Origin of the sequence: Saccharothrix sp. 6-C, from assembly GCF_016695385.1 — a bacterium.
Taxonomy (GTDB): Bacteria; Actinomycetota; Actinomycetes; order Mycobacteriales; family Pseudonocardiaceae; genus Actinosynnema; species Actinosynnema texasense.
Genome location: NZ_CP064192.1, coordinates 1825162 through 2055847 on the forward strand (window position 1 = coordinate 1825162; position 230686 = coordinate 2055847).

The 230686-nt window shown below is 72.4% G+C and carries 207 protein-coding genes, 1 pseudogene and 1 riboswitch (2 of these 209 running past the window's edge); of the genes and pseudogenes, 126 read left to right on the forward strand and 82 right to left on the reverse strand.

Translation table 11 applies throughout. From position 1 onward, the window contains the following. Both IOD16_RS08470 and IOD16_RS08475 read right to left on the reverse strand, forming a co-directional pair. Positions 1-74, reverse strand: the beginning of a protein-coding gene (locus tag IOD16_RS08470) for a sensor histidine kinase (RefSeq protein ID WP_442978097.1). It extends 1324 nt beyond the left edge of the window; the window shows 74 of its 1398 coding nt (coding positions 1-74); its start codon is at positions 72-74; its stop codon lies beyond the left edge, outside the window. A gap of 43 nt (positions 75-117) precedes the next feature. Beyond that, positions 118-858 (reverse strand): response regulator transcription factor, encoded by a 741-nt coding sequence (locus IOD16_RS08475; protein WP_201439588.1) that lies wholly within the window; start codon positions 856-858, stop codon positions 118-120. Positions 859-1040: 182 nt separating this feature from the next. Here IOD16_RS08475 and IOD16_RS08480 point away from each other — a divergent pair, with 182 nt between their 5' ends. From IOD16_RS08480 to mug, 4 genes are read left to right on the forward strand one after another with little or no spacing between them, the layout of a single operon-like run. Next, positions 1041-1622, forward strand: coding sequence for a hypothetical protein (locus IOD16_RS08480; protein WP_201439589.1), 582 nt, complete (start codon positions 1041-1043; stop codon positions 1620-1622). A 10-nt stretch (positions 1623-1632) separates the two neighbouring features. Next, a complete protein-coding gene (locus IOD16_RS08485) occupies positions 1633-2289 on the forward strand; it encodes a copper resistance CopC family protein (RefSeq protein ID WP_201439590.1) in 657 nt (218 codons plus the stop codon). Between the two features lie 27 nt (positions 2290-2316). After that, a complete protein-coding gene (locus tag IOD16_RS08490; protein WP_201439591.1) occupies positions 2317-4119 on the forward strand; it encodes a bifunctional metallophosphatase/5'-nucleotidase in 1803 nt (600 codons plus the stop codon). Beyond that, positions 4116-4649: a G/U mismatch-specific DNA glycosylase gene (gene mug, locus IOD16_RS08495; protein WP_201439592.1), complete on the forward strand. Its 534-nt coding sequence runs from the start codon at positions 4116-4118 to the stop codon at positions 4647-4649. Before IOD16_RS08490 ends, mug begins: the two co-directional genes overlap by 4 nt. On the opposite strand, the gene IOD16_RS40000 is transcribed toward mug, so the two are convergent. Beyond that, positions 4626-5324: a DUF742 domain-containing protein gene (locus tag IOD16_RS40000; protein WP_236594829.1), complete on the reverse strand. Its 699-nt coding sequence runs from the start codon at positions 5322-5324 to the stop codon at positions 4626-4628. The two genes, mug and IOD16_RS40000, sit on opposite strands and share 24 nt — an antisense overlap. 119 nt (positions 5325-5443) lie before the next feature. Between IOD16_RS40000 and IOD16_RS08505 the strand changes: the two genes are divergently transcribed. From IOD16_RS08505 to IOD16_RS08520, 4 genes are all read left to right on the forward strand, one after another. Further along, entirely contained in the window at positions 5444-5665 is a 222-nt protein-coding gene (locus IOD16_RS08505) for an RNA-binding S4 domain-containing protein (RefSeq protein ID WP_123742763.1), read from the forward strand. A 119-nt stretch (positions 5666-5784) separates the two neighbouring features. Next, positions 5785-6996 carry a GNAT family N-acetyltransferase gene (locus tag IOD16_RS08510; RefSeq protein WP_201439593.1) on the forward strand — a complete coding sequence of 404 codons (1212 nt, stop codon included), beginning with the start codon at positions 5785-5787 and terminating at the stop codon, positions 6994-6996. Positions 6997-7689: 693 nt separating this feature from the next. Next, positions 7690-9207, forward strand: coding sequence for a sugar transferase (locus IOD16_RS08515; RefSeq protein ID WP_201439594.1), 1518 nt, complete (start codon positions 7690-7692; stop codon positions 9205-9207). A gap of 521 nt (positions 9208-9728) precedes the next feature. Continuing rightward, positions 9729-14573: a DUF4082 domain-containing protein gene (locus tag IOD16_RS08520; protein WP_201439595.1), complete on the forward strand. Its 4845-nt coding sequence runs from the start codon at positions 9729-9731 to the stop codon at positions 14571-14573. Positions 14574-14797: 224 nt separating this feature from the next. Here the strand turns inward: IOD16_RS08520 and IOD16_RS08525 are convergent, their stop codons facing one another. Next, positions 14798-16165 carry an O-antigen ligase family protein gene (locus IOD16_RS08525; RefSeq protein WP_201439596.1) on the reverse strand — a complete coding sequence of 456 codons (1368 nt, stop codon included), beginning with the start codon at positions 16163-16165 and terminating at the stop codon, positions 14798-14800. Further along, positions 16138-17094 (reverse strand): hypothetical protein, encoded by a 957-nt coding sequence (locus IOD16_RS40895; protein ID WP_201439597.1) that lies wholly within the window; start codon positions 17092-17094, stop codon positions 16138-16140. Before IOD16_RS40895 ends, IOD16_RS08525 begins: the two co-directional genes overlap by 28 nt. Before the next feature lie 93 nt (positions 17095-17187). Between IOD16_RS40895 and IOD16_RS08535 the strand changes: the two genes are divergently transcribed. Continuing rightward, positions 17188-18147 (forward strand): TolB family protein, encoded by a 960-nt coding sequence (locus tag IOD16_RS08535; protein ID WP_123747925.1) that lies wholly within the window; start codon positions 17188-17190, stop codon positions 18145-18147. A gap of 254 nt (positions 18148-18401) precedes the next feature. After that, positions 18402-19481, forward strand: a complete 1080-nt coding sequence (locus IOD16_RS08540; protein ID WP_201439598.1) for an acyltransferase family protein — start codon at positions 18402-18404, stop codon at positions 19479-19481. On the opposite strand, the gene IOD16_RS08545 is transcribed toward IOD16_RS08540, so the two are convergent. From IOD16_RS08545 to IOD16_RS08555, 3 genes are read right to left on the reverse strand one after another with little or no spacing between them, the layout of a single operon-like run. After that, positions 19459-20676, reverse strand: coding sequence for a rhamnosyltransferase WsaF family glycosyltransferase (locus IOD16_RS08545; protein ID WP_236594830.1), 1218 nt, complete (start codon positions 20674-20676; stop codon positions 19459-19461). The two genes, IOD16_RS08540 and IOD16_RS08545, sit on opposite strands and share 23 nt — an antisense overlap. After that, positions 20673-22133: a lipopolysaccharide biosynthesis protein gene (locus tag IOD16_RS08550; protein WP_236594831.1), complete on the reverse strand. Its 1461-nt coding sequence runs from the start codon at positions 22131-22133 to the stop codon at positions 20673-20675. Before IOD16_RS08550 ends, IOD16_RS08545 begins: the two co-directional genes overlap by 4 nt. Beyond that, entirely contained in the window at positions 22130-23179 is a 1050-nt protein-coding gene (locus tag IOD16_RS08555; RefSeq protein ID WP_201439599.1) for a glycosyltransferase family 2 protein, read from the reverse strand. Before IOD16_RS08555 ends, IOD16_RS08550 begins: the two co-directional genes overlap by 4 nt. Before the next feature lie 82 nt (positions 23180-23261). Between IOD16_RS08555 and IOD16_RS08560 the strand changes: the two genes are divergently transcribed. The 3 genes from IOD16_RS08560 (at position 23262) to IOD16_RS08570 (ending at position 26772) form a co-directional block, all read left to right on the forward strand. Next, positions 23262-24110: a glycosyltransferase gene (locus IOD16_RS08560; RefSeq protein WP_201439600.1), complete on the forward strand. Its 849-nt coding sequence runs from the start codon at positions 23262-23264 to the stop codon at positions 24108-24110. Next, positions 24107-25381, forward strand: coding sequence for a hypothetical protein (locus tag IOD16_RS08565; RefSeq protein WP_201439601.1), 1275 nt, complete (start codon positions 24107-24109; stop codon positions 25379-25381). Before IOD16_RS08560 ends, IOD16_RS08565 begins: the two co-directional genes overlap by 4 nt. Before the next feature lie 68 nt (positions 25382-25449). Beyond that, complete coding sequence (locus tag IOD16_RS08570; protein ID WP_236594832.1) at positions 25450-26772, forward strand: cytochrome D1 domain-containing protein; 1323 nt, start codon at positions 25450-25452, stop codon at positions 26770-26772. Between the two features lie 60 nt (positions 26773-26832). Here IOD16_RS08570 and IOD16_RS08575 read toward each other — a convergent pair whose 3' ends face one another. Continuing rightward, the gene (locus IOD16_RS08575) at positions 26833-28050 is read right to left on the reverse strand and encodes an MFS transporter (RefSeq protein ID WP_201439602.1); all 1218 of its coding nucleotides are present in this window, start codon (positions 28048-28050) and stop codon (positions 26833-26835) included. Positions 28051-28136: 86 nt separating this feature from the next. On the opposite strand from IOD16_RS08575, the gene IOD16_RS08580 reads away from it, so the two are divergent. From IOD16_RS08580 to IOD16_RS08590, 3 genes are all read left to right on the forward strand, one after another. Next, complete coding sequence (locus IOD16_RS08580) at positions 28137-28991, forward strand: WecB/TagA/CpsF family glycosyltransferase (RefSeq protein ID WP_201439603.1); 855 nt, start codon at positions 28137-28139, stop codon at positions 28989-28991. Positions 28992-28993: 2 nt separating this feature from the next. After that, the gene (locus IOD16_RS08585; RefSeq protein ID WP_201439604.1) at positions 28994-31039 is read left to right on the forward strand and encodes a glycosyltransferase; all 2046 of its coding nucleotides are present in this window, start codon (positions 28994-28996) and stop codon (positions 31037-31039) included. A gap of 230 nt (positions 31040-31269) precedes the next feature. Continuing rightward, positions 31270-32775 (forward strand): serine/threonine-protein kinase, encoded by a 1506-nt coding sequence (locus IOD16_RS08590; RefSeq protein WP_201439605.1) that lies wholly within the window; start codon positions 31270-31272, stop codon positions 32773-32775. A gap of 14 nt (positions 32776-32789) precedes the next feature. Here IOD16_RS08590 and IOD16_RS40010 read toward each other — a convergent pair whose 3' ends face one another. Next, positions 32790-33575, reverse strand: a complete 786-nt coding sequence (locus tag IOD16_RS40010) for an enoyl-CoA hydratase/isomerase family protein (protein ID WP_236594833.1) — start codon at positions 33573-33575, stop codon at positions 32790-32792. A gap of 76 nt (positions 33576-33651) precedes the next feature. Between IOD16_RS40010 and IOD16_RS40015 the strand changes: the two genes are divergently transcribed. Together IOD16_RS40015 and IOD16_RS08605 are read left to right on the forward strand one after the other, a co-directional pair. Next, positions 33652-34119: a GNAT family N-acetyltransferase gene (locus IOD16_RS40015; protein WP_236594834.1), complete on the forward strand. Its 468-nt coding sequence runs from the start codon at positions 33652-33654 to the stop codon at positions 34117-34119. A gap of 113 nt (positions 34120-34232) precedes the next feature. Then, positions 34233-34766, forward strand: a complete 534-nt coding sequence (locus IOD16_RS08605) for a LuxR C-terminal-related transcriptional regulator (RefSeq protein WP_236594835.1) — start codon at positions 34233-34235, stop codon at positions 34764-34766. A 78-nt stretch (positions 34767-34844) separates the two neighbouring features. Here IOD16_RS08605 and IOD16_RS08610 read toward each other — a convergent pair whose 3' ends face one another. Then, entirely contained in the window at positions 34845-37649 is a 2805-nt protein-coding gene (locus IOD16_RS08610; RefSeq protein ID WP_201439607.1) for a helix-turn-helix transcriptional regulator, read from the reverse strand. Between the two features lie 234 nt (positions 37650-37883). Between IOD16_RS08610 and IOD16_RS08615 the strand changes: the two genes are divergently transcribed. Beyond that, entirely contained in the window at positions 37884-39119 is a 1236-nt protein-coding gene (locus tag IOD16_RS08615) for an ABC transporter substrate-binding protein (RefSeq protein ID WP_201439608.1), read from the forward strand. Positions 39120-39165: 46 nt separating this feature from the next. Continuing rightward, positions 39166-39603, forward strand: a complete 438-nt coding sequence (locus IOD16_RS08620; protein ID WP_201439609.1) for an SRPBCC family protein — start codon at positions 39166-39168, stop codon at positions 39601-39603. Between the two features lie 204 nt (positions 39604-39807). Here IOD16_RS08620 and IOD16_RS08625 read toward each other — a convergent pair whose 3' ends face one another. The 5 genes from IOD16_RS08625 to IOD16_RS08645 form a co-directional block, all read right to left on the reverse strand. Further along, a complete protein-coding gene (locus IOD16_RS08625) occupies positions 39808-41385 on the reverse strand; it encodes a phytoene desaturase family protein (protein ID WP_123742745.1) in 1578 nt (525 codons plus the stop codon). Further along, a complete protein-coding gene (locus tag IOD16_RS08630; protein WP_201439610.1) occupies positions 41382-42407 on the reverse strand; it encodes an NAD-dependent epimerase/dehydratase family protein in 1026 nt (341 codons plus the stop codon). Before IOD16_RS08630 ends, IOD16_RS08625 begins: the two co-directional genes overlap by 4 nt. Before the next feature lie 15 nt (positions 42408-42422). After that, positions 42423-44756 (reverse strand): Tex family protein, encoded by a 2334-nt coding sequence (locus tag IOD16_RS08635; protein WP_201439611.1) that lies wholly within the window; start codon positions 44754-44756, stop codon positions 42423-42425. A gap of 244 nt (positions 44757-45000) precedes the next feature. Next, entirely contained in the window at positions 45001-45777 is a 777-nt protein-coding gene (locus tag IOD16_RS08640) for a hypothetical protein (protein WP_201439612.1), read from the reverse strand. Between the two features lie 19 nt (positions 45778-45796). Then, positions 45797-46894 carry a PA2928 family protein gene (locus IOD16_RS08645; RefSeq protein ID WP_201439613.1) on the reverse strand — a complete coding sequence of 366 codons (1098 nt, stop codon included), beginning with the start codon at positions 46892-46894 and terminating at the stop codon, positions 45797-45799. Between the two features lie 120 nt (positions 46895-47014). On the opposite strand from IOD16_RS08645, the gene IOD16_RS08650 reads away from it, so the two are divergent. The 9 genes from IOD16_RS08650 to IOD16_RS08690 all read left to right on the forward strand — a co-directional run bounded on the left by IOD16_RS08650 (position 47015) and on the right by IOD16_RS08690 (position 56547). Beyond that, positions 47015-48274, forward strand: a complete 1260-nt coding sequence (locus IOD16_RS08650; protein ID WP_201439614.1) for a hypothetical protein — start codon at positions 47015-47017, stop codon at positions 48272-48274. Continuing rightward, on the forward strand, positions 48271-49281 hold the full coding sequence (locus IOD16_RS08655; protein ID WP_201439615.1) for a hypothetical protein: 1011 nt from the start codon (positions 48271-48273) through the stop codon (positions 49279-49281). The genes IOD16_RS08650 and IOD16_RS08655 overlap by 4 nt, the downstream gene beginning before the upstream one ends. Beyond that, positions 49278-51485, forward strand: coding sequence for a hypothetical protein (locus tag IOD16_RS08660; RefSeq protein WP_201439616.1), 2208 nt, complete (start codon positions 49278-49280; stop codon positions 51483-51485). The genes IOD16_RS08655 and IOD16_RS08660 overlap by 4 nt, the downstream gene beginning before the upstream one ends. Beyond that, positions 51479-52675 (forward strand): CHAT domain-containing protein, encoded by a 1197-nt coding sequence (locus IOD16_RS08665; RefSeq protein ID WP_201439617.1) that lies wholly within the window; start codon positions 51479-51481, stop codon positions 52673-52675. The genes IOD16_RS08660 and IOD16_RS08665 overlap by 7 nt, the downstream gene beginning before the upstream one ends. A 63-nt stretch (positions 52676-52738) precedes the next feature. Continuing rightward, positions 52739-53188 (forward strand): hypothetical protein, encoded by a 450-nt coding sequence (locus IOD16_RS08670; protein WP_201439618.1) that lies wholly within the window; start codon positions 52739-52741, stop codon positions 53186-53188. Between the two features lie 40 nt (positions 53189-53228). Beyond that, positions 53229-53561 (forward strand): hypothetical protein, encoded by a 333-nt coding sequence (locus tag IOD16_RS08675; RefSeq protein WP_201439619.1) that lies wholly within the window; start codon positions 53229-53231, stop codon positions 53559-53561. Further along, a complete protein-coding gene (locus tag IOD16_RS08680; RefSeq protein ID WP_201439620.1) occupies positions 53558-53998 on the forward strand; it encodes a MerR family transcriptional regulator in 441 nt (146 codons plus the stop codon). The genes IOD16_RS08675 and IOD16_RS08680 overlap by 4 nt, the downstream gene beginning before the upstream one ends. Positions 53999-54247: 249 nt before the next feature. Further along, positions 54248-55468 (forward strand): cytochrome P450, encoded by a 1221-nt coding sequence (locus IOD16_RS08685; RefSeq protein ID WP_201439621.1) that lies wholly within the window; start codon positions 54248-54250, stop codon positions 55466-55468. 11 nt (positions 55469-55479) lie between these two features. After that, entirely contained in the window at positions 55480-56547 is a 1068-nt protein-coding gene (locus tag IOD16_RS08690; protein ID WP_201439622.1) for a type III polyketide synthase, read from the forward strand. Between the two features lie 54 nt (positions 56548-56601). Here the strand turns inward: IOD16_RS08690 and IOD16_RS08695 are convergent, their stop codons facing one another. Both IOD16_RS08695 and IOD16_RS08700 read right to left on the reverse strand, forming a co-directional pair. Then, a complete protein-coding gene (locus IOD16_RS08695) occupies positions 56602-57135 on the reverse strand; it encodes an AAA family ATPase (RefSeq protein ID WP_201439623.1) in 534 nt (177 codons plus the stop codon). A gap of 19 nt (positions 57136-57154) precedes the next feature. Then, a protein-coding gene (locus IOD16_RS08700; protein WP_201441186.1) for an IS5 family transposase occupies positions 57155-57978 on the reverse strand; the annotation gives its coding sequence in 2 pieces (ribosomal slippage) (positions 57155-57624 and positions 57624-57978; 825 coding nt in all). 126 nt (positions 57979-58104) lie between these two features. Between IOD16_RS08700 and IOD16_RS08705 the strand changes: the two genes are divergently transcribed. Next, positions 58105-59010, forward strand: a complete 906-nt coding sequence (locus IOD16_RS08705) for an alpha/beta fold hydrolase (RefSeq protein ID WP_201439624.1) — start codon at positions 58105-58107, stop codon at positions 59008-59010. On the opposite strand, the gene IOD16_RS08710 is transcribed toward IOD16_RS08705, so the two are convergent. Continuing rightward, a complete protein-coding gene (locus tag IOD16_RS08710; protein WP_123742731.1) occupies positions 59000-59176 on the reverse strand; it encodes a DUF397 domain-containing protein in 177 nt (58 codons plus the stop codon). The genes IOD16_RS08705 and IOD16_RS08710 overlap by 11 nt on opposite strands. Then, positions 59173-60030: a helix-turn-helix domain-containing protein gene (locus IOD16_RS08715; protein ID WP_236594836.1), complete on the reverse strand. Its 858-nt coding sequence runs from the start codon at positions 60028-60030 to the stop codon at positions 59173-59175. The genes IOD16_RS08710 and IOD16_RS08715 overlap by 4 nt, the downstream gene beginning before the upstream one ends. 92 nt (positions 60031-60122) lie before the next feature. On the opposite strand from IOD16_RS08715, the gene IOD16_RS08720 reads away from it, so the two are divergent. Beyond that, positions 60123-60344, forward strand: coding sequence for a hypothetical protein (locus tag IOD16_RS08720; protein ID WP_201439625.1), 222 nt, complete (start codon positions 60123-60125; stop codon positions 60342-60344). Here the strand turns inward: IOD16_RS08720 and IOD16_RS08725 are convergent. Continuing rightward, entirely contained in the window at positions 60325-61713 is a 1389-nt protein-coding gene (locus IOD16_RS08725) for a WS/DGAT/MGAT family O-acyltransferase (RefSeq protein ID WP_201439626.1), read from the reverse strand. The genes IOD16_RS08720 and IOD16_RS08725 overlap by 20 nt on opposite strands. Positions 61714-61856: 143 nt before the next feature. Between IOD16_RS08725 and IOD16_RS08730 the strand changes: the two genes are divergently transcribed. The 4 genes from IOD16_RS08730 to IOD16_RS08745 all read left to right on the forward strand — a co-directional run bounded on the left by IOD16_RS08730 (position 61857) and on the right by IOD16_RS08745 (position 65624). Next, positions 61857-62666: an esterase/lipase family protein gene (locus IOD16_RS08730; RefSeq protein ID WP_201439627.1), complete on the forward strand. Its 810-nt coding sequence runs from the start codon at positions 61857-61859 to the stop codon at positions 62664-62666. A gap of 343 nt (positions 62667-63009) precedes the next feature. Next, positions 63010-63903, forward strand: a complete 894-nt coding sequence (locus IOD16_RS08735) for an amino acid ABC transporter permease (protein ID WP_201439628.1) — start codon at positions 63010-63012, stop codon at positions 63901-63903. Next, positions 63891-64655, forward strand: coding sequence for an amino acid ABC transporter ATP-binding protein (locus IOD16_RS08740; protein WP_328809489.1), 765 nt, complete (start codon positions 63891-63893; stop codon positions 64653-64655). Before IOD16_RS08735 ends, IOD16_RS08740 begins: the two co-directional genes overlap by 13 nt. An 18-nt stretch (positions 64656-64673) precedes the next feature. Then, positions 64674-65624: an ABC transporter substrate-binding protein gene (locus IOD16_RS08745; RefSeq protein WP_236594837.1), complete on the forward strand. Its 951-nt coding sequence runs from the start codon at positions 64674-64676 to the stop codon at positions 65622-65624. Between the two features lie 170 nt (positions 65625-65794). On the opposite strand, the gene IOD16_RS08750 is transcribed toward IOD16_RS08745, so the two are convergent. Both IOD16_RS08750 and IOD16_RS08755 read right to left on the reverse strand, forming a co-directional pair. After that, the gene (locus IOD16_RS08750; RefSeq protein ID WP_201439629.1) at positions 65795-67633 is read right to left on the reverse strand and encodes an FAD/NAD(P)-binding protein; all 1839 of its coding nucleotides are present in this window, start codon (positions 67631-67633) and stop codon (positions 65795-65797) included. Then, entirely contained in the window at positions 67630-68454 is an 825-nt protein-coding gene (locus IOD16_RS08755; protein ID WP_201439630.1) for an amino acid ABC transporter permease, read from the reverse strand. Before IOD16_RS08755 ends, IOD16_RS08750 begins: the two co-directional genes overlap by 4 nt. A gap of 330 nt (positions 68455-68784) precedes the next feature. On the opposite strand from IOD16_RS08755, the gene IOD16_RS08760 reads away from it, so the two are divergent. From IOD16_RS08760 to IOD16_RS08790, 7 genes are all read left to right on the forward strand, one after another. Continuing rightward, positions 68785-69921 carry an LLM class flavin-dependent oxidoreductase gene (locus IOD16_RS08760; protein WP_123742722.1) on the forward strand — a complete coding sequence of 379 codons (1137 nt, stop codon included), beginning with the start codon at positions 68785-68787 and terminating at the stop codon, positions 69919-69921. A 4-nt stretch (positions 69922-69925) separates the two neighbouring features. After that, positions 69926-70423 carry a GNAT family N-acetyltransferase gene (locus IOD16_RS08765; RefSeq protein ID WP_123742721.1) on the forward strand — a complete coding sequence of 166 codons (498 nt, stop codon included), beginning with the start codon at positions 69926-69928 and terminating at the stop codon, positions 70421-70423. Then, positions 70402-71322 (forward strand): ABC transporter substrate-binding protein, encoded by a 921-nt coding sequence (locus IOD16_RS08770; RefSeq protein ID WP_123742720.1) that lies wholly within the window; start codon positions 70402-70404, stop codon positions 71320-71322. Before IOD16_RS08765 ends, IOD16_RS08770 begins: the two co-directional genes overlap by 22 nt. A 191-nt stretch (positions 71323-71513) precedes the next feature. Continuing rightward, positions 71514-72446, forward strand: coding sequence for a hypothetical protein (locus IOD16_RS08775; RefSeq protein WP_201439631.1), 933 nt, complete (start codon positions 71514-71516; stop codon positions 72444-72446). Between the two features lie 175 nt (positions 72447-72621). Then, positions 72622-73230: a hypothetical protein gene (locus IOD16_RS08780; protein WP_201439632.1), complete on the forward strand. Its 609-nt coding sequence runs from the start codon at positions 72622-72624 to the stop codon at positions 73228-73230. A gap of 46 nt (positions 73231-73276) precedes the next feature. Then, complete coding sequence (locus IOD16_RS08785) at positions 73277-74038, forward strand: enoyl-CoA hydratase/isomerase family protein (protein WP_201439633.1); 762 nt, start codon at positions 73277-73279, stop codon at positions 74036-74038. Between the two features lie 27 nt (positions 74039-74065). Next, entirely contained in the window at positions 74066-74242 is a 177-nt protein-coding gene (locus IOD16_RS08790) for a hypothetical protein (protein ID WP_201439634.1), read from the forward strand. Positions 74243-74302: 60 nt separating this feature from the next. On the opposite strand, the gene IOD16_RS08795 is transcribed toward IOD16_RS08790, so the two are convergent. From IOD16_RS08795 to IOD16_RS08805, 3 genes are read right to left on the reverse strand one after another with little or no spacing between them, the layout of a single operon-like run. Continuing rightward, on the reverse strand, positions 74303-74593 hold the full coding sequence (locus IOD16_RS08795) for a DUF4235 domain-containing protein (protein WP_425471158.1): 291 nt from the start codon (positions 74591-74593) through the stop codon (positions 74303-74305). Then, positions 74590-75231, reverse strand: a complete 642-nt coding sequence (locus tag IOD16_RS08800) for a DUF3618 domain-containing protein (RefSeq protein WP_201439635.1) — start codon at positions 75229-75231, stop codon at positions 74590-74592. Before IOD16_RS08800 ends, IOD16_RS08795 begins: the two co-directional genes overlap by 4 nt. Next, positions 75228-75587: a phage holin family protein gene (locus IOD16_RS08805; protein WP_236594838.1), complete on the reverse strand. Its 360-nt coding sequence runs from the start codon at positions 75585-75587 to the stop codon at positions 75228-75230. Before IOD16_RS08805 ends, IOD16_RS08800 begins: the two co-directional genes overlap by 4 nt. Positions 75588-75775: 188 nt before the next feature. Here IOD16_RS08805 and IOD16_RS08810 point away from each other — a divergent pair, with 188 nt between their 5' ends. Then, positions 75776-76702, forward strand: a complete 927-nt coding sequence (locus IOD16_RS08810; protein WP_201439637.1) for a YihY/virulence factor BrkB family protein — start codon at positions 75776-75778, stop codon at positions 76700-76702. Between the two features lie 149 nt (positions 76703-76851). On the opposite strand, the gene trxA is transcribed toward IOD16_RS08810, so the two are convergent. Next, complete coding sequence (gene trxA / locus IOD16_RS08815) at positions 76852-77217, reverse strand: thioredoxin (protein ID WP_123742715.1); 366 nt, start codon at positions 77215-77217, stop codon at positions 76852-76854. A 147-nt stretch (positions 77218-77364) separates the two neighbouring features. Between trxA and IOD16_RS08820 the strand changes: the two genes are divergently transcribed. From IOD16_RS08820 to cobM, 7 genes and pseudogenes are all read left to right on the forward strand, one after another. Beyond that, complete coding sequence (locus tag IOD16_RS08820; protein WP_201439638.1) at positions 77365-78282, forward strand: ABC transporter substrate-binding protein; 918 nt, start codon at positions 77365-77367, stop codon at positions 78280-78282. Beyond that, the gene (locus tag IOD16_RS08825) at positions 78272-79105 is read left to right on the forward strand and encodes an amino acid ABC transporter permease (protein ID WP_123742713.1); all 834 of its coding nucleotides are present in this window, start codon (positions 78272-78274) and stop codon (positions 79103-79105) included. Before IOD16_RS08820 ends, IOD16_RS08825 begins: the two co-directional genes overlap by 11 nt. Next, positions 79102-79885: pseudogene (locus IOD16_RS08830) on the forward strand (amino acid ABC transporter ATP-binding protein). The gene IOD16_RS08825 and the pseudogene IOD16_RS08830 overlap by 4 nt, the downstream one beginning before the upstream one ends. 6 nt (positions 79886-79891) lie before the next feature. After that, on the forward strand, positions 79892-81607 hold the full coding sequence (locus IOD16_RS08835) for an aminotransferase class V-fold PLP-dependent enzyme (RefSeq protein WP_201441265.1): 1716 nt from the start codon (positions 79892-79894) through the stop codon (positions 81605-81607). Positions 81608-81955: 348 nt separating this feature from the next. Then, positions 81956-82342, forward strand: coding sequence for a pyridoxamine 5'-phosphate oxidase family protein (locus tag IOD16_RS08840; protein WP_201439639.1), 387 nt, complete (start codon positions 81956-81958; stop codon positions 82340-82342). After that, a complete protein-coding gene (cbiE, locus tag IOD16_RS08845) occupies positions 82339-83502 on the forward strand; it encodes a precorrin-6y C5,15-methyltransferase (decarboxylating) subunit CbiE (protein ID WP_236594839.1) in 1164 nt (387 codons plus the stop codon). Before IOD16_RS08840 ends, cbiE begins: the two co-directional genes overlap by 4 nt. Then, the gene (gene cobM / locus IOD16_RS08850) at positions 83499-84242 is read left to right on the forward strand and encodes a precorrin-4 C(11)-methyltransferase (RefSeq protein ID WP_201439640.1); all 744 of its coding nucleotides are present in this window, start codon (positions 83499-83501) and stop codon (positions 84240-84242) included. The genes cbiE and cobM overlap by 4 nt, the downstream gene beginning before the upstream one ends. A gap of 5 nt (positions 84243-84247) precedes the next feature. Here cobM and IOD16_RS08855 read toward each other — a convergent pair whose 3' ends face one another. Beyond that, a complete protein-coding gene (locus IOD16_RS08855) occupies positions 84248-85321 on the reverse strand; it encodes a cobalt-precorrin-5B (C(1))-methyltransferase (RefSeq protein WP_236594840.1) in 1074 nt (357 codons plus the stop codon). Between the two features lie 20 nt (positions 85322-85341). On the opposite strand from IOD16_RS08855, the gene IOD16_RS08860 reads away from it, so the two are divergent. Then, positions 85342-86061 (forward strand): cobalt-precorrin-6A reductase, encoded by a 720-nt coding sequence (locus IOD16_RS08860; protein ID WP_236594841.1) that lies wholly within the window; start codon positions 85342-85344, stop codon positions 86059-86061. On the opposite strand, the gene IOD16_RS08865 is transcribed toward IOD16_RS08860, so the two are convergent. Genes IOD16_RS08865 through IOD16_RS08875 form a run of 3 tightly spaced genes read right to left on the reverse strand, consistent with a single transcriptional unit; the run spans position 86036 to position 89123 of the window. Beyond that, positions 86036-87493 carry a precorrin-2 C(20)-methyltransferase gene (locus IOD16_RS08865; RefSeq protein ID WP_201439641.1) on the reverse strand — a complete coding sequence of 486 codons (1458 nt, stop codon included), beginning with the start codon at positions 87491-87493 and terminating at the stop codon, positions 86036-86038. The genes IOD16_RS08860 and IOD16_RS08865 overlap by 26 nt on opposite strands. Beyond that, complete coding sequence (locus IOD16_RS08870) at positions 87490-88116, reverse strand: precorrin-8X methylmutase (RefSeq protein WP_201439642.1); 627 nt, start codon at positions 88114-88116, stop codon at positions 87490-87492. The genes IOD16_RS08865 and IOD16_RS08870 overlap by 4 nt, the downstream gene beginning before the upstream one ends. After that, entirely contained in the window at positions 88113-89123 is a 1011-nt protein-coding gene (locus IOD16_RS08875; protein WP_201439643.1) for a hypothetical protein, read from the reverse strand. The genes IOD16_RS08870 and IOD16_RS08875 overlap by 4 nt, the downstream gene beginning before the upstream one ends. 11 nt (positions 89124-89134) lie before the next feature. After that, positions 89135-89263: riboswitch (cobalamin riboswitch) on the forward strand. A 33-nt stretch (positions 89264-89296) separates the two neighbouring features. On the opposite strand from IOD16_RS08875, the gene cobN reads away from it, so the two are divergent. The 7 genes from cobN (at position 89297) to IOD16_RS08910 (ending at position 102094) form a co-directional block, all read left to right on the forward strand. Continuing rightward, positions 89297-92863, forward strand: a complete 3567-nt coding sequence (gene cobN / locus IOD16_RS08880) for a cobaltochelatase subunit CobN (protein WP_201439644.1) — start codon at positions 89297-89299, stop codon at positions 92861-92863. A gap of 555 nt (positions 92864-93418) precedes the next feature. Then, positions 93419-94705 (forward strand): ABC transporter substrate-binding protein, encoded by a 1287-nt coding sequence (locus IOD16_RS08885; RefSeq protein WP_201439645.1) that lies wholly within the window; start codon positions 93419-93421, stop codon positions 94703-94705. Continuing rightward, positions 94705-95709 carry a carbohydrate ABC transporter permease gene (locus IOD16_RS08890; protein ID WP_123742700.1) on the forward strand — a complete coding sequence of 335 codons (1005 nt, stop codon included), beginning with the start codon at positions 94705-94707 and terminating at the stop codon, positions 95707-95709. Before IOD16_RS08885 ends, IOD16_RS08890 begins: the two co-directional genes overlap by 1 nt. Further along, positions 95709-96602: a carbohydrate ABC transporter permease gene (locus IOD16_RS08895; protein ID WP_123742699.1), complete on the forward strand. Its 894-nt coding sequence runs from the start codon at positions 95709-95711 to the stop codon at positions 96600-96602. Before IOD16_RS08890 ends, IOD16_RS08895 begins: the two co-directional genes overlap by 1 nt. 11 nt (positions 96603-96613) lie before the next feature. Then, on the forward strand, positions 96614-98014 hold the full coding sequence (locus tag IOD16_RS08900; RefSeq protein WP_201441269.1) for a GH1 family beta-glucosidase: 1401 nt from the start codon (positions 96614-96616) through the stop codon (positions 98012-98014). Beyond that, positions 98011-99042 carry a LacI family DNA-binding transcriptional regulator gene (locus IOD16_RS08905; RefSeq protein ID WP_123742698.1) on the forward strand — a complete coding sequence of 344 codons (1032 nt, stop codon included), beginning with the start codon at positions 98011-98013 and terminating at the stop codon, positions 99040-99042. Before IOD16_RS08900 ends, IOD16_RS08905 begins: the two co-directional genes overlap by 4 nt. Before the next feature lie 340 nt (positions 99043-99382). Beyond that, a complete protein-coding gene (locus IOD16_RS08910) occupies positions 99383-102094 on the forward strand; it encodes a cellulose binding domain-containing protein (protein ID WP_201439646.1) in 2712 nt (903 codons plus the stop codon). A gap of 13 nt (positions 102095-102107) precedes the next feature. On the opposite strand, the gene IOD16_RS08915 is transcribed toward IOD16_RS08910, so the two are convergent. Then, a complete protein-coding gene (locus tag IOD16_RS08915) occupies positions 102108-102506 on the reverse strand; it encodes a LapA family protein (protein ID WP_425471157.1) in 399 nt (132 codons plus the stop codon). 36 nt (positions 102507-102542) lie between these two features. Next, positions 102543-105197, reverse strand: coding sequence for an nSTAND1 domain-containing NTPase (locus IOD16_RS08920; RefSeq protein WP_236594843.1), 2655 nt, complete (start codon positions 105195-105197; stop codon positions 102543-102545). A 348-nt stretch (positions 105198-105545) separates the two neighbouring features. Here IOD16_RS08920 and IOD16_RS40900 point away from each other — a divergent pair, with 348 nt between their 5' ends. Then, complete coding sequence (locus tag IOD16_RS40900; protein ID WP_268957688.1) at positions 105546-105680, forward strand: hypothetical protein; 135 nt, start codon at positions 105546-105548, stop codon at positions 105678-105680. A gap of 47 nt (positions 105681-105727) precedes the next feature. Continuing rightward, complete coding sequence (locus tag IOD16_RS08925; protein ID WP_201439648.1) at positions 105728-105892, forward strand: hypothetical protein; 165 nt, start codon at positions 105728-105730, stop codon at positions 105890-105892. Between the two features lie 110 nt (positions 105893-106002). Here IOD16_RS08925 and IOD16_RS08930 read toward each other — a convergent pair whose 3' ends face one another. Further along, positions 106003-107175, reverse strand: a complete 1173-nt coding sequence (locus IOD16_RS08930; protein WP_201439649.1) for an ROK family transcriptional regulator — start codon at positions 107173-107175, stop codon at positions 106003-106005. A gap of 61 nt (positions 107176-107236) precedes the next feature. Between IOD16_RS08930 and xylA the strand changes: the two genes are divergently transcribed. Together xylA and xylB are read left to right on the forward strand one after the other, a co-directional pair. Next, entirely contained in the window at positions 107237-108373 is a 1137-nt protein-coding gene (gene xylA, locus IOD16_RS08935; RefSeq protein WP_201439650.1) for a xylose isomerase, read from the forward strand. After that, entirely contained in the window at positions 108373-109752 is a 1380-nt protein-coding gene (gene xylB, locus IOD16_RS08940; protein WP_201439651.1) for a xylulokinase, read from the forward strand. Before xylA ends, xylB begins: the two co-directional genes overlap by 1 nt. 45 nt (positions 109753-109797) lie before the next feature. On the opposite strand, the gene IOD16_RS08945 is transcribed toward xylB, so the two are convergent. Beyond that, positions 109798-110700: an aminoglycoside phosphotransferase family protein gene (locus tag IOD16_RS08945; protein WP_201439652.1), complete on the reverse strand. Its 903-nt coding sequence runs from the start codon at positions 110698-110700 to the stop codon at positions 109798-109800. Between the two features lie 98 nt (positions 110701-110798). Here IOD16_RS08945 and IOD16_RS08950 point away from each other — a divergent pair, with 98 nt between their 5' ends. Next, on the forward strand, positions 110799-111410 hold the full coding sequence (locus IOD16_RS08950) for a flavodoxin family protein (RefSeq protein ID WP_201439653.1): 612 nt from the start codon (positions 110799-110801) through the stop codon (positions 111408-111410). Positions 111411-111413: 3 nt separating this feature from the next. On the opposite strand, the gene IOD16_RS08955 is transcribed toward IOD16_RS08950, so the two are convergent. Then, a complete protein-coding gene (locus IOD16_RS08955) occupies positions 111414-112157 on the reverse strand; it encodes a hypothetical protein (protein WP_201439654.1) in 744 nt (247 codons plus the stop codon). Between the two features lie 92 nt (positions 112158-112249). On the opposite strand from IOD16_RS08955, the gene IOD16_RS08960 reads away from it, so the two are divergent. After that, positions 112250-112408, forward strand: coding sequence for a hypothetical protein (locus tag IOD16_RS08960; protein ID WP_201439655.1), 159 nt, complete (start codon positions 112250-112252; stop codon positions 112406-112408). 25 nt (positions 112409-112433) lie between these two features. Here the strand turns inward: IOD16_RS08960 and IOD16_RS08965 are convergent, their stop codons facing one another. Continuing rightward, positions 112434-113174: a ZIP family metal transporter gene (locus tag IOD16_RS08965; protein WP_236594844.1), complete on the reverse strand. Its 741-nt coding sequence runs from the start codon at positions 113172-113174 to the stop codon at positions 112434-112436. A gap of 45 nt (positions 113175-113219) precedes the next feature. On the opposite strand from IOD16_RS08965, the gene IOD16_RS08970 reads away from it, so the two are divergent. After that, on the forward strand, positions 113220-114239 hold the full coding sequence (locus tag IOD16_RS08970) for an NAD-dependent epimerase/dehydratase family protein (protein ID WP_201439657.1): 1020 nt from the start codon (positions 113220-113222) through the stop codon (positions 114237-114239). A 22-nt stretch (positions 114240-114261) separates the two neighbouring features. Here IOD16_RS08970 and IOD16_RS08975 read toward each other — a convergent pair whose 3' ends face one another. After that, positions 114262-114507, reverse strand: coding sequence for a DUF6480 family protein (locus tag IOD16_RS08975; RefSeq protein ID WP_123742688.1), 246 nt, complete (start codon positions 114505-114507; stop codon positions 114262-114264). 76 nt (positions 114508-114583) lie between these two features. Between IOD16_RS08975 and IOD16_RS08980 the strand changes: the two genes are divergently transcribed. The 4 genes from IOD16_RS08980 to IOD16_RS08995 are packed head-to-tail and all read left to right on the forward strand — an operon-like array spanning position 114584 to position 116658. Then, positions 114584-115153, forward strand: coding sequence for a nucleotidyltransferase family protein (locus IOD16_RS08980; RefSeq protein ID WP_123742687.1), 570 nt, complete (start codon positions 114584-114586; stop codon positions 115151-115153). Further along, positions 115153-115401 (forward strand): BON domain-containing protein, encoded by a 249-nt coding sequence (locus tag IOD16_RS08985; protein WP_123742686.1) that lies wholly within the window; start codon positions 115153-115155, stop codon positions 115399-115401. Before IOD16_RS08980 ends, IOD16_RS08985 begins: the two co-directional genes overlap by 1 nt. Continuing rightward, positions 115398-116126, forward strand: coding sequence for a metallophosphoesterase family protein (locus IOD16_RS08990; protein ID WP_123742685.1), 729 nt, complete (start codon positions 115398-115400; stop codon positions 116124-116126). The genes IOD16_RS08985 and IOD16_RS08990 overlap by 4 nt, the downstream gene beginning before the upstream one ends. Positions 116127-116130: 4 nt before the next feature. Continuing rightward, a complete protein-coding gene (locus IOD16_RS08995; protein WP_123742684.1) occupies positions 116131-116658 on the forward strand; it encodes a hypothetical protein in 528 nt (175 codons plus the stop codon). Between the two features lie 361 nt (positions 116659-117019). On the opposite strand, the gene IOD16_RS09000 is transcribed toward IOD16_RS08995, so the two are convergent. Next, complete coding sequence (locus IOD16_RS09000) at positions 117020-117538, reverse strand: SRPBCC family protein (protein ID WP_123742683.1); 519 nt, start codon at positions 117536-117538, stop codon at positions 117020-117022. A 147-nt stretch (positions 117539-117685) separates the two neighbouring features. On the opposite strand from IOD16_RS09000, the gene IOD16_RS09005 reads away from it, so the two are divergent. The 8 genes from IOD16_RS09005 to IOD16_RS09040 all read left to right on the forward strand — a co-directional run bounded on the left by IOD16_RS09005 (position 117686) and on the right by IOD16_RS09040 (position 124597). Continuing rightward, positions 117686-118201, forward strand: coding sequence for a D-glycero-alpha-D-manno-heptose-1,7-bisphosphate 7-phosphatase (locus tag IOD16_RS09005; RefSeq protein WP_201439658.1), 516 nt, complete (start codon positions 117686-117688; stop codon positions 118199-118201). Further along, entirely contained in the window at positions 118198-119190 is a 993-nt protein-coding gene (locus IOD16_RS09010; RefSeq protein WP_201439659.1) for a glycosyltransferase family 9 protein, read from the forward strand. Before IOD16_RS09005 ends, IOD16_RS09010 begins: the two co-directional genes overlap by 4 nt. Next, positions 119187-120065: a glycosyltransferase gene (locus tag IOD16_RS09015; RefSeq protein WP_201439660.1), complete on the forward strand. Its 879-nt coding sequence runs from the start codon at positions 119187-119189 to the stop codon at positions 120063-120065. The genes IOD16_RS09010 and IOD16_RS09015 overlap by 4 nt, the downstream gene beginning before the upstream one ends. After that, positions 120062-121267 (forward strand): glycosyltransferase, encoded by a 1206-nt coding sequence (locus tag IOD16_RS09020; RefSeq protein WP_201439661.1) that lies wholly within the window; start codon positions 120062-120064, stop codon positions 121265-121267. Before IOD16_RS09015 ends, IOD16_RS09020 begins: the two co-directional genes overlap by 4 nt. Next, positions 121264-121839, forward strand: a complete 576-nt coding sequence (locus IOD16_RS09025; RefSeq protein WP_201439662.1) for a D-sedoheptulose-7-phosphate isomerase — start codon at positions 121264-121266, stop codon at positions 121837-121839. Before IOD16_RS09020 ends, IOD16_RS09025 begins: the two co-directional genes overlap by 4 nt. Beyond that, entirely contained in the window at positions 121836-123122 is a 1287-nt protein-coding gene (rfaE2, locus tag IOD16_RS09030) for a D-glycero-beta-D-manno-heptose 1-phosphate adenylyltransferase (protein ID WP_201439663.1), read from the forward strand. Before IOD16_RS09025 ends, rfaE2 begins: the two co-directional genes overlap by 4 nt. Next, positions 123122-123802 carry an SDR family oxidoreductase gene (locus tag IOD16_RS09035; RefSeq protein ID WP_201439664.1) on the forward strand — a complete coding sequence of 227 codons (681 nt, stop codon included), beginning with the start codon at positions 123122-123124 and terminating at the stop codon, positions 123800-123802. Before rfaE2 ends, IOD16_RS09035 begins: the two co-directional genes overlap by 1 nt. Before the next feature lie 276 nt (positions 123803-124078). After that, entirely contained in the window at positions 124079-124597 is a 519-nt protein-coding gene (locus tag IOD16_RS09040) for a DUF6328 family protein (RefSeq protein WP_123747909.1), read from the forward strand. Positions 124598-124606: 9 nt separating this feature from the next. Here the strand turns inward: IOD16_RS09040 and IOD16_RS09045 are convergent, their stop codons facing one another. The 3 genes from IOD16_RS09045 to IOD16_RS09055 all read right to left on the reverse strand — a co-directional run bounded on the left by IOD16_RS09045 (position 124607) and on the right by IOD16_RS09055 (position 126922). After that, entirely contained in the window at positions 124607-125281 is a 675-nt protein-coding gene (locus IOD16_RS09045; RefSeq protein ID WP_201439665.1) for a DUF6766 family protein, read from the reverse strand. 82 nt (positions 125282-125363) lie between these two features. Then, positions 125364-125732 carry a hypothetical protein gene (locus IOD16_RS09050; RefSeq protein ID WP_201439666.1) on the reverse strand — a complete coding sequence of 123 codons (369 nt, stop codon included), beginning with the start codon at positions 125730-125732 and terminating at the stop codon, positions 125364-125366. A gap of 17 nt (positions 125733-125749) precedes the next feature. Further along, positions 125750-126922, reverse strand: coding sequence for a zinc-dependent alcohol dehydrogenase (locus tag IOD16_RS09055; protein WP_201439667.1), 1173 nt, complete (start codon positions 126920-126922; stop codon positions 125750-125752). Positions 126923-127039: 117 nt separating this feature from the next. Here IOD16_RS09055 and IOD16_RS09060 point away from each other — a divergent pair, with 117 nt between their 5' ends. Then, positions 127040-127861 (forward strand): SDR family oxidoreductase, encoded by an 822-nt coding sequence (locus tag IOD16_RS09060; protein WP_201439668.1) that lies wholly within the window; start codon positions 127040-127042, stop codon positions 127859-127861. Between the two features lie 110 nt (positions 127862-127971). On the opposite strand, the gene IOD16_RS09065 is transcribed toward IOD16_RS09060, so the two are convergent. Further along, on the reverse strand, positions 127972-128367 hold the full coding sequence (locus IOD16_RS09065) for a ChaB family protein (protein WP_201439669.1): 396 nt from the start codon (positions 128365-128367) through the stop codon (positions 127972-127974). 70 nt (positions 128368-128437) lie between these two features. Here IOD16_RS09065 and IOD16_RS09070 point away from each other — a divergent pair, with 70 nt between their 5' ends. Then, positions 128438-129829: an aldehyde dehydrogenase family protein gene (locus tag IOD16_RS09070; protein WP_442978114.1), complete on the forward strand. Its 1392-nt coding sequence runs from the start codon at positions 128438-128440 to the stop codon at positions 129827-129829. On the opposite strand, the gene IOD16_RS09075 is transcribed toward IOD16_RS09070, so the two are convergent. Together IOD16_RS09075 and IOD16_RS09080 are read right to left on the reverse strand one after the other, a co-directional pair. Then, on the reverse strand, positions 129787-130389 hold the full coding sequence (locus tag IOD16_RS09075; protein WP_201439671.1) for a response regulator transcription factor: 603 nt from the start codon (positions 130387-130389) through the stop codon (positions 129787-129789). The genes IOD16_RS09070 and IOD16_RS09075 overlap by 43 nt on opposite strands. Beyond that, positions 130386-131531 carry a sensor histidine kinase gene (locus IOD16_RS09080; RefSeq protein WP_236594845.1) on the reverse strand — a complete coding sequence of 382 codons (1146 nt, stop codon included), beginning with the start codon at positions 131529-131531 and terminating at the stop codon, positions 130386-130388. Before IOD16_RS09080 ends, IOD16_RS09075 begins: the two co-directional genes overlap by 4 nt. Before the next feature lie 109 nt (positions 131532-131640). On the opposite strand from IOD16_RS09080, the gene IOD16_RS09085 reads away from it, so the two are divergent. Both IOD16_RS09085 and IOD16_RS09090 read left to right on the forward strand, forming a co-directional pair. Beyond that, positions 131641-132555 (forward strand): ABC transporter ATP-binding protein, encoded by a 915-nt coding sequence (locus IOD16_RS09085; protein ID WP_201439673.1) that lies wholly within the window; start codon positions 131641-131643, stop codon positions 132553-132555. Next, on the forward strand, positions 132552-133256 hold the full coding sequence (locus tag IOD16_RS09090) for an ABC transporter permease (RefSeq protein ID WP_201439674.1): 705 nt from the start codon (positions 132552-132554) through the stop codon (positions 133254-133256). Before IOD16_RS09085 ends, IOD16_RS09090 begins: the two co-directional genes overlap by 4 nt. A gap of 63 nt (positions 133257-133319) precedes the next feature. On the opposite strand, the gene IOD16_RS09095 is transcribed toward IOD16_RS09090, so the two are convergent. The 6 genes from IOD16_RS09095 to IOD16_RS09120 form a co-directional block, all read right to left on the reverse strand. Further along, positions 133320-134636, reverse strand: a complete 1317-nt coding sequence (locus IOD16_RS09095) for a UDP-glucose dehydrogenase family protein (protein ID WP_201439675.1) — start codon at positions 134634-134636, stop codon at positions 133320-133322. Beyond that, a complete protein-coding gene (locus IOD16_RS09100) occupies positions 134594-135484 on the reverse strand; it encodes a glycosyltransferase family 9 protein (protein ID WP_201439676.1) in 891 nt (296 codons plus the stop codon). The genes IOD16_RS09095 and IOD16_RS09100 overlap by 43 nt, the downstream gene beginning before the upstream one ends. Further along, entirely contained in the window at positions 135481-136560 is a 1080-nt protein-coding gene (locus tag IOD16_RS09105) for a glycosyltransferase family 2 protein (protein ID WP_201439677.1), read from the reverse strand. Before IOD16_RS09105 ends, IOD16_RS09100 begins: the two co-directional genes overlap by 4 nt. Beyond that, complete coding sequence (locus tag IOD16_RS09110) at positions 136557-138173, reverse strand: carbamoyltransferase family protein (protein WP_201439678.1); 1617 nt, start codon at positions 138171-138173, stop codon at positions 136557-136559. Before IOD16_RS09110 ends, IOD16_RS09105 begins: the two co-directional genes overlap by 4 nt. 87 nt (positions 138174-138260) lie before the next feature. Continuing rightward, the gene (locus IOD16_RS09115; protein WP_201439679.1) at positions 138261-139187 is read right to left on the reverse strand and encodes an NAD-dependent epimerase/dehydratase family protein; all 927 of its coding nucleotides are present in this window, start codon (positions 139185-139187) and stop codon (positions 138261-138263) included. Positions 139188-139287: 100 nt separating this feature from the next. Continuing rightward, on the reverse strand, positions 139288-139776 hold the full coding sequence (locus IOD16_RS09120) for a winged helix-turn-helix domain-containing protein (RefSeq protein ID WP_236594846.1): 489 nt from the start codon (positions 139774-139776) through the stop codon (positions 139288-139290). A 75-nt stretch (positions 139777-139851) separates the two neighbouring features. Here IOD16_RS09120 and IOD16_RS09125 point away from each other — a divergent pair, with 75 nt between their 5' ends. Then, on the forward strand, positions 139852-140676 hold the full coding sequence (locus IOD16_RS09125) for an aldo/keto reductase (RefSeq protein ID WP_328809439.1): 825 nt from the start codon (positions 139852-139854) through the stop codon (positions 140674-140676). 52 nt (positions 140677-140728) lie between these two features. Here the strand turns inward: IOD16_RS09125 and IOD16_RS09130 are convergent, their stop codons facing one another. Further along, positions 140729-141238, reverse strand: a complete 510-nt coding sequence (locus IOD16_RS09130) for a DUF2087 domain-containing protein (RefSeq protein WP_201439681.1) — start codon at positions 141236-141238, stop codon at positions 140729-140731. Between the two features lie 62 nt (positions 141239-141300). Between IOD16_RS09130 and IOD16_RS09135 the strand changes: the two genes are divergently transcribed. Beyond that, a complete protein-coding gene (locus IOD16_RS09135; protein ID WP_236594847.1) occupies positions 141301-142098 on the forward strand; it encodes a hypothetical protein in 798 nt (265 codons plus the stop codon). Positions 142099-142525: 427 nt separating this feature from the next. Here IOD16_RS09135 and IOD16_RS09140 read toward each other — a convergent pair whose 3' ends face one another. The 4 genes from IOD16_RS09140 to IOD16_RS09155 form a co-directional block, all read right to left on the reverse strand. Then, entirely contained in the window at positions 142526-143746 is a 1221-nt protein-coding gene (locus IOD16_RS09140; protein WP_201439682.1) for an ABC transporter substrate-binding protein, read from the reverse strand. Between the two features lie 87 nt (positions 143747-143833). After that, a complete protein-coding gene (locus tag IOD16_RS09145) occupies positions 143834-144049 on the reverse strand; it encodes a hypothetical protein (protein ID WP_201439683.1) in 216 nt (71 codons plus the stop codon). A gap of 324 nt (positions 144050-144373) precedes the next feature. Further along, positions 144374-146758 carry a glycoside hydrolase family 65 protein gene (locus IOD16_RS09150; protein ID WP_201441273.1) on the reverse strand — a complete coding sequence of 795 codons (2385 nt, stop codon included), beginning with the start codon at positions 146756-146758 and terminating at the stop codon, positions 144374-144376. Between the two features lie 23 nt (positions 146759-146781). Next, on the reverse strand, positions 146782-147498 hold the full coding sequence (locus tag IOD16_RS09155) for a beta-phosphoglucomutase family hydrolase (RefSeq protein WP_201439684.1): 717 nt from the start codon (positions 147496-147498) through the stop codon (positions 146782-146784). A gap of 70 nt (positions 147499-147568) precedes the next feature. On the opposite strand from IOD16_RS09155, the gene IOD16_RS09160 reads away from it, so the two are divergent. Then, positions 147569-148876, forward strand: coding sequence for an NAD(P)/FAD-dependent oxidoreductase (locus IOD16_RS09160; RefSeq protein WP_201439685.1), 1308 nt, complete (start codon positions 147569-147571; stop codon positions 148874-148876). Positions 148877-148879: 3 nt separating this feature from the next. Here IOD16_RS09160 and IOD16_RS09165 read toward each other — a convergent pair whose 3' ends face one another. Then, a complete protein-coding gene (locus IOD16_RS09165) occupies positions 148880-149260 on the reverse strand; it encodes a DUF3140 domain-containing protein (RefSeq protein ID WP_201439686.1) in 381 nt (126 codons plus the stop codon). 119 nt (positions 149261-149379) lie between these two features. Between IOD16_RS09165 and IOD16_RS09170 the strand changes: the two genes are divergently transcribed. Further along, the gene (locus tag IOD16_RS09170; RefSeq protein WP_148088747.1) at positions 149380-149760 is read left to right on the forward strand and encodes a hypothetical protein; all 381 of its coding nucleotides are present in this window, start codon (positions 149380-149382) and stop codon (positions 149758-149760) included. 8 nt (positions 149761-149768) lie between these two features. Beyond that, a complete protein-coding gene (locus tag IOD16_RS40905) occupies positions 149769-149897 on the forward strand; it encodes a hypothetical protein (RefSeq protein WP_268957689.1) in 129 nt (42 codons plus the stop codon). Between the two features lie 4 nt (positions 149898-149901). Here IOD16_RS40905 and IOD16_RS09175 read toward each other — a convergent pair whose 3' ends face one another. Beyond that, positions 149902-150519 carry an SRPBCC domain-containing protein gene (locus tag IOD16_RS09175; protein ID WP_201439687.1) on the reverse strand — a complete coding sequence of 206 codons (618 nt, stop codon included), beginning with the start codon at positions 150517-150519 and terminating at the stop codon, positions 149902-149904. Further along, positions 150516-150860 carry an ArsR/SmtB family transcription factor gene (locus tag IOD16_RS09180; protein WP_053716034.1) on the reverse strand — a complete coding sequence of 115 codons (345 nt, stop codon included), beginning with the start codon at positions 150858-150860 and terminating at the stop codon, positions 150516-150518. Before IOD16_RS09180 ends, IOD16_RS09175 begins: the two co-directional genes overlap by 4 nt. A 116-nt stretch (positions 150861-150976) precedes the next feature. Between IOD16_RS09180 and IOD16_RS09185 the strand changes: the two genes are divergently transcribed. From IOD16_RS09185 to IOD16_RS09195, 3 genes are all read left to right on the forward strand, one after another. Beyond that, positions 150977-151624, forward strand: coding sequence for a hypothetical protein (locus IOD16_RS09185; RefSeq protein WP_170185017.1), 648 nt, complete (start codon positions 150977-150979; stop codon positions 151622-151624). Between the two features lie 200 nt (positions 151625-151824). Beyond that, entirely contained in the window at positions 151825-152772 is a 948-nt protein-coding gene (locus tag IOD16_RS09190) for a sunset domain-containing protein (protein WP_201439688.1), read from the forward strand. A gap of 83 nt (positions 152773-152855) precedes the next feature. Beyond that, the gene (locus tag IOD16_RS09195; protein WP_123742649.1) at positions 152856-153620 is read left to right on the forward strand and encodes an ATP-binding protein; all 765 of its coding nucleotides are present in this window, start codon (positions 152856-152858) and stop codon (positions 153618-153620) included. 12 nt (positions 153621-153632) lie between these two features. Here the strand turns inward: IOD16_RS09195 and IOD16_RS09200 are convergent, their stop codons facing one another. The 4 genes from IOD16_RS09200 to IOD16_RS09215 all read right to left on the reverse strand — a co-directional run bounded on the left by IOD16_RS09200 (position 153633) and on the right by IOD16_RS09215 (position 156524). Then, entirely contained in the window at positions 153633-153980 is a 348-nt protein-coding gene (locus IOD16_RS09200) for an STAS domain-containing protein (protein WP_148088746.1), read from the reverse strand. A 153-nt stretch (positions 153981-154133) separates the two neighbouring features. Further along, positions 154134-155138, reverse strand: a complete 1005-nt coding sequence (locus IOD16_RS09205) for a C40 family peptidase (RefSeq protein WP_201439689.1) — start codon at positions 155136-155138, stop codon at positions 154134-154136. Between the two features lie 139 nt (positions 155139-155277). Next, positions 155278-155649, reverse strand: coding sequence for a DUF397 domain-containing protein (locus IOD16_RS09210; RefSeq protein WP_201439690.1), 372 nt, complete (start codon positions 155647-155649; stop codon positions 155278-155280). Beyond that, positions 155649-156524 (reverse strand): helix-turn-helix domain-containing protein, encoded by an 876-nt coding sequence (locus IOD16_RS09215; protein WP_201439691.1) that lies wholly within the window; start codon positions 156522-156524, stop codon positions 155649-155651. The genes IOD16_RS09210 and IOD16_RS09215 overlap by 1 nt, the downstream gene beginning before the upstream one ends. Positions 156525-156668: 144 nt before the next feature. Between IOD16_RS09215 and IOD16_RS09220 the strand changes: the two genes are divergently transcribed. Next, positions 156669-157208: a Scr1 family TA system antitoxin-like transcriptional regulator gene (locus tag IOD16_RS09220; protein ID WP_201439692.1), complete on the forward strand. Its 540-nt coding sequence runs from the start codon at positions 156669-156671 to the stop codon at positions 157206-157208. On the opposite strand, the gene IOD16_RS09225 is transcribed toward IOD16_RS09220, so the two are convergent. Then, positions 157185-158078, reverse strand: coding sequence for a PfkB family carbohydrate kinase (locus tag IOD16_RS09225; protein ID WP_201439693.1), 894 nt, complete (start codon positions 158076-158078; stop codon positions 157185-157187). The genes IOD16_RS09220 and IOD16_RS09225 overlap by 24 nt on opposite strands. A 133-nt stretch (positions 158079-158211) precedes the next feature. Between IOD16_RS09225 and IOD16_RS09230 the strand changes: the two genes are divergently transcribed. Both IOD16_RS09230 and IOD16_RS09235 read left to right on the forward strand, forming a co-directional pair. After that, entirely contained in the window at positions 158212-159504 is a 1293-nt protein-coding gene (locus IOD16_RS09230) for a lytic polysaccharide monooxygenase (protein ID WP_201439694.1), read from the forward strand. Next, positions 159504-160049 carry a hypothetical protein gene (locus IOD16_RS09235; protein WP_201439695.1) on the forward strand — a complete coding sequence of 182 codons (546 nt, stop codon included), beginning with the start codon at positions 159504-159506 and terminating at the stop codon, positions 160047-160049. Before IOD16_RS09230 ends, IOD16_RS09235 begins: the two co-directional genes overlap by 1 nt. A 10-nt stretch (positions 160050-160059) precedes the next feature. Here the strand turns inward: IOD16_RS09235 and IOD16_RS09240 are convergent, their stop codons facing one another. From IOD16_RS09240 to IOD16_RS09260, 5 genes are all read right to left on the reverse strand, one after another. Further along, positions 160060-161103, reverse strand: a complete 1044-nt coding sequence (locus tag IOD16_RS09240; RefSeq protein WP_053716045.1) for a LacI family DNA-binding transcriptional regulator — start codon at positions 161101-161103, stop codon at positions 160060-160062. A gap of 441 nt (positions 161104-161544) precedes the next feature. Beyond that, entirely contained in the window at positions 161545-162573 is a 1029-nt protein-coding gene (locus IOD16_RS09245; protein WP_201439696.1) for an endo-1,4-beta-xylanase, read from the reverse strand. Between the two features lie 24 nt (positions 162574-162597). Continuing rightward, a complete protein-coding gene (locus IOD16_RS09250; protein ID WP_123742640.1) occupies positions 162598-163416 on the reverse strand; it encodes a carbohydrate ABC transporter permease in 819 nt (272 codons plus the stop codon). After that, entirely contained in the window at positions 163413-164234 is an 822-nt protein-coding gene (locus IOD16_RS09255; protein ID WP_236594848.1) for a carbohydrate ABC transporter permease, read from the reverse strand. The genes IOD16_RS09250 and IOD16_RS09255 overlap by 4 nt, the downstream gene beginning before the upstream one ends. Before the next feature lie 32 nt (positions 164235-164266). Beyond that, positions 164267-165562, reverse strand: a complete 1296-nt coding sequence (locus tag IOD16_RS09260; RefSeq protein ID WP_201439697.1) for an extracellular solute-binding protein — start codon at positions 165560-165562, stop codon at positions 164267-164269. A gap of 193 nt (positions 165563-165755) precedes the next feature. On the opposite strand from IOD16_RS09260, the gene IOD16_RS09265 reads away from it, so the two are divergent. From IOD16_RS09265 to IOD16_RS09275, 3 genes are read left to right on the forward strand one after another with little or no spacing between them, the layout of a single operon-like run. Continuing rightward, a complete protein-coding gene (locus IOD16_RS09265) occupies positions 165756-166745 on the forward strand; it encodes a LacI family DNA-binding transcriptional regulator (protein ID WP_053716050.1) in 990 nt (329 codons plus the stop codon). Then, entirely contained in the window at positions 166739-169075 is a 2337-nt protein-coding gene (locus tag IOD16_RS09270; RefSeq protein ID WP_201439698.1) for a glycoside hydrolase family 3 N-terminal domain-containing protein, read from the forward strand. The genes IOD16_RS09265 and IOD16_RS09270 overlap by 7 nt, the downstream gene beginning before the upstream one ends. A gap of 7 nt (positions 169076-169082) precedes the next feature. After that, complete coding sequence (locus IOD16_RS09275; RefSeq protein ID WP_201439699.1) at positions 169083-172139, forward strand: glycosyl hydrolase 115 family protein; 3057 nt, start codon at positions 169083-169085, stop codon at positions 172137-172139. Between the two features lie 55 nt (positions 172140-172194). Here IOD16_RS09275 and IOD16_RS09280 read toward each other — a convergent pair whose 3' ends face one another. Continuing rightward, positions 172195-173163: an acetylxylan esterase gene (locus IOD16_RS09280; protein ID WP_123742636.1), complete on the reverse strand. Its 969-nt coding sequence runs from the start codon at positions 173161-173163 to the stop codon at positions 172195-172197. A gap of 102 nt (positions 173164-173265) precedes the next feature. Between IOD16_RS09280 and IOD16_RS09285 the strand changes: the two genes are divergently transcribed. The 4 genes from IOD16_RS09285 to IOD16_RS09300 all read left to right on the forward strand — a co-directional run bounded on the left by IOD16_RS09285 (position 173266) and on the right by IOD16_RS09300 (position 178059). Then, positions 173266-174291 (forward strand): LacI family DNA-binding transcriptional regulator, encoded by a 1026-nt coding sequence (locus tag IOD16_RS09285; protein ID WP_236594849.1) that lies wholly within the window; start codon positions 173266-173268, stop codon positions 174289-174291. 537 nt (positions 174292-174828) lie between these two features. Then, positions 174829-176451 (forward strand): cellulase family glycosylhydrolase, encoded by a 1623-nt coding sequence (locus tag IOD16_RS09290; RefSeq protein WP_201439701.1) that lies wholly within the window; start codon positions 174829-174831, stop codon positions 176449-176451. A gap of 9 nt (positions 176452-176460) precedes the next feature. Then, complete coding sequence (locus IOD16_RS09295; RefSeq protein ID WP_123742633.1) at positions 176461-177555, forward strand: cellulose binding domain-containing protein; 1095 nt, start codon at positions 176461-176463, stop codon at positions 177553-177555. Positions 177556-177642: 87 nt separating this feature from the next. Then, positions 177643-178059: a J-domain-containing protein gene (locus IOD16_RS09300; protein ID WP_201439702.1), complete on the forward strand. Its 417-nt coding sequence runs from the start codon at positions 177643-177645 to the stop codon at positions 178057-178059. A gap of 12 nt (positions 178060-178071) precedes the next feature. On the opposite strand, the gene IOD16_RS09305 is transcribed toward IOD16_RS09300, so the two are convergent. Continuing rightward, positions 178072-178623, reverse strand: coding sequence for a TetR/AcrR family transcriptional regulator (locus IOD16_RS09305; RefSeq protein WP_201439703.1), 552 nt, complete (start codon positions 178621-178623; stop codon positions 178072-178074). 92 nt (positions 178624-178715) lie between these two features. Here IOD16_RS09305 and IOD16_RS09310 point away from each other — a divergent pair, with 92 nt between their 5' ends. From IOD16_RS09310 to IOD16_RS09350, 8 genes are all read left to right on the forward strand, one after another. Further along, complete coding sequence (locus IOD16_RS09310; protein ID WP_201439704.1) at positions 178716-179426, forward strand: SDR family oxidoreductase; 711 nt, start codon at positions 178716-178718, stop codon at positions 179424-179426. Between the two features lie 234 nt (positions 179427-179660). Further along, positions 179661-180605 carry a tetratricopeptide repeat protein gene (locus IOD16_RS09315; RefSeq protein WP_201439705.1) on the forward strand — a complete coding sequence of 315 codons (945 nt, stop codon included), beginning with the start codon at positions 179661-179663 and terminating at the stop codon, positions 180603-180605. Positions 180606-181051: 446 nt separating this feature from the next. Beyond that, a complete protein-coding gene (locus IOD16_RS40020; protein ID WP_236594850.1) occupies positions 181052-183058 on the forward strand; it encodes a pectinesterase family protein in 2007 nt (668 codons plus the stop codon). Further along, positions 183055-183930, forward strand: coding sequence for a carbohydrate ABC transporter permease (locus IOD16_RS09330; RefSeq protein ID WP_123742629.1), 876 nt, complete (start codon positions 183055-183057; stop codon positions 183928-183930). Before IOD16_RS40020 ends, IOD16_RS09330 begins: the two co-directional genes overlap by 4 nt. Continuing rightward, complete coding sequence (locus IOD16_RS09335) at positions 183927-184838, forward strand: carbohydrate ABC transporter permease (protein ID WP_201439706.1); 912 nt, start codon at positions 183927-183929, stop codon at positions 184836-184838. The genes IOD16_RS09330 and IOD16_RS09335 overlap by 4 nt, the downstream gene beginning before the upstream one ends. An 8-nt stretch (positions 184839-184846) precedes the next feature. Then, positions 184847-186133 (forward strand): ABC transporter substrate-binding protein, encoded by a 1287-nt coding sequence (locus tag IOD16_RS09340; protein ID WP_123742627.1) that lies wholly within the window; start codon positions 184847-184849, stop codon positions 186131-186133. Continuing rightward, positions 186130-187281 (forward strand): enolase C-terminal domain-like protein, encoded by a 1152-nt coding sequence (locus tag IOD16_RS09345; protein WP_201439707.1) that lies wholly within the window; start codon positions 186130-186132, stop codon positions 187279-187281. Before IOD16_RS09340 ends, IOD16_RS09345 begins: the two co-directional genes overlap by 4 nt. A gap of 84 nt (positions 187282-187365) precedes the next feature. Continuing rightward, complete coding sequence (locus tag IOD16_RS09350; protein WP_123742625.1) at positions 187366-188304, forward strand: pectate lyase family protein; 939 nt, start codon at positions 187366-187368, stop codon at positions 188302-188304. A gap of 650 nt (positions 188305-188954) precedes the next feature. Here the strand turns inward: IOD16_RS09350 and IOD16_RS09355 are convergent. Then, complete coding sequence (locus IOD16_RS09355; protein WP_201439708.1) at positions 188955-192785, reverse strand: discoidin domain-containing protein; 3831 nt, start codon at positions 192783-192785, stop codon at positions 188955-188957. 490 nt (positions 192786-193275) lie between these two features. Here IOD16_RS09355 and IOD16_RS09360 point away from each other — a divergent pair, with 490 nt between their 5' ends. Continuing rightward, a complete protein-coding gene (locus tag IOD16_RS09360) occupies positions 193276-195705 on the forward strand; it encodes a tetratricopeptide repeat protein (RefSeq protein ID WP_201439709.1) in 2430 nt (809 codons plus the stop codon). Positions 195706-195835: 130 nt separating this feature from the next. Here IOD16_RS09360 and yjfF read toward each other — a convergent pair whose 3' ends face one another. From yjfF to IOD16_RS09380, 4 genes are all read right to left on the reverse strand, one after another. Further along, the gene (yjfF, locus tag IOD16_RS09365; protein WP_236595139.1) at positions 195836-196786 is read right to left on the reverse strand and encodes a galactofuranose ABC transporter, permease protein YjfF; all 951 of its coding nucleotides are present in this window, start codon (positions 196784-196786) and stop codon (positions 195836-195838) included. Positions 196787-196854: 68 nt separating this feature from the next. Further along, positions 196855-197832, reverse strand: a complete 978-nt coding sequence (locus IOD16_RS09370; protein ID WP_201439710.1) for an ABC transporter permease — start codon at positions 197830-197832, stop codon at positions 196855-196857. Continuing rightward, positions 197829-199340, reverse strand: a complete 1512-nt coding sequence (locus IOD16_RS09375) for a sugar ABC transporter ATP-binding protein (protein WP_201441275.1) — start codon at positions 199338-199340, stop codon at positions 197829-197831. The genes IOD16_RS09370 and IOD16_RS09375 overlap by 4 nt, the downstream gene beginning before the upstream one ends. A gap of 141 nt (positions 199341-199481) precedes the next feature. Then, positions 199482-200465 carry an ABC transporter substrate-binding protein gene (locus IOD16_RS09380; protein ID WP_123742622.1) on the reverse strand — a complete coding sequence of 328 codons (984 nt, stop codon included), beginning with the start codon at positions 200463-200465 and terminating at the stop codon, positions 199482-199484. Positions 200466-200719: 254 nt separating this feature from the next. Between IOD16_RS09380 and IOD16_RS09385 the strand changes: the two genes are divergently transcribed. The 11 genes from IOD16_RS09385 to IOD16_RS09435 all read left to right on the forward strand — a co-directional run bounded on the left by IOD16_RS09385 (position 200720) and on the right by IOD16_RS09435 (position 217694). After that, the gene (locus IOD16_RS09385; RefSeq protein ID WP_201439711.1) at positions 200720-202924 is read left to right on the forward strand and encodes an immunoglobulin-like domain-containing protein; all 2205 of its coding nucleotides are present in this window, start codon (positions 200720-200722) and stop codon (positions 202922-202924) included. A 64-nt stretch (positions 202925-202988) separates the two neighbouring features. Continuing rightward, on the forward strand, positions 202989-205466 hold the full coding sequence (locus IOD16_RS09390) for an alpha-L-arabinofuranosidase C-terminal domain-containing protein (protein WP_201439712.1): 2478 nt from the start codon (positions 202989-202991) through the stop codon (positions 205464-205466). 32 nt (positions 205467-205498) lie between these two features. After that, positions 205499-206965, forward strand: coding sequence for a family 43 glycosylhydrolase (locus IOD16_RS09395; protein WP_236594851.1), 1467 nt, complete (start codon positions 205499-205501; stop codon positions 206963-206965). 158 nt (positions 206966-207123) lie between these two features. Continuing rightward, positions 207124-208110, forward strand: coding sequence for a LacI family DNA-binding transcriptional regulator (locus tag IOD16_RS09400; protein ID WP_123742618.1), 987 nt, complete (start codon positions 207124-207126; stop codon positions 208108-208110). A 515-nt stretch (positions 208111-208625) separates the two neighbouring features. Then, positions 208626-210305, forward strand: coding sequence for a ribulokinase (gene araB / locus IOD16_RS09405; RefSeq protein WP_123742617.1), 1680 nt, complete (start codon positions 208626-208628; stop codon positions 210303-210305). Continuing rightward, the gene (locus tag IOD16_RS09410) at positions 210302-210961 is read left to right on the forward strand and encodes an L-ribulose-5-phosphate 4-epimerase (RefSeq protein ID WP_123742616.1); all 660 of its coding nucleotides are present in this window, start codon (positions 210302-210304) and stop codon (positions 210959-210961) included. The genes araB and IOD16_RS09410 overlap by 4 nt, the downstream gene beginning before the upstream one ends. Before the next feature lie 20 nt (positions 210962-210981). After that, positions 210982-212490 (forward strand): L-arabinose isomerase, encoded by a 1509-nt coding sequence (gene araA, locus IOD16_RS09415; protein WP_123742615.1) that lies wholly within the window; start codon positions 210982-210984, stop codon positions 212488-212490. A gap of 73 nt (positions 212491-212563) precedes the next feature. Beyond that, on the forward strand, positions 212564-213673 hold the full coding sequence (gene chvE, locus IOD16_RS09420) for a multiple monosaccharide ABC transporter substrate-binding protein (protein ID WP_123742614.1): 1110 nt from the start codon (positions 212564-212566) through the stop codon (positions 213671-213673). An 11-nt stretch (positions 213674-213684) separates the two neighbouring features. Continuing rightward, complete coding sequence (gene mmsA, locus IOD16_RS09425; protein ID WP_123747901.1) at positions 213685-215211, forward strand: multiple monosaccharide ABC transporter ATP-binding protein; 1527 nt, start codon at positions 213685-213687, stop codon at positions 215209-215211. Next, positions 215208-216431, forward strand: coding sequence for a multiple monosaccharide ABC transporter permease (mmsB, locus tag IOD16_RS09430; protein WP_201439714.1), 1224 nt, complete (start codon positions 215208-215210; stop codon positions 216429-216431). The genes mmsA and mmsB overlap by 4 nt, the downstream gene beginning before the upstream one ends. Before the next feature lie 72 nt (positions 216432-216503). Continuing rightward, positions 216504-217694 carry a C39 family peptidase gene (locus IOD16_RS09435; protein ID WP_201439715.1) on the forward strand — a complete coding sequence of 397 codons (1191 nt, stop codon included), beginning with the start codon at positions 216504-216506 and terminating at the stop codon, positions 217692-217694. Here the strand turns inward: IOD16_RS09435 and IOD16_RS09440 are convergent. After that, positions 217691-217834 (reverse strand): hypothetical protein, encoded by a 144-nt coding sequence (locus IOD16_RS09440; RefSeq protein WP_201439716.1) that lies wholly within the window; start codon positions 217832-217834, stop codon positions 217691-217693. The genes IOD16_RS09435 and IOD16_RS09440 overlap by 4 nt on opposite strands. Positions 217835-218025: 191 nt before the next feature. Between IOD16_RS09440 and IOD16_RS09445 the strand changes: the two genes are divergently transcribed. The 6 genes from IOD16_RS09445 (at position 218026) to IOD16_RS09470 (ending at position 224606) form a co-directional block, all read left to right on the forward strand. Then, on the forward strand, positions 218026-219129 hold the full coding sequence (locus IOD16_RS09445) for a hypothetical protein (protein WP_201439717.1): 1104 nt from the start codon (positions 218026-218028) through the stop codon (positions 219127-219129). Between the two features lie 233 nt (positions 219130-219362). Next, positions 219363-220496 carry an ROK family transcriptional regulator gene (locus tag IOD16_RS09450; protein WP_236594852.1) on the forward strand — a complete coding sequence of 378 codons (1134 nt, stop codon included), beginning with the start codon at positions 219363-219365 and terminating at the stop codon, positions 220494-220496. Between the two features lie 388 nt (positions 220497-220884). After that, positions 220885-221217 (forward strand): hypothetical protein, encoded by a 333-nt coding sequence (locus IOD16_RS09455; RefSeq protein WP_201439718.1) that lies wholly within the window; start codon positions 220885-220887, stop codon positions 221215-221217. 376 nt (positions 221218-221593) lie between these two features. Beyond that, positions 221594-222835 (forward strand): ABC transporter substrate-binding protein, encoded by a 1242-nt coding sequence (locus IOD16_RS09460; protein ID WP_236594853.1) that lies wholly within the window; start codon positions 221594-221596, stop codon positions 222833-222835. Further along, complete coding sequence (locus tag IOD16_RS09465) at positions 222832-223764, forward strand: carbohydrate ABC transporter permease (RefSeq protein WP_123742607.1); 933 nt, start codon at positions 222832-222834, stop codon at positions 223762-223764. Before IOD16_RS09460 ends, IOD16_RS09465 begins: the two co-directional genes overlap by 4 nt. After that, entirely contained in the window at positions 223761-224606 is an 846-nt protein-coding gene (locus tag IOD16_RS09470) for a carbohydrate ABC transporter permease (RefSeq protein WP_123742606.1), read from the forward strand. Before IOD16_RS09465 ends, IOD16_RS09470 begins: the two co-directional genes overlap by 4 nt. A gap of 77 nt (positions 224607-224683) precedes the next feature. Here the strand turns inward: IOD16_RS09470 and IOD16_RS09475 are convergent, their stop codons facing one another. The 4 genes from IOD16_RS09475 to IOD16_RS09485 form a co-directional block, all read right to left on the reverse strand. Beyond that, positions 224684-227371 carry a lectin gene (locus tag IOD16_RS09475; protein ID WP_201439720.1) on the reverse strand — a complete coding sequence of 896 codons (2688 nt, stop codon included), beginning with the start codon at positions 227369-227371 and terminating at the stop codon, positions 224684-224686. A 174-nt stretch (positions 227372-227545) separates the two neighbouring features. Continuing rightward, entirely contained in the window at positions 227546-227743 is a 198-nt protein-coding gene (locus IOD16_RS40030; protein WP_236594854.1) for a hypothetical protein, read from the reverse strand. Beyond that, the gene (locus tag IOD16_RS09480) at positions 227740-228774 is read right to left on the reverse strand and encodes a hypothetical protein (RefSeq protein WP_236594855.1); all 1035 of its coding nucleotides are present in this window, start codon (positions 228772-228774) and stop codon (positions 227740-227742) included. Before IOD16_RS09480 ends, IOD16_RS40030 begins: the two co-directional genes overlap by 4 nt. Positions 228775-228840: 66 nt before the next feature. Beyond that, complete coding sequence (locus tag IOD16_RS09485; protein ID WP_201441278.1) at positions 228841-229701, reverse strand: LysR family transcriptional regulator ArgP; 861 nt, start codon at positions 229699-229701, stop codon at positions 228841-228843. A 72-nt stretch (positions 229702-229773) separates the two neighbouring features. On the opposite strand from IOD16_RS09485, the gene IOD16_RS09490 reads away from it, so the two are divergent. After that, positions 229774-230364 carry a LysE/ArgO family amino acid transporter gene (locus IOD16_RS09490; RefSeq protein ID WP_201441279.1) on the forward strand — a complete coding sequence of 197 codons (591 nt, stop codon included), beginning with the start codon at positions 229774-229776 and terminating at the stop codon, positions 230362-230364. Here IOD16_RS09490 and IOD16_RS09495 read toward each other — a convergent pair. After that, positions 230361-230686 carry the 3' portion of a hypothetical protein gene (locus IOD16_RS09495; RefSeq protein WP_123742601.1) on the reverse strand. 292 nt of this gene lie beyond the right edge of the window, so 326 of the gene's 618 nt are visible here — the last part of the coding sequence; the start codon falls outside the window, past its right edge — the gene reads right to left on this strand; its stop codon occupies positions 230361-230363. The two genes, IOD16_RS09490 and IOD16_RS09495, sit on opposite strands and share 4 nt — an antisense overlap.

The following is a 230686-nucleotide window of genomic DNA, read 5'->3' on the forward strand; positions in this document are numbered from 1 at the left end:
TCGCGCAGCGCGAGCCCGGTCGCCACGCCGATGATCGCGCACACGACCGCCAGCAGGACCACCTGGGCCGCCACCAGCTTGGTCCGCAGCGGCCAGCTCCTGGTCCGCGTCGCGTGCTCAGGGGGAGGGCTTGAGGACATAGCCCGCGCCCCGCATCGTGTGGATCATGGGCGGCCGGCCCGCGTCGATCTTCTTGCGCAGGTAGGAGATGTACAGCTCGACGATGTTGGCCTGCCCGCCGAAGTCGTAGCTCCACACCCGGTCCAGGATCTGAGCCTTCGACAGCACCCGCCTGGGGTTGCGCATCAGGTACCGCAGCAGCTCGAACTCGGTCGCGGTCAGGTCGATCGCGGCGCCGCCGCGACGCACCTCGCGCGTCTCCTCGTCCAGCACCAGGTCGCCCACCACGAGCTCGGTGCCCGCGCTCGCCTCCGTGACGCCGGTGCGGCGCAGCAGGCCGCGCAGCCGCAGCACGACCTCCTCCAGGCTGAACGGCTTGGTCACGTAGTCGTCGCCGCCCGCGGTGAGCCCGGCGATCCGGTCCTCCACCGCGTCCTTCGCGGTGAGGAACAGCACCGGCAGGCCGGGCAGGTCCGCGCGCAGGCGGCGCAGCACCTCCAGCCCGTCGAAGTCGGGCAGCATCACGTCCAGCACCACCACGTCGGGCCGGAAGTCGCGGGCGGTCCGCACGGCGGACGTGCCGTCCAGCGCGGTGCGGACCTCCCAGCGCTCCATCCGCAACGCCATGGACATCAGCTCGGCCAGGGTGGACTCGTCGTCCACGACGAGGACCCGCACCGGACTCCCGTCCGGGCGGCGGAGCTCGGGGAACGTCCTCGAAGCGGGCACTGGGCGCATGCTCCCGATCCTGGGCCCGGCGCTTGAGCCGGACCTGTGCCGATCCTGTGTACCACCTGTGGAACCACGAGACCGGCCGTGACGCACGCGCGGACGACGCCGCCGTCGGTCGTGGCGCACGCACAGGCGGCGCCCAACGGCCGCACAGCCGGCTCACAGGCTCGCCCGAGACCGTGGCCGCCATGACTACCGAAACCGAGCAGCAACCGACGTGGGGCGAGGAGCCGCCGCCGCGGGCCGCCGCTGCGGGAACCGGCTGGAGCGGCCGCAAGACCCTCGCCGCGGTCGCGATCGCCGTGGGCATCGCGGCCGTCGGCGGTGGTGTCATCTACGCCGCGAGCAACTCCGACGCCGCCCGGGGCATGGGCGGACCCGGCGGCTACGGCCGCGGGCCCGGCGGCGGCCTGGTGATGATGGGCGGCCCGTTCGGCGACACCCAGCACGGCGAGTTCCAGAACGGCGAGGTCACCGAGGTCGGCGACGCCTCCATCACGGTCAAGAGCGGCGACGGGTTCAGCGAGACCTACTCGGTCGACGGCGACACGCGGGTCAACGGCGGTCAGGGCGACCTGGACGACATCGAGCGGGGCGACGTCGTGACCGTCATCGCCACCGAGGCCGCCGACGGCGAGGCCACCGCGGACAGCATCATGAAAGGTGACGTGATGCGCGGCGGACCGAGGCAGGGCAACGGCCAGCCACCCGTGAAGCAGGACCGGCAGGGCGGCCCGACCGACCAGCAGGGGACCCCGCCGACCCGGTAGAACTACCGGTATGACCCGACTGGCGCTCTCGGCACTGCTGGCACTGTTGGTCCTGTTCGGGGTGTCCCCCCAGGCTCAGGCGCACACCGAGCTGGTGTCGAGCGACCCGGCGAGCGGCGCGTCGCTGCCGCAGCGGCCCACGCTGCTGAAGCTGACGTTCACCGAGCCGGTGCCCGCCGAGAGCGCCCAGATCACCGTGCTGGCCGCCGACGGCAGCGCGTGGCCGACGGGCGAGGTCACCGCCGACGGCGCGACGCTGACCGTGCCCCTGCCGGAGTCCGGGTCGCCCGCCGGGCAGCACACCGTGAGGTGGACCGTCGAGTCGCTGGACGGCGACTTCGTCGACGGCACGTTCGCCTTCACCGTGACCGCGCCGCCGGCGGCGCAGCAGCCACCGGCCGCGACCACACCCGCCGCGCCACCCGCCGTGACGTCGGGGGACGCCGCGCCGACCACCTCACCGGCCGCCGCCACCGGCTCGGTGGCCACGCTCGACGCGCCGGCCACCCCGACGTCGTCCCCGGTCGCCACCCCCGCCGGTGGTGACGAAGGCGGCGTGCCGCTGTGGGTGTGGATCGCGGTCGCGGCGGTGGTGGCGGTGATCGGCGTCGCGGTCGGCGTCGGCCTGAGCCGGCGCGCGAAGCGCGGCGCCGAACCGGCCGAGTAGTCAACGGTCAATGACTACGGTCGGCCCATGACCGGATCTCCTCTGCACCGCCGCGTCCTGCTCGCGGGCGGCGCCGCGGCCGTGCTCGCCGCCGCCGGGTTCCGCACGGCGGCCCACGCCGCGCCGGACGACCGGACCGGCGGGCGGCGCTTCACCCTCACCGTCCTGGGCACCACGGACCTGCACGGCAACGTCTTCAACTGGGACTACTTCGCCGACCGCGAGTACGACGACTCCGGGCACAACGACGTGGGCCTGGCCAAGCTGTCCACCCTGGTCAAGGCCGTCCGGGAGGAGCGCGGCGCGCACCGCACCCTGCTCGTGGACGCCGGGGACACCATCCAGGGCACCCCGCTGGCCTACTACTACGCCAAGGTCGAGCCCATCGGCCGCCGCCGGGTGCACCCGATGGCCGCCGCGATGAACGAGCTCGGCTACGACGCCGCCGCGCTGGGCAACCACGAGTTCAACTACGGCATCCCCCTGCTGCGGGCGTTCGAGAAGCAGCTCGACTTCCCGCTGCTCGCCGCGAACGCGATCGACGCGGCCACCGGCCGCCCCGCGTTCCGCCCGTACGTGGTCAAGACGGTGTGGCGCACCGGCGCGGCGCCGCTGCGGGTCGGCATCCTCGGCCTGACCAACCCCGGCATCGCGATCTGGGACAAGGCGCACGTGGACGGGAAGATGACCTTCCCCGGCGTGCTGGAGCAGGCCCGCGAGTGGGTGCCGAAGGTGCGCGCGGCGGGCGCGGACGTCGTGGTGGTCGCCGCGCACTCCGGCGCCGACCTGTCCTCGTCGTTGGGCGACCTGCTGCCCTTCCCGGAGAACTGCTCCGCGCTGGTCGCCGAGGAGGTGCCGGGCATCGACGCGATCCTGGTCGGCCACGCGCACACCGAGATCGCGCAGCGGCACGTCACCAACAAGGCCACCGGCAGGCAGGTGCTGCTCACCGAGCCGCTGTTCTGGGGCAAGCGGCTGAGCCTGATGGAGTTCGACCTGGCGTGGACGCCGGGGCGGGGCTGGCGCGCCGAGGCGTCCCGCTCGCAGGTGCTCGACAGCAACACCGTGCCCGAGGACCCGGTCATCGTGCGCCGGCTGCGCGCCGACCACGACAAGGTCGTCGCCTACGTCAACTCGAAGATCGGCACGTGCCGGTCGGCGATGTCCGCCGCGACCGCGCGGTACGAGGACACCGCCGCGCTCGACTTCGTCAACCTCGTGCAGGGCGCGGCGCTGAAGGCGACGCTGACCGAGGCGTTGCCGGTGCTGTCGCTGGCCTCGCCGTTCAACAAGGCGGCGGCGATCCCGGCGGGCGACGTGTCGGTGCGCGACGTGGCCGGTCTCTACGTCTTCGACAACACCCTGTTCGGCGTGCGGCTCACCGGCGCGCAGTTGAAGGACTACCTGGAGCGGTCCGCGGGGTACTTCAAGGCCGTGACGACACCGGGACCGCACCAGCCGGACGCGCTGACCAACGCGGGCGGCACGCCGGACTACCTCTACGACGTGGCGGCCGGCCTGGACGCGCCGCTGACCTACGACATCGACCTGGCGCGGCCGGTCGGGCAGCGGATCACCGGGCTGGCCTACGACGGCGTCGCGGTGACGCCGGAGCAGGCGTTCGCGGTGGCGGTGAACAACTACCGGCAGTCCGGCGGCGGCAACTTCCCGCACATCGCGACCGCGCCGGTGCTGCACAACCAGCAGCTGGAGATCCGGCAGCTGATCATCGACCGGGTCCGCGAGCGCGGCGAGATCGACCCGGCCGCGTTCCACCGGGTCGACTGGCGGCTGGTCGTCGACGGCGCGCCGGTGGTCGTCGGCGGATGAGCCACGAGCCGACGACGCCACCCGGCCTGCCGGACGTCCTGGGGCCGGGGTTGGACGTGCTGTTCTGCGGCATCAACCCCGGCCTGATGTCGGCCGCCAAGGGGCAGCACTTCGCCCGGCCGGGCAACCGGTTCTGGCCCGCGCTGCACCTGTCCGGGTTCACGCCGCGCCTGCTGACGCCCGCCGAGCAGGACGAGCTGCCGCGCTACGGGCTGGGCATCACGAACCTGGTCGCGCGGCCGACGGCGCGGGCCGACGAGCTGACGGCCGAGGAGCTGCGGGCGGGCGGCGCGCGGCTGACGTCGGTGGCGCGACGGCACCGGCCGAAGGTGGTGGCGGTCGTCGGCGTGACGGCGTACCGGGCGGCGTTCGGGCGCAAGGCGGCGGCGATCGGCCCGCAGGACGAGACGATCGCGTCGTCGCGGCTGTGGGTGCTGCCGAACCCCAGCGGGCTCAACGCGCACTACCAGCTGCCCGCCCTGGCCGAGGTCTTCGGCCGGTTGCGGCTAGAGGTTGCGCAGGCCGACTAGCACCCGTTCCAGCAGCGTGAAGTCCGCGCCGCCGGCCGCGACGGCGTTGTCGTGCACGGCGACCACGCCCATCGAGATGAGGTCGCCGAGCAGCACCCGCGCCACGCCCAGCGGCACGGCCAGCAGCGCCGACACCTCCGCCACCGACCGGGGGTTCGCGCACATCTCCACGATCGACCGCTGCTCGGCGGTGGTGTCGCGCATGGCGATCGCGATGCCGTCCTCCTCCAGCGAGACCAGCGTCTCCATCCTCAGGTCGTAGCCGGGCGCCGTGCGGCCGCCCGTCCACGCGTAGGGGCGGACCAGGGGACCGGAGAACTCCTCGACGGCCGGCTCCGGCTCGGGTCCGCGCTGCCGGACGACCGGCATGGGCGCCGGGTCGAAGGAGAGGTCGCGGTCGAACGGCGCGGTCTCGGCCGACGGGTCGTCGGGCGGTTCCTCCAGGCTGCGCCGGAGCGCCGCCGAGCCGAACCGGGCGCCCGTGGCGCCGACCTCGCCCCTCAGGGACCTCCGCCGCCGGGGCGGCTTGGGCTGTTCCGTAGGCTCTTCGTCGAGACTGCGCCGCAGCGAGGGGGAGCCGAACCGGGCGCCGGTCGTGCCGACGTCCCCGCGCAGGGACCGGCGGCGTCTGCGCTCGCCGCCGGTCGGCTCCGGGTCAGAGCTGCCTGTGCTCACATCCCGGGAACCGTAGACCGAACCACGTTCGGATGATGTCGGGCGTGTTTCGAGTCCGTGCAATCCTCGTTAACCACCGCACATGCGCGGCTCCAGGGGGCCTGGAGGATGATGGGGCGATGCGCATCCGCGAGGTCGAGATTTCCGACGACATGATCAGGTTGGGTCAGTTCCTCAAGCTGGCCGGCTTGGCGGACAACGGCGCGCACGCCCGTGACCTGGTCGAATCCGAGGAGGTCTCGGTGAACGGCCGGCTGGAGACCCGACGCGGCGCCCAGCTGCACGACGGCGACGTGATCGCCGTGGGCGAGGAGAAGGCCCGCTTGGTTACCGGTCGCTAGCACCGGGGCCGCGTCGGCCCCCCGGCCGGCGGTAATTCGGTTGATCCGCTCGCGGGCGGGGACTGCACTGTGGCCCGGCGTCGCGCGTCGTGGCGCCGGTACCGGGAGGCAACGCCGCGATGGAGATCCGTTCCACGACCGACGACGACCGCGACGTCTTCGTCGACACGCTCCACGCCGCGTTCGCGCGCTTCCCGGAGACCCCGGTCGACGGCGGCGGGCTCTGGTGGTCGGCGATCGAGATGGACCGCGGCGTGCTCGCGTCGACGGAGGACGGGCGACCCGTCGGCACCGCCACCGCGTACTCGTTCGAGCTCACCCTGCCCGGTCCGGTCGTCGTGCCCGCCGCCGGCGTGTCCGCCGTCGGCGTGCTGCCGTCGCACCGGCGGCGCGGCGTGCTCAGCGCGATGATGCGGTTCCAGCTCGCGGAGCTGCGCGGGCGGGGCGAGTTCCTCTCCGTGCTGCTGGCCAGCGAGGCCCCGATCTACGGCCGGTTCGGCTACGGGCCGGCGACCTACACGCACCGGCTGACCGTCCAGCGCCACCAGGCCGTTCTCGCGGAGCCCCGGGCGGGCCGCGACGCCGCGCCCGGCTCGGTCGAGGTGCTGCGGCGCGCCGAGTGCGGTGACGTCCTGGCGGAGGTCTACGACCGGTACCGCCGCGCGCAGCCGGGCGCGCTGTCGCGGCCCCCGCGCTGGTGGGCGTTGCGCGCGGGCCAGCCGCCGATCTCCCCGGCGCCGCGCTACGTCGCGGTCCACCGTGACGCCGACGGCGTGCCGGACGGGTACGCCAGCTACTCGTTGGGCGAGCCCGACACCTTGGTCGTCGACGAGACCATCGCCACCGACGACGCCGTCGCCGCGGCCCTGGCCCGGTTCGTGCTGGAGCACGACTTGGTGGACCGGGTCGTGTTCCGGCACTGCCCGCCCGAGCACCCGCTGCGCTGGCAGCTCGCGGACTTCCGCGCCGGCGAGGTCGGCCACGACACCGACTGGCTCTACGTGCGCCTGCTGGACGTGCCCCGCGCCCTGACCGCGCGCGGCTGGTCCGCCGACGGCGACCTCGTCCTCGACGTGGACGACCCGTTCCTCGGCGAACGCGACCGCTACCTGCTGACCGTCCGGGAGGGCAGGGCGGGGTGCGTGCCGACGGACCGCGAACCGGACCTGTCGCTGGACGTGCGCGACCTGGGCTCGATCTACCTCGGCGGCACCGCGCCGAGCAAGCTCGTGCGAGCGGGCCACATCCGGGCCCACCACCCGGACGCCGCCACCCTGGCCGACACCCTCTTCCGCGCCGAGCGCCCACCGCACTGCCTGCACTGGTTCTGATCCCCGGGGGGCACGTGGCGTGCGTCACAGCGCGCCGGCACCGCGGGTGACGCGGAGCCGCCACGCCCACCCGCCGTGGACGACGCCCGGCGGCCCGACGGTCACCACCCGAGGTCCGCCGGACCATTGCGGGCCCGAAAAGTGGTCGCGGTCACTCCCGATCGGCCGGTCCGGGGAAATGCCGGGCAGTTCCTCGCCCGAAGCGGCCGATCCGTTGCGCCGAATAGCTGCTGCCGCACTGTGAAAGGGTGACTCCAGTCCGCCGCGGTGCGGTCTCGCCGCGTGGTGCCGAGTCGTTATCGGAACCCTTTCCGGGGTCGGGCACGAGCTTCGTCGAACCCCCTGTAACGGAAGCCGTCCCAAATTCGATGGACGTGTCCGCGTGCCCACGCGGGCGGTCACCGGCCACTGTGGACTTCGGTGTCCCGGTGCTTCGGCAAGCCTTTTCCAGTACCCGTCGTGGTAACCGGAAGTCACCCGACGACCCGTCTGGGTGCGCGCCGACTGTCGCACCGAGGAATGAAGCCCGACGGAAGTTCACTGTGTGTGTAACGCGCGCCGCCGGCTCGACGAATCACCGTTTGGCGAGGCGAGAAATCGCCGGCCGGCACATTTGCCGTACACCACGCGGGTCCGTCGGGGATGCCCTGCGAACGTGCACGTCCGAACCGGCCCAACCCGGGGAGAGCTACGATGAGCGAGCAGGTCCAGCCCACGCGACCCAGACCGGTCGCGGGGGTCGGCACCACCCAGCGCACCACCGAGCCCGCCGCTCGGCGCACCGCCCAACGCACCACGAGCCCGACCGTCGGCAGCTGGGAGCCCGCCTACCGCTACGGCGTCATCGCCGCCGACATCCTCTGCACCGTCCTGGTCGTCGTGCTCGCGGGCTTCGTGCTGTCCGCCCGCCACGCCTCGGTCGGACCGCTGTCGTTGTTAGGGCTGGAAGCCGTCACCATCGCAGTGATCGTCGGATCGCTGTTCCTCAGCCGGGTCTGGAACCCCATGGTGCTCGGCCAGGGCGCGGAGGAGTTCCGCCGACTCGGCCGAGGGCTGCTCGCCTCCGTCGTCGTGCTGGGCCTCGGCGCGCTCGCGGCCGAGCTGCCCGGCGCCCGGCTGTGGGTGTTCGTGGTCGGTCCGGCCGTCGCGCTGGTCGCCTTCCCGGCCCGCTACCTGCTGCGCCGCCCGCTGCACCGCGCCCGCGGCGAGGGCCGCTGCCTGCTGCCGGTGCTCGCCGCGGGCAACATCGACACCGTCGCCGACCTGATCGGCCGCACCCGCCGCGCGCCCCACCTCGGCTGGCGCGTGGACGCCGTGTGCACGGTCGACGGACGCGCGGAGATCGGCCTGGAGCTCGACGGCGTGCCGGTCGTCGGCCGGTTCGGCGACCTCGGCGAGCAGGTCCGCCGCGGCGGCTACCGGGTCGTCGCGGTCACCGCCGACGCCTACTGGACGCCGCGCCGGCTCCAGCAACTCGCCTGGGACCTGGAGGGCACCGGCACCGAGATGGTCGTCGCACCCGCCCTGATGGACTTCGCCGGACCCCGGCTGCACGTCACCGGCGTGCTCGGGATGCCGCTGCTGCGGGTGAGCGAACCGAAGTTCACCGGCTTCCGCCGCGTGGTCAAGACGGCCGTGGACAAGGTCGGCGCGCTGCTGCTGGTCGCGCTGCTGAGCCCGGTGCTGCTGGCCGTCGCGGTGGCCATCATGATCGACACCAGGGGACCGGTGCTCTACCGGCAGCGCCGGGTCGGCAAGGACGGCGTGCCGTTCACCATCCTGAAGTTCCGCACCATGGTCACCGACGCCGAAGCGCTGCGCACCAAGCTCCTCGCCGTGAACGAGGGCGCGGGCGTGCTGTTCAAGATGCGCCGCGACCCCCGCGTCACCGCCGTCGGCCGGTTCCTGCGGCGCTACTCGATCGACGAGCTGCCGCAGCTGTTCAACGTCCTCACCGGTCCCATGTCGCTGGTCGGCCCGCGGCCCCCGCTGCCGGAGGAGAGCGCGAAGTACGGTCCCGACATGCGCCGCAGGCTGCTGGTGAAGCCGGGCCTGACCGGGCTGTGGCAGGTCTCCGGGCGCAGCGACCTGTCGTGGGAGGAGTCGGTGCGGCTCGACCTCCGGTACGTGGAGGAGTGGTCGCTCGCCCTGGACGCGCTGATCCTGTGGAAGACCTTCCGCGCCGTGTTCGGCGGCCAGGGCGCCTACTGAGGACGACCGCCGTCGCGAACCGTCCGATGGCGACGGCGACGGCGGTGAGCGGCGAGCGGTGAGAGCGGGACGGACCGGCCGATCGGCATCGTGGTCGTCGACGCCGGCAACTGAGGGTGGAACCCGGTGCGCGACGCGCAGGCCACCCCCGGGCTGCGCCTGTGCCGCCTGTGCGCCCTGGACGTGGAGATGGCCCGGCGGTCGACGCGGTCGCGCGAGCTGGGCGCGACCGTCGGCCTGGTCCGGCTGTCCACACCGGACGCGATCGTGCGCCGGCGGCCCGCGCCGAGGCGCCGGCTGCCAGGCTCGCCGCGCGCGATGACCTCGCCGGACCGCCCCACCGCGCCACCTGATCGCGCCGGGCGTCACGCATCGTGCTCATCCGAGCGCCGATCACGTTGTGCTGTAACGCGAAGTGCGGTTCCCGCGACCTTCGGAGCAACAGGCCTCCGCTGATCGACGTAGTGCGCACCGGATCACTCGCAGTCACGGCCGCTTTGCCCCCGAGAGGTGAATCACCCATGACCGCCGGCCAGACGCGGAGCAGGTCCGCGCTATCGGTACTACTGCTGCGCCTGGTGGTCGTGACCGCCCTCGTGGCGTCCACGATCGCGGTCGTCGGTCTGCTGCGCGCGCCCGAGGCCGCCGCCGCGCCGTGCGACGCGCCGGTGGTCAACAAGGTCGCCTGCGAGAACACCAAGCTGGGCACGCCCGACTGGCAGGTGTCGTACCGGGACGACGGCATCCTCGGCTACACCACCGACATCAGCGTCAACCCCGGTGGCCGGGTCGACTTCAAGATGCTCACCAGCGCGTCGTCCTACTACATCGACATCTACCGGCTCGGCTACTACGGCGGCGTCGGCGCCCGCTTCCAGGAGCGGATCTCCCGCAACGGCGCGCAGAACCAGGACCCGTGCCTGCGCGCCACCGACGGCAGCGCGTTGATCGACTGCGGCAACTGGCAGGTGTCGCTGAGCTGGAACGTGCCGACCACCGCGGTGTCGGGCATCTACTACGCGCGCACGCACCGCAACGACAACGGCGCGGAGAACGAGATCGTGTTCGTCGTCCGCGACGACACCAGCACCTCGAAGATCCTGTTCCAGACCTCCGACTCGACCTGGGTGGCCTACAACCGCTACGGCGGCAACAGCCTGTACTTCGGCGACGGCCCCGGCCAGGGCGGGCAGGCCTACAAGGTCAGCTACAACCGCCCGTACACCGGCGGCGACGGCGACGACAACTTCATCTTCAACGCCGAGTACCCGATGCTGCGCTTCCTGGAGGCCAACGGGTACGACCTCAGCTACACCACGGACGCCGACTCGGCCCGGCGCGGCCACCTGATCAGGAACCACCAGGTGTTCATGGCCGTCGGCCACGACGAGTACTGGTCCAACGAGCAGCGCGCCAACGTGGAGGCGGCCCGGAACGCGGGCGTGCACCTGGCGTTCCTGACCGGCAACGAGATCTTCTGGAAGCACCGGTGGGAGAAGAGCATCGACTCCTCCGCCACCGACTGGCGCACCATCGCCTGCTACAAGGAGACCAAGGGAGCCCAGAACGACAACCTGCCCGACTGGACCGGCACGTGGCGCGACCCGCGCTACCCCGACCAGGACGGCGGTCGCCCGGAGAACGCGCTGCTCGGCAACCTCTTCACGGTCAACGGCCGCCGCGAGGACGCGCTCAAGGTGCCGGCCGCGTACGGCAGGATGCGGCTGTGGCGGCACACCTCGCTCAAGGACCTGGCCGCCGACACCACCTACACCTTCCAGCCCGGCACGCTCGGCTACGAGTGGAACTCGGTGGAGGACAACGCCTCCCAGCCGCCGGGCGTGGCGCAGCTCTCCCGCACCACGGTGAACATGCCCGAGGGCCCGTACGTGCTGCAGAACCACGGCGACCTCTACACCCCGGACACCAAGACCCACGCCATCACCTACTACAAGCACCCGAGCGGCTCGCTGGTGTTCGGCGCGGGCACCGTCCAGTGGGCGTGGGGCGTGGACGACGAGCACGCGTTCCTCACCAACACGCCGACCTCCGACGTGCGGATGAAGCAGGCCACGGTCAACTTCCTGGCCGACATGGGCGTGCAGGCGACCACCTTGCAGGCCGGGCTGACGCAGGCGACGAAGAGCACCGACACCCAGGCGCCGACGGTGGCGTTCACCAGCGTGCCGGCCATCTCCGCGGTGGGCGCGGCGTACACGTTCGCCGGCACGGTGACCGACGGCGGAGGCGGCCAGGTCGGCGGCGTCGAGGTGTCCACCGACGGCGGCACGCGCTGGCACCCGGCCGTCTGGCAGGCCGGCAAGACGGCGTGGAGCTACACCTACACCCCGAGCGCGTCCGGTCCGGCGAGCCTGCGGGTGCGGGCCGTGGACGACTCGGCGAACCTGTCGACGCCCGTGGCGTCCACGCCGGGGGTGAACCCGCGCACCTGCCCGTGCGGCCTGTGGACCAACGCCGACACGCCCGACGTGGCCGACAGCGGTGACGCGTCGCCGCTGGAGCTGGGTGTGAAGTGGCGTGCGGGCAGCGACGGCTACGTGCGCGGCGTGCGGTTCTACAAGGGGCCGGGCAACACCGGCACGCACACCGGCACGTTGTGGGACCGCAACGGCACCCCGATCGCCACGGGCACGTTCACCAACGAGACCGCGAGCGGCTGGCAGACGCTGGTCTTCGCGATGCCCGTGCCGGTGACCGCGGGCACCACGTACGTCGTGTCGTACTTCGCGCCCAACGGCCACTACTCCTACGACCTGGAGTACTTCCTCCAGCAGAACCGCTACCTCGAACCGGTCACCGGCCTGAAGAACGGCGAGGACGGCCCGAACGGCCTGTTCCGGTTCGGCGGCCCCGGCTTCCCGACCCAGTCCCACTGGGGCAGCAACTACTGGGTGGACGTGGTGTGGGCGCCGGACCCCGGCCCCGACCAGCGCGCGCCGCTGCTCGCGTCCACCACGCCGGTCGGCGGCGAGGGCACGGTCTCGCTCAACCCCGTCGTCTCCGCCACCTACGACGAGGCGGTCCTGCCCGGCTCCGCCCAGTTCACCGTGACCGGGCCGAGCGGCGCGGTGTCCGGCTCGCTGGCGCTGTCCAACGGCAACAAGACCGTCACCTTCACCGCGGGCCAGGCGCTCGCCCCGAACACCGGCTACGCGGTGGCGGTGCGCGTGTCGGACGCGGCGGGCAACCAGGCGACGCAGTCGACGTGGTCGTTCACCACCGGCGCGGTCCGACCCGCGACGTGCCCGTGCACGGTCTGGGACGACTTCGCCCGGCCGGCCGAGTACTCCTCGACCGACAGCGCGCCGATCGAGGTCGGCACGAAGGTCCGCTTCAACGGCAAGGGCGAGGTGCTCGGCGTCCGCTTCTTCAAGGGCACCGGCAACACCGGCACGCACACCGGCTCGCTGTGGTCCTCCACCGGCCTGCTCCTGGCCACCGGGACGTTCGGCAACGAGAGCGCGAGCGGCTGGCAGAAGCTGACGTTCGCCTCGCCGGTGATCGTGCAGGCGAACACCACCTACATCGTGTCCTACCACGCGCCCAACGGGCGTTACGCGGTCAGCGGCGGCTACTTCAGCGGCAAGGGCGCGAGCTACGCGGGCCTGCGGGCGCTCGCCGACGGCGTCGACGGGCACAACGGCGTCTACCGCTACGGCACCGGCGGGTTCGCGCCGACGGCGTCGTACAACGCGACGAACTACTGGGTCGACGTCGTCTTCCGCAACGGCCTCAACGGCGACACCACGCCGCCGGCGCTGACCAACCGCTCGCCGGCCGTGAACGCCACGAACGTCGTCGCCACCGCCCCGGTGACCTCGACGTTCAGCGAGCCCGTCGACCCGGCCAGCGCCCAGATCTGGCTGACCGACCCGCGCGGCACGCAGCTGACCGGTTCGGTGTCGCTGTCCGGCGACCAGCGCACGGTCACCTGGACGCCGACCGGCAAGCTCATGCCGAACACCCGCTACACCGCCAGCGCGTTGATCGCCGACGCCAACGGCAACCCGATGCCGGACCCGGTGACGTGGTCGTTCACCACCGACGCGACCGTCATCTGCCCGTGCTCGCTGTTCAGCGCGGCGACCCTGCCCACGATCACCTCCAGCGACGACGGCGGCCCGTACGAGCTGGGTGTCCGGTTCACCCCCACCTCGGGCGGCCGGATCACCGCGGTGAAGTTCTACAAGGGGGAGGGCAACACCGGCACGCACACCGGCACGCTGTGGTCGCCGAGCGGCGGGCAGCTGGCCACCGGCACGTTCACCGGTGAGAGCGCGGCCGGCTGGCAGACGTTGACCTTCGCCACGCCGGTGTTCGTCACGGCGGGCCAGACGTACACCGCGTCCTACAGCACGACCACCGGCCACTACGCCGTCGACGCCGGGTACTTCGACGGCTACGCGGTGACCAGCGGTCCGCTGAGCGCGCCGTCGGGCCTGGACGGCGGCAACGGCGTCTACCGCGCCGGCGCGGGCCACCCGACGAACTCCTACGCGGGCGGCAACTACTGGGTCGACGTCGTCTTCCTGCCCAACGAGGACAACGCGCCGCCGGTGGTCAACGGGCGCACGCCGCTCGACGGCGCCGGCGAGGTGTCCCGCACCTCGCTGCTGACCACGACGTTCGACGAGCCGGTGGACCTCACCTCCGCCCAGTTCACGCTCGCCGACGCCGGCGGCGCGAGGATCGCGGGCACGTTGTCGCTGTCGGCGAACCAGCAGCAGGTGACGTGGACGCCGGCGGCGGCGCTGGGCGGCGGCATGACCTACACCGCGAGCCTGCGGATCGCCGACGTCTACGGCAACCTGATGGCCGCGCCGACGACGTGGTCGTTCACCACGACCACGTCCGGGAGCTGCCCGTGCTCGCTGTTCAGCGCGGCGACCGTGCCCACCGTGGCGGAGGCCGACGACACCGGCTCCTACGAGCTGGGCGTCCGGTTCGTGCCGTCGGTGACCGGCTCCGTCACCGGGGTGCGGTTCTACAAGGGCGCGGGCAACACCGGCACGCACACCGGCACGGTGTGGGACGCGGCGGGCAACCCGCTGGCCACCGGCACGTTCTCGAACGAGACGGCCGGCGGCTGGCAGACGCTCACGTTCGCCACCCCGGTGACGGTCATCGCGGGCACGAGCTACGTGGCGTCCTACACCGCGCCGAACGGCCGGTACTCCGTGGACGCCGGGTACTTCATGGGCAAGGCCGTGACCAGCCCGCCGCTGAGCGCGCCCGCCACGGCCGAGGGCGCCCGCAACGGCGTCTACCGCGCCGGCCCCGGCTTCCCGGAGTCGTCCTACGCGGGCAGCAACTACTGGGTCGACGTCGTCTTCACCACCGGCTGACCCCGGGTGGGGCGGACGGGCCTCCACCCGTCCGCCCCACCCGCGAGAGTCCTACCCCCACCCCGCGCGTGTCCTACGTTCAGAACGACCGTGTCCTACGTTCAGAACACCTGAGTTGAACGCTCAGCACACGCGGGCGCGGGTTTCGCCCCTCCTCGGGTCGCCCGGAAGCCCTGCACCAGGCGGGCCCCACGGTTCCTCACGTCGACGGCTGACCGGCGCGGTCACGCGTCCTGGGTCGCGGGCTCCGCCGGAGCGCGCCGCCGTTGCTCCGTGGCCACCCGCAGCAACGCCCCCGACGCGCCGAGCATGGTGAACACCAGCCCGGTCGCCACGCCGAAGCCCAGCAGGTCGAACGTCACCGAGGCGATCCCGCCCGAGATCACGGCCGCCACCAGGGCGCTCGCCAGGCTCCGCAGCTGCTCGTCCCGGCTGATCATCCGCACCCGGATCGCCGCGAACGCCGCCGCCAGGAACATCCCGATCAGCGCGAACAGCCCCAGGTAGCCGTTCTCGATCATCGTCAGCAGGAACTGGTTGTCCAGGATCGTGTACTTCGTCGGCAGGTACGTGCCGAACCCGCGCCCCAGCAACGGGTTCAGGTCGATCTGCTCCCACGCCGCCTCGTAGTCCGCCGTGCGGGCCTTCACGCTCGGGTCGTCCTCGATGTTGGAGAACATCCCGCGCAACGTCCCGAACAGCCCCGGCACCACCAGCGTCGCGCCCAGGAAGCACCCGCCGCCCACCACCGCCGTGGCGATCTTGCGCGGCCGCGGCAAGGCGATGATCATGATCACCGCGCCGACCGCCATGCACAGCAACGCCGTCCGCGACAACGACAGCAGCGCGCCCAGGCCCACCAGCGCCAGGCACGCGAACCAGCGCACGTGCGGCGTGCCGTCGTCCCGGGCCTTGAACACGTAGTGCACGCCCAGCGGCACGGCCATCGCGCACACCAGGCCGAACTCGATCGGGTGGTTCGTGGTGCCCGTCGGCCGCCGGAAGATCGACCGGGCCTCCATCGCCGAGTACCCGTTGTCCTGCACGCGCAGCCCCGGCAGCGACACGTACGACGCCAGGTCCACGCCGAGCCCGAACTGCACCAGCCCCACGAACGCGATCACCGCCGCGCACGCCAGCAGCAGCTTGAGCACCCGGTCCAGCCGTTCCTTGGTGCGCACGGCGTCGCACACGAACACCGCGACCGCGATCATCGACGTGATCCGGATGATGCTGCTGTCGGCCACGGTCAGCTCGTCGGTCGGCAGCCAGCGCCGGGTGGCCACGCCGTAGGTCGCGAGCTGCGACGCCAGGTACAGCGCCACGGCCGTGCGCACGAGGTTGCGCCCCTTGCCCATGCCGACGTTGTCGACCATCTGCCCGGACACCCAGAACACGCCCAGCAGCAACGCCACCACCAACGCGGGCGGCAGCGTCATCGGCACGAACGACAGCACCAGCCGGGCCGGGATGATCAGCAGCGCCAGCAGGAACAGGCTCACGAGCGTGGCGCCGTCGGCCCGCCGCCGCCCGGGCTGGTCCGGCAGGAACCGCTCGGCCACGGTCAGGGTTTGTCGTCGTTGGTCGGCCACGCCGGAGCTCCCGGGTTGCCGGGGTTGCGCGGACCCGGCGCGGCGATCTTCACCGTCTGCTCGCTGGCCGTCGGCTGCGGGCGGCGGCCCGGCGGGCCGGGTGGCCGGCGCGGCGCGCCGTTGGGCGGCGGCACCGGCTGCTTCGCCACGGGAGGAGGCGCCTGCGCGGATGGGGAGGTCTGGGCCGGCTGAGACGGCTGGGCGGGCTGGGGCGCTTTGCGGGCGGCGGGCGCGGGCGGCGCGGACGGGGCGTCGTCGTCCTCCGCGGCCTTGCCCTCACGCGCCTCACGGCGGCGGCGCAGGTGGTTGAGCACGCTGTCGCCGCCGAACGTGGCCGCCGTGGTCAGCAGCATCAGCAGCACGAACGCCGCGCCCGCGTACCGGACCTTGCCGCCGATCTGCGCCTCGGCCTCGGTCGGGTTGACGATCACCTGCGAGGTGATGAACGTCGTCGCCGGCGCCTTCAACGACGTCTGCTGCTTGTCCAGCTCCTTCGTCGCGAACTCCATCACCGTGGTGACCAGGCGCTCGGCCGACTCGGGCGTGCTGCCGTCGGCGGTCACGAACAGGAACGGGCCGCTCATCCCGCCACCGGCCGCGGTGAAGTTCTCCGTCGAGTCCTTGCCGAGGCCGAGCGACTCCTTGCGGGTCTTCGGGTCGGCCAGGATCTGCGCGAGGATCTGCGCGGTGGTCGTCAGGCTGCCGTCGAACGCCAGCAGCGGGTTCACCTGCACCGCGTCCTCGGGCGAGATCTTCTCCTTGAACGTGCCACCGGCCGCCGGCGATGTGAGCACCATTACGCCGGAGGACTGGTAGCGCGTCGGGATGGACAGGAACACACCGGCGGCCACGGCGACAGCCGTGATCGCCGCCGGCAGGGCGATGTACCACCGCCTGCGCAGCGTTCGCACGGCGCCCCAGAAGTCCATCCGCTCCCCGATCCACGTTTACCCCGCGTAGGTGCGCGCGAGGTGTTGTTACCCTGAAATCGGCCGACTCGCGCCCAGTCGTTACAGGTGGTGATGGACTTGGCCTTCCGGCGCGTGGTGTTCGCCGTCGCGGCCATCGTACTGGTCATCGGAGCCGGGGCGGTTTACGTGACATCCGTCGTGCGCGACACCCCGCCCGTGCCGGTGGCGGCGGTCGACGGCGACCTGATGTTCGTGGACCTCGCCGACGGGCGCGGCCGGGTCGAGCAGGCGCGCCTGGCCGATCCCGCCGCCCGCAGCGCGACGCCGTTGACGTGCCGGCGGGTGTACCGGGCCGGTGGCACGACGGTGTGCCTGGAGCTGGCCGGGCCGGGCCCGACCTATGCGGCCGAGGTGACGCGCGACGGCGCCGTGGTGCGGACCGTGCCCCTGCCCGGGGTGCCGAGCCGGGCGAAGGTGTCGGCGTCGGGCCAGGTGGTCACCTGGACGTCGTTCGTGACCGGCGACTCCTACGCGGTGCCCGGCGGGTTCTCCACCCGGACCGGGTACCTGGACCTGCGCTCCGGCGAGGTGGTGGAGTCGCTGGAGGGTTTCGCCGCCGTGATCGAGGATCGGCCGCACGGCGCGCAGGACGTGAACTACTGGGGCCTGACGGTCGCCGCCGACGACCGGACGTTCTACGCGACCCTGGCCTCGGGCGGGTACACCTGGCTGGTCAAGGGCGACCTGGTGGAACGTCGCCTGGAGTCGCTGCGGCGTGACGCGGAGTGCCCGTCCCTGTCGCCGGACGGCACGAAGGTCGCCTACAAGAAGCGGATCGGCCGGCTGGGCCCGTGGGAGCTGGCCGTGCTGGACCTGGAGACCGGCGAGGAGCGCAGGCTGCCGGGCACCGCCGGGGTCGACGACCAGGCCACCTGGTTGGACGACGAGCGGATCGCGTTCGCCGCCGTGCCGAAGGACGCCAAGCTCGCGTCGATCCACGTGGTGCCCGCCGACGGCTCGGCCGCCGCCGTGCTCGTGATCGGCGAGGCCACCTCCCCGTCGCCGAGCTGATCTTCGGCTAACGCCTCTCCGGAATGCCGCGATCCCTCTGTGTCACAAGGGATTCGCGGCTTTCGGAGGCTGAAGTTGTTATTCCTGGCGAAGAATGAATACCACGCCGCAAGAATCGTGTTACCCGCGAAGGGGAACGCGCAGGTCGATCTTCGAAGACGCGCCGCCCGCACCACTCCGGTAGGCCACCCGGCCGCACCACCCCACCCCCGCACGCCGCGCGCCCACCGCCCCGCCGACACCGCACCTCGCCGGTGACCGCGCCGATCACGACCGGACCCCCGACCGTCTTCCCGGCGCGATTGCCGTCCCTCACCGGTTTGCGCTTCCTCGGCGCGTTCGTCGTCTTCGGCTTCCACCTGCACGCCGGCGGCCTGTTCGCGGGCACCGGGGCCGAAGGGGTGGTGGGGGCGGTGTTCGGGCAGGGCGCGACCGGTGTCGGGTTCTTCTTCCTCCTGTCCGGTTTCGTGCTCACCTGGTCGGCGCGGGCGGGGACGCCGGCGGGCGTCGGCCTGCGGCGGCGGGCGGCCAGGGTCCTGCCCAACCACGTGGTGGCCTGGGTCGTCGTGTTCGCCGGCCTCGCCTGGCTGGGCGGCGCGTCCGTGCTGGGCGGCGTGCTGGGGCTGGTCCTGCTGCAAGCCTGGGTGCCGGTCCAGTCGATCTACTTCGGGGTCAACACGCCGGCGTGGTCGCTGTCGTGCGAAGCGGCGTTCTACACGGCGTTCGCCTGGCTCCTGGCCCGCGTGGACCGCGTGCCGCGGAGGAGGCTCTGGGCGCTCGCGATCGGCCTCATGGCCGCGGTGGTCCTGGTCCCGGTGGTCGCGCTGCCCCTGCCGGCGGACCTGGAGTACTGGTTCGTCTACGTCTTCCCGGTCACCCGGGCGCTGGAGTTCGTGCTGGGCATGGCGCTGGCGCGGATCGTGCGCGCGGGCCTCTGGATCAGGCTGCCGCTGTGGCGGGCGGGCGCGCTGGCCGTGGCCGGCTACGCGGTCTCCGGCCACCTGCCCGGCGCGTTCGGCTACGTCGCGGGCACGGTGGTCCCGCTGGCGCTGCTCATCCCGGCCGCCGCGACCGCCGACCTCACCGGCGCGTGGTCACCGTGGCGCGGTCGCACGGCGGTGTTCCTCGGCGAGGTCTCGTTCGCCTTCTACCTGGTGCACCAGGTGGTGATGCGGCTCGCGGAGGCGTTCGGCCCGCACGCCGTCGGCCTGGGCGCGGCGACCGGGATGGCGGTCGCCCTCCTGGCCTGCTCGCTGGTCCTGGCGTGGCTGCTGCACCGGCTCGTCGAACGGCCGGCGCAGCGACGCCTGCTCAGAGCGACAGCTCCCGCCTGAGCACCTTCTCCAACTCGTGCCCGGCCGCGTCCCAGGACCGGCCGGACACGCTGGCGGACGCGGCCCGCGCCACCGCGGCGAAGTCGGGCGTCGTGACCACCTCGGACAGCGCGCGGGCCAGGTCGTGCGGTGTCGCGGGCGCGTACCGGACGTGGTCGTTGTCCAGCACGACCCGGTTGTGCGCGGCCTCGTTGACGACCGGCAGGCACCCCGCGGCCAGCATCTCGTGCGGCACCAGCGAGACGTTCGTCATCGACAGCGTGAGGCCCGCGTAGCACCGGTTGTAGATCTCGTTGAGCCGATCCGGGGTGACGAGCCCGTGGTCGACGTGCCGGGGGCCCAACGACCCGATCTTCTCGCCGTACGTGTGGATCACGACGTCCGGGTGCCGCTCGGCGAAGACCTCCAACGCCAGCAGCCCGATCTCGATCGCCCGCCGGGGCGCCAGCCGACGCGCGTAGAACACGACGCCGTCGCGTCGCGCGCCCTCCTCCAGGCGGTAGCGGTCCACGTCGCAGCCGAAGTCGAAGGAGTCGGCCTGCATGCCCGTCTCGGCCCGCAGCTTCTCGGCCAGGAACCGGCCGGCGGTGAAGCCGTGCAACCCCATCCGGTAGGTGTTCTCCGCCAGCGCCGACAGCCCGCCGACCGGGAAGAACCACGGTTCGTAGTCCTGCACGAGGTAGAACCGCCTGCCCGCGCACGGGTCGTTGAACACCGGGTAGGCCGTCATCCACGCGGTGGCGAACACGGCGTGCGCGTCGGCCATCCCGTCCGCCACGTCGTGCACCGACCCGCGGAAACCCGGGAACGCCGACCTGATCACCGGCTCGTGGTCCGCCGCACGGCTGCCGTACACGTCGTACAGGTACAGCCGGCACGTGTGCCCCAGCGACTCCAGGTGCTCGATCAGCCGGAACATCGTGGTGTGCCCGCCCGAGCCGGGTGAGGGGGGAGTGCTGACCCAGTTGACCGTCAGCCGCCCGTCCGCCGGCACTGCCGGCACGACCACCGGCCGCCGCACGCCGACGTCCGCCGCGCGCACGTCCTCCCAGCGCACCGGGAACACCTCGGCGTCCGCGCCGAGCCTGCGGGCAGCCCGGCCGAGCGCACGGGCCCCGACCTGACGCACACCCTGTTCACGCACGATCCGCGTGACCTGGTGCGCCCGTCGCCGCAACTGCTGGACGACCCTCACGCGCCACTCCTCCGCAACAGACCCAGCACCTCGTGGCGCAGGGGGAACACCACGGCCGCGTACGCCAGGGACGCCAACGCGCCACCGACCAGCAGCCGCCACAGGGCGCCGTCGACCAGCCACTGCACGCCCGTCGTCACCACGACCATCGCCAGCCCGCCCGCCACCGGCCGCGCGACCGCCGCGCCCAGGGCACGCGCCCGCAGCCCGTAGGGGCGGAACGCGACCAGGTACGCGGGCACGATCACCAGGAGCACGACCACGCTCTGCGCCAGCGCCACGCCCCGGATGCCGTCCAGGTGCGCGCCCAGCGCCAGCAGCGGCACGAGCGCGGCCAGCCACAGCAGGTGGATGACCAGGATCGCGCGCGACCGCCCGGCGCTGGCCAGGTAGTCGTACCCCAGCTCCAGCGCCACCCGCAGCGCGCCCAGCAGCACCAGCAGCGCCAACGCCTGCGCGGCCGGCGCCCACCGCTCGCCGTACACGGTGCGCACGAGCGGGTCGGCCAACGCCGCCAGCAGCACGCACGCGGGCACCGTCACCAGCGCGAGCAGCCGCAACGCCCGCGAGAACGTTCGCGCGAACAGCTCAGGGTGGTCTCTGACCTGCGAGAACGCCGCCAGTGACACGCTGCGCACCGGCTGCGAGAACGCGCCGACCGGCCAGTTCGCCAGGTTGAACGCGAGCAGGTAGAACCCCAGCGGGACCGTGCCCAGCACGCTGCCGACGATGATGTAGTCGACGTTGAGCACGCCGAACACCAGCAGGCTCGCGCCCGCCAGCGGCAGCCCGAACGCCAGCAGCCCGCGGGCCTGGACCCGGTCGAACCCGGGCCGGTAGCGCTTCGGCGTGTAGGCGAACATCACCACCGCGGCGACGAGGTTCGTCGCGATCCGCGACCACGCCAGGCTCCACGCGCCGAAGCCCAGCAGGGCCAGCACGACCACCACGGCCGTGCCGACGACGAACGCCGACGTGTCCGCGACGAACTTGTGGTCCTGCCGGAACTCGCGCTGCAGCAACGCGCCCGGCACCGCCGAGGCCCCCGCGATCACCAGCGACAGCGACATGAGCTGGATCACACCGGTCGCCTGGGGGGTGTCCATCGCCCCGGCGAACCACGGCGCGCCGAGCACGCACACGAGCGCCAGCAGCGCGCCGGACGCGATGGAGAGCGTCGTCACCGTGGGCGCGAGCTCCTCGACCGGCCGGTCGGTGCGCACCAGGGCGACGCTCACGCCCATCTCGCTGACGCTCATCACGATGTTGAGCACCACCAGCGCGACCGCGAACACGCCGAACTGCTCGGGCGCGATGAGCCTGGCCAGCAGGACGCCCACGCCCACCTGGCTGAACCGCTGCACCAGGCTGTTGATCGCGCTCCACCTGATCGCCGAACCGACCTTGCGCCGCAGCTCGGGGCGCTCGGCCTCGGTCGGCTCCGCCTCGGTGGTCACTGGCCGCGCCACTTCCGGACCTGCCCGCCCACGACGCCCGCGCCGCGCTTGACCAGGTGGCTGCCGACGAACAGCTGCGTGCGGCTGCACACCTTCGGCCCCAACAGCCGCCGCCGCCGCAGCGCCCGGTACTCGGGCAGGCGCGCGACGTCGGGGTGGACCCGCCGGGCGAACGCCTCCAGCTCGTCCACCGGCACCTCGTCCAGCTTGTCGCGGTCGTAGGCGCGCACGGCCCGCCACAACGCGTCCTTGGCGATGGACCGGTCGGCCAGCGACCGCAGCCGCGCCGGCAGCCCGGGGTGCTCGGCGAAGAACCGCTCGAAGACCGCCTGCCGTTGCTCCAGGTCGGTGAACAGGGAGGAGAACCGGGTGCGCATCATGCTCTGCTGGTGCACCCGGTAGTACGCGGCGGGCTCGCCGCGCACGTAGCCGATGTCGGACACCGCGGCGATGCGCAGCCACATCTCCAGGTCGCCCGCGTGCGGCAGGTCCGGCCGGTAGCCGCCGACCTCCTGCTGCACCGACGTGCGCACCACGGCCTCGGGGGAGGACAGCACGTTCTGCCCGGTGCGGCAGCGCGCCTCGATCCAGTCCACGCCGGACCAGACCGTGCGGCCGGCCGGGGCGGCGACCACGGACGGCAGCTCCGCGTGGTCGGTGTAATTCACGACACGTCCGTACACCATGCCGACGTTCGGGTGCGCCTCGAAGACCTCGGCGGCACGGGCCAGCGCGCCCGGCGCCAGCAGGTCGTCGGCGGACAGCAGCACGGTGTAGTCGGCCTTGGCCCACTCCAGCAGGCCCTCGTTGTAGGTCGCGATGTGCCCCTGGTTGACCTCGTGCCTGCGGCCCTCGACCCGGGGGTCCCGCGTCAGCTCGGCCACGACCTCGGGCGTCTCGTCGCTCGACGTGTCGTCGATGATCAGCACGCGCACGTCGACACCGGGTTGGTCGAGCGCGCTCGTCACGCAGGCACGCAGGAACCGGGCGTAGTTGTAGCACGGGATGACGACGTCGACCGTTGGTCGTGCCGGGGGCTCTGTCACGCCCTACTCATCGTGTTCGACCGCGGATCGTTAACGGCGCGGCCCCGATCCCGATGTAGGAGGACATAGGGGAAGGGGTTCCATGGACCACGTCGTGCTGACGCGTTTCAACCTGCCGTCCGTCGGCGCGGAGAGCGTCGTGCGGGCGCGCGAGGGGTGGTTGACCGAACGCGTCGGGTTGTTCGAGCGGTACTGCCTGCCCTCGGTGGCGGCGCAGACGTCTTCGGACTTCCGGTGGCTCATCTACTTCGACCCGGAGAGCCCGCGGTGGCTCAAGGACCGCATCGAGGCGCACGGCGACGCCTACACGCCGGTGTTCCGCACGCAGGTCGGCCGCGACGAGCTGATCGAGGACATCTCGGCGCTCTTCCCGGTCAAGGGCGACGAGCTGATCACCACCAACCTCGACAACGACGACGGGCTCGCCGCGGACTTCGTCGCCCGGCTCCAAGCCGAGCGCCCCACCGGCCGCCGCACCGCCCTCTACCTGGCGAACGGGCTGGTCAAGAGCCCGACCGGGCTGTTCGCGCACCACGACCGCGACAACGCGTTCGCGTCGATGCGGGAGAGCTGGGACGCGCCGGTGACGTGCTGGGCCGACTGGCACAACCGGCTGCACCGGCACGCCGAGGTGGTGTCCCTGGGCGGACCGCCCGGCTGGCTCCAGGTCGTGCACGGCGGGAACGTGAGCAATCGCACGCGGGGCAGGCTGGTCGCGCCCGCGCCGTACCGGCCGCTGTTCGGCGACGCGCTGGACGACGTGCCGGAACCCGCCGGCGGCGTGCTGGCCCGCGACCGGTTCGTCGGCCACCCGCTGCGGTCGGCGCGCGACGGGGCCAGGTACCTGGCCAAGACCACGGCGCTGCGGCTGCTCGGCCCGGGTGGCTTCGAGAAGGCGAAGCAGGTGCTGGCCGCGCGGACGCCGAGGTGACGTTGACGCGCGTGGTGCTGGTAGCGGTCCTCGCGTTGAGCGCTTGCACGGCCGATGCGCGACGGCCGGCCGGGCCGACACCCGCGCCCGTGCCCGCCAGTCCGTCGGTCGACTACTACCGGAAGTGGGTCAACGGACCCAACCCGACCGGCGACCCGGCCGTGTTCCCGATCAACGTCTGGATGCAGGACCCGTCCGGCGTCGAGAACGGCGAGAAGCTCGGCCGGGCGTTCCCGGCGATCGGCGTCGACTTCGGCATCGGGCTGTGGGAGGACGAGTGGTGGTACCTCCGCCAGGAGGGGCTCCACGAGACCGACTGGCGCGTGTACGTGGACGGCACGCGGGTCGACGCGGTCCTGGCGGACACCGCGCACGCCCGCAACTACGTCGGCTACCTGATCGCGGACGAACCGGACATGACCAAGGTCTACGGCGACGTGTTCCACCCCGACATGCAGCCGTCGGCGATCGTGGAGGCGGCCGACGCGGTGCGCGCCAAGGACCCGTCCCGGCCGACGTACCTCAACTTCAGCCCGTGGATGGGCACGCCGACCGGTGAGGTCGGCTACGGCCACATCGAGGAGTCCTACGAAGAGGACATGCGGACCTACTGCTCGGCCGCGGACATCGCTTCGGCCGACTACTACGGCTGGACGCACCCCGACCGCAACCACACCGTCGGCGCGTACAGCTACGGGCAGGTCATCGACACCATGCGCAAGTGGTGCGGCCCGGACAAGCCGCTCTACGGGTTCGTCGAGACCGGGCACCCGCACGACCGCGGCGAGACCATCGACCCCGACCAGCTGGAGTCGGCGGTGTGGAACACGGTCCTGCACGGCGCCACCGGCGTCAACTACTTCGCGCACAGCTTCCACACCGACGGGACCGGCGAGTACTCCAGCATCCTGACCCGACCCGCGATCACCGCCCGCGTCGCCGCGGTGAACGCGAGGCTGAAGTCGTTGGCCCCGGTGCTCAACGCGCCGAACCTGCCGGGGGTGACCGCGTCGAGCGACAACGGCATCCCGGTCTCCGTGCTCTACAAGGATCTGGGCATGCACAAGCAGGTCGGCGACGCGCGCTGGGCCTTGGCCCAGACCGACGGCACCAAGGACCACCCCCGCAGCCGCGCCGCCCGCGTCACGCTGACCGTGCCGGTGTCGTCGGGCACGGCCACCGTGGTGGACGAGGACCGGACCGTGCCGATCGTCGACGGCCGGATCGTGGACGACTTCGGTCCGTACCAAGTCCACGTGTACCGGTTCTGACGGGCTAACGGCGCAGACCCGGCCGGCGATTGGGGCAGTGCGTGACCCGAACCCCACGGAGGCCGATCGTGCTGCTCAGGAAGATCCGCAAGACGCCGGCGGTGTGCGGCGCGGTCGCGTTGGGCGCGGCGTTGCTGCTCGCGCCACCCGGGACGGCCGCCGCGGACACCGTGCGGGTGCTCGGCTACGTCGCCAACAACGGCGGCGGGGTGTCGGTGCTGGACACCGCCACGAACGCGGTCACCACCACGCTCATCGACTCCACGGGCGACTCGCCCTACGGCGTCGGTGTCGCGTTCGACGGCACGCGCGCCTACGTGACGAACGTCCGCGACGACACGCTCACGGTCATCGACACGCCGACCAACACCGTGGGCGCGTCCGTGCCGGTCGGCGACGGACCCGCCGGCGTCGTGGTGTCGCCGTCCGGTGGGCACGTGTACGTGTCGAACTACCTGGCGGGCACGGTGTCCGTCGTGGACGCGGCCACGCTGGCCACCACCGAGACGATCCCGGTCGGCCCGAACGCCGACGGCATCGCGATCACGCCGAACGGCAAGCGGCTCTACGTCGCCCACGACGTCGCCGGGCCGGGCACGGTCTCCGTGGTGGACACCGCGACGAACACCGAGGTCGCCGAGATCCCGACCGGCCACACCCCGACCGCCGTGGCCGTGACCCCCGACGGCGCGAAGCTGGTCGTGGTCAACAAGCTGTCCAACAACGTGTCCGTGGTCGACACCGCGTCCAACGCGGTGATCGGCACGATCCCGGTCAGCTTCATCCCGCACGGCGTGGCGATCTCCCCGGACGGCACGCGCGCCTACGTGACCAACAGCGAGGGGCACAGCCTGTCGGTGGTCGACATCGGCGCGCTCGCGCCGGTCGCCCAGATCCCGGTGGGCAGCAGGCCGATCAGCGTCTCCCTCACCCCTGACGGCGCCAGGGCCTACGTGACGAACTTCGTCAGCGGCACGGTGTCGATCGTCGACACCGCCACCTTGTCCGTCGTCGCCTCCGTCCCCGTCGGCGTCGACCCGGTGGGCATCGCGATCCACGCCGTCCCGCCGGCCGCCACCAAGCTGACCGCCGGTCACGGCCAACTGCAACTGCGCCTGCTCGGCTTCACCGCGCGCGGCCTGGACGCCACCCTCACCGAGTCCCACACCGGCAAACCCGTCGCGGGCAAGCAGATCACGTTCCGCACGGTCAAGGGGCACCCGCTCTGCACCGCCACCACGAACGCCTACGGCAAGGCGCGGTGCGACGCCAACGTCCCCCTGCTGGTGGGCTTGGCCACCCTGCTCCAGGGCTACACGGCAAGCCACGCGGGCGACCTGACCCACGGCCGGTCCGCCGCGCACGGCTCGATCGCCCTCACCCTGCTCTGAGCACGACGGGAAAGGCAGGTCGAACGGGGTGATCCGGCCGGGCGGCGAAACCCGGCCGGATCACCCGGCCCGGCGTTCCGCGTTGAGCCGCCACGCCACCACCACGGCGACGAGGAGCGAGCCGATGGCCGCGTGCACGGCGGTGCCGAAGGCGGCGAACTGGAGCAGGAAGCCGAAACCCACGGACGACACCAGGCGCGCCACCGCCTGTCCCGTCTGGACCACCGCCAAGCCCGACGCGCGCAACGACTCCGGCACGAGGGCGCTCACCCGGGCGGACAGGACGCCGTCCGTAGCGGCGTAGAAGAGCCCGTGCAGCAACAAGGCCACGCCGACCCCGACGTAGCCGGTGCCGGCGGCGAGCAGCAGCACGTACACGCCCAGCAGCAGCACGTGCCCGCCCAGGAACACCGGCCACCGCCCGATCCGGTCCGCCAGCCGCCCCACCGGCGCGGCGGCCACCAGGAACACCAACGCCGTGCCCAACGGCAGCAGCGGCAACAGGTGCAGCGGCGCACCGGTGGCCTTCTGCACCAGGATGAACACGAACGCGTCCGACAGCGTGGCCAGACCCAGCACCGCCGACCCGACCGCCAGCCGCCGGTAGCCCGGCTCCCGCAGCAACGCCACCCCCGCCCGCACCGACGGGCGCGGGCCGGCCGTCGCGGGGCGCGGGTTCTCCCGCACGAACGCCACCAGCACGATCAGCCCGACCACGGCGAAGCAGGCGCTGACCACGAACACCGGACCCGCCACCGTGCCGACCCAGTACATCAGCAGGAACGTCATCAGCGGCCCGAGCAGCGCGCCCACCGTGTCCATGCCGCGGTGCAACCCGAACGCCGCGCCCAACCGGTCCGGCGGCGTGGCCAGGGAGATCAGCGCGTCGCGCGGCGCGGTGCGCAGGCCCTTGCCCGCGCGGTCCGCCGCCATGGTCGCGCCGATCCCGAACGCCGACGCGCCCACGAGCGGGAAGATGAGCTTCGTCACCGCCGACAGCCCGTAACCGACCGCGGCGACGGCCTTGTGCCGGTGCGTGCGGTCCGAGAGGTGGCCGCCGACGAGCCTCAGCACCGCCGTCGCGCCGGTGTACAGACCGTCCAGCACGCCGAACTGCGCATAGCCCATGTTGAGCGTGAACAGCAGGTAGACCGGCATGAACGCGGTGACCATCTCGGCCGAGACGTCGGTCAGCAGGCTCACCGCGCCCAACGCGACCACGGTGCCGGGGACCCTGCCCTTGACCCGCTCGCTGGGCCGGACGGACGCAACGTACATGCTCCCGTTATCGGTCACGTGCGGTAGCCGTTACCGGCGTCCGGCCACGTCGTAACGGGGACCGCCCGGAACCCGATGACGCGGGTATGCCGGACATAGCGCAGCCCCGCGTCCGCGTGGGCGCCGTCGACGTGTGGTCCGTCCGAGAGTCCGGTGTCGCCGATCACGTGGCCGAGGCCTGGCGACGGGCCGAGGGCGGCGCGATCGTCACGGCCAACGTGGACATCGTGCGCGCCGCGACCCGCCGTCCCGAACTCGCGGCGCTGATCGCCGAGTCGGAGCTCGTCGTCGCCGACGGGATGCCGGTCGTGTGGGCGGGCAGGCTCGCCGGCGTCCCGGTGCCCGAGCGGGTGACCGGGTCGTCCCTGGTGTTCACCCTCGCCGAAGCCGCCGCCCGCGAAGGCCGTTCCCTGTACCTGCTGGGCGGTGAGCCGGGCGTGCCGGAGAAGGCCGCCGAGGCGCTGTGCGCCCGCTACCCGGGGCTGCGCGTCGTGGGCACGGACTCGCCGCCGTTCGGGTTCGAGACCTCCGCCGACAGCACCGCCGAGACCGTGGCGAAGGTGGTGGCGGCCGCACCGGACCTGGTGTTCGTGGGCCTCGGCTTCCCCAAGCAGGAACGCCTGATCCGGCTGCTGCGCGCGGACCTGCCGGCGTCGTGGTTCCTCGGCTGCGGCGCGGGCATCCCGATGGCCGCGGGCGAGTTCAAGCGCGCCTCCGGCGTGGTGCAGAAGCTGGGCGCGGAGTGGCTGCACCGCCTCGCGCTCGAACCGCGCCGCCTGGCCAAGCGCTACCTGCGCGACGACCTGCCGTTCGCGTTCCGCCTGCTCGGGGGCGCGCTGCGCACCCGGTTCCGCCGCCCGACCACCGCCGGCCACCAGCCCGCGGACGCGGTCGGCGCCCAGACGACCGCCGACCGCGTCGGCACCCGGACCGGGGAGTAGAAGTGCCGCTTGCCGTCGTCGTCGTGACCTACCACAGCGCGGAGGTCGTCGAAGACTGCCTGGAGTCCGTCGCCGTCGCGTTGCGGTCCATTCCGGACAGCCGGGTCGTGGTGGTGGACAACGCCTCCACCGACGACACCCTGGCGATCGTGGCGCGGGTCGCGCCGCACGCCCAGGTCGTCGCCCGCGCGTCCAACGACGGCTTCGCGGCGGGCGTCAACGCCGGGTTCGCCGCCGCGCCGGACTGCGACGTGCTGGTGCTCAACCCGGACGTGCGGCTGCACCGCGACGCCGTCACGCTGCTGCGCGCCGCGCTCGCGCTGCCCGGCACCGGCATCGCGGTGCCCCGGCTGGCCGGTCCGGACGGCGCGCCGCAGCTGTCGTTGCGCCGCGCGCCGAACCCGGTGCGCGCGCTCGGCGAGGCGATCCTCGGCGGCACGCGGGCCGGCCGTTCCGAGGCGCTCGGCGAGCTGGTGGTCGACCCCCTCCGGTACGAGACGGCCGGCGTCGCGGACTGGGCGACCGGCGCGGCGTGGCTGATCTCCCGCGAGGCCCGCGAGGCGATCGGCGTGCTGGAGGAGCGGTACTTCCTGTACTCGGAGGAGACCGAGTACATGTTGCGCGCGGGCAAGCGCGGCTACGCCATCCGCTACGAACCGCGGGCGCGTGCCGTGCACCTGGGCGGCGAGCAGTCGACGTCGCCGGTGCTGTGGTCGATGGCCACCACGAACCGGGTCCGGATGGTCCGCGAGCGCCACGGCAGGCCCGCCGCGTTCGCGATGTGGTGGGCCGTGCTGCTGAACGAGCTGCTGCGGGCGCCGCGCGGCGCCAAGCACCGCACGGCCGTGCGGGACCTGCTGCGCTGGCGGCGGTGGCCGGTCCGACCGGGCGCGGGCGGCTCCGAGCCCGGCTGGGTGTGCTTCTCCGCGCAGGACTGGTGGTACCACAACCGGGCGCACTCGGACTTCCAGCTGATGCGGTCGATGGCCGCGCACCGCCGGGTGCTCGTGGTCAACAGCATCGGCATGCGGATGCCGACCCGCGGCAACAGCACGCACGTGGCCCGGCGCATCCTGCGCAAGCTGCGCAGCGTGGCCAAGTTCGTGCGCCGGCCGATGCCTGACTTCTACGTGATGTCCCCGCTGCCGCTGCCGTTCTACGGCTCGCCGTTCCTGCGCGGGGTCAACGCCGTCCTGGTCCGCGCCCAGGTGCGGCTGGTCGCCTTCGCGCTGGGCCTGCGCACGCCGGTGATCATGGTGACGATCCCGACCGCCTGGGACGTGGTCGCCCCGATGCGCCGGCGCAGCCTGGTGTTCAACCGCTCGGACCGGCACTCGGACTTCCCCGAGGCCGACCGCGCGTCGATCGAGGTGCTGGAGAACCAGCTCCTGGCCAACGCCGACCACGTCGTCTACGTCAGCCACGCGCTGATGGAGGAGGAGCTGCCGCGCACCGGCTCCCGCGCCCACTTCCTCGACCACGGCGTGGACGTGGACCACTTCACCGCGCGGCCGGAGGCCGAGTGGCCGGACGACGTCCGCGCGCTCCCCGGCCCGCGCATCGGCTTCTTCGGCGCGCTGGACGACTTCGTGGTCGACTTCGACCTGCTGGAACGCGTCGCCGTCGAGCTGCCGCAGGCGTCCCTGGTGCTGATCGGCGACGCCACCCACCCGATGGAGCGCTTCGACAAGCACCCCAACGTGCACTGGCTGGGCTTCCGGCCCTACTCCGCCATCCCGGCCTACGGCTCGGCGTTCGACGTGGCGATCATGCCGTGGCAGGACAACGACTGGATCAAGCGGTCCAACCCGATCAAGCTGAAGGAGTACCTGGCGCTGGGCCTCCCGGTGGTCAGCACCGACTTCGCCGAGCTGGCGGGCTACACCGACCGGGTCCGCGCCGCCCGCTCCCACGCCGAGTTCGTCGACGCCCTCCGCGCCACCCTGGCCGCCGGTCCCCTCCTGCCCCCGCGCACCCTCCGCGCCTCCGTCGAACCCCACTCCTGGCAGGCCCGCACCCGCACCCTGCTGACCCTGACCACCCCGTGAGTCCTACCTCCACCCCGCGCGTGTCCTACCTCCAGAACGCGTGAGTCCTACGTTCAGAACGCGTGAGTCCTACGTTCGGAACACCCGAGTTGAACGCTCGGCGCACCCCGGCGGGGTGCTGAGGCACCCTCGACTACGCGACCCGGCGCGAGGTTGCGTCACTGTGTGTTGCGCCGCGAACCGGCCCGTCTTGCCCAGGAAGGGTGGCCGGCGCATCTAGTGTGGGTGTCGTGGAGCCACTGCCCCCGAACGCCCCGTCGCGGATCGGCGACTACACGCTGCTCGCCGCCCTCGGCCGCGGTGCGATGGGGTCGGTCTACCTGGCGCGGTCACGCGGCGGGCGGCCGATCGCGGTCAAGGTCTCGCGCGCCGAGCTGGCCGACAACCCGGAGTTCCGCGAGCGCTTCCGCCGCGAGGTCGAGATGGCCCGCGCGGTCGGCGGTTTCTGGACCGCGACCGTGGTGGACGCCGACCCCGACGCCGACCGGCCGTGGATGGCCACCGAGTACATCCCCGGCCCGAGCCTCCAGCAGGCCGTCCAGGACCACGGCCCGCTGCCCGAACGCGCGGTGCGCCGCCTCGCCGGCGGCCTGGCCGAGGCGCTGGTCGCGATCCACGGCGCGGGCCTGGTGCACCGCGACCTCAAGCCGTCCAACGTGCTGCTGGCCGACGACGGCCCCCGCGTGATCGACTTCGGCATCGCCCGCGCCTTGGAGCACTCCGCGCTCACCGAAGCGGGCATCGTGTTCGGCACCCCCGGCTACCTGTCACCCGAGCAGGTCATCGGCCAGAAGATCACCACCCAGAGCGACGTGTTCGCGCTCGGCTCGGTGCTGGTCTACGCCGCGACCGGCGGCGGGCCGTTCGGCGAGGGCGCCACCTCCGCGCTGGTCTACCGCGTGGTCCACCAGGAGCCGGACCTGTCCCGAGTGCCGCCGGGCCTGGTGCCGCTGATCGTGCCGTGCCTGGTCCGCGAGCCGGTGAACCGCCCGACGCCCGCACGGCTGCTGGAGGCGATCGGCCCGCCGTCCGCCGAACCGTCCTGGCTGCCCGCGCGCGTCCGCACCATGGTCGAGCAACGGCACACCGAGCTGGGCAAGCTGCCCGCCAAGCCGCCCACCCGGGTGATGGTGGAGGAACCGCCGCCCAAACCGCCGACGCCGGCCACCCCCGCGCCGGTGCGGCAGGCGCCGACCCGCGTCGAGCCCGAGCGCAAGGAGGTCCGCCCCACCGGCGTCCGCTTCAAGACCTCCCGCGCCGTCGGCCTGAGCTGGGCCGGCGCGCACGTGCTCGCCTCCCTGGTGACCCTCTCCATCGCCGACCCCGCCAACGGCGCGCCTCCCGCCGTGCGACTGGCCTCGGCCATCGCGTTCGTGGCGTTCGCGCTGGCCGGCACCCGCCTCCTGATCGGCGCGGCGCGCGCGCCGCTCACCCTCGACGTCGGCCCGGACGGCATCACGCTGTCCAACGGCGAGGAGTCCCACCGCCTCCCGTGGTACGCCATCGCCCGCGTCAAGGTGGACGCGCACCACGCCCGCCCGTGGCTCATGGTCTGGCTGGTCGCCGCCGCCAAGACGCCGGACACGCTGGGACGCGGCAGCTTCACCAAGCACAAGGGCGGCCTGCGCGTCTACCCGATCTCGCACGAGCGCTACCGCAAGCGCCGCGACCGCGACGTGGTCGAGCTGCGCTCCGCCCTGGCCTGGTACGGCTCCACCGTCTACGACCCCCGGTAGGCCGCGCCGGCCGGTCAACGACCGCTGAACGTCGCCTTGCCGGGGCCGTCGGTCAGGAACGACCGCACCGCGCCCCGCAGGTCCTCGCTGTCGAACAGCCCGGCCGCGATCGTGGTGACGTGCTCGTCCGCCTCGGCCACGCCGCCGCGCTCGAAGTGCGCCAGCACCCGCTTGGTCGCCGCGTGCGCCAGCGTGGGCCCGGCCGCCAGCGCCGCGGTGAACTCCAGCGCCGCGTCGTCGAAGCCCTCGTCCGGCAGCACCCGGTTGACCACGCCCCACCGCTCCAGCGTGGCCGCGTCGTAGCGCTCGCCGGTCATCACCAGCTCCTTGGCCCGACCGACGCCCGCCCGCGCGGCCAGCCGCTGCGTGCCGCCCATGGTCGGGGTCAGCCCGACGACCTTCTCCACCAACCCGAACGTCGCCCGCCGCGCGGCCAGCACGAGGTCGCACGCCACCGCGACCTCGAACGCCCACGTCAGGCACAGCCCGTGCGCGGCGAACACGGTCGGGAACGGCAGCGCGGCCACCCGTTCGGGCAGTTCCAGCATCCGGTCGAGCAGGGCCTTGGCCCGCGCGGAGGTCTCCTGCGCGGCGAACAGGGCCACGTCGACGCCGCCGCTGACGACCTTGCCCTCGAAGCGGACCAGCAGCGCCCGCGCGGGGCGCCGCTCCAGGTCCTCGACCGCCGCCTCCAGCAGGTCGTGCAGCCCGGCGGTGAAGAGGTTCAGCGGGGGAGCGTCGACGGTGAGCACGGCGAGCCCCGCGGCGTCCCGCTCCAGCCGAACCTGTTGCGCTGCCACGGGCGTGGATTTTACACGCGTCCGGAATGGGGAAAACCAGGTGTCCGAATGGCCCAGTGCGGGTGAAAATCTGTCAATGAGTTCCTGGACCGTTCAGCCCGAACCGGTTGACAGCCCGACCGCCGTGGCGGTGATCCGCACCTACCTGGCCGAGATCATCGGGCGCTACCACGGCCGGCCCGCCACGCCCGCGGAGGTCGACCTGGCGATCGCCGACGACCCGACCGACGACCTGGTCCGGTTCTTCGTCGGCCGCCGCGCCGGGGCGGTGCGAGGATGCGTCGGGTTCCGCCTGGTAGACCGCGAAACGGCGGAGATGAAGCGGATGTTCGTCGATCCGGCGGCTAGGGGCACCGGCGGCGGCGCGGCGCTGCTCGCGGCGGTCGAGGAAGCGGCCGTCTCATTTGGTGCCGCGGCCATTCGCCTCGACACCCGTACTGACCTGGTCGAAGCGCGGGCGTTGTACGCGCGGCACGGCTACCGTGAGGTGTCGGCGTTCAACGACGACCGCTATGCGGAGCACTGGTTCGAAAAGCGGCTATAGGGGCCATCGGGTTCCCATATCACTGTTGTGATGTGTCTCACTTGACAGTGAATAAACGCCCCAGTTGAGTATGTGGCGAAAGTCGGCCGCGGAATGAAATGGGGATCAGTCCAGTGGCTTTCGCCGTTGAGTTGACATTTCGTGATGCGCGCCAGGTGCGGAGATCCATTCATCTCGCACACCGGGAATATTGGCGTCCGCTCGCCGAGCAGGGTGTGCTCGTCGGAACCGGCCCTTGGGCCGACGGTTCCGGCGTGCTGCTCATCGTGCAGGTGCCCGACGACGCCGCGGCCCGGGACCTGGTGCGCGGTGACCCGTACGTGCGATCGCAGTCGATCGCAGAGGTGCGCATACGCCAGTGGCACGTGCTGCTGGGTGTGCCGGAAGGTGAGCGCGTGCCGGGCATCGTCCGGCCGCGCGATGGGCAGAGCGCCGAGGCGCGCTCGCGCGAGCCGTTGACGCCGCACGAGCACCGGATCGCGCTGATGATGTTGGAGGGGATGACGAACCGGCAGATCGCCGAGCACTTCTCGGTGTCGACCCGGGCCGTCGAACTCCACATCACCCGCATCTACCGCAAGCTCGACATCGGCAGGCGGGCGCAGCTCGCCGCGGCGATGCCGTGGGGCCAGCGCTCGTACCTCTAGGCGCACGTACCGGTCATGGACGCAGGGCCGTGAGGATCGACGGGAGACCCCCGGAGGTCCTCACGGCGCTCACCGCGCTCAGGCCAGCAGCTCCGCCCGCGACGCCACGCCGAGCTTGCGCAGCACCCGTGCCACGTGCTGCTCCACCGTGCGCGGCGACAGGAACAGCACGTCGGCGATCTCGCGGTTCGTGCGCCCCTGGGCCAGGAGCCGCGCCACGTCCTGCTCGCGCGGCGACAACGCGTTGCCGTACCCGCGCCTGCCGCGCCGCGACGGCGTCGCCACGCCCGCGCCGCGCACCAGGTGCCGGCACCGCGCCGCGTCACGGCTCGCGCCCAGGGAGTCGAACCGCGCCGCCACCTCGCCCAGCGCGACCACCGCGTCGTCGTCACCGCGCTCCAACGCCGCCAGCGCGATCCGCTCCGACAGCACCGCCGAGTAGTACCGCAGCCCCAGCTCGTCGGCGGCCCGGCGGGCGTCCTCCAGCAGCCACGGCTCGTCCGGCCGCGCCAGCAACGCCCGGCACGCCTTCAACGCCACGTGCGCCAGCGGCGCGTCCCGGTCGACCAGCCCCGCGTCCAGCTCCTCCACCAGCTTGACCGCGTCCTCCAGCCGCCCGGCGGCGCGGTAGGCGTCCACCGCGGCCGGCGCCAGCTCGCCGAGCCACGCCCACACGCCCTTGCGCCGGGCCAGCTCCAGCCCCCGGTCCGCCTCGGCGCACGCCCGCGCCAGGTCGCCGCGGTCGGACCACATCCTGGTCAGCGCGGCGAAACCGCCCAGCGCCACCGGCGTGATCGAGTTCTCCACCGACCGCACGCCGCTGTCCGCCAGGTGCCGCTCGGCCGCCTCCCAGTCGCCGCGCGCCACCGCCAGGCACCCCAGCACCAGGTTGATCTCCCCGGCGACCGGCAGCAGCTCCCGGTACTCCTCCAGCAGCCGCGTGGCCCGGTCCTGCAGCGTGCCCCAGTCGCCGCGGTACCAGTCGAGGTGGACGCGGGTGGACTGGCCGGTGCCCTCGGTGAACGGCACGCCCGCGCCGACGGTGAGCCGCAGGCCGCGGTCGAGGAAGTCCCGCGCCAGGTCGAAGTGCCCGATCAGGGCGAACGCGTCGGCCAGGTTGCAGTGCGCCCGCGCCAGGTGCCGCCGCACCGCCACGTCCGCCGCCGTGTCGGGCAACCGGTCCAGCCGCGACATCACGGTGTGGTCGCCGGTGCACATCCGCGACCCGAGCTGGTTGGCCAGCAGCGCGAACCGCACCTCGTCGTCCTCGCACGAGTCGATGAACGCCTCCACCTCGCGCATCCAGCGCAGGTGCTCGGCCAACGGCGTGGCGCCGACGAACGGCTGGGCGAGCACGGCCCGCGCGCCCATCGCCAGGTCGGGGCGCGCGGCCAGCTCCCCGATGGCGCGCTCGAAGACGACGCGGCCGTGCTTCGGCCCGTCGAACTGGCGGATCAGCAGGAAGCCGAGGTTCAGCCGCACCTCGCCGCGCGCGGCCGTGGACAGCCGGTGGTCGTCGAGGAGCCGTTCCAGGGTGGCCCGCGGGTCCCGCTGGTCGAGACCGCCCCGGGCGACCTGGCCGAGCTTGACGGCGAGCCGGTCCACGTCGGCGGGCGTCAGCGACGCCTCGTCCAGCAGCCGCTGGTAGAGGTGGGTGGCGGTGGCCGGGTCGCCGACCTCCAGCGCCCGGTCCGCGGCGGCCTCGCCGTGCCGCAGCCAGTCGGGCAGGAGCCCGGCGCGGCGGCTGTGCTCGGCCAGCTGCATGAACGGGCGCGGCGTGGCGTGGTCGAGGGCGCGCAGCGCGCGCAGGTGCAGGCGTTGGCGTTCGGGACCGGTGAGCGTGTCGTAGACGGCCTGCTGGGCGAGGGCGTGGCGGAAGCCGTAGCGGACGTCCGTCTCGTGCAGCACGCCGCTGTGCAGGGCGTGGGTGAGCGCGGCGCCGGCCCGGTCGGGCGCCACGGCGCCGACCTCGGCGAGGAGCTGCTCGGTGGCGGGCACGCCCAGCACGGCGGCGGCCTCGGCGATGCGCCGGCCCGTGACCGGCAGCCGGGCCAGGCGTTCGGCCATCGCGTCGCGCAGCAGCGCTGGCACCTCGACCGCGTCCAGCAGGCGCCAGTCCGGGTCGCGCAACGCCCGCAGCATCTCCTCGACCACGAACGGGATGCCGGCCGTGCGCTCGTGCAGCCGGGCGGCGAACTCGGCGGGCACGGCGTCCACGTCGAGGATCGCGGCGGCGAGGTCGTGCACCTGGCCGACGTCCAGCGGGCCCAGCTCCACCAGCGCGGACGCCACCCCGGCGGGCGGGCGGTAGGCGCTGCCCAGCGGCATCCCGCCGGGCGCGTCCTCGCGCCGGTAGGTGACCAGGGTGGTCAGGTTCGGCGGTGGGGCGGCCATCAGGAACCGCAGCAGGTGGCGGCACCCGTCGTCGGCCCAGTGCAGGTCCTCGACCACCAGCAGGACGGGTCCCAGGGCGGCGAGCAGCTCGCGCACCGCGCGGAACAGGTGGTGGCGCTCGTGCCGGGGGTCGTCGGGGCGTTCGGGCGGCTGGGGCAGGTGGCCGGTCAGCTCCGGCAGCAGGGGTCCCAGCACCCCGGTCACCGGGCTCAGCGACACCCGGCTCAGGTACCCGCCCACGGTGCGCAACGCGTCGAGCACCGCCCCGTACGGGAACGGCTCGCGCAGCGGCTGGCAGCACCCGGTCAGCACGCGCAGCGGCCGCAACTCCGGCCGGGCGAGCAGCTCCCGCACCAGCCTGCTCTTGCCGACACCGGCCTCGCCCGCCACCAGCACCACGGACGGCTGGGACGTGACGGCGTCCACCAGCGCGGCCAGCTCTTCGCCCCGGCCCACCAGGACGGGCGAAGTGGTTCGCGGTGGCGTCATGCGCACTCCAGGCACTCGCCGAGGAGATCGACCGGACCCCTGTATTAGAACCCGAATCGTTCGGTGAGAGCACCCCCTCGCGCTCCGGTGAGGTTAGAGGGCTGTTCGGGTGGCATATGTGGCGATCGGGTGCGGAATCGATGCGGAAAAGCTCACCGACCGTGCGGTATGTCACATGATTAGGCGAACCGGGTGATGTCTGTCAATACTCCTTACCCGTCGGTAACCTGAGTGGTGGGAGTTCCGTTGGTGCGCAACCTCGTCGTCGGATCCACCGTGCTCGCGGTGCTGGCCGCCGGCTGCGGCGCGGCGGAACCACCACCGGTCAAGGCAGGCCCCGGCGTCACCGACGACACCATCTCGCTGGGCGTGCTCACCGACATGACGGGACCGTTCTCGGCCACGTCGCTCATCCGGATCAAGGGCTACGAGCTGTTCCTGGGCGAGCTGAACGAGCGCGGCGGCATCTGCGGGCGCAAGGTCGAGCTCAAGCAGGCGGACCACGGCTACGACGTCGACCGGGCGTTGCAGGCGTACTTCGAGCTGGAGCCGCAGGTGCTCGGGTTCATCGACGTCACCGGCACGCCGATGACCGAGGCCATCGAGCCGGACCTGATGCAGACCCGCGCCATCGCCGCGCCCGCGTCGTGGTCGGCGAGCCTGCTCGGCAACCCGCACATGGTCATCGTCGGCACGACCTACGACCTCGACGTGATCAACGGGCTGGACCACGTCAAGCGCTCGGGTCTGATCGGCGCCGGCGACACCATCGGGCACATCCACGTCGACAGCGACTACGGGCTCAACGCGCTGGAAGGCAGCGCGTTCGCCGCCGGGCAGTGGGGCATGGAGCTGATCGCGAAGAGCGTCTCGGAGACCGCGGACGTGGCCGCGCAGGTCGGCGAGCTGCGCGCGGCGGGGGCGAAGGCGGTGTTCCTGAGCACGTCGCCGCAGCAGACCGCGACCGCCGTCGCCACCGCCGAACGGCTCGGCTGGGACGTGCCGTTCCTGGTGAACGCGGTGGGCTACGACCCGTCGATCCTGCAGACGCCCGCGGCGGCGGCCGTGGTCGAACGGGTGCAGGTGGTGTCGCCGATCGCGCCGTTCGCCACCGACCTGCCGGGGCCGCGCGCCGTGGCGGAGGCGTTCACGCGCAAGTACCCGGACCTGGAGCCGACCGGGTCGGTGGACCACGGGTACGTCATCGGGATGGCGTTCGCGGCGATCCTGGAGAAGGCGTGCGGCGAGCGCGACCTGACGCGCGACGGGGTGCTGCGGGCGTTCCAGGACACCAACGAGGTGGACACCCGGAGCCTGACCGGGCAGCTGCGGTTCTCCCTGGTGGGGCGGCCGTCGGCGACGCAGTCCTACATCGCGCGCCCCGACCCGGCGACACCCGGCGGGCTGGCCGTCGTCGCCGACCTGTTCGAGTCGGACCTGGTGAAGCTCAAGGGCACGCGCGCGAAGTAGCCCTGGTGGGTAGTTTCCGCCGGTCCGCGCGGGGAATCCGAGGCGCATGATCGAGGTGCGCATGGCGGTGCCCACGTCCGTGGAGCAGGTGTTCGCGGTGCTGGCCGACGGCTGGTCCTACGCGGGGTGGGTGGTGGGCGCCGCGCACATCCGCGAGGTGGACGCGGGGTGGCCGGGCACCGGCACGCGCATCCACCACAGCGTCGGCGCGTGGCCGGTGGCGGTGCAGGACGTGACCACGGTGCTGGACGTCGACCCGCCCCGGATGCTGGAGCTGGAGGCCCGCCTGTGGCCGTTGGGCGCGGCCCGCATCCGCTTCGACCTGAAGGCCACTTCGGACGGCTGCGAGGTCACCATGCTCGAAGAGGCGATCAAGGGCCCGCTCTCCCTGCTGCCCGCCCCGGCCCAGTCGCTCTTCCTCGTCCCCCGCAACCGCGAGACCCTGACCCGCCTCTCCGCCCAATCCACCCGCAAACCCACCTGACCCCGCGAGAGTCCAACCTCCACGCCGCGTGAGTCGTACCTTCACGGCGCGAGAGTCCAACGTCCACGGCGCGAGAGTCCTACGTTCAGGACACCTGAATTCAACGCTCACGCAGCGCGGCGGCACCGAGCCCGAGCGCTGAGTGTTGAACTCGGGGTCCGTGAACGTTGGACTCTCGCGCTCTGAGCGTTGGACTCTCGCGGGTTAGTAGAGGTGGTGGTGGAGGGTGCGGAGGAAGAGGTGGTAGAAGTCGCCGGCCAGGGCGTTGCGGGCCAGGGCGGCACGGGCGGCGTTGGCGCCGGCGGCCCCGTGGACGCCGCCGCCGGGGTGCGCCGAGGCGGACGTCAGGTACAGGCGGTCGACGGGGGTGTCGGCACGGCCCAGGCCCGGCACGGGCCGGAACACCAGCTGCTGGTGGATCGCCGCCGTGCCCGAGTTGATCGAACCGCCGACCAGGCTGGGGTTGCGGCCCTCCAGGTCGGACGGCCCGTGCACCACGCGCGCCCGGATCAGGTCGCGGAAGCCCGGCGCGTGCTCCTCGACCAGCTGCTCGACCCGGTCGGCACGCCGCCGCAACCGGTCGGCGGACCACCGCTCACCGCGCGGCACGTGCGTGTAGGCCCAAGCGGTCTCCGTGCCGGCCGGTGACCGGGTGGGGTCGGTCGTCGTCATCTGCCCCATGATCACGAACGGGGTCCGCGGCACCCGCCCGCACGCGATCTCCGCGTTGAACATGGCCAGCCCGTTGAAGTCCCCTCCCAGGTGGACGGTCCCGGCGCCTCGCGCCCCTTCCGCCGTCCACGGCACCGGCCCGTCCAGCGCCCAGTCCACCTTGATCGTCGCGTCATCCCACTCGAACGCGCCCAGGTCCGACACCAGCCGCGACGGCAGGTGCTCCGCCCCCACCAGCCCGAGGTACAGCGTCGGCGCGGGAACGTCCGCCAGCACCGCCTTGCGCGCCCGCACGTACCCGCCTTCGGCGTCACGCACCCCGAGGGCGCGCCCGCCGGCCACCACGACCCGGTCCACCGCCCGACCGCACTCCACGACACCGCCCAGCCGCCGCACGAGCGCGCCCGTCAACGCGCCGGCCCCGCCTTCCGGCACCGGGTACCCGACGTCCTGCGCCAACATCGACAGCAGCCACCCGAACGCGGCGCCGCCCGCCTGGTCCGGTCCCAGGTCGGTGTGCATCGCGTTGCCCGCCATCAGCAGCGGCGCGCCCTCGCCGGAGAACCGCTCGTCCCCGAACGCCCGCACCGACTGCAGGAACGACCGCGCGAACCGCAACGTCCCGCCCGCGCCCAGCGCCCCCGCCAACCCGGCGCCGGCCCGCACGGGCGGGAACGGCCGCATCAGCGCCTCGACCAGTTCCGACCTGACCCGCTGCCACAACGCGTACTCGGCCCGCCAGGCGTCGCCGTCGCCCGCCGCGAACGCGTCGACCGACGCGGCCGTCCGGTCGACGTCCTGCGACAGCACCGCGGCCCGGTCGTCCGGCAGCACGTGCGCCAGCACTTCGGGCGCCCGCCGCCACCGCAACCCGTGCCGTTCCAGGCCCAGCCCGGAGATCACCGGCGACGCCGCGCCCAGCGGGTAGAACGCGCTGAACAGGTCGTGCCGGAACCCCGGCTCGGTCAACTCCGCGGTCCGCACCGCGCCGCCTGGCTCGTCGGCGGCTTCCAGCACCAGCACGTCCCACCCGGCATCGGCCAACAGGTTGGCCGCCACCAGCCCGTTCGGGCCGGAACCGATGACCACCGCGTCCACGACATCGCTCAACGCACGTCTCCCTGGCTCTGCTGCACCGGACGACCGAACCCCAACCCCCGCCACCGCCCCACCCGACGCGGCGCGAGGGGACCCCACGTGCCACGTCCTTCCGCGATCGCCGCGATCGCCGCCGCCAACGCCTCGCGCGGCTCGTGCCCGGGCGCCCACCCCAGCGCCCGCAGCCGTGAACTGTCCACAAGGGACGCCTGGTCCGCCACCCGCAGCCACCCCGGGTGCACGGGTTGCAGGCCCAGCCGCCACGTCGACCACGCCACCGCCCGCACCAACGCCAACGGCACCGGCACCAGGAACCCGCCGAACACCGCGGCCAGCTCGCGCACGCCCAGCGGGGGGTCGGCGGCGACGTTGAACGCGCCGACCGCGCGACGCGCCAGCACCACCCGGATCGCCCGCGCCACGTCTTCCGCGTGCACGACCTGCGCCCGCAACCCCCGCCACAGCGGCACGGGCAGCCACCGCCGGCCCAGCACCCGGCCCGGCAGCAACGGGCTCAGCACCCACCGGCCGAGCTCACCGCCCGCGTCCGGCTGCACGATCGCGCACGGCCGCAGCACCGCCACCCGGTCCCGGCCGGCGACCATGCGCTCCAGCTCGGCCTTCTGCGCGCCGTACGCGCTGCCGGGCACGCCGCCGCACGGCCACGACTCGTCGACCGGTCCCGCGCCGGGCGTGTACGCCGCCACCGAGGACAGCACCACCACGTGCGGCACCGCGGCGCGCTCGGCGGCGCGCAGCACGTGCGCGGTGCCGGTGATGTTGGTGCGCCGCATGGCGGGCTCACCCGACGTGGGCTGCACCGCCCACGCCAGGTGCACCACCGCGTCCGCACCGGCGAACGCCCTGCTCAACACGGCTTCGGCGGCCGGCGCGCCCACGTCGCAGCTCACCCACCCGGGTGATCCGACGGGTATCCGCCGCGCGATGCCGACCACCTGGTCGCCCGCGGCGGCGAGCACCCGGCGCAGGGCCGTCCCCACGTTGCCGCTGGCACCCGTGACGACGACCCTCATGGCCGCCGGGTACCCCTACTTCGCGCCGCCAAGCCCCGCGCGCCGCAGCGCCTCGGCCATCGCGCCGTTCGCCGGCGGCCGCTCCTGCTGGCGCGGCTTGCCGCCACCGCGCTGACCACCGCCGTTGCGCTGCCCGCCGCGCTGGCCGTCACCGCCGCGCCGGTCGTCGCGCTGCTCGCGCGGCGGCTTGCGGCCCGGCTCGTCCTCCAGCCGCAGCGTCAACCCGATCCGCTTGCGCGGGATGTCGACCTCCAGCACCTTCACCCGCACCACGTCGCCGGACTTGACGACGTCACGCGGGTCCTTGACGTAGGTGTTGGACAGCGCCGAGATGTGCACCAGGCCGTCCTGGTGCACGCCGACGTCCACGAACGCGCCGAACGCGGCCACGTTCGTCACCACGCCCTCCAGCACCATGCCGGGCTTGAGGTCGGCGATCTTCTCCACGCCTTCGGCGAACGTCGCCGTCTTGAACGCGGGTCGCGGGTCGCGGCCCGGCTTCTCCAGCTCGCGCAGGATGTCGGTGACGGTCGGCAGGCCGAACGTGTCGTCCACGAACTCCTGGGGGCGCAGCGACTTCAGCACCGCCGTGTTGCCGATCAGCTGCTCGCCGCCCGCGCGCTCCTGCATCCGCCGCACCACCGGGTACGCCTCGGGGTGCACGGAGGAGGCGTCGAGCGGGTCGTCGCCGTTCGGGATGCGCAGGAAGCCCGCGCACTGCTCGAACGCCTTCGGTCCCAGCCGCGCCACGTCCTTCAACGCGCGCCGCGAGCGGAACGGGCCGTTGCTGTCGCGGTGCTGCACGATGTTCTCGGCCAGCCCGGCGGTGATGCCGGAGACGCGGGTCAGCAGCGGCGCGGAGGCGGTGTTGAGGTCGACGCCGACCGCGTTCACGCAGTCCTCGACCACCGCGTCCAACGACTTCGACAGCTTCGTCTCGGACAGGTCGTGCTGGTACTGGCCGACGCCGATCGACTTCGGGTCGATCTTCACCAGCTCGGCCAGCGGGTCCTGCAACCGCCGCGCGATGGACACCGCGCCGCGCAGCGACACGTCCATGCCCGGCAGCTCGGCCGAGGCGAACGCCGACGCCGAGTACACCGACGCGCCCGCCTCCGACACCACGGCCTTGGTCAGCTTCAGCTCCGGGTGCCGCTTGAGCAGGTCGACGGCCAGCTTGTCGGTCTCGCGCGACGCGGTGCCGTTGCCGATGGAGATCAGCTCGACGTCGTGCTTGCGCGCCAGCACGGCCAGCTTGGCGATCGACTCGTCCCAGCGGTTCGCGGGCACGTGCGGGTAGATCACGTCCGTGTCGACGACCTTGCCGGTCGCGTCGACCACGGCCACCTTGACGCCGGTGCGGAAACCGGGGTCCAGGCCCATCGTGGCGCGGGTGCCGGCGGGCGCGGCCAGCAGCAGGTCGCGCAGGTTGGAGGCGAACACCTTCACGGCCTCGTCCTCGGCGAAGGCCCGCAGCCGCGACCGCAGGTCGATGCCGAGGTGCACGAGGATGCGGGTGCGCCACGCCCAGCGCACGGTGTCGCCGAGCCAGCGGTCGGCCGGGCGGCCCCGGTCGTCCACGCCGAACCGGGACGCGATGCGCGCTTCGTAGCCGGTGGGCTCGTTCTCGTCGGCCGGGTCGAACTGGAGGTCCAGCACCTCTTCCTTCTCGCCGCGCAGCAGCGCGAGGATGCGGTGCGAGGGGAGCTTGCCGAACGGCTCGGAGAAGTCGAAGTAGTCGGCGAACTTCGCCCCGTCCTCCTCCTTGCCCTCCCGGACCTTCGACGCGAGCCGCCCCTGGGTCCACATGCGCTCGCGCAGCTCGCCGATGAGGTCGCCGTCCTCGCCGAACCGCTCGACCAGGATCGCCCGCGCGCCCAGCAGCGCGGCGGCGACGTCGGCGACCTCCTCGGTCACGAACGCCTTCGCCACCTCCTGCGGGTCCTGCGTCGGGTCGTCCAGCAGGCCTTCGGCGAGCGGTTCGAGGCCCTGCTCGCGCGCGATCTGCGCCTTGGTCCGCCGCTTCGGCTTGTAGGGCAGGTAGAGGTCTTCGAGGCGGGCCTTGGAGTCGGCGGCCAGGATCGAGGACTCCAGCGCCTCGTCCAGCTTGCCCTGCGACCGGATGGACTCGAGCACAGCCGCCCGGCGTTCCTCCAGCTCCCTCAGGTAGCCCAGCCGTTCCTCCAGCGTGCGGAGCTGGGTGTCGTCGAGCGCGCCGGTCGCTTCCTTGCGGTAGCGGGCGATGAAGGGGACGGTGGAACCACCGTCGAGCAGGTCGACGGCGGCGCTGACCTGCCCGGCCCGCACCCCGAGCTCCTCGGCGATCCTCTGGTGAATGGCTGTGGTCACAGCGAGCCATTGTGCCCTGCCCACCGGGCCACGTTCGGGCACCCCGACCGGACCGACCTCGATCACCGGCGGGGCAGGGCGACCGGCTGGAGCCGTGCACCGTCCTGTGGCTGAACGAGGTCGACAGCGACCTCTCGGGGCCGAGCGGCCGGAGCGCGGCGGCCGGGCTGCTGCGCCGGGGCCCGGACCCGACGGCGCCCTCGGCCGCCCGACCTGGTGAAGCGCCCGACCCCGGCCCGGGTCGTCACATCAGCGTGGTGAGGACGGCGACGTCCGACTCGTCGTGCGGCAGGTACTTCACCCGCACCACCATGCCCCGCTGCACCTGCGGGATCGACATCGGCGGCAGCTTCTTGTCCTGCGTCACGTCGAACACGCTGCCGTCCGGGCGGGTCACGCGCAGGCTCAGGCGCAGCTCCGTGCGGCCGTCCGGCGTCTGCCCGGTCGGCACCATGTCCAGCACGACGGCACGGGCGTCCACGCCCTGCTCGGTGATGCGCAACTGCTGCGGCGTCAGGTGACCCTTGGCCACCTGCACGCGGTCGAGCGCGGCTTGCAGCTCGTGCGGCGGCGCGTCGGTGGCGAGCGCCGCGCGCCCGTCGGGCAGGTAGCGGACCGGCAGGATCGCGCCCACCTGCACCAGGGACAGCTCGGTGAGGTCGACGACCTGCCGCGCGGTCGCGGCGAACGTGCGGCCGTCCGCGGTGTCGACCCGCAACCGGATGTCGAGCTGCGGCTGGTCGTTGACGCTCAGGCCGGTCCGCGCCACGCCGACGACCGTGCCCATGCCGATCGGCGCGCCGCGCAACGCCTTGGGCACGCCGCCGGTCAGGGCCGCGAGGCCGCCGCCGAGGAGCCGGTCCGCGGAGAACAGCGTCGGCACCACGGACAGCAGGATGATCGGGCCGACCAGCCAGCCGTTGAGCCAGGCGAACACGTCGTCACCCGCCAGCCCTTCGGCGACCCAGGCCGCGGTGAGGCCGAGTCCGACGGTGAGCCCGGACCAGGTGAGCACCTTCATGGTCGTTGTCCTTTCCGAGTCAGCGGTGGGAACCGAAGAAGTCCGACAGGCCCACCTCGAGCGACACGACCCGGCCGTCGCCCCGGGCCGCGGCGAACACCTCGCCCGCGGTCAGCGCCGTGATGCCGTCGGGGCCGACGAGCGCGCGGTCGACCCGGGAGTCGACCGCCAACGTGGCGGTGACCTGCCCGGTGGCCAGGGAGACCAGGCTCAGCGCGACGCCCGCGTCGTTCACCGAGCGCTGGTGCTCGACCAGCACGTGCCCGGTGGCGGCGGCGACCGCGGTCACGCCGTCGACCACCAGCCGGGCGCCCTGGAACGTGGTCGCGCCCACCGGGACCTCCCGCCCGTCGACCGTGACGCGGACCAGCACGCTGCCCGGCACGGCCCCCGGCGCCTGCCGCAGCGCCACCCGCTCGGCCCCGGCGTCCAACGCGGCTTCGACGCCGGTCGCCGCGGTCGGCGCGCCCGGTCCGCGCTGCACGGAGAGCCGGCCGGACCACGTCGCGGCGGTCTGCGCGTCCACCGGGGTGGCCACCACCTCGTCCAGCCCGATCGCCAACACCCCTCCGGTGGCGGTCATGGCCATCAAGCGGCTGTTCTCCCGGTCGTACGCGTAGGCGGTCCGCGCCGTGGCGTACGCATCGCCCAACCCCTGGACGCCCGCGCCCTCGGCGACGACCGACCCGTCCGCCAACCCGACGACGACCAGCCCCGAATCGGTGGCCAGGTAGGCGTAGCGCCGCCCGGCCGCCAGCACCGACGCCTCCCAGACCAGCCGGTCGGACAGCTGCCTGTCCCACAGCACCTCGCCGGTCGCCGGGTCGGTGGCCGCCAGCCGCACCTGGAACAGGTCCTGCGTCATCATCTGGAACATGCCGCGCACGCCGTGCCGCGCGTACGGCGCCAGCACCACGTCCCGCCCGTCGATCTCGGCGAACGCGAAACCGGCCTGCATCTCGACCTCCGGCTCCGGGGAGACCGCGTAGGACCCGCCGAAGAGCAGCAGCGCGACCAGCGCCGGCGGCACCAGGAACAGCGGCAGCGCCCGGCGACGCCGACGCGGTGGGGTCTCGTAGGGCATCACCGGCGAGTACTGCTGCGGTGTCCGGTACATCGGTTCCCCCGTTCGGCCGTGGTGCGGGTAGCGTCGACCTGGCATCTCGCCTACCGGTCCCAGGAACGGGCTGCGCGAGTCCGCCACCAGCGGTGATCCGGTTCGACTAGGCTCGGTCTGGTGAGCACCGTCCGAGTCGCGACGCTTCCGCGCGGTGCGCTGGTCGCCCGGGCGTGGGCCGGCCTGGGCGACGCGGTCGCGCCGCTGAGCAACGCGGCGGGCCGCCCGCTGACCCGCACGGTGAAGCTGATCCTCGACCCGCTCGTGCTGCGCCCGGTGCTCCACCCGGAGTTCGCGGCGGGCGCGATCGCCGCCGAGCACGCCGACGCCCTGACCTCCCGGATCGCCGAGGCCGGCCCGGTGCTGGCCGCGACCGCGAGCTGGTTCGCGGTGCTGAAGAAGGAACGCCGCCGCCGCTGGATCACCGACGGCAACCCGCAGGACCTCTACTTCCAGCGCTGCTTCGAGCTGGCCACCGCGCACGGCGAACCCGGGCCGGACGCCGCCGACGTGGCCGCGGCCGTGCTGGCGGAGGTCCACGAGCAGGACGGGCCGACCGTCGCCGCGCTGCGCGACCACGTGACCGACCCGGAGCACGCCGCCGAGCTGAACCGCCTGCTCGACACCGCCTGGTCCGCCGCCCGCCCATCCGGTGCGCCGCCGGCTTCCGCCGCGGTGTCGGCGGCGACCTCCTCGTTCCTGGCCACCTGCGCCGTCACGCCCGACCGGGACCTGTTCGACGCGCTCGTCACCGGCTCGGCGGGCAGCGCGGCCGCGGCGGACCTCGACCGGCCGGGGGTGGCGCTGGCACACGGGCTGACCTCGCGTGAGCGGCCCGTGCGCCCCGAGCTGGGGCGCGGCGCGTCGAAGGCGAACCTGCCCAAGCCGTTCGACCGGTCGATCGTGGAACGCCTGTTCGCGCCGCTGACCAACGCGTTCCAGCGGGCCGGGCTGGCGGACGTGCCGACGTTGGCGCGGCGCGAGATCGCCCGGTCGGCCGGGCCGTGGCAGCTCGCCGAGGAGCGCAGCCGGCTCGTCGTGGTGCTGGGGCGGGACGCGTCCGCCGACCTCGTGGGCCCGCCGACGGGTGGTCCGGGCTCGGCGGCGGCCCGGCTGCGGTCGCGGTGGGAGCGCGAGGCGTACGTGCACCGCGCGCTGCGGATGCCGTCGGCCGTGCCCGCGGAACTCCGCGCGGACGTGCGCGGTGTGCGGGAGGCGTACCTGCGGCGGTTGTGGGTGCGCGTGCACGGCCGGGAACTGCGGCACGAGACCGTGACGTCCGACCAGGTGTGGGACGTGCTCGACGGCGTGCTGCGCTCGGTGATCCTGGACCAGCGCGACCGGTTGCGCTCGGTGCTGGAGCGGGAGGCGGTGGCGTGAGGGTGACGCGGGGTTCCGACCTGGTCGTCGGCGACTGGCCCACGTCGCCCGAGGTCGTGGCGCTGCTCGAAGGCTCGGGCGCCTCGCTCGCGTGGGACGTCCTGGCCGAGGACGCCGTGCCCGCCGCGCGCGTGCACGACCCCGAGCGCGCGTCCGAGTGGCTGTGGGAGGTCTACGGCGACGCCGCCGAGGCGATCCTCGGTGGCGCGGCCGAGGTGGCGGTGCCCGGGGTCGGCGACTGGCGGGTCCGGGACGCCTGCCGCCGGGCGGCGCAGCTGGACTGGGCGCGCGCGTGGTGGCCCGCGTCGGTCACCGCCGGCGTGCCCCCGTTGGACCCCGCCGTGCTGCACGCGGAACGCGCGGTCGCCCTGTCCGCCGTGGAGCACCTGCTGGACGACCCGGAGGCGGTCGAGCGGGCGTTGGCCCCGGTCGTGCCGCTCGCCGTGCCGACGTCCGACCCGGAGCTGGCCGCGTTGGCCGAGCGGGTCGCCGAGCTGGCCGAGGACTACGGCGTGGAGCCGCGGCCGGCCGAAGCGCCGAGCAGGGCCGCGTTCGCGCTGGCCGCCGGAGGCGCGGACGGCGCGGCCGGTGTCACGGCCCTGTCCGGTTCGTCCTCTGTGGACTGGGCGTTGGTGCCGCACGGCGCGGTCGACGCCGCCGCGCCGGCTCGGTGGGCCGTCGTGCGGCGGCAGGGGAGCACGGTGCTGGAGGTGTCGGTGGTGCCCGGACCCGCGCCGGGGACCCGTTTGGCGGCCCGGTTCGGCGACGTCGAGGTGGCGGTGGACGGGGTCGACGCGGCGGGGTGGCTCACCGGCGCCGCGCCCGTGTCGGCGGCGGTGTTGCTGCTGCCGCCGGACCGGCGCGTGCTGACCGTCTACGCGCCGGGCTTCGCCGAACCGACCGCGCCCGACCCGGACGCTCCCGCGCGCCGTGCCGCGATCATCGCCTACGCCCGGTCCCGGCTCGGCTCACCGACCGCGACCACGACCGAACGGACCGCCCGGTGACCGACCCGGCTGACCTGACCGACCTGTCGGACCTGAACGACGAAGGCGTGCGGCTGGCCGGCGCCGGTGACCTGGTGGGCGCGCGCTCGGTGTTGGAGGCGGCGCTCGCCGCGTCGCCACCGGAGGACCGCGCGCAGGTCATGGTGAACCTGGCGCACGTGGTGAACGCGCTCGACGAGCGGGAACGCGCCGTGGACCTGCTGACCGAGGCCATCGCGTCGGGGGAGGGGGTCGTCAGGCTGACGGCCGTCGCGTCGCGCGCGGACCTGCTGCCGTGGCTCGGCCGGTGGGACGAGGCGTGGCGGGACGTCGAGGAGGCGCTCGTCGACGTCGACCCGGCGCAGCAGGTGGTGCTGCGCAACACCCGGGTGGGGCTGCTGATGATGGCCGGTCACCTCGCGGAGGCCGAGGCGGAGGCCGTCGAGGCGGTCGAGCTGGCCGGGCGGCACGCGCCCGAGTACCTGGCGAACCTCTACGCGAACCTGGCGCTCCTCGCCGACGAAGCGGGGGACGAGGGCCGTGCGGCGGCGTACCGGGTGCTGTCGGACAACCCGGGCAGGCAACCGCTCGGACCCCGGTGGCAGCGGTTCGTGGAGCTGAACACCGAGGGCGCGGTCCTGCTGTCGTCGGGTGACCGGGACGCCGCCAGGACCGCCTTCGCCGCCGCACACCGCGAAACCCTCGAAGTGCCGCTGCGCGAACCACCCGAGCCCGCCGACGCCTCCGAACCCGTCGACGCCTCCGAACCCGCCGACGCCTCCGGGACCGACCCGGCCGCGGTGGACGACGTCGAAGCCCTGGTCTGCCGCGCCGGGGTCGCGGGCAACCTGGCCGGGGTCGCCGACCACCCCGAGGAAGCCGTCCGCTGGAGCACCGAAGCCGTCGAGGCGGCCCGGACGGCGCTCACGATCGTCGGCGACGCCTACGGCTCGGCCACGGTCCTGGTGAACGCCCTGCTCTCCCGCGCCGCGGCCCGCCTCACGCAGACGCACCTGCCCGAAGCGCTGACCGACCTCGACGAAGCCCTCGACCTGGTGACCCGGGCCGAGGACGCCGACTCGTTCGAAGCCACCGTCCGCGCCTCCCGGGCCCGCGTCCTCGCCGTCGGCGGGTGGTTCGCCGAAGCGGCCGACGAAGCGCGGGCCGCGCTGGACCTCGCCTACACCGCCGCCCCCACCATGGCCGCGTCCGTCCACGCCACCCTGGCCGAGATCGCGAGCGCCACCGGCGACCTCCCCGGCGCCACCGAACACCTCGCCCTGGCCCGCGACCTCAGCGCCGCCACCGGTGACGTCGCCGGGGTCGCCACCGCCCTGCTCAGCTCCGCCCGGCTGGCCTACCTCGCCGCGGACCTCGACCGGGCGGACGCGTGGTACGACGAGGCGGAAGCGCTCCTCGCCGACGACCCCCGCCGGTTGGCCGCGTGCCTGCACGGTCGGGCGGCCGTCGCGGTCCTGCGCGGCGAGCCCCGGGCGGCCCTGGCGTCGACGGACCGGGCACTGGCCCTCGTGGAGTCGCCGACCCCGCTGGAGTCGTTGGCGTGGCACCAAGTGCGCGGCTCGGCGTTCGAGGCGGCCCGGGACTTCGCCGAGGCCGAGTCCTGCTACGCCGAAGCGGAGGCGCTGTGCGAGGCGGCCGGCCTGTGGCACGTCGCGCTGGGCATGGCGTGGTGGCGCGCGGACGCGTTGATCCGCCGGGCCGCCGACGCCACCGGCGAGGAACGGCAGCGGCTCGCCCACCGGGCGCTGGACCTCGCCCTGCCCGCCGCGCTGGCCGCGGAAGCGGTCCGGCAGCGGTTCCCGCACGGGCCCCTGCGCGAGCAGTGGGTGGCCCTGGCCTCCGCGCCCGCCACCCGGTCGGCGTTCCTGGCCATCCGGGCGCTCGGCGACTCCGCGTTGGCGGCGGAGTACGTCGACCACGTGGCCGGCGCGGTGTCCCTGCACGCGGACGGCGTCACCGTGCCGGTGCAGCGCGGCGACCTGGTCGGACTGCCACCGCCCCCCACCACCGGGGCGCACCTGCCCTACGCGGCCTCCGGGTTCGCCACGGGCGCGGACCCCGCTTTCCACTCCACCGGTTTCGAACTGCCGCCGAGGGTCCGGCTCGACCCGGCCGTGCCGACCGCCCTGGACGCCTGGATCGACGTGACCGAGCAGCGCTACGGGTTCGCGGTGCGGTCGGCACGGGCGGTGGCGTCGTGGTGACCGTGCAGCTCAAGCTCGTGGACGCGGGCGACCTGTACGTGTCGTGGCGGTGGGAGCACGAACCGGCCGAACCCCGCGTCATCGCCGTGCCGCGCGACCTCGTGCAGGGCACGTTGGACGAGTGGGCCGCGGCGGTGCCGTCGCCGCTGCCGGGCGAGACCGCCGACCACGCCCTGCGGCGGGCGCTCACGAACGGCCCGCTCGTCGACCACGCCCGCGAGCTCGACCTGGCGACGCGGATGGCGCGCGCGCTGATCCCGCACCGTCTGGCGGCCGAGCTGAACTCCTGGCTGACCCGGGGCATCCGGCCGCACCTGCGCGTCCAGCCATCCCCCTCGACCGCCCTGGTGCCTTGGGAAGCGCTGAGGGTCGACGAAGGTCGACGCGCGGTGCACGACACCACCGTCTCCGTGCTCCCACCGGCGACCGTCGGCAACGCGGTGGGCCGTCGGGTGCGCGACTTCGACCCGCGGGGACCGGTCGTCAGCGTGCTGGACCCGGTCGTGCCCGGGTTCTCCGACGCGTCCGGCCTCGGTTCGGTGCTCGGCCACCCGACCCCGGAACTGGCCGCGCTCGCGCCCGGTGGCGTGCGCCGCGACGACATCGACCGCGACCACCTCGAACGGGCGCTGGCCACCGCCTCGCGCTTCCTCTACGTCGGGCACGTGACCACCGGCGGCCACGGCCTGGACGCACGCCTGCACCTGTCGTGCACGGCGGACACCACGGGCCGGGCCGCACCGCTCGGCGCGCACCGCCCCCTGGCCGCCGCCGACCTCGTGCTGGGCCACCGCCCCGGCCCGGTGCGCCCGTGGCGGATACCGGCCCGGGTCGCCCTGGTGGCCTGCGAGAGCGGCGGCGACGTCCGCTTCGCCGAACCGTCCGGCCTGGTCACGGCCATGGTGCACGGCGGCGCGGAGCACGTGACCGCGACCAGGTGGACGTTGCCGACCGACGAAGGGCTGCGCCGCCTGGTGCCCGGGTTCCCGGCGACCCCCGTCCTCGGGCCGACCGTGGTCGCCGTCGACGCCGCCCACCGCGCACCCGACCCGGTGACCGCGCTCAACGACTGGCAACGCGCCGCCGCCACCCGGTGGGAGGAGACGGGCGATCCCACCTGCTCGCCGCTCCTGTGGGCCGCGTTCACCACCACCTGGGCGCCACCTCGCGGCAGACTTCGGGAACGGTAGGGCGTCGACCGCGTCATAACGTCGTCAACGGGGTTCCCCGGAACGCGACGAGGGGTGGGACTGGTGGTCGGGTCGAGGGACGAAGCGCTGCACGCGCGGGTCCGGGAGCTGGAAGGCCGCGTCGAGCAGCTGGCCGGCCTGCTGGGCAAGCTGACCGAGGACGTGGAGCGGCACGCGCGGCCGGCCGAGCCGGCCGAACGCGCGGAGAGCGCACTCGGGTCACCGGCGGGGCGGGCGGCTGCGGCGGGGATCGGCGAACCGCGCTTCCCGGCCGCCCTGGACACCGTCTACCAGGCCAGGACCTTCGGGTACGTGTCCGTGTACTTCGTCACCGGCCGGACCGCGCGGGTCCGGTTGCTGGTGGGGCCGCAGAGCCCGCCCACCACCGTCGTCGGCCACGTCGCCGATGGTCACCTGGGCGGCGTCGTGCGTCCCGGCGAGTTCTGGATGGCCGCCACCCACAAGCCGGGGCTGAGAACCGGTTTCGAGTGCGTCTTCACGCCCCTGTTCTGAGGTTGCACCCGGTACCGGGGTACAGGCTTACCTTGGCGTCATGAGCACAGATCAACCCCGGGCCACGTGGGCGCCGGCGGCGTGCGCGCTGCCGACCGCGGAACGCCCGCTGCGGGAAGCGGAGTTCGACCGCCTGTTCACCACCGGCGACGTGCGGCGCCCGGACCCGACCCACCTGCGCATCACCCTCGACCCGACGCCGGAGGTGGCGGCGCGGGCGGCGGCGCTGGCCGTGCGCGAGACCGGGTGCTGCTCGTTCTTCACGTTCGCCGTCGTGGCCTCGGCCGGGCAGGTGCGGCTGGACGTCACCGTCACCGGCGAGCACGTCGACGTGCTCGACGCCTTGCAGGAGCGGGCGGGTGAGCGGGCGTGACCGCGTTCAGCAGCGGCCGGCTCGCCGAGGCGGCCGGGGTGAACCACCAGACGTTGCGCTACTACGAGCGCCGGGGCCTGCTGTCCGAGCCGGACCGGACGCCGGGCGGCCACCGCCTCTACCCGCCGGAAGCGCTCACCGTGCTGCGGATGATCAAGGCGGCGCAGCGGCTCGGGTTCACCCTGGACGAGATCTCCGACCTGCTCGACGCGCGCCGCCGGGGGCTCGGCGCGCGCCGTGAGCCGGGGTTGCGGGACCGGGTCGCGACCAAGCTCGCCGAGGTGGAGGCCAGGATCGCCGACCTCGGCGTCATCCGCGACACCCTGCGCAGCGCGCTCGACTTCGGCTGTGACGACCTGCTCACGTGCGCCCACGCGCCGTCCTGCCCGATCCCGTTCGCGGCTGCGGCCGAGGACGCCAGCTGCGGGTCGTGCTGATCTACTTTGCGCGGTTGTGGCGCACCGAGCCGGTGCTCGAAGGAGGGTGTTTGAGCGCCTGGACGTGTGGGGAGAGCCGGCTCGGAGAGTGAGCGGGCCCGCGGTCGCCGGTCACGAACCGGTGGGAGAACCGCGACAACTGATGAACCCGCGCCCGCGGAGCGACGTGGCGGTCCGACAACGTGTCTGATGGGAAGGATGAGTTTCCGACCCGGACCGCCGCAGATCACCGCAGAGGGGGACGACGTTGTGAACGTCCAGACGCACCACCGCGAGGTCGTGCCCAGCTGTCCCTTTCGTCACGACGAAGCCCTGGAGCCCGACCCCTTCCTGACCCGGATGCGGACCGACTCGCCCGTCGCCAAGGTCCGACTGCCCTACGGCGAGGGCGACGCGTGGCTCGTGACGCGCCACGACGACGTCCGCGCGGTCACCTCCGACCGCCGGTTCAGCCGGGCCGCGCTGATCGGCCGGGACTTCCCGCGCATCACCCCCGCGCCCATCGCGCAGCGCGAGGCGATCAACCTGATGGACCCGCCCGCCCTCAACCGGGTCCGCAGGCTGGTCGCCAAGGCGTTGTCCACGCCCCAGGTCGAGGCGCTGCGACCGTGGGCACGGCGGACCGTGGACACCCTGCTCGACACCATGGTCGAGCACGGCCCGCCGGCGGACGTGGTCGAGCACCTGGCGGCCCGGCTGCCCCTGATGACGATCTGCGAGCTGCTGGACATCCCCGAACCCGACCGGCCCGCGCTGCGGCGGTGGGCGGCGGCCATGATGTCGATGCGCCTCGCCGACCGGGTCACCGCCGCCGGCGCCAAGATCGCGATGCGCGCCTACTTCGACCGGCTCACCGCCGCCCGCCGCCGCGACCCCGGCGACGACCTGGTCAGCGCCCTCGCCACCGCCCGCGTGAACGGCGACGTGCTGACCGACGCGGAGCTGTCCGTGCTGGCCATGCTGCTGGTCGTCACCGGCCACGACACCACCACCTACGAGATCTGCGACATCACGTACACGCTGCTCACCCACCCCGGGCACCTGGCGCGGCTGCGGTCGGGGCCGGAGTCGCTGCCCCGGGCCATCGAGGAGCTGCTGCGGTTCATCCCGTTCCGCCAGGGCGTCGGCATCCCGCGCGTCGCGCTGGAGGACGTCGAGGTGGGCGGCGTGACGATCAGGGCGGGTGAGGCGGTCCACGTGTCGTACCTGGCCGCGAACCGCGACGGGTTCGCCTACGACCGGCCCGACGAGATCGACTTCGACCGCGACGACCCGGTGCCGCACCTGGCGTTCGGCCACGGCAGCCACCACTGCCTCGGCTCCCACCTGGCCCGGATGGTCCTCCAAGTGGCCATCGGCGGGCTGCTGGCCCGGTTCCCGACCCTGCGGTTGGCCGTGCCGGCGCGGGACGTGCGGTGGAGCACCGCCTCGATCTGGCGGTACCCGCTGACGCTGCCCGTCGCCTGGTGAGGGGCGGCGACGTGGCCACCCTGTGCCGGCCCGCCATCGCGGTGCCGGAGCACCTCATCACCCGGGAGCAGACCCTGGCGCTGGCCAAGGTCCTGCACCACGACCACCCGCAGCTGGACCTCGCGCTGCGGCTCATCGACAACACCGGCGTCCAGACCAGGCACATCCTCCAGCCGATCGGGGACACCCTGGAACACCCCGGCTTCGCCGTGCGCAACGCCCTCTACGAGAAGGAGGCCAAGTCCAGGGTGCCGGACGTGGTGCGCCGGGCGCTGGACCACGCCGACCTCACGGCCACCGACATCGACCTCATCGTGTACGTCTCGTGCACCGGCTTCATGATGCCGTCGATGACCGCCTGGCTGATCAACGCGATGGGGTTCCGGTCCTCGACCAGGCAGCTCCCGATCGCGCAGCTGGGCTGCGCCGCCGGCGGTGCGGCGATCAACCGCGCGCACGACTTCTGCACCGCCTACCCCCGGTCGAACGTGCTGATCGTGGCGTGCGAGTTCTGCTCGCTGCTGTACCAGCCGACCGACCTCGGCATCGGCAACCTGCTGTCCAACGGCCTGTTCGGCGACGCGCTGGCCGCCGCCGTGGTGCGGGGCGAGGGCGGCGAGGGCGTGCGGATCGAGCGGAACAGCTCGCGCCTGGTGCCCGACACCGAGAGCTGGATCGCCTACGAAGTCCGGGAGACCGGCTTCCACTTCCTGCTCGACAAGCGGGTGCCGGGCACGATGTCCGTGCTCGCGCCCGCCATGCGGGACGTGGCCGAGCCGCACGGCTGGGACATCGCCGACCTCGACTTCTACATCGTGCACGCGGGCGGGCCGCGGATCCTCGACGACCTCGGCAAGTACCTGCGGCTGCCGCCGGAGACGTTCCGGTACAGCCGCACGACGCTCACCGAACGCGGCAACGTGGCCAGCGTCGTCATCTTCGACGCCCTGGAACGGCTCTTCGCCGACGGCGGGGCCGGGCACGGCGCACGCGGCGTCATCGCCGGTTTCGGCCCCGGCATCACCGCGGAGATCGCGCTCGGCACCTGGGCCGCGTCCCGCGTGGCCGCGGTGACGTGACCCGTGTGCGGGAGGTGGCCGAGGCGTGCGCCTCGGCCCGGCGCGCACGTCCTCCTAGAGGGTGGCGAGGACCTGGTCGGCCAGCTCCTCCGGGGTGTGCCGGTCGGCCTGGAGGACCAGCGCGTCCGCGGGTAGGGCGGCCCGTGCGGCGACGCAGCGGTCGACGTTGCCCAGCCGGAACTCGCGGATCCGCGCGTCGGCCTCCTCGTTGTACGGGTCCATCACCTGGGCCTCGATGCGCCGGCGCAGCTCGTCGGCCGGCACGTCCAGGAAGACGTGCCGCAGCGGGACGTCCGCGGCGGCGAGGAGCTTGAAGACCTCCTCCCGGTAGGTCGGCTCGACCAGCGTCATGGGCGTGATCAGGTGCCGCCCGTACTCGCGGTGCAGGGTGATCGCGAACTCGGCGGTCAGCTTGCGCCAGGCCGGGAGGTCCTGGAAGTCGCCGGTCTCCGCCGGGGGAGCCGACACCCGGAGCAGGAACCCGATGTGCTCCGGGTCGAACGACAGCGCGTCCGGGAGGCGGCGGCGCAGCTCCTCGGCCAAGGTCGTCTTGCCCGCGCCGAAGGCGCCGTTGATCCACACGATCATGTTCACCACATTAGAACTCCTAACGCAATGAGTGGTGGCGTTGGAGGCGTCGCCAGCAGATGATCGAGCAGGCGATGCTGAGGAAGGCCTCGTGGATGTCGTCGCGGATCTCCCAGCGGACGCGCAGGCGGCGGAACCAGTGCAGCAGCGCGAGGGTCTGTTCGACCACCCAGCGGTGGACGCCCAGACCCGAGCCGTGTTCGACGCCGCGGCGGGCGATGACCGGCCGGATGCCCTGGGCGCGGAGTTGGCGGCGGTACTTGTCGTGGTCGTAGGCCCGGTCGGCGAACAACCGGCCGGGCCTACGCCGCGGTCGTCCCACCCGTCCACGCACGGGCGGGACGGCGTGGATCAGCGGCATCAACTGGGTGATGTCGTTACGGTTCGCGCCGGTCAACGTCACCGCCAAGGGCACGCCGCCGCCGTCGGTGATCACGTGGTGCTTGGAGCCCGCCCGGGCACGGTCGACCGGGCTCGGCCCGGTTTTGGGCCGCCCTTCACCGCCCTGATCGACGAGGAGTCCACCACCGCCCGAGACCAGTCCAACGCCCCCGCGGCCTGCAACCTCGCCAACAGCAGCTCGTGCAGCCGGGACCACACCCCTGCGGCGTTCCAGTCCCGCAACCGCCGCCAACACGTCATGCCCGACCCGTAGCCCAGCTCCTGGGGCAGGAACTCCCACTGGATGCCCGTGTAGAGCACGAACAGGATGCCGCACAACGCCTTGCGATCGTCCAACCGCCTACGACCGGGATACCGGAACCGCCGCTCGACCTTCGGCAACAGCGGTTCGATCAACTCCCACAGCTCGTCCTCGACCTCCCACGGCCGACGCCGGGCCACACCAACCTCCCACCGGACCAACACCACATCCGACAAGATCACAGCATACCCAAGATCATTCTGTTAGGAGTTCTTAGGCGAGGGCCCCGGTCCCGACCGTCACCCGTCCGGGACATACTGACCGGTATGACGACACTCGACCACTGGGGCGGTACGAGCCGGCACGTCGACCTGGACGGCGCTCCGGTGCACTACGTCGACTTCGGCGGCGACGGACCGCCGATGGTGCTCGTGCACGGACTGGGCGGTTCGCACCTGAACTGGTGCCTGCTCGCGCCCCACCTGGTCGACCGCTACCGGGTGCTGGCCGTCGACCTCGCCGGGTTCGGGCTCACCCACCCCGAGGGTCGCGCCACGACCGTGCCCGCCAACGCGCGGCTGCTGGAGCGGTTCCTGGCCGAGGTGGTCGGCGAGCCGGCGGTGCTCGTCGGCAACTCGATGGGCGGGATGGTCGCCATCCTGCACGCCGCCCGCCGTCCCGCGTCGGTGACCGCGCTGGCGCTGCTGGACCCGGCCGTGCCGCTGGCGCTGGGCGCGCGGCTGGACCCGCAGGTGGCGGCGGCGTTCGCGATGTACGCCGTGCCCGGCGTGGGGCAGTGGTTCCTGGCGAAGTCGCGGGCCGGGGTGTCGACGCGGCGGCAGGTCAAGCGGGTGCTGAACCTGGTGTGCGCGAACGCGAAGTCGGTGCCGGAGGAGATGATCCTGGCCTCGATGTCGCTGCTGGAGCAGCGCGCCGAGATCCCGGGCCTGGACGAGGCGTTCCTGACGGCGGCCCGGTCGGTCGTGTGGACCGGGGCCACCCGGCGGCGGTACTACGCGGCGATGAGCAAGGTGCGCGTGCCGGTGTACCTGATGGCGGGCGACAAGGACCGGCTGGTGCCCGTGGCATCGGCCCGGGAAGCGGCGCGCCGCAACCCGTCGTGGCGCTTCGACGTGCTGGAGGGCGTCGGCCACGTGCCGCAGCTGGAGGTGCCCGAGCTGGTGGCGACGCGGATCAAGGAGTGGCTCGCCGCCGGGAGCCTCACCGGCTGAGGAACTTCGCCCAGGCGTCACGCGGGAACGACAGCACCGGCCCGGTGGGGTTCTTGGAGTCGCGGACGTCGATCGCGTCGGGCACGAACCGCACCTCGACGCACGACGGATTGTCCGCACTGCGACTCGACTTGAACCAGCCACTGCGGTCGGTGCGGTCCCTCACTCAAGCTCCCTGCGGATCTGCTCGATCAGACCAAGCGATTCGGTCCGGCCGAGGGCGTAACCCATGGCCTGGTCGTGAGCCAGATTGTACTCGCGCATCCGCATCGGTTGATCAATCAGATCCGTGGACGTGATCGTCTCCTGCCACACCAGCTCGGGCAGCCGGCTGCTGGCGAAGCCGAAGATGTAGAAGTTCGAGCCGCCGAGGGCGTTGTAGTAGTCGGCGGAGAACGGCACGATCCGCACGTCGAGCGTGTCCGGCAGCCGCTCGATCCTGTCCACCAGGTGCCGCAGCTGCCCGGCCATCACCTCGCGCCCGCCGACCTGCTGCCGCAGCGCGGACTCGGCGATGAGCGCGGTGAACCGGAGCGGGTCGTCCTCGTCGTCGAGGCGTTCCTGGCGCTTCATGCGCACCTCGACCCGGCGGTTCGCCTCGGCGAGCCGGATGCTGGGCCCGCCTCCGTGCATGACCGCCAGGGCGTAGTCCTTGGTCTGGAGCAGTCCGCTGATCAAGCCCGCGTTGTAGGCGCGGATGCCCTCGGCCCCGTGCTCGAAGCCGAAGTAGCGCAGCATGTCCGAGCTGAACATGGCGGAGTAGGGGCTCCACCAGGCGCGCTTACCCGCCGCCTCCCGGAGTGCTTGCAGCTCCTCGATCTCCGCTTCGTCGAACTCGAGCACGGTGGCGAGCTCGGCCAGCTTGCTCGCGTTGATCTTCAGCTTCCCGTTCTCGATGCCCGAGATGTACGACTGGCTCGTGTCGATGGCCTTGCCGGCCGACACGGCGGTGACGTCCATGAGCTCGCGGCGCTCGCGCAGGCGGAGACCCAGCTCCCAGCCGGCTACAGACGGTGACATGGCCATGATTTATCACCCGATCGGGTTGTGCCACTTGCTAATATTACCAAACCTCGGCACGATCTTAACAGAGGGCGGAGACGGGAGAAGTCATGGGTCGGGCTCAAGTTCACCTGTGGGTGCAGGTGCCGGGCGATGTGTGGATCAACTACGAGGTGGAGCCGGGAGGAGGTGCGGTGGTGTTCAAGATCGGTCAGGACGTGGAGCTGTACATCGACCCGAAAGCCCTGACCAGGATCAGCGAGGTGGCGGCGGAGGCGGTCGAGTCGGCGGGCGCGGCGGCGGCCGATCGCCTCAGTTCGCGGTCGTCGTGACCAGTTCGTCGAAGCCCGCGCGGATGCCGTCGGCGAGCACCTGGACGTCCGGCACGCCGTCGAAGTCCGCGTTGATGCCGAAGGTGATCTGGTCGAGGTAGGAGAAGATGCCCACGCTGACGCGCATGGTGCTGGCGATCGGCACGTACGGGTAGATCTCGGACAGCCGCCTGCCCAGCATGAACAACGGGATGCGGGGACCGGGGACGTTCGTCGTGACCGTCTGCAACAGCTGCTGCGGGAAGCGCATGGCGGTGCGCGAACCGAGGGCCAGCAGGGTGGGCGCGGCGAAGTTCGACAGGTTCGTGAGCACATCCGCCCCGGCCGCCTGGCGGCTGCCCTTGAGGTCGTCCATCTGCTCCCGGATCGACGCCAGTCGTGCCAGCGGATCCGGCTCACTGACAGGGAGGTTCACCAACACGGCACTGACCCGGTTGTTCAGCACGCCGCGCTCGGCGGACGACCGCATCGACACCGGCACCATGCTGCGCACCACCTGACCGTCGGCTAGGTCGTCGCGCTTGGCGAGCAGGTCGCGGAAACCGCGCGTCACCGCCGCGAGGATGACGTCGTTCACCGTGCCACCGGTGACCCGGCGGACGGCCTTGATCTCGGCGAGGTCCGCCCGGGCCCACACCCAGCGCCGGTGCGGTCCGATCGGCCCGTTCAAGGTCTTCGGGGTGCCGGCGACGAGTCGACGGGCGGTCGTCGGCAGGCTGCCCAGCACGGCCCGGCCGAAGTCCAGCACCTCCGAGCCGCTGCGCAACCGCTTGGCCAGCGCCGGGAACTTGGCCAGGTGCGTGACCGGCGTCAGCACCGCGTCGCGCACGCCGTCCACGACCAGGTCCAAGGTCGACGGGCTGTCGGCGGGCTGCCACCGCACCGGCTCGGGGAGCGGCGCGTCCTCCCGCCAGTCCAGCAGCACCTGCATGAGGTCGCTGCCCGCGATGCCGTCGATCAGGCAGTGGTGGACCTTCGAGATGATCGCCCACCGGCCGCCTTCCAAGCCCTCGACCAGCCAGACCTCCCACAACGGCTTGGCCAGGTCCAGGCGTTGCGCGAAGAGCCGGCCCGCGAGGTTGCGGAGCTGGTCGTCCGCGCCCGGCGACGGCACCGCGGTGTGCCGGACGTGGTAGAGGATCTGGAAGTGCTCGTCGTCCACCCACACCGGTCGGCCGACGTGCAGCGGCAGTGCCTTCACCCGCTGCCGGTAGCGAGGCACCGTGCCCAGCTTCGCCGCGAACAACCGCACCACGTCGCCGTACGACGGCGCCGGACCTTCGAAGACCAAGACCGACCCGACGTGCATGGGCACGTTCTCGTCCTCGATGAAGAAGAAACCCGCGTCCATGGCGCTCATCCGGTCCATCGCCCGACCGTAGGCCCGTGGCGGCCCGCTGGTCCAGGCAGGTGGCGCGCAGAAATCGAGACTTGCCGGTACTGGCGCAATCAACCGCCACGAAACATCATGGTCACCTGGGGTTCGCGCTCGACGCGGAGCGGGGAGGGGCCATGTCAGCACTGCCGCACGTCCCACCGGACCACCCTGACCTGCACGAAGAGCCGACCGCCGGGCCCGATCCGGCGCCGGGCCTGCTCTGGTACCTCACCGAACCGACCCGCACCGCCGTCGGCATCGGCCAGTTCGCGGCCACCCGCTCCTTGCTGAAAGCCGCGCCCAGCGGCGACGGCCACACCGTCCTGGTGCTGCCGGGCCTGGGCGCGACCGACGCCTCGACCGCGACGCTGCGCAAGTTCCTCACCGGCCTGGGCTACGACGTGCACGGCTGGGGCCTCGGCCTGAACATCGGCCCGTCGGTCGGGGTCGTGCGCGGGATGCGCGACCTGCTGCGGGAACTGGCCGTGAACGGCAAGGTCAGCATCGTGGGCTGGTCGCTGGGCGGCATCTTCGCCCGCGAACTGGCCCGCGACCACCCCGGCACGGTCCGCCAGGTCATCACCCTGGGCAGCCCCTACGCCATGACCGACCTGAACCAGACCAGGGTCAACCCCGTCTACCGGCTCCTGGCCAGGTTCTACGTCGCCGGCGCCGACATGCCGCCACCCGAGCACACCCGCCCGCCCTTCCCGGTGCCGTCCACGTCGGTCTACTCGAAGTCCGACGGCATCGTCGCCTGGCAGACCTGCATCTCCGCCCCCAGAGCCCGCCAGGAGAACGTCGCCGTCACCTCCAGCCACCTGGGCTACGGCTACAACGCCACCGTCCTCTGGCTGATCGCCGACCGCCTGTCCCAACGCCCCACCCGCTGGCGCCGCTTCACCCCACCGCCGGGCATGTCCCGGATGTTCCCCGAGCAGTAACCGGGACCGCCCGGCACCACCGAGACCACCGCCGAGACCACCGCCGGGATCGCTGCCGGGATCGCTGCCGCCGCAGGACTTCCCCGGCGCGACCACGCCCGCCCGATCCGTCGGACCGCGACATTCCTCTGTGGACCGGAGCGACCGCTCCGGCGTTCGTCGGTTCGGGTGACGCGGCCGGTTTGTCAACCACCTGACCACATCGTTCAGCACGTGGGCGTCCTTGTTCGCGCGCCGGCGGGGTGGCTACGTTTCCGCCCATCCCCGGGCGGCGGCCCCATCGCAGTGGCCCCCAGCGGTCCTTCGCGCCGCAGCGCCCTCCCCTCCCCGGAAGGACTCCGCCATGAGCGTGTCCGCGCGACCACGCCCGCGTGCCCTCGACTCGCCGGCGCTGAAGGTCGTCGCCGCCCGCCACCCGTGGCGGTGGGTGGGGATCGCGGTCGTGCTGGTCCTGCTGGCCCAGTTCGTCCACGGCCTGGCGACCAACCCCGGGTGGGACTGGGCCACGTTCGCCCGCTTCATCACCGCCCGATCCGTCCTGGACGCGGTCGTGGTCACCCTGGAGCTGACGCTCTACGGCACCGTCATCGGCTTCGCCCTGGGCATGGTGCTGGCCCTGATGCGGTTGTCGCGCAGCCGTTTCCTGGAAGCGGTGAGCTGGACCTACGTCTGGGCCTTCCGCTCGATCCCGCTGATCGTGCAACTGCTGTTCTGGTTCAACATCTCCTACCTCTACGAGGAGCTGAACTTCGGCGTCCCGTTCGGTCCGACGTTCTTCGGCTTCCCGACCAAGGACCTGATCAGCCCGATGGGCGCGGCCGTGCTGGGACTCGCGCTGCACCAGGCGGCGTACGCGGCGGAGATCGTGCGCTCCGGGGTCATCTCGGTGGACCACGGCCAGCTCGAAGCCGCCGCCGCGCTCGGCATCCCCCGGTCGCGCCAGCTGCGCCGGATCGTGCTGCCGCAGGCCATGCGCTCGATCCTGCCGAACGCCACCAACGAGGTGATCAGCCTCTTCAAGGGCACGTCCGTGGTCTCCGTGGTGGCCATCGGCGAGCTGTTCTACCAGGTCCAGGTGATCTACGGCCGCAACGCGCGGGTGGTCGCGCTGCTCATGGTCGCCACCGCGTGGTACATCGCGCTGACCACCCTGCTGTCGATCGTCCAGCACTACGTCGAGAAGCACTACGCCAAGGGCGCGACCAGGAACGAGGACGGGTGGAGATGGGCGAGGTGATGGTGGACGTCCGCGGCGTCCACAAGAGTTTCGGGGACAACGAGGTGCTGCGCGGCGTCGACCTCCGGGTCGGCGCGGGCGAGGTGGTGGTCGTGCTGGGGCCGTCCGGCTCGGGCAAGTCCACGCTGCTGCGCACCATCAACCACCTGGAGAAGGCCGACCGCGGCCTGGTCGGCATCGACGGCGACCTGATCGGCTACCGCCGTCGCGGCGACAAGCTGTACGAGCTGCGGGAGCGCGACGTGCTCCGGCAACGTGCCCACGTCGGTTTCGTGTTCCAGAACTTCAACCTGTTCCCGCACCTCACGGTGCTGGAGAACATCGTGGAGGCGCCGGTGGCGACGCGCCGGAAGCCCCCGGCCGAAGCCCGTGCGCAGGCCCGTCGGCTCCTGGACCGCGTCGGCCTGTCCGACAAGGAGTCCGCCTACCCGCGGCACCTGTCCGGCGGCCAGCAGCAGCGCGTCGCGATCGCCCGCGCCCTGGCGCTGGAACCGAAGGTGCTGCTGTTCGACGAGCCGACCTCCGCGCTGGACCCGGAGCTGGTCGGCGAGGTGCTCGACGTGATCCGGGACCTGGCCCGCAGCGGCACCACCATGATCGTCGTCACGCACGAGATCGGGTTCGCCCGCGACGTGGCCGACACCGTGGTCTTCATGGACGCCGGCGTCGTGGTCGAACAGGGACCGCCGGCCCAGGTCCTGGACGAGCCACAACACCCGCGCACCCGCGCGTTCCTGTCCAAAGTGCTCTGACCACACCCGGGAGTCCCGTTGTCCTTCCTGAAGATAGCCGCTGCCGTCACCGCCGCCGTCTCGCTCGTCGCCTGCGGCGCCGCCGGCGGGACGACCGAGGAGCAGGTGGTCGCCGGCGGCAAGACCGTGAACCTGGGCCCGGACCAGCGGCGCGTGACGGCCGACGAGGTGGACGCCATCGCGGCGAAGGTGCCCGAGGAGATCCGCCGGAGCGGCGTGCTCGTCATCGGCGGGTCGGTCAGCACCGCGCCGCCGCTGCGCTTCTTCGCCACCGACGACAAGACGCCCATCGGGGTCGAGACCGACCTCGCGGTGCTGATCGCGGGCGTGCTCGGGTTGCAGCCGCGGTTGGAGAGCACGTCCTGGGAGAACCTGTTCATCAGCCTGGACAGCGGCGCCTACCCGCTGGCCCTGTCCAACATCACCGTCACCGAGGAGCGCAAGGAGAAGTACGACTTCGCCACCTACCGGCTCGACACCCTGGCGTTCGAGGCGAAGAAGGGCGGGACGTGGCGCGTGGCCGGGCCCGAGGACGTGGCGGGCAAGGTCATCGCGGTCCAGTCCGGCACGAACCAGGAGAAGATCCTGGTCGACTGGAGCAGGGCCAACCAGGCGAAGGGCCTGCCCGCCACGGACGTCAAGTACTTCCAGAACCCGGCGGACTACTACCTGGCGCTGGAGTCCGGCCGGATCGAGGCCTTCCTGGGCCCGAACCCGACTTCGGCCTACCACGTCACCACGTCCGGCAAGACCGAGGTGATCGGCACCTTCTCGGGCGGCGGCTCGATCGTGGGCAAGATCGCCGCCACCACCAAGAAGGGCAGCGGCCTGGTGGAGCCGGTCGCCGAGGCCGTCGACCACCTGATCGCGACCGGCCGGTACGCCGAGGTGCTCGACCGGTGGGGCCTGGGTGACGAGGCCGTGGAGAAGAGCGAGATCAACCCGCCGGGGCTGCCCAGGACGGGCTGAGCCCGCACGGCGGTGGACATCGAGGACCGCCGACGACGCCCGCGTGCCCGGCTCCCGAGCCGGCCGCTCGTCGTCGGCGGCCTCGTCGGCAACCCCTCGCCCGGCTCCCGCGCCGGATCGGATCGAGGCGGGCACCCGGCACCCGTGCGGCAGGACCGCCGTCCGCAGGTTCAGGCCACCGACTCGCCCGCACGCCCGGCCGCCGCGGCGAGGAAGTGCAGGACCTCCCGCGCGACCTCGTCGTTCTGCCGGAAGTTCGGCGCGTCGGTGCCGGGCCGGGCGAACGCCGCATACGCCTTTCGGGTCGTGTAGGGACCGATCGCGAAGCGCCGCGCGTGCGGCGTGCCGGTGGCGTCGACGACCCGGCTGTCGGACGGGTCGACCAGCACGAGGCCGTCGACGTCGGTCACGTCACCGGCCGCGGCCATCGACCTCAGCAACGGGTCGGCGGTGTGCGCCAAGGTGTGCACGGGCAGCCGCGCCTCGATCAGCCCGGTCGCCCGCACGACGTGCGAGGGCACGCTCGGACTGCCGGCCACGAACACCCCGTCCTCCGCGCGGACCCACACGTCCGCGCCCAGGAACCGCACCACGCCCGCGCGGGACAGCGCCACCAGCTCCTCCAACCGGTCCGGCGGCGGCCCGCTCGCGATCGAGCTGAAGAACCCGTGCCACCACCCGTCCTCGCCGCGCAGCCGTCCGGTCGCGGACAGCGCCGCGAACTGGCCGTACACGCCCAGCAGCGCCAGGAACGCGCCCAGGTCCGCGCTGAACGCCCGATCCGAGCGCCGCGCGACGTCCGCCGTGACGTGGGCGCGCAGGAACTCCTGGAAGGCGTCCGACGAGGGGAACCGCAGGCCGTCGAGAGGTCGGTCCAGCCGGTCGAGGTCGAGGCGATCCGCCTCCGCCGGCACGCTGTCGCGCACCAGCGCCCGCATCTCGCCGCTGTCCCAGCCCAGCTCGGCGAACCGCGCCGAGAACGCCTCCCACGGCTCGCGCACCCGCGACGGGTGCCCGGTGAACAGCTCGCGGTAGTGCCCGTACGCGATCTCCTTGGCCATCAGCGGCCACACGTCCCGGCGGAAGTCGAGCCCGCCGGGACGTGCCGGCAGCCGCGACGCGACGAAGAACCTCGGCGGCCCCGGCGGTTCCCCGAGCAGCCGGTAGCCGGTCTTGGAGTGGTACGGCGCGCCGCGGCGCGAGCCGACGTGCAGACGGGGTTCACGGCCGGACGGGACGTACCGCAGCACCCCGTCGTCCCGCACGAACCGGCCGCCGCGCCCCTCGCCCAGCAGCACCGCGAGGTCGACGAACGCCAACCCCATGCCCCGCACCACGACGTCCGCGCCGGCCGGCACCACCGAGAGGTCCGCGTCGGCCGTGTAGCCCGGCGGCAGGTAGGTGAGCCCGTGGGCGGCGGCGTGGTCGGCGAGCTCCCGGTGCTCGGGCGCGACCACGGTGTCCAGGTGCCCCAGCACGAGCACGACCACGTCGGCCACCAGCGGCTCGGCGCGGTCCGCGAGCCACACCCGCTGCCGCACCTGCGCCGACCCGGTGATCCGCACCACCTTCGTCGCGTGCGTCGTCACCGAACTGCCGTCGGGCAACGACGACACCGCACGCTCGTGGAACCACTTCAGGTACGCGCTCTGCACCCGCCTGCTCGGGAACGACGTGGGCCCCATCGCCGCAAGCTCCGCCCGGACCTCCGGCGCCAGCTCCACGCCGGACAGGCACGACGCCGCCCAGTGCGCGAGCGACGGCCCCGGCCGGATCGGACCCGCGCACGTCACCGACGAGTCGGTGAACACCGTGACGTCCTCGGCCATGGAGTTCATCCGCAGCAACGGCGACTGCTCGTGCCGCCACACCCGGCCCGCACCGGCCGGGAACGGGTCGACCAGGTGCACCTCCAGCGGCCCGTCGAACAGCCCGGAAGCGTTTGCGCCCAAGCGCTCCAGGATTCCGGACGCCCGAGGTCCGGCCCCCACCAGGACGACGGCGCTCATCGCGCGCCACGCCCGTAGTAGCGCTCGACGTAGTGCTGACCGACGCCGAGCAGGCTCGTGACGACGACGTACCAGACGGTGGCGACGAGCAGCAGCGGGATGATCAGGTAATTGCGGTTGTAGATCAGCTGGACGGAGTACAGCAGGTCCTGCACGGCCAGCACGCTCACGATCGACGTGCCCTTCAACGTGCCGATGAGCAGGTTGCCCGCCGCCGGCACGATCGACCGCATCGCCTGCGGCAGCACGATCCGGCGCAGCACCCGCCACCGCCGCAGCCCCAGCGCCGCCGCCGCTTCGGCCTGGCCCGAGTCCACGGACAGGATGCCGCCGCGCACGATCTCGGCGGCGTAGGCGGCCTCGTGCAGCACCAAGCCGATGATCACCGACGTCATGGGGCCGATCACCGGCGTGGCGCCGGACAACGCCGGGTACAGGGCGCCGAAGTTGAACCAGAACAGCAGCTGCACCAGCAGCGGCACCGAGCGGAACAACCAGACGTAGCCCCAGCTCACGCCGGCCAACACCGGGTTGCCGGACAACCGCATGACGGCCAGCACCCCGCCGATGGCGAAACCGAGCACCACCGTCACCGCGGTCAGCCACAACGTCAGCCACAGCCCGCGCAGCACGGCGTCGGTGGCGAAGTAGCGGAGCACCACGTGCCACTGGAACCGCTCGTTGGTCGCCGCCGACCACAGCACGACACCGACCGCGGCGACCACGAGCGCGGCGGAGGCCCGGCGCCAGGGACGGCGGAGGGGGACGATCGAGGCGGTCTCGTCGGACCGCGGTGGCGAGAAGAGGGCGGACGCGCTCATCGGTGGCTCCAGAGCAGAGGGAACACGACGTCGGTGCCGCGTCCCTCAACGCCGCGCGGTGATCGTAAGCGCGCGTCGGCGAGGCCGGTCAAGGCATTCCGGTATCTGGACGCGGTCGGACGTCCGTTGACGACGACCCGTGCCGCTGTTGCACTGGGGCCGTGGACAACCCGCGGCTCGTCACCCGCGACCACATCGACTTCGGTCGGGTGTGGTCGGCCTCCTGTCGGGGCTGACGCCCGCGTTCCACCCCTCCCGTCGACCCCGCGCCGTCTCCCTCAACGTCGCGGGCGCGTCGACGTCTTCTCCCACCTGACGGAAGGTACTGACGTGCCTGTTGAGTTCCTGGGGATCGGCGGCACCAACGACGGTTCCGAAACGCACCCGCGCAGCGGCCCCGCGTTCGACAAGGACTACACGCTGCGGTTGGCCCGAGCCCACGAAGACCACGGCTGGGACCGGGTCCTGTTCGCCTACGGCTCCGGCTCGCCCGAACCGGCGCAAGCCGCCGCGTACGTCGCCACCAAGCTCGACAAGCTGCAGATCCTCCTGGCGCACCGACCGAACGTGTCCTACCCGACGTTCGCCGCGAAGACGTTCGCCACGCTGGACCGGATCAGCGACGGCAGGCTCACCGTGCACTTCATCACCGGCGGCACGGACCACGAGCAGCAGCGCGAAGGCGACTACCTGACCAAGGACGAGCGCTACTCGCGCACCGAGGAGTACATCCGGATCGTCAAGAAGGCCTGGACGTCACGGGAGCCGTTCGACCACGAGGGCGAGCACTACAGGTTCGCCGACTTCGTGAGCGACGTGTTCCCGGTGCAGCGGCCCCGGCCGCGGGTGTCGTTCGGCGGGTCGTCGCCCGCCGCCTACCGGGCCGGCGGCGCGGAAGCCGACATCTTCTGCCTGTGGGGCGAACCGCTGGCCGACACGGCCGCGCAGATCGACGCCGTGCGCCGAGCCGCGCGGGACGCGGGCCGGACCGACCTGCCGCGCATCCAGGTCGCGTTCCGCCCGATCCTCGGCGCGACCGAGGAACTGGCCTGGGAGAAGGCGCACCGGACGGTGGACGCGATCAAGGCGCGCACCGGGGGAGTGAACCCGCTGACCCGCAGGCACTCGTTGAAGAACCCCGAGAACACGGGCTCCCAGCGGCTGCTGGAGATCGCCGGACGCGGTGAGCGCTTCGACCGCGCCCTGTGGACGCCGACCGCCGCCGCGACCGGAGGGGCGGGCAACTCCAACGCGCTCGTCGGCACCCCCGAGACCGTGGCCCAGGCGCTGCTCGACTACTACGACCTCGGCGTGGACATCCTGTCCGCGCGCGGCTACGACATGGTGAACGACACGATCGACTTCGGCCGGCACGTGATCCCGATCGTGCGCGAGGAAGTCGCCAAGCGCGACCGGGAGCGCGCCGCCGCCGTGCCGGAGCCGCGTGAGATCGCGGTGGACGGATGACCGCGTGACCGACACCCCCGTCGCCCGCCGGGTCCGCTGGGAGGACCCGGCCACCGGGCCGTTGAAAGAGGAGCTGACGCACGAGTACGTGACCCGGTACGGCGACGGGGCGCGGGCCGAGCTGACCCGGTACGACCCGGCCGTCTTCACGCCGCCGCACGGCACGCTGGTGCTGCTGTTCGAGGACGGCGAGGCGGTGGCGGGCGGGGCGTTCATGCGGCACGACGAGCGCACCGCCGAGCTGAAGCGCATCTGGACCCACTCACGCCACCGCCGACGCGGCCTGGCCCGGCGCGTCCTCGTCGAGCTGGAGCGCGACGCCGTCGCCCTGGGCTACTCGCGCCTCTACCTGACCACCGGCCCCCGGCAGCCGGAGGCCCGCGCGCTGTACCTGGCCACCGGGTACGCGCCGCTGTTCGACCTGACCGCCGACCCGCTGACGATCGGCCACCTGCCGTTCGAGAAGGACTTGGGTGCCCCATGCGCACACGTTGCCTGCTGATGCTCACCGCCGTGCTCGCGCTCGTGGTCTCCGGGTGCGCCCTGCCCGCGGACGCCGTCGACCCGCCCGCGCCCGGCGTGCGGCCGACCGCGGACGTGCTGTCGACGGTGGTGCGGGACGAGTCGACCGCCGCACTGCTGCCACCCGCCGTGCGCGCGGCGGGCGTGGTGCGGTTCGGGTCGTCGGTGGGCGGGCAGCCACCGTCGTCCTACTACGCGGAGGACAACAAGACGGTGCTCGGCCTGGACGCCGACATGTCCGAAGCGGTCGCGAGGACCCTGGGGGTGCGCGTCGAGCGGGAGGTCGCGAGCTTCGAGACCATCCTGCCGTCGTTGGCCGGCGGGAAGTACGACGTCGGCACCGGCAACTTCGGCGTGACCGAGGCGCGGAAGAAGACGATCGACTTCGTCACCTACGTCAACGACGGGCAGGGCTTCGCGGTGCGGGCCGACGACGACCGCGTGACCCGGGTGGACGGCCTGGTCTCGTTGTGCGGCCTGAAGATCGGCACCGGCGCGGGCACGACGTTCGAGGCGACGTTGGAGCGGGAGAAGCACGTGTGCGGTGAGGCGGGGAAGCCGGACTACGAAGTGCTGAGCTTCGCCGAGGACGCGGCGATCTTCCTGGGGTTGCAGCAGCGCCACATCGACGTGGTCATGAGCACGATCAACGGTTTGCGGCACGCGGCGGCCCACCAGCCGAACCTGGAGTTCCTCGGCGAGTTCAAGCGCCTGGACGTCGGCTTCGCGCTGCCCAAGGGCTCACCGCTCGCACCCGCGCTCCAAGCGGCGGTCAACAAGCTCATCGCCGACGGCGCGTACGCGCGAATCCTCGACAAGTGGGGCGCCGGGGACTCGGCGATCCCGGAGTCGTCGATCAGCCCGCCGGAGCACGGCTGAGGTGGGCGCGGGGCGGACCGGGGCACTTCGACCACCCCGGTCCGCCCTGCGGTGTCCCGAAGCCCGCCGCCGCCTCCCGCGCACCTCACCGTGAACGATCACTCGAATCACCCCTTGTGCCGGTCACCGCTTCACCCCAGGGTTCGGCGCGGCCCGTTGGCTCCGACGGGCAACCCCGACGGAGGTGGAGCATGTCCCCTGCCCGCAAGATCGCCGCGTCCCTGTTCGCGGCGGCCGCGCTCTCGGCGGTCCTCACGACACCCGCGCACGCGGCGACCGACGCCGAGCTCGCGTTCCACTGGGCGCCGGTGCACTACCAGGACACCGACTCGTCCGACTACGACGCCGACTACCTGTCCACCGTGGACTTCGACGGCGAGTGGAACACGCTGAACAACTGGGAGGCGCAGGACGACTCGTTGGCGCGCCTCACCGGTGCCGCCTACTACTCGGTGGTGGAGACGTCCACGCACTGGTTCCTCGTCTACAGCTTCTACCACCCGCGCGACTGGGAGGACTTCGCCGATCCGTTCGAGCAGTTCACCCACGAGAATGACATGGAGGGCCTGCTGGCGACCGTGCGCAAGGACGGCACGGCGTTCGGCAAGCTCGAAGCCGTGATCACGGTGGCGCACAGCGACTTCTACTCGTACGTGCCCGCCGACAGCACGTTCACGTCCGGGCGGGAGAGCGTCGACGGCACGTTGCGGCTGTCCGGCACCCGGCCGACCACGCGCCAGGAGGCGAAGGGCCACGGCCTGTACGCGTGGAACGGCGCCGAGTTCCCGGGCGGCGACGGCGTGGTGTACGTGCCGAGCGCGACCGGCGAGGTGCCGTCGGGCGGCAACGACCGCTCGGTCGGCTACCGGCTGGTGGACGCGTTCGCGGCGGGCGGGTTGTGGGCGCAGCGCAACAGCTCCGCGACGTTCGCGAGCTGGGGCACGTTCCGGGGTGACAACGGCAAGGACAACGCCGCGAACAGCGCCTGGGGCTGGGACGACGGCAACGACGGCAGCGACCTCCAGCGCGGCCTGCTGGCCACCGACCCGGCCTACGTCGTCTCCGTCTACTTCGCCAACCGCGGCTCCTTCTCCCTCACCTACCTCCGCAACCCCTACCGCTAACCCCCGAACCGCGCGTGTCCTACGTCCAGAACGCGCGTGTCCTACGTTCGGAACACCCGAGTTGAGCATTCAGGAAGGTGCCCGGCTGTCCTGAATGCTCAACTCGGGGTACCGGAACGTAGGACACGCGCGACCGGAACGTAGGACACGCGCGGTTTAAGGTTGGTGGGTGACGATGACGGTCAGGGTGGCCCGGGTGGCCACGGAGGTGCTGGCGCCCTGGGTGTTGGTGCTGGGGTTGCCGCTGCTGGTGGCGTGGAGCGCGACGAGGAGCGTGGCGGAGGGCCTGCTGTGGGGCGCGATCGTCGGGGTGACCGGGTCGGTGGTGCCGATGGCGGTCATCGTGCGGGGCGCGCGCCAGGGCAAGTGGGACGGGCACCACGTCACGAACCGCGAGGGACGGCTGGTGCCGATGCTCGTGTGCGTGGCGTCCCTCGGGATCGGCATCGCGGCGCTGGTGTTCGGCGGCGCGCCGAAGGCCATGGTCGCGCTGGCGCTGGCGATGTTCCTCAGCCTGCTGGCCTGCCTGACGGTGACGTTCGTCCTCCCGGTGAACGGCGGGCGCGGCTGGAAGGTCTCCTTCCACGCGGCGGTCGCGGCCGGCGCGGTGGCGATCCTCGCGATCACCTACGGCCCCTGGGTGCTGCTGGCCGCGCCGCTGGTGGCGCTGGTGGCCTGGTCACGCGTCGTGCTCGGCGATCACACGAAGGCGCAGGTCACGGTCGGCACGGTGATGGGCGCGCTGGTCGGCGGCGCGGCGTTCTGGCTGCTCACGGGGATGTGAGCGCCGTTACGCCCGGTCACGACCGGTGAGGATCTACCCTCCGGTGATGACGCTGAGGCTCGACACCGCAGGCCCGGTGGCCACGTTGACCATCGATCGCCCGGCCAAGCGCAACGCCATGAGCTACGCCATGTGGTCGGCGCTGCCCGGCCTGCTGGCCGAGGTCCGGCGCGACGACGACGTGCGCGTGCTCGTCGTCCGCGGTGGCGAGCACTTCTCGGCTGGCGCGGACATCAGCGAGTTCTCCACCCTCCGCCACGGTGCGGACGGCGCGGCGAGGTACAGCGAGGCCGTGCACCGCGGCGAACGCGCCATCGCCACCCTCGGCAAGCCGACCGTCGCCGCCGTCACGGGTTTCTGCGTCGGCGGCGGCTGCGAGATCGCCCTGGCCTGCGACCTGCGCGTGGCGGCGGCCGACGCCCGGTTCGGCATCACGCCCGCGAAGCTCGGCATCGTCTACAACTTCACGTCCACCCAGCGCTTGGTCGACGCGGTCGGTCCGGCGTGGGCCAAGCAGATCCTGTTCACCGGCGAGATCATCGACGCGGCGACCGCGCTGCGCATCGGCCTGGTCAACGAGGTCCACCCGCCCGACGCCCTGGAGGCCCGGGTCGAGGAGCTGACCGGGACCATCGCGACCCGCGCCCGGGTCAGCGTCCGCGGCGCGAAGCAGATCGTCGACCGGATCACCGACGGGCAGCACGCCGAGGACGACGCGGTGCGGGCGCTGTACGACGAAGCCGTGCACAGCGTGGACTACGCGGAGGGTGTGGCGGCGTTCCTGGAGAAGCGGACGCCGAGGTTCTGAACCGCGGCACGCGGGTATCTCGACCGCATGGACGAACACCCGCACCACCCGATCGAAGGCGACCCGAACGACCCGGACCAGCACATCAACCCTGATCCGCCGCGTTCGCCGGGCACGCCGGAGCCGCCCGACCTCGACGTGGACCCGGAGCAGTTCCTCGACGAGGGCGAGCGGCGCGGGGAAGAGGACGAGCCGCCGTCCTGACGACGACGGGGGAGTGCCCTCCGCGAGCAGAGGGCACTCCCCGCACGATCACCCGATCGGTCAGTCGCCGTCGTTCTTGTTCGTGTCGCCGGGCCACTCGCCGGTGAGCCGGTCGTAGCCGGTCGCGCCGCCCCGGTCGATCGCGGCCTTCACCACGCCGAAGATCGCGCCCTGGATGGACGCGGCCAAGAGGACCTCGCCCCAGCCGCGGTCCTTCTGGGTGGGGGTCGGCGCCTCCTTGGTGCCGGTCATCAGCTTCCAGACCTGGCCGAACAACGCGCTGGCGGCCAGACCGCCGAGCACGCCGAACAGCATGCCGAGCGGCCGGTACAGGAGCTTGTTCACGTTCACCGCCCCCTCCGCAGGAGCTTCCACAGCACCAGCACCACCGCCGCGACACCGGCCGCGACCGCCGCCGGGTGCTTGCGCGCCTGCCGCACGCCCTGCTCGACGCGCTCCTGCACGGGCGGCGGCAGCGACTCGACGGCCTGCGCGGCCTTCGTGCCGACCTGCTCCGCGACCACACCGGCCTTGAGGCTGACCTGGTCGGCGACCTCGCTCGCCTTGTGGCTCACCTGCCCGGCGACCTCGCTCGCCTTGTGGCCGACCTGCTCGGCGACCTCACTCGCCTTGTGGCCGACCTGGGTCGCCGCGGCGCCCGCCTTCTCGCCGATCACGGCGGCCTTCTCGCCGACGGCCGCGCCGGCCGCGTTGGCCGCCGCGCCCGCCTTGCCGACCTGCTCGCCCGCCTTGTCGGTGGCCTGGCTCGCCTTGGCGGTGGCCTTGCCCGCCGCGGCGGACACCGCCGCGTTGGCCCGGGTAGCGGTCTCCTTCACCTGTTCCACTCCTTCATGCGCCTTGTCCTTCACCCGTCCGGGCACGTCGGTCTTGTGCACCAGCGCTTCCACGGTGTCGCCGAGCTCGCGCCGGGTCTTCTCGACGTCGGCGCGCAGCTCGTCCGGGTCGGTGGGGCCGTCCTTGCCGCTCATCGGTGTGCCCTCTCGCTCACGGTGGCGATGTCCTGCTTGATGCTCGCCACGGCCTCTTCCGGCACGGGAGGCGTGCCACGTCGGATCTGCTTGCGGCCGACCAGCGCGAGCACGCCCGCGACCGCGAAGACGGCCACCGCGACGACGAACGCCGCGATCCACGCCGGCATGGCGGTGGCCAGCAGCAGCACCAGCCCCGCGAGCACCGTCATCAGGCCGAACCAGGCCAGGACGCCCGCGCCGCCGAGCAGCCCGGCGCCCGTGCCGACGCGCTTGCCCTTCGTGCGCATCTCGGCCACGGCCAGCCGGATCTCGTCCCGGGCCAGCCTGCTCACCTGGTCGGACAGCCTGTTCACCAGTTCCGCGGTGGACGGTTCCCGCTCGGCGACACGCTTGGCGGCACGCTCGGTAACCCGATCGGCGCTTGTGTCAGCCGCGCGGGTGGCGGCGACGTGACTCATGGCCGTCTCCTCTCTCCACTCGCCCACCGACTACCCGAAAACGCGGTGGTGTACGCACAGTGTTCGGGGGAAACCCGTCGCCCATGGCGCACGCACCGGAGACACCCGCCCAATTGCCGAAGCGCTCCTGGTGGGCTGTGCTGAAGCGGACGATCAAGGAGTTCAACGACGACAACCTGACCGACTGGGCCGCCGCTCTCACCTACTACGCGGTGCTGTCCCTGTTCCCCGGCCTGCTGCTGCTGACCGCGCTGCTGGGGCTGCTCGGCCCGGACGCGACCAAGTCCCTTGTGGACAGCCTGGACGCGCTGGGGCCCGGCGAGGCGAAGGACACCGTCGCGGGCGCGATCGAGAACCTCCAGAAGTCACAGGCCAGCGGCCTGCTCGCGATCGTCGGCCTGGTGACCGCGCTCTGGTCGGCCTCCGGCTACGTGGGCGCGTTCATGCGCGCCGCGAACTCGATCTACGACGTCGAGGAGGGCAGGCCGTTCTGGAAGGTCATCCCGCTGCGGCTGGGCCTGACCATCGGCGTGGTGCTGCTGCTGGCGGCCACGGCGCTGGGCGTGACGCTCACCGGCGGCGTGGCCGAGTGGCTGGGCGAGGCGCTCGGGCTCGGCTCGACCTTCGTGACGGTGTGGGGCATCGCGAAGTGGCCGGTGCTGCTCCTGCTCGCGAGCCTGGCGATCGGCCTGCTGTTCTGGGCCTCGCCGAACGTGCGGCAGCCCAGCTTCCTGTGGATCACCCCGGGCGGCCTGCTGACCGTGGTCGTGTGGGTCGCCGCGTCGCTCGGCTTCGCGTTCTACGCGGCGAACTTCGGCTCCTACAACAAGACCTACGGCTCACTGGCCGGTGTGATCATCTTCCTGGTCTGGCTGTGGATCTCGAACCTGGCCCTGCTGCTCGGCGCCGAGCTGGACGCGGAGCTGGAGCGGGGCAGGCGGATGGAGGCCGGGCAGCCCGAGGAGCGGGACCCGGTGGCCCCGCCCCGCGACACGGCTGCGCTGTCCTGACCCCTGCCTGACCCCGGCCCGGCTCGACCCCGGCCCGGCCTGATCCCGCCCGGCCTGATCCGACCTGGCTCGTGCTCGATCCGGCCTGTTCTCGGGGGAGCCCGCTGGAGCAGGCCCTGACCCGCGGGATCAGGACCTGGCCGGCGGGCTCAGGCCTGCGGCTCCGCCGAGACCTGCTTGCGGACTTCCTCCATGTCGACCTTGCGGGCCTGGTCGATGAGGTCCTCGAGCGCCGACTCCGGCAGCGCGCCCGGCTGCGCGTAGAGCACGACGCCGTCGCGCACGATCATGAGGGTCGGGATCGACCGGATCTGGAACGCCGCGGCGAGCTGCTGCTGCGCCTCGGTGTCGACCTTGCCGAACACGATGTCGGTGTGCTTCTGGGCGGACTTCTCGTAGGTCGGGGCGAACTGGACGCACGGCCCGCACCAGCCCGCCCAGAAATCGACCAGGACCATCTCGGAGCCGCCGACAACCTCGTCGAAGTTCTCCGCGGTCAGCTCCACGGTGGCCATAGGTCCTCCTTGCTGTGGACACAGGGGTCGCCCCCCCTCGTACCCGGACCAACGAAGGCCGGCCCGCCACAATTCCCTTCAACGAGCAGTGGACGCCTTCAACAGAACGTTGTAGCTTTCGGTTCACCCGAATGCAGGAGGTGTCCCGTGCGCAGGAACCGCAAGAGGATCAGCACAGCCCTCGCCCTGTCCCTGTTCGCGCTGGTCGCGTGCGGTTCGCCCGCCGAGGACCCGGCGCCCGGGCCCGCCGGGGACCTGCCGGCGTCCTCGTCGATCGTGGAGTCGGTGAAGAAGGACGACGCCCTGGCCGCGACCCTGCCGGCCGCGATCGCCCAAGCGGGCAAGCTGCGCGTCGGCTCGAACATCCAGAACCCGCCGAACAACTTCTACGCCGCCGACGGCAAGACCCCGGTCGGCTCGGAGGTCGACCTGGCCAAGGCGCTCGGCGCCAAGCTCGGGTTGACCGTCGAGCACCAGGACATGGCGTTCGGCTCGCTCATCACGAGCCTCCAGGCGGGCCGCATCGACGTGACCATGGCCGCGATGAACGACACCCCGGAGCGGCAGCAGGCGATCGACTTCGTCGACTACTTCACCTCCGGCATCACGATCATGGTGCGGAAGGGCAACCCGGAGGGCATCAAGAGCCCCGACGACCTGTGCGGCAAGTCGGTCGCGGTCAACCTCGGCTCCAGCCAGGAGACCTACGCCAAGGAGTTCCAGTGCCTGTCCGGCGACCCCATCGCGGTGACCGCCACCGACAGCGACACGCAGAACCAGAACCAGCTGCGCACCGGCCGCGTCGCCGCCATCCTCAACGACCTGCCCACCGCCGTGTACGTGGCCAAGACCGCCGGTGACGGCGAGTTCTTCGAGGTCGTGGACCTGGCCCCGATCAACGGCGGCCCGTACGGCATCGGCGTCGACAAGAGCACCCCCGAGCTGACGGCCGCGTTGAGCAAGGCGTTGCAGGCGCTGATCGACGACGGCACCTACGGCAAGATCCTCGACGCCTGGGACGTCCGGCAGGGCGCGGTCACGAAGGCGACCGTCAATGGCGAGTGACGACGTGAAGGCAGTCGACGACCTGGTCGTCGTCCCCCTGCGGCACTGGGGGCGGTGGGTCGTCGGCGCGGTGATCCTGGCGCTGCTCGGCGCGCTCGGCTGGGCGCTGGCCGACGCGAAGATCGACTACGCCGCCGTGCCGGGGTTCTTCACCCACGACATCATGCTGCGCGGCCTGGCCAACACGGTCGTGCTGGCGCTGGCCGCGCAGGCGGGCGCGATCGTGCTCGGCGTGGTGATCGCGCTGCTGCGCCGCTCGGCGAACCCGGTCGCCCGCTGGTTCGCCGCCGGCTACGTGTGGCTGTTCCGCGGCCTGCCGGTGCTGCTGCAGATCCTGCTGTGGTTCAACCTGGCGCTGGTGTTCGAGAACATCTCCATCCCAGGCCTGTTCGAGGAGAAGACCAACGTCCTGGTGACCGCGTTCGTGGCGGCCCTGCTCGGGCTGGGCCTCAACGAGAGCGCCTACATGGCGGAGATCGTCCGGGCCGGGCTGAACAGCGTGGACCACGGCCAGGTCGAGGCGGCCAAGGCGATCGGCATGACGCCCGCGACCACGCTGCGGCGGGTCGTGCTGCCGCAGGCCATGCGGGTGATCATCCCGCCGACCGGCAACAACTTCATCAACATGCTCAAGGGCACGTCCATGGCGTCGGTCATCGGCTTCCTGGAGCTGATCCACGCCGCCAACAACATCGCCTCGCGCAACCTCCAGATCATGGAGACGCTGCTGGCCGCCGCCGCGTGGTACATGGTCGTGGTCAGCGTGGCGAGCGTCGGGCAGCACTTCCTGGAGCGCTACTACGGCAAGGGGGTGGCCCGGTGAGCCTCGTGCGGGCGGTGGGCGTGCGCAAGTCGTTCGGGCGGGTGACTCCCGCCGGCGGCAACCGGGTGGAAGTGCTGCGCGGAATGGACCTCACCGTGGACGCGGGCCAGGTCGTGTGCCTGCTCGGGCCTTCGGGCGCGGGCAAGTCGACGTTCCTGCGCTGCGTGAACCACCTGGAGACGATCGACGCGGGCCGGATCTGGGTCGACGGCGAACCGGTCGGGTTCACCTCGCGCGGCGGGAAGCTGCACGAGCTGCGCGAGCGGGAGGTGGCGCGGCAGCGGCGCGGTGTCGGCATGGTGTTCCAGCGGTTCAACCTTGTTCCCGCACCGCACGGCGGTGGAGAACGTGGCCGAGGGGCCGGTGCACGTGCTGCGGACGGCCCGGAAGGAGGCCGTGGCGCAGGCGCGGGCGTTGCTGGACCGGGTCGGGCTGGCGGACAAGGCCGACGCCTACCCGCACCAGCTGTCCGGCGGCCAGCAGCAGCGGGTGGCGATCGCGCGGGCGCTGGCCATGCGGCCGAAGCTCATGCTGTTCGACGAGCCGACCTCGGCGCTGGACCCGGAGCTGGTCGGCGAGGTGCTGGAGGTGATGGCGGGCCTCGCCCGCGATGGCATGACCATGATCGTGGTCACGCACGAGATCGGGTTCGCCCGGCAGGTGGCCGACTCGGTGGTGTTCATGGTGGACGGCGCGGTGGTCGAGACCGGGCCGCCGGGCCAGGTGCTGGACAATCCGCGACAGCAACGCACGCAGCAGTTCCTCGCGAAGGTGCTCTAGGTGGTCATGCGCATCCCGTCGTCCTACCTCGTCCAGTTCCACGAGCCGGAGGGGTACCTGGACTTCGCCCGCTTCGGGCCGCCGTCGTTCGCCGTGGTGGACGCCTCCACGCGGCTGGTGGAGGCGGCGGTGTCGGCCGGGCCGTCCACGGTGGACGACCTGATGCGGCAGGAGCTGCGCGCGAAAGCGGCGGTGGCCCGGCTGTGCCGCGGCGACACCGACCACGTGACGCTGCTGCCGAACACCAGCACCGGGCTGTTCCAGGCGGCGCTGGCGGTGACCGGCGAGGTGCTGGTGTCGGCGGGGGAGTTCCCGGCGAACACCTACCCGTGGGCGCGGTCGCCGTCCGTCGACGTGTCGTGGCTGCCGCCCGGCCCGGTGACGCCCGACGCGGTGCGGGCGGCGTTGACGCCGGGCACGGTTGCGGTCGCGGTGAGCGCGGTGGACTTCCGCACCGGCTACCGGGCGGACCTGGCGGCGTTGCGCGAGGTGGTCGGCGACCGGCTGCTGGTGGTGGACGGCATCCAGGGCTTCGGGGTGGTCGACGAGCCGTGGGAAGTGGCCGACGTGCTGGTGGTCGGCGGGCAGAAGTGGCTGCGGGCGGGGTGGTCGACGGGGTTCATGACGCTGTCGGACCGGGCGCTGAGCAGGCTGGACCCGGTGCTGTCGGGGTGGACCGGAGCCGAGGACCCCGGTCTGTTCGACAACGGCATCCACGCGGTGGGCGAGGGGGCGGCGGGCTGGTCGATCACCAACCTGAGCCCGATCGCGTCGGGCGCGTTGGCGGCGGGGCTGGAGCTGGTCGAGGTGGCCGGCGTCGGGGCCATCCACGCGCGGATCGTTGAACGATCCGACGAACTGGTCGAGGTGATCCGCGCGGCCGGCGGCGAGGTCGTCTCCGCGCTGGACCGCCGCGCGGGCATCCTCGCGTTCACGCTGCCCGACCACCCGCCGTCGGTGGTCGGGGCGGCGCTGGCGGACGCGGGCGTGGCGGCGACCGTGCGGCCGGAGCACGTCCGCCTGTCGCCGCATGCCTCCACGACGTCGGACACCGTGGCCCGCTTCGCCGCCGCGGTGAAGGAGCTGCGCAAGCCGGCCGCCACGCCCGCGCCGGCCCCGCCGGTGACCTCCGAGGTGCTCACCGCCCTGATCCCGACGGTGAACAGCCTGGCCGCCGCGCTGGGACCGGGCACCGAGGTCGTGCTGCACGACCTCGGCGCCCTGCCCAACTCGATCATCGCCATCGCGGGCGACCTCACCGGCCGCAAGGTCGGAGGCCCGATGACCGACCTGCTGCTCGGCCTGGTCCGCCGCGGCACCACCCACGACCTGGCCGGTTACGAGACCTACGCGCCGGACGGGCGGGTGATCCACTCGTCCACCGTGTTCCTGCGCGACGCCGAGGGCGTGGCCGTCGGCTGCCTGTGCGTGAACAGCGATCCCGGACCCGACCGCCGCCCGGAGACCCCGGAGCCCGCCGGGTCGGCGGTCGAGGCGTTCCCCGGCGACGTCGACACGCTCCAGCGCCTCCTGGTCGAACGCGCGGTGTCCGCCGTCGGCGTGCCCGTGGACCTGATGAAGAAGTCCCACAAGTCCCAGGTGGTGCGGGTCCTGGACGAGGCCGGCCTGTTCCTCATCCGCGACTCCGTGGACCACCTGGCGGGCGTGCTCGGCGTGACCCGGTACACGATCTACAACTACCTCAACGAGATCAGGAGCTGATCACCTTCGCGCCCGGCGGCGTCACGGGCGGCGTTGGCCTCGTCGTCGGTGAGGGTCCTGGGTCGCGCGCCGAGCCGGTGATCGCCGGGTGCCTGGACATCCGGCCGGCACGGGGTGAGGTCCTGCAGCCGGGCGGCCACCCGTGGTCGTCAGAGGACAGGAGCCGGATGTCCGGGACGGCTTCGCGCAGCATCGGCAGCCGGTCCGGCCCGAGGCCGAGGGCCAGGCGGAACATGCGGTCCTCGCCGGTGCGGCGCGTGCACCGGGCGGCGCGGGTGATGGCGCCGGCCGGCTGAACCGGCGCGTCACGTTTTCCGCGACAGCCCGCGCGTGGCGCATGATGCACTCATGTTGTCGAGCAAGGGCGAGGGCTTCCGCGCGTTCTGGACCGAGCGCCACCTGTGCACGCTGACCACGATCCGACCGGACGGCACGCCGCACGTCGTGCCGGTCGGCGTCACGCTGGACGTGGAGACGGCCACCGCCAGGGTGATCACCTCGGGCGATTCGCACAAGGTGCGGCAGATCCTGGCGGCGGGCAGCGCTCCCGCGGCCGTGTGCCAAGTGGACGGACGCCGGTGGTCGACGCTGGAGGGCCGCGCGGTCGTGCGCCAGGAGCCCGAGGTGGTCGAGGACGCCGAGCGGCGCTACGCCGCCCGCTACCGCACGCCCCGGCCCAACCCGCGGCGCGTGGTGATCGAGATCGCCGTCACCCGCGTGCTGGGGACGGTGTGAGCGTCACGGTCATCGGCATCGGCGCCGACGGCTGGGAGGGCCTGCCGCCCGCGTCGAGGCACGAGATCGAGTCGTGCGAGGTGCTGATGGGCAGCACCCGGCAGCTCGACCTGGTCCCCGCGTTCGACCCGGACCGCCCGGTCGAACGGGTGGCGTGGCCCTCGCCGCTGGTGCCCGCGCTGCCCGGGCTGCTGGAGCGGCACGAGGGCCGCCGGGTCGCCGTGCTGGCCAGCGGCGACCCGATGTGCCACGGCATCGGCTCCACCCTGGTGCGGCTGCTGGGCGCGGCCCGGGTCCGCGTCGTGCCGCACCCGTCGTCGGTGTCGCTGGCGTGCGCGCGGCTGGGGTGGGCCCTGAACGACGTGGAGGTGGTGAGCCTGGTCGGCAAACCCGCCGCGCTCGTCGTGCCCCACCTGCACCCGGGACGGCGCGTGCTCGTGCTCGGCGGTGACCCGCGCGAGGTCGCCGCCCTGGCGCCGGACGCGCGGCTGACCGTGCTGGAGCAGCTGGGCGGACCGGGGGAGCGGGTGCACCACTCGCTCGACGACGCCGACCCGCTGCACGTGCTCGCGGTCGAGTGCGGCGCGGACGGCGCGTCGTTGACGCCCGGCCGGCCGGACGAGGAGTTCGAGCACGACGGGCAGCTGACCAAGCGCGAGGTGCGGGCGGTGACGTTGGCGCTGCTCGCGCCGCGCCCCGGCGAGCTGCTGTGGGACGTCGGCGCGGGTGCGGGCAGCATCGCGGTGGAGTGGTGCCGGACCCACCCGAGCTGCCGGGCCGTCGCGGTGGAGCGGCACCCCGGGCGCGCCGCGCGGATCGGCCGCAACGCGACGGCGCTGGGCGTGCCGGGGATCGAGGTCGTCGTCGGCTCCTCGCCGGACGTGCTCGACCTGGAGGCGCCCGACGCGGTGTTCATCGGCGGCGGCCTGACCGCCGACGGCGTGGTGGAGCGCTGCTGGGACGCGGTGAAACCCGGCGGGCGGCTCGTGGCCAACGCCGTGACGCTGGAGTCGGAGGCCGTGCTGACCCGGTGGCACGGCAGGCTGGGCGGCGACCTGACCAGGATCGAGGTGAGCCGGGCGACCGCCATCGGCGGCTTCACCGGTTGGCGCCCGCAGATGCCCGTGACCACGTGGGCAGTGACGAAGGAGAACGCGTGACCGTCCACTTCATCGGCGCCGGTCCAGGCGCGGCCGACCTGCTGACCCTGCGGGCGGCGCGGCTGCTCGCCGAGTCGCCTGTCTGCCTCTACGCGGGCGCGCTGGTGCCGGTCGAGGTCCTGGCGCACTGCCCGCCCGGCGCGCGCCTGGTCGACACCGCGGACCTGGACCTCGACGAGATCACGGCCGAGCTGGCCGCCGCGCACGCCGCCGGTCACGACGTGGCCCGCCTGCACTCCGGCGACCCGTCGGTGTTCAGCGCGGTGGCCGAGCAGATGCGCCGGCTGGACGCCCTGGGCATCGCCTACGACGTGACGCCGGGCGTGCCCGCCTTCGCCGCCGCCGCCGCGTCGCTGAACCGCGAGCTGACCGTGCCGGGCGTCGGGCAGACGGTGATCCTGACCCGCACGGCGGCCCGCGCCACGCCCATGCCGCCGGGGGAGGACCTCCCGACGCTGGGCCGGCCCGGCGCCACGATGGTGCTGCACCTGGCCGTGCAGCGCATCCTGGAGGTGGTGGCCGACCTGCTGCCGAACTACGGCGCGGACTGCCCGGTCGCCGTGGTGGCGCGCGCGAGCCGGGACGACGAGGTGGTCCTGCGCGGCACCCTCGCCGACATCGCCGACCAGGTGCGGGCGGCGGGCGTGAAGCGGACGGCCGTCATCGTCGTGGGCCGGGTGCTGACCGCCGAGGGCTTCCCGGACAGCCACCTCTACTCGACCGCCCGCAGCCGGTCGTGACGGCGTCACGCCCGGCCGACGACGACGCCCGCGCGGTCGATCACGATCACGTCCACGGCCACCGGCGCGCCGCGCAGCACGTCCTCCGCCGCGGCCTTGGCGCGGGCCGCGACCAGGTCGCCCAGCGGCACGCCCGCCGCCTGGCACACCCGCAGCGCGCCGAGCGCCGTGTTGGCGCCGGTGATGGCCGCCGCCAGGTCCGGGTCGCCCGCCAGGGACGCCAGGAAGCCCAGGTCGACCTGGGAACGCCCGGAGTGCAGGTCGAGGTGCCCGTCCGCGAGCTTGGACAGCTTCCCGATCCCGCCCGCGACCGTCAGCCGGGGCACGGGGTGGCGGCGCAGGTACTTCAGCACCGCGCCGGCGAAGTCGCCCATGTCCAGCAGCGCGTCCTCCGGCAGCCCGTGCACCGCCGCCGCGACCTTCTCCGACGTGCTGCCGGTGCACCCGGCCACGTGCTCGTAGCCCTGCGCCCGCGCCACGTCGATCCCGCGCCGGATGCTGTCGATCCACGCCGAGCACGAGTACGGCACCACGATCCCCGTCGTGCCCAGGATCGACAGCCCGCCCAGGATTCCCAGCCGCGGGTTCCACGTCTTGCGCGCCAGCTCCGCGCCGTGCTCGACCGAGATCGACACGACCACGTCCCCGCTGCCGCCGTGCTGCGCCGCGACCCGCGCGACGTGCTCGCGCATCATCTGCCTCGGCACGGGGTTGATCGCCGGCTCGCCGACCGCCAGCGGCAGGCCGGGCTTGGTCACCGTGCCCACCCCCGGGCCGGCCTCGAACACCACCCCGCTGCCCGGCGCGCCGTGCCGGACCGAGGACCCGACCAGCGCCAGGTGCGTGACGTCCGGGTCGTCGCCCGCGTCCTTCACGATCGCGGCGAACGCCCGGTCGGCGCCCGACTCGTCCCGGGCGAGCTCCTCGCGGGCCAGCGCGAAGGACGGCGTCTGGCCCTTCGGCAGCACGATCCCGACCGGGTCGGGGAACTCGCCGGTGAGCAACGCGGTGTAGGCCGCCGTGGTGGCGGCGGTGGCGCAGGCGCCGGTGGTCCAGCCGAAGCGCAGGTTCGTGCTCACGACGACAGGATGCAACAGCCGTGAAGACCGTGCTGGTACTGGGTGGCACGGGTGAGGCGCGGGCGCTCGCCGCCGCGCTCGCCGCCGCGCTCGCCGGCGTGCGGGTCATCTCGTCGCTGGCCGGCCGGGTGGCCGACCCGAAGCTGCCCGACGGCGAGGTCCGCGTCGGCGGCTTCGGCGGTGTCGAAGGGCTCGTGGCCTACCTGCGGGCCGAACGCGTGGACGCCGTGGTCGACGCCACCCACCCGTTCGCCGACCGCATCACCGCCAACGCCCTCGCCGCCACCACCGCCACCGGGACGCCGTTCCTCGTCCTGCGCCGACCCGGCTGGCCGCCCGAGGACGGCTGGGAGTACGTGGACAGCGTCGCCGAGGCCGCCGCGCTCGTCGCCGGCCGCCGGGCGTTCATCACCACCGGGCGGCAGGAGCTGGGCGCCTTCACCAGCGGTGTCGCGCGCACCGTCGACCCGCCCGACCCGCCGAACCCGCGCCTGCGCCTCGTGCTGGACCGCGGGCCGTACACAGTGGACGGCGAGCTCGCGCTGATGCGCGAGCACCGGGTCGAGGTGCTGGTCACCAAGGACAGCGGCGGACCGATGACGGCGGCCAAGCTGACCGCCGCCCGTCACCTCGGCATCCCGGTCGTCGTCGTGCGCCGACCACCGCCGCCGGACGCGCCGCTGGTGGAGACCGTGGCCGAGGCCGTCGACCGGCTCACCCGGGGTAGCGGCGCGGGGTGAACACCGTGCCGCGCGAGCTGACCCGGGTCTGCGAGGAACCGACCAGCAGCAGGCACCGCATGTCCACAGTGGACGCGTCCAGGTCGGCCAACCGCACCACCCGCACGGACTCCTCCGGGCCGCCGACGTCACGGCCCACGACCACCGGCGTGTCGGCGGAGCGGTGCCGCAGCAGCACGTCCCGCGCCTTGTCCACCTGCCACGTGCGGCTGCGCGAGGCCGGGTTGTAGATCGCCAGCACCAGGTCCGCCCGCGCCGCCGCCTCCAGCCGCCCCTCGATCACGTCCCACGGCTTGAGCCGGTCGGACAGCGACACCACGCAGTAGTCGTGCCCCAGCGGCGCGCCGACCCGGCTCGCCACCGCGTGCGCCGCGGTCAACCCCGGCAGCACCGTCACCGGCACGTCCGCGAACTGGTCCTCGGTCGCCACCTCCAGCACCGCGCTGGCCATCGCGAACACGCCCGGGTCGCCCGAGGACACCACGGCCACCCGCCGCCCGCGCTTGGCCAGGTCCAGCGCGAAGGCCGCCCGCTCGGCCTCCACCTTGTTGTCCGACGCGTGCCGCCGCTGCCGGGGGTTCGCCGGCACCCGGTCCAGGTAGGTCACGTACCCGACCAGGTCGTCGGCCTCCGCCAACGCCCGCCGCGCCTGCGGCGTCAACCACTCGGGCCCGGCCGGACCGAGCCCGACCACCACGACCCGGCCCTCGTCCGCCGACCGCCGGGCGGGCTCGCTCGGCAGCAGCGCCAACGAGAAGTACGGCACGCCCTCGGCGTCCACTTCGGACAGCGGGGCGGTGCGCTGCGCGCCGGTCGTCGCCCGCTCCACGTACCAGGCACCGTCCAGCCGGCCCGCCCGCGCCAACGCCTCCCGCACCTGCGGGAACGTCCGCCCCAGCTTCATGATCGCCACCGGGTCGCCGCCGGCCAGGTGCTCCACCAGCGCGTCCGCCGACAACGTGCCGGGCAGCACGGTCAGCACCTCGTCCCGCTCCACCAGCGGCCGCCCGATCACCGCCGCGCCCGCGCTCACCGACGTCACGCCGGGCACGACCTCGGCCTCGTACCGGTGCGCCAACCGCTTGTGCAGGTGCATGTAGGAGCCGTAGAAGAACGGGTCGCCCGCCGCCAGCACCACGACCGTGCGCCCGGCGTCCAGGTGCGCGGCCAACCGCTGCGCGCACTCCTCGTAGAACGCGTCGATCTCGCCCTGGTAGTCGTCGGAGTCCTCGGTCGTGACGGGGTAGACCAGCTGCTCCTCGACCTGGCCGTCCCGCAGGTACGGCGCGGCGATCCGGCGTGCCACGCTCCGACCGTGCCGCGCGCTGTGGAAGACGACCACGTCCGCCTCGCCGATCAGCCGCGCCGCCTTCACGGTCACCAGCTCCGGGTCGCCCGGACCCACCCCGACCCCGTACAGCTTGCCCGTCATTCTTCCTCGCTCGCGATCGCGTTGAGCGCCGCCGCGGTCATGGCGCTGCCGCCCCGCCGCCCGCGCACGACCAGGTACTCCACCCCGAGGTCGTTGGCCGCCAGCGCGTCCTTCGACTCGGCCGCGCCGATGAACCCCACCGGCACCCCCAGCACGGCGGCGGGCCGGGGCGCGCCCGCCGCGATCATGTCCAGCAGGTGGAACAACGCGGTCGGCGCGTTGCCGATGGCGACCACCGCGCCGGCCAGCTTGTCGCCCCACAGCTCCAACGCCGCCGCGCTGCGCGTGGTGCCCAGCTCGGCCGCCAGCTCCGGCACGCGGGGGTCGCCCAACGCGCACACGACCTCGTTGTCCGCGGGCAGCCGACGCCGCGTCACGCCCGCCGCGACCATCTGCGCGTCGCACAGGATCGGCGCGCCGGCCAGCAGCGCCGCCCGCGCGTCGCGCACCGCGTGCGGCGAGAAGTCGACGTCCGACACCAGGTCGACCATCCCGCAGGCGTGGATCATGCGCACCACCACCCGCGCCACGTCCGACGGGAACCGCGCCAGGTCTGCCTCGGCGCGGATGGTGGCGAAGGAACGGCGGTAGATCTCCGCGCCGTCCTTGACGTAGCTGGTCACCTGATCTCCTCGTACCCGTCGCCGGTCGCGACGAACTCCACCACGTCGCCGGCGGGCCGACCGCACCGGCGTGCGCAGCCCGACCAGTGCGCCCGGCCGGGCGTGGTCCGGGCGCCGATCCAGCGGGCCGCGTCGGCGCGCACGTCGGCCAGCGACTTGGCGCACCCCGGACGGCCGGTGCACGCGCTGACCCCGTGCCACGGCGAGTCCGGCGAGGTGAACAGGCCGGTCGTGTCGCTCCCGGCCGGCAGCACCAGGCTCCGCCACGGCGTGAGCCGGACCGGCACGCCGGCCAGGAGCCGCGCGTCCCACCGCCCGAACGGCACGCCCGCCACGACGGCGGAACCGTGCTCGCCGGGTGCGACGGGCGTCACACCCGGCTCGATCCGGGCGTCACCCGGAACGCCCAACGCCGCCGTGATCTTCCGCACACCGCCGTCCACTTCGGACAGCCGCCACGCGTCGCCGCGGAGCTGCCCGAACAGCCGCGCGGCGGTCACCACGGCCCCGACGGGATCGGTCACGCGCAGCCCTGAATCGTGCCCTGCCAGGAACAACGCGTCGCCGACCAGCCCGATGTCACCCGACAGGCCGCTGACCGCGCCACCCACCGTGACCAGGAAACGCCCGGGCAGGGACGCCAGGTCCGGCGCCGCGAGCAGCGCGGCGTCGATCTCGTCGACCAGCGCCTGGTTGTCGTCCAACGGGGCGGCCACGATGTTCCGCATCCGCTCGTGGCTCATCGAGGGCAGCAGGCCGACGTCGCGCAGCCGCGCGCCCAGCTCGTGCTCCGCCCCCGGCGCCAAGCCCCTGATCTGCAAGTTCGCCCGTGAGGTCAACTCGAGGAACCCGTCGCCGAGGTCCACCGCGGCGGCGCGCAGCGCGTCGACCCGCACGGCGTCCAACGTCCCGCCGGGCACCCGCACGCGCGCCAACCCGCCGTCGGCGGCCTGGTGCACGTCGACGGCGCCGGGGCAGGCGTCCGGGTGAGTTCGATCCGTGGGCATGGACTGGATGCTAACTGCCGTTAGGGTGACCTCCGAACGGCGAAGCAGCAGGAGGAAGCCGGTGTGAATCCGGCGCGGTCCCGCCACTGTGACCGGGCAGGTCCCGGGAGTCAGGAACTCCGCTCGCCGTACCCACGACCGGGGCGAGGACCCCCGAGGGATGGAGCCCGCACGTGATCCTGCTGTTGTCGACCTCCGACACGGACCTGCTGTCCGCCCGCGCCGGCGGCGCCGACTACCGCCTGGCCAACCCCGCCCGCACCGCCGTGGACGACCTGCCGACCCTGGTGGCGGGCGTCGACCTGGTGGTCGTGCGCATCCTCGGCGGACGCCGGATGTGGGAGGAGGGGCTGGACTGGCTGCTCGCCTCCGGCCTGCCGGTCGTCGTGCTGGGCGGTGAGCAGAACCCCGACGCGCCGCTGATGGAGCTGTCGACCGTGCCCGGCGGCGTCTGCGCCGAGGCGCACGCCTACCTGGCGCACGGCGGCGCGGCGAACCTCACCCAGCTGCACCGGTTCCTCTCCGACACGGTCCTGCTCACCGGCCACGGCTTCGCGCCGCCCGAGCCGACGCCCACCTGGGGCGTGCTGGAGCGGCAGGACGAGGTCGAGGGGCCGACCATCGCCGTGCTCTACTACCGCGCCCACCACGTGGCCGGCAACACGGCGTTCGTGCACGCCCTGTGCGACGCGATCGTGGCCAAGGGCGGCCGTCCGCTGCCGGTCTTCTGCGCCTCCCTCCGCACCGCCGAGCCGGCGCTGCTGGCCGAGCTGGGCGCCGCGGACGCCCTGGTCGTCACGGTGCTCGCGGCCGGCGGCAGCAAGCCCGCCGCCGCGTCCGCCGGCGGTGACGACGACGCCTGGGACGTGGGCGCGCTGGCCGCCCTCGACGTGCCGGTCCTCCAAGCCCTGTGCCTGACCAGCAGCCGTGCCGCCTGGGACGAGAACGACGACGGGCTGTCCCCCCTGGACACCGCCACCCAGGTCGCGATCCCGGAGTTCGACGGCCGGATCATCACGGTGCCGTTCTCGTTCAAGGAGGTCGACGACGACGGCCTCACGGTCTACGTCGCCGACGACGAGCGCGCGGCGCGGGTCGCGGGCATCGCGGTGCGCCACGGCAGGCTGCGCCACATCCCCCCGGCCGAACGGCGCATCGCGGTGATGCTGTCGGCCTACCCGACCAAGCACTCCCGCATCGGCAACGCGGTCGGCCTGGACACCCCCGCCAGCGTCGTGCGGCTGCTCACCGCGATGCGGGAGCAGGGCTACGACATCGGCGACGAGCTGCCCGGGGTGGCCGACCTCGACGGCGACGCGCTGATCCACGCCCTCATCGCGGCCGGCGGCCAGGACGCCGACTGGCTCACCGAGGAGCAGTTGCGGGGCAACCCCGTCCGGCTGCCGGCGGCCCGGTACCGGCAGTGGTACGCCACCCTCCCGGAGGACACGCGCCAGGGGATGGAGCGGCACTGGGGCGAGGCGCCCGGCGAGCTGTTCGTCGACCGGTCGCGGGACCCCGACGGCGAGATCGTCCTGGCCGCCCTGCGCTCCGGCAACGTCGTGGTCATGGTCCAGCCGCCGCGCGGCTTCGGCGAGAACCCCATCGCCATCTACCACGACCCGGACCTGCCGCCGAGCCACCACTACCTCGCCGCCTACCGCTGGCTGTCCGACGAGTTCGGCGCCGACGCCGTGGTGCACGTGGGCAAGCACGGCAACCTGGAGTGGCTGCCCGGCAAGACCGTCGGCATGTCGGCCGGGTGCGGCCCGGACGCGGCCCTGGGCGACCTCCCGCTGATCTACCCGTTCCTGGTCAACGACCCGGGCGAGGGCACCCAGGCGAAGCGCCGGGCGCACGCCACCCTGGTCGACCACCTCGTGCCGCCGATGGCCAGGGCCGACAGCTACGGCGACATCGCCCGGCTGGAGCAGCTGCTGGACGAGCACGGCAACATCGCCGCGATGGACCCGGCGAAGCTGCCGGCGATCCGGGCCCAGATCTGGACCCTGATCCAGGCCGCCAAGCTCGACCACGACCTCGGCCTGTCCGACCGGCCGGCCGACGACGGGTTCGACGAGCTGATCCTGCACGTCGACGGCTGGCTGTGCGAGGTCAAGGACGTCCAGATCCGCGACGGCCTGCACGTCCTGGGCCAGGCGCCCACCGGCGCGACCAGGGTCAACCTGGTGCTGTCGATCCTGCAGGCCAAGCAGATGTGGGCGGGCGAGGTCGCGGCCCTGCCCGGCCTGCGGGAGGCGCTGGGCCTGGCCGAGTCCGGCAACGACCGGACCGCCACCGACCGGGTCGAGGAGCAGGCCCGCGCGCTCGTCCAGGCGATGGAGGACGCCGGGTGGGAGGTGGCCGCGGCCCGCGGCCTCACCGACGACGAGGACGTGGCGCGCATCCTGGAGTTCGCCGCGCTGGAGGTCGTGCCCCGGCTGGCCCGCACCACGGACGAGCTGACGAACGTGCTGCACGCCCTGGACGGCGGCTACGTGCCGGCCGGTCCGAGCGGCTCGCCGCTGCGCGGCCTGGTGAACGTGCTGCCGACCGGCCGCAACTTCTACTCGGTCGACCCCAAGGCGGTGCCGTCCCGGCTGGCCTGGGAGACCGGCCAGGCGATGGCCGAGTCGCTGCTGGAGCGCTACCGCGCGGACACGGGGGAGTGGCCGCCGTCGGTCGGCCTGTCGGTCTGGGGCACGAGCGCGATGCGCACCGCCGGTGACGACGTCGCCGAGGTGCTGGCGCTGCTGGGCGTCCGGCCCGAATGGGACGATCAGTCCCGTCGGGTGACCGGTCTGGAAGCGATCCCGCTCGCCGAGTTGAACCGGCCGCGAATCGACGTCACGGTCCGGATCAGCGGCTTCTTCCGCGACGCATTCCCGCACGTTGTGGCACTGATCGACGACGCTGTGCGACTGGTCGCGAACTTGGACGAGTCGGCGTCGGACAACTACGTCCGGGCGCACGCCCAAGCCGATCTGGCGCAGCACGACGACCCGCGTCGGGCGACAATGCGGATCTTCGGCAGCAAACCGGGTGCGTACGGCGCCGGCCTGCTCCCGCTCATCGACAGCCGCAACTGGCGCGACGACGCCGACTTGGCCGAGGTGTACGCGGTGTGGGGCGGCTACGCCTACGGCCGCGAACTCGACGGAGTCGAAGCGCGGCCGGCCATGGAGAGCGCCTACAAGCGCATCGCGGTGGCGGCGAAGAACATCGACACGCGTGAGCACGACATCGCCGATTCCGACGACTACTTCCAATATCACGGTGGCATGATCGCGACCGTGCGCGCGCTCACCGGCAAAGCGCCCGCGGCTTATGTCGGCGACAGCACGCGGCCCGATGCGGTGCGCACCAGAACGCTCAACGAGGAGACGAACCGGATCTTCCGCGCCCGCGTGGTCAACCCGAGGTGGTTGGCCGCGATGCGCGAGCACGGTTACAAGGGCGCGTTCGAACTCGCGGCCACCGTCGACTACCTGTTCGGCTACGACGCCACCACCGGCGTGGTCGCGGACTGGATGTACGAGCAGCTCGTGGCGAGCTACGTGCTGGACCCGGTGAACCGGGAGTTCCTGGCCCGGTCCAACCCCTGGGCGCTGCACGGCATCTCCGAACGGCTCCTGGAGGCGGCCGAACGGGGTATGTGGGAGCACCCGGAGCCGGAGACGCTGGAAGCGCTGCGAAAGGCGTACCTGGAAACCGAGGGTGATCTCGAGGACGGCCGCTGAGCCGGCGGGCCGCCCGGGCGCGCCCTATAACGCCGCGAAAACGATTCGATCATGAGGGGTACCCCTATATTCGGACGCCCTCGCGCGCGTGACGAAACACTTCGGTGGATCATTGGTCCTGAATGGACGTCTCAGCTCGCGGTGAGGCCCGTCCGGAGGTGACTCGGCCGGCCGGTGACGCCACCCGGTCGGCCGACTCGCGCTACCCGTCCGGACGACTCCGCGCGCCACTGCCCGCGACTCGCGGTGGGGTGGTGGCCGACGTGTGCGCACTTCCGGTGCAGACTGGTGGCGGGTGAGTGGGTGCGCGACTCGTGAATCTTTTCGGGCTGTTCGACGCGGAGATGAACCGAGCGTGTCCGACCGGTCTACGAACAGTGCCTGATCGGACTACTGGGCACACCGCTAGCAGAATCGGTCCAGCAAGGCAAATGACCCAACGTCGGTAACAGCGCGGACACGGGAGCTTGACACAACTCCGTGGTGCGAACCACACTCCCCCAAAACCTGGGAGCGCTCCCAGAACGTTCACCGCCGATCAACTGAGGAGTTCTCGTGCGCTACCGTCGAGCAGGCTTGGCCAAAGTCCTGGCCTGCACCGCAGTGCTTGCCGCAGTCGCCACGGCCTGTGGCTCGGGAGGGTCCGGCACGTCGCCTGATGGCAAGGTCGAGCTGACCATCGCGACCTTCAACGAGTTCGGCTACGAGGAGCTCCTCAAGGAGTACGAGGCCGCGAACCCGAACGTCAAGGTCACGCAGCGCAAGACCGGCCAGGGCGCGCCGCACCACCAGAACCTGTTCACCAAGCTGGGCGCGGGCTCCGGTCTCGCCGATGTCGAAGCCGTCGAAGAGGGCTTCCTCAGCCAGGTCATGGCCAAGTCCGGCCAGTTCGAGGACCTGAAGGAGATCGGCCCGAAGGACGTCCGCGAGGACCGCTGGCTGCAGTGGAAGGTCGACGCGGTCACGACCAAGGACAACAAGCTCATCGGCTACGGCACCGACATCGGCCCGCTGGCCATGTGCTACCGCAAGGACCTCCTCGAGGCCGCGAAGCTGCCGTCCGACCCCGAGGGCGTGAAGGCCCTGTTCGCGACCTGGGACTCGTACTTCTCCGCCGGTGACGCCTACGTCAAGGCGACCGGCAAGCCGTGGTTCGACTCGGCCGCGCAGATCTTCAACCCGATGCACAACCAGGCGAGCACCGGCTACTTCGACCGCGACGACAAGCTCGTGATCGAGACCAACGACGACAAGAAGATCTGGGACCAGGTCACCGCCGCGGTCGCGGGCGGCCAGTCGGCCAAGCTCGCCGCGTGGAGCCCCGAGTGGGAGACCGGCTTCAAGGAGTCGGCGTTCGCCACCAAGACCTGCCCGTCCTGGATGCTGGGTGTCATCGAGGGCAACGCCGGTCCCGACCACAAGGGCAAGTGGGCCGTCACCGCGGCGTTCCCCGGCGGCGGCGGCAACTGGGGCGGCTCGTACCTGACCGTCCCGAAGCAGGGCAAGAACAAGGCCGAGGCCGCCAAGCTGGCCGCGTGGCTGACCGCGCCGGAGCAGCAGATCAAGGCGTTCAAGGCCAAGGGCACCTTCCCGAGCCAGACCAACGCGCTGATCTCCCCGGAGCTGCTCAACCAGACCAGCGAGTACTTCGGCGGCGAGAAGGTCGGCCTGCTGTTCGCCGAGCAGGCCAACAAGGTCGCGGCGGCCCAGTACAAGGGCCCGCAGGACGGTGAGATCCAGGACAACGTGGTCTCCCCGGCGCTGACCTCGGTCGAGCAGGGCACGTCGCCCGACGAGGCGTGGTCGAAGGTCATCGAGGGAGCCAAGAAGGCTGCCAAGTAATGACGACCGAGCTTTCGGTCGCGCGCGGGCGGGGCGCCGAGCCCCGCCCGCCGCGGCGCGACGACAACGATGACATCGGTCCGGCCAAGCTGAGCTGGCGTTACCGGCTGACCCGCCTGGACGTGAAGTTCTCGCCGTACATCTACATCGCCCCGTTCTTCGTCCTGTTCGCGGTGGTGGGCCTCTTCCCGCTGCTCTACACGGCCTACATCTCCCTGTTCGACTGGGAGCTCGGCGCGGACGAGCAGGAGTTCCTCGGGCTGGGCAACTACACCGAGCTGTTGGCCGACTCGCAGTTCTGGAACGCGATGGTCAACACGTTGAGCATCTTCGCGATCTCGACGATCCCCCAGATCATCATCGCGGTGCTGCTGGCCGCGCTGCTCAACACCGCCCTGCGCGGTCGCACCGGCTGGCGGATGGGCGTGCTGCTGCCCTACGTGGCCAGCCTCGTCGCCCTCACCATCATCTTCGGCGACCTGTTCGGCGTGCAGTACGGCACCGTGAACAACATCGTCGAGTGGTTCGGCTTCGACCGCATCGACTGGCAGGCCGACCGCTGGTGGAGCCACGTCGCCATCGCCACCATGGTCAACTGGCGCTGGACGGGCTACAACGCCCTGATCGTGCTGGCCGCCATGCAGGCCATCCCGCGCGACGTCTACGAGGCGGCCTGGGTCGACGGCGCGAGCAAGGTGCGCCAGTTCCTCAGCATCACGCTGCCGATGCTGCGCCCGACGCTGATCTTCGTGATCGTCACGTCGACCATCGGCGGCCTCCAGATCTTCACCGAGCCGTTGCTGTTCTCGCCCTCGGCGGGCGCCAACGGCGGTGCGACCCACCAGTACCAGACGGTGGTGCTCTACATGTACCAATCCGGCTTCCAGAGCCTCGACCTCGGCTACGCCTCGGCGATGGCCTGGGTCCTGTTCATCGTCGTCATCGCGATCGCGGGGATCAACTTCCTGCTCACCCGCAGGCTCGCGTCCAGTGGGGAGGCGTGATGGCCACCATCACCGATCGCCCGTCCGCCACCGGGACCAGGGGCGCCAAGCCGAAGCGCTCGAAGGCGGTGTCGCTCTCCGAGCGGCGCCCCGGCTTCGTCGTCTACGGCATCCTGATCGCGTTCATCCTCGGCTCGGCGTTCCCGTTCTACTGGTCGTTCCTCGTGGCCAGCCACGACGACGCGAAGTTCACCGCGGACGCGCCCCTGCTGCCCGGCGGCAACTTCTTCCACAACGCGGGCCGCGTGCTCGACACGATCCCGTTCTGGAAGGCGCTGGGCAACAGCGTCCTCGTCTCCGGCACGGTCACCGTGTCGGTCGTGGTGCTCTCGACCCTGGCCGGCTTCGCGTTCGCCAAGCTGCGCTTCAAGGGCCGCGGACCGCTGATGGTGTTCGTGGTCGCCACCCTCGCCGTGCCGACGCAGCTGGGCATCATCCCGCTGTACATGGCGATGGCGGAGTACGGCTGGTCCGGCACCCTCGGCGCGGTCATCATCCCCAACCTGGTGACCGCGTTCGGCGTGTTCTGGATGCGCCAGTACATCGCCGACGCCGTGCCGGACGAGCTGATCGAGGCGGCCCGCATGGACGGCTGCAGCATGATCCGCACGTTCTGGCACGTGTGCCTGCCCGCGGTGCGCCCGGCCGCCGCCATGCTGGGCATCTTCACGTTCATGACGTCGTGGAACGACTTCCTCTGGCCGCTGATCGTGCTCAACGCGGACAACCCGACGATGCAGGTCGCCCTGGAGAAGTTGCAGAGCGGCTACTACGTCGACAACTCGCTAGTGCTCGCCGGGACCACGCTGGCCACGGTCCCGATTCTGATCGTCTTCCTCGTACTCGGTCGGCAGATCGTCGCCGGGATCATGCAGGGTGCTGTGAAGGGGTAGCTGTGGAGTCGATTTCCTTTCCCGAGGGATTCGTGTGGGGCGCCGCGACCGCGGCGTTCCAGATCGAAGGCGCGACCACCGCGGACGGTCGCACCGCGTCCATCTGGGACACGTTCTGCCAGCTTCCGGGCGCGGTGGTGGGCGGTGACACGGGTGACCCCGCCGCCGACCACTACCACCGCGTGGACGAGGACGTCCAGCTGATGGTCGACCTCGGGCTGCACGCCTACCGGTTCTCCACCGCGTGGCCGCGCATCCGCCCGGACGCCGGCCCGGTCAACCAGCCCGGCCTGGACTTCTACTCGCGGCTGGTCGACAAGCTGCTCGAAGCCGGCATCACCCCGTGGCTGACCCTCTACCACTGGGACCTCCCGCAGACGCTGGAGGACGCCGGCGGTTGGGCCAACCGCGACACCGCGTACCGCTTCGCGGAGTACGCGGAGTCCGTCGTCGGCGCGCTCGGCGACCGGGTGGACAACTGGACCACGCTCAACGAGCCGTGGTGCTCGTCGCTGCTCAGCTACGCCGCCGGCGTGCACGCGCCCGGCCGCCAGGAGCCGGAGGCCGCCGTCGCGGCCGTGCACCACCTGCTGCTGGCGCACGGCCTGGCCACCTCGGCCATCCGGGAGCAGGCGCCGAACGCCAAGATCGGCATCACGCTCAACATGTACCCGATCATCCCGGCGGACCCGGACAACCCGGCCGACCTCGACGCCGCCCGCCGGCTCGACGGCCTGCAGAACCGGATCTTCCTGGACCCGCTGTTCAAGGGCGAGTACCCGGCGGACATCGTGGAGGACCTGGAGCCTTACGGCTTCTCGAAGCACATCCGCGAGAACGACCTGGAGATCATCTCCGCGCCGCTGGACCAGCTGGGCGTCAACTACTACGCCGAGCACTTCGTCAGCAGCACGCCCGAGCCCGAAGCGCCGGTCCAGACCAACGGCCGTCGCCCGACCGGGTCGCCGTGGGTGGGCGCGGAGCACGTGTCGTTCCCCAGCCGCGGCCTGCCGCGCACCGACATGGACTGGGAGGTGCAGCCGGACGGCCTGTTCAAGGTCCTCATGCGGGTGCACCAGGACTACCCCAGCATCCCGCTCTACGTGACCGAGAACGGCGCGGCCTACGTCGACTCCATCAGCGACGACGGGTCGATCAACGACCCCGAGCGCCTCGGTTACATCGAGTCGCACCTCAGGGCCGCGCACGCGGCCATCGAGGCGGGTGTCGACCTGCGCGGTTACTTCGCGTGGTCGCTCATGGACAACTTCGAATGGGCCGAGGGCTACGCCAAGCGGTTCGGGATCGTGCATGTCGACTACGAGACCCAGGTGCGGACGCCTAAGATGAGTGCCATGTGGTACTCGCAGGTTGCCCGTGGCAACGTTCTCGCGGCGACGGTCGCTCCGTGACAGATGCCGTTGACCCGCCCAAGGCGCGACGACCCAACACCCGGCTCGAGGAGGTCGCTCGGGCAGCCGGGGTGTCGAAGTCGACCGTCTCCCGGGTGATCAACGGCGAGCCGTACGTCAGCTCCAGGGCGCGTGAAGCCGTCCACCAGGCCATCGGGAAGCTCGGGTACAGCCCGAACCAGGCGGCCCGGACGCTCGCGGGCAGCCGGGCGAACTGCATCGCCATGGTCGTCTCCGAGCAGGGCAGCCGGGTCCTGAACGACCCGTTCTTCGCCGGTGTGCTCCGCGGTGTGCACGCCGAACTCGCGGGCAAGCGGGTCCAGCTCGTCCTCATGATGAGCAAGGAGGGCGACGAGCAGGACCTGGTGAACTACCTGTGCGGTGGCCACGTGGACGGCGTGCTGGTGATCAGCCTGCACGGCCAGGACCCGCTGCCCCGCACGCTCGCCGACGCGGGCCTGCCGACCGTGGTCTGCGGCAGGCCCCTCGGCGCCGGCGGAGTGCCCTATGTGGACTCGGACAACTTCAACGGCGCCATGGAAGCGGCTCGCTACCTGGTCGCGCGGGGTCACAAGCGCATCGGCACCATCGCCGGCCCCCGGGACATGGCCGTGGGCATGGACCGGCTCTCGGGCTGGAAGCGCGGGCTCAGCCAGGCCAGGGTCGAGACCGGTCTGGTCGCCTACGGCGACTTCACGCCGGAGAGCGGCGCCGCGGCCATGGCCGACCTGCTCGAACAGGCCCCGGACCTGGACGCGGTGTTCGTCGGCGCGGACATCATGGCGCTCGGCGCGTTGCAGACCCTGCACGCGCACGGCAAGCGGGTGCCGCAGGACGTCGCCGTGGTCGGGTTCGACGACCTGATGATCGCGTCGACCGCCGTGCCGCCGCTGACCACGGTCCGCCAGGACGTGGAGCAGTTGGGGCGCACGATGACGTGGCGGCTCATGGCGGAGCTGGCCGGCGAGGAGAACCTCCCGCCGTTCCTGCTCCTCCCGACCGCGATGGTCACCCGTTCGAGCGCCTGAGCACGACCTCGAAGCACTCTCCGCGGCCCGGACCGGCTGGTCCGGGCCGCGGCATTTCGAAGCGATTCGATGTCCGTATCGACGCGTTCGACGCGCCCGGGACGCTCTGAAACCACAGTTCACTCGGATGGCGTAGCTCCGACTCTTGCCGTCAGTCGATCAACCTGGCTACCGTCCAATCCTGCCCTCTCTGGGAGCGCTCCCAGAACGGACGGACCGGTCGGCGCCCGTGCGGCCGGGCGCTCGACCTCCAGAGCCCTGACTCCCCGAAGCCAGGGGGGAGGCGGATCCCTCTCGCCCACCGCCTCCTCCCACCCCCCGCGCAAAGGAGCGCAGCACGATGGCCCGACGCACCCCGCTCACGCGGCTCCTGGCGTTGACCGCCGCCGTCGTGGCCGCGCTCGGCGTGGTGCTGGTGACGGCGGCGGCGAGTCCCGCGACGCCGACCGCCGCCGCCGTGCCCGAGCAGCCGCACACCTGGCGCAACGTGGAGATCCAGGGCGGTGGGTTCGTGCCCGGCATCGTGTTCAGCCCGGCCGAGAAGGACCTGATCTACGCCCGCACCGACATCGGCGGCGCGTACCGGTGGGACCAGGCCACCGGCCGGTGGATCCCGCTGCTGGACTGGGTCGGCTGGGACGAGTGGGGCTACAATGGCGTCGCGAGCATCGCGCCCGACCCCGAGAACGCCGACAAGGTCTACGCCGCCGTCGGCATGTACACCAACAGCTGGGACCCCCACAACGGCGCGATCCTGCGCTCCGCCGACCGGGGCGCCACCTGGCAGCGCACGGAGCTGCCGTTCAAGCTCGGCGGCAACATGCCGGGCCGCGGCATGGGCGAGCGGCTGTCCGTCGACCCCAACGACGGCCGGGTGCTGTACTTCGGCGCGCCGAGCGGCAAGGGCCTGTGGCGCAGCACCGACAGCGGCGCCACGTGGTCGCAGGTGACGACCTTCCCCAACCCCGGCAACTACGTGGCCGACCCGAACGACGCCAACGGCTACGCCAACGACATCCAGGGCGTGGTCTGGGTGACCTACGACCCGAGGTCGTCGACGGCGGGCAGCGCGACCAGGACCATCTACGTCGGCGTGGCCGACAAGGAGAACACGGTCTACCGCAGCACGGACGCGGGCGCGACGTGGACCCGGCTGGCGGGCCAGCCGACCGGCTACATCGCGCACCAGGGCGAGCTGGACACCAAGGGCGGGTTCCTGTACCTCGCCACCAGCGACACCGGCGGCCCGTACGACGGCGGCAAGGGCGACGTGTGGAAGTACGACACCGCCACCGGCGCCTGGACGCGGATCAGCCCCGTCCCCTCCACCAGCGCGGACGACTACTTCGGCTACAGCGGCCTGACCATCGACCGGCAGGACCCGGACACGCTGATGGTCGCCACCCAGATCTCCTGGTGGCCGGACATCATCATCTTCCGCAGCACCGACGGCGGCGCGACGTGGACGCGGGCGTGGGACTTCACCAGCTACCCGGACCGCAGCTTCCGCTACACCATGGACATCCGGACGTCGCCGTGGCTGAGCTGGGGCGCGAACCCGCAGCCGCCGGAGGTCACGCCCAAGCTGGGCTGGATGGTGGAGTCGCTGGAGATCGACCCGTTCGACTCCAACCGGATGATGTACGGCACCGGCGCCACCGTCTACGGGACCACGGACCTGCTCAAGTGGGACAGCGGCGGCCAGATCACGATCAAGCCGACCGCGGCGGGCCTGGAGGAGACCGCGGTGCTCGACCTGATCAGCCCGCCCGCGGGCGTGCCGCTGTTCAGCGGTCTCGGTGACATCGGCGGGTTCCGGCACGCGAGCCTGACCACCGTGCCGTCGATGATGTACGAGCAGCCGAACTTCACCTCCACCACCAGCCTCGACTTCGCCGAGCTGAACCCGCAGGTCATGGTGCGCTCCGGCAACGTCGACGGCGCGGCCCACGTCGCGTTCTCCACCAACGGCGGCACCTGGTTCGCGGGCAGCGAGCCCGGCGGCGTCACCGGCGGCGGCACGGTCGCGGCGGCGGCGGACGGCTCCCGGTTCGTGTGGAGCCCGGCGGGCGCGGCGGTGCACCACTCGGTGGGCTTCGGCCACACCTGGACGCCGTCCACCGGCATCCCGGCGGGCGCCGTGGTGGAGTCCGACCGCGTCAACCCGAACAAGTTCTACGGCCTGGCCAACGACACCGTCTACGTCAGCACGGACGGCGGCGCGACGTTCACCGCCGGCGCGACCGCCGACGTGGGCAAGCTGCACGCCGTGCCCGGCAACGAGGGCCACCTGTGGCTGGTCGGCGACGGCGGCCTGTTCCGCTCGACCGACGGCGGCAAGACGGTCACCGCGGTCGCCGGCGTGACGTCGGGCGTCAACATCGGCTTCGGCAAGGCCGCGTTCGACAAGCGCTACCCGTCGCTGTACGCGGTGCTGACCGTCGACGGCAAGACCGGCGTCTACCGGTCCGACGACGAGGCCGCGAGCTGGGTCCGCATCAACGACGACCGGCACCAGTACGGGAACATTGGCGAGGCGATCACCGGCGACCCGCGCGTCTACGGCCGCGTCTACCTGGGCACGAACGGCCGGGGCATCCTGGTGGCCGAGCCGAGCGGCGGCACCAGCAGCAGCAGCAACACGCACCCCACGGACTCGTCGTCGAGCACCACCACGACGACGACCACCACGACCACCACCACTGTGACGACCGTGACCGACCAGCCGCCACCCGGCTGCTCGGTGAAGTACCAGGTCGCCAGCCAGTGGGGAGGAGGCTTCACCGGATCGGTGAAGATCACCAACCGGGACTCCAGGGCCATCACGGGCTGGAACCTGGGCTGGACGTTCGCGAACGGCCAGCAGATCACCAACAGTTGGAACGGCAAGGCGTCGCAGAGCGGCGCTGCCGTGACGGTGACCAACGAGGGCTGGAACGGGACCATCGGAGCGGGTGGCTCGGTGGACTTCGGATTCCAGGCGAGCTGGCAGGGCAGCAACGTCGCACCCACCGGCTTCACGCTGAACGGTAGGTCCTGTTTCTCGGGCTGAGCACTGAGGACGACTAGCGCAGCCCTCGTTTGGCCTGGCGGCGCAGCTGCATTATCCGGGCTGCGCCGACCAGGGCCACCAAGATCGCCCCGGCGATCGCCGCGAACAGCAGCGCCACGCCCAGCGGCAGCGTGCCCGCCGCGCCCAGGAAGTGGATCGTGGCGTCGGCGAGGTTCTGCAGGATGAACACCAGCAGCACGATCAGCACCACGATCGAGGCCAGCACCGCGACCCACGTGCCGCTGATCCTGGTCGGCCTCAGCTTCACCCGCGGCTCGGCCGGCCGTTCCGGCCCGCCGACGACCGAGGGCTCCACGGCGCCCGGTCCGCGCGGGTCCACCAGGGGCGGACCGTCGGGGATCGGGCCGGTCGGCAGCGCCGCGGTGCGGTCGTCGTCGCGGGGGGTGGTCACGCGGTGATTATCGGCCCGCCCGTGCCGGGCCGCCAATCAACCGCACGGGCGGTCGTAGTCCAGCACGCCGACCGCGCCCACGTACTGCTGCCACTCCTCGCGGGTGATGTGGGCGGTGACCTCGGCGCACATCTCGGCCACCGCCGTGTCGTAGTCGAACTCCCAGGACCGCGTCGTGCCGTTCGACTTCGACGTCACCACGTCGGTCGCCGTGTCGCCGAACCCCACCGCGTAGACGCCCTCGGTGAGCCCGTTGATCCGGCCGCGGCCCGCCGCCTGCCGCGGGTCCGACACGTCCCACAGCGCCACCACGTCCTGCGTGCCGACCGTGGCGAGCGCGTCACCGGTCCGGTCGAAGCCCATCGCCTGCACCGCGCCCCGGTGCGCCCGGCCGGACCACAGCTCCGCGGGATCGGCCGGCGCGCTCACGTCGTACAGCCGGATGTCGCCCTTGGCGGTGCCGAGCGCGAGCGTGCGGTGGTCGTGCGACAGGGCGACCGAGGTGATGTCCCGCCCGGTGTCCAGCTTCACGAGCGGCTCCGGGGCCTTGAGGTCGGACAGGTCCCACAACCGGACCACGCCCATGACGTCGAAGGTGACGAGGATCCGGCCGTCCGGGCTGTGGACGACGCCGACCACCCGGTGCGGCTGGTCGGTCAGCCGGGCCGCCTCGACCGGCTTGGCCGGGTCCGACCAGTCCCACACCACGACCCCGGACAGCTCCGACACGGTGACCAGCGTGCGGGCGCGGGCCGGGTCGAACGCGATCCGGTCGACCGGGAAGTCGAAGGTGTGCGTCACCTCCGGGGTCAGGTCGGTGACGTCCCAGACCTTCCCCCGCCCGTCGACGGCCGTCGTGGCGAACGCCTGACCGGCGCCGTTCACGGCGATGGAGGTCACCGTCTCGTCGGCGGGCCCGAGCACGCGGCGCAGCGGGTCCTGCTCGCGGTCCGGGTCCGACAGCGCCTGGGCGGAGGCGAACGCGGCGCGGGTGGCGGTGTCCAGCTCGTCCGTCGCGTGCGCGGTCAGCACGCCGTTGCGCGTCTCGTCGTTCGGGTTGAGGTCGTGGGCGACGATGGCGAGCTGGTCCGCCAGCCGCGCGTCGCTGCTGCGCAGGCTCTGCGACTGGTTGGCCACGTACCAGGCGGCCGACGACCGCCAGCCCGCCGCGGCCTCCTTCTGCGCGGTGATCGCGATCACCACGGCGGTGCCGGCGAGCAGGAGCAGCACCGCCAGCAGCGCCACGAGCTGGCGCAGCCTGCGGGTGCGCCGGTGGGCGAGCAGCCGTTCCCGGTCGCGGGACTGGAGGCTCTCGGCCAGGAAGTCGCGCTCCTGCGCGCTGGTGCGCACGCCGTCGCGCTGCGTCCACTCGACCGCGGTGTCCAGCCGCGTGCCCCGGTACAGCGCGTCCGGGTCGCGGCCCAGCGACTCCCAGGTGGCCGCGGCCTCCGTGAGCCTGCGCATGGTGCGCAGCCCTTCCCGGTCCTCGGCGAGCCAGCCGCGCAGCCGCGGCCAGGAGCGGATCAGCGCCTCGTGCGCGATCTCCACGCTGTCGCGGTCCAGGGTGAGCAGCCGGGCGTGGGCGAGCCGGTCGAGCACCACGTCGACGTCCACGTCGTCGTCCAGCTCGGCGCGCGGCAGCCGGCGCTTGGTGTCCTCGGTGCCGTCGCCGAGCGCGGTGAGCCGCAGGAACACCTGCCGCGCCAAGGCGCGCTGGTGCCGTTCCAGGGAGGTGTAGGTGCGTTCGGCGGTCTGCGCGATGGCGTGCTGGACGCCGCCCGCGGCCTCGTAGCCGGCCAGCGTCAAGGTGGTGCCGCGCCGTCGCCGCCAGGTCTCCAGCAGCGCGTGCGACATCAGCGGCAGCACGCCCGCCTGGCCGGTGGCGTCCGCGATGAGCCGCGACACCAGCGCCGTCTCCACCGTGCAGGACGCCTTCACGGCGGGCTGCATGATCACCTGGCGCAGCTCCTCGGCGCCCATCGGCCCGAGCAGCAGCTGGCCGTCGGCCAGCGCCTCCACCAGCGCCGGGTGCTGCGCGCAGTGACCGTAGAAGTCGGCCCGCACGCCGACCACGACCTTGCACCGCGCGGTCAGCAGGGCGTCGACGTAGGAGGCGCGCTGCTCGACGTCCGCCCACAGCGTGAAGACCTCCTCGAACTGGTCCACGATGAGCAGGTCGGCGTCCAGGTCGGGATCGGCGGTCTCGCTCGGCGCGGTGACCACGACCCGGCCGGTCACCCGCGGCACCAGGCCGGCGCGCAGCAGGGACGACTTGCCCGCGCCCGACGCGCCGAACACCGCGACGAACCGGCGGTGCGCGAGTCGCTGCTCCAGGTCGTCCAGCACGTGGTCGCGCCCGAAGAACCACTCGGCGTCCTCGGTGCCGTAGGCCGCCAGGCCCGCGTACGGCGGGTGGCCCTCGTCGGGATCCGGGTCGGCGCCGGGCAGCACCTCGGCGGCGACCTGCCGCCACCGGTCCTCCCACTCGGCCACGTCGCCCTCGCAGGCGCGCACGTAGGCCAGCGTCACCGCGAGGGTGGGCAGCCTGCGCCCGCCCGCCGCGTCGGACAACGTCGTCGCCGAGTAGTGGGCGCGCGCGCCGAGCTGCCGGTAGCTGTGCCCGCCCGCCTTGTCCCGCAAGGACCTCAGGTCGGCGGCGAACTTGAGCAACGGGCTGTCACCGACGTCCAACGGGCGTTCTCCGCGCGGCAACCGGTCCACCCCCCTGGCATCTGTCGGCGGCACGTCCGCAGTGGCAAACGTGCCGTCCAGGCTGTCAGACGCGGCCCCGCCGTGCGCCCACTTCGGGCGACTGCATTCGGGTGACAGCGTGCCGCGTGGACACAACGTAGTGACACCGATACCGGCGGTGTGCGCACCGGAGTGCGCCGGTGATCGGCAAGGTGTGCGGGGCGGGGACGGTGACCAGGGGGCACCGTCCCCGCCGCCAGGTTCGCCGGGTGCCCCGGCTGATCGCGCTGAACGGCCCGCCCGGGTGCGCGGCCTGATCGCGGGCGACCTCGGCGTGAGGCCGGTCGGTTGGCGCGCGACATCGCCGTCGCCGCCGACCGCGTGCACCTGACGTCCGGTCACGACGTGGTCGTGCCGGAGTTCCTCGACCGCCTCGCCGCGCCGGCGGCCGAGGTGGGACGGCGTACCACGAGGTCGTCCTGAACGACACCAAGGCCAACGCGATCCGCCGCTTCACCGAGCGCGGCACCGTGCGGGCCACCCCGGCCGAGCTGTCGGCCATGCACGACACCCTGCGAACGATCATCGCCACCCGCGCGCCCGCGGTCATCCCCTCCGTCGAGGGTGACCCGGAGCACACCTGCCGGGCGCTCCTGGCCGTCCTCGAACGCCCGACCCGGGGCGCCGGGGCGTAGGACACGCCCGCCCTGAACGTACGACTCTCGCGAGAGTCGTACGTTCAGGGCGCGAGAGTCCAACGTTCGGGACAGGTGAGTTGAACGCTCGGGACAAGTGGGGTGAACGCTCAGGACAGGGCGGTGGTCACGTAGGGGTCGGGGTCGGCGAGGATCGCGCGCACGGCGGTGGTCGCGGCGCCCCGCATGGCGGCCTCCGCGCCCAACGACGAGGCGACCACCCGCACGGGCGACCACTCGCCGCTGACCACCCGCCGGTCCAGCTCCGCGTGCAACGGCTCCTGCAGCCACGGCTCCAGGCGGGCGTACGTGCCGCCCAGCACCACCGTGGGCAGGTCCAGCAGGTTCACCGCGCCGGCCAGCGCCACGCCGAGCCACCGCGCCGCCGAACGCACCGCCGTCGTGGCCGTCCGCTCACCCGCGGCCAGCCTGGCCAGCAGCTCGTCCACCCCCGACACGCCGGCCGCGCGCACGATCTCGTCCTGCCCGGCCAGCCGCTCCAGGCACCCGCGCGACCCGCACGCGCACTGCGGCCCGCGCGGGTCGACGGACAGGTGCCCGATCTCGCCGCCGAACCCGGACACGCCCTCGAACAGCGCCCCGCCGACGACGATGCCCGCGCCGATGCCGATCTCGCCGGAGACGTGCAGGAAGTCCGCCGCCACGTCCCCGTGCCACAGCTCGGCCAGCGCGGCCAGGTTCGCCTCGTTGCCCACCAGCACCGGCACGTCCAGCTCGACCCGGCGGGTCACCTCGCCCCGGACGTCCACCTCGCGCCAGCCCAGGTTCGGCGCGACCCGCAACGTCCCGCCGGCCACCTCCACCAGGCCCGGCACGGCCACGCCCACCCCGCCGATCGGCACGTCCTGCTTCGCCGCCGTGCGCACCGCCGTCGCCACCTTGGCCAGCACGCGGGCGGGGGAGGAGGCACGATTGTCGCTGGGCCGCACCCACCGCGCCCGCACCCGGCCGGTGAGGTCGACCAGGCACGTGGCCAGGTAGTCGACCCCGATCTCCACCCCGAGCCCGTGCGGCCCGGTGGGCGACAGGTGCAGCGCCGTGCCGCGCCGCCCGGGACCGGACCTGGCCTGGGCCTCGCCCTCGGCCACGAGCCCGGCGCCGATCATCCGGTCGACCAGGCTCGACACGGTGGCCTTGGTCAGCCCGGTGTGGGCGGCCACGGCCGCGCGCGACGAGCCGGGCGCCTCGGCGATGGCGTCGAGCACGAGGGCGGAGTTGTGCCGGCGCACGGTGTGCTGGCTCGCGGGCTGCGGTCTGGACACCACTGGATACTAGCGGCTGAGTGCGATAAGTTCAGGCATCAAACTTATTGGAGGTGCCCTCGTGGACAACTTCAGCTTCGGCCTGTGGACGGTCGGCTGGCAGGGACGCGACCCGTTCGGCGACGCGACCCGCCCCGTGCTGGACGCGCCGTTGGCGGTGCGCAAGCTCTCGGAGCTCGGTGCGTGGGGCATCACGTTCCACGACGACGACCTGTTCCCCTTCGGCGCCGACGCGGCCGAGGTGGGCAAGCGGGTCGCCGCGTTCCGCTCGGCGCTGGACGAGACCGGCATGGTCGTGCCCATGGTGACCACCAACCTGTTCACCCACCCGGTGTTCAAGGACGGCGGCTTCACCAGCAACGACCGCTCGATCCGCCGCTTCGCCCTGCGGAAGGTGCTGCGGAACCTGGAACTGGCGGCCGAGCTCGGCGCCCAGACCATCGTGATGTGGGGCGGCCGGGAAGGCTCCGAGGTCGACGCGGGCAAGCCCGTGTCCGCCGCCCTCGACCGCTACCGCGAGGCCGTCGACACGGTCGCGCAGTACTCGGTCGACCAGGGCTACGGCTTCCGCTTCGCGCTGGAGCCCAAGCCGAACGAGCCCCGCGGCGACATCCTGCTGCCGACGATCGGCCACGCGCTGGCGTTCATCTCGACGCTGGAGCACCACGAGCTGGTGGGCGTGAACCCCGAGGTCGGCCACGAGCAGATGGCGGGCCTCAACTTCGTGCACGGCATCGGCCAGGCGCTGTGGCAGGGCAAGCTCTTCCACATCGACCTCAACGGCCAGAAGGGCCCGCGCTACGACCAGGACTTCGTGTTCGGCCAGGGCGACCTGCTGTCCGCGTTCTTCCTGGTCGACCTGCTGGAGAACGGCGGCTACGACGGGCCCCGGCACTTCGACTACAAGCCGTTGCGCACCGAGGACCTCGACGGCGTGTGGGAGAGCGCGGCGGCCAACATGCGCACCTACAAGCTGCTGCGCGAGCGGGCGGCGGCGTTCCGCGCCGACCCCGAGGTGCAGGAGGCGCTGAAGTACAGCGGCGTGTACGAGCTGGCCGAGCCGACCCTGAACGAGGGCGAGTCGATCGCGGACTTCCTCAAGGGCGAGGACTTCGACCCGGAGACGGCCGCCGAGCGCGGCTTCGGGTTCGTGCGCCTGGCGCAGCTGGCGACCGAGCACCTGCTGGGCGCGCGCTGATGGCGCTCGTCGCGGGCGTCGACTCGTCCACCCAGTCCTGCAAGGTTGTGGTCCGCGACGCGGACACCGGCGCCCTTGTTCGACAAGGGCGCGCGACGCACCCGACGGGCACCGAGGTGCATCCCTCCGCGTGGTGGGACGCGCTGCAGACCGCCATCGCGGACGCGGGCGGCCTGGACGACGTGGCCGCCGTGTCGGTGGCCGCGCAGCAGCACGGCATGGTGACGCTCGACGAGGCCGGCGAGGTGGTCCGGCCGGCGCTGCTGTGGAACGACACCCGTTCCGCGCAGGCGGCGGCCGACCTCACCACCGAGCTGGGCGGCCCGGACGCGTGGGCGAAGGCGATCGGCAGCGTGCCGGTCGCCTCGCTCACCGTGACCAAGCTGCGGTGGCTGGCGGACGAAGAGCCGGAGTCGGTCGCCCGCACCGCGGCGGTCTGCCTCCCGCACGACTGGCTGACGTGGAAGCTGTCCGGCGGCACGTCCCTCGACGCGCTGACCACCGACCGCAGCGACGCCAGCGGCACGGGCTACTGGTCGCCGTCCACCGGGGACTACCGCCCGGACCTGCTCGAACTGGCACTCGGCAAGGTCGTCGCGCTGCCGCGCGTGGTCGGCCCGGCGGACCTGGTCGGCGGCCGGTTCGGCGCGGGCGCGGGCGACAACGCGGCGGCGGCCCTCGGCGTGCAGGCGCAGCCGGGTGACGTCGTGGTGTCCATCGGCACGTCCGGCACGGCGTTCGCGCGCTGGCCGGACCCTGTCGCCGACGGCACCGGCATCGTCAACGGCTTCGCCGACGCGGAGGGCGGCCACCTGCCGCTCGTGTGCACCCTGAACGCCTCACGGGTGCTCACGTCGACGTCGGCCGTGCTCGGCGTCGACCTGGCGGACCTGTCGGACCTGGCCCTCACCGCGCCGGCGGGCGCGGACGGCCTCGTGTTCGTGCCGTACCTGGAGGGGGAGCGGACGCCGAACAAGCCCGACTCCACCGGCGCGCTGCACGGCCTGAGGCTGGACACCATGACCCCGGCGCACCTGGCGCGCGCCGCGGTCGAGGGCCTGCTGTGCAGCCTGGCGGACGCGATCGACGCGCTGCGGGCGCTCGGCATGCCGGTCACCCGCGTGCTGCTGATCGGCGGCGGGGCCCGGATGCCCGCCGTCCGGCAGCTCGCGCCGGCGATCTTCGGCTGCCCGGTCCTGGTGCCGGAGCCGAGCGAGTACGTGGCCGACGGCGCCGCCAGGCAGGCGGCGTGGGCGGTCGGCGGCGCGGACACCCCGCCCCACTGGTCGGAGCTGGCCTCGACGTCCGTCGAAGCCGACCCGACCCCGTGGGTCCGGGACCGCTACGCCTCGGCGCGCGACCTGACGGTCAACCGCTGACGCGAGTCCGAAAGGGGGCGCCTCCGGCCGCGGGGGCGCCTCCTTTCACCGCGGCGCGTCGCCGAGCACTTCCTCGACGACCCGCCGCGACCGCTCGTCACCGTCCGCGAGCGTGATCAGGGCCTTCCACAACGCCCACCCGCGCGCACGCGCCCACGTCGCGTCGTCCGCCGCGACCGCCTCGCGGAACGCCCGCCTGCTCTCGCCCGAGAACATCGTGTAGGCGATCACCAGGTCGCAGGCCGGGTCCCCGACCCCGGACGTGCCGAAGTCGATCACCGCGGCCAGCTTCCCGCCGTCGACCAGCAGGTTCCCGTGCGCGATGTCGCCGTGGAACCACACCGGCGGCCCGGACCGCTCCGGCGCGCTCACCGCGTCCTCCCACACCGCCGCCGCCCGTGCGGTGTCGACGCGACCCGCCAACGCGGCCAGCGCCCGCCGCGTCCCGTCGTCGTAGTGGCCCGGCGACGCGCCCCGGTAGAAGCTGTGCGCGCCGGCCTCCGGCCCGTCCGTCGCGTCGGCGCGCTGCAACGCGCGGATGAACCCGGCGACCGACTCGGCGAACCCCACCAGGTCCTCGACGCGGTCCGGCGACGCGGTCCGCCCGTCCAGCCAGCGCCGGACCGACCAGGGGAACGGGTAGCCCTCGCCCGGCACGCCCAGGGCCAGCGGCACGGGCACCGGGACCGGCAACGACGGCGCGAGGACCGGCAGCCACCGGTGCTCCTTGCGGACCGCCGGCGCGTACCCCTCGGCGGTCGGCAGGCGCACCGTCATGTCGTCGCCCAGCCGGTAGGTGCGGTTGTCCCACCCGTCGACCTCGACCGGGGTCACGGGCAGCCCCGCCCACTGCGGGAACTGGGCCGCGACCAGCCGTGCCACCAGCCCGGCGTCGATGCCGGCACGTCCGTCGGGGATGCCGGCACGTCCGCCGGGGGAGTCGACCATGTCCCGAGCCTGTCCACCACCGGCGGTCGCGGCAACGCATTTTCACCGCCGCCGGGGGTATTCCGGCGGTTGGCAGACCTGGATGCGGAGGTGCCCCTATGAGGGCCGTGGTGCTCAACTGCACGTTGAAGAAGTCGCCGGACCCGTCCAACACCCAGCTGCTGGCCGACGTCGTCGTCGAAGCGCTCGAACGGCGGGACGTCGAGGTGCGGACGTTCCGGGTGGTGGACCACGCCGTGCCGCCGGGTGTCGTCACCGACCTCGGCGAGGGCGACGAGTGGCCGACGCTGCACGACGCGCTGCTGGACGCGGAGATCCTGGTCGTCGCCACGCCCACGTGGGTCGGCCACCCGTCGTCCATCGCGCAGCGCGTGATCGAGCGGATGGACGCGATGATCTCCGAGCAGGACGACGAGGGCCGTCCGGTCGCGTACAACCGGGTGGCGGGCGTCGTGGTGACCGGCAACGAGGACGGCGCGCACCACGTGATCAGCGAGGTGTGCGGCGCGCTCGGGGACATCGGCTACACCGTCCCGGGCCAGGCGTGGACCTACTGGAACATGGGCCCCGGCCCCGGACCGGACTACCCGGACACCGACCACGGCCACGACTGGTCCAAGAGCACCGGCGAGGCGATGGCCGCCAACCTGCACGCGGTCGCCACGGCGCTGGCCAGGACCCCGATCCCGCCCCCGCCGTCGTCGGGCTGATCCTCAACGCGTGCGGTCGAGGTACACGCAGGACAGCAGGGCCAGCGCCAACGTCAGCGCGAGGGCGGAGTCGTCCGGGCGAGGTGGCCGGTGGCCGCGCACGACCTCGGACGCCATCCGGTGCACTTCTTCGCCCCGGAACAGCACGTGCGGCGGGATCACGTCCCGCTCGCGCAGCGCGTGCAAGCCGCCCAGCGGGTCGGAGTGGTGCGTCTCGCGCGCACCGACCGCCTCGACCAGCGACCTGACCAGCCCCAGGGTGGCCGCGTGCGCCCCGGTCGAGTGGGCGGTGCAGGCCGCCTCGTAGATCGAGACCAGCTCCGGCGGGGCGACCGCGGTCAACGGGTCGAACGGTGGCACGCCGCCCGACTGCAGGTACACCGAGCCGTGGTGCACCTCGATGTTCGTGTTGCCGTACCGGGTGACTTGGCCGGTGGGCAAGCCGAGTTCCGAGCCCAACTCCTCCGCGCGGTCGTCGAGCCCGAGGCGTTCGGCGTCGATCACCTCGTACAGCCTGCGGAAGCGGTCGACGTCGCCTTCCAGCGCGATCACGATGTCCTCGACGACCGGCCACTTGGCGATCCGGCCGGACACCAGGACGCCGTGGATCGTCGACGCGGCGCGCTTGGACGAGTCGGCCAGCTCGCGCATGGCCGGCCTGCCGCGGCGGATGTACAGCTCGCGCAGTTCGTCCAGAAGCCGCTTCTCCGACTCCTTCTGGTCGGTCATCGGCCGCAATTCGGTCATCGCACTCTCCCGTGTTGCCAGTTCGGCACACGCCAGCGTACCGTCGTTCGCATCATTCGCGAATGTTCGCGAATATTCGGCGGGGAGGTGTCGTGGTCGACTGGCGACTGATCGCGTTAGTGGTGGTCTTCCTGGGGTTCGCCTGGTTCGCCCGCAAGAGGGAGGACTGGGTACAGCCGATCCTGGTGGGTGTTGCCGTGGCAACGCTGTTCGGCGGCCTGCTGTTCCTCGGCATCCCCTTGATCAGGTAGAGCCGCTCGGACAGGGTGGAGCCGCTCAGAGGTGGGACAGGGCGAAGGCGCTCAGGAAACCGGCCACCGTCACGACGCCCACCAGCAGGTGGGCGTCGTCGAACGCCTCGGGGATCATCGTGTCGGTGATCATCGACAGGATCGCCCCGCCGGCGAACGCGGTGATCCCGGCGAGCCACTGGGGCGGCGCGCCGGCCAGCAGCCCGTAGCCCGCCATCGCCGCCAGGCCGCTCACCACGGCGATCCCGGTCCACAGGCCGAACACGTAGCGCGGTGACCGGCCGGCCCCGCGCATGCCCGCCGCCGACGACAGCCCCTCCGGCACGTTGCTGACGAACACCGCCGCCACGGTCACCGCGCTCACCCCGCCGCCGGCGAGCAGGCTCGCGCCGATCACCACCGACTCCGGGATGCCGTCCAGCAGCGCGCCGACCGCGATGGCCGTGCCCGACCCGCCCTGCTCCGACTCCGAGGGCTGCAACCCGCCCGACCGCTTGCGGTGGCGCGCGCCGCGCTTGGCCAGCGCCACGTTCGCCGCCGTGTAGACCAGGGCCCCGATCGCCGCGCCGGACGCCGTGGGCAGCAGCCCGCCCAGCTCGTGCGCCTCGGCGATCAGGTCGAACGCCACCGCCGACATCAGCACGCCGCTGCCGAAGCCCATCACCCCGGCGACCACACCGCGCGGCACCCGCGCCAGGTAGCCCACCAGCGCGCCGAGCAGCAGCGCGGACCCGGCCAGCAACCCCCAACCCGCCGCCTGCAGCACCCGGCCTCCCCGTGTCACACCGCGTCGAGCGGGTACCCGACCGCCATGAGGATCGTCGTCACCGGCGCCACCGGCAACCTGGGCACCGCCCTGCTGCGCCGCATCGCCGACGAACCGGACATCACCGCCCACGGCGTCTCCCGCCGCCCGCCCGAGCCCGGACCACCGTACGACGCGGTCACCTGGACCCCGGTCGACCTCAGCCGCGACGGCGCGGAGGAGCCGCTCACCGAGGCCTTCCGCGACGCCGACGCCGTCGTGCACCTCGCCTGGCGCATCCAGCCGGGCCACGACGAACGGGCCCTCTACCAGGCCAACGTCGCCGGCAGCGAGCGCGTGTTCACCGCTGCGGCGAAAGCGGGCGTCCCGCACCTCGTCCACATGTCGTCCGTCGGCGCCTACTCGCCGGCCTCGAAGAACCGGACCGTGGACGAGACCTGGCCGACCGACGGTCTCGTGAACTCCTACTACAGCCGGCACAAGGCCGCCGTCGAGCACCTGCTCGACCGGGTGGAACGCGAACACCCCCGGCTCGTCGTCACCCGGGTCCGCCCCGGCCTGGTGCTCCAGCCGGCCGCCGCCGCCGAGATCAAGCGGTACTTCCTCGGACCCCTGGTGCCGCACGCCCTGTTCCGCCCCGACGTCCTCGCCAAGCTGCCCGTGCTGCCCCTGCCGCGCACGATGGTGCTGCAGTTCGTGCACGCCGACGACGTGGCCGACGCCCTGGTGAAGATCCTCGCCACCAGGGCCGAGGGCGCGTTCAACCTCGTCACCGACCCGGTCGTGACGCCGCAGGTGCTCGCCGAGGTCATGGGCACGCGGCACGTGGTGATCCCACCCGCGGTCCTGCGCAACGCCGCCCGGATCAGCTGGCACCTGCGCCTGCAACCGACCTCGCACGGCTGGGTCGACCTGGCCCTCACCGCGCCGCTGCTGGACGCGACCAAGGCGTTCACCCGGCTGGGCTGGGCGCCCCGGCACAACGCCCGCGACACCCTCAGGCAGCTCCTCGACGGCATCGGCCGCGAGCAAGGCCTCCAGCCCAGCCCTCCGCTGAAGCCCTGACCCGCGAGCCCTCCGCCCCTGCTCAGTAGCCCTCGAACAGGTTCGTCCACCCCATCACCTGGGCCACGACGAAGGCCAGCGCCAGCAGCGTCACGATCAGCACGGCCACCAGCGTGACGATCGGGGCGCGCCGGGACGGCATGGGTTGAGGGTGGGACAGGCCGGACGTCTGGCCGGAGTCGGGCGGCGTCTCGCCGGGGGAGACTCCGCCACCGGGTTCCAGACCGGGCGTGCGGTCCGGGTCGGGGTCGGGCGGTGTGGCAGTCATGCCGGATGGGCTACCCCGTGCGGGCGCCACTACCCGCAGCCGTGTGAACACCCAGCCGTACGGGTAGTCAGCAGGCATGAGCGGTGTCCAAAACGAGTTGCTGCGCACCTTGACCAAAGTCGCCAAAGCCCTGCGCTCGCACGACATCCCGTTCGCCTTGGCGGGCGGGTGCGCGGTGTACGCCAGAGGCGGTCCCGCGACGGAGCACGACGTGGACATCCTGGTGCGGGAAGAGGACGCCCGCGCGGCGGTGAGCGCGCTCGTCGAAGCGGGCATGAGGGCCGCGACGCCACCCGAGGACTGGCTGCTGAAGGTCTACGACGGCGATTCGCTGGTGGACCTGCTGTTCCGGCCCAACGAGGTGCCGGTGACCGACGCGACGCTGTCGCGGGCCGAGGAACTGCAGGTCGGGTCCGTGGTGCTGCCGGTCATGCCCGCCACCGAGGTGCTGATCGGCAAGCTGCTCGTCCTCGACGGCCACCGCTGCGACTTCAGCGAGCTGCTGCCGTTCGCCCGCGCGCTGCGCGAGCAGATCGACTGGGAACGCGTCCGCGAAGCCACGAAGCACTCCCCGTACGCCGAGGCGTTCCTCGTGCTGGTCGAACGCCTCGACCTCCTGCACTCACCGATGACCAGGAGCGCCTGATGACCGCAGAGCAATATCTCTCCGCCCGGCTGCGCCAAGCGCTGGCCGAGGACCCGCGCACCACGGAGCTGGGCGTGCGGGTGACCGTGCGCGGCGACCACGTGCTGCTGTCCGGTGACGTGGCGAGCCCGGAGCGGCGCGCCGAGCTCGAAGCCGTGATCCACGACGTGGCGCCGGAGCTGACCGTGCTCGACGACGTGAAGGTGGTGCCGTCCGACGCGCCGGTCGGCCGAGAGGAGATTCGATGATCCGCATCGCCGCGGTGGGTGACGTGCACCTGGGCGAGGACGCGCGCGGCCGCCTGCGGCCCGCGCTGGACGAGCTCGGCGACTGCGCCGACGTGCTGCTGCTGGCCGGCGACCTGACCCGGCACGGCACGGTGTCCGAGGCGCGGGTGGTGGCCGACGAGTTCGGCGGGCTGCCCGTGCCCGTGGTCGCGGTGCTCGGCAACCACGACCACCACGACGACAAGCCGCACGAGGTGACCGCCGTGCTGAGGGACGCGGGCATCACCGTGCTGGAGGGCGAGACGACCACCATCGGCGTGGACGGCCACACGCTGGGCGTCGCCGGGGTGAAGGGCTTCGGCGGCGGGTTCGCGGGCAAGTGCGGCAGCGCGTTCGGCGAGCCGGAGATGAAGGCGTTCATCCGGCACACCACCGAGATCGCTGACTCGCTCCGCGTCGCCCTCGACAGCCTCGACACGGACGTGAAGGTGGCGTTGACGCACTACTCGCCGGTGCCGGACACGTTGCGCGGCGAGCCGCCGGAGATCTACCCGTTCCTCGGCTCCTACCTGCTCGGCGAGGCGATCGACGCCGGCGGCACGCAGCTGGCCGTGCACGGGCACGCGCACTTCGGCAACGAGCACGGCATGACGCCCGGCGGCGTGCGGGTGCGCAACGTCGCGCAGCCGGTGATCCGGTCGGCTTACACGGTCTACTGCGTGGAACCCGCCGTGGTGGAGGTGTAGCCGCATGGAGGAGGAACCGAGGGCGGGCGGCCCGTCCGTGGTGTGGGCGGGCCCGCCGGACGCGCCGGCGGTGGTCGTCCTCGACCCGGCGGGGGTCGGCAGGCACGGCGACCTGCCGGGCACGTGGCGCCCGTTGACGGAGCACCTGCAGGTCATGTGGTGCCGACTGCCCGCGGCGGACGAGCCGTGGCAGGAGGTGGACGAGGTGCTGTCCGAGTTCGCCGACCGCGCGGTGCCGGTGCACCTGGTGGCGGGCGCGGCGGCCGGTTCCGGCGTCGGGGAGCTGATCCACCGCCACCAGGACCTGATCACCTCCGCCCAGACCTTCGCCGCCCCCGTGCCGCTCGGGCACCCGGAGGTGGTGCTGGAGGTCCTGCGGGAGCTGCTGGCCCAGGACGTCGAGCCGCAGGCCCCCGGTGAGGGCGAACCGGCCGTCGACGGCCCTCCCGACCCGGGGTCGCTGCTCGGTGACGCGGCCTCGGCGCTGCGCCGGTCGGTGGGGCAGCTGTTCGACCGGCTGAAGGACGGCTAGCGAGGAGCCATTGCACGTCCATCGAGGCCCGCAGGCGGTTGCGCCTGCGGGCCTCGGCGCACGTGCCGCTCGTCGGCCGGCCGCCAGCGACTGCCCCCCGGGATGTCGCCCGGCCTCAGGCGCCGGTGCGGATCGGAGTACCGCCCACCGAACCGGGCCGTCACGCCGGCCTCTCGCCGCGCCGCAGCCCCACCACGCCGACCCGTCCGCGCCCGACCAGCCCCGAACGTGCGGGAGCCCCGCCGGACCAGGTCCGGCGGGGCTCCCGCGAGTGGTCAACCGTCGTCGACCGGCGGGCGGGGGCGGGGGATCGGCGGGTTCGACCCGCTCCGGTCCGCCAGCACCCGACCCGCCTGCGCGCTCATCGCAGCGGATCGCCCGGGCGTCCGGCGTCCGGCAGGTCGTGGCGCGTCTCGCCGGCCTGCGGCGGGCGGCTCACGTCACCCCGCCACGCGCCGGTCTCCGCGCCGCGTCCCTCGATGAACTCCTTGAACCGGTCCAGGTCGCCGGACACGCGGTGCCCGACCACGCCCATCGCCGCACCGGCCTTCTCGGTGAGCGTCTGCGGGTCGAACTCCATCTGCACGTGCACACGGGTGTGCCGGTCGTCGATCCGGTGGAACGTCACCACGCCACCCTGGGGCGGACCGTCGACCGTGTGCCAGGCGACGCGCTCGTCCGGGTGCTGCTCGGTGATCTCGGCGTCGAACTCGCGCGTCACACCACCGATCTTGGTGACCCAGTGCGTCCGGGTCGGGGTGATCTGCGTGATGCGCTCGACGCCCTCCATGAACTGCGGGAACGACTCGAACTGCGTCCACTGGTTGTACGCGGTCGTGACCGGGACCTCGACGTCCACGGACTTCTCGATCGTCGTCACTGCAACAACCTCTCCTCGGGAATCGAGTTCGACACCCGGTTACCCGTCCGAGCGGTTCCACACACATCCGTTCCACCACTGAGTGACGGTGAGTAGCGCCTCCGCCGATAAGCGTTTGCTTCCACTCGCACCGGCTAACTCTCCTCTGTGGACCAGTACCCCGACGCGGTTCTCTTCGACCGCGACGGCACGCTCATCAGCGACGTGCCCTACAACGGCGACCCGGAGCGGGTGCGCCCGATGCCCGGCGCGGGCGACGTCCTGCGGGCGCTGCGGGAGCGCGGAGTGCGCACGGGAGTCGTCAGCAACCAGTCCGGCATCGGCCGCGGCCTGCTCACCCGCGCCCAGGTGGACGCGGTGAACGCCAAGGTCGAGGACCTGCTCGGGCGGTTCGGCACGTGGCAGGTCTGCCCGCACCACCCGGACGACGGCTGCGAGTGCCGCAAACCCGCGCCCACGATGATCCTCCGCGCCTGCGCCGCCCTCGGCGCGCGCCCGGAGCGCACCTACTTCATCGGTGACATCGAGGCCGACGTCGAAGCCGCCCTCGCCGCCGGCGCGACCCCGATCCTCGTGCCCACGCCCGTCACCCTGCCCGACGAGGTCGACCGGGCGCCCCTCACCGCGCCCGACCTGCGATCCGCGCTGGCGATGGTCCTATGAGGACGCTGGTGGCCCGGCTCGACAACGACGGCGACGTCCTGCTCGCCGGCCCGGCCGTGCGCGCCGCCGCCCACGCGGGCGAAGTCGTGCTGCTGTGCGGGCACTCCGGCGCGCAGGCGGCCGAACTGCTGCCCGGCGTGCACCGCGTCGTGCGGTGGGACTGCCCGTGGATCACCTACCCGCCGCCGGACGTCCGCACCCCGGACATCGAGGGGATCGTCGCGCTGCTCAAGGGAATCCGCGCCGACGTCGCGCTGGTCCTCACCTCCTTCCACCAGAGCCCGCTGCCGCTCGCGCTGCTCCTCAAGCTCGCCGGCGTGCCGAAGGTCGTGGCCCGCTCCACCGACTACCCGGGCTCGCTCCTCGACGTCCGGCTGCGCGACGACCCCGAGCTGCCGGAAGCCGAACGGGCGCTGGAAGTCGCCCGCGCCGCCGGGTTCGACCTCCCGCCCGGCGACGACGGCCGGCTCGCCGTCACCACACCGCCGGAGCCGGCCGAGCTCGGCCCGTACGTCGTCCTGCACCCGGGAGCCTCCGTGCCCGCCCGCGCCTGGTCGCCCGACCGGTGCGCCGAGGCCGTCACCGCGCTCGCCGAGGCCGGGCACCGCGTCCTGGTCACCGGCGGCCCGAACGAGACCGCGCTGACCAGGCACGTGGCCGGCACGCGCGGCGTGGACCTCGGCGGCCGGACGACGTTCGCCGAACTGGCCGGGCTGCTGGCCCGCGCGGACGCCGTCGTGGTCGGCAACACCGGGCCCGCTCATCTCGCCGCCGCGGTCGGCACGCCGGTCGTGTCCTTGTTCTCACCCGTCGTGCCCGCCCACCGGTGGGCGCCGCACGGGCCGCACGTGCTGCTCGGCGACCAGGACGCACCGTGCCGCGACTCGCGCGCACGGGTCTGCCCGGTGCCCGGACACCCGTGCCTTGACCGGGTGACGGCCGACCGGGTCGTCACCGCCGTCGCCGACCTCGTGGGGGTGCGGACGTGAAGATCCTGCTGTGGCACGTGCACGGCTCGTGGACGAACGCGTTCGTCCGGGGCGGTCACGAGTACCTGATCCCCGGGCCGCCCCACGGCATCGGCCTGTCCGGGCGCGACTGGCCGGCCGCCCGCGAGGTGGACGTGTCCGAAGTGGACGCCGACCTCGCGGTGCTGCAACGGCCGGTCGAGGTCGGCCTGGTGCCCACCGGCGTCCCGGTCGTGTACCTGGAGCACAACACGCCCCGGTTCCCGAACCAGGTCCACCCGCTCAAGGACTGGCCGGGCACCATCGTCCACGTCACCCACTTCAACGACCTGATGTGGGACTGCGGCACCGCGCGCACGGTCGTCATCGAGCACGGCGTGGTCGACCCCGGCCTCCTCTACACCGGTGAGCTGCCCCGCGCCGCCGTCGTGGTCAACGACCCGGTGCGCCGGGGCCGGGCGGTCGGCACGGACCTGCTGCCCCGGTTCGCCGAGGCGGCGCCGCTGGACGTCTACGGCATGAAGACCCACAAGCTGGGCGCGATGGGTCGCGGTGACCACGACCTGGGGTCGCTGCACCGCGAACTGGCCCTGCGGCGGCTCTACCTGCACCCGGTGCGGTGGACGTCGCTGGGGCTGTCGCTGATCGAGGCGATGCACCTGGGGATGCCCGTGGTGGCGCTGGCGTGCACCGAGGCGGTGCGCGCGGTGCCGCCGGAGGCGGGCGTGGTGTCCACCGACGTGGACGAGCTGGTGCGGGCCGTGGTCGAGCTGGTCGCGGACCCCGCCCTGGCCAGGCAGAAGGGGAAGCAGGCCAGGGAGTTCGCCCTGGCCAGGTACGGACTCGACGCCTTCCTGCGGAGTTGGGACCGGTTGCTGACAGGAGTGAGCGGATGAGGATCGCGATGGTGTCCGAGCACGCCGGCCCGCTGGCCGCCCTGGGCGGTGTCGACGCGGGCGGGCAGAACGTGCACGTCGCCGCGCTGTCGGAGGCGCTGTCGGCACTGGGGCACGACGTGGTGGTGCACACCCGTCGCGACGACCCGGGCCTGCCAGAGCGCGTGCGCACCGAGCAGGGCTACGACGTCGTGCACGTGCCCGCCGGTCCCGCCCACCCGGTGCCGAAGGACGAGCTGCTGCCGCACATGGGGGACTTCGCCCGCTTCCTGGAGCAGCAGTGGCAGGAGGAACGACCGGACGTCGTGCACGCGCACTTCTGGATGTCCGGCCTGGCCTCGGTGCTCGCCGCGCGCAAGGTCGGCGTGCCCGTCGTGCAGACCTACCACGCCCTGGGCACGGTGAAGCGCCGCCACCAGGGCGCGGACGACACCAGCCCGCCCCAGCGGATCGGCATCGAGCGGATGATCGGGCGCGAGGCCGACCGGATCGCCGCGACGTGCGACGACGAGGTGGTCGAGCTGATGCGCATGGGCGTGCGGCGGTCCCGGATCTCCGTCGTGCCGTGCGGGGTGGACCCGACGCGCTTCCGGCCCGAGGGCCCCGCCCTCCGCCGCCGCCTCCCGCACCGCGTCGTCTCCGTCGGCAGGCTGGTGCCGCGCAAGGGTTTCCAAGACCTGATCACCGCGTTGCGGTCGCTGCCGGACACCGAGCTGGTCATCGCGGGCGGCCCGGTGGACGTGGAGTCCGACCCGGAGGCGCGGCGGCTGGCCGCGCACGCGGAACGCCTCGGCGTGCGGCACCGGCTGTGCCTGGCCGGCCAGGTGTCGCGGGACGCCATGCCCGCCTTGCTGCGCTCGGCCGACGCGGTGGCGTGCGTGCCCTGGTACGAGCCGTTCGGCATCGTGCCGCTGGAGGCCATGGCGTGCGGGGTGCCGGTGGTGGCGAGCGCCGTCGGCGGCCTGATCGACACCGTGGTGGACGGCGTGACCGGCGTGCTCGTGCCGCCGCGCGACCCGTCCGCGCTGGCCCGCGCGCTGCACTCGCTGCTCGCCGACCAGGCCCGGCGGGAGGCGTGCGGGCTCGCGGGCCTGGACCGGGTCGGCGTGCGCTACACGTGGAGCCGGATCGCCGAGGACACCGAACGCGTCTACGCGCGGGTCACGGCGGGTCGGCCGGTGGCCGTGGGAGGCGCGCGATGAGCGTCGAGACCCACCTGACCGGGCTGGCCCAGTCGCTGGCCGGGTTGCGCGCCCAGGCGCCGCGGCTGACCCGCTGGGGCGGTGTGCTGGCCCGCAGGCTCAGCGACGGCGGCCGGCTGCTGGCGGCGGGCAACGGCGGGTCGGCCGCCGAGGCGCAGCACCTGACCGCCGAGCTCGTCGGCCGGTTCCGCGACGACCGGCGGCCCTTCTCGGCGATCGCGCTGTGCGCGGAGTCGTCCAGCGTCACCGCGATCGGCAACGACTACGGCTACGACCAGGTGTTCGCCCGGCAGGTCACCGCCCACGCCCGGCCGCAGGACGTGGTCGTGCTGCTGTCGACCAGCGGGTGCAGCCCCAACCTGATCGAGGCGGCGAAAGCGGCCAGGCAGGCGGGCGCGCACGTGTGGGCGATGACCGGTCCCGCCCCGAACCCGCTGGCGGAGGCGGTGGACGAGGTGCTGGCACTGCCCGGGGACCCCGCGAACGTGCAGGAAGCCCAGCTGGTCGCGGTCCACGCCCTGTGCGCGGCGTTCGAGGCCGCCCTGCCCTCCTCGGCACGGAGGGTCTCGTGAAACTGGTCGTCGTCGGTGACTCGCTGCTCGACGTGGACGTCCTGGGCACCGCCGAACGCCTGTGCCCGGACGCCCCCGCGCCCGTCCTGGACGTCGAGGAAGAACGCGCCCGGCCCGGCGGCGCGGGACTGGCCGCCGCCCTGGCCGCCGCCGACGGCGTGGACGTCACGCTCGTCACCGCCGTCGCCGACGACGAGGACGGCAGGCGGCTGCGGGACGAGCTGGCCGGGGTGCGGTCCGTGCTGGGGCCCTCGCCGACGCCCACCCCGGTCAAGACCAGGCTGCGCTGCGGCGACCAGTCGATCGCCCGGCTCGACCGGGGCGGCGGTCCCGGCGCGCCCCACGCCACCGACGACATGCTCGACGCCGTCCTCGAAGCGGACTGCGTGCTCGTCTCCGACTACGGCCGCGGGCTGGTGCGCGACGAACGGCTCCGCGGCGTGCTCGCCCGGCGCCCGGTGGTCTGGGACCCGCACCCGCGCGGCCCCGCCCCGGTGCCCGGCGCCCGCCTGGTCACGCCGAACGCGGCCGAGGCCAAGGCGTTCAGCGGCCACGCCGACCCGATGGACGCCCTCGAAGCCCTGCGCGCGCAGTGGCGGGCGCGGGCCGTCGTGGTCACGCTCGGCGCCGACGGCGCGTTGCTGCACGGTGGCGGCACCCCTGTCGCCGTCCCCGCGCCGCGCGTGCCCGTGGTCGACCCGTGCGGCGCGGGCGACCGGTTCGCGGCGACGGTCGCGGTCCGCCTCATGCGCGGCGCCGCGATGGACGACGCGGTCGCCGACGCCGTGACGTCCGCCGCCGAGTTCCTGCGCGGCGGCGGCGCGTCCGGCTACCGGCCGGACGACCGGCTGTCGTCGGTGGACGTGGTCCGGGCCCGCGGCGGCACGATCGTCGCCACCGGCGGCTGCTTCGACCTGCTGCACGCCGGCCACGTCCGCACCCTGCGCGCCGCCCGGTCGCTCGGCGACTGCCTGGTGGTGTGCCTGAACTCCGACGCGTCCGTGCGCCGGCTCAAGGGCCCGGACCGGCCCGTGACGAAGGAGCAGGACCGCGTCGAGGTGCTGCGCGCGTTGGGCTGCGTGGACGACGTGGTGGTGTTCGAGGACGACACGCCGGAGCGCGTGCTGGCCGCCCTGCGCCCGGACGTGTGGGTCAAGGGCGGCGACTACACCGCCGAATCGCTGCCGGAAGCGGAGCTGGTGGAGGGCTGGGGCGGGCGGACCGTCGTCGTGCCCTACCACCGGGGCCGTTCGACCACCGAGATGCTGTCGAGGAGGGGCTGATGCTCGGTCAGGTGCTGGTGACCGGAGGCGCGTCCGGCTTGGGCGCGGCCGTGGTGCGCGCGGTGCACGAGATGGGCGGGCGACCGCTGGTGCTGGACAAGGCCGCCCCGTCGGCCCCGGAGGTGGCGGACTTCGAGTCCGTCGACCTGTCCGACACCAGGGCGGCGGAACGCGCGGTGAAGGCGATCGCCGAGCGCAACGGCGGCCTGCGGGCCGTCGTCACGGCGGCGGGCACGGACGCGTGCGGCCGGCTGGACGAGGTGTCCGGCGCGGACTGGGACCGGGTGGTGATGGTCAACCTGCTCGGCACCGCGGCGGTGGTGCGGACGGCGTTGCCCATGCTGGCCGGCGGTCGGGTGGTGACCATCGCGTCCACCCTCGGCATCAAGGCGGTCAGCGACGCCACCGCGTACTGCGCCTCGAAGTTCGGCGTGGTCGGTTTCACCAGGGCCCTGGCCGCCGAGACGGCCGGGCGGGTCGGCGTCACGCTGGTGATCCCCGGCGGCATGCGCACCCACTTCTTCGACTACCGGGCCGAGCAGTACCGGCCGCCGGACGACAGCAAGCTCAACCCGCCCGAGCGGGTCGCGGACGCGATCGTGTTCGCGTTGCGCCAGCCCGAGGGCTGCGAGGTCCGCGAACTCGTCGTCGCGCACGCCGAGGAGGGGTCGTGGCCGTAGCCTCCCGGCGGGTGACCGGGCGCGGCGTCGCGCTGCTGCTCGACGCCGCACCGCCGGTTCGACGAGCGCACGTGGCTGCCGGCGGGCACCACGTTCGTCGTGTTCACCCCGTGCTTCCACCGCGACCCCGACGGGGTGCCCCACGCGGACGCCCGCACGCCGCAGAACCGGCCCGCGCCGGACGACCCCGGTCCGCCGGCGGGCCCCGCTGCCCGTGACGCTGAATCACTTCGGGCCGCATTTCGTCACACGTAGTAATGATTGAACTGCCTGGTCATGGGGTACGTGGTGGCGGTGAGTCAGGCTGAGGAGTCACACCAACGGAGGTTGGCCCGCAACCTCAACGAGTTGTTGCAGGAGCTGCGCGTGGCGCAGGCCGGCGTCCAGATCCTGTTCGGCTTCCTGCTGTCGATCGCCTTCACCGAGCGGTACGCGTCGGCCGACGGCTACATCCGCGCCACCCACCTGATCACCATCCTGTTCGCCGCGTGCGCCGTCGCGCTGCTCACCGCGCCCGCGGCCTGGCACCGGCTGCTGTTCCGGCGGGGCAGGCGGGAAGACGTGATCGAGGTGGCGAACCGCTTCGCGATCATCGGCCTGGCGAACCTCGCGGTCGCCATGGTGGGCACGATCCTGCTGCTCGCCGAGGTCGTCATCGGCGGCTGGGTGGCCGTCGTGGTCGGCGCGTTCGCGGCCGTGCTGTTCGGCACGCTGTGGTTCGCGTGGCCGTGGCGCGAGCGGAGCCGGGACACCATCAGGAACGACGACGTGCCCGACGAGGACCGCGTCGAGTAGGCGGACCGGTCAGCCCGTCTCGTCCGTGCTGTGGTGCGGCGTGCCGACGGGCTTGGACTCCGGCGATCCCCGCTGTCGCAGGTAGACGCTCAGCACCACCATCGAGCCGATGGCCAGGAACTCCGACTGCCAGTTCTGCAGCGAGCGGTTCCAGAAGTCGGCCGACAACACGTAGTCCCACCACGACACCGGGTCCTGGAAGGTGTTGAGCTGGTCGTTGTTGTACGAGCTGCGCCCGGCGATGGACTGGGCCAGCCACGAGCCGACGAACAGGCCGAGCATCACCAGGCCGAGCGAGTTCGAGTACAGCGCCGTGCGCCAGCCGCCCGCCTTCGCCCACGGCGGCGACTGCTCCTTCGCGTGCGCGCCGACCAGCTGGTCCTCGTCGGACTCCGCGCCCATCCGGTCGGCGGGCTTCGACTCGGGCGACCCGCGCTGCATCAACCACACCGTGGCGAAGATGAACAGGAAGAACTGGAGGTACTCGGACTGCCAGTTCTCGGCGACGTCCACCGCGAAGTCCGACGAGGTGACGTACTGCCACAAGCCGATCGGGTCGCCGCCGTCGGTGAGCCGGTGGGCGTTCAGGTCGGCGTTGCCGGAGAACGCCTGGCCCACCAGCGCACCGAGGAACAGCAGGCCGAACACCAGCCCCAAGCCGTTGTCCCGCAGGAACCTCTTCACGCTCCCACCAGCCCGATGACGCTGAAGTACACCAGCAGTGCCAGCACGCCCACCAGGTAGACGTAGAACATCCCGCGCTGCGTCACGGCCCACCCACCTCGCAGTGGTAGGGCCGCTCGCCCCGCGACTCGCAGCCGGCGCCGGACACCCGCCACCCCGACGCCAGCTCCCGCAGGAACAGCACGCCGCCGGACGTGCGGACCTGCGCCGCGTCCCCCCAGACCTCGACCGTCCGCACCGCGCCGGCGGGCACGTCGAGCGACGGGCACTCCACGTCCTCGCGCGCCCGTTCGGTCAGCAGCCCGCAGGCGCGGTCGGTGTCACCCGCCGAGACCGCCGCCGTGAACTCCTCCGCCGTGCGCCGGACCAGGTCGTCCGATCCCGTGCCGCACCCGCCTGCGACCAGTGCCACCGGCAACGCCACGGCGGGCAACCACCGAAAGCGGATCATGGCTGGACGATAGACCTTCAGGGGCGCAGCAGCACCTTGACGGCGCTGTCCTGCTTGCGCTGGAAGATCTCGTAGGCGTGCGGTGCCTGGTCGAGCGGCAGGTGGTGGGTGGCGAAGGAGTCGACGCCGAGCGGGTCGTCGTCGGTGAGCAGCGGCAGGATCTCCGGCACCCAGCGCCACACGTTGGCCTGGCCCATGCGCAGCTGCACCTGCTTGTCGAACAGGGTCAGCATCGGCATCGGGTCCGCCATCCCGCCGTACACACCGGACACCGAGATGGTGCCGCCGCGCCGCACGATGTCGATGGCCAGCCGCAGCGCGTGCAGCCGGTCCACGCCCGCCGTCCGCATGAACGGGGCCGCGATCGCGTCCGGCAGCAGGCCGACGGCCTGGTGGGCGAGCTTCGCGACCGGGGCGCCGTGCGCCTCCATGCCCACGGCGTCGATCACGGCCTCCGGGCCGCGCCCGCCGGTGAGCTCCCGGATGTGGTCGACCAGGTGGCTGTCGCGCACGTTCAGCACGGTCACGCCGTGCCCGCGCGCCCGCGCCATGCGCTCCGGCACGAGGTCGACGCCGATGACCGTCTCGACGCCGCGGTGCTGCGCGATCCGGGTCGCCATGTCGCCGATCGGGCCGAGCCCGAGCACGACCAGGCTGTCCCGCGTGCCCGCGTACTCCACCGCCTGCCACGCGGTGGGCAGCACGTCGGACAGGTAGACGAACCGGTCGTCCGGCGGGCCGTCCGGCACCTTGATCGGCAGCGTGTTGCCGAACGGCACCCGCAGGTACTCGGCCTGCCCGCCGGGCACCTGCCCGTACAGCTTGGTGTAGCCGAACAGCGCCGCGCCCGACCCCTGCTCGCGCACCTGGGTCGTCTCGCACTGCGACTGCAGGCCGCGGTCGCACATGAAGCACGAGCCGCAGGAGATGTTGAACGGCACCACGACCCGGTCGCCCGGGGCGACCGCGGTGACCTCCGCGCCGACCTCCTCGACCACGCCCATCGGCTCGTGCCCGAGGATGTCGCCCTCGTCGATGAACGGGCCCATCACCTCGTACAGGTGCAGGTCGGAACCGCACAGGCCGGTGGACGTGATGCGGACGATGACGTCGGTCGGCTCCTTCAGGATCGGATCCGGCACGGTGTCCACGCGCACGTCCCGCTTGCCGTGCCAGGTGACGGCCTTCATCGGTGCTCCTCCCGCTTGCCGCCGAGCTCGGACTGCCGGGTCGCCCGGCGAGGTCGACTGCCCGGAGCGTTCCCGGCACGGCGTGTGGCAAACCCGGCCGGGGGTACCCCGCGGCCCATGAGCGCACCACTTCCCCAGGAGCGGGCGGGCGCGCCGCTGCGCGCGGTCGTGACCGGGTCCGACTCCGGCATCGGCAGGGCCGTCGCGGTGGCGTTGGCGGGTGGCGGCGTGGACGTCGGCATCACGTTCCACACCGACGCCGACGGCGCGGAGGCCACCGCTCGCGAGGTCCGGGAGCAGGGCGTCCGAGCGGCCGTGCGGCAGCTCGACCTGACCGACCTGCCCGCCGCCGCGACCGCGGTCGACGACCTCGCCGCCGAGCTGGGCGGCCTCGACGTGCTGGTCAACTGCGCCGGCACGGGCACCGCGCAGAAGGCCCTGGACATGGACTTCGACACCTGGCGGGGCGTGCTGTCGGTGGACCTCGACGGCGCGTTCCTGTGCTCGCAGCGCGCCGCGAAGCACATGGTCGAAGCTGGTCGGGGCGGTCGGATCATCAACATCACGTCGGTCCACGAGCACCAGCCGAGGGTGGGCGCGGCGCCGTACTGCGCGGCCAAGGCGGGGCTCGGCGCGTTGACGAAGGTGCTGGCGCTGGAGCTGGCCGAGCACGCGATCACGGTGAACTCGGTCGCGCCCGGCGAGATCTCCACGCCTATGACGGGCCAGCAGGACGTGGACCCGCGCACCCAGCCTCGACCGGGCGTGCCGCTGGGACGTCCGGGTCACGCGAGCGAGGTGGCCGCCGTCGTCGCCTTCCTGGCCACGCCGGCGGCGGGTTACGTGACCGGCGCGTCGTTCGTCGTGGACGGCGGGATGACGCTCATGGGCCCGCAGGCGAGCCAGCTCCTGCCCGACCGCTCGTGGCTCGACCTCTGAGGACCTCTGAGGCCGCCAGGAGCCGACCAGCGCCGCCGCGGTGGCGGCCACCGCCACCGGGCCCGCCGGGGCGCAGCGGGTTGCCGGGGCGGTGATCCCGTCTGCCGGAGCTACGACCGGGCCTTGGCGGTCTTGCGGTTGTTCGCCTTGCCGATCGCCTCCACGAGCTGCTGCTTGGTCATGCTCGACCGGCCGGGCACGTCCAGCCGCTTGGCCAGGTCGTAGAGGTGCTGCTTGCCGGCGTTGGCGTCCACGCCGCCCGCCGTCCGGCCCGGCTTCGGCGTGCTGCGCGCGGCCTGCGCGTCGGACGGCCCCTTCTGCGCCTTGGGCTCCCAGTGGTCGCCCACCTTCTCGAACGAGTGCTTCAACGCGGCGAACGCGGTCCGGTGCGAGCGCCGGCCTTCGCCGTAGGTCCGCACGGCCGAGTCGTGCGCCTTGATCCAGGTCCGCTGCGCCTTCTTGGGCGAGCGGGCGACGGTGCTCGGCAACTCCTCACGTCCGGGCATGGCTGTCCTCCTCGTGGCTCCGCCTCGGGTTTCACCTCGGGCACGGGGGTACCCGGAGCCCATGACGGACATGCGTGTCGACGCACTCGACGTCCACAGCCCGGTCGACGGTCAGCTGATCGGCTGGCTGCCCACCGCCACGGACGAGGACGTGGCCGGCTCGGTGCTCACCGCGCGTGAGGCGCAACCCGGTTGGGCGGCGACGCCCGCCGCCGAACGGGGAACCGCGCTGAAAGCCGCCGCCCGGGCGATCCGCGAGCACGCGGCCGAACTGGCGGACGTCCTGCACGCCGAGACCGGCCGCCCGGCCGCGTCCGCACTGGACGGTGTGCTGGCCGGTGTGTCCACGTTGGAGCAGTACGCCGAGCTGGGCCCGGTCCACCGCGGCCGGTCGCTCCAAGGCTCGCCCGACGCGGCGGACTTCATGGTCCCCGGGCCGCGCGGGGTGGTCGTCGCGCTGACGCCGTGGAACGACCCGGTCGCCGTCTCCTGCGGCCTGGTCGGCGCGGCCCTGGTCACCGGCAACGCCGTGGTGCACAAGCCGAGTGAGCGCTGCCCCCACACGGGGGTGCTGCTCGCGCAGCTCATGGTCGACCACTTCCCGCCGGGCGTGCTCCAGAGCCTCACCGGCGACGCCTCGGTGGGCGCGGCGCTGGCCGCCTCACCGCACGTGGACGTCGTCGCGCACGTCGGCGGCACGGCGACCGGCCGCTCGATCGCCGCCGCGTGCGCCCGGACCGGCGCGAAGGCGCTGCTGGAGAACGGCGGCAACGACCCGCTGCTGGTCGACGCCGACGTGGACCCGGTGTGGGCGGCCGAGCAGGCGGCGATCGGCGCGTTCACCAACGCGGGCCAGCTGTGCACGTCCGTGGAGCGGATCTTCGTGCACCAGGCCGTGGCCGAGGAGTTCCTGGCCGCGCTGTGCGAGCAGGCCCGCCGCTGGAACGCCGACCCGCAGCCCCTGGTGGACCTCCGGATGCGGGAGCACGTGCACGCGCACGTCGCCGAGGCCGTGGCGGACGGCGCGCACCCGCTGGTGGGCGGCGAGGTGCCGGACCGCGAAGGCGCGTACTACCCGGCCACCGTGCTCGACCGCTGCACGCCGGACATGCGCGTGATGCGGGAGGAGACCTTCGGGCCGGTCGCGCCCGTGCGCGTGGTGGCCTCGTTCGAGGACGGCCTGGCCGAGGCGTGCGTGGACGAGCACGGCCTGGCCGCGACCGTGCTCACGGGGTCGATGGCGAACGCCCAGCACGCGTGGCGCGCGTTGCCCGTCGGCACGGTGAAGGTCAACGCGGTGTTCGGCGGGGCGCCCGGCGGCGCCGCCCAGCCGCGCCGGTTGTCCGGCACCGGGTTCGGCTACGGGCCCGAGCTGCTGGACGAGCTGACGACGGTCAAGGTCGTGCACCTGGGCCAGGCTCAGATCCACCCCTCGTCCCAGGCCAGCCGGGCGGCCTCGTAGCGGGTGGTGACGCCGAGCTTCGTCATCGCCGACGACAGGTAGTTGCGCACCGTGCCCGCGGCCAGGTGCGCTTCGGCGGCGATCGAGGCCACCGTGCCGCCTTGGAGCGCGTACCGCAGCACGTCCAGCTCCCGGGCGGTCAGCGGGCACGCGCCCTCGGTCAACGCGGCGGCGGCGATCTCGGAGTCCACGTAACGCCGGCCCGCGTGCACGTCCCGCAGGATCGAGGCGAGTTGCGCGGCCGGCGTCGTCTTGGGCACGAACCCGCGCACCCCCGCGCTCAACGCCCGCCGCAGCACACCCGGCCGCGCGTGCCGGGTCACGATCACCACCGCCACCCCGTCGAGCCCGCGCACCGCCTCGGCCGCCAGCACGCCGTCGCGCCGGGGCATCTCCAGGTCGAACACCGCGATGTCGGGCCGGTGGGCCCGCACCGCCGCGACCGCCGCGTCACCGTCGCTGGCCTGCGCGACCACCTCGATGTCGTCCTCCAGCTCCAGCAACGCCGCCAGCGCGCCCCGGATCAGGCCCTCGTCGTCGGCCAGCACCACGCGGATCACCGGCCCACCCCGGCCTTCCCGACCAGCTCGAACCCCTCCGGCCCGGCCGGGCCGCCCTCGACCCGCCCGCCCACCGCGGCGAACCGCTCGCGCAGCCCGGCCAGCCCCGCGCCGTCCTCGCCCACGTCGTCGGCGCCCGCGAAGTCGGCTGGTACCCCGTCGTTGCGCAGCCGCACGCACACCTGGCCGTCGACCACCTCGATCAGCACGGCGCAGCGCCGCGCCCGGCTGTGCCGCAGCACGTTCGTCGTGCCCTCCCTCACCAGCGCCCCGAACAGGGGCTGCAACGGCGGCGGCACGCCCGCCGCGTCACCCTCGACCGTCGTCTCGATGCCCGCCGCCCGCAGCACGCCCACCGCGTTGGAGATCTCGGTGCCCAGGCTCGCCCGCCGGTAGCCCTGCACCACCTCGCGGGTCTCCTTCAACGCGGTGCGCGCCAGCTCGGCCACCTCGCCCGCGTGCTGCCTGGCCAGCTCGTCGTCCCGGCCGATCAGCCGCTGCGCCAGCTCGCCCTTCAACGCGATCGCCTGGAGGTGGTGCCCCTGGATGTCGTGCAGGTCGGCGGCGAAGCGCAACCGCTCCTCGGCCACGGCCAGCGCCTCGGCGGTCCTGCGGGCCTGGTCCTGCCTCAGCGCCATGTCCCAGATCCACAGCTGGGCCAGGTCGGCGAACACCAGCGCGATGACCATGAACCCGGCCAGGAGCATCGCCACGGGGGCCTCGTCGCCGCCGAACAGCCCGCCGACCGCGACGGAGAGCACCGCCATCAGGGCCACCGCCGGCCAGCGGCTGCGCGAGGGCAGGATCGCGCCGACGTGCGCGACCACCAGGGCGGGCAGGGTGGCCCAGACGGGCAGGAACCCGTCCGCGCCGCTCGTCACCGCCCACGCCGCCAACGCCACCGCGAACGTCGCCGCGTGCTCCCACGCCGGGCCGTCGCCACGTCCGAGCCCGAGCATGGCCCGCTGCATGTACCGGGCGTGCTGGGCGATCACCACGGCCACGGCCACCGCCAGCAGCGCCGACTTCAGCACGCCGTAGTCCTGGGCGAACAGGTCGAGCACCGTGCCGAGGCCGACCACCACGCCGCCGGCCACCACGGTCCACCACGTGTAGCGGCGGAGCCTGTTCAGGGGAGTCACACCGACGAATCTACGAGCCGGGTCGCACGCCTGTCTGCTGACATCTGTCACAGGGACCGGTGCGCGACGGCACTGGGTGCCGCGCCCGCCCGCGACCACGATGGCGGTCATGGGAGAAACGGTGATCGACGTGGCGGACCTCAGGTGCCGCTACGGTGACTTCGAAGCCGTGCGCGGGGTCGACTTCGAGGTGCGGCGGGGGGAGCTGTTCGCGCTGCTGGGCACGAACGGCGCGGGCAAGACCACGACCATGGAGACCGTGGAGGGGCTGCGCGCCCCGTTCGGCGGCACCGTGCGGGTGCTGGGGCTCGACCCGTTCAAGGACCGGGCGGCGTTGCGCTCCCGCACCGGGATCATGTTGCAGGACAGCGGTTTCCCGGCCGACCTGACCGCGCGCGAGATGGTGGCGCTGTGGAGCGTCACGAGCGGCCGGCGCGCCACCGAGGACGTGCTGGAGCGGCTGGACCTGGGGCACCGGCGCGACGTGCGGATCAAGCAGCTCTCCGGCGGCGAGCGGCGGCGGCTGGACCTCGCGCTGGCCGTGCTCGGCCGGCCGGAGCTGCTGTTCCTGGACGAGCCGACGACCGGGCTGGACCCCGAGTCGCGGCAGCGGACGTGGGAGGTGGTGCGCGGGCTGCTGGCCGAGGGCACGACCGTGGTGCTGACCACGCACTACCTGGAGGAAGCCGAGTCGCTCGCGCACCGGCTCGCGATCATGCACGAGGGCCTGGTGGCGGTGTCCGGCGCGCTGGTGGACGTGCTGGCGGCCCAGCCCGCGCGGATCGAGTTCGACCTGCCGGACCGGCTCGACGTGGGCGCGTTGCCGATGCTGTCCGGCGACGTGGTGCACCGGCCGACCGGCCGGGTCGAGGTGCGCACCGGCGAGCTGCAGGACGACATGGCGGAGCTGTTGGCGTGGGCCCGGCGGGAAGGCCTGCGGTTGGGTCGGATCCGGGCGCACCACGCGTCGCTGGAAGACGTGTTCCACAGCGCCCGGACGGGCAAGGAGGTAGTGGCCGCATGATCACCGCACTGGGCGTGGCCGAGCTGAAGCTCCTGCTGCGCAACCGCACCGCCGCCGCGTTGGCCGTGCTGATGCCGATGGCCGCCGGCCTGTACTTCGCGCTGGCGATGGACGGCGAGCAGACCGGGTGGACGATGGTCGTCACGCTCCAACTGCTGTTCTCGTTCGGGTTCACCGTCTACGTCACGGTGACGACCGCGTTGACCGCCCGCCGGCAGGACCTCTACCTCAAGCGGCTGCGGACGGGCGCGGCGTCGGACGTGGTCGTGCTGACCGGCATCCTGCTACCCGTGGTCCTGCTGGGCCTCGCGCAGGCGGTCGTGCTGCTGGGCATCAGCGTGGCGGCGGGCGCGCCCGTGCCCGCCCGGCCCGAGCTGCTGGCGTCGGCGCTGGTCGGCGGCGTGGCGCTGGGCTGCGCGGCGGGCGTGTTCACCAGCGGGGTGACCGGCACGGCGGAACTGGCCCAGATCACCACCGCGCCGTTCTTCTTCGCCCTGGTCGTCGGCGGCCTGTTCGGCTCGAACGGCCACGTGGACCTGGTGGTGTTCCTCGTGCCGGGCACGGGCCTGGGTTCGCTGGTCGGCGCCGCGTGGGGCGGCCCGACCGACCAGGTCGGCCCGGCCGCCCTGTCCGTGGTGCTGTGGACGGTCGCCGCGACCGCCCTGGCCGCCCGCTACTTCCGCTGGGACCCGCGCGGGTAGGCGGGGGAGATGTCGGCGCTCCGGGTCCAGGGCGTCACGGTGGGGTGCCCGTCGGGCGCGACGTCAGAGGCGATGTGGGTCGGGACCGGTCCTGCCCGGTCGGGCCGGGGTCGGCCGGCCCAGCGAGACCAGGTGGAACCCGGCCTCGGCCACCTTCTCGACGGGCAGCAGGTTGCGGGTGTCCACGATGACCGGGCGGGCCATCGCGGCGGCCAGGTTCGGCCAGTCCAGCTCGGCGAACTCCGGCCACTCGGTCAGCACCACCAGGCCGTCCGCGTTCGCGGCCACCGCCTCGGCCGAGGCCAGCACCCGCACCGGGCCGCAGTCCCGCGCGACGCACGGGTCGTAGCCGGTCAGCCACGCCCCCTCCGTCGCCAGCAGCGAGGCCACCGCCAGGGCGGGCGAGTCGCGCAGGTCGTCGGTGCCCGCCTTGAACGTGAGCCCGAGCAACCCGAGCCGCACGCCGGCCAGCCGACCGCCCACCGCTTCGCGCACCATGGCGACCACGCGGTGCGCCTGGTGGCCGTTGGTGCCGATGGTCGCGCGCAGCAACGGGAAGTCGACCCGCGCGTCCTCCGCCGTGGACAGCAGCGCCCTGGTGTCCTTCGGGAAGCACGAACCACCCCAGCCGGGTCCCGGGTCCAGGAACGACGACCCGATCCGGTCGTCCAGCCGCATGCCCTCGGTCACGTCGCCGATGTCCGCGCCGACCCGCTCGCACAGCTCGGCCAGGCTGTTGACGTAGGACAGCTTCATGGCGAGGAAGCAGTTGCTGGCGTACTTCACCAGCTCCGCGCTCGCGCTGCCGGTGACCAGCGCCGGCGCGCCGGTGCCCGCGTACAGCGCGACCACCCGCCGGGCCGCCCCTTCCTCCTCCGAGCCGACCACGACCCGTTGGGGCCGCAGGAAGTCGTCGACCGCGTGGCCCTCGCGCAGGAACTCCGGGTTGGACACCACCCGCACGTCCGGCCGGCCCACCAGGTCCGCCACCCGCTCGGTCGTGCCGGCGGGCACGGTCGACTTGATCACCAGGACGCAGCCGGGCCGGACCGCCTCCCGCGCCTCGCGCAGCACCGCGTGCACCGCGGTGAGGTCGGCCGCGCCGTCCACACCGGTCGGTGTCGGCACGCACAGGAACACGAAGTCCACCTCGGCCAGGGCCTCGGCGTTGCCGAGCACGAACCGCAGCCGACCGGCCCGCGAACCCTCCGCGACCAGGTCCGCGAGGCCCGGCTCGTACGCGCCGATCTCCGCCCGGCCGAGCGCCGCCACCTTCGCCTCGTCCACGTCGGCGCACACCACGGTGTGCCCGAGCCGGGCGAAGCAGGCCGCGGTCGTCAGCCCGACATAGCCCGCGCCGATGACGCCGATCCTGGCCACGGTCCACCTCCCAGCAGCGATCGCGCGGCGTCGAGCACCTCGTCCGCGGTGATCCGGAGCAGCCCCGGGTCGGGCCGGTCGGCGAACGTGTCGCCGGTCGTGCCGTGCCACAGCACGTGGTGCGGCCCCGACCTCGGCCCCCACTCGGCCGGGGGCACCGGGCCGAACAGCACCACGGACGGCGTGCCGTAGGCGGTGGCGACGTGCGCCACGCCGGTGTCGCCGCAGACGACGAGCCGCGCGCCGCCCACCAGGTCGAGCAACCCGGCCAGGTCGCCCGTCCGCGTCCGCCCCGGCGCGACCTCGCGCACCAGCGCCTCCTCGGCTGGGCTGCCGGTCACCACCACGTCCGGGCCCAACGCCCGCGCCACCGCCGCGAACCGGTCGGCGGGCCAGCGGCGGGCGCCGTGGCTCGCGCCGGGGTGCACGACGATCGCGTCGTGGCGGGGCACCGGCGGCAGGCGCAGCTCGACCGGGTCGCAGGCGATGCCGAACTGGCCCAGCAGCCGGCACCACCGCAGCACCTCGTGCTGGTGCGGCGGCCAGGGCACGTGCACGCCGTGCGTGATCAGCCGGGCGGGGTGGGTGGCGCGCAGCAGCTCGGTGCTCCGCGGCCCGCGTCCGTGCAGGTTGACCGCCAGGTCCGGCGACTCGTAGTCGATGGGCACGAGCCCTTCGGTGGGCACCAGGCGGTCGACCGCGTCGATCCGGTCCACCGCGTCGGCCAACCAACCCGGCGCGGCCAGGGTGATCTCGGCTCCGGGGTGGGCTCGGCGCAAGCCGCGCAGCGCCGGGACCGCGGTCAGCAGGTCGCCGAGGCCGAGTGCGCGCAGGACGAGGACTCTCACCGCCGCCACCTCCCGGACCCCGGTGCGGGCGTGGTCGTGCGCGCCACCGGTCGTGGCTCGCTCCGCGATCGCAGCCGGTCCAGCGCGTCGGCCACCAGCACGACCCGGCGGCGCGGGCCCCCCACCGCGGGCACGGACCGGTGGCGCAGCTCGCCGCGCAACCGGTGCCAGCACGCCGCCGGCGGGATCGCGACGCTGGTCACCACCATCCTCGCCACCTCGTCCCGGGTCCGGGGTCCGGGCGCGATCCGACGCGCGGCGAACCACCCGGTCAACCCGGCCCACGTGCCGCCGAACGCCACCGCGGCCTTCCGCCACCCGACCAGCCCGCAGAGGACCGCCACCGCCCCGGCCGCCGCGGTCGCCACGTGCCAGGGCAGCCGGCCGGGCGCGCCACCGATCCGGGCACGCCACCCGGGCCCCAGCAACCGCCGCACCAACGCGTCGTCGGCGTTGCCGTGCTGCTGCTTCAGGCTGGCGAAGAACCCCGCCTCCCGCACCGGGTGCGTGGTCACCCGGTCGCCGTTCACGATCCGGTACCCGCGCGCCTGCACGCGCAACGCCAGCTCGGCGTCCTCCCGGTACGCGCGCGGGAACCGCTCGTCGAAGCCGCCGGCGTGCGCCAGCGCGGCCCGCCGGTAAGCCATGTCCGCGGTGATCCACCGAGCGTCGGCCAGCCCCGCCGTGCCGCGCTCCCAGTCGGTCGGCGCGCGGTCCGGGGGCAGCGGCACGACGATCCGCGCCTGCGACGCCCCCACGTCCAACCCCAGCCGCGCGAGGTCCTCGGCCAGCCGCAGCTTCCAGTCACGCGGCGGCACCACGTCGTCGTCCAGGAACGCGACCCACTCGCAGCACGCGGCCCGCCAGCCGGCGTTGCGCGCGGCGGCCGGGCCGCGACCACCGGTGCGCAGCACGCGCGCCGAGTGCGTCGCCGGCAGCGGTCCGGGCTCGGGCCGGTCGTCCACCACGATGATCTCGCGCGGCGGCGGGCCGACGCCGTGCTCCAGGGCGTCCAGCACGACGCGCAGGCTGTCCCGGCCGACGGTCGGGATCACCACCGCGTAGTCGACGCTCATGACCGCCGCACCACGAACCGGCCGATCGCCAGCAGGTCGACCGGTGCCGAACCGAAGCACTCCAGCGCGTCACGCGGGTCGTCCACCATCGGCCGCCCGGCCGTGTTCAGGCTCGTGTTCACCACGACGGGCACGCCCGTGCGCCGGTCGAACTCGCGGATCACCCGGGCCATCAGCGGCTCGGTCGCCGGGTCGACGGTCTGCACGCGCGCGGTGCCGTCCACGTGCACGACCGCCGGGATCCGGTCACGCCACTCGGGCCGCACGTCGTGCACGAACAGCATGTAAGGGCTCGGCAGCGGTCCCCGGTCGAACAGGTCGGCCGCGCGGTCGGCCGACACCATCGGCGCGATCGGCCGGAACTGCTCGCGCCCCTTCACGTTGTTGAGCCGTTCCAGGTTCTCCGCCTTGCCGGGGTGCGCGAGCAGCGACCGGCGGCCCAACGCCCGCGGCCCGTACTCGCTGCGACCCTGGAACCAGGCCACCACCCGGTCGTCGGCCAACGCCTCGGCCACCGCGACGGCCACGTCGTCCGGCTCTTCGTAGGAGACCTCGGCGGCGCGCAGGCAGTCCTCGATCTCCGTGTCGGTCCACGACCGGCCCAGGTCCGCGCCCGTGAGCGCGGCGGCCGGCTCACCGGCGTCCGCCGCCACCTGCAACGCCGCGCCCAGCGCGGTGCCCGCGTCACCGGCGGCCGGCTGCACCCACACCTCGTCGAACGGCCCCTCGGCGAAGATCCGCGTGTTCGCCACGCAGTTGAGCGCCACACCGCCCGCCATGGTCAGCCGCTTCTGCCCGGTCCGCTCGTGCAGCCACCGGACCAGGTCCAGCAGCACCTCCTCGACGCGGACCTGCACGCTGGCCGCCAGCTCGGCGTGCTCGCGGGTCACCTCGCCGTCCGGGTCGCGGCGCTTGGCCAGCGTCGCCCAGTCCAGCGGCGTGATGCGGAACCCGCCGTCCTCGGTCGCGCGGACGTGCTCGCGCAGCAGGTCCAGGTGCTTGGGCTCGGCGTAGGAGGCCAGCGCCATCACCTTGTACTCGTCGCTGGAGCGCAGGAAACCGAGGTGCTCGGTCAGGTCCTCGTAGAACAGGCCCAGCGAGTGCGGCAGGTGCTGCGCGGCCAGCGTCTCCAGCCGGTGGCCGCGGTAGCTGCCGGCCAGGTGCGAGCGGCACTCGCCGCGGCCGTCGTTGACCAGCACGGCGCAGTCGCCGTCGAACGGCGCGGCCAGGCCCGCCGAGGCTGCGTGCGCCACGTGGTGCGGCACGAACCGCACGATCGCCGGGTCCAGCCCCGGCAGCGCGGTGGCCAGGAAGTAGGGGGCGCGGCGGGCGTACTCGGTGCGCAGGTCCTCCCACGGCACGTCGCTCGGCTCGACCAGGTCCGGGTCGTAGGAGTAGGCGACCGCGTCGAGGTCGGCCGGGGTCAGCCCGGCGTGCTCCAGGCACCAGCGGGCGGCCTGCTCGGGCTGTTCCCACGCGGAGAACGGCACCGGCCGCTTGCCGTGCTTGCGCCGGGAGAAGCGTTCCTCCTCGGCGGCGGCCACCACCTCGCCGTCCACCACGAGGGCGGCGGCGGGGTCGTGGAAGACCGCGTTGATTCCGAGCACCCGCACGGCTTTCCCCTTTCGCTCAACTCCTGTGTGGACCGACTCCCGCACGGACCTCGTGTAATGGGGCCGTCGCGGACCGCTGTCGGACGACTACCCGACGAGTTGCCGGTCAAACGAGCGCCGCAGCCCCTCGTCCAGCCCGATCTCCGGCTGCCAGCACAGCACCCGCCGGGCCAGCGAGATGTCCGGTCGGCGGCGGCGCGGGTCGTCGGTCATCGCGTCGACGTGCTCGATCGTGGAGGTGCTGCCGACCAGCTCGACGACCTTGCGGGCCACCTCCAGCACGGTGACCTCCTCGGGGTTGCCGAGGTTCACCGGGCCGGGGTGGTCGCACTCCGCCATCGACAGCAGGCCGCGCACCAGGTCGTCCACGTGGCACAGCGACCGGGTCTGCGCGCCGTCGCCGTGCACGGTCAGCGGCTCGCCGGCGCGGGCCTGCCGCACGAACGTCGGGATCATCCGGCCGTCGTCGGGGCGCATCCGCGCGCCGTAGGTGTTGAAGATGCGCACGATGCCCGTGTCCACGCCGTACTCGCCGCGGAACGCGCTGGTCATGGCTTCGCCGAAGCGCTTGGCCTCGTCGTAGACGCTGCGCGGGCCGATCGGGTTGACGTTGCCCCAGTACGTCTCGCGCTGAGGGTGCTCCAGCGGGTCGCCGTACACCTCGCTGGTGGAGGCGATGACGATCCGGGCGTTCTTGCGCCGCGCCAGCTCCAGCGCGTGCAGCGTGCCGAAACCGCCCGTCTTGAGCGTCTCGACGGGCATGCGCAGGTAGTCGACCGGCGACGCCGGGCACGCCAGGTGCATCACCAGGTCCACGTGGCCGAGCAGGTCGAGCGGCTTGGTCACGTCCTCGACCACCACGCCCAGCCTGGGGTCGTGGGGCAGGTTGTCCGGCGACCCGGTGCGGAAGTCGTCGACGCACACCACCCGCGTGCCGCGCTTGAGCAGCGCTTCGCACACGTGCGACCCGAGGAAGCCGGCCCCGCCCGTCACCACCGCTCGTTCGAATCCCATGAGCTGGGCCTACCCGTGGAGCCGGCGAGTAACCACTACTCGCCAGAGGAGCACTCGCCGGTGTCCGGGACGGCGGTGGCGACCGGCCGCAGCCGCCGCGTCACCGGCCGACCGGCGTCTCCCGCTCCACGACGACCTCGCCGGCGTGGTCGACCCGGTAGCCGACGCCGCGCACGGTCGTGATGACGGACGCCGCCTCGCCCAGCTTGTGCCGCAGCCGCCGCACGTGCACGTCCACCGTCCGGGTGTCCCCGATGCCCTTCGTGCGCCACACGCTCGCCATCAGCGCGGTCCGCCGGTGCACCCGGTGCGGGTTCGCGCACAGGTGGTGCAGCAGGTCGAACTCCAGCCTGGTCAGCTCCACCGGCACGCCGCGGCGCAGCACGCGCCGCGAGTCGGCGATGATCCGCAGCTCCGGCTCGACCCGCGCGACCGGCGGGTCGAGCACCACGTCCGCGTCGGGCAGGTCGAGCGCCGAGCGCAGCGCCTCGGCCAGCCGCCCCGCCGCGTCCGCGACCCTCGGGCCGGTCGCGGAGACGCGGACGACCACCCTCACCTCGACCTCCGCCACCTCGGGCAATGCCGTCACGGTGGTGATCGGACCAGTGGGGCGGGACGCCGGTCAACGCGTTCCAGCACGTGGGAGGCGTTGACAACGGGCATGATGAGGCCCATGAGGACCATCACCCTGAACAACGGCGTCACCATGCCGCAGCTCGGTTTCGGCGTCTTCCAGGTGTCCACTGAGGACACCCGGGGCGCGGTGACCGAGGCGTTGCGCGTCGGCTACCGCAGCATCGACACGGCCGCCGCCTACCGCAACGAGGAGCAGGTGGGGCGGGCCATCGCCGACTCGCCCGTGCCGCGTGACGAGATCTTCGTGACCACCAAGCTGTGGAACTCCGACCAGGGCTACGACGAGGCGCTGCGCGCGTTCGACGCGAGCGCCGAGCGGCTCGGCCTGGACCGGGTCGACCTGTACCTCGTGCACTGGCCCGCGCCCGCGCAGGACCGGTACGTCGACACCTGGCGCGCGCTGGGCAAGCTGCACGCCGACGGCCGGGTGCGGGCGATCGGCGTGTCCAACTTCCAGCCCGCGCACCTGGCGCGGATCGTGGACGCGACCGGCGCGGTGCCCGCGGTGAACCAGGTCGAGCTGCACCCCCGGCTCCAGCAGGCCGAGCTGCGGGCCGTGCACGCCCGGCTGGGCATCGCGACCGAGGCGTGGAGCCCGCTGGCGCAGGGCGCGCTGCTCGCCGACCCGGTCATCACCGGGATCGCGGAGAAGCACGGTCGCACGCCCGCGCAGGTCGTGCTGCGCTGGCACGTGCAGCTGGACAACGTGGTCATCCCCAAGTCGGTGACGCCGAGCCGGATCGCGGAGAACTTCGCCCTGTTCGACTTCGAGCTCGACGCCGAGGACATGGGTCGCATCCGGGAGTTGGACCGGGGCGAGCGCACCGGCCCCGACCCCGACACCTTCGGCTGACCGGCCGGACAGCGGACGATCCCACCACCGCACGTCCGGCCGGTGCGACGACCTAGACGCTCACCGGGCCGCCGGTGCGCCAGTACACGCCGGCGTCCCGGCTGAGCAGACCTTCGTCCACGAGGTACCGGCGCACGGTCACGTGGTCGACCTCACCGCCGTCGCACCACCTCTTCAGCACGTCCACGACGTCCCGCTCGGGGTACCGTCTACCCGGCTCGAACGCGGTGCTCACCTGTTCGAGCACCGCCCGCCTGCGCCCGCGCTGCGCGGGGAGCTTCACCAGCCGCCCATCCCGCACGAACGGGTCCTCCTGGGCCCGGTTCGCCTGGTCGACCCGGGTGGCCTCCTTGAACAGCTCCTCGCGCAACCGCAAGCCCGACCCGTCGGTCACGACGAGGCCCGCCGACCGCAGCCGGCGCAACGAGTTCTCGACCCGCCGGGCGTCCAACCCGGTCGCCTCGGCGATGTCCGCCGCGGTGCGGGCGCCGAGGACCAGCGCGGCGGCCACGCGCAACCGCTCGGGTTCGGCCAGCAGTCCGATCAGTGCATCAGGGGTCACGCTTCGAGCTAACCGAAGCCGGCGGGCTGGTGCACGCCCATTTCGGGCGGACCTTAATAGCCGTGCGCACTGATCACCTCTTCCCCCTGGCGTCGGTGGAGCCGGTTTTCGGCATGCCGACCGAGAACGCCCGCAAGTTCCAGCAGGTGGCCGCCGAGCAGGACCTCGTCATCGACGTGCGGGCGACGAACCCGCACGCGGTGGCGTGGCTGCGCGAGGGCGCGCTGCCCAAACCCGAGGCGGTGAAGGCCAAGACCATCGACGACCTGGACGTCCGGCTCGGCGCGGCCCGGCGCCACCGCGGCCTCGTCGGCTACTTCCGGCCCGAGTTACCCCACGTCGACCTCCACGACCGGCTGCTGCGCCGGTACGACCAGCGGCGCGTCGAGTTCGAGGCGTTGCGCGAGAAGATGGACCGGTTCGAGCGGCGCGGGGAGTACGTGGTGCGTGACGGCGTGGTGCACGGCTTCGACCGGCGCGGCGGGCTGCGGCCCCTGACCGGGGACCACGACGTGTTCGACATCCGCGCTTCCGGCGGCACGGACCTGAGCCGGCACCGCTACGACCGGGCCGTGGCGACCATGATGTCGATGGACATGGCCGTCACCCACGGCGCGCACATGTACTGGCGGCCGACCACCAAGTCCGACCTCGCCATGTTCGAGTCGATCGCCCTCAGCGGGGACGCCAAGCTGCGCTTCCACCCGGACGGCACCATGACCGCGGGCGACTACCGCCGCTTGAACGCCGGGATCAGCGCGATCACCACGCCCGCCAGGGCGGCCCGGCCGTACGCCAGCGTCTCCCACGTGGGCAGGCCGAAGGCGCCGGTCTCGTCGGCGTCGCTGATGAACAGGTGACCGTAGAGCAGCAGGAGCAGGACGCCGTAGCACCGCGCGTGCCCGTGCCGCCACGCGAGCACGACACCGGCCAGGCCGGTGCACACGTACAGGGTGTGACCGGAGCCCTCGCCCATGGGGAGGAACGGGATGGAGGCCATGACGACCTGGAGCAGGCCGACCACGAGTGCGAGCAGCTGCGCCCGGCTGAAGGAGCGCTCGTCGGCCTGGGGCCGCAGCCCCGCCCTCTTCCCCGTTCGCCGTTCACGCACGGCCGCCTCGTTCCGCATGACCTGGGGTTACCCGGGTCCATTCGGCTCATCCTCGGTCCCCGCGGCTTCCCCCTATGGGTCATATCGCCCATCACGGTCCGGCATTACGGCCGACCGGCGGGTCGCCGGTCGGGGGTCCGGGGCGCCACCAGCGGCGGGGCGCTCGGCGGCGCGGTCTAGCGCGGCAGCCGGTCGATCTCCGCCTTCGCCTCCGCGGTCGCCTGATCGGGTGGTCGCTCGCCGGTGAGCACCCCGGTGGCCATGGCGGCGAGGGCGCGGGAGACCTCCGGGTACCGCGCGCCGTGCGCGGTGCGGGTCCGCGCCGACCGCAACTGCTCGGTGAAGCCCGCCACGCTCGGGTCCCACTGCCAGGCCAGGGCGTCCACGGTGTCGGCGCGGTTGGGCAGCGCGCCGAGGCCGCCGCCGAACTCGGTGACGTTGTCCGGCTGCTCGGCCAGCCAGGTCAGCACGTCCCACGCCCGGTCGACCCGGCCGTTGCGGCCGATCACCCACGTCTCGCCGCCGAGCGGGCCCGCGCCACCCGCCGCGCCCTGCGGCAGCGGCGCGGACGTCCAGTCCAGCCCCGCCTGGTTGAGCTCCGGCACCGCGGCCGGACCGGTGATCGCCATCGCGCACCGGCCCTCGGCGAACCGCTGCCGCACGTCGGCGTCGGTCCAGCCCAGCACGTCCGCCGGTGTGCTGCGGTCGGTGTTCACCAGGCCGTCCAGGTGCGCGAGGGCGTCGAGGGACGCCTGGTCGCCGAGCCGGTCGACGTCGCCACCCGCCTGCCACAGCACCGGCAGGAACGTGACGGTCAGGTCGTCGCCCTTCCCGCCGAAGCACAGGCCGGACCGGTCGGCCGTGGTCAGGGCCTTCGCGGCGGTCCGCAGCCCGTCCCACGTCGTCGGCGGCTGCGTGAGGCCGGCCGCGGCGAAGTGGTCGCGGTTGTAGACCAGCGCGGTGGTGGTGCTGCGCAGCGGCACGCCGTGGACGCGGCCGTGGTGGGTGACGCTCTCCCGCACCGGCGGGAGGAACCCGTCCGCGAGGTCCCACCGCTCGAAGCGGTCCGTGAGGTCGGCCAGGGCGTTGCCCTCGGCCAGCCGGGGCAGGTCGGTGGAGTCGACCGCGGCGATGTCGGGGAACACGCCGGACGCGGTCGCTTCGGCGAGCTTGGCCCGGAACTCGGGGTAGGGCAGGGAGGTGCGCTCGATCCGCACGTCCGGGTGTTCCTGCCGGTAACGGGCGAGGAGGCTGTCCACGGCCTGGTTCGCCATGGGGGAGTGGTTGAGGTAGTCCCACCAGGTCAGTGTCACCTGGTCGGGGGTCTCGGTCTGCTCTGCGTTGCACGCACCGGCGGCGAACAGGATCGCTGCCAGGAGCAGCGCTCGTCCACGCATTCCGCTCCACCCTTCGGGGTAGGCGACCTTTACGGGCTGCGCTCGTCCTACTCCGCTGCGCGACGTGGTGTCAAGATCGGAGGTGGTTCAGACCTTCGGCCGGGCGCGCGGTCGGGGCCGGTCGGGCGCCGGGGTGGCGGACTCGGGAGCGGTGGCCGCGACCTCCTGCTCGCCCGGTTGCTCAGGCACGGCGGGCACGGCGGGTACGGCGGGCTCGCCCGACCCGGTGGGCTCGCCGGGCGCGGGGATCAGGTCGGCGAGGTAGGTCGCCGCCAACTCGTCGTAGATCGGTGTTGAGCTCACGTTTGCGCATCCTGTCCGGCCGCGGCCCCCAGCGCTGCACTTCTCACTCCTGTGGGTTACGCATTGGCCGGTGGGAGCCGCACTCCTGCGGAGATCGTCCGCGCTGGTCACCGCGCCCGCCGCAGGAGTGCGGACGCCCCGTGGGCCGGTCGTGGCGGCCCCGTGACGACGGGGGTCACGCAGCCGCCATCGGAATCCTTGATTGAACCCCGGTAACAGGGGTACCCGTGCCTGCGATGAGGCCTTAGGCGGCCACCGCCCCCCGTTGGCCGCCTGACAAGTCCCGGCCGGACTCCCCTCCCCCCAAGAGTCCGGCCGGGCACCTCATCCCCGATCTCGTTGCACCGGCGCGGTTTCCGTTCCGGGTTCCCCCGGAACGGCTGTGAACGGCTCCCGGACCGACGGCGACCGCCGGGCGGGCGCGCGGTGCGGCGGCTGGCGCAGCTCGGGCGGTTCGGGCGCGTCCGGAGTGGACATCGTGACCGACGTGCCCGGCTCGACCACGATCGGCTCGCCGTGGTGGTGGGCGCGCAACGCCCCGCCCGCGACGATCCGGTAGGTGACCGAGCCCTCCTCGACCTCCACCGCCAACCGGGTCCCGCGCCACTCCATCCGGAACGCCATCCCGGTCAGCCCCGGCGGCAGGCGCGGCGCGAACGACAGCTCGCCGTCGTGGTCGCGCATCCCGCCGAACCCGGCCACCAGGGCGATCCACGCACCCGCCAACGACGCCATGTGCAGTCCGTTGTGGACGTTGCGGTGCAGGTCGTGCAGGTCGGTGAACGCCGCCTCCGCCAGGTAGTCGTAGGCCAGCCGCGACGCGCCGACCTCGGCCGCCAGCACCGCCTGCGTGGCGGCCGACAGCGACGAGTCGCGCACCGTCCGCGACTCGTAGTAGGCGAAGTTGCGGGCCTTCTGCCCGGCGGTGAACGCGTCGCCGCGCACGTGCATGGCCAGCACCAGGTCGGCCTGCTTGACCACCTGCTTGCGGTACAGGTCGAAGTAGGGCCGGTTGAGCAGCAACGGGTACTCGTCGGGGTCGGTGCCCTCGAAGTCCCACTCGGCGTGCGAGGTGAACCCGTCGCTCTGCTGGTGCACGTCGAGCAGCTCGTCGAACGGGATCCGCATCCCGTCGGCGGCCTTGCGCCAGCCCCGCACCTCCTCGGGGGTGACCTCGAGCCGTTCGACCACGTCCGGGCACCGCTCGCAGGCGTCCGCCGCGCCGCGCAGGTTCTTCTGCGCGATGAGGTTGGTGTAGACGTTGTTGTCCACCACGGCCGAGTACTCGTCCGGCCCGGTCACGCCGTCGATGCGGAACCCGCCGTGCTGGTCGTGGTGGCCCAGCGAGGTCCACAGCCGGGCGGTCTCGACCAGGATCTCGGCGCCGCACTCGCGCTCGAACGCCCGGTCGCCGGTCGCGTTGACGTACTGCGCCACGGCGTGCGCGACGTCGCCGTTGACGTGGAACGCGGCCGTGCTCGCCGGCCAGTACGCCGAGCACTCCGCGCCGCTGATCGACCGCCACGGGAACGCCGCGCCGCCCTGGCCGAGCACCCGGGCCCGCTCGCGCGCCTTGCCCAACGTCGAGTGCCGCCACCGCAACGCGTCCCGGGCGGCCTCCGGCACGGTGTAGGCCAGCACGGGCAGCACGAACATCTCGGTGTCCCAGAACGCGTGCCCGTCGTACCCCGGCCCGGTCAGGCCCTTGCCGGGGATCGCCCGGCTCTCGCCGCGCACCGCCGCCTGCATGATGTGGAACAACGCGAACCGCAGCGCCTGCTGAAGCTCGTCGTCCCCGTGCAGCTCGATGTCCGCGGCCTCCCAGAAGTCGTCCAGGAACCGCCGCTGCTCGGCCAGCAGCCCTTCCCACCCGGTCTGCCGCGCGCCCGCCAGCGCCGCCTCGACCTGCGCGCGCAGCGCCGGCACCGACCGTTGCGCGGACCAGCCGTAACCCAGGTACTTCACCAGCCGCAGCCGCCCGCCCGCCGGCACGTCCACGGCCGCGGTGAAGCGGGCCAGGTCGCCCTCGGCGCGGATCTCCGTGCGCACGCCGTCGTCGACGTGGAGCTCGTGGTCCATCGCGGCGGCCATCCGCAGCCCGGAGTTGCGCGCGTGGTGCGCCAGCACGGCCCGGTAGTCCTCGGCGTGCGCGAAGTCCGCGACCAGCGGCTCGTTCAGCGCGGCGGCCACCCTGGGGTCGTCGCCCTCGTTCTCGACCGGTTCGTTGGCCAGCAGGTCGGACTGCACCACCAGCTGCAGGTCCTCGGTCGGCACGACCTCGTAGTGGATCGCCGCGACGGCCCGCTGCGTGAGCGACACCAGCCGTTCGGTGCGCACGGTCACCCGGCGCCCGGTCGGCGACTCCCACTCCGTGCAGCGGCGCAGCGTCCCGGTGCGGAAGTCCAGCTCCCGCTGGTGCGCGTGCGCCCGGCCGTAGCGCATGTCCAGCGGCTCGTCCTCGACCAGCAGCCGGATCACCTTGCCGTCGGTGACGTTGACGACGGTCTCGCCGGCCTCGGGGTAGCCGTAGCCGGACTCGCCGTAGGGCAGCGCGTGCTCCTCGTAGAAGCCGTTGAGGTAGGTGCCCGGCAGCCCGCGCGGCTCGCCCTCGTCCAGCGTGCCGCGCATGCCGATGTGCCCGTTGGACAGCGCGAACACCGACTCGGTCCGGCGGAGCTGGTCCACCGCGAGGCCGTCCCAGCGCACCATCCAGGGGTGGATCTCCCAACCGGTCACAGCAGCTCCGCCAAGTCCTCGACGACCACGTCCGCGCCGTGCGCCCGCAACGCCTCCCGCTGCCCGGTCCGGTCGACGCCCACCACGTGCCCGAAGCCGCCCGCCCGCCCGGCCGCCACGCCCGCCAGCGCGTCCTCGAACACGGCCGCGTGCTCCGGGCTCACGCCCAGCAGCCGCGCGCCCGCCAGGAACGAGTCCGGCGCGGGCTTGCCCTTGAGCCCGTCGCGGCCGATGACCACGCCGTCCACCAGGGCCTGCACGAACGGGCTCAGACCGGCCGCGTCGAGGACCTTGCGGGCGTTGGCCGAGGACGTCACCACGCCGATGCTCAGCCCTCGGGCCTGCACCGCGCGCAGGTACGGCGCCGTGCCCGGGTAGGGGGTCACGCCTTCGTGTCGGATGATCGCCTCCAGCAGGTCGTTCTTGCGGTTGCCCACGCCGTGCACGGTGTCGGCGTCGGGAGGGTCGTCCGGCTCGCCCTCGGGCAGCGTGATGCCGCGCGACGCCAGGAACTCCCGCACGCCGTCGTAGCGGGGCCTGCCGTCCACGTGCTCCAGGTAGTCCGCCTCGGTGAACGGCGGCTCGCCGCGCGGGCGCAGGAACTCGTCGAAGGTGCGCCGCCACGCGCGGCGGTGCACCACGGCCGTGCTCGTCAGCACGCCGTCGAGGTCGAAGAGGCAGGCGGTGATCGCGTCGGGCAGTCCCAGGGCCATGGTCGTTGTCTACCCCTTCTCGCTGCGGGGTACCCGCTGGCGGAACGGATACCGGCGGAGGGATCGAGCCATGGGCAAGCCACGCGTGCTGGTCGTCGGAACGGGCTTCGCGGGCTACCACTGCCTGCGCACGCTGGAACGCGTGCTCCCGGCCGACGCCGCCGAGCTGGTGGCGGTGAACCCCACCGACTACATGCTCTACGTGCCGTTGCTGCCGGAGGTCGCGGGCGGCTCGCTCGACCCGCGCCGGGTGGCCGTGCCGCTGCGGCCCAAGCTGCCGCGCACGCGCTTGGTGCAGGCGCACGTCACCGGGATCGACCTGCCCGCGCGCACGTGCACGGCGGTCGACGTCGAGGGGCGTGAGCAGGTGCTGGAGTGGGACCGGCTCGTGCTGACGGCCGGCTCGGTGACCCGGCTGCTGTCCATCCCGGGCGTGGCCGAGCACGCGTTCGGCTTCAAGTCGGTCGCCGAGGCGGTGTTCCTGCGCGACCACGTGCTGCGGCAGGTGGAGCTGGCCGAGCAGGCGAGCGACCCGGACGAACGGGCGGCGCGGGCGACGTTCGTCGTGGTCGGCGCCGGGTACACGGGCACGGAACTGGTGGCGCAGGGCATGCAGCTGACCCGATCGGCGTTGCGCGGGCGCACCGGCCTGTCGGAGTCCGAGGTGAAGTGGGTGCTGGTGGACATGGCCCCGCGCGTGCTGCCCGGCCTGGACGAGCGGCTGTCCGGGCCCGCCGCGCGGGTGCTGCGGTCGCGCGGCGTGGACCTGCGGCTGGGCACCAGCGTCGAGGAGGTCACCGAGGAGTGCGCGAAGCTGACCGACGGCAGCCGGATCCCGACGCGCACGCTGGTGTGGTGCGTGGGCGTGCAACCGGACCCGCTGGTGAAGTCGATCGCGCTGTCCACGGTGAAGGGCCGGGTGGTGGTCGACCCGACGTTGGCCGTGCCGACGCACCCGCACGTGTTCGCGGCCGGTGACGTGGCGGCCGTGCCGGACGTGTTCAACGACGGCAAGCCGACGCCGATGACCGCGCAGCACGCGCAGCGCCAGGGCAAGCTCGCCGGGCGCAACGTCGCGGCCTCGCTCGGCCACGGCCCGGTGGGCACCTACCGGCACCGCGACCTGGGGTTCGTGGTCGACCTGGCGGGCGCGCAGGCGGTGGCCAACCCGCTGCACATCCCGCTGACCGGCCTGCCCGCGAAGGCCGTGGCGCGCGGCTACCACCTGCTGGCGATGCCGGGCAACCGGCTGCGGGTGGCCGTCGACTGGCTCACCGACCTCCTCGCCCGCCGGCAGGTGGTGCAGTTCGGGCTGGTCCCCGAGGCGGGCGTGCGGCTGGGGGACGTCGAGAAAGCCGCCGTCGCCAACCGGGGCTGACGCTCAGGCCGGCTTGAGCGGGTCGTGGCCGAGGGACATCAACCGGTGCCGCCAGCGCGCCTCGCCCGCCGTCGGCTCCAGGTCCTCGCGCCGCTGCGCCCGCACCCGCTCCACGACCTCGCGCATCACCTTGACGTCCTCGGTGGTCAGGTCCGTGCGCCGCTTGCGCAGGACCCGCAGCACCTCCTGGCCGGTCGGCGTGCCCGCTTGGTCGGTGCCCGCTTGGTCGATGCCGGCTTGGTCGGTGCCGGCTTGGTCGATGCCCGCTTGGTCGGGCACGGTCTCGCTGTCCTCGTCGGCCGAGCGGGTGCGCAGCCAGTCCTCCAGCTCGTGCGAGGTCATGTTCACCACGCGGTGGAAGTCGTCCCACAAGGTGCCGGTCATGAAGAAGGGGGTTGCCGCCGCGCCGAGGGGTGAAACGCGGGCCGCGGGCGCCGCGATCTTTGCGCGATCCGAACATCCGCCGCACGTGCTCCACACCGTGAGCGGTGATCGTGGTCGTCATGAAGACAGGGATTCGCCTCGCCGTCGTCGCGACCGCCGCGTTCGGGCTCTGCTCGTCCGGGGTCGCCGTCGCGCAGGACACCAGCTACGCGCCCATGACGATCAGCCCCGACCAGGTGAAGCAGCTGTGCGAGAAGCGGGCTCCGCGCATCGAGGAGCGCGTCACCCGGCTCACCACCCGCATCAACGCCGGACCGGAGGTGCCCGGGTCGACGGCGTGGCTGCGGGCCCAGGCGCAGCAGGCGCGCGACGCGGGCCGGACCGCCCGTGCCGAGCGGCTGGAGCAGCGGCTGCAGCGGCGCGAGGGCCAGCTGACCAAGCTCGGCGACGCCCAGCGCCGCGTCGACAAGTTCCAGGCCGACCACTGCGGCGTCAAGTGAGGGCCGCGGTGGCGGCTGTCGTGCTGCTCTTCGCCGTGGTCGGGTGCCGCGCCGAGGGCGCGCCGCCGGCGGACCCCGGTTTCGACGGCATCGAGACGACGCTGGACGGTGTCGAAGCCGAGGTCGCCGAGCCGTAGCGCGTCAGCCGACGTCGGGGGTGTACTGCGCCTTCGCCACCGCGACCGCCTCGGCCAGCTCGTCGGCCGAGGCGGTGCCCGACTCGGCGACCGCCGCCGCCCACGCGTCGATGGACCCGGCGTTGAACCGCCGGGTTTCCGGCGCGTCGGCGGCGGCGACCGGGTCGAAGCCGTCGTGCACCTCGCCCGCGAGGTAGAGGCCGAGGCCGAGGAACCCGCCGTCCCAGCCGGGGCCGACGTAGAGCGCGCCCGCGCCGCTGCCCGCCATCGCCTTGGGCACGGTGTGCTCCAGCTCGACCGTGGTCCGCTCGTCGCCGTCCTCGGTCAGGCGCAGTTCCACGATGCTGGTGTCGGCGCCCCACGTCAGCCGCAGCAGCTTCGGCGGCGAGCAGGTGAGGACGCTGCCGCTCGCGTTGTGCTCCACCTGGAAGGTCCCGCCCTCCCTCAGGTCGCCGCTGACCGGCAGGAACCAGCGCTTGAGCCGGTCCGGGTCGGTCACCGCGTCCCACACGTCCGCCGCCGCCGCGTCGTAGGTGCGCCGCAGCAGCACGCCGACGGTCTCGTCCGAGCCCTCGTGCACCCCGCGGTGGATGGCCTTGAGCTGGTCGGCGATGTCGATCACTGTTGTTCCTCCTTGAGTCGCCTCTCGCGCTTGCCGCGCGCGAGTTCGGTGGCCAGCGCGTCGAGGTGCCCGCTCCAGAACCGGCGGAACCGGTCGAGCCACTCGTCCACCTCGCGCAGGCCTTGGTCGTCCACCGCGTAGAGGCGCCGGGTGCCCTCGGCGCGGACGCGGGCGAAGCCGTTCTCGCGCAGCACCCGCAGGTGCTGGGAGACGGCCGGCTGCGAGATGCCGAACTCCCGGCGGACCACCTCCGTGACCGCGCCGGAGGTCTGCTCGCCGTCGGCGAGCAACTCCAAGATGCGGCGACGGACGGGGTCGCCGAGGACGTCGAACGCGTGCACGACCAGCATCTTTCAGTCTGGGCTTATATAAGTCAAATCTAAGGCTCGGGAATTGTCGGTGGTCGGTGGCACTATCTCGAACGGATGTTCGGTACGCGTTCGAAGGGAGCCATGAGATGCGAGTTCGACTAGATCCCCGTCAGTGGCCCGGCCGTGTCATCCCCGAGACCGACGCCGAGATCGACACGGCGGTCGAGGCGCTCTGCCTGCGCGCGACCTGGCCCGATGCCCACCGCGCCGCCGTGCGCCGGGTCGTCGAGCCGTGGTTCGCCGAGGGGTGGAGCGTCGATGCCCTGCTGGCGGCGGTCGACCGCAGGCCTGACGGCACCAGGCAGGGCAGCCCGAGGAACCGCGACCAGGTAGCGCACGACTTCCTCCGTGCGCGGCTGCGGTCGTGGTGGCAGGGGGGCGCGCGGCGTGCGCGCCCCCCGGTGGCGGGCATGACGCTGGGCGCCTGGTGGCGCATCAACCGGCGCAACGCCCGCCTGACCGAGCCGCGCGCGCGGCGGCCGTTGAGCGCGGCGGGCAGCTTGGCGCGCGAGCAGTCGCGGGAGCGGGTGCGGGCGCGGCTGAAGGACCCGGTGGAGCGGTCGCGCGAGCTGGCGCGGCGGCGGCAGGAGGTGCTGGACGGTCTGCTGGTGCCGGGGCAGCGGGTCCCGACGTTCGACGATGCCCGCACGCTGCTGGCCGACGTGCGGCTGCCCGCCCACCCGGTGTGCAGTCGGTGCGGGTGCAGGCAGGGGGTGCTGCCGAACGCCGCTTGACACGTCCTTAGTCTGTGGTTCCCGACACGGTGAATTCGGCCGACGGGTCGTGTGCTTTCGGGTCGAGCTGGTGGTGTGGCGTCGTGACTTCGGGTGGCAACGCCCGTGACGCCGACCTGCGGACCGAGGGCGTGCGCGGCCCGTCGCGACGCGTCCGGTCGACGTCCCTGTTCCGCAAGCTGTGGCCGTAGGAGTTGGCAGTGTCCTGGTTGTTCACCATCGTCCTGTGCGTGGCGGCGTTCCTGGCGGGCGCGGCCGTCGTCTGGCTGCGCCTCAACCCCACCATCCGGGACCTGCGCGCCCGCCTGGCCGAGCCGGCCGCCGTCGAGCCGACCGCCACCCCTGAGCCGACCAACTCCGAGCCGACCACCGCTCAGCCGATCACCGCTGAGCCGATCACCGCTGAGCCGATCACCGCTGCCGCCGTCGTGGTCCCGGCCGCCGCCGAGCCCACTCCGGAACCCGCCGAGGTCGTTCAGGTCGCTGCGCCCGCGGCGGAGCCCGAGACCGCTCCGGAGCCGAAGGCCGCCCAGGAGCCCGAGCCCGGGATCGCGGCGGAAGTCGAAGCGCCCGCAGAGGAAGTCGTCGCGACCGAGGAGCCCGTCGCGATCGAGCAGCCCGTCGCGATCGAAGAAGCCGTCGTGGTCGAGCAGCCTGCCGAAGCCGCCACCCCCGCCGCCGAGATCGAGCCCCCCGCCCCCGCCCCCGCCGTCGAGGTCGAGGAAGTCGTCCCCGCCGCAGCAGTCGCCGAGCCGGTCGAGGAAGTCGCGCCCGTCGTTGCGGTTGCGGAGCCGGTCGAGGAAGTCGCGCCCGTCGTTGCGGTTGCGGAGCCGGTCGAGGAAGTCGCGCCCGTCGCCGTGCCTGCGCCCGTCGCCCTGCCCGTCGCCGAGGTCGAGGCACCCGCGCCCGCCGTCGAAGCCGCACCCGAGGTCGCGCCCGCGCCCCTCGCCGGCCCCGTGGTGGTGGCGGGTGAGTCGGTGACGCTGGAGGTCAAGGCGAACTCCAAGTCGATGATCTTCCACACCCCGGACTCGCCGTACTACAAGCGCATGAAGGGCGACGTCACCTTCGGCTCGGTCGCCGAGGCCGAGCGCGCCGGCTACACCCAGTGGACCCCGAAGCCGAAGGTCGCCTCGCCCGCCCGGTGAGGTCGGCCAGCCGGACCGACCGCGTGGCGCGACCAGGCGAATAGGGTCACCCCGCTCGGGTATCCACCGAGCGGGGTGACCTCATGCCAACGCGAGACCGGGGGCGGGGAGCCGGCGTCGTCGCCGCGCTCGCGCTCCACCGCACGGACGTCGACGGCGCGGCGGTGGTGCGCCCGACCGGCCGGCTCGACCTGACCACCTACCGCGAGCTGCGCGACGGGCTGCTCAAGTGCGCCGTGGACGAGCCCACCGCCGTGATCGTGCGGCTGGACGACGGTTTCGAGTGCGCCACCCCCGCGTTCATGTCGGTCTTCGCCACGGTGGGGCTGCGCGTGTCGGAGTGGCCGGGCGTGCCGGTGATGCTGGTCGGCGAGTCGCCCTGCCACCGCCGCGCGCTCGCGGTCGGCGCCTTGGGCGTGGTGCTGCGGTTCACCGCGCTGACCGCAGCCCTGGCCGCCGTCGAACGACCGCCCGAGCGCACGCGCGACGAGACACAGCTGCCCGACTCGCTGCTCAGCGGCCTGCTGGCGAGGCACTTCGTGCGCGAGACGTGCCAACGCCGGCACGTCACCCACCTGGTCCACGACGCGGTCACGGTCGCCACCGAGCTGGTCGAGAACGCCGTCCGCCACGCCCGCTCGGCGCCGGTGCTGCGCCTGGAGCTGCGGGGCCGCCGGCTGACCGTCGCGGTCCGCGACGAGAGCCTCGACCCTCCCCGGGAGCCGAAGGCCGAGCCGCTGCGGCCGGGCGGCTGGGGCCTCACGATCGTGTCGTCGCTGAGCCGCACGTGGGGCTGCTACCCGTGGCCGCACGGCGGCAAGGTCGTCTGGGCCGTCCTCGACGGCTGACCGCCGGGCCCGTCAGCCTGCCTCGCTCACCGCCGTGACGATGGTGAAGTGGTCGGTGAGGTCCGTCAGCTCCAACGGGTGCAGCACGGCCTTCGTCGTCGCCACCAACCGCAGCGCCACCCCGGCCTCGTCGCACGCCGCCCGCAGGGCGATCAGCAGGTTGATGCCGGTCGACCCGAGGAACGTCACGCCGGAGAGGTCGAGCACGAGCACCCGGCTCGCGTCGCCGAGCCGGTCGCGGACGTACTGCTCCACCTCGGGCACCGTCGCCATGTCCAGTTCGCCGGCCACGGCGACGACCACCACGCCGGTGGACACCTCGCGCGCCGTGAGCGCGACGGCATCGGTGAAATCGTCCATGTCCACCCCTGGGTGTGGTCGGCAGGTGCGGCTGCCTGCTCAACCGCGTCCAGCCTAGGCCCAGGAGAACTGTGAGCGCCCGTCAGGACCGGTGCAACTCGTCCACCGGCCGTGACCTGCCCGATCCCGGCCGCGCGCCCGACCGGGCAGGCGCTAGCCGACCACGCGCCGGATGACGTTCACCGGTCCGATGGACTCGATGTCCTGCACCTTCACCGGCACGCCCTCGGTGGACGCGTGCACGGCGCGGATGCCGTCGATCGCCATGGCCACGTGCGTCTGGCCGGAGTAGTAGATGATCAGGTCGCCGGCCTTGACGTCGTTGCGCGACACCTGCCGGCCGATGGTGGCCTGGCTGTAGGTGGTGCGCGGGATCGCGATGCCCACCGACCGGTACGCCGCCTGCATGAGGCTGGAGCAGTCCCAGGTGTTCGGGCCGTTCGAGCCGTACACGTAGTCCTTGCCGCGCTGGGCGAGCGCGAACGCCAGCGCCTCGCCGGCCTTGCCCGCCGGGACGGGGATGGCGCTCATGTCGCCCGCGTTGTTCAGCGCGGCCCGCTCCGCCGAGCTCAACGAGCGGTAGGCCTCGCGGGCTTCGGTGATCTGCCCGTCGAGCGCGGCCTTGCGCTGGTCGATGTCCGCGATGGCCTGGTTCGCGGCGTCGGCGGCCTCGGTCGCGCGGCGGGCGGCGTCGTTGGCCAGGTCGACGGCGTCGCTGAGCCCTTGCAGGGCTTCCGCGTTGTCGCCCGCCAGCACGCCGAGGGCGGACATGCGGTTGAGGAAGTCCTGCCGCGAGTCGCTGACGAGCAACGCGGACAGCTCGTTGAACCGCGCCCCCTCGAAGGAGGCCTCGGTGAGCAGGTCGACCTGGCCGCGCAGCGCTTCCTGCGCCTGCTGGGCCGTGGTGATGTCGCGGTTGGCCTGGTCGAGCGAGCCCTGGGCGTTGGACAGCGTCTCCTGCGCGCGCAGGTGCTCTTCGTTCAGCGCCTCGGCCTGGTGGGAGAGGTCGTTGTACTTCTGCAACGCCGCCGAGGCGTCGGACGGCGTCTCGGGGTCGGCCGCGGCGTGGGGGAGGGGCAGGGCGGCGCCGAGCAGCGCGGAGACGGCCGTGGCCGTCAGGGCTGCGCGGGCGGTGCGCTGAGCGGATTTCGACGCCACGGTTCGCGCAATCCTCCTTGAGCCGGCTGGGTCCCCGAACGGGTTACACCCGCCCAGGGTCTCGGACAGGTTACGGAACCGCTTGGCGCTCGTCCATAAGGGGTCTGCTTCCGCCGCGTTCCCCGTCGGGTCGCGTCCGTCAACTGGCGCGGGCGACGACGGCGGAGTGGCTGAACTCGCCCGCGCGCACGCCCCGCATGAACATCTCCCACTCGCCGCGCGTGTAGCGCAGCGCGGCGCCGTCCTCGCGCGCACGCAGGATCGCGCCGCCGCGCGGCGCCGGCAGGACCGTCAACGCGCCGTCCTCCTCGACCGAACCCGACAGCAACCGGCGCAGGAAGTCGTCCCACGCGGGGGCGGCCAGGGTGAGCACCGGTCCGCTGCCCTGGTCCTTGGTGTCCCGCACCTGGACCACGTCGCCGTCGAACCTGACCTCGACGCAGTCACCCGACGCCGTGCTGAAGCTGCTCTTGAACCAACCACGCGCCGTGGCCGAGGGGCTGTAGGGCATCAGAACCGCTCCATCTCGTGGTAGACCGCGTCGATGAACTCCCGCGAGTCGCGGTCGCCGAGCGCTCGGTCGAACGTCTCCGCGAAGCTCGCCGTCGACTCGAGTATCACTTGGCGCTTGTCGATGATGACACCGCTGATCGCGGTCTCCTGGTACATCAGGTCGCCGAGCCTGTTGGAGCCAAAGGAAAGGATCTTCAACGCCGCCCCGAGCAGCGGGTGCGCCCCCGCCGCGAACGGGATGACCCGGACCCGGACGTGACCGCCCTTGCGGTCGAGGACGTCGAGCAGGTGGGCGAGTTGCCCGCGCATCACGCGGGGATCGCCGACGAGCTGCCGCAACGCCGCTTCGCCCAGCACGACGTCGAGCCGCACCGGGTGCTCGCCGTCCAGCCGGCCCTGCCGCGCCAGCCGCGTCTCCAGCCTCGGGCCGACGTCGACCGGCCGGATGTACGGCGTGCCGGCCCGCACCACCGCCCGCGCGTAGTCGGCGGTCTGCAGGAGCCCGGGGATGATGTCCGGCGCGTACTCGCAGACCTTCGCGGCCCCCGCCTCCAGGCCCAGCAGCCGCAGGAAATCGTCCGAGTAGAGGCGGGCGTAGTCGTACCACCACTCCCGCCGCTCGGTCTGCTCCCGCAGCGCCTCGAGCCCGGCGCGCTCGTCCTCGGCCAGCTCGTACGCGTCGGCCAGGTCGCCGAGCTTCGCCGCCGTGAGCCGGCGCTTGCCGGACTCGATCGCGGAGAGGTTCGTGCCGCCGATGCCCGTGGACTTGCCGACCGCCGCCGCCGTGAGCCCGAGCCGGTCCCGGTGGTCCCGGAGCCTCAACCCGAGCTCCCACGCCTGCACGGTGCTGGAGATCGGGGCGTCGTCGCCCATGTCCTCGTCCCGTCGGATTCGGTGGCCCGGAGCGATGCAGAGGGTAGCGACACCGCACCCGTCCGATGAGTCGACATCGGGATAATTATCAATATAGCTTCGGGTCACGCACGAGAAGTGTCCCGCAGCCGAGGTGATGACCTGATGGACCACAAGCCGACGCTGCGTGGCCGCCTGCTCGGCCTCGAACTGCGCCGGGTCCGCGAGGCGGCCGGCCTGACCGTGGCCGAGCTCGCCTCACGGACCAGGCAGTCCCCGCACCGGATCCAGCGCCTGGAGGACGGCGTCGCCGCCTCGCCGAGCCCGGACCCGACCATGTGGTGCGCCTGGGGCGCCGAGGCGACCAGCGTGATCAACGTGCTGTGCCGCACCGCCGAGCGGATCGACGTCTACGCGCCGCTGGGCCTCCACCCGTCCCTCGACCAGCTCGACGCCGACCGCTGCACGGCCTACGTGCTGGAGGGCTCCGCCGTCGACCGCGCCGACGTCACGGTCCGCGTCATCCCGCGCGGGACCGAGCACTGCCCCGGCGCCGAGCACCCGTTGACCAGGTTCGTCCTCGCGGACGGCCCGGCCGTCGTCTTCTACGCCTACGTGCACCGCGCGATGTTCACCGAGGACCCGAGCCACCTCGGGCCGGCGCACCGGTTCTTCCAGTACCTAGCCGAGCTGACGCGCGGCTAGCGCGAGCCCCGTCAGGTCCGTCCGCCCGCCGGGGTGGCCCACCGCGCGGCCGGCGGCGGCCGTGGCCAGCCGGCCCGCGTCCGCGGGGTCGTCACCGCGCACCAGCGCCACGGTCAACGCGGCCACGAACGCGTCACCGCCGCCGGTCGTGTCCACGACCTCCTCCTCGGTCAGCGGGACCACCACCGAGCCCTCGGCCCACGTCAGCACGTTGGCCTCGCCCGGCACCTCCAGCGCCACCACCGACGGCCCGCGCGCCAGCAGCTCCCGCCCCGCCCGCACGGCCGCGTCCGCCCCGGTGATCGACCGCCCCGTCACCAGCTCCGCCTCGTGGTGGTCGGCCCGCACCACGTCCGCCGCGGCCAGCAGCTCGGCCTCGCGCCCGGCCGGCGCGCCGTCCAGCACGACCAGCCCGGTCGCCGCGCGGACCGCCGCCAGCGCCGCCTCGGCCGGCTGCTGGAGCTGCACGACCACCGCGTCCGCGCCGGCCAACGTCGACGCCGCCGCCCGCACGTCGTCCACCGTCACCAAGGTCGGCTCGGGCACGTCCTCCAGGTACCGGTACGCGCCGTCGCACACGAGGTCCACCATCAGGGCGGTCCGCACGCCCGCCCGGCACACCACGGCGGACGTCGCTACGCCGTCCGCGTCGAGCCGCTCGACCAGCAGGCGGCCCTCCCGGTCGTCTCCCACGACGCCGACCAGCGCGGCCGTTGCGCCGAGCTGCCTCGTGCCCCGGGCGATGTTCGCGCCCTTCCCGCCGAGCATTTCCCGACGTTCCAGGACCCCCGCGCGGGCACCCGGTCCGGGCACCTCGGGCACCACCAAGACCAGGTCACGGGCTATCTGACCGACCACCGCGATGCGCATGGTCGAGCGGTACCCGGTGGCCACCAGTTGAAACGGGCCGTTGACGTGGCGTCACCGGTAATGCGATCGTGATTCTGGGAGCGCTCCCAGTCCTGTGGTTCACAGATCACCGTCGATCTGAAGGAGAAGGTCCTTGCGACTCAAGCGCTTTGGGGCGTTGGCACTCGCCGCGCTCGGTATCGTCGGTGTGACCAGCGTCGTCGTCCAGAGCGGCGTGGCGTTGGCACACGGGTCGATGACGTACCCCGCAAGCCGCACCTACGCCTGCTACGAAGACGGCAGGGCGGGCAGCGGCGGCGGTGACCTGAACCCGACGAACCCGGCGTGCGTCGCCGCGGTGCAGATCGGCGGGAAGCAGCCGCTGTGGGACTGGTACGGCAACCTGATCAGCCTGGCCGGCGGCAAGCACCGCGAGATCATCGCCGACGGCGACCTGTGCGGCCCCACGACCAAGTACGACGCCTACAACCTGGCCCGCGCCGACTGGCCGGTCACCACGTTGCAGGCCGGCGCCCGGATCAACTTCAAGTACAACGCGTGGGCGCCGCACCCCGGCACCTGGGACCAGTACGTCACCAAGGACGGCTTCGACGTCACGCAGCCGCTGAAGTGGTCGGACCTGGAGCCGGCGCCGTTCGACAGCATCACCAACCCGGTCGCGGTCGGCGGCGAGTACTCCTGGAACGGCACCCTGCCGAACAAGAGCGGCCGCCACATCATCTACTCGATCTGGCAGCGCAACGACAGCCCCGAGGCGTTCTACAGCTGCTCGGACGTGGTCTTCAGCGGCGGCAACAGCGGCGGTGACACCCAGGCGCCGACGGCCCCGGGCACGCCCACCGCGACCGCCACCGCGAACTCCGTGTCGTTGAGCTGGTCCGCGGCGTCGGACAACACCGGCGTGAGCGGCTACCAGGTCTACCGCGAGGCGGGCGCCACCGACGTGGCGGTCGCGACGACCTCGGGCACCACGGCCACCGTCACCGGCCTCACCGCCGACACCGCGTACCAGTTCTACGTGGTGGCGCGGGACGCGGCGGGCAACACCTCGCCCCCGTCGACCGCGGTGTCGGTGCGGACCGGCACGGGCGGCGGCACGACGCCGGGCGCCTGCGCGGTGACCTACAACGTGCCCAGCTCGTGGTCCGGCGGCTTCACCGCCAACGTGTCGGTGAAGAACACGGGCACCAGCGCGGTCAACGCGTGGCAGCTGGTCTGGGACGTCCCGACGGGTCAGGGGATCGGCCAGGCGTGGTCGGCCGAGGTCGCCGTCGCGGCGGGCAAGGCCACCGCGAAGGGCGCCACCTGGAACCAGAACATCCAGCCGGGCCAGACGGTGAGCTTCGGGTTCAACGGCACGTCGCAGGGGACACCCGCGAACCCGTCGTCGTTCGCCCTCAACGGCGCTTCCTGCGCCGCGGCCTGATGTTGGGTCGGTGCGCGGCCCTGGTCGCGCTCCTGGTGGGGTCGGTCGCCTGTTCTTCGGCGGCGACCGACTCCACCGGCCTGGGCTCCAACGCCCTCGGCCCGCCGCTGGGCACGCCCGCCGCGGTCGGGGAGTGGGTGCAGGAGAAGACCGGGCAGTGCGACGACGTGGTGCCTCGCACGATGGAGGAGTTCGCCGAGTTCGTCGGCCCGCTGCGGGCGAAGCTCTACGCGCCGTACGTGGCGGAGTGGGCGACGTGCGAGGCGGGGCCCTACGAGCGGCTCGGGCTGGTCGTGTTCCAGCGCGAGAAGCTGCCGGACTTCCAGCGCTCCTGGCAGGGGGCGCTGGCCGGCGGCGAGGTGTCGGACAACCCGGACTTCGGGTTCGGCAACGGCTTCGCGCTGAGCGGCACGCTCGGCCTGGAGCTGCTGGGACTGCACGAACTGCGTTGCACACCGGTGGAGCCCGGTGCGGACGTGGGCCACACCCTGCCCGCGGAGGCGGAGGGGTGCACCTACGTCCAGAAACCGGGCCACCACCACTAGAGGCGGCTCGTCAGCGTGGCGCGGCGGTGCTCTGACGCACCACCAGCGTGGTGGCAAGCTCGATTCGGCGGTGTTCGGGCTCTTCACCACGTGCCAACGTGATGGCGAGACGGGTGCCCGCCGCGGCCATGTCCTGCAGCGGCTGCCGGACCGTGGTCAGCGGCGGGCCCACCCATTGCGCGACCGGGAGGTCGTCGAAACCGATGACGCTGAGGTCCTCCGGGATCCGCAGGCCGGCCGCTCGTGCCGCCTCGTAGACGCCGAGGGCCTGCAGGTCCGACCCGGCGAAGACCGCGGTGGGCGGGTCCGGCAGGTCGAGCAGCGGCGCGAACTGGGCCCGACCGGACTCGACGTGGAAGTCGCCGTAGCGGACCAGGTCCGGGTCGTAGGCCAGGCCCGCGGTCTCCAGCGCGGCGCGGTAGCCGTCCACGCGGGCGCGGCTGCACAGGACCCGTTCCGGGCCGCCGATCATGGCGATGCGGCGGTGGCCCAGCTCGATGAGGTGGCGGGTGGCGGTCAGGCCGCCGTTCCAGTTGGTGGCTCCTATGGAGGGCGTCTCCAGCTGGGGTTCCCCGATCGGGTCGACCACGACGACCGGGATGTCCCGCGCGCGCAGCTTCGCCAGCTGCGAGGACGTGAGGTCGGAGAAGACGGAGATCACGGCCAGGGGCTTGCGGGCGATGACGCCTTCGAGCCAGCCGTGGCCGGGGGTGAGCCTGCCCTGCGACTCCGACAGCACCAGCGCCAGGCCCTGCTCGGAGGCGACCTGCTCGGCGCCCCGGATGATCTCCAGCGCCCAGGCGCTCTCCAGCTCGTGGAACATCAGTTCCACCAGGTTGGACCGCCGCGACCGCTCGTCCGCCCGCCTCTGGTAGCCGTGCCGCCGGATGATCGCCTCGACCCGTTCGCGGGTGTGCGGCGCGACGTCGGCGCGACCGTTCATCACCTTCGAAACAGTCGGAACCGAGACCCCGGCTTCGGCCGCGATGGCGGCAATGGTGATCTTGCCCGAGGCTGTGCCATCCGAGGGTGACGGGTCGGCTTTGGTCGGCATGGGGGCAGTCTACGGCAGCCCCGCCCAGTTCTGGCCGCTAGACGCGGGGGAGCGGTGGTGGGTCGTTCGTCACTTGGCGTGTCCGTAACGCGTTCGAAACGTTCGACATTGTGATCGAAACTGTCGAATGTCCGATTGCTCCCACTCGGCCGCACCGTCGAGGCTACCGCAACGCGGTCACCGATCCGGCTCGAAACCGGACCGCCACCGACCTCGTCCGCGCCCGTGCGAGCGTTCAACTCACCCGTTCCGAACGTAGGACACACCCGTTCCGAACGTAGGACACGCGCGAGAGTCGTACGTTCACGCCGCGCGTGTCCTACGTTCCGGACGCGCGTGTCCTACGTTCCGGACAGGCGAGTTGAGCGTTCCGGACGGCCGTGGTGGGGTGGGGGGCTCGGGCCCGCTGGGAGAGGTGTGCGGGCCCGAGCCCCGGTCGGGTCAGCTCCGGCGGCGTGCGCCGCCGAACGAGAGGTCCTCGCGCAGGGCCCGATCAGCGGGCTTCGCGGCGAAGTTCTCGTCGAGGATGCCGGCCGCACCCTCACCCTCGAACCACCCGGGCACCCAGGAGTACTTGTCCGTGTACCCCCAGACCGTGAACGACAGGCAGCGCGGCGTTAGCAGGCACGCCCGCAGCAGCGAGCGGTAGACGTTCGCCTGGGCCTGCGCCTTCACCGGGTCGGACGGCAGCGCCACCCGCACGTCGGCTTCCGTCACCGCGGTGTGCAACCCCAGGGCGTCGAACCGCCGCAGGTTCTCCGGCAGCGTCGTCGGCGCGTGCCGCACCGAGCAGTGGGCCTGCACGCCGACGCCGTGGATCGGCACGTCCTGTCGCACGAGTTCGCGCACGAGGTCGTACACGCCGTCGCTCTTGGCGTTGACGTCCTCGACGTCGTAGTCGTTGTAGAACAGCAGCGCGTCCGGGTCGGCTTCGTGCGCCCACCGGAACGCGTCCGCGAGGTAGCCGGGACCGAGCGCCCGTAGCCAGACGGTGTCGCGCAGCGTCCCGTCGTCCTCGAACGCCTCGTTCACCACGTCCCACTGCCAGACCCGGCCCTTGAACCGCCGCACGGTGGTCTGGACGTGGGTCTTCAGCACGTCGCCCAGCTCGTCGGGCGGCACGTCGGCCAGCCACGCCGGGTTCTGGTTGTGCCAGACCAGCGTGTGGCCGCGCACGCGCTGCCCGTTGGCCCGGGCGAACGCGAAGAACGCGTCGGTCGGGCCCCACTCGTACCGGCCGCGGGTCGGTTCCAGCTCGGCCCACTTCATGGCGTTCTCGGCCGTGACGGTGTCGAACTGCTCCGCCACCCACGCCCGGTACGCGGGGTCCTCGGCCAACGCCGTCAGGTCGACGGCCGTGCCGAGCGCGAGGCCGTGCGGCTCCGCGAGCCGCCGGAGCGGGGGTTCCGCCGCCGTCGCGGGTGCGACGGCGGCGGAACCGGTGACCGGAACGGTCGGGTCGTCGGGCATGAGCGTCCCTCCGGTCCGGACGTGCTACTTGCCGAAACCGGCGGTGAGGCCGCTGAGCAGGAACCGCCGGCCGATCAGGTACACCGCGAAGATCGGCAGCACGGACAGCGTCACCGCGGCGAGCAGCGCGGGCACGTTCGTGCCGAACTGCCCCTGGAAGTCCCACAACCCGAGGGTGAGCACCCGGGACGACTCCGACTGGGTGAGCACCAGCGGGAAGAGGAACCCGTTCCACGCGTTGAGCGCCGTGTAGACGACGACCGTCATGATCGCCGGCCGCGCCAGCGGCAGGACCAGCGACACCAGCACCCGCATCGGGCCGGCACCGTCGATCGCCTGCGCCTCGTACAGCTCGCGCGGCACGTCGCGCAGGCTGTTGACCAGCACCAGCATCGCCACCGGCAGCGCGAACGCCGCCGTCGGCAGGATGATCGCGGTCAACGTGTCGTACAGCTGCATCCGCGTGATCATCAGGTACACCGGGATGATCGTGGCCTGCGCGGGGATCGCCAAGCCCATCAGGAGCAGGGTGAACCCGCGCTGCACGAACGGGCTGGTGTTGCGCACCACCGCGTACGCGGCGGGCACCGTCACCAGCACCACGATCGCCACCGTCGCGACGGTCACGATCACGTTGTTCAGCAGGTACTGGCCGAAGCCGCCGGTCAGCACGGTGACGTAGTTGTCCAGCGACAACGCGTCCGGCATCGCCCACACGCTCTTGCCGAGGTACTCGGCGCGGGAGCGCAGCGACACCGTGACCAGGTAGAGCAGCGGCCCGACGACGATCGCCAGCCACACCAGGGCGAAGATCCCGGCGGGCCAGTTGGGACGAGACTTCACGACCCCTCCTGCTGGCTGGTCATCTGGCGGAACCCGCTCCAGCGCATGACCGCCAGCGACAGCGCGGTGCCGAGGACGACCAGCACGACCGCGATCGCGCTCGCGTAGCCCATCTCGAACCCGCTGAAGCCGGTGATGTACATGTGCAGCGGCAGGATGCGGGTCGCGGTGCCCGGTCCGCCGTTGGTCAGGATCAGCACGGTGTCGAACGTGGTCAGCGAGCCGACCAGCATCAGCACCGACGACGTGACGATGGTGTACCGCAGCTGCGGCAGCGTGATGTGCCGGAACTTGCTCACCCGTGACGCGCCGTCGATGGTCGCCGCCTCGTACAGCGAGGGCGGCACCGCCCGCGCCGCACCTTGGTAGAGCAGGGTGTGGAACGGGATGAACTGCCACGAGATGACGAGCACCACCGTGTAGAGCGCGATGTCGGGGTCGCCCAGGAACAGCGGTCCGCCGACGAACGCGCCGAAGTTCGGCTCGAGCAGCGCCTGCCACAACAACGCGATGGCGGCCGTGGACAGCAGCAGCGGGAGGAAGAAGATCGAGCTGAGCACCGCCCGGGACCGCTGCTTGCCGGCCGCCCAGACCCCGATCAGCAACGCGATCGGGGTCTGGACGAGCCACGACACGACCATCAGCACCAGGGTCCGCCACACCGAGGCACGCGCCTCGCTGTCTTCGAGCAGCCGGGACCAGTTCTCGCCCCCGTTGAGCGCCGGCGTGCCCAGACCGTCCCAAGCGGTGAAGCTCAGGTAGATCACGAGCAGCATGGGCAACACGGCGAACAGGGCGAAGAATCCGAACGCCGGCACGGCATACCAGGCCGAAGGCCGCTGGGACGACATCAGCGCGCGGCCACCGCGTCGACGAACTGCTGCGGCGAGACCTTGCCCAGGAAGAACTCCTGGAGCTGGGTCAGCATGAAGGTGGCGTCGTCGGCCGGGAGGTCCTGGTCCCAGGACAGCTGGAAGTTCTTCGAGTCCAGCACCAGGTCGTAGATGAACGACGCGTACTCCGGGTTCGGCGACTTCTTCAGCTTCTCCTCGGCGCCCACCACCGGCGGGACGTCACCGGCCTCGATCAGCGCCTCGACGTAGGAGTCCTTGTGCAGCTCGGTGGTGACGAACTTCTTGGCCGCGTCCAGGCTCTTCGAGTCCTGGGTCGCCGAGTAGAAGTTGCTCACGTTGCCGACGAGGTTGCCCGCGTCGCCCTTGCCGCCGGGGACCGACGGGAACGCCACCCAGCCCAGGTCGCCGTTCTTCACGAAGTCCGGGCTCTGGTCGAGCTGGTTGGTGTACTCCCACGAGCCCATGAGGTGCATGGCGGCCTTGCCCTGCGCCAGGATGGTCGACGCGCCACCGGCGTCGTAGCCGACGGAGGCGAAGCTGCTGCCGAACGCGCCGCGGTCGATCAGGTCCTTGAGCTTGGTCATGGACTCGACCACGGCCGGGTCCTTCCAGCCCTCGGGGCCCTTGTCCCGGATGTTCTTGAACACCTCGGGGCCGGCGACGCGGTCGAGCACGTACTCGGCCCACATCAGCTCGGTCCACGCCTGCGTGCCGGCGAGGGCGATCGGGGTGATGCCCTTCGCCTTGAAGGTGTCGACGGCGGTGAGCAGCTCGTCCCACGTGGTCGGCGGCTTCGCGCCGGCCTCGCTGAAGACCTTCTTGTTGAAGAACAGCAGCACCGGCTGCATGCCGCGCATCGGCACGCCGTAGTACTTGTCGCCGAGCTTGGCGCCGTTCAGGACGCTCGGGATGAACGCGTCCTTGACGGCCTTGTTCTCCTCGAGCACGGAGGTGAGGTCGGCCACCTTGCCGGCGTCGACGTACTCCTTGAGGTTGCCACCGCCCCAGTTGAAGAACAGGTCGGGGGCCTGCGGGGAGCCGATGGCCACCCGGAGCCGCTGCTTGTACGGGTCGTTGCCGAACGTCTCCAGCGAGGCGTTGCCGCCACCCGCCTTGAACGAGTCGATCGACTTGTTCTCGATCTTGTTGAGGACCGGGTCCTCGAGCGCCCAGATCTTGAGGGCGCCGCTGGTGGTCTCGCCCGGACCGGACGTGCCACACGCGGACACCACTGCTGTCACGGCGACGAGCCCCATCGCGATGAGGGGACGCACCCATGAACGGCGGGACATGCGACCGCCACCCTTCTGCCACGCTGCGGATTTGTTCGTGGCATCGAAACATTTCGAAACATCCACGACTTGCGCAGACCTTAGGCCCGTGTCCAACCGGTGTCAAGCGTCACCATTCGGCGCGTCCAGGTGACGTTTCTGCACGTCAAGAGGTCACTCTTGTGTTTCGATCGAGTTTCGATACTATCGGGCCATGCGTCGAGCCACGTTGGCCACGATTGCTGCAGCAGCGGGGGTGTCTCTCCCGACGGTGTCCAAAGTCCTCAACGGGAAGGACGACGTCGGCGCAGAGACCCGGGCCCGCGTGCGGCAGCTCCTGGCCGAGTATGACTACGTGCCGGTCGGGTCCCGCAGGGCCTCCGGTCATCTGCTGGTGGACCTCGTGTTCACCGCCCTGGACAGCCCCTGGGCGGTGGAGATCATCCGTGGCGTCGTCGACACCGGGCTGCACGTCGTGGTGTCGTCCACCGACAAACCCCGTCAGCACACGTCGTGGGCGGCGTCGCTGGTCGAGGCCAGGCGCGCGGGAGCGCTCCTGGTCACCTCCCAGCTGACCGCCGCCGACCGCCGGGTGCTGGCCAACTCCCGCATCCCCGTCGTGGTCATCGACCCGGTCGACCTGCCGCAGCCGAACGTGCCCAGCGTCGGCGCCACCAACTGGGCGGGCGGCCTGGCCGCCACCGAGCACCTCCTGCGCCTCGGCCACCGCCGGGTCGGCGTCATCGGCGGACCGGCCGGCATGCTGTGCAGCCGCGCGCGGGTCGACGGCTACCGCGCCGCGCTGGACCGCGCGGGCATCGCGTTCAACCCCGAGCTGGTCAAGCACGGGGACTTCAAGCACGAGGGCGGGTTCCGCCGCGCGGCCGAGCTGCTGGCGCTGCCGGACCGGCCGACGGCGATCTTCGCCGGCAACGACGAGCAGGCTTTAGGCGTGATCGAGGCGGCCCGCGTCGTCGGGCTGTCCGTGCCGCACGACCTGAGCGTGGTCGGCTTCGACGACCTGCCGGTCGCGGTGTGGTCCTCGCCCGCCCTCACCACCGTGCGCCAGCCACTCACCGAGATGGGCCGCCACGCGGGCCGCATGCTCGCCGACCTGATCGCGGGTCGCCCCGTGGAGACCGAACGGGTGGAACTGGCCACCGAACTCGTCGTCCGATCGTCAACGAAGGAGCCGCCGTGCTGAACCCCTGGGCCGATCCCGGAAGGCCGACCGGTGAGCGGGTCGCCGCCCTGCTGGCCGAGCTGACCCTGGAGGAGAAGCTGGCCCAGCTGGTGGGCGTGTGGGTGGGCATCTCCGAGGGTGAGGAGGTCGCCCCCGCGCAGCACGAGTTCGCCGAGCCGCTGCCGCCGTGGGACGAGCTGACCAAGCCCGGCCTCGGGCAGCTGACCCGCGTGTTCGGCACCGGGCCGATCGACCCGCTGGTGGCCGCGAAGGTGCTGGCCGAGACCCAGCGCAAGCTGGTCGCGAACACCCGGTTCGGCATCCCGGCCATGGCTCACGAGGAGTGCCTGTCCGGTTTCACCGCGTGGCAGGCCACCGTTTTCCCGACCCCGCTCGCGTGGGGCGCGTCCTTCGACCCGGAGACGGTCGAGCGGATGGCACGCGAGGTGGGCCTCGTGATGCGCGACGTCGGCGTCCACCAGGGATTGGCGCCGGTGCTCGACGTGTCGCGCGACCCGCGCTGGGGACGCACCGAGGAGACCATCAGCGAGGACCCGTACCTCGTCGGTCTCCTCGGTGCCGCCTACACCAAGGGCCTGGAGTCCAGCGGGATCGTGGCCACGCTCAAGCACTTCGCGGGCTACTCCGCCTCGCGCGGCGGGCGCAACCACGCGCCCGTCCACATGGGCCCGCGCGAGTTCGCCGACGTGGTGCTGCCGCCGTTCGAGATGGCCCTGCGCCTGGGTGGCGCCCGCTCGGTGATGAACTCCTACGCCGAGGTCGACGGCGTGCCCGCCGCCTCCGACCCGACCCTGCTCCACGACCTGCTGCGGGAGCAGTGGGGCTTCACCGGCGTGGTGGTCGCGGACTACTTCGCGGTGTCGTTCCTGGAGACCGCGCACGGCGTCGCCGGCTCGCCCGGTGAAGCCGCCTCGCTGGCCCTGGCCGCCGGCATCGACGTCGAGCTGCCCAGCGTGCGCTGCTTCGGCGAGCCGCTGGCCGAGCTGGTGCGGTCCGGGCAGGTCGACGAGGCGCTGGTGGACCGCGCGGTGGTCCGCGTGCTCACCCAGAAGTGCGAGCTCGGCCTGCTCGACGAGGGCTGGCAGCCGGAGTCGCCCGCGGTGCTGCGCGGCGAGCCGGTCGACCTCGACCCGCCCGCGCTGCGCGACCTGGCCCGCACGATGGCCGAGCGCTCCGTGGTGCTGCTGGACAACGCCTCGGACGTGCTGCCGCTGGCCGACACCGGCAAGGTCGCCGTGGTCGGACCGTGCGCGGACGACCTGCTGGCGCTGATGGGCTGCTACGCGTTCCCGAACCACGTGGGCGTGCAGCACCCGGACGTGCCGCTCGGCGTCGACATGGACACGATGGTCCAGGCCGTGCTGAAGGAGTTCCCGGGCGCCGAGGTGTCCACCGCCAAGGGCTGCGAGGTCGACGGCCTCGACCGGTCGGGCATCGAGGACGCCGTCGCCGTGGCGCGCGAGGCCGACGTGGTGCTGGCCGTGCTGGGCGACCGGGCCGGGCTGTTCGGCCGCGGCACGTCCGGCGAGGGCTGCGACGCCGAGGACCTGAACCTGCCCGGCGTGCAGGGCGAGCTGCTGGACCGGCTGCTGGCGCTGGACGTGCCGGTCGTGCTGGTGCTGCTGACCGGCCGCCCGTACGCGCTGGGGCGCTACACCGGGCCCGGCGCCGACGTGGCGGGCACCCGGCCCGCCGCGATCGTCCAGGCCTTCTTCCCCGGCGAGGAGGGCGCGGGCGCGGTCGCCGGCGTGCTCAGCGGGCGGGTCAACCCGTCCGGCAGGCTGCCCGTGCAGGTGCCGCGCGGCTCCGGCGGCCAGCCGACCACCTACCTGCACCCGCCGCTCGGCGGTCCGGGCGGGGTCAGCTCGGTCGACCCGTCGCCCGCCTTCCCGTTCGGGCACGGCCTGTCGTACACGACGTTCGAGCTGTCCGACTTCACCGGCGGCGCGGAGTTCCCGGCCGACGGCGAGGTCGAGGTGTCGTGCCTGGTGCGCAACACCGGCGACCGGTCCGGCGCCGAGGTCGTCCAGCTCTACCTGCACGACCCGGTCGCGAGCGTGACCCGCCCGGTGCGCCAGCTCGTCGGGTTCGCCCGGGTCGAGCTGGACGCGGGCGCCGCCACCGAGGTGACGTTCCGGCTGCACGCCGACCGCACCTCGTTCACCGGCCGCGACGGCAAGCGGGTCGTCGAGACCGGCCAGGTCGTGCTGCAGGTCGGCCGATCGAGCGAGGACATCCGCTGGGAGCACCCGGTCCAGGTGACCGGCGAGCCGCGCGTGGTCGGGCACGACCGCGTGCTCGTGACCCCGGTGACCACCACGTCACGATGAGGTGACCATGAGGTTAGTGCCCTTGCTGGTGCCGCTGGCGCTCCTCGCGCCCGCGGCGCCGGCGGCGGCGAGCCCCACCCCGAACGGCCCGAGCCGGGTCGAGGGCTACGTCGTCGACCGACCCGGACCGGGACGCTTCCCGCTGGCGTCCCGGGGCAGGGCCGCCGCCATCCTGGTCAGCGACGCCGACCACCCGGGCGTCGTGCGGGTCGTCGGCGACCTGCGCGACGACGTCGAGCGCGTCACCGGCGTCCGGCCGGAGGTCGCCACCCTCGACGGGACGTCCGGCCGGACCGCGGCGCCGCGCGGCGACGTGGTCATCGTCGGCACGGTCGGCCGGAGCCCGTTGATCGACGGCCTGGTGGAGCGCGGCAAGCTCGACGTGTCGACCATCGCGGGCCGGTGGGAGACCTCGCTCCAGCAGGTCGTGCACGACCCGATCCCGGGCGTGCGGCGCGCGTTCGTCATCGCGGGCAGCGACCAGCGCGGCACGATCTTCGGCGCGTACGACGTCTCGCGCGAGATCGGCGTGTCACCTTGGCACTGGTGGGCCGACGTCCCCCCGGCCCACCGCGCCGAGCTGCACGTGCTGCCGGGCCGGCACGGCCAGGGCACGCCCGCGGTGAAGTACCGCGGGTTCTTCGTCAACGACGAGAACCCGGCGCTGGGCCGCTGGGCGCCGCGCCACTTCGGCGGCGGCCACGCGCCGGGTTTCCCCGCGGGCTTCAACCACCACTTCTACGCCAAGGTCTTCGAGACCCTGCTGCGGCTCAAGGCCAACTACCTGTGGCCCGCGGTGTGGGGCCGGGCGTTCGCCGAGGACGACCCGCTCAACCACGCGACCGCCAAGGAGTACGGCGTCGTCATGGGCACCTCGCACGAGGCGCCGATGATGCGCGGCATCGAGGAGTGGAACCGGCACTCCGAGGCGGGCACGGGCGACCCGTACGGCGGCAACGGCGAGTGGAGCTTCCGCCGCAACCGCGACGCCATCGAGCGGTACTGGGCCGACGGCGCGCGGCGCATGAAGGCCGAGGGCTTCGAGGGCGTGATCACCCTCGGCATGCGCGGCAACGGCGACGTGAGCCTGCCCGACGGCGACGGCATCGAGCTGATGCGCGAGATCCTCGCCGCCCAGCGGGAGATCCTCGACCGCGAAGGGCTCTCGGCGGCCCCGCAGGTGCAGACCCTCTACAAGGAAGTCCAGCGCTACTGGGAACAAGGGCTCCGGCCGCCGGACGACGTGACCGTCGTGTTCGCGGACGACAACTGGGGCAACATGCGCAAGCTGCCCGACCCGTCGCTGCCCGAGCGCGCCGGCGGCTACGGCCTCTACTACCACTTCGACTACGTCGGCGGCGGGCGCAGCTACAAGTGGGTCGACACGACCCTGCTGCCGAACGCGTGGGACCAGCTGCACCAGTCCTACGAGTACGGCGTCGACCGGCTCTGGGTCGTCAACGCCGGCGACCTGAAGGGCAACGAGCTGCCGCTGCAGTTCTTCCTCGACTACGCCTGGGACCCGCGGCGCTGGCCGGTGGAGGAGCTGGGGGAGTGGGAGAAGCGCTACGCGGCGCAGAACTTCGGCCCGCGCCACGCCGGCGAGATCGCCTCGGTGCTGCGCGAGTACGCCACCCTCCAGTCCCTCCGCAAACCCGAACTGCTCAACCGCAAGGCCTCCGACGCCGGGTCCGCGATCACCTACGACGACCGGGCCTCACCGTTCAGCCTGACCGACTACCGCGAGATCGACCGCGTCACCGGGCAGTGGCAGCGGCTGGCGGACCGGGCCGAGCGCATCCGCGGCGCGTTGCCGCAGACGTCGCTGGACGCCTACCACCAGCTGGTGCACTACCCGGTGAAGGCGACGGCGAACCTGTACGCGTTGCGGCTGGCGGAGTTCACCAACCTGCTCTACGCGAAGCAGGGCCGTGCGTCGGCGAACCCGCTGGCCGACGCCACCGACGCGCGGTTCGCCGAGGACCGGGCGATGTCGGACCACTACGACACCGTGCTCGCGGGCGGCAAGTGGCACGGCTTCCAGACCCAGCCGAAGATCGGCTACGGCGACGTGGCCCGGTACGGGCCGACCGCGTCGTGGCAGCAGCCCGAGCGCGACGGCGAAGCGCTGCCGGACGCGGTGTTCCCCGCCGTCGAACGCGTCGACCTGCCGCAGGTGGCCGAGATGGGCGTGGCCGTGGACGGGTCGGACCAGTGGTGGCCGGCGGCCGGCGGGTCGCCGGCGCTGCCCGCGTTCAGCCCGCACCAGTCCCAGCCGGGCCAGTACGTCGACGTGTTCAACCGGGGCACGATCCCGTTCGACTACTGGGCCACGCCCGGCGCCGCCTGGCTGCACGTCGACCGGCCGCACGGCACGGTCGACGACCAGGTCCGGCTCGACGTGCGGGTGGACTGGTCGCGCGCGCCGAAGGGCCGGACCACCGTCCCGATCAAGATCACCGGCGCGGGGGTGCTGGTGACCGTGCACGCGGTGGTCGAGCACGACCTGGTGGCGCCGCGGGGATTCGTGGAGGCCAACGGGTACGTGTCGATCGAGGCCGCCAACGCGACCCGGGTCGTGGACGGCGACGGCGTGCGGTGGCGGCGGATACCCGACCTCGGCCGCCCGGGCGACGCCATGGAGCCGTTCCCGGTGACCGCGCCGAGCCGTGAGCCGCTGACCCGGACCGGGCCGCGGCTGGAGTACGACCTGACCGTGCGGTCCGACGGGCCGGTGACGGTGTGGGCGCACCTGTCGCCGCGCAACCCCGTGCTGCCGGGCCCGGGCCTGCGGTACGCGGTGTCGTTCGACGACCAGCCGCCGCAGGTCGTGGACATCACCGCCGCCACCGGCGCGGACGACACCACCATGAACCGCCAGTGGGAGCGCAACACCTCCGACAACGTCAACCGAACCGCCACCGGGCACCGGCTGGACGCGGGCGCGCACACGCTCAAGTTCTGGATGGTCGACCCCACCGTGGTGGTCCAGAAGCTGGTCGTGGACTCAGGAGGTCTCAGGTCGAGCTACCTGGGACCCCCGGAGAGCCGTCGAGTCCACTGACCGGGCTGGGGCGTGAGGGGGACTATGGCGGTGGCCCCCCTCACGCCCCGCCTTCTCACAGGTGCGCGCGCAGGTGGCGCAGCTTGCGCTCGTCGTGCACCCGCGGCGTGGTGTGGCCGCTGAACGGGAACACCGCCATCTCCTTCGGCGCGGTGATCTCGTTGTAGGCCGCGTACACCGTGGACGGCGGGCACACCTCGTCCATCAGGCCGACGCTCAGCAGCGACGTCGCGGTGATCCGCTTGGCCAACAGCGCGCCGTCCACGTACCGCAGCGTGTCGCGGGCGGCCGGGATCAGGTCGACGTGGTGCGCCAGGAACTTCGCGATCTCCGCGTACGGCTCGGCGTCGGTCAGGGTGATGGCCCGCTGGAAGTCGCACAGGAACGGCACGTCCGCGTGGCACACCTTCACCGCCTCGCCGTTGAGCGCGGCGGCGGCCAGCGCCAGCCCGCCGCCCTGGCTGCCGCCGGACACCGCGATCCGCGTCTCGTCCACCCCGTCCAGGGAAGCGGCCACCTCCACGGCGCGGGCCGCGTCCACCATCAGGCGCGTGACGTAGTAGGTCTCGGGGCTGGCGATGCCGCGCGTCATCACGCCGGGGTGCTCCGGGCCCGCCAGGCCGGAGTCCGGGGTGGCGCCGAGCGTCCACCGCCCGCCCTGGCCCCGCGTGTCCATCACGAACACCGCGTAGCCGACGGACGGCAGCAGCGCGTGCTCCGACGGCAGCCCGCGCCCGCCGCCGTAACCGATGTAGCAGACCACGGTCGGCAGCGACTCGACGCCGGAGCCGGCGGGGCGGATGTACCAGCCGCGCACCCGGTCGCCGCCGTACCCGGAGAACTCCACGTCCCAGACGGAGAGCGGACCGTAGGCGTCGGCCGCGTACGGGGTGAGGACCGGAGGCAGGGAGGCGGCGTGCGCCTCGTCCAACCGGGCCTTCCACCACAGGTCGAGGTTGTCCGGTTCGGCGGTGTCGGTCCGGTAGAGCGCCAACTCCCGCTCGGAGAGGTCGAACCAGGGCACGGCGGTCCCCTTTCACATCATCCGTTAAGCGCTTAATTACCCTACCGGGCCAGGCCGCCCGGACCGCGGCTAGACTCGATGATCACGACCGAGGAGGCGCGGGTGGCAGGTGGTAAGCGTCCGACCATCTCGGACATCGCCAAGGCCGCGGGCGTGTCCACCGGCGCGGTGTCCTACGCGCTCAACAACCGGCCCGGTGTCTCGGAGCCCACGCGCCGCCGGATCATGGACATCGCCGACCGCCTCGGCTGGGTGCCCAGCAGCGCGGCGCGGTCGTTGAGCGACGGTCGGGCGAACGCGATCGGGCTGGTGGTCGACCGGCCCGCCCGGGTGATCGGCGTCGAGCCGTACTTCATGCAGCTGATCTCCGGCATCCAGGGCGCGCTGGCCGGCGGGCCGACGTCCCTGCTGCTGCAGGTGACGGACAACTCCGCCGCCGAGCTGGCGGCGTACCGGCGGTGGTGGGGCGAGCGGCGGGTCGACGGCGTGCTGCTGGTCGACCTGGTCCAGAACGACCCCCGGGTCGAGCTGGTGCGGGAGCTGCGGCTGCCCGCGGTCGTGCTCGGCGAGCCCGTCGTGCCGGACCTGCCGTGCGTGTGGACCGACGACGAGCTGGCCGTGGAAGAGGTGCTGGAGTACCTGGTCGCGCTCGGGCACCGCCGCATCGTCCGGGTCGCCGGGCCCACCAAGTTCGTGCACACCCAGACCCGTTCCCGCGCGTTCACCACGGCCGCCGCGCGCCTCGGCCTGCCCGACGCCCGCGTGGTGCACGCCGACTACTCCGACGAAGCCGCCGCCCGCGTGACCCGGCGCGTGCTGACGAGCGGGACCGCGCCCACCGCCCTGGTGTTCGACAACGACGTGATGGCCGTGTCCGCGCTGGGCGTGGCCCACGAGCTGGGCCTGACCGTCCCCGACCAGCTGTCCCTCGTCGCGTGGGACGACTCCGCGCTGTGCCGCCTGGTCCGGCCGGCGCTGTCCGCGGTGCGCCGGCCGATCGCCGAGCGCGGCGCCGCCGCCGTGCGCCTGCTGCTGGACGTGATTAACGGCGCCCCGGCGGAGCAGGTGAAGACCTCGGACCCCGAGCTGGTCCCCCGCTCCAGCACCGCCCACCCCCCACTCCCGTAATCGCGAGAGTCGTCCCTCCACCTCGCGCGTGTCCTACGCCCAGAACGCGTGTGTCCTACGTCCGGAACGCGCGTGTCCTACGTTCGGAACGCGTGTGTCCTACGTTCGGAACGCGTGTGTCCTACGTTCGCGTTAGGCGTGTCCCGCGTTCCGGTCGATCTTGCCGTCGTGCGGCGAAACCCCAGGTCGCGTGTTCTGAGCGTTGAACTCGGGTGTTCCGAACGTAGGACACGCACGCTCTCAACGTAGGACACGCGCGTTCTGGAGGTAGGACACGCGAGGGGTGAGGGGACGACTCTCGGGTGGTGGGGGTGGCGGGGTGGGGCGCTGGTGTAGGAGACTTGCGCAAGACGTTCTGGGAGCGGTCCCAGAAGGTCGGCTCGTGGTGCCGTCGCACGGGTGTCGGCAGGGGGTTCGGCACTGAAGCGGGACGTTGACACTTAAGCGGTTAATTGCTTTGGTGTTGGGGCCTGCCGCAGGCAGGCGCGCTGCCCTGCGCTCGCTACGTCAACGTCGACAACTACGCGAGGTACATCCATGCGCAAGCGATTCGCCTTGGTGGGCGCGGCCGTCGCCACCTTGGTCCTGTCACTGCTGACGGTGGCACCGGCACACGCCGCGGCCGGCTTCACCGTCGCCAACGGCCGTCTCCTCGACGCCAACGGCAACGACTTCGTGATGCGTGGCGTGAACCACGCGCACACCTGGTACGCCGACCGCACGACCCAGGCGCTCAAGGACATCAAGGCCACCGGCGCCAACACGGTCCGCGTGGTCCTCAGCTCCGGCGACCGGTGGACCCTCAACACCGCCTCGGACGTCGCAGGCGTCATCAGCCAGTGCAAGGCCAACAAGCTCATCTGCGTGCTGGAGGTGCACGACACCACCGGCTACCAGGAGCAGAGCGGCGCCGTGACGCTGGCCCGTGCCGTGGAGTACTGGAAGAGCATCCAGAGCGCCCTGGCCGGCCAGGAGAAGTACGTCATCCTCAACATCGGCAACGAGCCGTGGGGCAACACCGGCTACACCGGCTGGACCCAGGCGACCAAGGACGCCATCACGTCCCTGCGCGCCGCGGGCTTCCAGCACACGATCATGGTGGACGCGCCGAACTGGGGCCAGGACTGGGCCTTCACGATGCGCGACAACGCCGCCTCGGTGTTCGCCGCCGACCCGCAGCGCAACACGGTGTTCTCCATCCACATGTACGGCGTGTTCGACACGGCCGCCGAGATCAACGACTACCTGAACCGGTTCGTCACGGCGAAGCTGCCGATCGTGGTCGGCGAGTTCGGCAACGACCACTCCGACGGCAACCCGGACGAGGACACGATCTTCGCCACCACGCAGTCGCTCAAGCTGGGCTACCTGGCGTGGTCCTGGTCGGGCAACGGCGGCGGCGTCGAGTACCTCGACATGGTCACCGGTTTCAACGCCGCCCAGCTCACGACCTGGGGCCAGCGCGCGATCAACGGCGCCAACGGCATCAAGGCCACCTCGCGTGAGGCGAGCGTCTACGGCAGTGGCGGCGACCCGACCGACACCACCCCGCCGTCCACGCCCGGCGCCCCGTCCGCGTCGGGCGTCACGTCCACCAGCGCCACGCTGTCCTGGACCGCGTCCACCGACAACGTCGGCGTCAGCGGCTACGACGTGGTCCGCGTCAACGGCACCACGGAGACCGCGGCGGCCAGCACCGCCACCACGACGACGACCGTCTCCGGCCTGACCGCGAGCACCACCTACACGTTCGCCGTGTACGCGCGGGACGCGGCGGGCAACCGGTCCACCCGTTCGAGCACGGTCAACGTCACCACCCAGGCCGGTGGCGGCGGCCCCGCGTCGTGCGCGGTCACGTACAAGCTGGCGGGCCAGTGGCAGGGCGGCTTCCAGGGCGACGTGAAGATCGCCAACACCGGCACGGCCGCGGTGAACGGCTGGACGCTGCGCTGGACGTGGGCCAACGGCCAGACGGTCAGCCAGTCCTGGGGCGCCACCACGACCCAGTCCGGCGCCACGCTGAGCGCGACCAACGTGTCCTACACCGGCTCCATCCCGGTGAACGGCTCGGTCAGCTTCGGCTTCATCGGGTCGTGGAACGGCACCAACTCGGCGCCCACCGCGTTCACGCTCAACGGCGCCACCTGCGCGACGGCCTAGGAGGGCACGATGTCGAGAAGAGCCGCTGTCGCGGCGTTGTTGGCGGCGTTGGCCACGCTCGTGGGCCTTCTGGTGGCCGCGCCCGGTCAGGCGGTCGAGGCCGCCGCGCCGACGCGGATCATGGCCCTGGGCGACTCGATCACCGGGTCGCCGGGCTGCTGGCGGGCCCTGATGGACCGGGACCTGCGCGCGGCCGGGCACACGAACATCGACTTCGTGGGCACGTTGCCCGGTGACGGCTGCGGGTTCGCCTACGACAGCCAGAACGAGGGGCACGGCGGCGCGCTGGTGACCGCGGTGGCCGACCAGAACCAGCTCGTCGGGTGGCTGGCCGCCACCAACCCGAACGTGGTGCTCATGCACTTCGGGACCAACGACGTGTGGAGCAACCGGTCGACCGCGACCATCCTGGCCGCCTACGGCAAGCTGGTCGACCAGATGCGCGCCAACAACGCGAGCATGAAGGTGATCGTCGCCAAGATCATCCCGATGGCGGCGAGCGCGTGCGCGGAGTGCCCCCAGCGGGTGGTGGACCTGAATGCGGCGATCCCGGGCTGGGCGGCGGGCAAGTCCACCGCGCAGTCGCCGGTCACCGTGGTCGACCAGTGGGCGGGGTTCGCCACCGCCAGTGACACCTACGACGGCGTTCACCCGAACGCGTCCGGTGATCGCAAGATCGCGGACAAGTGGATCCCGGCCGTGGTGTCCGCGCTCAACGGCACCACGCCCACGTCCACTACTACGTCCACTACTACAACAACGACGACCACGACGACGACCACCACGACTTCCGTTCCCGGAGGCGCGTGCGACGTCGAGATCAAGGTCGTCAACCAGTGGCAGGGCGGTTTCCAGGCGGACATCGCCATCCGCAACGGCGGCGGCACGGCGAGCCGCGGCTGGAAGGTCGGGTTCTCGTTCCGCGCCGGGATGTCCCTCGCCCAGGGCTGGAACGGCTCCTTCACCCAGAGCGGCACGTCGGTGACGGTGGCCAACACCTCCTGGAACGGCGCCATCCCGCCGGCCGGGACGGTCAAGGTCGGGTTCACCGGCAATGGTGACGCGACCGGGTGGACGCCGACGCCCACCTGCGCGCTGTCCTGACCGGACCTCGCGGTTGTGCCCGGCGCCGGGCACAACCGCGAGCCCGCCGCGCCACCCGCCGGTACCCTCGACCGGGGGTGGTGCGCCGTGACCGAGCGCAAACCGGCCGGTGTCGGCTTCGAGACGTGGATCGAGCGGCAGATCCGCGAGGCGCAGGACCGCGGCGAGTTCGAGGACCTGCCGGGCGCGGGCAAGCCGTTGCCGGGGCTGCACGAGCCGCACGACGAGCTGTGGTGGGTGAAGGAGAAGCTGCGCCGCGAGGAGGGCACCGCGCTGCCGCCGACCCTGCTGCTGCGCAAGGAGGCCGCCGCCGCGCGGGAGGCCGCCGGTCGGGCGCGCACCGAGGCCGAGGTGCGGTCGATCCTGGCCGACGTCAACGCCAGGATCGTCGAGGCGATCCGCAAGCCGATGTCGGGTCCGCCGCTGAACCTGATGCCGTACGACGTCGAGCACGTGGTGCGGCAGTGGCGCGCCGACCGGAACGGGCGCGCCGACCGGGGCTGACCCGGTCCCGGCTCAGCCGATCCCGGCCGCGTCGAGCAGCGCCGTCGCGGTGGTGACGCCGAGACCGGCCAGCGGCTCGGCCCGCACGACGGCGCGGGCCGCCGCGCCGTCGAACACCACCGTGAGCTGCGCGGCCAGCGTGTCCGGGTCCGGCGCGCCCGCCGCCCGCGCCTCGGCGGCGAAGAAGTCCGTCATGGCCTGCTTGTGCCGGCGGGCCACGGCGTTGGCGGGGTGCGTGGCGTCCTTGAGCTCGGTCGCCGTGGCGACCATCGGGCAGCCCCGGTAGGTCGGTTTCCCGGTCAGCCCGTCCTGCGCGCGGAACACGTGCAGGATCCGCTCGCGCGGCGTGCCGCCGTCCGGGGGCAGCAGCGCGGCGTCGTAGCCGGGCGCGCGCCGGTCGAGGCTGGCCGCGATCAGCTCGTCCTTGCTGTCGAACAGCAGGTACATCGACCGCTTGGAGACGCCGGCCGCCTTGCACAGCGCGTCGACGCCGACGCCGACGCCTTCCCGGTAGAACAGCTCGCCCGCCGCGTCCAGCAACCGGTCCCGTGGGGTGGTGGTCACACCTCCAGGCTACCGCCGGGGGTTGCCGTGTGGAAACCGATCGGTCTACAGTCGGTGGAAACCGATCGGTTTCCATCTTGGGAGGGATCAGCATGACCACGATCAACGGGGCGACCGCACTGGTCACCGGCGGCAACCGGGGCATCGGCAAGGCCCTGGTCGAGGCCCTGTACGCGCGGGGCGCCCGGAAGGTCTACGCCACCGCCCGCGACCCGCGCGCCGTCACGCACCCGGACGCCGTCCCGGTCGCGCTGGAGGTCACCGACCCCGACTCGGTCGCCGCCGCCGCGGCCCTGGCCGACGACGTGACCATCGTGATCAACAACGCGGGCGGGCTGGTGAAGGCGTCCTTCCTGGACTCGCCGCTGGAGGACGTCCGCCGCGAGTTCGAGACCAACTTCTACGGCCCGCTGCACGTGGCCCGCGCGTTCGTGCCGGTCATCGAGCGCAACGGCGGCGGCCACCTGCTCAACGTCGCCTCGGTGCTGTCCTGGGCGGCGATCAGCGGCTCGTACAGCGCGTCGAAGGCCGCCCTGTGGTCGCAGACCAACTCCCTGCGCCTGGACCTGCTCCCGCGCGGCATCCGGGTCACCGGGCTGCACGTCGGCTACGTCGACACCGACATGACCGCCGGCCTCGACGCGCCCAAGAGCGCTCCCCGCGACGTCGCCGAGGCGGCGCTGGACGGCATCGAGACCGACGCCTTCGAGGTGCTGGCCGACGAGCTGACCCGCCGGGTGAAGGCCTCCCTGGCCCAGGACGTGGCCGTGCAGTACCCGGCGCTCGCCGGCGCGGGGAGGTAGACCACGCGTCGTTCATTCCACTGTGGATGGACTGCGCGACAGGCAGTCATGTTGGCGTGGAATGGCGATCGAGTCGACGGCGACGGTCCGCGACGCCGTTCGGAGCCGTCGAAGGGGGAGCTAAGGGCCCTGTCGGCGGCTCCCGTCGCGGTGGCGCCGCTGTCACCCTGGGTACCCCGCAGCCACATCCCTGTCGGCTTCTCCACCGCTCTAGTGGAATTGCGAGGTGCGGCGATGGCAGGACCTCAGCACGTCCCGGCACGCATCGGGGTCGAGGACGTCCAGCGCTTGGCGGCCGAGACCGAACGCCTGCGCGGCGTGGACTACCGGCGGGGCGGCGGCGCGTGCCGCGACTCGGCCGTCGGGTGCGCGAGCCGGCACGACCGGCTGCTGGGCGTCGCCGCCTCGGGCGCGGTGCGCGAACGGCTGCTGGTCGCGTTGGCCGACCTGCACAACCTGGCCGCGTGGACGTGCTTCGACACCGGGTTCGAGGTGGCGGCCGCGCGGCACTGGGACCGGGCGCTGGGGATGGCGGTGGAGGTCGAGCACCACGACCTGGCGGCCAACGTGCACTACCGGGTCGGCCGGATGCGGCTGCACGGCGGACGGAGGCGCGAGGCGCTGGAGGCCTTCGCGTCCGGCCTCGTGGCGGCCCGCCGGGCGGGCTCACGGCGTGCCGTCGCGATGCTGCGCGCGAACCAGGCGTGGGCGCACGCGGGGTTGGGCGACGCGGACGAGGCGGTGCGGCTGCTGGACCTGGCGCACGACGAGCTCGCCCGCGCGTCCGGTCCGGCGCCGGGATGGGCGCGCTTCTTCGACGAGACGGACCTGTGCGGGTTGAGCGGCGTGGTGCTGACCGAGCTGGCCCGAACGGTCGACCCGTCGCTCACCGCCGCCGCGATCGACTCGCTCACCGCCGCCGTGTCCGGCTACCCGGAGGGCATGACGCGCAGCCGCGCGTTCAGCCTGATGGCGTTGGCCGCGAACCACCTGCTCGACGGCGACTTCGACCACGCGGCCGACGTGGGCGCGCGGGCCCTCGCCCTGGCGGGCACGATCCGCTCGACCCGCGTCGCCGACCGGTTGCGCCCGCTGCGCCGCCTGGCCGACCGCCACCCGGGCAACGCGCACGCCCGCGCCCTCTCCGCCGGCATCGCCGCCTTCACCCCACCGGTCTGACGCCGGTTCTTCCTTCCCCGGCACCGGTTCCGCCATCCACACCGCCCCCGACTTGACCCAGGTCGGGGGCGGTTCGCGTCCGGGCGGGCCCCGCGGTGGGCCGGTCGCGCGATCGAATTCGACTCGAATTCGACCCGATGTCGAATCCTGTGGTCGAACGGCGATCGAACGAAGTTACGTCGTTGACGTGCGGCGGACACTTTCGCAATACTCTGTTCGCACATCTGGAACGTGTTCACATTTATGAACAAATTCGCCGGGGAAGGCCCCTCGCCATGCGGATACTCAGTACAGCGCTCGTGCTTTCCTGCGCCCTTGGCGTGATCGCGGCGGCACCCGCGCACGCAGGCCTTGACCTGGGGAGACAGGTTCTCCAACCCGGTGACGGCTGGGCATCGAGCGGCACCGGGACCACCGGTGGATCAGCCGCCACCACCGAGCACGTCGTGCGCACGGCGGCAGAGCTGCGGGCCGCCCTGGCGGCGCCCGCGCCCCGCCTCGTCAAAGTGCGCGGCGTGATCGACGTCAGGGCTGACTGCGCAACCTATGCCACGGACGGCTACACGCTCACCGACTACTTGGCCGCATACGACCCCGCCGTTTGGGGCAGGGAGAACGAGCCGAGCGGCCCGCTGGAAGACGCCCGCGCCGCGTCCGCCCGCCGCCAGGCGGAGGCCATCGCCTTCACCGTCGGCTCCGACACCACCATCGTCGGCGACGGCAAGGGCGCGGGCATCACCGGCGCGACCCTCCGCATCCACGGCGCCGGCAACGTGATCGTCCGCAACCTCACGTTCCGCGACACCCGCGACTGCTTCCCGCAGTGGGACCCGACCGACGGCGCCACCGGCAACTGGAACTCCGACTACGACGCGGTGTCCCTCCAGCGCGCCACGAACGTGTGGGTCGACCACAACACGTTCACCGACCAGCCGTTCCCGGACAGCGCGGGCCCGAGCTACTTCGGCCGCCCCTACCAGCAGCACGACGGCTCGCTCGACATGACCAGCGGCACCGACCTGGTCACCGCGTCGTACAACCTGTTCACCGACCACGGCAAGACGATGCTCATCGGCTCGTCGAACACCTCGACCACCGACCCCGGCAAACTGCGGGTGTCCGTGCACCACAACGTGTTCCGCAACGTCGAGGAGCGACTGCCGCGCGTCCGGTTCGGCCAGGTGCACGTCTACAACAACCTGTACGAGCCCGGACCGACGTTCGTCTACGCCTGGGGCGTCGGCGTGCAGTCGAAGCTCTACGTGGAGAACAACTACGTCAAGCTCGGCAACGGCGGCGCGGTCGAGGACCTGATCTACAACTGGGGCGGCACGGCCATCACCGAGGTCGGCACGCTCGTCGACGGGCGACCGGTCGACGTGCTCGACGCGTTCAACGCGGCCAACCCGACCGCGCAGCTCGCCGGTGACGCCGGCTGGACCCCCGAGTTCACCCGCGGCCTGGAGCCCACCTCCCGGGTGAAGAACCTCAAGGCGGGCGCGCAGCAGCGCGACCGCTACCACGTGGCCAAGGGCACGGACTTCGACACCGTGCAGGCCGCGATCGACGCCGCCCCGCCCGGCACCACCATCACCATCGGCAAGGGCGTGTACCGCGAGGTCGTCCGGGTGCCCGCGACCAAACCCGACCTGACCCTCAAGGGCTCCACCGGCACCGCCCGCGACGTCGTCATCGACTACGACAACGCCAACGGCACCAAGAAGCCCGACGGCACCACCTACGGCACCACCGGCTCCGCGACCGCGACGATCGAAGCCGACGGCTTCACCGCGCGCGACCTGACCTTCAGCAACTCGTTCGACCGGGCCGCGCACCCCGAGATCACCGGCACGCAGGCCGTCGCGGTCAAGGCGACCGGCGACCGGCAGTACTACGACCGCGTCCGCTTCCTCGGCCACCAGGACACCCTGTACGCCGACACGCGCGCCGCGGGCACGAAGGCCCGCCAGTACTACCGGGGCGGCGAGATCGTCGGTGACGTCGACTTCGTCTTCGGCCGCGCCACCGCCGTGTTCGACCAGGTCACCATCCGGGCGCTGAACCGGGGCGACAGCCACCCCGGCGGAGTTCCGGCGGGCTACATCACGGCCGCCAGCACCCGCCGCGACAACCCGCACGGCTTCCTGATCATGAACTCCACGGTCCTGAGCGACGCCCCGGCGGGCACCTACTACCTGGGCAGGCCGTGGCACCCCGGCGGCGACCCGGACGCCATCGCCTCGGTCGTCATCCGCGACACCAAACTGCCCGCCGCGGTGAAGACCGCGCCGTGGACCGACATGTCCGGCTTCTCCTGGCGCGACGCCCGGTTCGCCGAGTTCCGCAACTCCGGCCCCGGCGCCGCACCCGGCGCCGACCGGCCGCAGCTCACCCACGACCAAGCCTCGCAGCACACCCTGCGCGCGTACCTCGGCGACTGGAACCCCGCATGAGAACACGCACGTGGGCGCCCTACGCCCTGATCGCACCGACGCTGGTGCTGATGGCGATCTTCCTGGTCTACCCGATCGGGAGCGTCGTCTACTACAGCCTCCAGCGGTACAACGTCACGCAGCCGTGGAAGAACGGCTTCGCGGGGCTGGACAACTTCAAGCAGATGCTGTTCGACGACCCGCTGTTCTGGCAGAGCCTGGCGTTCAGCGCCAAGTGGGTGTTCGTCGAAGTCGGGCTGCAACTGCTGCTGGGCCTCGTGCTGGCCCTGATCGTCAACGAGACGTTCATCGGCCGGGGCATGGCACGGGCACTGGTGTTCTCACCGTGGGCGGTGTCCGGCGTGCTCACCACGGGCATCTGGATCCTGCTGCTCAACCCGTCCACCGGCATCTTCCAGGAGCTGTCGAACCTCGGCATCGGCTCGCCCGGCACCTCGGTGCTCGGCAACCCCGACACCGTCTTCGACGCCCTGGTGGTGACCGAGCTGTGGCGCGGCGTGCCGTTCTTCGCGATCCTGCTGCTCGCCGACCTCCAGAGCATCCCCAAAGACCTCTACGAGGCGGCGTCCGTCGACGGCGCGAGCCGGTGGCGGCGCTTCACCAGCGTCACCCTGCCGCACCTCAAGGACGCGATCATCCTGTCGACGCTGCTGCGCGCGGTGTGGGAGTTCAACAACGTCGACCTCATCTACACCCTCACCGGCGGCGGTCCCGCGAACCAGACCACCACGCTGCCGCTGTACGTCGCCAGGCAGGCCGTCGACTCGCACAACTTCGGGTACGGCTCGGCGCTCACCGTCGCCGGGTTCCTCATCCTGTTGTTCTTCTCCATCGCGTACCTGCGGGTGTCGAAGTTCGGGAGCCGAGCATGACCGAGACCCTGGGCAAGACCGGCACCCTGGTGCGGGAGGTCGCCGGCACCACGCACGCGCCCCCACCCCCCAGGCGACGCCGCCGCCGGGCCGTGGCCGAGGAACCGGGCAAGCCGTGGATGATCCGCGTGCCGCTGTTCCTGTACCTGCTGTTCACGCTCATCCCGTTCTACTGGATGCTCGTGTTCGCGGTCCGGCCGGCCGGCTCCACGCAGCTCGTGCCCTGGCCGATCTCGTTCGAGCACTTCGACACCGTGTGGAACGACATCGGGTTCGGCATCTTCTTCTACAACAGCGTGGTCATGGGCCTCGGCGTGCTCGTGTTCGTGACCATCCTGTCGGTGATGGGCGGCTACGCCCTCGCGCGGTTCAAGTTCCGCGGCCAGCGGGTGTTCCTGCTGGCGATGCTGTGCAGCCAGTTCATCCCCGGCGCCATGATGCTCATCCCGCTGTTCGTGATCTTCAAGGGCATCGGGCTGCTCAACAGCATCACCGGCCTGGTCATCGCGGAGGTGGCCTTCCAACTGCCGCTGTCGCTGATCCTGATGAGCGGGTTCATCCGCAACATCTCCGTGGAGCTCGAAGAAGCCGCCATGGTCGACGGCTGCTCGCGCCTGCGCGCCTTCTTCGCCGTCGTCCTCCCACAGCTCAAGCCCGCCCTGGTGGCAGTCGGGTCGTTCGCGTTCATCGGCGCCTGGAACCAGTTCCTGTTCGCGCTGATGTTCGCGACGCGGCAGGACAAGTTCACCCTGCCGGTCGGCCTGAGCTACACGCTGGGTGAGTTCAACACCGACTTCGGAGCACTCGCCGCCGGCGGCGTGGTCGCGGCCGTGCCGGTAGTCCTCGTTTTCGCCGTCGTGCAGCGGTTCCTGGTGCAGGGGCTCAGCGCCGGGGCTGTCAAGGGATAGGGAGCATCATGAGAAAACTGCTGGTCGCCGTGGCCGCCGCCGCCCTGGCGCTGTCCGCCTGCTCGTCCGAGGGAGGTGGGGGGACCGACGGCAACGTCACCATCACGTTCTGGGACAACAACGGCGGGCCCGCCCGCGAGCCGATCTACAAGGAGCTGATCTCGCGCTTCGAGTCGGCCAACCCGAACATCAAGGTCGAGTACGTCGGCATCCCCAGCGCGTCGGTGCAGCAGAAGTACGACACCGCCATCGCCGGCGGCGAGACGCCCGACGTCGGCGGCGTCACCACCTCGTACCTCGCGCACCTGGTCGGCCAGGAAGCGCTGGCCCCCCTCGACGACCGCATCAACAGCGGCCCGCTGAAGGACAAGCTGCTCCCGTCCCTCGTCGAGACCGTCCGCCAGACCGCGCCCGACGGCAAGCTCTACATCGTGCCGTCCTCGGCCAACATGGACATCATCTGGTACCGCACCGACTGGTTCAAGGACGCGGGCCTGGAAGCCCCGAAGACCTGGGACGAGTTCATCACCACCGCCGAGAAGCTCACCGACACGGGCGCCAACAAGTACGGCTACACCATCCGCGGCGGCGCCGGCTCCGTGTTCCAGCTGATCACCGAGGCCTACGCCTACTCCGGCGTGGACAACTTCTTCAAGGACGGCAAGAGCACCCTCAACGACCCGGCCAACGCCGAGCTCGTCGACAAGGTCGCCGACCTCTACAAGAAGGCCACCCCCGAGGCCGACGTCAACAACAGCTTCACCCAGATGATCGCCCAGTTCACCGGCGGCTCGGTCGCGATGATGCACCACAACCTCGGCTCCTACAGCGACGTCACCAAGGCCCTCGGCGACAAGGTCGCCGCCATGCCGCTGCCGGTCGGCCCGAGCGGCAAGCGCACCGTCGTGCCCAACCCGACCGACGGCTTCGCGGTGTTCAAGAACAGCGAGAACCAGGACGCGGCCTGGAAGTTCGCCGAGTTCCTCACCTCCGCCGAGTCCAACAGCTACTGGAACGAGAAGGTCGGCCAGATCCCCGCGAACACCGACGTGCGCAGCGCCGCCTGGATCGACACCGCCGCCCACGTGAAGATGGCGCTCGGCGTCCTGGAAGACCCGGCCACCATCCTCGTGCCCGCGCCCGTCTACCTGCCCCAGTACTCGTCCATCACCAAGACCGAGAGCGAGCCCCAGTACCAGAAGGTGCTCCTCGGCGAGCTGACCGGCCAGCAGTTCCTGGACGACATGGCCAAGAAGCTCACCGAGGCGGAGAAGGAGTGGGAGGAGCGCAAATGATCGAGCGCGTCGAGGTGTCGGTGTTCACGACCACCGCGTGGACCGCGGTGGACCCGCACGGGCACCGGCACCCGAGCGCCGAGCACGAGATCCGCGAGGCGCTGCTCGAGATCACCGACTCCGACGGCGTCGTCGGACGTGTCCAGGTGCACCCCGACCAGCTGCGGCCCGCCGTGCTCGACTCGATCGTGAAACCCGTGCTCCTCGGCGCGGACCCGTGGGACCGGGAAGGGCTGTGGCGCAAGATGGCGCGCAAGCAGCGCGGCTCCCACGGCCGGTTCACCGACCGGGCGCTCGGCTACGTCGACACCGCGTTGTGGGACCTGGTGGGCAAGAAGGTCGGGCAGCCGGTGTGGAAGCTGCTCGGCGGCGCCCGGTCCCGCGTCCCGGCCTACGCCAGCACCATGTGCGGCGACGAGATCCCCGGCGGGCTGAGCACGCCCGGCGACTACGCGGCGTTCGCGAAGCAGCTGGTCGAGCGCGGCTACCGGGCGATCAAGCTGCACACGTGGATGCCGCCGGTGCCCGGCGCGCCCAGCGTGCGCGCCGACATCGCGGCCTGCGAAGCGGTGCGCGACGCCGTCGGGCCCGACGTCGAGCTGATGCTCGACGCCAACCACTGGTACTCGCGCACCGAGGCGCTGGAACTGGGCCGGGCCCTGGAGCGGCTGGGCTTCTACTGGTTCGAGGAGCCGATGGAAGAAGCGTCCATCAGCTCCTACCGGTGGCTGGCCGAGCAGCTGTCCATCCCGGTGATCGGCCCGGAGGTCGCGTGGGGCAAGCACCTGACCCGAGCCGAGTGGATCACCTCCGGCGCCTGCGACATCCTCCGCGCCGGCCCGACCGACGTCGGCGGCATCTCGCCGACGGTGAAAGCCCTGCACCTGGCCGAGGCGTTCAACGTCGACTGCGAGATCCACGGCGACGGCTCGGCGAGCCTGGCCGTGCTCGGCGGCACCGACAACGGCCGCTGGTACGAACGCGGCCTGCTGCACCCGCTGCACGACTTCGACCGCGTGCCGCCGCACCGGCTCGCGATGGCCGACCCGCTCGACGCGGACGGGCACGTCACCCTGACCTCCTCTCCCGGTCTCGGTGACGAGTTCGACGTCGAGCACATCCGCCAGCACACCGTGGAGAGGTGGTGAGTCCGGTGTAGCCCTTCGGTCGCCGCCACGTGGAAATCCCGCCGCCGGTTCCCTTTTCATCCACAGTCGTATGGAGGAAACCGCATGTCCCGCAAGATCTCCCGTGCGCTGCTCGCGGCCACGGCACTGGCCGCTACCGCGGTCATGGCGCCCGCGGCCGACGCCGCGTCGTTCAACCTCGAGGGCTGGGGTACGCAGTGCGGTGGCACCACCGGTGGTTCCGGTGGTGGCACGGTGACGGTGAGCGACGCCACGTCGTTCATCAACGCGGCCAAGTCCACGACCACGCAGACCATCAAGGTCTCGGGCACCATCACGTTGTCCAGCATGACCAAGATCGCGTCGAACAAGACGGTCATCGGGGTCGGCTCCGGCGCCACCATCGCCGGGCACGGCCTGAACGTCGCCAGCGCGTCCAACGTCATCATCCGGAACCTGAACTTCAGGGACTGGGCCGACGACGCGATCAACGTCCAGTACTCGACCAGGGTCTGGATCGACCACAACAGCCTGCGCAACGGCTATGACGGCGCGATCGACATCAAGCGCGCCTCCGACTGCGTGACCGTGTCGTGGAACAAGGTCAGCTCCCACGACAAGACGATGCTGCTGGGTCACAGCGACGACAACGGCGGCGAGGACCGCGGCAAGCTGCGCGTCAGCTACCACCACAACTGGTTCGACGGCACCAACCAGCGCCACCCCCGGGTCCGCTTCGGCAACCCCGTGCACGTCTACAACAACTACTACGGCGGCGTGACGTCGTACGGTGTCGCTTCCACGCAGGAAGCGGGCGTGCTCGTGGAGTGCAACTACTTCGAGAACACGCGCGACCCGTTCCACCGCGGCGAGGGCGACTCCGACCCCGCCAACCTGGTGGCGCGCAACAACCACATGGTCAACTCGGGATCGGGTGACCAGGGTGGCAGCGTCAAGTCGATCCCGTACTCCTACGCGCTCGACTCGTGCTCCGGCGTGAAGTCGGTCGTGCAGAGCGGTGCGGGCGTGGGCAAGGTCGGCTGAGCGTTCGGCTCACCACCCTGCCGTCCGGCGGCCCCTGGCAACCTCTCCCAGCCAGGGGCCGCCCCCGTGCGCACAGTACGTCTTCTGCCGCGGGCCTCTGAGCTGCGGTTATGATGGTCACTCGATCACCCGGTCGAGCGAATCGTGCGTGAATGGAACCCAATCCGGAAACTTCTGCCGCACCATTGACGTTGCCGGGATAGTAAGGAGGCGGCCCCCCCGGAGCGGCTTACGGGCAGGGGACGTCGGTCGGCCCGAGGGCAGGGTGCGCTGGACGTCGAGGGCAGTCAGGGCCAGGCGGGCGGTGGCTGGGGCTGGGGGCGCGCGGGAGCCAGGGGCGCGAGCGCGCGGTAGGCGGCGCGTTGTCGGCGGCGCGTTGTCGGCGGCGCGTTGCCGACGGTGCGCGGTGGGCCCCAGGGGCGAGCGCGCGGTAGGACGCGGTGATGCCCGCCTGCGACGACGCCCGCGCCTGCGGCGTTGCGCGAGCCTGCGGCGTTGCGCGCGCCTGTAGGGCAGGCGCGTCGGTGGTCGCGGGCCGGAGGTGAGGGCCGAGCCGCCGTGCGCGGGAACCCGGAGAAGCCGGAGAAGGCGGCGGAGAGCGCGGAAGCGCCGCCCCGGGGGACAGGGCGGCGCTTCGCGGTCGAGCGGGACTACGGGTTGATGGTGATGGTGAACGTCGAGGTCCGGTTGCGGATGTTCTCGGCGTTGTTGCTCAGCCGGAGGTTGTTGAAGGTCACCGAGCCGACCGCGGGTCCTTGGCCGGCTTCCGGCAGCTCGTTGGCCCACACCCCGATGCCCGACTTGTGCTCGAACTGGTCACCGCTCAGCCTGGCGCCGGAGATCGAGATGTTGGTCAGCACCGTGTCCTGGATCGGGTTCTCGGGCGCCGACCCGTTGTACTTCGTCTGGAACATGATGCCGGCGTAGGTCGGGTCGATGATGTCGACGTCGTCGACCCGGATGCCCCGGAACGGCTTCGACGCCGAGAACATCCAGATCCCCGGGAACGTCTGCCCGTTCCAGAAGTGCCCGCCGGTGCGCACCAGCGTGATCCCGCTGAACGTGGTCGGCTCGGGGCCGAAGCCGTTCATCGGGTACCCGAAGTCCAGCGAGCTGATCGTGACGCCCGAGTAGGTCAACGTGTCGGCGATGTAGATGTTGCGGAACGTGTTGAGGAAACCGCCGTAGACGGCCAACCCCGCCGCGCGCCAGGTCGTCAACGACGACAGGTTCTCGTAGACGTTGTTCTTCTCGTCCGCCCCGCCCGCGTCGATCGCGGAGAACAGGGCGAAGCTGTCGTCACCGGTCGAGCGGGCTTCGATGTTGGCCACCCGGTTGTCCGTGCTGCCGTTGGTCATGTTGATGCCGTCGGCGAACATGTTCCGGATCCGGGAGTCCTTGATGGTCATGAAGTCGGTATTCGCGCCCCAGTAGAGGCACACCATGTGCTCGGCCCAGATGTTCTCGATGGTGATGTTCGAGACGTTCGCGAAGTCGAACACCTTGCCCGGCCCGTCGATGCGGGACGTGTAGTTGCCGAAGAACGCGAACCCGCTGAACGTCGACCCGTTCACCGACTGCTCGGCCCGGAAGCCCGCGTCGGTGTTCTCCTGCGTGGTCGGCACGACGAACTTCGTGAACCACGGCCCCGCGCCGATCACCCGCACCGGCTTGCCGTACACCTGGAACTTCTGCGTTGTGGTGTACGTGCCGGCCGGCAGGTACACGCCGAGCAGGGTGCCGCTGGTGTCCATGCGGAACCGGTCCAGGGCGTTCTGCACGTCCTGGTGGCCGAACCCGGTCGGCGTGATGTACCGGGCCGGGTCAGGGTTGGCCCGCGCCACCGCGTTCTCGAAGTCGACGAAGTCGATGGCGTAGTTGGTGGTGTTCGCCGCGTCCTTCTGCAGCTTGATCTTCGTGCCGGCCGGGAACGTGCTGTTGAGCATCACGTTCGCCTCGTCGTAGATGTGCCGGGGCCCGCCGGCGCCGGGGGAGTTGCCCGGCGACGCTTCGTTGCCGTAGAGCCAGATGTGCCGCGAGGTGAGGGTGATCGCCTTGTGGAACGACCCGTTGACGTACACGTTCAGCGAGGCGTCGATGCCGCCGCCGCCCGCCGAGTCCGGGATGGAGAAGCGGGTGACGAGGGTGTTGGTCGACCCGGTGGTGGTGAACTCGACCGACGACCCGGTGCTGTTGAGCGTCACCGCGCGCCGACCGGACGCCTCACCGGCCAGGTCGCCGATGGTGCGGTTCGGGCCGATCTTCTGCGCGCCGCCCGCGGTGACGGCGTCCTCGGCTTCGACGTGCTCCCACGGCACGTTCGCGCCGCGCCCGACGAACAGCGACTGGGTGGTCAGGTTGTTCGCCTGCCGGGCCGCGATCTCGTTGGCGTCGACCACGACCTCGGTGCGCAACGTGTACTTGCCGTTGGCCGCCGCCCAGGAGCCGAGCGTGATCGCCGGCGCCGACTGGCCCGGCTGGAGCGCGCCGGTGTGGCTGCCGGTGAACGTGCGCACGGTCGCGCCCGTGGTGGCGTTGACGAGGGTGAGGGTGACGCCGTGCGCGCCGCTCGCCGTGGCGATCGAACCTTCGTTGCGCAGCACGACGCTGAAGGTGGTGCTCTGGCCGTTGGCCGGGTTGTTCGGCGACCAGCTCAGCGCGCCGACCAGGTCGGAGCTGGGCACGGGCGTGACGACGAGGGCGCTCGGGTGCAGGCGGGCGTTGTTGGCCTCGTTCTGCTCGACGACCTTCTTCGTCTCGTCGACCTTCGCGGTGTACTGGTAGGAGCCGGAGCCGCGCGGGCCGATGTTCGCGGTGACGGTCGCCGACGCGCCCGCCGCGAGGGCGCCGACCTGGGCGGTGCCCACGGCGGTGTCGCCGAGGAAGAACGTCACGTCGGTCGCGCCGGAGGCCGCCGTGCCCGCGTTGCGCACGGTCGCGGACAGCGTGATCGCGGTCGTCTCGACCGGACTGGCGGGCGTGAACGACGTCGCGCTCACCGTCAGGTCCGGGTTGGGCGCGGCCACGCCGAACACCTGGAACTCGGCGACCTGGCCGCCGGGCGCGCCGGTGTTGGACGTGATGCGCAGCTGCACGTCCGCGACCCGCGCGGCCAGCGGGATGGTGACCGTGTTGCCGGACGCCGGGTTGAACGCGTAGTCGCGCGCGGCCACCAGGCTCGTGAAGCCGGAGGCGCTCTGCTCACGGCCCAGCACCTGGATGTTCTGCGTGCGGGCGCCCCACGCCGACGACGGGTTGAGCTTGAGCACGACGGAGCTGAGGTCGGCGTTCGAGCCGAGCTGGGTGGTCAGCGTGTTCGGGTAGGTCGCGCCTTCCCAGTACGTGTTCACGTCGTCGTCGTTGGCGTTCGTGGCGACGAAGGTGAACGTGTGGGAGGAGGACGTGATCGGCCTGCCCTTGGCCAGGTTCGTGCCGGAGTTCGGCGAACCGGGCCGGGTCACGGAGCCGCTGGGCGGTGACTGGTTGCCCGCCGCGTCCTTGGCGATCACGTGGTAGGTGACGGCGACGCCGTCCGGCTGGGAGTCGGTGTAGGTCAGCGCGGTGCCCGGCAGGCTGGTGCGCAGCGCGCCGTTGGCGTAGACGTCGTAGCCGGTCACACCGGTGTTGTCGGTGGCGGCCGACCAGGTCAGCCGGATCTGCCCGGACTGCGGCGAGGTGTAGGCGAGGTTCGTCGGCGCGGTCGGCGCCTGCGTGTCGCCGGTGCTCGGGCCGTGCACCTCGAACTCCGAGATCTGGCCGGCGGGCCACGCGGAGTTGCCGGTGATCAGCAGCCGCACGAACCGCGTGGTGGTCGCGGTGAACTGGATCGTCACCGTGTTGTTCGCGGTCGGGTTGAACGAGTGCTGCGCCGACGGCACGAGGTCGCCGAAGTTCTGGCCGTCGGTGCTGTGCTGCACGGCCAACGTCTGCGTGCGGGCGCCCCACCCCGACGTCGGCAGCTTGAGCACGACCCGGTCGACCTTGACCGCCGCGCCCAGGTCGGCCCGCAGCCACTGCGGGAACGCGTTGTTGGCGCTCTCCCAGTAGGTGGCCTGGTTGCCGTCACCGGCGTTGGACGCCTGGTAGACGTCGTTGGTGGTGCTCGCGCTGTACGTGGCGGCGAGCTGGGCGGCGACGTCGGCGGCCTGGCGGACCTCGATGTCCCGGACCGGCGCGCCGTCCACGCGCACGTAGCGCACCAGCGTGGGGTCGAAGTCGAACGCCTGGTCCTCGCCGTGGCGCGGCGCGGACGGCACCAGGACGGCGAACCCCTTGCCGTCGAGGCTGGTCTGGACGGAGAACGTGGCGTCGTCGTCCGGCAACGACAGCCGGACCTGGTCGATGCGGGTCGGTCTGCCGAGGTCGAGCACCCCGGCCGTCGGCGCGGCCTGAGCGGCAGGGGGGCTCAGGGTGAACGCGGTGAGGGTCAGGGCGATCAGGGAGGAGAGGAGGCGTGATCGGGCGCGAGTCGTCGTTGACATCGTCGTGCTGGCCCTTCTCGTTAGGGCAATTCCGGGGCTCTTGTCAGAAAGTTCCGCACACTTGTCGATTTCTTGCGTAACCGGATCGCAGCGTTGCAGAGCCCCGGCGGGAAAGTCAACGGTCAGACGCCCGAGTAGGCCATCCGCACCAACCCGGCGACGCGCCATCACCCCGACATCGCGGAAGCCTCGTCCGGTGCCGGGCGGCCTTCGGTCGCGATCGGTCGGGCGGTCGGGTGTCGGGTTCGGCAGGGCGTCGGAACCCGGCAGGGCGTCGGAACCCGGCAGGGCGTCGGAACCCGGCAGGGCGTCGGGAGTCGGCTGGATGTGGCGAGCGGCCGGGCCGCGGCGCGATCGGGCCGTTCCCCCTTCCGCTCGACCACCCCGGGAGCGGGCACCGCCGCGCTCGTCGGCGTCGGTCGCAGGTCGCCGGCACCCCGTTCCGGGCCGTTGCGGGGATCTAGACTGGTGATCACCTGGGGAGGTGGCGGTGAGCGACCCGAAAGCGGCGTTCGCGCAGGCGCTGGCGCGGCTGCGGGAACGGCTGCCCGACCTGTCCGACGAGGCGCTGGCGCGGCGCGCGAGCGCGGTCGTGCTGCCGTCCGGTCGACGGGTCGCGGTGAACGCCCGGCGCTTGGGCGAGTGGGTCGGCGGCCAGTCCGTGCCCCGCGACTTCGACGGCGTGCTGGCGGTCGCCCTCGCGACCGGCGGCGTGCCGAAGCTCAACGACCTGCGCGAGCTGTGGCGTGCCGCGCACCAGGACCGCCGCGCCACCCCGAAGTCGGGCCGCGTGGTCGTGGGCCGTCCGCCCAGCGACGCGGCGGCGTTGCGCGACCGCGCCGAGCTGGCCGACGCGATCGACGCCGCGTCACGGGAGCGGGACGTCCGCCAGGTCCTCCTCACCGGCCCCGGCGGCGTCGGCAAGTCGCAGCTGGCGACCGCCGCGTTCCACCGCGCCCGCGCCGACGTGCTCGTCTGGGTCGGCGCCCGGACCAGGCAGTCCGTGCTCACCGGCTACGCGCGCGCCTGGCGCGCGCTGAAGTCCGCCGCCGGCACCGACGACGAGGCGCAGGCCGACCTGTTCCTCGCCTGGCTGCGGTCCACCGACACGTCGTGGCTGGTGGTGCTCGACGACGTGGACGACCCGGCGGAACTGGCCGGGCTGTGGCCCACCGGCGACGCGGGCCGCAGCCTGGTCACCACGCAGCGACGCGACGCGTCGCTCCTCCGCCCCGACTCGCGGGTGATCGGCGTCGGCATGTTCGACCCGGAGGAGGCCACCGCCTACCTCTCGGCCCGCCTCGCCGTCGACCCGCGGCACGACCCGGACCAGCTGGCCGTCCTCGCCGACGCCCTCGGCTGCTTCCCCCTCGCGCTCTCGCAGGCCGCCGCGTTCCTCATCGACAGCGGCACCGACGTGCCCGCCTACCTGGACCTGCTGGCCGACCGGCGGCACCGCGTCGCCGACCTGTTCCCGCCGACCTCGCCCGCCGACGAGCACCACGACACCGTCGCGGGCTCCGTCCGGCTGGCGGTGGAACGGGCGGAGTCCCTGGCCGCCGGCGCGGTCGACCTGCTCGGCCTGGTCTCGGTCCTCGCGCCGGACGGCATCCCCGAAGCCGTGCTGCTCGACGGCGGCCGGGGCCTGCCCGCGCTGCGCGCGTTGCACCGGCTCAACCTCGTCACCCACCAGGACCGCCGGGTCGAGGCGCACGCGCTCGTCCAGCGCACCGCGCGCGACCTGGTCGGTGACCTGGCGCCGGTCGCCGTGACGGCGGCCGACGCGATCGAGCGCGCGTGGTCCACCGCCGACCCCGACACCGCCGCCGCGCTGTTCCGCAACGCCGAGGTCCTGCGCTCCGTCGCGGGGGAGCACCTGTGGGGCGGCGGCATGCACCCCGTCCTGCGCCGGCTCGGCCGGCACCTCGCCGAGATCGGCAGGCCCGCCGCGGCGCGCGACGTCGCGGCCGACCTCCTGGCGCACGCCACCGACCCGCGTGACGTCGTGGCCCTGCGCACCCAGGTGGCGAAGGCGATCGGCGACCTGGGCGACCCGGCGACCGCCCTGGCGCACTTCGCCGAGATCCGCGCCACCGCCGAGCGCGACCTCGGCCCCACCGACGAGGACGCCCTGTGGGCCCGCTTCCACCAGGCCACCTACCGCCTGGAGACGGGCCTCATCGAGACCGCGCTGGCCGAGCTGACGTCCCTGGTCGAGTCCTGCGACCTGCCCGCCGCCCACCCGCTCGTGGTGGCCGCCGAGGACGACCGCGCGCTGTGCCTGGGGCTGTCGGGCGACCTCGTCGGCGCGCGTGACGCGTCGGACGCGCTCGTCACCGTGCTGCGGGAGGAGCTGGGCCCGAGGCACAAGCAGACGTTGCGCGTGATGCTCGGCCTGGGCCGGTGGATCGGCGAGACCGGCGACGCCCGGCTCGCCGTGGACACCTACCAGGAAGCCGTCGACGGCCTGGAGGCGGTGGCCGGGCGCGCCCACCACGACACGTTCATCGCCCGGCACAACCTCGCCTACTGGCGGGCCGTGGCGGGCGACCTGCCGCGGGCGATCACCGAGTTCGACCTCGCCGCCGCCGACGCCGAACGCGCCCTGGGCGACGGCCACCCGACCACCCTCACCTACCGGTCGAACCTGGTGTTCTGGCAGGGGATGGCCGGCGACCCCGGCGCGCTGGACCACCTGACCGCCCTGCGCGCCGCGGTGGAGCGGGTCTTCGGCCCCGACCACCCCCGTGCGCTGCGCATCCGCCAACAACGAGCCCACCTCCTGCACCGCGCCGGACGCCGCGACGAGGCGGTCGCCGAGCTGCGCGCCGTGCTGGCGGAGATGTCCGAGGTCCAGGGCGAGAACCACCCGCGCACCAGGGAGGCGGCCGACCTGCTGGCGGGCTGGGAAACACCCTGACCGCCCCGCCGCGAGGCCGCGCCCCCGACACCGCCGCCACCCCCGGCACCGCCGCCGCGAGGCCGGACAACGCGAAGACCCGCCGCCCGGACCGACCGGGCGACGGGTCTCGACATCGGAGCCGACGAACCTAGGTGCGCCGCACGATGATCCGCTGCAACGCGATGAAGGCCAGCAGCAGCGCGCCGATCACGATCTTCGTCCACCAGGACGACAGCGTGCCCTCGAACGAGATCAGCGTCTGGATCGTGCCCAGCACCAGCACGCCCACGACCGACCCGATCACGAACCCGACCCCGCCGGACAGCAGGCTGCCGCCGACGACGACCGCCGCGATCGCGTCCAGCTCCATGCCCACCGCGTGCAGGCTGTAGCCGGAGAGCATGTAGAGGCTGAACAGCAACCCGCCCAGCGCCGAGCAGAACCCGCTGATCACGTAGACGCCGATCTTCACCCGGGCGGTCGCCAGGCCCATCAGCCGGGCGGACGACTCACTGCCGCCCACCGCGTACACCGTGCGCCCGAACCGCGTCAGGTGCAGCACGTACAGCGCCGCGAGCACCGCCACCAGCGCGATCACCACGCCGTAGGTGATGGTCACCCCGCCCGGCAGCTCGATCGACCCCGTGGCCATCGCGCGGAACGTCGGGTCCTTGATCGACACCGACTCGACGCTGATCACGAAGCACAGCCCGCGCGCCAGGAACATGCCCGCCAACGTCACGATGAACGGCTGCACGCCGAACCGGTGGATCACCCAGCCCATCGCCAGCCCCAGCCCGGAACCGGCCGCGAGCACCGTGAGCACGACCAGCCACACCGGCCACCCGGCCTGCAACGACGACGCCGCGATCATCGTGGACAACGCCACCACCGACCCGACCGACAGGTCGATGCCGCCGGTGAGGATCACGAACGTCATCCCGACCGCGAGCACGATCAGGAACGCGTTGTCGATGAACAGGTTCGCCAGCACCTGCCCGGACGCGAACCCCTCGTACCGCACCGAACCGACGCCGAACGTCGCCACGAACACCACGAACGTCGCGATCACCGGCAGGAACCGCTTGGGCACGCTCACGCGCCCACGGGACCGACCCGGCGCGCCCGGCGCGACGACCTCCGGCTCCACGACCACTGTCTGCTGCTTCACGCGGGCACCCCTTGCTTCCCACGAACCCCACGAACCCGAATCCGGACCGGCGCCTGCAACAGGCACACCGCGATCACCACGATCGCCTTGAAGACCAGCGTGATCTCCGGCGCGATGCCGATCGTGTAGACCGTCGTGGTCAACGTCTGGATGATCAACGCGCCGAGCAGCGTGCCGGTCAACGAGTACCGGCCGCCCGCCAGCGACGTGCCGCCGATGACGACGGCCAGGATCGCGTCCATCTCGATCCACAGGCCGGCGTTGTTGGCGTCCGCCGCGCTCACGTTCGAGCTGATCATCAACCCGGCCACGGCCGCGCACAGGGCCGCGAACACGTACACCGTCCAGATGATCGTGCGCGCCCGCACGCCGGCCAGCCGCGACGCCGACGGGTTGACCCCGACCGACTCGATCAGCATCCCCAGCGCCGTGCGCCGCGTCACCAGCGCGACCAGGCCCAGCACCGCCAGGCTGATCAGGATCGCGATCGGCAGCACCACGAACCCCGCGCCCACCTCCCGGAAGGTCGGCGAGTCCACCGTGACGATCTGCCCCTCGGTGATCAGCATCGCGATGCCGCGTCCGGCCGTCATCAGCACGAGGGTGGCGATGATCGGCTGGATGCCCAGCACCGACACCAGGAACCCGTTCCACAGGCCCAGCACGCCGCACAGCAGGAGCGCCAGGCCCATGCCGATCCACGCGTCACCGCCCGAGGCGATGTAGGTGCAGGTCACCGCGCCGGCGATGGCCGCGACCGCGCCCACCGACAGGTCGATGCCCCGGGTCGCGATCACCAGCGTCATGCCCAGCGCGATCAGCAGCGTCGGCGCGCCGTTGCGCAGGATGTCGATCAGGCTGCCGTAGAGGTGGCCGTCCTGCAGCCGCAGCGAGAAGAACGACGGCGTCACCACCACGTTCAGCACCAGCAGCGCGACCAGCGCGAGCACCGGCCACAGCAGTCGGTTCTTCACGACACCACCGCCTTCCGCACGTCCTTGTCCACGCCGTGGTCGCCGCCGCCCGCGATGAGCGCCATCACGTCGTCCACGCCCACGTCGCCGTCCAGCTCGGCCACCTTGTGCCGGTCGCGCATCACCACGACGCGGTCGGACACGCGCACCACCTCCTCCAGCTCGGCGGAGATGAACAGCACGGCCATGCCCTCCGCGGCCAGGTCCGCGACGACCTTCTGGATCTGCGCCTTCGCGCCGACGTCGATGCCGCGCGTCGGCTCGTCCAGGATCAGCAGCTTCGGCTCGGTCACCAGCCAGCGGGCCAGCAGCACCTTCTGCTGGTTGCCGCCGGACAGGTTGCCGACCGCGCGGTCGGGGTCGGCGGGCCGGATGTCCAGCAGCTCGATGTACTTCGCGACCAGCTCGTCGGCCAGCTTGCGCGGCACGGGCCTGGCCCAGCCGCGCGCGGCCTGCATCGCCAGGATCAGGTTGTCCCGCACGCTCAGGTCGGCCACGATGCCCTCGGCCTTGCGGTCCTCCGACGAGAACGCGATGCCGACCTCGATCGCCGCCCTCGGCCCGGTCAGCCGCAGCGGCTTGCCGTTCACCAGCACCTGGCCCGAGTCGGCCTTGTCGGCGCCGAACAGCAGCCGCGCCACCTCGGTGCGGCCCGAGCCGAGCAGCCCGGCCAGCCCGACCACCTCGCCCGACCTGACCTCCAGGTCGAACGGCGCGACGGAGCCCTTGCGCCCCACGCCCTCCGCGACCAGGAACGCCTGGCCCGGCTTGCCGGAGCGGCGCTCGATCTCCTCCAGCACGCCCATCTCGCGGCCCAGCATCGCGGACACCAGGTCGATCCGGCTCAGCGACGCGGTCATGTGCTCGCCGACCAGGCGGCCGTTGCGCAGCACCGTCATCCGGTCGGAGATCTCGTAGACCTGCTCCAGGAAGTGCGTCACGAACAGCACCGCGACGCCCTCGTCGCGCAGCACCCGGATGATCCGGAACAGCTCCGCGACCTCGTCGGAGTCCAGGCTCGACGTCGGCTCGTCCAGCACGAGCACCCGCGCGTCCACCGCGACGGCCCGCGCGATGGCGACGAGCTGCTGCACGGCGATCGGGTGGCTCTCCAGCACCGAGCCCGGGTCGATGTGCAGCCCGATGCGCGCGAGCAGCTCGGCGGCGCGGGCGCGCATCGCCCGGCCGTCGATGCGGCCGAACTTGCGCGGCTCACGCCCGAGCAGGATGTTCTCCGCCACGGTGAGGTTCCCGCACAGGTTGACCTCTTGGTACACGGTGCTGATCCCGGCGGCCTGCGCCTGCGCGGGACCGTGGAACGAGACGGACCGGCCCGCGTAGTGGATCTCGCCCGCCGCGAGCGGGTGCACGCCCGTCAGCGCCTTGATGAGCGTCGACTTGCCCGCTCCGTTCTCGCCCATCAGCGCGTGGACCTCGCCGGGGAACAGCCGGAAATCCACCTCTTGCAGGGCTTTCACTCCGGGGAACTCCACCGAGATGCCCCGCATGTCGACGACCGGCTCGGTCACCGGACAACTCCCCTCACGCGACCCTCACCACAAGAACCTCACGACAAGACCCTCACACGAAAACGACGGGAGCGGCCCCCGCCACCACACCCGGAGGGTGGCGGGGGCCGCGGCTCGGGATCAGTACTTGCGGTTGGGGAGCTCGGTCTTCGCCTGCTCGACGGTGAACGTGCCCTCCTCGGTCACGACCCGCGGCGGCACCTCCTCGCCCGCGACGACCTTCTTCGCCAGCTCCATCAGCTGCTTGCCGAGCAGCGGGTTGCACTCGACGATGAAGTTGATCTCACCGGCGGCCAGCGCGGTCATGCCGTCCTTCACCGCGTCCACGGTGATGATCTTGATGTCCTTGCCGGGCACCTTGCCCGCGGCCTTGATCGCCTCGATGGCGCCCAGGCCCATGTCGTCGTTGTGCGCGTAGACCACGTCGATCTGCGGCACCGACTTCAGGAACGCCTCCATGACCTGCTTGCCGCCCGACCGCGTGAAGTCACCGGTCTGCGTGGCCACGATCTTCAGGTCGGTGCCCGCGATGGCGTCCTCGAAGCCCTTCTTGCGGTCGATCGCCGGCGCCGCGCCCGTGGTGCCCTGGAGCTCGACGACGTTCTTCGCGCCCGCCGCGTTGGTCTTCAGCCACTCGCCGGCCTTCTTGCCCTCTTCCACGAAGTCGGAGCCGAGGAACGTCTTGTACAGCGACGTGTCGTCGGAGTCGACCGCGCGGTCGGTCAGGATCACCGGGATGTTCGCGCGCTTGGCCTCGAGCAGCACGGCGTCCCAGCCGGTCTCCACCACCGGGCTGAAGGCGATGACGTCCACCTTCTGCTGGATGTAGGACCGGATCGCCTTGATCTGGTTCTCCTGCTTCTGCTGCGCGTCGGAGAACTTGAGGTCGATCCCGGCGGCCGCGGCCTCTTCCTGGACCGACTTGGTGTTCGCGGTGCGCCAGCCGCTCTCGGCGCCCACCTGGGCGAAGCCCATGGTGATCTTGCCGTCGTCGTTGCCCTTGGGGGCGCCCGTCGACCCCGCGTCCCCGGACCCACCGGATCCGCACGCGGTCAACGCGGCCAACAGGACCGCGGCGGCGGCGGTCGTGATCTTCTTCAACACTGGTCTTCCTCCGTGTGAACCCGAGACACTGACGGGAACGGCGAACCGCGTGACGGTGGTCACCTGGGGCACAAGAGTGAACGCTCACAATCGGCCAGTCAACCCCCCGGAAACGTCAACTTCGCATCCTTGACACGTTTGTTAGGCCGGTCGTATGTTAGCGCTCACTTTTGTGACTCAACACACCTCGACTCCCGGATGCCCTGTTCATCCGCGGCTTCGCGCCGCGCGCAAGACGAGAGCGACGCCCTCACATGGTCACCCTTCGTCATCGTCCACGCACCCTGGTCGCGACTCTCGTCGCGGCGGTGGTCGCGGCGGCTCTGAGCGCCCCGCCGGCATCCGCGGCCGACGGGCTCGTGCTGCACTACCCCCTCACCGAAACCGACGGGGCCGTCGTGGCCGACACCTCGGGCGGAGGTCGCAACGCAACCGTTATCGGCGACGCCACCCCGGGCGGTGCTGAAGGCCTTCAGCTGGGCGGCGTGGACGGCCACGTGAAATTGCCCGACGACGTGCTGAGGGGCTTGGTCGAAGTCAGCGTCTCGCTCCAGGTGCGCATCGCGCCCGACCAGGCGACGCCCTATTTCGTGTACGGCCTCGGCAACTCCTCGGGCACCACCGGTAACGGCTACCTGTTCACCACCGGGAACGCCTACCGCTCGTCGATCGCCACCGGGAACTGGTCGACGGAGCAGACCGCGACGGCCGGCCGCGATCTCGCCAGGGGTGTGTGGAAAACGCTTACTTACACGCTCGGCGGCGGCACCGCCGTGCTGTACGAGGACGGTGTCGAGGTCGCCCGCAAGACCGGCGTCACGATCACCCCGGCGATGATCGGCGGCGGCACGACGACCGCCAACTACATCGGCCGCTCCGTCTACAGCGGCGACCGCCGCCTCAAGGGCGCGGTCCGCGACTTCCGCCTCTACGACCGCGCCCTCACCGCGGCCGAGGCGCACGACCTCGGCTTCATCGCCGACGACGAGAAGGGCCGCCGCGACCTGGCCGCGATCGACCTCGGCGACACCTCCGCCGTCACCGCGAACCTGACCCTGCCGACCACCGGCCCCTACGGCTCCGCCATCACCTGGCGCTCCGGCGACCCGGCGGTCGTGTCCGCCGACGGCGTCGTCACCCGGCCCGCGCCCGGCCGCCCGGCCGCGACCGTGACGCTCACCGCGACCGCGTCCGGGCAGACCCGGGACTTCCGGGTCACCGTGCGCCCGGGGCTGACCGACGACGAGAAGGTCGCCGAGGCCGATGCCGCGCTGGTGGTGTGGGACGAGGACGACATCCGGGGCAACATCACCCTGCCCACGACCGGCCTGCACGGCACCGCGATCACCTGGAAGAGCAACAAGCCCGGGACCATCACGCCCACCGGCGAGGTCACCCGGCCCGCGTTCGGCGACAAGCCGGTGAAGGTGCAGCTCACCGCCGAGATCCGGGCGGGCCGGGAGACGACCCGCAAGAAGTTCAAGGTCACCGTCACGCCCCTGCCGCGGCGGCAGGACTACGAGGGCTACCTGTTCGGCTACTTCACCGGCGAGGGCTCGGCCACCGGCGAGCAGGTCCACTTCGCCGCCAGCCGGGGCAACGACGCGCTCAAGTGGGACGAGCTGAACAAGGGCAACCCCGTGCTGACGTCGTCGCTGGGCGACAAGGGCGTGCGCGACCCGTTCATCATCCGGTCGCCGGAGGGCGACAAGTTCTACCTCATCGCCACCGACCTGAAGATGCACGGCAACGGCAACTGGGACCTCGTGCAGCGCAAGGGCAGCCGGTACGTCGAGGTGTGGGAGTCGACCGACCTCGTCGACTGGGGCAAGCAGCGCCACGTGCCGGTCTCGCCGGAGACGGCGGGCAACACGTGGGCGCCCGAGGCGTACTACGACGAGTCGATCGGCGCCTACGTCGTGTTCTGGGCCTCGAAGCTCTACGCCGAGGACGACCCGGGGCACACCGGCAACACCTACAACAAGATGCTGTACGCGACCACGCGCGACTTCCGCACGTTCAGCGAGCCGCAGGTGTGGGTCGACCCGGGCTACTCCGTCATCGACTCGACCGTGATCAAGCACGGCGGCGAGTACTACCGGTTCACCAAGGACGAGCGGAACAACACGTCCACCACGCCGTGCAGCAAGTTCGTCCTGGCCGAGAAGTCGGCGCAGCTGCGCGACACGTCCTACGACTTCGTGGCCGACTGCATCGGCAAGGGCGCGATCAACCAGGGCGAGGGCCCGACGGTGTTCAAGTCCAACACCGAGGACCGCTGGTACCTGTTCATCGACGAGTTCGGCGGCCGCGGCTACGTGCCGTTCGAGACCACCGACCTCGCCACCGGGCGGTGGACCCCCGCCACCGGCTACGAGCTGCCCGGCAGGCCCCGGCACGGCACCGTGCTGCCGGTCACGAAGGCCGAGCTCGACCGCGTCCGCGCCGCCTTCCCCTGACCCGCCGCCACGACCCCGACCCGCCGCCACGACCCCTGACCCCGCACAGGAGCATGGAGCACGCATGTCCCGCGTCGTGATGGCCGCGGCTCTGACCGCGAGCCTGCTCGTCGCCGTGCCCGCCTCGGGCACGGCCGCCGACACCGACTACACCCTCGCCATCGATCCCACCGCCAAGGGCGCGACGATCGACGACACGATGTACGGCGTCTTCTTCGAGGACATCAACCGCGCCGCCGACGGCGGCCTGTACGCCGAGCTGGTGCAGAACAGGTCGTTCGAGTACAGCACCGCCGACAACGCCGCCTACACGCCGCTGACGGGGTGGGCGCCGACCGGCGGCACGCTCGACGTGGTGGACGACGACGCCCGGATGAACGAGCGCAACCGCAACTACCTGCGCCTCGGCCTGCCCGCCGGCGTGATCAACTCGGGCTACAACTCGGGCCTCGCGGTGGAGAAGGGCAAGCGCTACGACTTCTCCGCCTGGGCCCGCTCGGACCAGCCCGCCGGCACGCCGGTGCACGTCGGCCTGACCGACCCGGCGGGCAAGGACCTCGCGCCGCCGGTGGAGGTCCGGGTCAAGGGCGACGGCTGGACCAAGTACACCGGCACGTTCGCCGCGCGCGAGTCGTCCACGACCGGTCGGCTGCTGCTCGACGCGGGAGGGACGGGCACGCTCCGGCTGGACATGGTCTCCCTGTTCCCGCAGGACACCTTCAAGGGCCACGGCCTGCGCAAGGACCTGGCGGAGAAGATCGCGGCGCTGGACCCGGGCTTCGTCCGCTTCCCCGGCGGGTGCCTGGTCAACACCGGCAGCCACCGCGGCTACGAGGCGCCGGACTTCGAGCGCCGCCGCTCCTTCCAGTGGAAGGACACCATCGGGCCGGTCGAGCAGCGCGCCACCAACTGGAACTTCTGGGGCTACAACCAGTCCTACGGTTTGGGCTACTACGAGTACTTCCAGTTCTCCGAGGACGTCGGCGCGATGCCGCTGCCCGTGGTGCCCGCCCTGGTCACCGGCTGCGGCCAGAACCGCGCCACCGACGACCCCGAGCTGTTGCGGCGGCACATCCAGGACACCCTGGACCTGATCGAGTTCGCGAACGGCCCCGCCGACTCCACCTGGGGTCGCAAGCGGGCCGAGATGGGCCACCCGGAGCCCTTCGGGCTCACCCACGTGGCCGTCGGCAACGAGGAGAACCTGGCCGACGAGTTCTTCAGCCGGTTCACCCGGTTCCGCGCCGCCATCGAGGCGAGGTACCCGGACATCACGGTCGTCGGCAACTCCGGGCCCGACGACACCGGCGCCAACTTCGACCGGCTGTGGCAGCTCAACCGCGACGCGGGCGTCGACCTGGTGGACGAGCACTACTACAACAGCCCCAGCTGGTTCCTGGAGAACAACGACCGCTACGACAGCTACGACCGCAACGGCCCCAAGGTGTTCCTGGGCGAGTACGCCTCGCAGGACAACCGGTACTTCAACGCCCTCGCCGAGGCCGCGTTCATGACCGGCCTGGAGCGCAACGCCGACGTGGTCAAGCTCGCCTCCTACGCGCCGCTGCTGTCGAACGAGGACTACGTGCAGTGGCGGCCGGACATGATCTGGTTCAACAACCACGCGTCGTGGGGCTCGACCTCCTACGAGGTGCAGAAGCTGTTCATGACCAACGTCGGCGACCACGTGGTCGAGAGCACCGCGTCCGGCACGCCGTGGAGCCCCACGCCGATCACCGGCGCCATCGGCCTCTCCTCCTGGGCCACCTCGGTGGCCTACGACGACGTGAAGGTCACCTCGGCGGACGGCCGTGAGCTGTTCGCCGACGACTTCTCCGTCGACGGCGGCTCCTGGACGGGCAACGGCGCCGGCAACTGGGGCGTGGTGGACGGGCGGTTCGTGCAGTCCGACACCGCGGCGACCAACCCCCTGATGACGGCGGGCGACCCGACGTGGAGCGACTTCACGTTCAGCGTGAAGGCCACCAAGCTGTCCGGCAGCGAGGGCTTCCTGATCCCGTTCGCGGTCAACGGCACGGGCAACCCGTTCTGGTGGAACCTCGGCGGCTGGAACAACACCCGCTCCGCGGTGGACGGCGGCAACTCCTCGCGCGTGTTCCACGCCGACGACACCAGGATCGAGACCGGTCGGACCTACGACCTGCGCGTCGAGGTGCGCGACCGGACCGTGCGGCTCTTCGTCGACGGGCGGCTGTGGGCCTCGTTCACCGACGAGGCGAACAAGAACCCGGAGCCGTTCCGCCAGGTGGTCACCCGCGACGAGGCGACCGGCGAGCTGATCGTCAAGGTCGTCAACGCGCAGTCGAACGCCGCCCGCACGAAGATCGACCTGGGCAGGGGCGCCTGGGTGGTGCCGACCGCGAGTGCCACCGTGCTGGAGGGCCTGCCCGACGACGTCAACACCGAGTTCACCCAGCCGGTCAAGGCGAGGCAGACGCAGGTGCGGGTGTCGAGCTCGTTCACCCACACGTTCCCGCCGAACTCGGTCACGTTCCTGCGCATCAAGGACCGCCGTCGATGACCACGCCCAGCACCTCCGCGATTGGAGCTCCCGTGTCCCTGGACCGCAGAAGCCTGTTCCGCGCCGGCGGCGCGCTGGCCGTGGCGGGCGGCCTGACCGCCTCCGCGTCGGCCGTCTCCGCGCAGGGGGAGCCCGAGGCCGCGGCCGCCGCCCCCGGCGGGCTGCCCACCCGCAACCCCCTGGTCGAGCAGCGCGCCGACCCGTTCATCACCCGGCCGGTGAACGGCATGTACTACCTCACCGGCTCGGTCCCCGAGTACGACCGGGTGGTGATCCGGGGCGCCGCCACCCTCGACGGGCTCGCGGACGCCCGCGAGCGCACCATCTGGCGGCGGCCGTCGTCCGGGAAGATGGGCGGCTACATCTGGGCGCCGGAGCTGCACCGCATCGACGGCAAGTGGTACGTCTACTTCGCCGCGGGCGACTCCGACGACCCGTTCCGCATCCGCACCTACGTGCTGGAGTCGGCCAAGGACGACCCGCGCGAGGGAGGCTGGGAGCTGAAGGGGCAGGTGGTCACCGCGTGGGAGACCTTCACCCTCGACGCGACCACGTTCGAGCACCGCGGCAAGCGGTACTTCCTGTGGGCGCAGCACGAACCGGGCATCGACACCAACACCAACCTCTACATCGCCGAGATGGCCTCGCCGCTCGCGCTGAAGACGACGCCGGTGCGCATCGCCACGCCCACGCTGGACTGGGAGGTGCAGGGCTTCCGGGTCAACGAGGGCGCGGCGGTGCTCATCCGCAACGGCCGGGTCTTCGTCACCTTCTCCGCCAGCGCCACCGACGCCCGCTACTGCATGGGGCTGCTCACCGCGGACGAGAACGCCGACCTGCTCGACGCGCGGTCGTGGACCAAGACGCCGACGCCGGTCTTCACCACCAACGACGCCACCCGGCAGTACGGCCCGGGGCACAACTCGTTCACCACGGTCGGGGACCGGGACGTGCTGGTCTACCACGCCCGCGACTACCGGGCGATCACCGGCGACCCGCTGTTCGACCCGAACCGGCACACCCGCGTGCAGGAGCTGCGCTGGAACGCCGACGGCACGCCCAGCTTCGGCGTGCCGGTCGGGAAGGGCGGGCCGGTGGTGCGGCTGTCGCCCGCCGACGCGCCGGCCCTGTTCGTGCGGCACTTCGAGTACAAGCTCCGGGTGGACGGCAACGTGCGCGACCTGGCCGACTCGCAGTTCCGGTTCGTGCCCGGCTTCCTCGGCGCGGGCACGGTGGCGGTGCAGTCGGTCAACTTCCCGGACCGCTACGCGCGGGTCGACGGCGGCGTGGTCCGGGTCGACCCGTTCGAGGACACCGACGCCTACGGCCGGGCCGCGTCGTTCGTGCGGGCGCCGGGCCTGACCGACCGTGACGGGGTGTCGTTGCGACTGGCGGCCGACCAGGACGCCTACCTCGCGCACGACACCGGGCGGTTGGCGGTGTCCAAGCCGGGCGGTGACCGACGCGCCCGGGAACGTGCGACATTCAGGGTGTCCTGACGCGTCCTGCGCAGGTAGGAGCGGTCCTTGGTGGACAATGTCCGGGAGTGCCTTCGCGGTCGACCGGGCGTGTTATCGCTAACATCGAGTTCGAAGGCTTGCATGTCGACAGGGGAGATGGGGCGCTAGTGGAGCACAGGACCTCGCGCGATCCCGCGATGACGGATGTCGCCCGACTCGCCGGGGTCTCGCACCAGACGGTGTCGAGGGTGCTGAACGGGCACCCCAACGTCCGGGAGCAGACCCGGCTGCGGGTGCGCGCGGCCATCGCGGAACTGGGCTACCGGCCCAACAAGGCGGCCCGCGCGCTGGTGACCGGCCGGTCGCAGCTGATCGGGGTGGTGGCGCAGAACTCGACGCTCTACGGCCCCGCGTCGCTGCTGGCCGCGTTCGAGGCGGCGGCGGCCGAGGCGGGGTTCGCGGTGAGCGTGGGCCGGGTCAACGTGCTCGACCGCAACTCCATCTCCGACGCCGTGGAACGCCACCGCGACCAGCGGGTCGCCGGGATAGTGGTCATCGCGCCGACCGCGTCGGCCAACGACGCCGTCGGCGACGTGTCCGCCGGCATCCCGCTGGTCACGGTGGACGGCGACCCGGAGCGCTCCACGCCGCTGGTCACGGTCGACCAGGCGGCGGGCGCGTTCGCGGCGACCACCCACCTGCTGGAGGCGGGCCACCGCACGGTGTGGCACGTCTCGGGGCCGTCGGACTGGTTCGACAGCCTCGGCCGCATAAGGGGTTGGCGGTCGGCGCTGGAGACGGCGGGCCTGGAGGTGCCGCCGGTCGTGCCGGCGGACTGGAGCGCGGCCTCGGGCTACCGGGCGGGCCAGATGCTCGCCCGGATGCCGGAGGTGACCGCGATCTTCGCGGCGAACGACCACCTGGCGCTCGGCATCCTGCGGGCCATGAGCGAGCGCGGTCGCCGGGTGCCGCACGACGTGAGCATCGTCGGGTTCGACGACGTGCCGGAGGCGGCCTACTTCATCCCGCCGCTGACGACCATCCGGCCGGACTTCCACGCCGTCGCCAAGGAGACGCTGGAGCTGCTGCTGGCGCAGGTGGCCGACGGGGAGGTGGGCGCGCCGCAGCGCAACGTCCCGCCGGCCCTGGTGAAGCGGGACAGCGTCGCGCCACCCGTGCAGTGACCCCGGGGTGGCGGCACAGCGTCGTGCCGCCCTCGCGGTGGGGCCGGGGGTCGCGTGACCCGGACGGGCGTGCGGCCTGCCGCACGCACACCGCCCGTCGCACGGGTTCTGGTCGGCGCGGTGCCGTCGAGCGCCGGGTCGTGTGCGGCGCGGGTCCTGGGTAGCTGCGTCACGGGCGCGGTGAGGCGAGGCGGGGTGTCGCAGAGCACGGTGTCGTGGGGCACAGCGGTGCCGGTCGTGGGGCGGGCCGGCGGGCCGGATACGGTTCCGCGACCCTCGCGGTGGGTCGGGCCGGGCGCCGTCCGGCGCGACCGGGGCCGGTCCCGCAACTTTTTCGTCCGGTCTTCCGCGCATCTGCGGGTCCGCGCCAGGCCCGAACCCGCCTAGGCTGGGGTGCGACGGCAGCAGCGCCGCACCCCGCTGAACACCGGGTTTTGTGCACGCTCACCAAACCGTTAAGACCACGTTGCGGGCAGGTCTTGACGTCACGAATGTTAGCGATAACACTGCCCATCATGGCGAGCGATCCATTGGTGGTGGGTGTCGACTTCGGCACGTTGTCCGGCCGCGCGGTGGTCGTGCGGGTGCGCGACGGCCTCGAACTCGGCACCGCGGTGCACGACTACCGGCACGGCGTGCTGGACCGCGCCCTGCCCGACGGGCGCCCGTTGCCCCCCGACTGGGCGTTGCAGGTGCCCCAGGACTACGTGGACGTGCTGCGGCACGCGGTGCCCGCGGCCATCGTCGACGCCGGGGTCGACCCGGCCGACGTGATCGGCATCGGCACGGACTTCACCGCGTGCACGATGGTCCCGGTCAAGGCCGACGGCACGCCGCTCAACGAGCTGCCCGAGTTCGCCGGCAACCCGCACGCGTACGTGAAGCTGTGGAAGCACCACGCGGCCCAGCCGCAGGCGGACCGGATCAACCACCTGGCCGCGCAGCGCGGCGAGGGCTGGCTGCCCCGCTACGGCGGCCTGATCTCCTCGGAGTGGGAGTTCGCCAAGGGCCTGCAGCTGCTCGAAGAGGCCCCCGAGGTCTACGCGGCGATGGACCACTGGGTCGAGGCCGCCGACTGGATCGTCTGGCAGCTCGCCGGCACCTACGTGCGCAACGCGTGCACGGCCGGTTACAAGGGCATCTACCAGGACGGCTACCCGTCCGCGGACTTCCTGTCCGCGCTCAACCCCGACTTCGCGACGTTCGTCTCCGACAAGCTGGAGCACCAGCTCGGCCAGCTCGGCGACCGGGCGGGCGGGCTCACCGAGCAGGCCGCCGAGTGGACCGGCCTCAAGCCCGGCATCGCGGTGGCCGTCGGCAACGTCGACGCGCACGTGACCGCGCCCGCCGCGCGGGCCGTCGAACCCGGCCAGATGGTCGCGATCATGGGCACCTCCACGTGCCACGTGATGAACGCCGACGTGCTGGCCGACGTGCCGGGCATGTGCGGCGTGGTGGACGGCGGGATCGTGCCCGGCCTCTGGGGCTACGAGTCCGGGCAGAGCGGCGTGGGCGACATCTTCGCCTGGTTCGTCGAGCACGGCGTGCCCGGGGAGTACCACGAGCAGGCGCGGGCGCGCGGCATCTCGGTGCACGAGCTGCTGACCGAGCTGGCCGCTCAGCAGCGCATCGGCGAGCACGGCCTGATCGCGCTGGACTGGCACAGCGGCAACCGCTCGGTGCTGGTGGACCACGAGCTGTCGGGCGTCATCGTCGGACAGACGCTGGCCACCCGCGCCGAGGACACCTACCGGGCGCTGCTGGAGGCCACCGCCTACGGCACGCGCGTGATCGTGGACTCCTACACCGACGCGGGCATCCCGGTGACCGAGCTGGTCATCGCGGGCGGCCTGCTGCGCAACCCGCTGCTGATGCAGATCTACGCCGACGTGACGAACCTGCCGCTGTCGGTGATCGGCTCCGAGCAGGGGCCTGCGCTGGGCTCGGCGATGCACGCGGCCGTCGCGGCGAAGGCCTACGACGACATCCACGCCGCGGCCAAGGCGATGGGCTCGATCAAGCGCGGCGCGTACCTGCCGATCCCGGACAACGTCGAGGCCTACGAGCGGATGTTCGTGGAGTACCAGGAGCTGCACGACTACTTCGGCCGCGGCGCGAACGAGGTCATGCACCGGCTCAAGGCCCGGCGGCTGGCCACGAAGACGGACACGGCGAAGGGCGAGGTGGGAGCGTGACGGCGTCCGCCATCTCCGAGCTGCGCCGCACGGTCGCCGACCTGCACCGCGAGCTGACCCGCTACGAGCTGGTGATCTGGACCGCGGGCAACGTCTCGGCCCGCGTGCCCGGCCAGGACCTGATGGTCATCAAGCCGTCCGGCGTGTCCTACGACGAGCTGACCCCCGAGGCCATGGTCGTCACCGACCTGCACGGCAACCTGGTGGAGGGCGACCACTCGCCGTCGTCGGACACCGCCGCGCACGCCTACGTGTACCGGCACATGCCCGAGGTCGGGGGAGTGGTGCACACGCACTCCCCGTACGCCACGGCGTGGGCGGCGCGCGGCGAGCCGATCCCGTGCGTGCTCACGATGATCGCCGACGAGTTCGGCGGCGACGTCCCGGTGGGCCCGTTCGCGCTGATCGGCGACGACTCGATCGGCCGCGGCATCGTGGAGACGCTGAGCGGGAGCCGGTCGCCGGCCGTGCTGATGCGCAACCACGGCCCGTTCACCATCGGCAAGGACGCGCGTGCGGCGGTGAAGGCCGCGGTGATGGTGGAGGACGTGGCCCGCACCGTCCACTTCGCACACCAGCTCGGCACGCCGAAACCGATCGAGCAGCACCACATCGACAGCCTGTACGCCCGTTACCAGAACGTCTACGGGCAATGAGCCCACGAGGGGAGCCCCGCATGTCGCGTGCTGGGAAGCCGCAGGTCTGGTTCCTGACCGGGAGCCAGCACCTCTACGGCCCGGAAACGCTCGAGCAGGTCGCCCAGCAGTCGCAGCAGATCCAGCGGATGCTCACCGAGTCGGGCCGGATCGCCGCGGAGGTGGTGTGGCAGCCGGTGCTGACCGACACCGCCGCCATCCGCGACGTCATGCTCGCGGCGAACGCGGACCCGTCGTGCATCGGCGTGATCGCGTGGATGCACACCTTCTCGCCCGCGAAGATGTGGATCACCGGGCTGGACGCGCTGCGCAAGCCGCTGCTGCACCTGCACACGCAGCTCAACGAAGCCCTGCCGTGGTCGACCATCGACATGGACTTCATGAACCTCAACCAGGCCGCGCACGGCGACCGCGAGTTCGGGTTCATCCAGACCAGGCTCGGCGTGCCGCGCAAGACCGTGGCGGGCCACGCCAGCGACCCGGTGCTGGCCACCCGGATCGACGGCTGGGTGCGCGCCGCCACCGGCTACAGCCACCTGAACGGGATGAAGCTGGCCCGGTTCGGCGACAACATGCGCGGCGTCGCGGTGACCGAGGGCGACAAGGTGGAGGCCGAGCTGCGCTTCGGCGTCTCGGTGAACACCTACGGCGTGAACGACCTCGTCGAGCTGGTGGACGCGGTCGGCGAGGAGGAGATCGACCTCCTGGTCGCCGAGTACGCCGACACCTACCGGCTCGCGCCCGAGCTGCACAAGGGCGCCGAGCGGCACGACTCGCTGCGCTACGGCGCCCGCATCGAGGCCGGCCTGCGCCGCTTCCTCACCGAGGGCGGCTTCGGCGCGTTCACCACGAACTTCGAGGACCTGGGCGGGCTGCGGCAGCTGCCGGGCCTGGCCGTGCAGCGGCTGATGGCCGACGGCTACGGCTTCGGCGGCGAGGGCGACTGGAAGACCTCCGCCCTGCTGGCCGCGGTGAAGGCGATGGGCGCGGGCACGGGCCGCGGCACGTCCTTCATGGAGGACTACACCTACCACTTCGGGCCGGGCGAGCCGAAGATCCTCGGCGCGCACATGCTGGAGGTCTGCCCGACCATCGCGGCCGACCAGCCGTCGTGCGAGGTGCACGCGCTCGGCATCGGCGGCCGGGAGGACCCGGTGCGCCTGGTGTTCGACGCGGCCGCGGGCCCCGCCGTCGTGGTCGGCCTGGCCGACCTGGGCGAGCGGTTCCGGTTGGTGGCCAACGAGGTCGAGGTCGTGCCGCCGGACGAGCCGCTGCCGAACCTGCCGGTGGCGCGCGCGGTGTGGAAGCCCGCGCCGTCGCTGTCCACGTCGGCCGAGTCGTGGCTGACCGCCGGTGGACCGCACCACACCGTGATGACGCAGGCCGTGGGCTCGGATACGCTGCGCGACTTCGCGACCATGGTGAACACCGAACTGGTGGTCATCGACCAGGACACGACGACCGCGTCGTTCGGCGACCGCCTGCGCTGGAACCAGGCGTACTTCCGACTCGCGCAGGGAATGCGCTAGCCGGTCCCGGACCGGCCGGCCCCGAGCCGGCCGGCGCCGGGCCAAGCACCACATCTAGGGAGAGAGAGAAACAATGAGGTTTCCGCGGATCGCCGCCATCACCGCGGCCGGCCTGATGCTCGCCGCCTGCGGGTCGGCGGAGAAGTCCGTCGACCAGCAGACCGGGTCCACGGAGGGCGCGCTCGTCGGCGTGACCATGCCGACCCGCTCGTCGGAGCGCTGGATCCACGACGGCGACAACATCAAGAAGGCGTTGGAGGAGAAGGGCTACAAGGTCGACCTCCAGTACGCCGAGAACGACATCCCGACGCAGGCCAACCAGATCGAGAACCAGATCACCAAGGGCGCGAAGCTGCTCATCGTGGCCTCGATCGACGGCACCGCGATCACGTCGCAGCTGCAGCAGGCGCAGGACGCCAACATCCCGGTCATCGCCTACGACCGGCTGCTGCGCAACACCGACAGCGTCGACTACTACGCCACCTTCGACAACTTCAAGGTCGGCGTGCAGCAGGCGACGTCGCTGCTGACCGGTCTGAAGGTGCTCAACGCCGACGGCACCCCGGGCACCGCGACCGGCCCGCTGAACGTGGAGCTGTTCGCCGGTTCGCCGGACGACAACAACGCCACGTTCTTCTTCAACGGCGCGATGTCGGTGCTCCAGCCGCACATCGACAAGGGCACGCTGGTGGTCAAGAGCGGCCAGACCGACTTCAAGACGGTCGCCATCCTGCGCTGGGACCCGGCCACGGCCCAGAAGCGCATGGAGGACCTGCTGACCTCGTCCTACGGCGGCGCGCAGGTGCACGGCGTGCTGTCGCCGTACGACGGCCTGTCCATCGGCATCCTGTCCGCGCTCAAGAGCAGCGGCTACGGCACCGGCGGCAACCCGTACCCGATCGTCACCGGCCAGGACGCCGAGGTCGCGTCGGTGAAGTCGATCATCGGCGGCGAGCAGTACTCGACCATCTACAAGGACACCCGCGAGCTCGCGGCGACCACCGTGAAGATGGCCGACGCCGTGCTCAAGGGCGGCAAGCCCGAGGTCAACAACGAGAAGGACTACGACAACGGCAAGAAGGTCGTGCCGTCGTACCTGCTCGAGTCGGTGATCGTGGACAAGGGCAACTACCAGAAGGTGCTCGTCGACAGCGGCTACTACACCGCGGATCAGCTGAAGTAGGTTTGCACACCATGTCCGACGAAATCCTGGTGATGCGCGGCATCACCAAGCGGTTCGCCGGGGTCACCGCGCTGCACGACGTCACGCTCGGCGTGCGGCGCGGTGAGATCCACGCGATCTGCGGTGAGAACGGCGCGGGCAAGTCCACGCTGATGAAGGTGCTCTCCGGCGTGCACCCGCACGGCTCGTACGAGGGCGAGATCGTCTTCGAGGGCGAACCCTGCTCGTTCGGCGGCGTCCGCGACAGCGAGCGGCGCGGCATCGTGATCATCCACCAGGAACTGGCGCTGTGCGGTCAGCTGTCCGTCGCGGAGAACCTGTTCCTCGGCAACGAGCGGGCCAAGCGCGGCTTCATCGACTGGAACCGCACCAACCACGCGGCGGGCGCCCTGCTCGCCCGCGTGGGCCTGCGGGAGAACCCGACGACGCCCGTCCACGACCTCGGCGTCGGCAAGCAGCAGCTGGTCGAGATCGCCAAGGCCCTGGCCAAGGACGTGAAGCTGCTGATCCTGGACGAGCCGACCGCGGCGTTGAACGACGACGACTCCGCGCACCTGCTCGACCTGCTCGACGGGCTGCGCGACGAGGGCATCACCTCGGTGATCATCTCGCACAAGCTCAACGAGGTGACCAGGATCGCCGACAGCATCACGATCCTGCGCGACGGCCGCACGATCGAGACGCTGCCCGCGAAGGACGTGAGCGAGGACCGGATCATCTCCGGCATGGTCGGCCGCGACCTGGAGAACCGCTTCCCGCCGCGCACGCCCGAGATCGGCGAGGAGGTGCTGCGCATCGAGGACTGGACCGTGCACAGCCCGTCCCAGCCCGACCGGGTCGTGGTGGACAGCGCCACGCTGTCGTTGCGCCGCGGCGAGATCGTGGGTCTCGCCGGGCTCATGGGCGCGGGCCGCACCGAGCTCGCGATGAGCGTGTTCGGGCGGTCCTACGGCGTCGGCGTCTCCGGTCGGGTGGTCAAGGACGGCCGCGAGATCGACACGCGCACCGTCCGCAAGGCCATCGACCACGGCCTCGCCTACGTCAGCGAGGACCGCAAGCGCTACGGGCTCAACCTGATCCAGGACGTCAAGCTCAACGTGTCCGCGGCCGGGTTGCACAAGCTGGCGCCGCGCGGCTGGGTGAACGAGAACGAGGAGCACTCGGTCGCGGAGAAGTACCGGCGCTCGATGAACATCAAGGCGCCCGGCGTGGGCACCACGACGTCGTCGCTGTCGGGCGGCAACCAGCAGAAGGTCGTGCTGGCGAAGTGGATGTTCACCGACCCGGACGTGCTCATCCTCGACGAGCCGACCCGCGGCATCGACGTCGGCGCGAAGTACGAGATCTACTCGATCATCAACGACCTGGCCGACCAGGGCCGCGCGGTGCTGGTCATCTCCTCCGAGCTGCCGGAGCTGCTCGGCCTGTGCGACCGGGTCTACACCCTGTCCGAGGGCCGCATCACCGGCGAGTTCGACCGGGCGGAAGCCACCCAGGAACGCTTGATGCACCACATGACCCAGGGACAGACCTCATGACCACCAAGACCGCGACCACGCCGGCGGGGCAGCAGGCCGGCGCGCCGCAGCGCAGGTTCACGTTCAACCTGCGGCAGTCCGGCATCTACATCGCGTTCGCGTTGATCGTGGTGCTCTTCACGGTGCTGACGGACGGCGCCCTGCTCACACCGCAGAACATCTCCAACATCATCGTGCAGAACTCGTACGTGCTGATCCTGGCCATCGGCATGATCCTGGTGATCATCGGCGGGCACATCGACCTGTCGGTGGGCTCGGTGGTGGCGCTGACCGGCGCGATCTGCGCGGTGCTGACCGTGCAGATGGGCCTGCCGTGGCCGCTGGCGGTGCTGATCACGCTGCTCGCGGGCGCGGTGATCGGCGCCGCCCAGGGCTACTGGGTGGCGTTCTTCGGCATCCCGGCGTTCATCGTGACGCTCGGCGGCATGCTCGTGTTCCGCGCGCTCACCCTGACCGTGCTGGGCAACCAGGGCATCGGCCCGTTCCCGGACCAGATCCGCACCCTGGCCAACGGCTTCACCGAGGGCTACCTCGGCAACGTCGGCCTCGGCCCGCTGGGCGGCGCCGACCTGGTCAGCCTGCTCGTCGGGGTCGCGGTGGTGGTCGGGTTCGCGTTCAACCAGTGGCGCAACCGCAAGGCCCGGCTGAGCTACGGGCAGGTCGTCGACCCGTTCCCGATCTTCGTGGCGAAGATCGCGCTCGCGGCGGCCGTGGTGCTGGCCGTGGTGGTGCAGCTGGCCCGGTTCCGCAACCTGCCCTGGGTGCTGGTGCTGCTCGCGGTGCTGGCGCTGGGCTACTCGGTGATGGCGAACAAGTCGGTCTTCGGCCGGCACATCTACGCCATCGGCGGCAACCTCCAGGCCGCGACGCTGTCCGGCGTGAAGGTCAAGCAGGTCACGTTCTGGGTGTTCGTGAACATGGGCGTGCTGTCCGCGCTGGCGGGCGTGATCTTCGCCGGCCGGCTCAACCAGGCCGGCCCGACCGCGGGCAACGCGTTCGAGCTGGACGCGATCGCGGCGGCGTTCATCGGCGGCGCGGCGGTGCAGGGCGGCGTGGGCCGGGTGGTCGGCGCGATCACCGGCGGCCTGATCATGGGCGTGATCAACAACGGCATGTCGTTGATCGGCGCGCCCAGCGAGCGGGTGATGCTGGTCAAGGGCCTGGTGCTGCTGGCCGCCGTCGCCTACGACGTGTGGACCAAGCGGCGCGGTCGCGCCTGACCGGAGCCGTGGTCCGCACGACCACTCTGTCGGTAGATTACAAGTTAATGCGCTAGCGCGACAATTTCCGACATGACGTTCCGTGTCGTGTCGGTCCTGTCCGCCGTGCTCGCCCTCGGCCTCACCGCGGCTCCTCCGGCGGTGGCCGAGGGCGCACGCGTCGACTACCGCGAATGGCGCTCCGCGCAGCTCGTCCAGGGCGAGCACGAAGGGACCGCGCCCGTGCCCGGCGGCCTCGCGATCCACCGGCCGATCGGCGTGCGGGACGGTTACGACTACGCGCGGTGGACGTCGCCGCGCCGGGTCACCGGCTTCGCCGCGACCCAGGCCGTCGCCTCCTGGAACGCCGACACCCCGCCCGGCACGTGGCTCCAGGTGGAACTGCGCGGCGACGACACCCCCTGGTACGTCATGGCCCGCTGGGCGCTCGGCGACCAGGACGTCGAGCGGACCACGGTCCCCGGCCAGGACGACGAGCACGGGTCGGTGGACGTGGACACCTTCGTGGCCAAACGGCCCCTGCGTGCCTACCGGCTGCGCGTCACCCTCTACCGCCTCGCCGGCACCCGGACGTCACCGCTGCTGCGGATGGCCGGCGCGATGGCCTCCGCCGTCCCGGACCGCTTCACCGTGCCCACGAGCGCGCCGGGCGTCGCGCGGGGCGTCGAACTGCCCGTGCCGCGCTACTCGCAGAACGTCCACGAAGGCCACTACCCGGAGTACGACGGCGGCGGCGAGGCGTGGTGCAGCCCCACGTCCACCGAGATGGTCGTGGAGTACTACGGGCGCGGCCCGAGCGCCGAGGACCTGTCCTGGTTGGACCCCGCCCACGTCGACCGGACCGTGGACCACGCCGCGCGGCACACCTACGACCACGACTACCGCGGCGCGGGCAACTGGCCGTTCAACACGGCGTACGCGGCGAGCTTCGGCCTGCGGGGCCACGTCACGCGCCTGCGGTCGCTGTCCGAAGTGGAGCAGCTCGTCGCGCGGGGCGTGCCCGTGATCACCTCGCAGTCGTTCCGGGCGGACGAGCTGGCCGGCGCCGGGTACGGGACGGCCGGTCACATCATGGTCGTGGTCGGCTTCACCGAGGACGGCGACGTGATCGCCAACGACCCCGCGTCGTCGTCGGACGAGGCGGTGCGCCGCGTCTACGACCGCGCGCAGTTCGAGAACGTCTGGCTGCGCACGAAGCGCTACCGCGCGGACGGCTCCGTGGCCGGCGGCTCGGGCGGCATCGCCTACGTCATCACCCGCTAGTCCGATCGGTGTCCGGCGGCCGGCACGGCGCCCACCCGACCGTCGGCGACGGCGTCGGCCACCCGCGGGAGGTCCACGGCCACGCCCGCGTCGTCACCCGCGACGAACCGCCCGACCTGAAGCAGGGCCTTGACGGGCATTCCGATGTCCGATTCACTACCGGATAGTCCTGGGAACGCTCCCAGCGCGGAAGCCCGGTGGTGGCCCGTCACGTCCCTCGGCGGGCCGCCACCACTCCCACCCGATGCCGTCGACCGCCCGGATCTCCGCCGCCACCGCAGGAAAGCGCTTACCAACCTCAGGAGATCGTCCTATGAAAGCACTACTCGCCGTGTCAGCGTTGACCGCGGCGCTCCTCCAGGTCGCCGCGCCGGAGGCGCAGGCCGCCTGCGGCGACGGCTCGTACCAGGCCGAGGTGACCGGCTCCGGCAGCAGCTTCACCGCACGCCGGGGCAACAGCACGGTCTACACCGGCAGCAGCCTGCGCGCCGCGCTCCAGGCGGCCAACGACAGCCTCACCGCGAACCGCACGTCCAAGGAGCGGATCGTCGTCCGGGCGTCCGGCTCCATCCCCGCGGGCGAGCGGTACTCGATGCGCAGCTACACCACCATCGACCTGTGCGGCACCATCGACGTCACCGGTTCCGGCTCGGGCGACTACGCGCCGGTCTACGCGCGCGGCGTCCGGGACATCGAGGTGCAGAACCTCACCGTCACCGGCACCCCGGTGTACGGCATCTTCATGCGCAACGTCACCAACGTGGTCATCGGCACCGTGAACATGCGCCTGTCCAGGGGGCTGGGCGTGCGCATCGACAACCGCGGCGACACCAGCCAGTGGAGCCGCAACATCCGCCTCGACTACGCCTACGTGCAGGGCGCCAGCTCGCACGCCGTGGAGACCTACGGGGTCGACGGCCTGACCATCGGCACGGTGGTGGCGCGCAACGTCGGCGAGTCCGGCCTGCTGCTCAACCAGACGATCAACGCCACGGTGGGCACGGTCGACGCCGAGAACGCGGGCGCCGGCACCGGCTACGCCGCGTTCCGCACCGCCAACCGCAACGGCCGGATCGGCAGCAGCTACCCGATCAACGTCCGGGTCGGGCAGGTCATCGCCCGCGGCGGCGGGCGCGGCATCTTCTGCGTGTCGGAGAGCGGCGGCCTCCAGGTCGACCGGCTCACCATCAGCAACACCGGCAACAACGCGATCCTGATCGAGAACTGCTACAACGTGAACCTGGCCGCCCAGAGCGGCAGCGTCAGCGGCGGCGGCGAGATCCGGCTGGCGGCGCGCAGCGAGTTCCCGGTGACGCGGGACATCACCATCCAGAACCTGACCGTCACCAACTCGGCGATCACCGAGAACCCGTGCGGCACCAACACCACGTTCCGCAACAACACGCTGGTCAACAGCAGGCAGTCCATCTGCTAGTCCGGCGACGGAGCCCCGGCCCGCGGTCTCACCTGGAGCCCGGGCCGGGGCCCTCAGACCTGGACCATGGTCCGGCCCCCGACCCGGACCATGGTCCGACCCACGACCCCGACCCGGCCGGCGGTCGGCCTGACCCGGCCGGCCCGGCGACGGTCCGGGTCACCGCTTGGGACACTGCCCGGTCCGCGATCCGGTCGGCGACCGGTCGTGCCTGGTCCGGGTATGTTCGGCCGGTGACTCCGGGAACCGACCCACGTACCGCCCCGTCCTGGCCGGACCTGCCCGAAGTCGCCCGTGACGTGCTGCTGGAGGTCCTCGTCCACGGCGCGATGCCCCGGTCCGAGCTCGCCACCCGCCTGCACCTGTCCCGGCCCACCCTCACCCGGGTGACCCGCACGCTCGTGCTCCACGGACTGCTCGTCGAGGGCGAAACGCAACTGCGCTCGTCCACCGGCAGGCCCTCGGAGATCCTCCACGTGCGCGGCGACTCCCACCACTTCCTCGGCGTGAAGCTCACCGCCGACCGGCTGTTCGCGGCCGTGACGGACCTGACGGCGACGGTGACCGCGACCACCGACCAGCCGCTGCGCTCGAACGACCCGGCGGACGTCACCGCCCAGATCGCCGAAGTCGCGGCGGGCTTCCCGGGGCTGACGGCCATCGGCGTGACGCTGGGCGGCATCGTGTCCGGCGGGGTGGTGGCCGAGGCGGAGTTCCTGCGGTGGGTGGACGTGCCGCTGCGGGACGCCCTGGTCGAGGCGACCGCCGTGCCGGTCGTCGTCGACAACGACGTGCAGGCGCTCACGTCGGCCGAGCACTGGTTCGGCGCGGGCGCGGGGCTCGACTCGATGGTCCTCATCACGGTGGGCGCGGGCGTCGGCTGCGGCGTGGTCGTCGACGGCAAGCTGGTGCGGGGCTCGCACGGCCTCACGCCCCGGATCGCGCACATCCTGGTCGACCCGAGCGGCCCGCAGTGCGGGTACGGCCACCGCGGCTGCGCGTCGAGCTACCTCATGACGCACGTGATGCTGCGGCAGCTGGACGGCGACCCGACGTACGGGGAAGCGGTCGAGCGGGCGCTGGCGGGTGACCCGGTCGCCAAGGAGGTCTTCGACAACGCGGGCTACGCGCTGGGCGTGCTGATCGGCACCGTCGCGAACTTCCTGGACCCGCGGAAGGTCCTGCTGACGGGTGACGGGCTCCCGCTCCACGAGGTGTCGGAGCGGCGCGTGGCGGACGGGATCGCGGCGAGCTTCGAGGCCGACCCGGCGCTGATCGACCTGGACGTGCGGCCCTTCGACTTCAGCGAGTGGGCGCGTTCGGGCGCCGCCCTGGCCATCCGCGCCACCCTCACCAAAGCCCGCTGACCCGCGCGTGTCCCACGCCGGGAACACCCGTGTCCTACGTCCGGAACACCCGAGTTGAACGCTCAGGTCCGTCCCACCGCGACTGGGAACGGTCCCAGGGCGTGGTGAACGGCCGTTCCCGCCGGCACGGCGGTCCTCGTCGGACGGTCGGCATTCCGCCGTCGCGCAGCGAAGAAGTTGCGGTCCGGTCACGCAGCCGTCCCACTCCTTGACACAGCGCTGTGGCCCGCGACACAGTACCGCCGATTTTGAGCGGTCGAACGGGTGGCAAAGTGTTCAGGCGGGTGCGCTGCGTGACCGCCGCGACGCGGGCACGAGACGCGAGCGATCGGCACCGACCAGCTCGAACGGCACCGACCAGCTCGAACCGGGGGAGGGGGAGCAGGCCATGGCGCGTCCCGGCGCTCCGGTGACGACCCGCCAGGCGGCGCCGCACGCCGAGGACCCGCGCCGGACCGGGTCCACCGCGCTCGACCGTTCCCGGTACCCGCCGACCTCGGAAGTGGCAGACTCCGGCCGCCATGTGCTCCTCCTCACCGACAGGGCCGGCGCGACCGGCACGACCGGCATGACGGGAACCGCCGACATCGACGTCCGCACCGCCCTCGACCTGCCCGCGGGCCGGCTCGTGCCCGCGGCGGCCGGCGCCGCCGGAGCGGGCGGCACGGCGATGCGAGACCTGCTGGACCCCGAAGTCCCGCCGGACGTGGTGATCGCGTGAGCGACCCGCTTGCGGTAGGTGTGCACCGTGAAGTGCGCCGCCAGGGGCTCCGGCCGGCGACGGACGTCGCGGTGACGGGTCTCGACGACGCACCGCCGGCCTCCGTTGTGGACGGTGGTGCCCACCCGGTGCGGCACTCCGCGGAGAGGTCCGCCCGCATCGCGGTGGACCTCTCGGAGCGCACCGACAGCACGACAACCAGCACTGGCCACAGCACCACCACCAGTGCGAACAGCGATCGGGGCGTGCTACCGCGCGGCGAGGTCATCGGCCGCGTCAGTGCCCCGATCCGCTCGACAGGGCAAGACTTGAACGAATGGGAGTCTCGGTAATGGGCGTTCGGACAACGGCGGTGCGGGCAACCGCGGCGCTGGGTGTGGCAGTCCTCCTCGCGTCGTGCAGCAGCGGAGGGGACCAGGGCGGCGGGCAGCCCGGCGGTGCGCTCGAAGGCCGGGGCGAGGTCACCTTCGCCACCGGCAAGGACACCTCCGGCAACATGCAGAAGCTCGTCGACGAGTGGAACGCCGCGCACGCGAACGAGCAGGTCCGGATCATCGAGCTGCCCGAGTCCGCGGACGCCCAGCGCCAGCAGATGGTGCAGAACGCGCAGGTCAAGTCCGACGCGTACACGATCCTCAACCTCGACGTGGTGTGGACGGCCGAGTTCGCGGCCAACCGCTGGGTCGTCGAGCTGCCCGCCGCCGAGTTCCAGCTGGACAAGTTCCTCCAGCCCGCGGTGAAGACCGCGCAGTACCGCGACAAGCTCTACGCCGCGCCGATGTACTCCGACGGCGGCCTGCTGTACTACCGCAAGGACCTGCTCGACGCGGTGGGCCAGAAGCCGCCGAAGACGTGGGCCGAGCTGACCACCGCCTGCCAGGCGGTCAAGGCGGCGCAGCCCGCGATCGGCTGCTACGCCGGGCAGTTCGAGAAGTACGAGGGCCTGACGGTCAACTTCGACGAGGCCGTGCACTCCGCGGGCGGCGACGTGGTCGACGCCGACGGCAAGGCCGTGGTCGACTCGCCCGAGGCGAAGGCCGGTCTGGACGCCCTGGTCACCGGGTTCCAGCAGGGCGTCATCCCGGAGAAGGCCATCACCTACAAGGAGGAGGAGGGCCGCCGCGCGTTCCAGGCGGGCGAGCTCCTGTTCCACCGCCAGTGGCCCTACCAGTGGGCGCTGGCCGCCAAGACCGACGGCTCCTCGCAGGTCGCCGGCAAGTTCGACGTCGCGCCCCTGCCCGGTCTCAACGGCCCGGGCAGCTCCACCCTGGGCGGCCACAACTTCGCCATCTCCGCGTTCGGCAAGAACAAGGCGACCGCGCTGGACTTCATCAAGTTCTTCACCAGCGAGGCCTCGCAGCGCTCCAACCTGGTGGCCACCTCGCAGGCGCCGACCCTGGCGAGCCTGTACGAGGACGCCGAGCTGGTGAAGCAGTTCCCGTACCTGCCGACGCTGAAGGAGTCGATCCTGTCGGCGAAGCCGCGCCCGCAGGCCGTCCGCTACGGCGACGTCACCCAGGCCATCCAGGAGTCCGCCTACGCCGCGTTGACCGGTGCGAAGACCAGCGACGTGGCGCTGAAGGAGCTGCAGACCAAGTTGCAGGAGCTGCTTAAGTGACGGCGGTCGCTCGCCGCGCCCGGGGTGCGACCTCGGGCGCGGGGCGACTCGCCGCGGCGCTGTTGTCACCCACCTTCGTCGTGCTCGGCCTGGTGGTCGGGTACCCGCTGGTGGCGGCGCTGCGCGAGTCGGTGTTCCAAGAGGGGACGGACCTCGACGAGAGCGGGTTCGTCGTCGAGGGCGCGCGGTTCGTCGGCCTCGACAACTACGCCGCGATCTTCGCCGGCGAGTCCGCCACCCGGTTCTGGAACGCGTTCGGCAACACCACGGTGTTCACCGTCATCACGGTGGCGCTGGAGGTGCTGCTCGGCGTCGGGATGGCGCTGGTGATGCACCACGCGATCCGCTGGCGCGGTGTCGTGCGGGCCAGCATCCTGGTGCCCTGGGCGGTGCCCACCGCGGTCTCGGCGCTGCTGTGGCGCTGGATCTTCCAGGCCGACGGCGTGGCGAACGCGGTGATCGGCCGGCAGATCTTGTGGACCACCGAAGGCTGGCAGGCGAAGTTCGCGGTCATCCTCGCGGACGTGTGGAAGACCGCGCCGTTCGTCGGCCTGCTGGTGCTCGCCGGGCTCCAGATCATCCCGAACGACGTCTACGAGGCGGCACGTGTCGACGGCGCGTCACCGTGGCGGCAGTTCTGGCGGATCACGCTCCCGCTGGTGAAGCCCGCGCTGCTGGTGGCCGTGCTGTTCCGGGTGCTGGACGCGCTGCGGATGTTCGACCTGCCGTTCGTGCTCATCGGCAGCCGCAAGGAGTCGGTGGAGACGCTGTCCATGGTGGCCTTCGACGAGGCGTCGAGCCTCCGGTTCGGACCCGCCGCCGCGTACGCGACGATATTGTTCGCCTACGTGGCCGTCACCGCGCTCGTGTTCGTGCGGTTGCTCGGCGCGGACGTCATCGGAGCCGCTCGGGAAAGGTCGCGCAAATGACCGCCACCCGGGGCAACGCCTCCACGCCGCGCAAGGTGCTGACGTTCGCCGGGCTCGGGCTGATCCTGCTCTACTGCCTGGCCCCGTTCTACTGGATGGCGGTGTCGGCGTTCCGCCGCCCGTCCGACCAGTTCGAGCTGACGGCGCTGCCCGCGCCGTTCTCGCTCGACAACCTGACCGCGGTGTTCTCGCCCGCCGTCGGGTTCGGCCGGTCGCTGCTCAACAGCCTGGTCGTCGCGGGGGTCACCACGATCCTCACGCTGGTCATCGGCGTGTCGGCGGCGTACGCGCTGGCCCGGTTGAACTTCCGGTTCAAGAACGCGGTCGCGGCGCTGATCATCGCCACCTCGATGTTCCCCGGCATCTCCCTGCTGGTGCCGCTGCTGGCGCTGTTCACCGACATCGGCTGGATCAACACCTACCAGTCGATGATCGTGCCGAGCCTGTCGTTCGCGCTGCCGCTGGCGGTGTGGAACCTGACCGCGTTCTTCCGGCAGATGCCGGAGGAGCTCGAGCAGGCGGCCATGATCGACGGCTGCACGCGTGGCCAGGCGTTCCGCAAGGTCATCCTGCCGCTGGCCGCGCCGGGCATCTTCACCACCGCGATCATCACGTTCATCGCGGCGTGGAACGAGTTCATCATCGCTTTGTCGATGGTCAACGACAGCACCATGCAGACTGCTACCGTCGCGATCTCCCGGTTCACCGGGGCGTACGGTTTCGACCAGCCGTTCGGCACGCAGATGGCCGCCGGCGTGATCGTGACCGTGCCGCTGGTCGTGGTGGTGCTGCTGTTCCAGCGGAGGATCATCGCAGGCTTGACCGCAGGTGGCGTCAAGTAGCCGCCGCGCGGTGTCACCGGCCGGTCGCCACGTGTTGGGAGAGCCGTGGCGACCGGCCAATCAACGTCCCGGCCGGGTCAGGGCAGGCGCCACTGCTGCGCGCCGGTGCCGTTGCAGCCGTGGATCTGCAGCTGGGTGCCGTTCGCGGTGGTGCTGTTCGGCACGTCCAGGCACTTGCCGGACGGCGAGTTCACCAGCGTCGACCCCTTGGGCCACCACTGCTGGGCGGCGGTCCCGTTGCACGTCCACAGCTGCACCTTCGTGCCGTCGGCCCGCGCGCTGCCGCTGACGTCCAGGCACCGCCCGAGCGCCCGCACCGTGCCGTCCGACGCCAGCGTCCACTGCTGCGCGGCGGAGGAGTTGCAGTCCCACAGCCGCACGGGCGCGCCGTCGGTCGGGCCCGCCGGCTCGCCGTCCGCGCACTTGCCGGCCAGGCCGACCACCGCGCCGGAGCGCGCCGGGTCGGGTCCCACGTCGAACGACGGCGGCGCGTCGGCCGGGGCGCTGCCCCACGTCGAGGCCGTCGCGCCCAGGGTGAAGTCGAGCGTGCCGCCCGACGCGACGAACGACGCGGGCACCCAAGGCTTGGTGGACGCCGTGCCGTTGACCCGCAGCGACTGGACGTACTTCACGCTGTCCGATGCGTTCGGGGCGGTGATGGTGAGGGTGGCGCCGTTGCCGCGCTTGATGGTCGTGGTCGGGAACTGAGGGCTCGCCAGCACCAGCTCGGCCCGTCCCGGAGCCTGCGGGTACAGGCCCAACGCCGCCCACACCGCCCACGACGACATCTCGCCCAGGTCGTCGTTGCCCACCAGGCCCTCGGGCGTCGGCGGGAAGATCGACGTCAACGCGCGCCGCACCACGTCCTGCGTCTTGTGCGGCGCGCCCGCGTACGCGTAGGCCCAGGGCGTGTTGAGCGTCGGCTCGTTGCCCAGGTAGGCGTACGGCTTCTTCGGCCCGGCGTTCAGCTCGGTGAAGAACGTGTCCAGCCGGGACGTGACCGCGGCGTTGCCGCCCATCGCGTCGAACAGCCCGCGGTGGTTGTACGGCACCATCCAGGTGTACTGCGCGGCGTTGCCCTCGACGTACTCGTTCTCCTGCGTCGGGCTGAACCCCGGCCACGTCAGGTCGGTGTTGCGCGGTTGCAGGTACTTGCTGCCCGAGTTGAACAGGCTGCGCCAGTTCTGCGCGCGCCGCAGGAATCTCTCGGCGGTGCCCGTGTCGTTCAGCCGGGCCGCGAACTGGGAGATGGCGAAGTCCGCGCTGGTGTACTCCAACGTGGTCGCGGCCGAGCCCCACACGTCGCCCAGGCCCGTCGGCACGTACCCGTAGTCGTTGAGCTGCAACCACCCCGGGCGCTGGCGGATGTCGTTCACCCCTGCCACCATGCGGCGCAACGCGTCCGCGGTGTCGAAGTCCGTGCCGCCGAACGCGTGCGCGGTCGACACGATGATCGCCATCGGGTCGCCGTTCATCACGCCCGTGCCGCCGTTGGCGACGGTCCAGCGGTCGAAGTACCCGCCCTGGGCGGCCTGGTTCACCGCGGACTGCGCGATGTCGGCGGCCTCCCTCGGCCCCAGCAACGCGACCAGCGCGATCTGGGACCGGTAGACGTCCCAGCCGGAGAAGTTCGCGTACTGGGTCCTCGCGGTCGTGTGCGTCACCCGGTCGAAGCCCGTGTACTGCCCGTTGACGTCGCTGAACACGTTGGGGTGCAGCAGGGAGTGGTACAGCGAGGTGTAGAGCGTGCGGAGCTGGGTCGACGTGCCGCCGGTGACGTCGATCCGGCCGAGCCAGCCGTTCCACGCGGCGCGGGCGGCGGTCCGGACCTCGTCGAACGACCGCGTGCCCGTCTCGGCGGACAGGTTGGCCTTGGCGTTGTCCAGGCTCACGAACGAGATGCCGACCCGGGCGGTGACCGTCGTCGCGTTGAACGACACGAACGCCGACGCGGCGAACGGCCGCACGTCCTGGGTGGTGGCGGACGGCGCGGGCACGTGCTGCGTCCCGGCGGTCTTGGGCGAGCCCGGGACGCTGCCCGTGCTGCTGCCCTCGACCTCGCGGCCGTCCGGCGTCACCTCGCCGTCGGCGATGGTGGCGGTGGAGGCGAACGGCTGGTCGAAGGTGACGTGGAAGTGCAGCCGGTACCGGTTGCCCGCGCCGCAGAACCCGCCGCTGTCGGTGTAGCCGGAGAGGCTGTCGGTCCCGACGGTGACGGAGCCGCTCGCCGCGTTGAACGCACGCGCCGCGTCGACGGTGAGCGAGGCCCGCTGCCCGGCCGGGTAGGTGAAGCGCGCCACGCCGGACCGCTGGTTCGCGGTCAGCTCGGTGCGGATGCCGTTGTCGAAGCGGACCGAGTAGTAGCCGGGTGAGGACTGCTCGTTGGCGTGGGTGAACGTCGAGTAGGACGCGGGTGTCGTGCCGAGGGACGGCATGAACGGCACGTTGCCGAAGTCGCTGCACCCCGGCCCCGACAGGTGGGTGAGGCTGAAGCCGCGGATGCGGTTGTCGTCGTAGTGGTAGCCGCCGTGCTGGTGGGTCACCGTGTCGGGGCTCCACTGGAGCATGCCGAACGGCGCGACGGCGCCGGGGAAGGTGTTGCCCGCGCCGCCGCCGTGCCCGAAGTCGGGACCACCGGGCTTGGTGCCGACGAACGGGTTGACGTGCTGGGCGGGATCGGTGATGGCGAGCGCCGTGCCGGTCTGGACCGGGACGGCGAGTGCGGCGAGGGTGAGTGCGGCGAGAGCCGCGGTGCGGAGACGCATTGGAACCTCCGGCAGGGGTAGGAGGCCTGACAACGTTGTCAGGAGACGATTCTCCCATCACAGGTCCAGACCAGGAACCCGCTGCGCGGGGTAACGCCGCTGGGCCGGTGGTGTCCACCGGACAGGGGAGTCGAATGCGAAATCCTTTATAGCTTCAGTGTAGACAAAAAAGATTCAGGTTCGAGAGGTGGGCCGGGCGGCCGGCAACCGCAGGCCACGAGGCGCCGGGGTGCCGGCCGGCCACAGCTCGGTCGACGACTCCGGGTCGACGCCCGAGAGGTCGACCACACCGCCGGCGAACCGCGCGTCCGTCAACGACACCGCGCCCCCGACGAACCGCACGTCCTCGAACGACACCCGGCCCCCGGTCAACCGGGCGTCCTTGAAAGACACCGTGCCCCCGGCGAACCGGGTGCGGTCGAAGGAGACGACACCGCCGGCGACCGTGGCCCGGTCGAACGACAGGCCGCCGGTGATGGTGGCCTCGGCGAAGGTGACCTGGCCGGGTTCGGCGAAGGTCGCGCCGGCGAAGTCGCCGCCGTCGAAGACCGCGCCGGTGAAGTCGAAGTCGTGGCCGCGCCAACTGCGGGGGCGTCGTCGGCCAGGTGCAGGTTGTCGCGGATGAGCCGGATGACGGTGAGCCGCACCTGGCGCTCCTGACCGGGGTCGTGCGGCCCGGGGTCGGCCGCGGTGCCGTACGGCTGCCGCAGGTAGGCGCAGAGCACGTCGATGCAGCCCTGGCGCGCGTCGGGCGCGTCGTTGGCCAGCGCGGCGAACGCGTACACGCCCGCGACGCGGACCGGGGCGTCGGCCGCGCCCAGCAGCTCGGCGGCCTTGGTGTAGCGGTCGAGCACCACCTTGGTGTCCTCGCGGTGGGAGTCGGCCTCGGTGAGGCGTTGCCTGCGGTAGGCGACGGTCAACGCCACGACCGCGCCGACGCCCCCGACCACGGTCAGCACGACCTTCACCGCGTCGAGCCGCTCCTGGACGCCCCACGTCGGCGTGGGGGGCGCGCCGGGCGCCTGAGGACGGTCGGTCGGCTGCCCGAGCAGGTCCCACAGCACCACCCCCGCGCCCGCCGCGATCGCCGCGGCCGACCCCAGCAGCAACGCCACGTGCACGAGCAGCGGCATCGCGGGCGTGCGCGGCCGGCGGCCGAGCATCGTCACCGAGGGGTGCCGCCGTCCTCCGACCGACAACGCGCCGGCCACCAGGACGAGGACCACCACCGGCCAGTGCCGGCCCGCCCACCGCCCGGCCGCCACCGCCGCCTGCCACCACCACGGGGGCGCGAGGCCCGCCACCGCGGCGAGCAGGGCCATCGCTGCCAGTGCCCGCCGCACGCGCCGCCCGCGGGGGAAACCGAGGACGACACGGCTCACCTGCCGCGGCTGCTCGCTCATGCCGCCATGGTGGCGGAACGAGCCGGCCGGTTCGTCGGGTTCCGCGAATCCGACCGGGGTCGGGGTTCAGTGCAGCTCGGCCGCCGCCGCGCGGAACACGGCGTCGGCGACCCGGGCCAGCGGCGGGGAGTCGAGCTTCCACTGCTGCCAGTGCAGCAGCACGTCCACGGGCCGGTCGGGGGCCAGGTGCACGAGCCCGCGGTGCGCGGCGATCTGGTGCTCGGTCAACAGTGCCCACCCCGCGCCCGCGACCACGGCGTCCTCGAACACGTGGCCGTCGGGCAGGTGGTGCCGGTGCGCGGAGGCGTCGTGGCCGGACAGCTCGCGGCAGAAGCGGTCCTGCAGGTCGTCCTTCTCGTCGAACACGATCACCGGCGCGTCGTGCAGCGGCTGCCCGTCGGCCAGCCGGCGCCGGACGAACCGCTTGGCCGCCACGGCGTGGTAGCGGATGCTCCCGAGCGGCCGGACGGCGCAGCCCTGCACCGGCCGGGGCGAGGAGGTGACCGCGCCCACGACGAGGCCTTGGCGCAGCAGGTCGGCGGTGTGGTCCTGGTCGTCGCGCCGCACGGTGAGCACCAGGCCGTCGTCGGTGGCGAGTTCCCGGACCACGCGGCGGAACCAGGTGCCGAGCGAGTCGGCGTTGACCGCGACCGGGATCGGCGTCGGGTCCTCGACCAGGCCGAGCGCGTCGCGGGCGTCGCGGTCCAGCAACGCCTGCTGCCTGCCGTACCGGGCGATCACCGCCCCGGAGTCGGTCAGCCGGGCCGGTTTGGAGCGGACCAGCAGCACGCGGCCGGTGCGCTGCTCCAGCAGCTTGATCCGCTGGCTCACGGCCGACGGTGTGACGTGCAGCGCCTTGGCGGCGGCGTCGAGGGTGCCTTCGTCGACGACGGCCAGCAGGGTCCGCACGCACTCCGGATCGAGCATCACGAACGCTGATGGTACTGAAGAAAAGATAGCTGGCCTTACCGACCGTCGGTTCCTAACGTCGGCGAGGTGATGTACGCGCTGCTCGCCGGTCTCGGCACCGGGCTGTCCCTCATCGTCGTGATCGGCGCGCAGAACGCCTTGGTGCTGCGGCAAGGCGTGCTGCGCCGGCAGGTGCCCGCGATCGTGGCGATCTGCGCGGGCTCGGACGCGCTGCTCATCGCGCTCGGTGTCGGCGGCGCCGGCGCGGTGCTCACCGCGTGGCCGTCGGCGTTGGCGGTGGCGCGGTGGGGCGGCGCGGCGTTCCTGGTCGGCTACGGCGTGCAGGCGGCGCGGCGGGTGCTGCGGCCGTCGTCGCCGGCACCGGACGGCGCGGGGGCGGCGGGCGCGGCGGTGATCGTCACCTGCCTGGCGTTGACGTGGCTCAACCCGCACGTCTACCTGGACACCGTACTGCTGCTGGGCACGGCGTCCACCGGGTTCGGCGGCGATCGGTGGTGGTTCGCGGCCGGCGCGATCACGGGCAGCGTGCTGTGGTTCAGCGCGCTCGGGTTCGGCGCGCGTTGGCTGTCCGGCGCGTTCGCCCGTCCCCTGGCGTGGCGCGTCCTGGACGCGTCGGTCGCCGTCGTGGTCACGGCGACCGGCATCTCCCTGGTCCTCTAGAACCGGGTGGTGACCCAGGCCCGTTCCCGGACCTCCTTCACCGCGACGTCGACGGAGCTGTAGGAGGCCGGGTCGACCCGGCGGTAGCCGTGCCGCACCACGCCCTGGTGGATCACCTCCGACACGACGAGCACCGCGTGGTCCACCAGCCGTTCCCGCACCGGCGCGCTGTCGACCAGTCGGCACGTCGTGTTGAGGTCGGTGCCGACCCAGCCGTGCGGGTCGCGGTGGACCTCGCCCGCGTGCAGGCCGACCCGGACCCGGATGCGCAGGTCCGGCGCGACCGCCTGGTTGTGCTGCCGCAGCGCCGCCACGAGCCGGG

Bases quoted from the DNA above. Each gene is read 5' to 3' on its own strand.
- IOD16_RS08895 (WP_123742699.1), top strand. From the start codon at position 95,709: ATGGCCACCATCACCGATCGCCCGTCCGCCACCGGGACCAGGGGCGCC.
- IOD16_RS09330 (WP_123742629.1), top strand. From the start codon at position 183,055: ATGAGAACACGCACGTGGGCGCCCTACGCCCTGATCGCACCGACGCTG.
- IOD16_RS09025 (WP_201439662.1), top strand. From the start codon at position 121,264: ATGAGCGTCGAGACCCACCTGACCGGGCTGGCCCAGTCGCTGGCCGGG.
- IOD16_RS09020 (WP_201439661.1), top strand. From the start codon at position 120,062: ATGAGGATCGCGATGGTGTCCGAGCACGCCGGCCCGCTGGCCGCCCTG.
- IOD16_RS09010 (WP_201439659.1), top strand. From the start codon at position 118,198: ATGAGGACGCTGGTGGCCCGGCTCGACAACGACGGCGACGTCCTGCTC.
- IOD16_RS09275 (WP_201439699.1), top strand. From the start codon at position 169,083: ATGAGGTTAGTGCCCTTGCTGGTGCCGCTGGCGCTCCTCGCGCCCGCG.
- IOD16_RS09225 (WP_201439693.1), bottom strand. From the start codon at position 158,078: ATGCGCATCGCGGTGGTCGGTCAGATAGCCCGTGACCTGGTCTTGGTG.
- IOD16_RS08515 (WP_201439594.1), top strand. From the start codon at position 7,690: ATGAGCGAGCAGGTCCAGCCCACGCGACCCAGACCGGTCGCGGGGGTC.
- IOD16_RS08985 (WP_123742686.1), top strand. From the start codon at position 115,153: ATGACCGCAGAGCAATATCTCTCCGCCCGGCTGCGCCAAGCGCTGGCC.
- IOD16_RS09140 (WP_201439682.1), bottom strand. From the start codon at position 143,746: ATGCGTGGACGAGCGCTGCTCCTGGCAGCGATCCTGTTCGCCGCCGGT.
- IOD16_RS08620 (WP_201439609.1), top strand. From the start codon at position 39,166: ATGATCGAGGTGCGCATGGCGGTGCCCACGTCCGTGGAGCAGGTGTTC.
- IOD16_RS08840 (WP_201439639.1), top strand. From the start codon at position 81,956: ATGTTGTCGAGCAAGGGCGAGGGCTTCCGCGCGTTCTGGACCGAGCGC.
- IOD16_RS09170 (WP_148088747.1), top strand. From the start codon at position 149,380: ATGAAGACAGGGATTCGCCTCGCCGTCGTCGCGACCGCCGCGTTCGGG.
- trxA (WP_123742715.1), bottom strand. From the start codon at position 77,217: ATGGCCACCGTGGAGCTGACCGCGGAGAACTTCGACGAGGTTGTCGGC.
- IOD16_RS09260 (WP_201439697.1), bottom strand. From the start codon at position 165,562: ATGTCCCGCCGTTCATGGGTGCGTCCCCTCATCGCGATGGGGCTCGTC.
- IOD16_RS08875 (WP_201439643.1), bottom strand. From the start codon at position 89,123: ATGCCCACGGATCGAACTCACCCGGACGCCTGCCCCGGCGCCGTCGAC.
- IOD16_RS09215 (WP_201439691.1), bottom strand. From the start codon at position 156,524: ATGGGCGACGACGCCCCGATCTCCAGCACCGTGCAGGCGTGGGAGCTC.
- IOD16_RS08735 (WP_201439628.1), top strand. From the start codon at position 63,010: ATGAGCGTGTCCGCGCGACCACGCCCGCGTGCCCTCGACTCGCCGGCG.
- IOD16_RS08720 (WP_201439625.1), top strand. From the start codon at position 60,123: ATGGGTCGGGCTCAAGTTCACCTGTGGGTGCAGGTGCCGGGCGATGTG.
- IOD16_RS08825 (WP_123742713.1), top strand. From the start codon at position 78,272: ATGGCGAGTGACGACGTGAAGGCAGTCGACGACCTGGTCGTCGTCCCC.
- IOD16_RS09310 (WP_201439704.1), top strand. From the start codon at position 178,716: ATGACCACGATCAACGGGGCGACCGCACTGGTCACCGGCGGCAACCGG.
- IOD16_RS08535 (WP_123747925.1), top strand. From the start codon at position 17,188: ATGGACTTGGCCTTCCGGCGCGTGGTGTTCGCCGTCGCGGCCATCGTA.
- IOD16_RS08770 (WP_123742720.1), top strand. From the start codon at position 70,402: ATGCGCACACGTTGCCTGCTGATGCTCACCGCCGTGCTCGCGCTCGTG.
- IOD16_RS09195 (WP_123742649.1), top strand. From the start codon at position 152,856: ATGCCAACGCGAGACCGGGGGCGGGGAGCCGGCGTCGTCGCCGCGCTC.
- IOD16_RS40015 (WP_236594834.1), top strand. From the start codon at position 33,652: ATGAGTTCCTGGACCGTTCAGCCCGAACCGGTTGACAGCCCGACCGCC.
- IOD16_RS08970 (WP_201439657.1), top strand. From the start codon at position 113,220: ATGAGGATCGTCGTCACCGGCGCCACCGGCAACCTGGGCACCGCCCTG.
- IOD16_RS08640 (WP_201439612.1), bottom strand. From the start codon at position 45,777: ATGAAGGTGCTCACCTGGTCCGGGCTCACCGTCGGACTCGGCCTCACC.
- IOD16_RS09335 (WP_201439706.1), top strand. From the start codon at position 183,927: ATGACCGAGACCCTGGGCAAGACCGGCACCCTGGTGCGGGAGGTCGCC.
- IOD16_RS09485 (WP_201441278.1), bottom strand. From the start codon at position 229,701: ATGCTCGATCCGGAGTGCGTGCGGACCCTGCTGGCCGTCGTCGACGAA.
- IOD16_RS08715 (WP_236594836.1), bottom strand. From the start codon at position 60,030: ATGTCACCGTCTGTAGCCGGCTGGGAGCTGGGTCTCCGCCTGCGCGAG.
- IOD16_RS09350 (WP_123742625.1), top strand. From the start codon at position 187,366: ATGTCCCGCAAGATCTCCCGTGCGCTGCTCGCGGCCACGGCACTGGCC.
- IOD16_RS08975 (WP_123742688.1), bottom strand. From the start codon at position 114,507: ATGACTGCCACACCGCCCGACCCCGACCCGGACCGCACGCCCGGTCTG.
- IOD16_RS09290 (WP_201439701.1), top strand. From the start codon at position 174,829: ATGCGCAAGCGATTCGCCTTGGTGGGCGCGGCCGTCGCCACCTTGGTC.
- IOD16_RS08485 (WP_201439590.1), top strand. From the start codon at position 1,633: ATGACCCGACTGGCGCTCTCGGCACTGCTGGCACTGTTGGTCCTGTTC.
- IOD16_RS09235 (WP_201439695.1), top strand. From the start codon at position 159,504: ATGTTGGGTCGGTGCGCGGCCCTGGTCGCGCTCCTGGTGGGGTCGGTC.
- IOD16_RS08810 (WP_201439637.1), top strand. From the start codon at position 75,776: ATGGCGCACGCACCGGAGACACCCGCCCAATTGCCGAAGCGCTCCTGG.
- IOD16_RS09390 (WP_201439712.1), top strand. From the start codon at position 202,989: ATGTCCCGCGTCGTGATGGCCGCGGCTCTGACCGCGAGCCTGCTCGTC.
- IOD16_RS08835 (WP_201441265.1), top strand. From the start codon at position 79,892: ATGCGCATCCCGTCGTCCTACCTCGTCCAGTTCCACGAGCCGGAGGGG.
- IOD16_RS08910 (WP_201439646.1), top strand. From the start codon at position 99,383: ATGGCCCGACGCACCCCGCTCACGCGGCTCCTGGCGTTGACCGCCGCC.
- IOD16_RS09115 (WP_201439679.1), bottom strand. From the start codon at position 139,187: ATGGGATTCGAACGAGCGGTGGTGACGGGCGGGGCCGGCTTCCTCGGG.
- IOD16_RS09040 (WP_123747909.1), top strand. From the start codon at position 124,079: ATGGGGTACGTGGTGGCGGTGAGTCAGGCTGAGGAGTCACACCAACGG.
- IOD16_RS08955 (WP_201439654.1), bottom strand. From the start codon at position 112,157: ATGACCGAATTGCGGCCGATGACCGACCAGAAGGAGTCGGAGAAGCGG.
- IOD16_RS08475 (WP_201439588.1), bottom strand. From the start codon at position 858: ATGCGCCCAGTGCCCGCTTCGAGGACGTTCCCCGAGCTCCGCCGCCCG.
- IOD16_RS08730 (WP_201439627.1), top strand. From the start codon at position 61,857: ATGTCAGCACTGCCGCACGTCCCACCGGACCACCCTGACCTGCACGAA.
- IOD16_RS08785 (WP_201439633.1), top strand. From the start codon at position 73,277: ATGACGCTGAGGCTCGACACCGCAGGCCCGGTGGCCACGTTGACCATC.
- IOD16_RS09340 (WP_123742627.1), top strand. From the start codon at position 184,847: ATGAGAAAACTGCTGGTCGCCGTGGCCGCCGCCGCCCTGGCGCTGTCC.
- IOD16_RS08790 (WP_201439634.1), top strand. From the start codon at position 74,066: ATGGACGAACACCCGCACCACCCGATCGAAGGCGACCCGAACGACCCG.
- IOD16_RS08800 (WP_201439635.1), bottom strand. From the start codon at position 75,231: ATGAGCGGCAAGGACGGCCCCACCGACCCGGACGAGCTGCGCGCCGAC.
- IOD16_RS08610 (WP_201439607.1), bottom strand. From the start codon at position 37,649: ATGACGCCACCGCGAACCACTTCGCCCGTCCTGGTGGGCCGGGGCGAA.
- IOD16_RS09050 (WP_201439666.1), bottom strand. From the start codon at position 125,732: ATGATCCGCTTTCGGTGGTTGCCCGCCGTGGCGTTGCCGGTGGCACTG.
- IOD16_RS08865 (WP_201439641.1), bottom strand. From the start codon at position 87,493: ATGACGGGCAAGCTGTACGGGGTCGGGGTGGGTCCGGGCGACCCGGAG.
- IOD16_RS08580 (WP_201439603.1), top strand. From the start codon at position 28,137: ATGCCGGACATAGCGCAGCCCCGCGTCCGCGTGGGCGCCGTCGACGTG.
- IOD16_RS09480 (WP_236594855.1), bottom strand. From the start codon at position 228,774: ATGAGCGAGCAGCCGCGGCAGGTGAGCCGTGTCGTCCTCGGTTTCCCC.
- IOD16_RS09295 (WP_123742633.1), top strand. From the start codon at position 176,461: ATGTCGAGAAGAGCCGCTGTCGCGGCGTTGTTGGCGGCGTTGGCCACG.
- IOD16_RS09245 (WP_201439696.1), bottom strand. From the start codon at position 162,573: ATGCCCGACGACCCGACCGTTCCGGTCACCGGTTCCGCCGCCGTCGCA.
- IOD16_RS08490 (WP_201439591.1), top strand. From the start codon at position 2,317: ATGACCGGATCTCCTCTGCACCGCCGCGTCCTGCTCGCGGGCGGCGCC.
- IOD16_RS09165 (WP_201439686.1), bottom strand. From the start codon at position 149,260: ATGACCGGCACCTTGTGGGACGACTTCCACCGCGTGGTGAACATGACC.
- IOD16_RS09220 (WP_201439692.1), top strand. From the start codon at position 156,669: ATGGACCACAAGCCGACGCTGCGTGGCCGCCTGCTCGGCCTCGAACTG.
- IOD16_RS09055 (WP_201439667.1), bottom strand. From the start codon at position 126,922: ATGAAGGCCGTCACCTGGCACGGCAAGCGGGACGTGCGCGTGGACACC.
- IOD16_RS08980 (WP_123742687.1), top strand. From the start codon at position 114,584: ATGAGCGGTGTCCAAAACGAGTTGCTGCGCACCTTGACCAAAGTCGCC.
- IOD16_RS08990 (WP_123742685.1), top strand. From the start codon at position 115,398: ATGATCCGCATCGCCGCGGTGGGTGACGTGCACCTGGGCGAGGACGCG.
- IOD16_RS09455 (WP_201439718.1), top strand. From the start codon at position 220,885: ATGGCGCGTCCCGGCGCTCCGGTGACGACCCGCCAGGCGGCGCCGCAC.
- IOD16_RS09435 (WP_201439715.1), top strand. From the start codon at position 216,504: ATGACGTTCCGTGTCGTGTCGGTCCTGTCCGCCGTGCTCGCCCTCGGC.
- IOD16_RS09355 (WP_201439708.1), bottom strand. From the start codon at position 192,785: ATGTCAACGACGACTCGCGCCCGATCACGCCTCCTCTCCTCCCTGATC.
- IOD16_RS09065 (WP_201439669.1), bottom strand. From the start codon at position 128,367: ATGCCCGGACGTGAGGAGTTGCCGAGCACCGTCGCCCGCTCGCCCAAG.
- IOD16_RS09470 (WP_123742606.1), top strand. From the start codon at position 223,761: ATGACCGCCACCCGGGGCAACGCCTCCACGCCGCGCAAGGTGCTGACG.
- IOD16_RS09375 (WP_201441275.1), bottom strand. From the start codon at position 199,340: ATGCGGGGCATCTCGGTGGAGTTCCCCGGAGTGAAAGCCCTGCAAGAG.
- IOD16_RS08995 (WP_123742684.1), top strand. From the start codon at position 116,131: ATGGAGGAGGAACCGAGGGCGGGCGGCCCGTCCGTGGTGTGGGCGGGC.
- IOD16_RS08630 (WP_201439610.1), bottom strand. From the start codon at position 42,407: ATGAGGGTCGTCGTCACGGGTGCCAGCGGCAACGTGGGGACGGCCCTG.
- IOD16_RS08750 (WP_201439629.1), bottom strand. From the start codon at position 67,633: ATGAGCGCCGTCGTCCTGGTGGGGGCCGGACCTCGGGCGTCCGGAATC.
- IOD16_RS09185 (WP_170185017.1), top strand. From the start codon at position 150,977: ATGCGAGTTCGACTAGATCCCCGTCAGTGGCCCGGCCGTGTCATCCCC.
- IOD16_RS08480 (WP_201439589.1), top strand. From the start codon at position 1,041: ATGACTACCGAAACCGAGCAGCAACCGACGTGGGGCGAGGAGCCGCCG.
- IOD16_RS08725 (WP_201439626.1), bottom strand. From the start codon at position 61,713: ATGGACCGGATGAGCGCCATGGACGCGGGTTTCTTCTTCATCGAGGAC.
- IOD16_RS08890 (WP_123742700.1), top strand. From the start codon at position 94,705: ATGACGACCGAGCTTTCGGTCGCGCGCGGGCGGGGCGCCGAGCCCCGC.
- IOD16_RS09210 (WP_201439690.1), bottom strand. From the start codon at position 155,649: ATGCCCTACAGCCCCTCGGCCACGGCGCGTGGTTGGTTCAAGAGCAGC.
- IOD16_RS08695 (WP_201439623.1), bottom strand. From the start codon at position 57,135: ATGATCGTGTGGATCAACGGCGCCTTCGGCGCGGGCAAGACGACCTTG.
- IOD16_RS09060 (WP_201439668.1), top strand. From the start codon at position 127,040: ATGAGCGCACCACTTCCCCAGGAGCGGGCGGGCGCGCCGCTGCGCGCG.
- IOD16_RS09105 (WP_201439677.1), bottom strand. From the start codon at position 136,560: ATGAGCGTCGACTACGCGGTGGTGATCCCGACCGTCGGCCGGGACAGC.
- IOD16_RS08775 (WP_201439631.1), top strand. From the start codon at position 71,514: ATGTCCCCTGCCCGCAAGATCGCCGCGTCCCTGTTCGCGGCGGCCGCG.
- IOD16_RS08645 (WP_201439613.1), bottom strand. From the start codon at position 46,894: ATGTACCGGACACCGCAGCAGTACTCGCCGGTGATGCCCTACGAGACC.
- IOD16_RS09200 (WP_148088746.1), bottom strand. From the start codon at position 153,980: ATGGACGATTTCACCGATGCCGTCGCGCTCACGGCGCGCGAGGTGTCC.
- IOD16_RS09440 (WP_201439716.1), bottom strand. From the start codon at position 217,834: ATGCCCGTCAAGGCCCTGCTTCAGGTCGGGCGGTTCGTCGCGGGTGAC.
- IOD16_RS09070 (WP_442978114.1), top strand. From the start codon at position 128,438: ATGCGTGTCGACGCACTCGACGTCCACAGCCCGGTCGACGGTCAGCTG.
- IOD16_RS09400 (WP_123742618.1), top strand. From the start codon at position 207,124: ATGACGGATGTCGCCCGACTCGCCGGGGTCTCGCACCAGACGGTGTCG.
- IOD16_RS09315 (WP_201439705.1), top strand. From the start codon at position 179,661: ATGGCAGGACCTCAGCACGTCCCGGCACGCATCGGGGTCGAGGACGTC.
- IOD16_RS40895 (WP_201439597.1), bottom strand. From the start codon at position 17,094: ATGGACTTCTGGGGCGCCGTGCGAACGCTGCGCAGGCGGTGGTACATC.
- IOD16_RS08950 (WP_201439653.1), top strand. From the start codon at position 110,799: ATGAGGGCCGTGGTGCTCAACTGCACGTTGAAGAAGTCGCCGGACCCG.
- mmsA (WP_123747901.1), top strand. From the start codon at position 213,685: ATGTCCGACGAAATCCTGGTGATGCGCGGCATCACCAAGCGGTTCGCC.
- IOD16_RS09090 (WP_201439674.1), top strand. From the start codon at position 132,552: ATGATCACCGCACTGGGCGTGGCCGAGCTGAAGCTCCTGCTGCGCAAC.
- IOD16_RS09345 (WP_201439707.1), top strand. From the start codon at position 186,130: ATGATCGAGCGCGTCGAGGTGTCGGTGTTCACGACCACCGCGTGGACC.
- IOD16_RS09125 (WP_328809439.1), top strand. From the start codon at position 139,852: ATGAGGCCCATGAGGACCATCACCCTGAACAACGGCGTCACCATGCCG.
- chvE (WP_123742614.1), top strand. From the start codon at position 212,564: ATGAGGTTTCCGCGGATCGCCGCCATCACCGCGGCCGGCCTGATGCTC.
- xylB (WP_201439651.1), top strand. From the start codon at position 108,373: ATGGCGCTCGTCGCGGGCGTCGACTCGTCCACCCAGTCCTGCAAGGTT.
- IOD16_RS08575 (WP_201439602.1), bottom strand. From the start codon at position 28,050: ATGTACGTTGCGTCCGTCCGGCCCAGCGAGCGGGTCAAGGGCAGGGTC.
- IOD16_RS09475 (WP_201439720.1), bottom strand. From the start codon at position 227,371: ATGCGTCTCCGCACCGCGGCTCTCGCCGCACTCACCCTCGCCGCACTC.
- IOD16_RS09240 (WP_053716045.1), bottom strand. From the start codon at position 161,103: ATGCCGACCAAAGCCGACCCGTCACCCTCGGATGGCACAGCCTCGGGC.
- IOD16_RS08755 (WP_201439630.1), bottom strand. From the start codon at position 68,454: ATGAGCGCGTCCGCCCTCTTCTCGCCACCGCGGTCCGACGAGACCGCC.
- IOD16_RS09385 (WP_201439711.1), top strand. From the start codon at position 200,720: ATGGTCACCCTTCGTCATCGTCCACGCACCCTGGTCGCGACTCTCGTC.
- IOD16_RS08520 (WP_201439595.1), top strand. From the start codon at position 9,729: ATGACCGCCGGCCAGACGCGGAGCAGGTCCGCGCTATCGGTACTACTG.
- IOD16_RS09150 (WP_201441273.1), bottom strand. From the start codon at position 146,758: ATGGTGCGCTGGGACGGCCTCGCGGTGGACCAGCTCCGCCGGACCGAG.
- IOD16_RS08560 (WP_201439600.1), top strand. From the start codon at position 23,262: ATGGACCACGTCGTGCTGACGCGTTTCAACCTGCCGTCCGTCGGCGCG.
- IOD16_RS09085 (WP_201439673.1), top strand. From the start codon at position 131,641: ATGGGAGAAACGGTGATCGACGTGGCGGACCTCAGGTGCCGCTACGGT.
- IOD16_RS08505 (WP_123742763.1), top strand. From the start codon at position 5,444: ATGCGCATCCGCGAGGTCGAGATTTCCGACGACATGATCAGGTTGGGT.
- IOD16_RS08675 (WP_201439619.1), top strand. From the start codon at position 53,229: ATGAGCACAGATCAACCCCGGGCCACGTGGGCGCCGGCGGCGTGCGCG.
- IOD16_RS09035 (WP_201439664.1), top strand. From the start codon at position 123,122: ATGCTCGGTCAGGTGCTGGTGACCGGAGGCGCGTCCGGCTTGGGCGCG.
- IOD16_RS08780 (WP_201439632.1), top strand. From the start codon at position 72,622: ATGACGGTCAGGGTGGCCCGGGTGGCCACGGAGGTGCTGGCGCCCTGG.
- IOD16_RS08945 (WP_201439652.1), bottom strand. From the start codon at position 110,700: ATGGTCGACTCCCCCGGCGGACGTGCCGGCATCCCCGACGGACGTGCC.
- IOD16_RS08510 (WP_201439593.1), top strand. From the start codon at position 5,785: ATGGAGATCCGTTCCACGACCGACGACGACCGCGACGTCTTCGTCGAC.
- mmsB (WP_201439714.1), top strand. From the start codon at position 215,208: ATGACCACCAAGACCGCGACCACGCCGGCGGGGCAGCAGGCCGGCGCG.
- IOD16_RS08705 (WP_201439624.1), top strand. From the start codon at position 58,105: ATGACGACACTCGACCACTGGGGCGGTACGAGCCGGCACGTCGACCTG.
- IOD16_RS09155 (WP_201439684.1), bottom strand. From the start codon at position 147,498: ATGGCCCTGGGACTGCCCGACGCGATCACCGCCTGCCTCTTCGACCTC.
- araB (WP_123742617.1), top strand. From the start codon at position 208,626: ATGGCGAGCGATCCATTGGTGGTGGGTGTCGACTTCGGCACGTTGTCC.
- IOD16_RS09265 (WP_053716050.1), top strand. From the start codon at position 165,756: ATGCGTCGAGCCACGTTGGCCACGATTGCTGCAGCAGCGGGGGTGTCT.
- IOD16_RS09160 (WP_201439685.1), top strand. From the start codon at position 147,569: ATGGGCAAGCCACGCGTGCTGGTCGTCGGAACGGGCTTCGCGGGCTAC.
- IOD16_RS09490 (WP_201441279.1), top strand. From the start codon at position 229,774: ATGTACGCGCTGCTCGCCGGTCTCGGCACCGGGCTGTCCCTCATCGTC.
- IOD16_RS08740 (WP_328809489.1), top strand. From the start codon at position 63,891: ATGGGCGAGGTGATGGTGGACGTCCGCGGCGTCCACAAGAGTTTCGGG.
- araA (WP_123742615.1), top strand. From the start codon at position 210,982: ATGTCGCGTGCTGGGAAGCCGCAGGTCTGGTTCCTGACCGGGAGCCAG.
- mug (WP_201439592.1), top strand. From the start codon at position 4,116: ATGAGCCACGAGCCGACGACGCCACCCGGCCTGCCGGACGTCCTGGGG.